The organism is Streptomyces sp. NPDC002754 (assembly GCF_053592315.1).
This window is the reverse complement of record NZ_JBSFVM010000001.1, coordinates 390,575-619,842: the sequence shown is the minus strand read 5'-3', so window position 1 is coordinate 619,842 and position 229,268 is coordinate 390,575. Positions and strand designations below refer to the sequence as shown.

Sequence of the window (229,268 nt, the reverse complement as noted above, 5' to 3'; positions counted from 1 at the left end):
GAGCTGTTCCCCCGGCTCGACGACTATGGCCATCCGGTGCTCGCCGACGACCGGGTGCTCTACGTGGGCCAGCCGGTGGCCGCGGTGATCGCAGAGGATCCGTACGTGGCCGAGGACGCGGCGGAGTTGGTCGAGGTCGACTATGCGGAACTGCCGGTGGTGCTCGACCCGGTCGAGGCCGCCGCCGGCGGCACGGTCCTGCACGAGGCGGGCAACGAACCGGCTTCCTTCGTCAAGGAGTACGGGGACACGGAGCGGGCGTTCGCCGAGGCGGCACATGTGGTACGCGGCGAGTTCAAGGTCGGGCGGCACAGCGGTGTCCCGATGGAGACACGTGGCTGCGTCGTCGAACCCGTCCCGGGGCGGGACCAGTTGTGGGTGTGGGGCACGGTCCACGTGCATGACTGCCGTCGCATCCTGGCCCGCATGCTGGGGATGCCCCTGACGAGTGTCCGGATGCGACACACCGACATCGGCGGCAACTTCGGTGTCCGCGGTGGCACCTTTCCCGAGTACGTCCTGGTAGCCCATGCTGCGCGGCTGTTCGGCCGTCCGGTGAAGTGGATCGAGGACCGCGTCGAGCACATGGTGTCCATCGCGCACGCCCGCGAGCAGGTGCACCGGATCGAGGGGGCGTTCGACGCCGATGGACGGCTGCTGGGGCTGCGGGACGAGATCTGGCACAACCACGGCGCGTTTCTGCGTCAGGTCGAGCCCCTGGTCAGTGACATCACCGCGGGCATGGTCGTGGGGCCGTACCGCGTCCCGGCCTACCGGGCGGAACTGCACGCCGTGACCACCAACAAGACGCCGCTGTCCGCCTATCGCGCGCCCGGCCGGTACGAGGGCACCTTCGCTCGTGAGCGGCTGTTCGACCTGCCCGCACGGGATATCGGGATCGACCCGGTCGAACTGCGGCTGCGAAACGTGCTCACCACGTCCGATCTGCCCTGGCAGCCGGGTTTCGAGATCGTCTTCGAGCCCTACCGCTTCGACTCAGGCGACGTCCTCGACCATCTGCGCAAGGCGCTCGACGCCGCCGACTACGAGGCGTGGCGCGAGGACGCACACCGGCTGCGGGAGGAAGGACGGCTCGTCGGCAACGGCATCGGTGTCCTCATGGACAAGGCGGGCCTCGGTCTCTACGAGACGGCCGACGTCGAGGTCGACGGCACCGGGCGGGTCCGGGTGCTGACCGGGGCGTCGTCGGTCGGCCAGGGCGTCGAGACCGTACTGGCCCAGATCGTGGCCGACGAACTGGGCGTCGCACCGCGGGACATCGACGTCATGCACGGGGACACGGACCTCGTGCCCGACGGGGTCGGGTCCTGGTCGAGCCGTTCCACGGTGCTCGCCGGTGGCGCGGCCCGCGCCGCCGCCCAGAAGGTGTTGGACAAGGCGCTGCGGGTGGCCGCCACGCTGCTGGAGGTGGACGGCGCGGACCTCCGGGCCGCCGATGGCGGGGTCGAGGTCGCAGGCAAGCCGGAGCTGCGCCTGACGCTCGCCGAGGTCGCCGAGCGCTGGGACACCTGGAGCGCCCGTCTCGCCGGGGACGAGCCCGGACTGCGTGCCTCGGCCGTATACGTGGACGAGCACATGAACTATCCGTACGGCGTCACCCTCGTGCAACTGGAGATCGACCCGACGACCGGGGGACACACCATCCGCCGGTTCTTCACCAGCACCGAGGCCGGACGGATGATCAACCCGCTCACCACGGAGGGCCAGATCATCGGTGCGGCGGCGCAGGGCATCGGTGGCGCGCTGTTCGAGGAGTTCCAGTACGACGAGCAGGGCCAGCCGCTCGCGACCTCGTTCATGGACTACCTGTTGCCCGGCGCGGGAGAGGTACCGCCGGTGCAGTTCTTCGTCACGGAGGACGCCCCGACGCCGGACAACCCGCTGGGCGCGAAGGGACTCGGTGAGGTGGGAATGATCGCGGTGGGGGCGGCCGTGGCCGGGGCCGTCGACGACGCGCTGGGCGGGGAACTGCGCGTGCGGCGCATTCCTGTCCACCCCCAGGACTTGTTCGAGCTGAGCCGTGCGGCGGGTGAGCGATGAGCCGGGGAGCGGCCTCGCCCGCGCCGGGCGGCCGGTCCACCGTGGTCGCGGACGACCCGGCCGTGGTCACCGTATGGTCCGACATCGGCTGCCCGTGGGCCGCTCTGGCCCTGAACGTGCTGCGGGACAGGGCGGCTGCCAAGGGCGCGACGCTGCTCGTCGACCACCGGGCGTTCCCACTGGAGCTGTTCAACCGGCGGCCGACCCCGAAGCCGGTCATCGACATGGAGGTCGTCGCGATCGCCGGACTGGTTCCCGAGGTCGGCTGGCGGTTGTGGCGGGAGCCCGACTCGGCGTACGCCGTCACGACCTTCCCGGCCATGGCCGCCGTCCAGGCCGCCAAGGACCCCCGTGTGGGCGGACTCCGCGCCTCCGACGACCTCGACGCGGCGCTGCGCACGGCCTTCTACAGCGACCACCGGTGCATCAGCGTGCACGCCGAGATCCTGGCGGCGGCCGAGACCTGCCCGACGGTCGATGTCACGGCGCTGGAAAGGGAGTTGGCTCGGGGCGCTGGCCACGCCGAGGTGTTCCGGCACTTCCGGGCCGCCCAGGGGCCCCAGGTGCAGGGCAGCCCGCACTTCTTCGTGGGCCACCGGTACGCGGCGCACAATCCGGGGGTCGCGTACCACTGGACCGGGCGGCCGGGGCAGGGGTTTCCGCGGCTCGAGCGCTACGACCGGGCGTGGGCGGACCACGTATTGGGGCTGGTCGCCGGCCCACCGCAGCGGCCGAACGAACCCTTCTGAGACATGACTTGTGCCCCCGCCCGTCGGGAATTCACCGGAGAGCGGGGGCACAAGTCGCGAGGTCTGTCACACGGACTGCCGCCCGTGCAGGATCTCCCCCACCGCCCGGTCGGCGGTCTCCAGCGCTCCCTCGATGTAGCCGGGGAACCGCAGTGACACGTCGGAGCCCCCGAAGTGCACCCGGCCGTGTGCCTCGCCGAGCGCCTTGTGCACGCGGCTGAACTGGCCCACTCTCGGCGACACCCATGGGCCCAGGAACAGCGGGTCGCTCGACCAGTCGTGGTAGTCGACACCGACGACCGTGGCCTCCGGCAGGTAGTGGTGGACGGCGGCCTCGACCGCCGCCGGGTCGGTGGGGTCGAAGGAACCGGAATCCGTGAACGCGACCAGGATCCGGCCGCCGTCCTCGGCAGCCATGTAGTCGTAGAGGGTCGGGAAGACACCATCGCCGGTGCAGGAGATGCCCGCCGGTACCCCGGTGACCTGAACGAGGATCTTCAGGCCTCGGCAGCCATGGCCCTGTGCCACCACCGGGGCGCGGTCCGCGGGCAGCGGCGGGTCGAAGGTGACGGTGCGCCATGTGTTCAGCGGCGTCGCGACGACCACGTCCCGGGCGGTCAGTACCTCCCCGCCGCGCACGACGACCTCGGCACCCGCGCCGCCCTGGCGGACGCTCTCGACGACGGCCCCGAGCCGGATGTCGGGCACCTCGGCGGCCATCGCCTCGACCAGCGCCGTCGTACCGTCGCTGAGCACCTCGTCGATGGACAGGACGACACCCAGCACGCTGTATCCGTGTGCGGCGACGAACTGCAGGGCCCAGAGCGCGGACGCCTCGGTGACCGGCTGCCCCATCATGTTCCAGCCCCAGGACAGCACCAGTTGGCGGGTGACCGGGGGCAGCTTCAGTGAATCGACGTAGGTGAGAAGGGAGATGTCGAGGTCGTCCAGACCCTGTGCGTCCAGGCCCGCGTCGACATCGATGCGGTGGGCGTCCGACAGCAGGCGGTACAGGCCCGCTTCGGCCTCCGCCGCCTCTTCCACGGGAATGGGCAGCGCCGCGTCGCGGCCGCCGGGGCCGAGCCGGTTGCGGAAGACGGTGGCCTCGGCGGCCGGTTCCGTCCTGACCCCGTACCGCTCAATCTCCGCCGCGACCCGCGGGTGGTGATGGCGGTGGACGTACGCGCCGCCGATCTCGACCTCCAGGCCGGGGGACGTGGCCGAACGGCGGCGGTAGGCGCGGCCGCCCAGCCGGTCACCGCCTTCCAGCAGCAGCACCGACTGGCCGGCGGCGGCGAGTTCGCGGGCACATCGGAGGCCGGCGAAGCCGCCTCCGACGACAAGGGTGTCGTACGTCATCGGGTCTCCTCGGTCGTGTTGCGGGGGCGCGCCACCAGGCGCCGCGCGCCCATGATGAGCATCATCGCCACGATCGACACCGGGGCCATCCATGTCATGGCGTCCAGGGCCGTACCGGTGGGATTGACAAGGGAGTTGAGGTAGAGCCAGCCGGTGGCGAGCGCGCCGACCGCGCAGGCGAACGCCTTGGCCACGGTCAGTTCACCCTCGCGGTGCAGGAGGACGATGGCTCCGCCGCAGATGAGGATGTAGGGCACGACCCAGAGGTACGGGAACAGTGTGGCGAGGTATTGGTAGAGCTTCATGGGCCCCGCTCCCGTGATGGCGGCCAGCGCCAGCGGGAGGGCCGCGGTCAGTACGGCCATGACGAGGATGGCGGTGCCGGGAGTCCTGGTGCGTCGGGCCACGCGGCCGATGGCGGCGGGCAACAGGCCGTCGTTCGCCATCGCCGCCCACACCCTGGGGGCGTAGTTCATGAATCCGACGACGATGGCATAGCAGGTCACCACCAGGGCGATGTCGGAGGCCTGGGCGAGGAAGCCGAGGCCCGCATGGTGGGCCATGGCGGCGACCGGCGACTCGCCCGCGGCGATCCGGTCCGCCAGGGCGCCGAGGCTGGGCACCGACAGCAACGACGCGACGACGGCGATGCCGCCGACGATGACGGGCACCAGGATGATGACGCGGGGCACGGTGCGGACCGGGTCCTTCGTCTCCAGCGCCGTCGCCGCACTGGTCTCGAAGCCGACGGTGAAGGTCGTGCTCAGCGCGAGCCCCAACGAGAATCCGCTGAACGAGAAGTCATGGAACGTGAACTGGCCGATGAAGTCGAACCCGGCCGAGAAGAGGTTCCCGATCAGGACGGCGAGGACCACGGGCGCCGAGAGGAACAGCAGCGCGATACTCAGTTTCGCCGAGGCATCAAGGCTTTTGAACGCCAGCAGCGCGGCGCTCGCCATGGTGACCGCGTAGATGACCGCCTGCCCGACGAATCCGTTGGCGGCCGATATGCCGAACACGGAGGAGAACATGCTCCCCGCGTACAGCCCGAGGGCGCCCAGCACGACCATCAGGCCCACCAGGTACCCGACGGCGAGCGAGGCACTGGCCACGAACCTGGCGGCGCCGCCGAAGACATGACCGACGTAGGAGTACAACGCGCCGGAGGCCACGTGGCGTTGTGCGAAGGGTGCGATGGCCACCCCGATGCAGGTCATCACGAGTGCCCCGGCGAGCACGGACAGCCAGCCCGAGCTGCCTGTCGCGCCGCCGATGAGGACACCGACGGTCGCCGCGGTCAGTACGGGACTGAAGACGACCACGGCGAGACCGAGCGCCTGGTTCGTGGTGAGTGTGGCCGGCTTGAGGCCGCCGGGCTCGTCCCGCGGTGGTTCGGCGGCCGAGGTCGGCGTCAATCCCGGTTCCATCTCGTTCGTTGCCACGTTCTCTCCTAGGGACAACTGCACGGAAGATGGGCCGCGCCGCACGGACTCAGCCTCTCGATGACGAACCGCGCCCCAGCAGCCAGCCGATGGCCAGCGAGAGCAGGGCGAGAGCGGCGTAGCCGGCCGGTTTCGGCAACCGGAGTGCGTCCGCGCCGCGGGTGAGTGCCAGGAGGTCGAGTGCCTCGTCCGCTACGGGCGCCGGACCGCTCGTGGTCGCCGCACGGGTGGGCGCGGGCGGACCGGGTGTCGTCGGCTCGGGCGGCGCGCTGTCGGCTTCGAGCAGCTCGGCGAGGCGCTCGCTGAAGGTGTTCAGCAGTGCCGAGCTGACGTCGGCGATCACCCCGCGGCCGAACTGCGCGACCTTGCCGGACAGGGCCAGGTCCGTGACGAGGACGACCTGGGTCTCGGCGCCCTTGTCGACGAGTTCCGCGGTGACGGTGGCCGAGGCGTTTCCGCCGCCGCGGGCCTCGCGGCCCGAGGCGGTCAGGACGGCCCGGTGGGCGGCTTCGTCGAGTTCGGTGAAGCGGGCGGTGCCCTTGTAGTTGGCGGTGATCGGCCCCACCTTGATCTTCGCCTGGCCGAGGTGGTCGTCGCCCTCCCGGCCCGTGATCGAGGCGCCGGGCAGGCAGGGCCCCACCCGTTCGAGATCGGTGAGCAGCTTCCAGGCGTCCTCGATGGGCAGCGGCACCCGGATTTCGTTGTTCAACTGCACGGCGTGGTCCTCTCTGGTGGCGGTCCGGTCAGGACCGCGCGGCGGTGGCGAGACCGAACTGGTTGGCCGGGTCGCCCGGTTCGAACGGTCCGCCGTTCTGTAGGACGTCTCCCATGCGGCGCACCTTGTGCAGATAGGCGCGCCCGACGGCAAGGCGCCGGGCCTCCCATGCGGGCAGCGCGGCCAGAGGGTCGTCCGCGGATCCGGTCAGGGACGACACGAGGTCCCAGGCGTCCGCGGCCGCCTTGGCCGCGCCCGCGGCGGCGTGCGGCCGCGGGGTGATCGCCGCGTCTCCGATGAGCACGAACCGGCCGACCCGGACCGTGGGCACGTCACTGTCGGCGATCACCGTGACGAACGGCTCCGCCGCCGCGTGCAGCAGTTCCGCGAAGGGCCCGGCGAGCCCCTCCTTCGCCCTGCCGCGGAACTCGGCGAGGACCTCGGGCCGCAGGGCGCCGTGGTGGACGGAGACGGGCCGGCGCACCCCGCTGGTGTCCGTCATGAGTTCGTCGAGGGCCGCGCCCTCGACGTTCCAGTACCACTGGAAGTTGAGGCCGCGGGTCACCGAGGAGGTGGCGCCCGTCATGGGGATGGGGTAGGCGATGATGTGCCCGTCGTCGAGCAGCCCGTAGGTGAAGGCCTCGTCGAAGTGGTCCCATGTCTCACCGGACACCGTGTCCCGGTCGGCGACCCCGCGCCACGTGACGTACCCGGAGTACTCGGGTTGCAGCCCGAGCAGCCGCTGTCGCGCGGTGGAGAAGCCGCCGTCGGCGCACACCACGAGGTCGGCCGTCACGCGTTCCCCCGAGGCGAAGCGGAGTTCGGCGCGGTCGGCGTCCTGGTCGAGGCCGATCAGGGCCCGTCCGCAGTGGTAGCGCTCGCGTCCGAAGGACTGCAACAGCCCCTGGTAGAGGGAGTTGTAGGAGGTGAAACGCCAGCCGGCCGGTATCTCTCCGAGGAGGTCACCGCTATCGGCCCTGCGGTAACGCATCACGTGGGAGGAGACACTGATCTCCTCGAGGGTGGTGGCGGTGCGCTCCAGGAGATAGCGCACCACTTCCGGCTGTACGACGATGCCGGTGCCCAGGCCCGACAGGGGTGCCGGTGAGCGTTCGTACAGGTCCACCTCGAAACCGGCGTCGCGCAGCAGGACCGCCGCGTGCAGTCCCGCCAGCGAGCCGCCGACGACCGCGATCCTCATGAGGTGCCGTCCTGCGTCGTGGCTGCGGGGCGCAGCGGCAGCGCGAGCGGACGCAGGGGTGCCCCGCTGGCTCCCCGCAGCCGGATCGGCGCGGCGATCAGGCAGAGCTCGGTGTGTCCGTCGCGGGAGAGTGCCTCCAGGTTCAACAGCTCGATCATCGGGACACCGGCCTCGGCGAGGAAGTGGCAGTGTCCCGGCAGCCAGTTGTCCTCGTGCTCCGACGGGCCCACCTCGACACACTCCTGGTCCGCGCCCACGGCAGCGATCCCCTGGTCGGTGAGCCAGCGCGCCGCGTCCAGGCCGAGGCCGGGCGGGTTGCCGAGCACCTTGGCGCCGTCGGGCCAGTACGCCATCCGGCCGGTGCGCACGAGTGCCACGTCCCCCCGGGCGAGTTCGGTTCCAGCGGCGTCCAGACAGGCACGCAGGTCGTCGACGGTGATCGCGTATGACGGGGGCAGGCACTCCACACCCTTGAGTCGCGCCACGTCGAGGAGGACGGCACGAGTGATGATCGGCGGGATCTGCTCGGCGCCTCCCTTGGTCCAGTGCCTGCTGCCGAGGTGTTCCTCGGGGGTGAAGCCGTTGTAGATCTGCCCGTCCACGCCGAAGTGGTTGAGCGCGTCGATGTGCGTTCCGGTGTGGGTGTACATGAACACCACGTCGCCGGAGTAGCAGACATGGCGGTTGACCTGTTCACCGGCGCCGTTGAGGTTGTCCACCGCGGTTCCGCCCGGTGTGTGGCTCATGTAGATCTGGTACGCGGGGTCGCCGGCCGCCTGGAAGCTGGGCATACCCACGTAGTAGTCGACGCTGAGGTCGTAGACGTGGCGGCCGTCCGCGCGGGCCAGCACCGCGGCCCCGGCGATGGGCGACAGCAGGTTGAGGGCACCGAGCTGGTCGTCTGGGCCCCAAGGGCTGGACGCGGCCCGGACTCCGGCGCGCGACGGGGACGGAGTGGTGGTCACACCGTCACCCCCTTCTCGAAGTCGACGACCGCGCGGGCGGCGAGCTTGGGCATCAGCTGGGCGACCACTTCGGTGTGCAGTGTGTCGACGGAGTAGTCCTCCAGGCCCTGCCAGTCATCGAAGTCGTTGATGAGTACGCCGTCCCACGGGGTGCCGTTGTCGCCCGGGTCGCCGGTGCGCTTGCCCAGTTCCCAACTGCGCAGGCTGGCAAGGCCCTTGAGCTTGTTCAGCAGGGCGACCACCTCCTCGGGGTCGTTGCCGTCGGCCACCTGCCACATGAAGACATGCCGGATCACGTGTGTTCCTCCTTGGGTGGGGTGCCCCGTCGTGTGCGGGACGTGTTCAGTCTTGTGCCGGTGCGGTTGGGGCCACAGTGCACTCAGGCACAAGAGTCGGAGCGGATTTGCCGGAGTGCGGCAAGACACCGTCTTCCCCTGCGGCCAGGGCCAGTTGGACGGCGCCAACGATCTGCTGGTACCCGGTGCACCGGCACAGGTTGCCGGAGATGGCTTCGCGCACCTCGTCGTCGGTGAGTGCGGCTCCGGCGTCCACGACTGGTTGCAATGTCATCAGGAATCCGGGTGTGCAGAATCCGCACTGGAGGCCATGGCACGTTCGGAACGCTTCCTGTAGCGGTGTGAACGCGCCGTCTTCGCCCAGGCCCTCCACGGTGCGGATGCGGTGCCCGTCGGCCTGTGCGGCGAGCATCAGGCAGGCGCGGACCGGTGCACCGTCGAGCAGGATGGTGCAGGCACCGCACACGCCGTGTTCGCAGCCGACATGTGTTCCGGTCAGGTGCAGTTCGTGACGGATGAAATCAGACAGCAGCAGCCGCGGCTCGACGTCGCGCACGTATCGCTCCCCGTTGACCTCGACCGCGACCTCGATGTGCCTGCTCATGTCCGTGCCTCCTTGGCCGCGTCGGTCGCGCCACGCAGTGCCCGCATGGCCATTTCGGTGATCACAGTGGTCCGGTACCTGGTGTCTCCGTGCAGGGTGGCCGGTGGGCTGATGCCGGTGGTCGCCTCGTGGGCGGCGGCGCGCACCGCCTCGGCGGTGACCTCGGATCCGAGCAGGTGTGCGCGTGCCTGTTCGCCCGCCTCCAGGGGGGTTCCGCCGGCGCCGAGCAGGCCGAGGCGGACATCGGTGCAGACACCGTCCAGGCCCAGTTCCACGACGGCTGCCGCGCCCCCGATCGCGTAGTCACCGTGCCGTCGTGCGAACTCCTGGAACGAGCTGCCGCGGGCCCGGTCGTGGCGCGGCGGGGCGATCGGCAGGGACACCTCCGTGAGGATCTCGTCCGGTTCCAGGACCGTCGTATAGAGGGAGACGAAGAAGTCCCGCGCGGCGAGCTCGCGTTCACCGCGCAGGGAGCGGGCCGTGAAGCGTGCGTCGGCGAGCAGCATGACCAGGGGGATTTCGGCGGCGGGGTCCGCGTGCGCGACGGTGCCGCCGAGGGTGCCGCGGTTGCGCACCTGCGGATGCGCGACGAAACGCATGGCCTGGGCGAGGAGCGGGTGGTGCACGGCTACGTCGCGGCTGTGTTCCACGGTGCTGTGGCGGGTCAGGGCGCCGATGCGCAGTGTGTCACCGTCCACACGGATGTGGTCCAGGCCGGTCAGGCGGTTGAGGTCGACGAGCGTCGTGGGTGAGGCGAAGCGCAGGTTCAGGAGCGGGATGAGGCTCTGGCCGCCGGCCAGTGGTTTGGCCTCGTCGCCGACGTCGGCGAGCACGGCGACGGCCGAGTCGAGTGTCTCGGGTGACTCGTATGCGAACGGTGGTGGTTTCACAGGACACCTTCCCGGTGGGCCGGGTACGGGGTGGGCGGGGCGTCACCGGGGTACATACGCACCCACGCATGGCGGTTGCTGCCCCGGCCGCGAGTCGGCGGGGGCAGTGGAGTGCTCCACGGTGCGGCATGACACCGGGGCGGTGGTACTTCACTTTCCGGTCAAGGACCGCAGGTGTTTGCGTGGATTCCTGACGGAACCCGGTGCCTGAGGGGTCCGGTTACAGCAGCGGCCCGGCGGCGGGCAGGGCGACGGGTGTCTCGCCGCCCGCGTCGCGCGGCCGGGACTCCAGGAGTTCGAAGAGGCGCAGGGCGACGGAGAGTTCGTCCCGGCGCGCGGAGACGGACACCCCGAGCCACTTCTCGATGGAACGCAGCCGGTAGGCGACGGTGCGTTCGTGCACACCGATGACCGTCGCGGTCGATGCCGCGTTCTGTCCACTGGCGAAGTAGGCCACGAGGGTGCCGCGCAGCACACGTGCCCGCTCACCGGTTCCGTGCAGTGGCCCCAACTCCTGGGACACGAAGTCGCTGACGGCTGTCAGATCACGCAACACCAGGGCTTCCAGGGCGACGTCCTGGTACCAGGTCACCTGGCGTGCGGAGATCCGGGCGACCCGGTATGCCTGCCAGGCCTGGCGGTGGCTGAGCCGGAAACCCTCGACGTCGTTGGCGTACTGCCCGCAGGCCACGTAGGTGTCGGGACCGAAGTCGACCGCGGACACGTCCTGGTCGCCGGTGGATTTGGTGCCGGGTCGGCCCAGCCAGGCGAGGACCGTGTCGTCCGAGCCCGCCACGGTCAGCACCTGCCAGCCGAAGGTGGTGGCGATGCGTTTGAGGGCGGCTTCCGGCGAACCGCCCCAGGCGATGAGGGCGAGATGCCGGCCGCGCAGCTGGTAGCCGAGCGCGGCGGCGTCGACGGGCAGTCCGGCCAGGATGTCGCGGACCATGGCGCGTCGTTTGCGGTCGCGTCCCTGAAGATAGAAGGCGCTGTACTCCTTCTGGTACGTGTCGATGATGGAAGCGGTGACGCGGTCGTTCCAGGCGAAGTGGAACTTGCTGACGCGCCGCAGCATGTCGAGCCGTTCCTCGTCGTCCTGGATGTGCTCGTTGGCGACTTCGAGGAACACGTCCCACAGGCATGCCTGCGCCACCCGGGACGTGTGCAGCAGCGCATGGAGGTCGAGGTTGGCCTGCGCGGCCAGCCGTGCCTCGCGCAGCGTGGCATCGGAGGCGGTGGCGGGGGCCTCGCGGTTCCCGGTGAGCCCGTCGAGGATGTCCCGGAGGGACGACATGATCGATTCGGTCTCCGAGGCCGCGAGGCGCGGATCGTCTCGTACGTAGTACTCCGGCACCTCTTCCCTGAGACGGTGCTGGATCGCGTCCGTCAGGGCGGGAAGACGCTCCCGGATGGTGTCGGACAGCGTACGCAGGTTGTCTTCCAAGGCCACTCCCGGAGCCTAGGCTCGTCATCTTCATGGCGTCCACCGGCTGTTCATCCGGTGGACCGCGAACGCCGGGTCCTGGTCAGTCGCACAGGACCCAGAATTCCTTGAACGTCGACCTGAACGTCCATGTGGAGCGGTGGCCCTTCGGGAGGAACGCGCAGTCTCCCGGGCCCAGTTCGACGGCGCTGCCGTCGTCGAGCTCGACGCGCGCCTGTCCCTCGATGACGTAGATGAACTCGTTGTACTCGAGCAGGTACTCGGTGACGGCGGGGTCGCACTCGAAGAAGCCGGTGGCCCGGGCGCCGTCACGGTGGTCCTCGAAGAGGGTGAAGCCGCGGCCCGCGGGGGTCCCGGACCGTAGTGTCACGCCTTCCGGCTGCCAGGTTTCCAGAGGTGTCGTGCGGGGCGCCGACATGGCACCGGGATTCTTCATAACGTGGCTCCCCTGCGTCGGGCGGGCGGATTCGGATGGTCACAAGGTGCCCCGGGCGGCCCCGGGCTTCGCGGCCAAGCGTCACCCGTGGGCGGGCCTGCGGGATCTACGGATTCCTGCAACACACGCCTCCGTACTTGTGGGGTTCGGCAGGAGGCCGGACGACGTCACGTGGCGCATTCTCGGCGACTGACGATTCCGATGAAGCCCCCGCGTTTTTGCTCGCACTTACACAAAGACCGGCTCCTCGCCGGTGGCTACGGTCGGCTCGACTTCCACCCGCATCACACTCCCCCGGGGTCCGCTCCGCGACGAAGGCAAAGGACAAGATGGCCATTGCGAAGAAAGCCCCGCCCGCAGCCCGTGAGTCGGCCAACCTCAAGGGGACACTGACCACTTCCAAGATCACCGTCATGGTCGTTGCCGCGGCGGCACCGATCTCGTGCATCGCCGGCATCATCCCCCTCGGCTTCGCACTCGGCGGCGGGGCCGCCACCCCTCTCGCGTTCCTGGTCGCGGGAGCCGTCCTCCTCCTCTTCTCCGTCGGATACGCGGCGATGAGCCGGCGGATGAGCGGCTCCGGCGGCTTCTACAAGTACGTCGCCCATGGCCTGGGCAGGCCGCCCGCCGTGGCCGCCTCCTTCGTAGCCATCGTCGCGTACAACGCGGTGGCCCTGACCTGTGTCGCCGGGTTCGGATACTTCGGAAACCTCATCGCTGGCTCCGTGTTCGGGCTTCACCTACCGTGGCCGGTGCTGTCGGTGGCTGCCATCGCCGTCGTCGCTTTCCTCGGCTATCGCGAAATCGACGTAGCGGCGCGGGTGCTGGTCTACCTGCTGGCGGCAGAGGTCGCGACCATCATCATCCTCGACATCGCGATGGTCATGAACCGCGGCGCCGACGCCTTCCCACTCTCGATCTTCTCGCCGCACACGGTTTCAGATGCGAAGTCGATCGGGCTCGGCTTCATGTTCGCCCTGCTGTCCTTCATCGGCTTCGAGTCGGCCGCTTTGTACGGCGAGGAAACGGCCGAACCGCACAAGACCGTGCCCCGTGCCACGTTCCTGTCTGTCGTGGTGATCGCGGTCTTCTACTTCCTCTCGTCCTGGATCGCGGTCGGAGCCATCGGGCCCGACAAGGTGCAGTCGGTCGCGTCGAAGGAACTCGGGAACACGTTCTTCACCCTGAGCGACACGTACGCCGGCCATGCGCTCACCACCGTCATGCAAATCACGTACCTGACGAGCCTGCTCGCCTCACTCCTCGCCCTCCACAATGTCGCCAATCGCTACGTATTCGTAGCGGGACGCGAGGGACTGCTGCCCCGGTGGGTGGGCTCCCCGCATCCGCGGCACCGCACACCGTCACGAGCGAGCCTCCTCCAAAGCTCGGTGAATCTCCTCGTCGTCGTCGTTGCCGCGAGCACCGGTCTTGACCCTTACCTGACTGTCGTGACCTCGATGACGGGCGTGGGGACCCTCGGCGTCATGCTGCTCCAGGTCGCGGCCGCCGCGGCCATCGGCACCTACGTCGCGCGCCGCACCGAGCGATTGCGGGGCACCCTCGCGGCAACTGCCGCCGCCTTCGTCGGCCTCTCCGTGCTGGTGGTCCTCATCGTCAAGAACTTCGACAAACTCACCGGGGTTTCCTCGCCGCTGATCAATTCACTTCCGTGGCTGCTTGTCTTCGTCGCTCTGGCCGGGACCGTCCTGGGCACCTGGCTCAGGGCACGGCGGCCCGCGGTCTACGCACGGATCGGCGCCGACCCCGCACCACAGACCCGCCAGGAAAGCCGGCAGGAGGAGCAACTATGAAGCGTCTAGAAAACGTGACCGCCATCGTCACCGGCGGCGCATCCATGCATGGAATCGGCCGAGCCACAGCACGGCTCCTCGTTTCACAAGGAGCCGACGTCGTCATCGCGGACATCCAGGACGCAGAGGGTAAGGAACTCGCCGCCGAACTCGGCCCGAAGGCCATGTACACGCACGTGGACGTCAGCTGCGAAACGGACTGGACCGGCCTGGTCGCGGCGACGGAGGAACGCTTCGGGAAAGTGAATGCACTGGTCTCCTGCGCAGGCATCGCACTGGACGGCACCATCGAATCCACCTCGACCGCGGACTACGAACGGGTGGTAGCCATATCCCAGACGGGCGTATGGCTCGGGATCCGCTCGGTGGCCCCCGCGCTGCGCGCTGCGGGAGGCGGCTCCATCGTCAATGTCTCGTCGGTGGCCGGAACCGTGGGCCAACCCGGCCTCGGCTCGTACAGCGCTGCGAAATGGGCGATTCGCGGAATCACCCGCCAGGCGGCGCTCGAACTCGCCGCGAACGGCATTCGCGTCAACGCCGTGCTGCCCGGCTTCGTCGACACGATGATGGGCGGTCAGGGAGCGGGGCAGCGCGAAAGCATCCGCCGGAACAAGGGGCACTCCGGCTCCACGGTCCCCCTGGGGCGAATCGGGGAACCCGAAGAGGTCGCGCACGTCATCGCGTTCCTGGTCTCCGCCGAGAGCAGCTATTGCACCGGCTCCGACTTCCTGGTCGACGGCGGCATGCTGGCCGGTCCTCTCGCCGAGGCCGCGGACTGGGCCTGATGTGACCAGCGGGGACGAGCGGCGTCCACGGGGCGTCGACTCGTCGCCCCGTGGCTACATCGAACTGCCTCTCAGCACACGCTCGAGTGCCGCCCGGCCGGCAGGCCCCCAGTGCGGCTTGCCGCCGGGAAAACCCCGGTCGCCGTTCTGTCCCATGAGCATCAGGAAGAGGCTCTTCCTGACGGCCAGCCCGCGGGCGCGCCGGATCGTCGCCCCGTCTGCCCGCGCGTACGTATCGAAGAACCGCGAGGCACTCCCCGCGGGCAGGAGCACCCATGCGGCAGCAAGGCCCCACGCCGGATCGCCGGCGCACATGTCACCGAAGTCGACGATGCCCGAGAGCGTTCTGTCCGCGACGACGACGTTCGCGGGATGCAGGTCGCCGTGCACCCAGGCCGGCGGACCTTCCCACCCAGGGGCCGCAACGGCGTCCCCCCAGACAGCCCGGACATCGCCGGCGAGGCCGTCGGGGACAACGGCCTGGATGAAGTCCTCGAAGCCGTCCGTGTAGTTCCTGGGATGGGCGCCGCGGTCCTCGGCGACCGGCGCCTCCGCGGGCGCCTTCACATGCAACGCCCTGAGAAAACCCGCCAGAGCCTCGGCCGCGTGCGCGCCGCGACTGATCACGCCGTGGTCCAGCGGCACGCCGGGGACCCACGTCATCACGGTCCAGTGCCCGCGGAAGCGCGCGGACGGTGCGCCGAACCGCACCGGGTTCGGCACCGGAAGCGGCAGACGCGGAGCCAGCACGGGAAGCCGGCGCCGCTCGTTGAACTGGCTCTCGGGGGTGGGGCCATGCGCTGCATCCGCACGGCCAACTCGCCCCGAGACACCACATTTGATTCCCCCAGCCGCCCGCCACCTCGCGGACGGCCAACCCCGCAAGGTCCGGGTGCTGCTCCTGCAACAGGTCACGGACCAGGTCCGCAGTGATCTCGATCTCCGTGTCGGTCATGCGAAACGACAGTACCGAGACGGCCCCGACGTCCTCCGCCGCTTCCCCGACTTTTGCGGGCCGAGCGGCAGGCTCACCCGTCAGCCGGCACGACGCGGTGTTCCATCTTCCATCCCTCCCACTTGTTCGCATACAATGCGAACAAGTCGAACTACTGCGAAGGGTCGTCATGGGAACACCGCGAGCGGGCAGAACCCGCACCCTCACCGCCGTCGCCGCGGCGCCGTACGTGCTCGCCCTCATCGCGTTCGCGGTGATCGTCGCCGTCGTCTCGGGTGACCTGCCCGACGAACTCGGCACCCACTTCGGGCTCGGCGGGGACGTCGACGGGACTGCCTCGCTCACCTCGTACGCCGTGAGCGCGCTGGTGACCCTGGCCGCGCTCGGCGCTCTCTTCGCGATCACCGTGCGCCGTGGCCGCGAGGCGCGCTCCACCCGGTTCACCGTGGTCCTGGGCTGGGGTGTCGCCGGATTCATCGGTTACATCCTCTCCGCCGTCGTGATCGTCAACCGCGGCCTGTCCGACGGCGCGGGGGCGTCCCTTCCGCTGTGGCAGATGGGCACGGCCGCGGGAGTCGGCCTGCTGTCCGCGCTGCTCGGCCGGCTACTGATCGCGCGAGTGCCGGTCCCGGAGGGGGAAGGCACGGGTGCGGGCGACACACCTCCGTACATGGAACTTCGCGCGGGCGAACGCGCGGTGTGGACCCGTACCGCCGTCAACGAGGTCGTCCTGACCGCGGGCGTCGCACTCGCGGCGGTCGGTGCGGCCAGGCTCGGCCTGTACGGCTGGTCTCCGTTCGTGATCGTGCTTCCGGTCGGAGTGCTGCTCACCTGCTTCGGTCGGGTACGAGTACGGGTCGACGCGCGGGGGTTGCGGGTGCGGTTCGGGGTGTTGCCCTGGCCCGAGGCCCGGGTGCCGCTCGACGCGGGCGAAGCCCTGGTACGGCAGGTCAGCCCGCTGGGAGACTTCGGCGGCTGGGGCTACCGGGTGCGCCCCGGTCGCTCCGGTGTCGTGGTGCGCGGTGGTGAGGCGCTGGCCGTCAAGCGGCGTTCCGGACGGGAGTTCAGCGTGACGGTCGACGACGCCCGTACCGGCGCCGCCCTCTTCAACGCGCTCGCCCGGCGCGAGAAGGTGAGCTGACGGTGCTCTTCCGCGTGGACCCGGCCGCGCGTACGCCACTTGGCGAACAGATCGCCGCCTGCGTACGCCGCGCCGTGGCCGCCGGCGAGGTCTCGACCGGCGAGCGCCTCCCGGCCGCCCGCACCCTCGCCGACTCCCTCGACGTCAACATTCACACAGTCCTACGCGGCTACCAGGCCCTGCGCGAAGAAGGTGTCATCGAACTCCGCCGTGGCCGCGGCGCAGTGGTCGTCGCCACCGGCGAAGGCGCGAGCGAAATCCGGGGCACGGTAAGGGAGTTGTGTACGCGAGCCCGCGAGGCCGGGGTGTCACGACAGGCGCTGATCGACCTGGTGGAGGAGGCGTACTGACGGCGGTCGAAGCGCCTGAAGTGCCCGCCACCGCCGGGTCGCCGTCGGACGACGCCGCCTCGACCAAGCCGCCCCAAGTGCACGGCAGCGCAGTCGACTTCACGGTCGAGGGCGGCACCGCGCGCGTGGACACCGCATCGCTGCGGGTCACGGGACACACCACCGACGAACGGTCCCTCCCGGTGTCCGGTGCGGCGGGGCAGCGACTCGGCAAGCCCGGCAAGGTGACCGTGGACGATGACACGGTCAACGGCTCACCGCAGACGGCATGGTGCAGCGCTCAAAATTCGGCGACGGCAAGCTGACCGTGACCGCCTGCGCCCGGGCAGCAGGCATGACCAGCCTGATGACCCGCCCCGCCGCCACCGGTTGGTTTGACCTCACACGCAAGGAGACATCGGCTCAACCCCCCTCAGAGCGGCTTGACCATCGTCTCCAGGCAGTGCTGGGTCAGCCCGGCATGGTCGAAGTCGGGGTGGCCGGCCGGGTCCATCTCGTAGTGGCCGATCTTCACGCAGGACTCCACGATCAGCTTGCAGCGGTCGTAGCGGCGACCGACGTAGGCCGAGAAGGCGGACTCCAGGTCCCCGGAGTCGGACAGGCACTCGGCGAGCACGACGCCGTCCTCGATGGCCTGCGCCGCTCCCTGCCCGAGGTGCGGCGGAACGGCGTGCACGGCATCGCCGATCAGGACGATCCGGCCGCGGTGCCAGGGCGCCGGGGCGATCAGCCACTCCTCCGGCCTGAAGACGATCGCGGACGGGTCGTCCAGGTACTTGTCACGCACGCGGCCGGTCAGGCCGCCGAACGGTGCGAGGTGTTTGCGCAGCTGCTCCGCGGTCTGCTCCTGCGGCAGCCGACGCCCCTCCTCCCAGTTCATGTTGTAGAAGAGGTACGCCAGGTCGGGGCCGATCGGAACGAATCCCGCCATTCCCGCCGGGCCGTGCTGCAGCACGATCCGGTCGATCTCCGGCTCACGCGGGATGTTCACCCGGAACGCGGACTGGCCCAGGTACTTCGGCTGCGGCCCGTCCTCGCCCAACACGTACGGGCGCACCTTGGAGTTGACGCCGTCCGCACCGACCACCATGTCGACGGTGACCGTGCCGCCGTCGCTGAGGGACACATCAACGCCACCGGCGTGCTCGGTCAGTTCGGTGAACGTCGCGCCGTATGTGATGACGACGCCGACCTCCAGCGCCTTGTCCGTCAGAATCTTGTGCAGCTTGGGCCGGGTCAGGCCGTTCATCGACGGCAGACCGGACTCCGGGATGACCGCTCCTGGCACCTCGCGGATCTCGTTGCCATCAACGTCGAGCATCCGCCCCCAGGCCTTACTGGCGTAGCCGGCGGCCAGGCACTCCTCGAGACAGCCGATCATCGACAGCGCCCGCAGCGCGTTCACCGGCTGAATGATCCCCACTCCGTAGACAGAGGAGTGGACGCCCTCCTGCAGCTCCAGGATGCGGGTTTCGTATCCGGCGTTCTGCAACGCGATCGCGGTGGACAGGCCACCGATCCCGCCACCGACTATCAAGACACTGCCTCGAATCATCCCAGCCACCTTCGCTAGCCGTTTCTTCCCGTCGTCTTCCAGACACACGGGACTGATCACGGCTACGAAAGTAGTGACGCGGCAGACGGCTGGATAGCGCGCTGGGACTCAACCTCAACGTGCAGTACGAGCGCTTCCCCACGGATCGCGCATGCCCTCTCTCCATTGGCTCGCCCGGGGACGGCGGCTCGCCCGGGGACGGCGGCTCGCCCGGGGACGGCCGACGCGGAAACCGACCGGGCGAGGTCAGGACTCCGGGCCGGGGCCCTCGCGCAGCACCGTGTCCAGCGCCCGCAGCGCGTCCGTGGCGGACTCGATGGCGTCGGCTTGTTCCGGAGTGAGTTCGGACAGCGCCGATCGCAAGGTTTTTGACCACGTGACAGCGATCGACTCCACGGCACCGAGTGACTTCTCCGTCGGGAGCAGCCAGGTGATCCGGCGGTCCTCGGCGCTGCGCTCCCGCTCGACCAGCCCGCGTTCCACCAGCCCGCGAACGGCGGCGCTGACATTGCTCTGCCGCATGCCCAAGCGGCGGGAGATCTCGCCGCCTGTCACGCCCGGCGTCGAAAGAACCTGCTTGACCACGGCCAACTCGCTGTTGGACAGCGGCTCCAGCCCAGCCACCTCGGGCAACAAGCGATGGATCGTCCAACCCAGGTCGCGTAGCACCGTGGCGAGCCTTCGCTGCTCGACCGCATGGTTTCGGGCCGCAGTCATGAGTTCGACCATATCAGATATGTTAGAGATATATATCTAGCTCATAACTAACTGCCACGCTCACTTCTTGTGGATCGGAAGCACAGATGGAAGACACCCCCGTTCGCGTCACTGGCCGGTTGATCGCCGCCCTGGCCCTGATGACCGCTGTCGCCCCGCTGGCGCTGGACATGTATCTGCCCGCGTTCCCCGCGATGGCCCAGGAACTCGGCACCACCGCCACCGGCGTACAGCTGACACTCACCGCGTGCCTGGCCGGTCTCGGCCTGGGCCAACTGTTCATCGGGCCGATGTCCGACGCGCTCGGCCGTCGTCGGCTGCTGCTGCTCGGCACCGCGATCTGCGCGGTCACCGGGGTCGCCTGCGCGCTGGCTCCGAATGTCGAACTGCTGGCCCTGGGCCGGTTCCTGCAAGGACTCAGCGGCGCGGCCGGCGTCGTGCTGGCCCGGTCCGTCGTCTCCGACACCTCGCGCGGTCAGGCGGCCGCGCGGCTGCTCGGCGTGCTGATGATCATCAACGTGGTGGCTCCGGTCGTCGCCCCGCTGTCCGGCGGCGCGATCGTCGCCTTCGCGAGCTGGCGAGCGGTGTTCTGGGTCCAGGCGGCCCTGGCCCTGCTGGCCTCCGTCTGCACACTGGTGTGGGTGCGCGAGTCACTGCCGAAGTCCGCACGCGCCCGAGGTGGCCTGAGCGCGACGTTCTCCGCCGTCCGGGAGACCCTGACCAGCCGGACCTACGTCGCCTATCTCCTCACCTTCTGCTTCGCCTTCGCGGCTCTCTTTGCCTACATCTCGGCGTCGCCGTTCGTGATGCAGCAGGTCATCGGCCTGTCGTCGGGGATGTACTCGCTGCTGTTCGGCCTCAACGCGTTGGTCGTCGTGGCCACCAGTGCCGTCGCCGCCGCGCTGGCCGGGCGCGTTCCGTACCGCCGCATGATCGCGGTCGGACTGACCGTCGCCGTACTGTCGGCCGTCGGCTTGGCGGTGTGTGTCTCGGCTGGCGTACCGACGGTCCCGACGCTCGTGCTGTTCGCCGTGTTCCAGGGCTCGATGGGCCCCATCTTCGCCAACGCCACCACGCTCGCGCTGGCCGAGACCGGCAAGCACGCCGGGACCGGATCGGCGTTCCTGGGCTTCCTGCAGTTCCTGCTCGCCGCGGCGATCTCACCGCTGGTCGGCATCGCGGGCGAGAACAGCGCCGCCCCGATGGTCATCGCCATACTCGTGTCGATCGCCCTCGCCACGGTGGCGTTCGCAGTACTGCCCGACAAGTCCACTGAGACTGAACGCGAGAACAGTACGGAAGGTGATCTCAGCACCACGGTGGCCACCTCGGAGTAGCTCAGTAACTCCGTCGGTCGGCCCGGGGGCATGGCCCATGCCCCCCGGGCCGACCGGAGACCCACGTCCGACAGACACACACTTAGTTTGCGTTCCGGCCGCTTACAAGCCGCTCGCTCTGGCCGCCACGATCACGCGAAGAGCAGTCCTGGCACCCATGCGGAGGAACGCGATGGACAAGCACGCGATAGGGAGGCGGGCCGTGGCCAAGGGAACGGTCGCCCTCGGATTCAGCCTCTTCGCCGGCACCGTACCTGCACGGGCCGTGGCCGGAACCCGTACGAGCACGATGTTCCTGGCCGTCGGAGCCTGGTCGCACCTGGGCGGCGAACAGGGCCTGTGGCTCTACGAGTTCGACCCCAGGACAGGGGACCTGAAGCTGAAGACGGCCGTCGCGGACGACATCAGCGTCGGAGATTTCTTTGTCACTCCCAAGAATGACGCGCTTTACGTCGTTGATTCCAAGGCCGACCTGCCCGGGGAGACGGGAGGCGGCGGCCGGGTGATCTCCTTCGCCATCGACGCCGACTCCGGCGAGCTGACGCAGATCTGCGCTGCACGCACATACGCCGCAATGCCGTCGATGCCCGCAGTGGACGGCACCGGCAGGTACCTGATGGTTTCGAACCACGGCACCTCGGCTCCCGTCACGAAGAGCGAGAAGGGGCGGGACGGCACGTGGCATGTCACAACGGATTACGGAGACTCCACGACGGCTCTGTTCCCTGTCGACGAGAATCGTGTCATTGGCCAGCCTTACGACATGTACAAACATCACGGGTCCGGCCCGAATGCCAATCAAGCAAACGCTCACCCGCATTGCTGCGTCCCCGACCCGAGCGGCAACCTCTTCGCCGTGTGCGACAAGGGAAGCGATCGAATCAGCTTCTTCCGAATCGACCGCGACCGGAACGAACTCATCCGCACATCCGAACACGCGCGCCCGAGCGGGTCCGCCCCGCGGTACTGCACCTTCCATCCGCACAAACCGTACTTCTTCATGAACAACGAAGCCGTGAACGAGGTATGTGCGTTCACCTACGACACGGAGGGAAATCTGACTCCCGTCAATACCGTGGAGCCGGTACCGGGAAGGTGGCTCAAGAGCAGGATCCCAGAAGGCGGAAAGTTCGAACAGCAGGACTTGAAACTGAACGCCTCAGGCACCCGCCTCTACGCGATCACGCGCGGCGCAAGCGACAACACCTCCGGATTCGAGTGCATCACCACCTTCATGGTTGATCAGGAATCCGGCCGACTCACACGTCTACAGATCCTGAATCTCGACTGCACATGGCCGAGGGGGTGCGACATCTCTCCGGATGGCCAGTACCTGGTCGTGGCCTGCATATCCAGCGAGGAACTCCTCGTGCTCAAAATCCGCGAGAACGGAACCTTGCAGGACACGGGGAAACGCACCCCCCAACCGACGGCCGCGGCCTGCATATTTTACGAGCTGCCACATCATTCGCATTGACAACCCGACGGTCCCGCGCAGGGCAGTATGAATCCGGTATATGAATCCACTTTCTGCGCAAAGCCGTGCGTCAGCCCATCTGGTCCTCCGCCGACAGGTGTTCCACCGTCTTGCCGGTCTCGGTGAACGTGCGAGTCACGTACCCGGAGGAGTACACCCACAGGATGCGCAGCGGGGTGTCTCCGACGTTGCGGAACAGGTGGGGTATCGGGGAGGGGACGTACGTCGTGTCGTACCGCTCCAGCTTCGTCACCTCGCCGTCGACCACGACCTCGGCCTCGCCGTCGAGGATCGTGACGTGCTCGTCGCAGTTGTGCGAGTGCAACGGGGCGCCGGAACCCACCGGGTAGACGCTGATCCCGCTGGTGATCTTGTTCTCGCCGCCCGCGGAGGGGGTCGTGATCAAGGGTGTGGACGCGACGGCTCCGCCCCGGTCGAGGAGCGGGACGTCGGCGGCCTTGATGATCGTGGTCATGCGGGGAACCTCTCACCAGTAGTGCAGTGCGTCGACCGAGGCTAGAAGGCGTGTGACGTCGGGGGATGCCGTTCGGCGCGCAGCTTTACGTTGCACTCCCGGAGGGATCACGGCGGGCGGGTGCGGGGGTACCGTCGGCCACCGTCCGCACGGCTAAAGCAGGCCGTGCCCTGATGACACCAAGGCGGTATGCGGCCATGCGGCTCCCCGTGCTCAGCGAAGACGAGATGACCCCGCGCCAGAAGGAGTTGGCCGCCCGGATCGCCGGCAAGCGGGGGGCCGTGCGCGGCCCGTTCCGCGTGTGGCTGCACAGTCCGGAGATGGCCGAACGGGCCGACTCCCTGGGCGCGTTCGCGCGCTTCGACTGCTCCCTGCCCAAGCATCTGCGCGAGCTGAGTCTCCTGATGGCCGCGCGCAACTGGGACGCCCAGTACTCCTGGAACGCGCATGTGCAGCAGGCCATCGACGCCGGGATCCCGGAGGCCGCCGTCCGTGCCATCGCCGAGAAGCGGCACACGGACGTGCACTTCGACGACCCTGCCGACCAGGCCTTCTACCAGTTCGTGCACGAGGTGCTCGACGAGCACTTCGTCACGGACGACACATTCGCCGCGGCCCACCAGCACTTCGGCGCCCAGGGCCTGGTCGACGCCATCGGCGCGCTCGGCAACTTCACCATGCTCGGCATGTGCCTCAACACCTTCCAGGTGGATCTGCAGGCCGACAAGGAGCCGCCGTTCCCGGACGTGCGGGAATACGGGCGAGTGGCGCGCGAGCAGCGCAAGCAGCACCCGCACTCTCGATAGGCGAATCGATTGACAACATGATGGTTGACAATTTAGGTGAGGGTGACCTTATTTTGATCTCTGCGGGGGCACCTGAAAGCGAGGGACCATGGACCGCCTACTGCTCATGCACAGCTTCGTCACCGTCGCCCGGAACGGCAGCTTCAACGGGGCCGCGAAGAAACTCGGCTCCTCCGGCTCACTCGTCTCCCGGCACGTGGCCGAACTGGAGCGACAGGTCGGCGTCCGCCTCGTCAACCGCACCGCGCGCTCGGTGAGCCTGACGGAACAGGGCCTGCTCTACGCCGAGTTCTGCTCCCGCATCCTCGACGAGATAGCGGAACAGGACACCTCGCTGGCGCAGAGCCACGACCGGGCCGAGGGCACACTCAGCATCATCTGCCCGAAATGGATCGGCAGCCTGGACCTCGGCGACGCCATCGCCGCCTTCTCGGCCGCCCATCCGAAGATTCACGTACGGTTCGAACTCGGCGGCATGTCGGACCGGACGTACGACTTTCTCGACAGCGGATTCGACGTCGCGTTCCACACCCGCGATCTGCGGGATTCCGGGGTGCGCCTGAAGAAGATCGCCTCGTTGCCTTTCGTCCTGTGCGCCGCTCCGGAATACCTGGAGCGCCACGGGCCGCTCACCGAGCCGAACGCCATCGCCCGGCACGAGTGCCTTGTGCACGTCAACGATCCGGTGTGGCGCATCGGCCACGGACACGCGTCGACACTGCACAAGATCCGCGACGTGGCGTTCTCCTCGAACTCCTACATCGCCCTGCAGAAGGCGGCCGTGCACGGTCGCGGCATCGGGCTTCTTCCGCAGCGACCCGCCTACGACGACCTCCTCTCCGGCGCCCTTGAGGTACTGCTGCCCGAACTGGGCGCCCCCGACCGGCCGTTGTACGCGATCTACGGACCCGGCCGGTCGACACCGAAGAAGGTCGCCGTGTTCCTGGAGTACCTCACAGGATGGTTCTCCAGGAACCCCATGCCGGCGCTCGGAGCCGGTGCGCAACCAAGGATTGCAGAGACCGCACGGCAGGCCCGTTGAGGCCGTCGGCCGGCAAATCTACGATCGCCGGGGGAATTCAGGGCCACGCCCACGCCCACGTTCAGGTTCAGGTTCAGGTGAAAGTTCAGGTTCGAGTTCACACTCACGCTCGGCGAAATTCCGTCATGGAATGAGGAATCGATGGGGATTCAGCGCATGGAATCGGTCGCCTACAGGGTCCCGGACACCGGGGTTCTGGATGGATCCGTGCGGTTCTTCGAGGACTTCGGTCTACTCCTGCTCGAACGGACCGATGAGCACGCCGCCCTGGAGACCCTGGCCGGGCAGACCGTCCAGCTGGACACCACTCCGGGAGCATTCCTGCCGCCACCCCTCGAGGACGGGCCGACGGTGTGCGAGATCGTCTGGGGCGTGGACAGTGCGGCCGAACTGGAGCTCCTGGTACGGGAGGTGGGCAAGGACCGTGCGGTGCGCGAGAGCGCGGACGGCGTGCACCACACCGTCGACGAGACCGGCTTCGGGGTCGGGCTCACCCTCGCCCGCCCGCGCCCCCTCGATGTCACTCCGCGCCCGGCCAACGTCTCCGGCAGCATCGACCGCTGGAACGCCCCGCTGGGGCCGGTCGGGCAGGTGCGGCCACTGCGGATGTGCCACGTCGCCCTCAACATCCCCAAGGCCGGACGCGCGGCGGCCGTCGCCTTCTACACCGACCGGCTGGGCTTTCGCCCCACCGACATCGTCGAGCCCATGGGTGTCTTCATGCAGGCCCCCGGCGACGACGACCAGCACACGTTCCTGCTCTGCCACCGGCCCGACAAGGCCGGGATCAACCACATCGCGTACGAGGTGCCGGGCGTCGACGATGTCATCGAGGGCGGCAACAACATGATCGACAAGGGATGGCGCGAGGCCCGCAAGCTCGGCCGGCACACCATCGGCTCCAACATCTTCCGCTTCCTGCACGCGCCGTGCGGCGGCCGAGTCGAGTACGCGTGTGACATGGACCGGGCCGACGCGACGTACGAGACCCGGGTCCACGAGACGGCTCCGCCGCACACCATCTGGTCGTTGCGGCAGAACCGTGACGCCGAACGTTAGGCGCGGACGCCGGGCTCCTCGCCCCGGACCTCACTGCTCGATCGCCGCAAGGGCTCGACGCGCACCGCCGCAGGGGCTTGATCCGAAAGGTCACCCGCTTATGACCAGCTACCCCACCATCCGCCTGTACATCGACGGCGCGTGGCGCGACTCCGGAGACGGTAGGACCGCGCCGGTCGTCAATCCGGCCACCGAAGAGGCCCTCGGGGCCGTCCCGTTGGCGACCGCCGGTGACCTCGACGACGCGCTGAACGCCGCCGACCGAGGCTTCAAGGTCTGGCGCGACACCCCGATCGCGCGGCGCAGCGAAATCCTGCACCGCGCCGCCGATCTCCTCACCGAACGCGCCACCGACATCGCCGAGGTCATGACCCTGGAGGGCGGCAAGCCGCTCAAGGAGGCGGCCGGCGAAGCCACGCGCACGGCCGACACCTTGCGCTGGCACATCGAGGACGCCCGCCGCGCCTACGGCCGGACCATACCCACCACCCCCGGCACCCTGCTCTCCGTGCGCCGCGAACCGATCGGCCCCGTCGCCGCGTTCGTGCCGTGGAACTTCCCCGTCGGCGGCCCGAACCGCAAGATCTCCTCCGCTCTGGCCGCGGGCTGCTCGATGGTCATCAAGGCGTCGGAGGAGACCCCGGCGACAGCTGCGGCACTGGTCGCCTGCTACGCCGACGCGGGCCTGCCGCCGGGTGTCCTCAACCTCGTCTTCGGCGAACCGGCGGACGTATCAGCCCAGTTGATCTCCTCTCCGGTCACCCGACTCGTCGCCTTCACCGGCTCCGTACCCGTCGGCAAGCTGCTCGCCGCCAAGGCCGGCGAGGTGATGAAGCCGTCCCTGATGGAGCTCGGCGGCCACGCCCCGGTCATCGTGTGCGCGGACGCCAACCCGGCCAAGGCCGCCCAGCGCGCCGCACGGGCCAAGTTCTTCAACGCGGGCCAGGTGTGCACATCACCGAGCCGCTTCCTCGTCCACGAGTCGCTGTACGAGGACTTCGCCGCCGCGTTCGTGAAGGCGACGGAGGCGGTCGTCGTCGGCGACGGGCTCGACGCGCAGACCACGATGGGCCCGCTCTCCAACGAGCGCCGCCTGGCCGCCGCCGAGCGCCTGACCGCCGACGCCGTGCGTCGCGGGGCCACCGTGCGCACCGGCGGGCTTCGCCTGGAGCGGGCCGGCCACTTCTTCGCGCCGACCGTCCTGACCGACGTACCGCAGGACGCGCTGATCATGAGCGAGGAGCCGTTCGCGCCCATCGCCCCGATCGTCCCCTTCACGGACCTCGACGACGCACTCGCGCTCGCCAACTCGCTCCCGTTCGGACTCGCCGCGTACGGATTCACCGACTCGGCGGCCACCGCCGAGAAGCTCGCCGCAGGCCTGGAGGCCGGGATCCTCTCGATCAACCACTGCGGCGGTTCCGTGCACGAGGCCCCCTCCGGCGGTGTGAAGGACAGCGGCTACGGGCGTGAGGGCGGACCCGAAGCGCTCGACTCCTACCTCGTCACCAAGCGCGTCTCGCACCAGCTGAGCTGAGGCCCAACTCCCATGAAATACACGCGAGTCGACGTCGAAGGAAGCGCCCGCTGGGGCCGTGTCACCGGTGACGTCGTGGAACTGCTCTCGGCCTCCCCGCTGGAGGGCCCGGCTCCCTCGGTCACGGGCGAACTGCCCGTGACCGAGGCCCGCTGGCTGCCCCCGGTGGTCCCACCGGTGTTCTACGCAGTCGGGTTCAACTACCCCCGCCACATCGCCGAGCACCACGCCGAGACACCCCAGCGCCCCGAGGTCGGCTACCGCGCCAACAACGCGCTGACCGGGCATGGTTCACCGATCGTCAGGCCGTCCGACGTCACCGGGCGGTTCGAGGCCGAGCCGGAACTGGTCGCCGTCATCGGCACACGGATGCGTCACGCCTCGTACGACGAGGCACGCGCGGGCATCTTCGGCTGGACGATCGGCAACGACGTGAGCGCCCGCACCTGGCAGCACGAGGACCGCACGTTCTGGCGCGCCAAGAACAGCGACACGTTCAAGCCGATGGGCCCCTGGATCAAGACCGGTGTGGACGCCCTCGGACCGGCCACCACCACGACGCTGCGCGTGAACGGCGAGGTCCGTTCCCGGTTCCCCACCGGGGACATGGTGTTCGACCCGTACGACTACATCGTCGCGATGAGCCGGCGCCTCACCCTGCACCCCGGGGACGTGTTGTGGATGGGCGCCGAGTCGACCAGTCAGCTGGAGCCGGGGGACACCGTCGACGTCGAGATCAGCGGCATCGGCGTGCTCTCCAACCCCGTACACGAGGAACTTGAGGAAGGGACAAGCGCATGAGCAAGGCGCCCCGCTACATCCACCACGTCAACTTCCCGACCACCGACCCGGATCGCACCGCGGACTGGTACACGAAGGTCTTCGGGATGAAGCGCATCATGCCCAAGTCGAACACGCGCGTGGTGCTGATGACCCGCGGCAACTTCGACCTGCACTTCACTCCGGTCGAGGAGATGGAGCGCATGGCTCCCTACCACTTCGCCGTCGAGGTCGACGACTGGGACGAATTCCTGGACCACCTGGGCGAGTTGGGGATCCGGCACACCAGGCCGATCGAGCGCCCCGAGAACCAGTCGAAGTTCTGCTACATCCACGATCCCGACCACACCATGATCGAGCTCGTGTACCACGCCAAGCGCCCCAACTAGCCGGACGCACTGAGGAGTTATTCATGCCATACGCCGATTCCGAGGACGGCGCGCGCATCTACTACGAGCGTCACGGCTCCGGTCCCGCCATCCTCTTCGTGCACGGCTCCGGCGGCCACCACGCCGCCTGGTGGCAACAAGTCGCCGCACTGCGCGAAGAGTTCACGGTACTGACCGTGGACCTGCGCGGCTTCGGCAAGTCCGATTCGTCGATGGCGGAGTTCGACGGCCAGGACTTTCCCGGTGACGTCGTCGCCGTCCTCGACCAGGAGGACATCCACGACGCGATGCTGGTCGGCCAGTCCATCGGCTCCGTCGCCGCCCTGCGTGCCGGTCTCGCCCGGCCCGATCGGGTCTCGTCCGTCGTCCTCGGCCACTCGCTCGGCGGCATCGGACACCCCGAGCTGGCGGAACTCGCCGCCGCCGACCGCGCCGAGGCCGTCAAACTCCCCGTCATCGACCGCCTGTTGACGAAGACGTTTCAGATCGAGCGAGCCGACCTGACCTTCCTGTTCCAGCAGATGGGCACCTTCAACGTCGCCAAGATGGCCGACCTGCGCAACCTGGACACCAACGGGCCTTCGCTGTGGGACATCACGGAGTCCGGTGTCCGCGTCGCGTTCCTCGCCGGTGAGAAGGACGCGGTGCTCAGCGTCAAGACCGTGACCCGCGCCCACGAACTGCTCCCCGGCTCCCATCTGGAGATCGTCGAGGGCGCGCCCCACTCCATGTACTGGGAGACACCCGGCAGGTACAACACGGCCGTCGCCCGCCTGCGCCGCACCCTGACCCCTGTGAAGGATTCCGCATGACCGCCGCTCTGACGCTCGCCGCCGCAGAAGAAATCATCGCCGCCGCCCACGAACGCTCCCAGGACGTCGGAAAGGCGGTCTCGGTCGCCGTCGTCGACGCGGGCGGCTTCGTCGTGGCGATCCGCCGCCCCGACGGCGCCCGCCCCCTGACCCCGGACATCGCCCGCGCCAAGGCGTACACCGCGGCGATCATGCAGCGGCCGGGGAAGATGCTGAAGAAGTGGCAGGAGAGCCAGCCCGTCTTCTTCTCCCAGCTCTCGCAGCTCCCGGGCGCCGCCATGCCGATCATGGCCGCCGACGGCAGCCTCACCATCAAGAAGGACGGCGAGATCATCGGCGGCCTCGGCATCGCCGGCGGGACCGCGGACGAGGACCAGGTCATCGCGGAAGAAGTCCTCAAGTCCCTCGGCTACGAGCTGGAGTTCGCGGCCTGGGGCGTCGCGGGCAAGCCGGCCTCTCCCGGCAAGGAGTCCTGACCATGGCGGACACGTTCAACTTCCGCATCGACCACCACGGCAGCCTGGTCCGCCCGGCGGGCCTGGACCGCACCGACCCCGCCTCCCTCGACACGGCGATCGCCGACTCGGTGGCCCGACAGCGCAAGCTGCGCTCCACGGTCGTCACCGACGGCGGATTCCCGTACGAGGACTCCCGCGGCGTCATTCTGGAACACGTCGGCGGAGTGCGGCGTACCGGCGGCACGGACGCCGACGGCCTGCCGGCCTGGGCCGCGGACGCGGCGCCGAAGGCAGCAGGATCGTCGGCGGTGGACCGCGCCACGCGACTGTCCGAGCTGACGCTGATCGCACCGAAGGTCACGCTCCCGGCGCCGTCCTATCTGGCCGCCACCGTTCAAGGGCCGCTGCCCGCCCGGGAGTTGGGCGAGGCGTTCGCCGAGATCATCCGGGCGGAGATCGGCCGCCTGGTCGACGCCGGGGTCCGCCTCATCCAGCTCGACAACCCGTTGCTGCTTCCCGCGACGGGCCCGGACGAGACCCCGGTGGGCACCCTGTCGTTCGCGGAGGCACTCACCGTCGACGCCCCCGCCACCGTCCTGGACACCCGCCCCGAGGGCGTCCGCATCGGCTACTTCCCGGGAGCGACACCTCCGGGCACCGTCGACCGGGACAAGGCGCGGCAGCTCTACTCCGGAATCCCGGTGGACCGCTGGGTACTCCCCCTGCTGCACGCTTCCACCGCGGAACTCGACCTCGTACGCACCCTGCCCGAGGACAGGGACGTGTGCTTCGGGGTCGTGGACGCGTCCGTGGCGGGCCTGGAGGATGTCGACACGGTCCTCGACCGCTTGGACAAGGCAGGCGAGTTGAAGGACTTGGAGGACGCCGCGATCCTCCCATCGCGCGGGTTCGCGGACATCGCCGCCCGCCCCCTCCTCACGCAGGACGAGGAGCACAGCAAGCTGGTCCTGGTGGAGACCCTGGCCAGATACGTGTGGGGCAACGAGTTCTGAGCGACGCACACCGCGCCCCCGGGGAAGCCGCTGTGCGGGCCTTCCTCAGGGGCGCGGAGCACTTCCAGGGCACACCTAGAGCACACACCTAGAGCACTTCAGCGAACGTGACCTCCCGTGACGTCAGCAGGGGACGCACCACGCCCACGACGAACTCCGCGAAGTGTGCGGACGCGCAGTGTGCGTCGAACCCGGCCCGGTCCTCGTACACCTCGTACAGCACGAAGCCCCCGGGAACATCCACCTCCGCGTGCACCTCGTAGGCGCGGTTCGCGGTCTCCTCCAGCGTGGCTTCCCGCGCCTTCAACAGGGCGTCCCGCACGGTCTCCGCATCCTCGGCGGCACAGCGGTAGTGGGCAAAAACGGCGTACGCCATGGGGTGACTCCTTTACCTGAAAGACCAGTTCAACAGCGCCCCCGATTGCAACACACATCGCCTCGGCACCGGCCCGCGCACAGCGCAACCATTGGCTGCCTCCCCGGATCTCCCGCACACCGGTCCGCATGGTGTGTCGTACATCGGGTTCCAGATGTCGCAGAGCCCCGTGAGTCCGGCGGACCCCGGAGTACCCGGAGAGAGAAGTGATCGAGATGCGTGACGTGGAAACCCTGGTCGGCGGGGAGTGGGTGGCCCCGGCCTCCGGCGAGTCGATCGAGGTGCAGAATCCGGCCGATCTGCGCGCGCCGGCCTTCCGGGTCCCCGCGCTCACCCCCGAGGCCGTCACCCGCGCCTACGGCCACGCCGAGCGCGGCTTCGCGGTCTGGAAGCGCACCAGCCCGCTGGAGCGCAGCGCCGTGCTCACCAAGGCGGCCGGGCTGTTGCGCGAGCGCGCCGACGACATCGCCGTCGACGTCGCCACGGAGAACGGCAAGACCCGTGCCGAGGCCCGCGGCGAGGCCATCAAGGCGGCCGACTTCCTGGAGTACTACGGGCTCCTCGTCGGCCGCGGCGGCTACGGCACACTCCTCAACGACGCCCGCCCCGACACGCGTACGACGGCCCAGCACGAGCCGCTGGGCGTCGTGTTGGCGATCACTCCGTGGAACGATCCGCTGATCACCCCGGCCCGCAAGCTCGCCCCGGCGCTCGCCGCCGGCAACGCCGCGATCCTCAAGCCGGCCACCGAGACCCCGGTCTCCGGGCTGCACCTGGCGCGGGCGCTGCACGACGCGGGACTTCCGGCGGGCGTCCTGAACGTCGTCACGGGCCGTACGGCGCAGATCGAGGACGCGCTGCTGGGCGACCGGCGCATCGCCGCCGTGACGTTCACCGGCTCGAACGAGGTCGGCGGCCGGCTCCGTACGACGTTCGCCACCCGCAACATCCGCTTCCAGGGCGAACTCGGCGGCAAGAACGCCTCCGTGGTCCTCGCCGACGCCGACCTCGCGAAGGCCGCGAAGACCGTCGCCGCCGCCTCCTTCGGGCAGGCGGGACAGCGCTGCACCGCCACCAGCCGTGTCATCGTCGAGCGGCCCGTGTACGAGGAGTTCACGCGGCTGCTGCTCGCCGAAGTGGCGCACATCGAGCCGGGGGCCCCGCTCGCGCGGGGGACGGGCATGGGCCCCCTTTCCAGTCCGCGGCAACGCGACAGCGTCGTCGGGCACATCGAGAACGCCGTCAAGCAGGGTGCGAAGGTGCTGGCGGGCGGCGACGTGCCGAGCGATGCCGACCTCGCCCACGGCTGCTACGTCAACCCGACCGTCCTCGGTGAGGTGTCAGCCGATGTCGACATCTGGCGCGAGGAGGTCTTCGGCCCGGTCGTCGCGCTGCGTGCCGTCGAGTCCTTCGACGAGGCCGTCGCCGCCGTCAACGACTCCTCCTTCGGCCTCGCCGCCGCCGTGTTCACGCGCGACCTGAACGCCGTCCACCGCTTCGCCGAAGAGGCCGAGTGCGGCCAGATCGCCGTGAACCTCACGACGCCCGGCTGGGACGTCCACCACCCCTTCGGCGGCTTCCACGACTCCGGCTCCCCGTTCAAGGAGCAGGGCACCGAGGCGCTGCACTTCTACACCCGCGTCAAGACCGTCGCGATCCACTACGGCGCCTGACCAAGGCCCTGTCCCCCACCGCAAGAAAGGAGGCGGACGTTGGCCGACGAATCGATCGGCATCGTGGGCGCGGGCATCCTGGGCCTCGCCACGGCCCGCGAGATCGCGCTGCGCCGCCCCGGCACCCGCGTCGTCGTGTTCGACAAGGAGCAGGAGGTCGCGTACCACCAGACCGGCCACAACTCCGGTGTCGTGCACGCCGGCATCTACTACGCGCCGGGCAGCCTCAAGGCAGACCTGACCGTACGGGGCGTCGCCCTGCTGCGCGAGTACTGCCAGGGCCGCGGGCTGCCGTACCGCGAGATCGGCAAGCTCGTCATGGCGGTGCGCGCGGACGAGCTCGACCGCATGAACGCCCTGTACGAGCGCGCCAAGAACAACCACGTGCCCGACCTGCGGATGATCTCCAAGGGCGAGATCACCGAGATCGAGCCGCACGCCGGTGGCATCGCCGCGCTGCACTCGCCGCGCACCGCGATCACCGACTACCCGGCGATCTCCCGGGAGTTCGCGAAGGACATCGCGGATTCCGGTGGCGAGGTGAAGCTCGGTTTCCCGGTCACCGGCATCGCCACCGTGCCCGGCGGCGTAGAGGTGGCCTCCGGGCAGGAGCGCGTCAAGGTCGACCGGCTCGTCCTCTGCGCGGGCCTGCAGTCCGACACCGTCGCCAGGCTTGCCGACGACGGGCAGGAGCCCCGCATCGTCCCGTTCCGCGGCGAGTACATGCTGCTCAAGCCGGAGAAGCGGGACCTGGTGCGCGGCCTCATCTACCCGGTGCCCGACCCCCGTTACCCGTTCCTCGGGGTGCACTTCACACCACGCGTCGACGGCTCGGTCGAGGTCGGCCCCAACGCGGTGCTGGCCCTGGCCCGCGAGGGATACACCCGCACCCGGGTCTCCCCCGGGCACCTGCTCGGCCTCGCCGCCTATCCCGGCGCCTGGCGCATGGCAGCCCAGCACTGGCGCACCGGCATCAGGGAGTACAAGGGCTCCTTCTCGTCCTCCGCCTTCATGAAGGACGCGAAGCACTACGTCCCCGGGGTCGGTGTCGCCGACGTCGTGCGCGGCGGTGCGGGCCTGCGCGCCCAGGCCCTGGACCGCGACGGCACCCTCGTCGACGACTTCCGCATCCACCGGGCCGGCCTGATCACGGCTGTGCGCAACGCGCCCTCGCCCGCCGCGACGGCGTCGATGGCGATCGCCGAACACATCGTCGACATGGTCTACGACGCGTCCTGAAGCGCGCAAGAACTGCTTGCGCTCTCAGCTCTGCGCAAGACACGGCGACCCACCTAACGTCGATCTCGCAGCACACGTCCTCCTACGGAAAGAAGCACCCACATGTTCGTCGTCGACACCCAGATCCACATCTGGAAGGAAGAGACCCCGGACCGCCCCTGGGTCCCCGGCGCCCGCGAGCGGATCCGCCTCAACGGCCACCGCGAGGAGGCCTTCTCGTACGAGGAGGCCCTGGAGCTGATGGACGAGGCAGGTGTCAACCGGGCGCTGATCCTTCCGCCGTCCTGGGAGGGCGACCGCATCGACTACGCGCTCGAGGCGTGCGAGGCGCACCCGGACCGCTTCGGCATCATGGCCCGCATCCCGCAGAACAAGCCCGAAGAGGGCAAGGCCATGATGGCCGACTTCGCGCAGAACCCGCATGTGAAGGGAACGCGCCTCACCTTCCACCGGCCCATCGACCGCAACTGGATGATCGACGGGACGAACGACTGGTACTGGCCGATCGCCGAGGAGCTGAACATCCCCACGATGGTCCACGCGCCCATCTGGAAGCGGGAGTTGGGCGAGATCGCGGGCCGGCACCCGGGACTTAAGATCATCATCGACCACATGGGCATCATGGCCCGCTGTGTCGACGACTCCATCGGCTACTGGGTCCAGGAGACCGCCGACCTGCACGAGCACCCCAACATCTACGTCAAGCTCTCGGCGCTGCCCGGCTACTCCACGCAGCCCTTCCCGAACGACAACATCCAGAAGTACGTGCGCGAGATGGTCGACAAGATGGGCCCGGAGCGCTGCTTCTACGGCACCGACATCACGCGCCTGCTCGGTCACGGCATCACGTACACCGACACCATCGAGCAGTTCACGAAGCACTGGGACTTCACCCCCGAAGAGCTCGAGTGGATGATGGGCCGGGGCGTGGCCGAGGTCCTGAACTGGCCGATCGAGGGCTGAGGAGACACCAGAGATGACGCACAAGGAACGTAGTGAAGGCGTCGACGGCGGGGACGCTCTGGTATCCGCCTTCAACGCCGTCGGCGCCGACTATCTGTTCTGCTCCTCGGGGTCCGAGTGGGCCCCCGTGTGGGAGTCCCTCGCCCGTCACCACCGTGACGGGACCCCCGCACCCACCTACCTCGACCTGACGCACGAGACCGTCGCGGCCGGCATGGCCACCGGGTACGGACTCCTCAAGCGCCGCCCGCAGGGCGTGCTGCTGCACGCGGCGCCCGGCCTGCTGCAGGGCTCGATGGCCGTGCACGGCGCGCTGCTCGCCGGTGTCCCGATGGTGGTGTCCTCGTCCGAGTCCACGACGTACGGCGAGGGTCCGGGTCAGGACCCGGGCGGCCAGTGGTACCGCAACCTGTCGGTCGTCGGCGGCCCGCACCAGATCGCCCAGCCGTTCACCAAGTGGTCCACCGAGGCGGCCAGCGTGCACACGCTCCCGTCGATGGTGACGCGGGCCGCGGAACTGGCCTGGCGGGCCCCGGCAGGACCCGCGTACCTGAACATCCCGCTGGAGATCCTCCTGGAGGAGTGGGACGGCCGGGAGGCCAAGGCGATCGTCCCGCCCGGCTCGATGCACAGCTCGCCCGAAGAGGTCGAGCCCGTCGCCCAGTTGATCCGCGAGGCGACCAACCCGGTCATCGTGACGGAGACCGCGGGACGCGAGGCGGGCGGCTTCGAATCGCTCGTCGCGTTCGCCGAGGCCTGGCAGATCCCGGTCGTCGAACCCGACTCGGCCGTCTGCGCCAACTTCCCGCGCACCCACCCGCTGCACGCGGGCGCGGACATCGGCCCGTGGATGGCCGAGGCGGACCTGATCCTCCTGGTCAACTGCCGGGCCCCGTTCTACCCGCCGTCGCGCCGCCCGTCGAAGGCGACGGTCGTCGTCATCGACCAGGTGCCGCAGCGCCCGCACATAGCCCACCAAGTCCTGTTCGCCGACCGCTACTTGGAGGGCAATGTCGCAAATACCCTGCGCCAGCTCGCCAAGCGGGCCAAGGGCCTCGACGCCGGCTCGGTGGCCGTCCGGCGCGCGGCGCAGGAGGAACGGCACGCGGCCGAGCAGGTCGCGATCACCGCAGCCGAGACGAAGGCCGCCGCGGCGCCGGACGGCATCGACCCGGTCCACGTCGCCGTCACACTAAGGACGTTGCTCGAAGGCCAGGACAGCATCGTCGTCGACGAGACCATCACCCACAGCCGTACCGTGAAGCGCCACCTCAAGACGGCGGACCCCGACTCCTACTTCTACGTGCAGGGCGGTCTCGGTCAGGGCATCGCGGTCGCGCTCGGCGTCAAACTCGCCGAGCGGAGCAGGCCCGTGGTGCTCACCATCGGCGACGGCGCGTTCACGTACAACCCGGTGATCCCGTCGTACGACGCGTCCCAGGCGTACGAACTCCCGATCCTGGTCGTGGTGTTCAACAACCGGGTCTACAAGTCGATGAACCTCAACCACCGCCGTTTCTACCCGGACGGCGCCGCCGCCGAGACCGGCGAGTGGCTCGGCACCGATCTGCACCGCCTTCCCCGGCTCGCCGCCTTCGCCGAACCGTTCGGTATGCACACCGAGACCGTCGACACGCCGGACGCGCTCGGCCCCGCTCTCGAACGGGCGCTGAAGGCCGTCGCCGACGGCACCACAGCCGTCGTCGACGTCCTCGTCTCCCGCTGAGCCTTCGCTGATCTTTTAAGGACCCCCTATGCCCGAGAAGACCCTGGTCGCCGCGGCCGACCTCCGCTCCTTCGCCGCCGCCCTGCTCGAAAAGGGCGGCCTGAGCGCCGAGCACGCCGCGACCACCGCCGACGTGTTCGTGTGGGCCGCCCAGCGCGGCGTCGAGTCCCACGGCATCGCCCGTGTCCCCGCCTACCTCGACCTCCTGGCAAAGGGCGTCGCCAACCCTGCGCCACAGATGAAGGTCGAGTCGTCGACCCCGGGTGCCGCCGTCCTGCACGCCGACCGCGCACCCGGCCCGGTCGCCCTGTCCGCCGCTGCCGAGGAAGCGGTGACCCGCGCGCGCACCAACGGCATCGCCTCCGTCGGCGTACGGCAGACCGTGCACACCGGCGCCATCGGCTACTACGTGTCGAAGATCGCCGCGGCGGGTCTGGTCGGGATCGGCTTCGTCGCCGGCATGCCCAACATGGGCTACACCGGAGTCAAGGGCGCGGCCGTCGCCACCAGCCCGCTGGCCGTGGCGGTCCCCACGCTCGGCCGTCCGCCGCTGCTGCTCGACATGGCGACCGCCACCATCGCCCTCGGCAAGATCCGCCAGGCCAAGGCGTCCGGCACCCCGCTGCCGGAGGGTGCGGCCGCCACCGCCGACGGCACACCCACCACGGACCCGGAGGAGGCGGTGATGCCGCTCCCGCTGGGCGGCGCCAAGGGCTCCGGCATGTCCCTCGCGTTCGAGCTGATCACGAGCGTCCTGGTCGGCGCCCCGATCTTCGCGGCCTTCCACTCGGACGACCCCGAGGGCCGCAAGCACCGGCAGAACGCCCTCCTCATCGCCCTCGACCCGGCGGCCTTCGGCAGCGCGGACGCCTTCCTGGCCGACGCGGACTCAACTCTCGCCGCCCTCAAGGGACTTCCGGTGGCCGACGACGCCGATGAGGTCCACTACCCGGGTGAGCGCAGCGCCGCGGTGTCCGCCCAGCGCGCCGCGGCGGGCATCCCCGTGGCCCCCAAGGTCTGGAGCGACCTGACCGAACGGGCGGAGAAGCTGGGCGTCACCCTGCCGGAGACCGTCGCGTAGCGACAGCCGGGGTTCCCGGGCGCGTACGCCTGGGGCGGGGGAAACAAGGGAAGGCCGGGGGTTGGTGCAGCGCACCTCCCCCGGCCTTCGGCATGCCCGTGGCCGACAGGCGCATCCCGAGGACGGATTCGACGGCCCGGCCCGAGCGACGAGGTCACGCCCTCCGTCGTCAACGGTCACCTTAGCTTGCACGCCCATGGGCATCACCTGGGCGGTCGGCGCCTATACCGTCCCGAGCACCGCCCCCACACCACGGGCCGGACGGAACACCAACTGCCGTTCCCACACGGCGGTTTGATCTCTCCTCCGCGCCGCTGTCCTTGCCCGCCCCTGCCCACTCACCCACCTATGAGGTGCCATGTCGGCCAACACGCCCCGCGTCCCGCAACAGTCCGCACCACCACGGTCCGGGCGGCCACCCCGCACCACCGCCACGATCGTGCTCGCCTGCGTCGGGGTGTTCGTCTCCTATCTGCCGGTCGTGGGCGTCTCCGTCGCGCTCGGCGTCCTGCAGCAGGAGCTCGACGCCTCCACCACCGGGCTGCAGTGGATCGCCGACGCGTTCATCCTGCCGACCGCTGCCCTGCTCCTCACCTTCGGCATGATCAGCGATCTCTACGGCCGCAAGAAGACCTGGCTCGCCGGGCTCGCCGTCTCCTGCCTCGGTGCCCTGGTGTGTCTCACCGCAGGTGGCATCGTGCAGGTCTGCGTCGGCCAGGCCCTCACCGGCATCGGCACCGCCGCCCTGCTCCCCTCCACCCTCGCGCTGATCAGCCACGCCTGCCCGGATCCCCGCAAGCGCACCCGGGCCATCGCCTGGTGGACGGCGGCGCTCGGCCTCGGCCTCACGCTCGGCCCCCTGTTCACCGGTGTGTTCGTCGACAAGGTCGGCTGGCGGTGGATGTTCCTGCCTTCCCTCGTCATCGGCCTGATCGCGATCGTCGCCGGGGCCTTCTACCTCACCGAGTCGCGCGCCGACCGTGACCGTCACCTCGACATCCCCGGACAGGTACTCGCCATCCTCGCCATCGGCGGACTCGTCTACGGGGTCATCGAGGGCGGCAGCGCGGGCTGGGGGTCGGCGCAGGCCGTCATCGCGTTCGTGGTCGCCGCCGTGAGCCTGGTGGCGTTCGTCCTGGTGGAACTCCGGTCCCCTTCTCCCATGCTGGACATGCGTCTGTTCAAGTCGTCCGCGTTCTCCGGTGCCGCGATCGTCATGGGCCTCACGCTCTTCGCACAGGTCGGTCTCGTCTTCGCGCTCAGCGAGTACTTCGCGCTCGTCCACCATGCCTCGACCTGGGACATCGGCCTCCGCCTCATCGCGCTCAACGGCTTCACCGTCGTCCTCGGCCCACTGGTCGGACGCCTCATGAACCGCACCACTCCGGGACTGCTCCTGGTCACCGGGCTCGTGGTCGCGGGCATCGGAGGGCTGCTCGTGGACGTGTTCAGCGCCACCACCGGCACCGGCGAAGCGGCCGCGGTCATCGCCGTGCTGGGCATCGGCATCGCGCTGGCCATCGCCCCCATCACCACGATCGCCATCGGCAGCGTGCCACGGCACCTCGCCGGCTCGGCCGGCGCGGCCAACGGCGCGCTGCGCCAGATCGGCAGCGCGCTCGGCCCGGCCGTCTTCGGCGTCATCCTCACCCAGCGCACCGTGGGCACACTGCCCGGACACCTCGCCGAGTCCGGCCTCGACCAGGCCAACCAGGGCGCGGTGAGCGGCATGGTGTCGGACGTCGGCATCCAGGCCGGGGCCTTCCTCCACCTCAAGACCCCCGAGACCACCGGCCAGGCGCTGTCCGCCTACGGCGCGAGCTTCACCGACGCCCTGCACACCTGCGCCCTCGTCGGAGGCATCGGCATGCTGGCGGCGGCCGCCATCAGCCTGGCCATGATCGGCGTACGCCGGCACACCACGGGCGTCGCCGACACGGCGGACGAGAGCGAGGCGGCGCCCCCGACCGCGCTGCCACACACAGCGAGTTGAAAAGTTTCTTTAGTAGCGTCTGCCCGTCGCCGGGAACCGGATCACTCAAGTCTCCCTGCCCGTAAGGGATTTCGAGGCGGGCGACGATGTCCGATCCCTCCCGAAAGCGAACCATCACCGGACCTCGTGATGGCCCTCCCGCCAGCGAAGGAGTCTGCATTGGTTGCCAGGCGTACGTTCGTCACCGGAGCCGCCGCGGTCGGAGCCGCGACCGTACTGGGCACCGCGGCCCAGGCCGCCGACTCGGACGACGCCCATGCGTCGTCCGCTCATGTCCGGCGCGCCACCGCGATCACCAAGGTCTTCGGGGACGGCCAGAAGCTGATCGCCGTCGCGGTCGAGTACGACCGCGACATCGACACCTCGGCGCTGACCACCTCGACATTCGCCGTCGCCGACCGCACCGTCACCAAGGTGTACGCGAACCGGATCGTCGAGCTCGCCGAGCACGGCAGGGACGGGCGTCATGTCATCGTCGAGTTGTCGGCCGACGACGAGGCGGCGGCGCTGTGGGTGACGCAGCAGGGCCCGGGTGGCGGCTCGGGCGGGGCCCCGGGACAAGGTGGGCCGCCGCAGGTCGGAGACAGCACACCGGGTGGCACCATTGTCGCTGCCGAGGCGCAGCTGACCCAGAAGGGCACGGTCACCACCACACGCGGCGGCCGCTACCCGGCCGACGACACGACGGTGACCACCAGCAAGGTCGTGAACCTGATCGTCGACGACTTCCGGCAGTTCACGTTCGACGACCCCGCGACCGGCCGGACCCTGAAGTACAACCTCTTCGTCCCGAGGCACTACGACCCCCGCAAGAGGTACCCGCTCGTGCTGTTCATGCACGACGCGAGTGTCGTGAACGTCGCCACGCAGGGCCCGCTGGTACAGGGGCTCGGCGCGGTCTGCTGGGCGAGCGACGAGGACCAGGCGCGGCACGAGTCCTTCGTGCTGGCACCCGAGTACGGCTCCGTCGTGGTCGACGACACCTACAAGCCGTCGACGCTCTTCGACGCCACGGCCAACCTCGTCGAGGCGGTGACACGCGAGTACAGCATCGACGAGAACCGGCGTTACACCACCGGCCAGTCCATGGGCGCGATGATGTCGCTGGGCCTGAACATCGCCTACCCCGACCTGTTCGCCGCCGCCTTCATCGTCGCTGGCCAGTGGCCCTCCGAACAGTGCGCCCCGCTGGCCGACGACAAGCTGTGGATCCTCGTCTCGCAGGACGACGACAAGGCCTACCCCGGCGAGAACGCCATCACCAAGGTCATCAAGGAGCAGGGCACAGAGGTCGGCGCCGCGGTCTGGGACGGCCGGTCCACCCCCGCACAGTTCGCCGCGGACGTGCGCGACCTGAAGCGGCAGCACGCCCCGGTCAACTACGCCACCTTCGAAACCGGCACCACCGTGCCCTCCGGCTCGGACACCAGCGCCCACATGGGCACCTGGCGCATCGCCTACGCCGTTCCGGGCATCAGGGACTGGATCATGCGCCAGTCGCGATAGACCCAGGTCGGCAGAGCACCCCAATTCCCTTTTATTTCACCACCGTTCGGACGTGACGGAGGAGTCAATGGAGTCGAAGAATGACAACACGGGCGAGAGAGGCCGAAAGGGAGGTGTTCTGCACCGGCGGTCGTTCCTGAACGGTTCTCTCGCCGCCGCGGTGACTGCCACCTCCCTCGCCGGTGGTGCCGCGTCGGCGAGGGCATCGAGCACCGGCTCCGGGCTGAAGGTGGGAGCGGGGAAGGCGGCGATCAGCATCCCGCCGTCCCTGCTGCCGCTGGACGGCTTCACCACCGTCCACGACGACCTGCACGTACGGATCCTGCTGCTGGAGAACGGCGCACACCGCGTCGCCCTGGCCGTCCTCGATCTGACGTCGATCAGCGAGGAAGCGATCACCGCGATCAGGACGGCCATCACCAAGGCGTCCGGAGTGGCGACGGACGACATCGTCGTGACGGTCACGCACACCTTCTCCGCCCCGCACGTGCAGGCCGCCGACAGCTCGGCGGGGGCCGCCCGGTACATCCGGCTGATCACCGAGTCCGCTTCGGCCGCAATCGCCGCCGCGGTCAAGGGACTTCGGCCCGCCCGTGTCGGCCACGGCACCGGTAAGTGCGACGTCAACGTCAACCGGGACGTCCTGACCAACGAGGGCTGGTGGCTCGGAACCGGCGAGGCGGGCCCGTCCGACAAGAGCGTCCGAGTCACCCGCTTCGACGACCTCGACGGCAAGCCCGTCGCCGTCCTCACCAACTACGACGTCCAGTCCTCGGTGATGATGGAGTCGGTGATGGCAAACGGCGACCTGCCCATCACCGCCGATCTCGCGGGCGCGACGGCGGCGCACGTGGAGGAGCAGTACGGAGACGGCGTCGTCGGGCTCTTCCTCGTCGGCGCCTGCGGCGACCAGTCACCGGCGTTCCGCTCGAAGCGGTACACCATCGACAAGGACAAGAAGTGGTCCCAGGTCGACGCCGCGGACGCGGGCTGGATCCTGCTGACGGTCCAGGGTGAACGCCTCGGCACCGAGGTCGTCCGGGTCAGCGAGACCATCAGGACGGCGGGAGGCGGGGGCGGTTCGACCCTGCGCCTCGTCACCGGCTCCGCCACGGTCGACGCGGTGACCGGCGGCCATCCGACGGCGCCGGCGAAGAAGTACACGTTCACTCCGAACGGCACGGCGAAGGCGCCGATCTGGGTTCTCCAGGTGGGTGACGGGGTGTTCGTCGGGGTGTCGCCGGAGCTGTCCACCGACACCGCGCTGGACATCAGGAAGCACTCGCCGTTCCCGCACACCAACGTCATGTCGATGCTGGAGGGCGGCGCGAAGAACATGGCCGAGGCCAGGAGCTACGCCAGGATCACCTACGAGGCGGTCGACTCCTCGTACGCCAAGGGGGCGGCCGAGACGGTCGCCTCGAGGATCGGCGAGATCCTGGACTCGCTGCGCGGCTGACCCGCACGCCACGCACGGGTGCTCCCGCGCGGGGCTGAGGGACCGCGGTCCCTCAGCCCCGCCGGATCACACGGTGACCGTCCGGCCGGTGCGGGCGGACTCCTCCGCCGCGTTCGCGAGGACGAGCGCGGTGACGCCGTCGTCGAAACCCGGGGAGCAGGGCGCTCCAGTGCGGATGGCACGCGCGAACGCGTCGAGTTCGGCGCGGTAGGCCTCGGCGTAGCGCTCGAGGAAGAAGGGGAGGCAGGGACCTGCCCCTTCGGTCCCCTCGCTGCCGAACTTGCGCACCGTGGTCTTGGTGACGTTGCCGGCCGAGAGCATGCCGGTGGAGCCGAAGGCCTCGAGCCGCTGGTCGTAACCGTAGGCGCAGTGCCGGGAGTTGGTGATGGTGATGAGTTCGCCGCCGCGGCCGCGCAGGGTGACGACGACGGAGTCGTAGTCGTCGTACTTCTTGATGTCTTCGCTGAAGACGTTGCTGCCGACGGCGGTGACCTCGATGATGTCGGGCACGAAGAACCGCGCCATGTCCAGGTCGTGGATCGTCATGTCGCGGAAGATGCCGCCGGATCCGGCGATGTAGTCCACCGGGGCCGGAGCCGGGTCGCGGCTGATGATGGTCAGCTGCTCGAGCGTGCCGATCTCTCCCGTGGCGACGCGATCGCGTACCGCGGCGAAGTTCGGGTCGAAGCGCCGGTTGAAGCCGAGCATGATGGGCGCGGTGGTGTCACCGAGCTTGTCGCGGCACTCCAGGACGGTCCCGATGTCGAGGTCGATGGGCTTCTCGCAGAGGACCGCGAGACCGTGCGCCCTCGACCGGGCCATCAGGTCGACGTGGGTGCTGGTGGGCGAGGCGATGACGACCCCGTCGAGGTCGGCCTCGGCGAACACCTCCTCGGGGTCCGCGACGGCCTTGGTGCCGGTCTCGGCGGCCAGGCGGCGGGCACCCTCGATGAAGGGGTCCGCGATCACGGCGAGGTCGATGTCCGGGTGGGCGGCCACGCTGCGGGCGTGCACCTGGCCGATGCGACCGGAACCGAACAGCGCCAGGCGCAGGCGGCGTTCAGACATGGTGGTTCCTTTCAGAACATGACGGTGCGGGTGTCATGGCGGTGTGGGTTCGACCGGGAGTGCTCAGCCGGCCCGGTGGCTGCTCGGGAAGCAGCTCACCGCGGTGTCGTAGGCGCGCTTCAGGCCCTCGGCCATCGGCAGGCCCCGGTGCTCGGCCGAGATGATCTCGACGCCCCAGGCGCCGCGGTATCCGGCGTCGATGGTCCGCTGGACGAACGTGGGGGTGTCGAAGGCGCCTTCGCCGCAGTACTTGCGGTGGTTGCTGCTGTCGTCGACCATGCCGGCGACGGTGTCCCGGATCCCGGCGACTCCGTCGTTGATCTCGACCGCGGTGACCCGCTCCATGGGCACGACGTTCCACACATCGTCGTTGGCGAGGCGGCCCTTGTAGGTGTGCCACACGTCGATCAGCAGACCCGCCGATGGGCTGTCGGACTTGGTGACCACCTCGACCGCTTCCCGGGTGGTCCTCAGGTGCGAGAAGGGTGTCGCTTCCAGCGCTAGGTGGATGCCCGATGCGGCGGCCTCGTCCGCCAAGTCGGCGAAGGCGTCGGCCAGATGGGCGAGAGGCAGCGGGTTCTCCGCCAGTCCCGCTCCGGCCTTGATGTGGTGGGCGCCGAGTGCGGTGGCGGCTTCGAAGAGGTCGGCGCGGACGACGTCCGCGGCGGCGCGCTCGGCTCCGGTGGTCCACCAGTTGTCGAGGAACTCGACCTCTACGATGCCGATGCCGGCCTCGCGGATCCTCCGGGACAGTTCGGCGTAGCCGATGGTGTCCCGCGCCTCGACCAGGTCGGCGTGGACCAGGCCGATGCCTGCCCAGCCGGTGCGCGCGACGGCGGCGATGCGCTCGTCCAGCGGGACCGGGCTGCGCTCGTCGTCCAGCATCGGCGCGACGTCGCCCGCGCTGGTCCAACAGGTGGCGATCAGACCGGGTATCACCCGGGCGGGCCCGCTCATGCGCCGGCCTCCACGTCGACCGAGGCGCCGCGTTCCTTCTCGGAGCGGTAGCAGGCGTCGACGATGCGGGCCACGGTCAGGGCGTCCGACACGGGGGCGACGACGGGGGCACCGGTGCGGATGCTGTCGACCCAACCGCGCATCTCGGGGTGGAAGTTGCTGATGTTCTCGAGCTCGGGGAGCTCGGAGAACTTGTTCGCCTCGGTGCGGGCGAAGGGCGGGGTGAAGTGGCTCTGGGTCCACTCGGTCCAGCCGGCCGGGTATCCGCCGCGGTCCTCGTCGACGTAGACGCGCAACTTCTGCGGGAGGATGCCGAGTTCGATCATGCCGCGGGTGCCGTAGACGCTGATGCGGGAGCTCTCGAACCACTCGAGGTGGTCGTGGCCGTCGAAGTTGAACGTCATGGACTTGTCGGGGTAGTTGAGGAGCACCGCGGCGGAGTCCTCGCGGCTCGACCCGCCGGAGAGCTTGGGCGACTTGCGCACGCGGGCGTTGATCGACTCGGGGGCGCCGAACATGCGCACCAGGGAGTCGAGCATGTGGCAGCCGAGGATCCACAGGACGCCGCCCATGTCGGCCGGCTGGTTGAGGTGCTGCGTCTCGTGCTCGCCGACCAGGGCGGCGCCCCGGGCGGAGACGGTGACGACCTCACCGATCAGGCCCTGCTCGATCAACTCCTTCGCGCGGCTCACGGATTGGGCCAGACGCACGTTGTAGCCGACCTGCACGACCTGGCCGGGCTTGGCCTCCGCCTCGGCCCGGCGCAGGCGCAGCAGGTCTTCTGCCGTGCCGCCGCCGGGCTTCTCGACGACCACGGACTTGCCCGCGTCCAGCGCCTTCAGGGCGTGCGGAACCATGTCGCGGCTCTTGGAGTGGACCATGACGGCGTTGATGCGCTCGTCCTGAAGCACACCGTCGATGGTGCGCGCTTCGAGTCCGTACTTTTCGGCGAAGTACGTGAGTCGGGGGTCGTCGTCGGCGGCCGCGACGACCTCCACGCCCTCGATCGCGCGCAGGGCGCGGACCCGCGCCGACGCGTGCGGGTGGGTGATGCCCAGGAGCCCCACAATGATCGGTTCCAAGGTTGCTCTCCTGTCGTTCCAAGTCGCCGGCCCGCTCGGGGCGAGAGCGCGAACTGGTGTGAGATCCGAGGTTGTTGCCTCCGGGAGCCGCCACTGTCACACACTGGACAGGGCGTCCACAAGACAGAGTTTGCTGTGGGTTCCATCACCTCGGACGGGCGCCGCTTGACGCGTCGTCACCGTCGGCGGGCGACGGGGCGCCGAGGTACCGGGAGAGCTCCTGCGCCCCACCGCGGACCAGGTCCACGACGGACGGCTCCCCTGCCGGGGCGGCCAGGATGCCTTCGCGCAGCCCACTGACCGACAACGAGGCCGCGACCTCGCCGCGATGATTGAAGATGGGTGCGCCGATCGCGGCGATCCCAGGGGTCACGTTGTTGTCGCTGACGACATGACCCTTCTCGCGGATCCGCTCCAGGTCCGCGTAGAGCTCGGGACGGGACCGGAGGTCGCGCCACGGGTCTCCGGAGTTAGTGGCGATCGCGGCGTACTCGTCCCACGCGGCGCGTTCCTCGAAGGCGAGCAACGCGCGGGGGGCCGCCCCCACATGGAGCGGCAGCGACTGCCCCAGTTGCAGCACCCGGCTGTTGACGCGTACGCCGTCGACCCGCTCGATGCACACGGCCCGCGTGCCACGGCGGATGGTCAGGAAGGTCGTCTCACCGGTTGCGCGGTGGATGGCGTCCAGGACCGGCATCGCCGCCCTGCGGATGTCCAGGCGGCGGGTGAGTTCACCGGACAGGCGCAGCATCTTGCTGCCCACGCGATAGGCGCCGCGCGGCCCGATCTGCTCCACCCAGCCGGCCTCGGCCAGGGTGCCGAGCATGCGGTAGACCGAGCTGACCGGCTCTTCGAGCCGCTCGGTGAGACGGGCCGAGGTGGCGACACCTTCGTCGGCCAACACCTCCATGAGCGCGCCGGCCTTGGCGATCACGGCCGGGGAGCGCGTCCCCGCCTGATCGTCCGGCACGACGGGCGAACGTGCCGCCGGCCCACCGGGGCCGCCGGAGCGGGGCTGGTCCAGGGACGCCTCGATCGCCCGCGCCGCCGCCAGGACGGTCTCGCCCGCGGCGGTCTCCTGCGCGAGGACGCGCTCCCTGAGGCCCGCTACGCAGATGACCCCCACGACGGCCCCGTCCCGGTCCCGTACGGGGGCGCCGACGGAGGCGACGCCCTCGATCGCCTCACCGTCCTCGACGCTCCACCCACGGTCGGCGGTCTCTTCGAGTCTGCGCCGGAGATCGGCTGCCGTCACCGGCGTCGCCGGGGTGAGGGGCTCGTACGGCGCGCGTGCGAGCACCCGGCTGCGGAACTCGGGCGGCGAGAAGGCAAGAAGGGCCTGGGAGGCCGCTCCCGCATGGAGGGGAAGCGTTCTGCCCGGTGCGAGCACCAGCATGTCCACGTCGGATCCGTCCACCTGATCCAGGCACAGCGCCCCGTCTTCTTGGAGGACACGGAAGGACACATTCATGCCGAGTTGCCCCTGCGCCCAGCGCAACTGCTTGCGCAGCTCGACGCGATCGACGTAGGCGTCGACGACCGCATCACCCAGGCGCAGCACTCCGGTTCCCAGCTCGAGGCGTCCCTCACCCGCCGGGCGCACCAACTGCGTGCGTTCGAGGGCGGCGGCCACCCGGTAGACGGTCGGGCGGGGTTCGGCGACCGCCTTGGCCAGCTCCGACGGAGTCGAGGGGCCGAGTCGAGCCAGTTCGTCGACGATCTGGGCCGCCTTCTTCAACAACTGAATGGCACTCAATCCCTGCCTCATCCCTGCGTTCTCACGGAGTGGTCACGCTGTCCGAATATTGCGAGCGTAACCTCTGGCGCGACATCACATCACTGTGCGAACATCGCGTCCACTGTATGGCACCGGATCGCGCCGCGGGCCGCTCCGTCGCACATCACACGGACCCGTCGCACAGCCGCATCATCACGCCCGAGGAGGAAGTCTCCATCGAGGAGACGACGCCGATGATCCAATCTTTCGTCCACGAAGCCCTGCCCATGCGCGTCCGATTCGGGGCGAAGTCGCTGTCGGCCCTGCCCGACGAGCTGGACCAGATCGGGCTCGGACGCGTCCTGGTCCTGTGCTCGCCAGGGCAGGAGGAGACAGCGGAGTTGGTGGCGGGCGCCCTGGGGAAGCGCTGCGTAGGCGTACTGGCGGATGCCGTGATGCACGTACCGGCCGAGGTGGCCGAGCGTGCCAGTGCGCGGGCCGCCGATGTCGGCGCCGACGGGTGCGTGACGGTGGGCGGCGGCTCGGCGATCGGCCTCGGCAAGGCGATCGCGCTCAAGCACGGCCTGCCGGTGGTGGCCGTACCCACCACGTACTCCGGTTCCGAGATGACACCGGTCTGGGGCCTCACCACCGACGGCCGCAAGGAGACCGGGCGGGATGCGCGCGTGCTGCCCCGCAGCGTCGTCTACGATCCCGAACTCACCGTGTCGCTGCCGGTTTCGATGTCGGTGACCAGCGGATTCAATGCGATCGCGCATGCGGTCGAGGCACTGTACGCGCCCGACGCGACACCCATCATCTCCCTGATGGCTCAGGAAGGCGTCCGCGCCCTGAGCTCGGCGCTGCCCGGCATCGTCGCCGACGCGGCGGACGCCGCCGCGCGCTCCGAGGCGCTGTACGGCTCGTGGCTGTGCGGTGCCTGTCTGGGCGCGACGACGATGTCCCTGCACCACAAGCTGTGCCACGCCCTGGGCGGCACCCTGAACCTGCCGCACGCGCAGACCCACACGGTGGTGCTCCCGCACGCCCTCGCCTTCAACGAACCGGCCACGCCCGACGCGGTGGCGGCACTGACCCGGGTGTTGCCCGGCGAAGGCGGCCCCGCGCAGCGCCTCTGGCACCTCGCCGGAGAGCTGAACGCGCCGCGCTCCCTCGCCGAACTCGGCATGCGGGAGTCCGACATCGGCCGCATCGCCGACGAGGTCACCAGCCGCTCGTACGGAAACCCCCGCACCATCACCCACGAAGCCGTGAGCGGCCTGCTCCGCGCGGCCTGGGCGGGAGAGCAGCCGAGCACGGAACCCGGCTCGGCCTGACGGCACCACCGTCCCGTATCCAAGACACCGGCACACGTAACCGAGGAGACCCATGCCTGATCGCAGCCTCAACGCCGACACCGTCCCGGCCACTGGACCGCACGACGTCTCCAAGGCCCAACAGGCCGTGGAGGAACGCCTCGTCGAGACCGTCCTCCAGTCGTTCGACGACTGCCAGGACCCTCGTCTCGGGCAGGTCATGCAGGCACTCGTCCGTCACCTCCACGCGTTCGTCCGCGAGGTGCGCCTGACGGAGGAGGAGTGGAACAAGGCGATCGAGTTCCTCACCGAGGTCGGTCACATCACCGACGACCGCCGACAGGAGTTCATCCTGCTCTCCGACGTTCTCGGCGCGTCGATGCAGACCGTCAACGTCAACAACGAAGCGCGCGGGGACACCACCGAGGCCACCGTCTTCGGCCCGTTCTTCGTCGACGACGCGCCCCGCATCGAGCAGGGCGGCGACCTCTCCGGCAGCGCCGTCGGGCAGCCCTGCTGGGTCGAGGGCACGGTGCGGGACACCGAGGGCAACCCCGTCCCGAACGCGCGCATCGAGGTGTGGGAAGCCGACGAGGACGGCTTCTACGACGTCCAGTACACCGACGACCGTGTCAGCGGCAGGGCGCACCTGTTCAGCGACGAGGAGGGCGGCTTCCGGTTCTGGGGCCTCACCCCGACGCCGTACCCGATCCCCCATGACGGACCTGTGGGCAGGATGCTCGCGGCCACCGGGCGCTCCCCCATGCGCGCCTCGCACCTGCACTTCATGGTGACCGCCCCGCAACTGCGGACCCTGGTGACACACATCTTCGTCCGGGGCGACGAACTCCTCGCGTCCGACACCGTCTTCGGTGTCAAGGACTCCCTGATCAAGGACTTCGTCCAGCAGCCCGCCGACGCCCCGACGCCCGACGGACGTGAACTCGGCCACCGCACCTGGGCGCGCGCCCGCTTCGACATCGTGCTCGCGTCCGCGTAACCGCCGACGCCACACCGAGAGGACATCACCCATGAGCCGCGGTGCACCGTCCGCAACTACCGAGGTGACAACGGCGACAACCCGGCCGGCCCTTCCTCCGGACACGCCGGGGCCGCACTCCAAGCGTCTCGGCCTGATAGCCGTCGTGGCGACGTTCGGTGGCCTGCTCTTCGGATACGACACCGGCGTGGTCAACGGCGCCCTCAAACCGATGGAACACGACCTGGGACTCACCGCGTTCAGCGAGGGCCTCGTGGTCAGCGCCCTCGTCTTCGGCGCGGCATTCGGGGCGGTCGTCGGAGGCCGCCTCTGCGACCGGTTCGGGCGCCGGCGCACGATCCTGATCCTGTCCACGGTGTTCGCCTGCGGGACGCTCGGCTGCTTCCTGTCCCCCGACTGGCAGGTGCTCACGCTCTTCCGCTTCGTCCTCGGTCTCGCCGTCGGGGGCTGCTCGGTCGCCGTCCCGGTCTACCTCGCCGAGATCTCGCCGTACGAGAAGCGTGGCTCGCTGGTCACCCGCAACGAAGTCATGATCGTCTCCGGTCAGTTCGCGGCGTTCGTCATCAACGCGTTCATCTTCAGCATCTGGGGCGAGCACGACGGCATCTGGCGGTTCATGCTCATCGTCTCCGTCCTGCCGGCCTTCGCGCTCTTCTTCGGCATGCTGCGCGTGCCGGAGAGTCCGCGCTGGCTCAGCGCCCAGGGCCAGGACGAGGCCGCCCTGAACGTGCTGAAGCAGGTCCGCGGCCCTGAGCGGGCCGAGGCGGAGATGGCCGAGGTCCATCAACTCTCCGACGAGGACAACGCGTCGAGAACCGGCGGCTGGGCCGACCTCGCCGTGCCGTGGATCCGCCGCCTCGTCCTCGTCGGCATCGGCGTGGGGATCTGCCAGCAGATCACCGGCATCAACGCGATCATGTACTACGGCACGCAACTCCTCGAGGACTCCGGGTTCTCCGCGAACGGCGCGATCCTCGCGAACACCTTCAACGGCCTGGCCAGCGTCCTGGGGATCGCCGTCGGGATCATGCTGATCAACCGGGTCGACCGGCGCACCATGCTGCTCGGCGGCTACACCTTGATCGTGACCTTCCACGTGCTCATCGGAGCCTCGGCGCTGCTCATCCCGGACAGTGCCGCCTTCAAGCCGTACCTGATCATGGCGTTCGTGGTCTGTTTCGTGTTCTCCATGCAGGCCACCCTCGGGCCGCTGGGCTGGCTCATCCTCGCCGAGATCTTCCCCCTCAAGATCCGCAGCTTCGCGATGGGTGTCTGCGTCTTCGTCCTGTGGCTCACCAATGCCTCAGTCGCCTTCGGCTTCCCGCCGTTGGTCTCCTCGCTCGGGATCGCGCCGACCTTCTTCGTCTTCGCCGCGCTCGGCGTCCTCGCGTGCATCTTCATCGTCACCTCGGTCCCGGAGACCCGGGGCAAGACGCTGGAGCAGTTCGAGGAGGAGTTCAGGCGGGACAATGCGGGGTGACACCCACCGGACATGACGGGACCGTCTCACCACTTGGTGGTGAGACGGTCCCGTCATCCGTGCTGCTGAATGCCCGTCACTGCCCGGATGCGATCAGCGGCACGTCCATGCGCGCTGCCAACTCATCGAGCGTGATGCCGAAGGTCTGCGTGACCCGCACGCCCTCCGCGGTGATGTCGAAGACCGCCAGGTCGGTGTAGACACGGTCGACGCAGCCGAGGCCGGTGAGCGGGTAGGTGCAGTCGGGGACCAGCTTGGGTGTGCCGTCCTTGGTGAAGAGGGTCATCATCACGAAGACCTGCTTGGCCCCGATCGCCAGGTCCATCGCGCCGCCGACGGCGGGGATGGCATCCGGGGCGCCCGTGTGCCAGTTGGCTAGGTCGCCGCGGGCCGAGACCTGGAACGCGCCGAGCACACATGTGTCCAGGTGCCCGCCGCGCATCATGGCGAAGGAGTCGGCGTGGTGGAAGTACGCGGTTCCGGGCAGCTCGGTGACCGGGATCTTGCCCGCGTTCGTCAAGTCGGCGTCGATCTCGTCGCCCTGGGCGGCGGGACCCATGTTGAGCATGCCGTTCTCGGTGTGGAGCACCACGCCCGAGTCGGCCGGCAGGTGGTCTGCGACGAGGGTCGGCTGGCCGATGCCCAGGTTGACGAAGGCGCCTTGCGGGATGTCGCGTGCGATGAGGGCGGCGATCTCGTGCTTGCTCAGTGGGCCCTGTCCGGTCACGGACGGGGCTGTGTTCGTGAATGTCATGCGCGGGCCGCCTCCTGCACCACTCGGTCGACATAGATGCTCGGGGTCACGACGGTCTCCGGATCGAGCGTGCCGGTCTCGACGATCTCGCGGACCTGCGCGATCACGGTGGTCGCCGCCGTCGCCATGACCGGGCCGAAGTTGCGCGCGGTCTTGCGGTAGACGAGGTTGCCCATGCGGTCGGCGCGGTGGGCGCCGATCAACGCGACGTCGCCCTTGATGGGGTACTCGAGAACGTAGGTACGGCCGTCGATCTCGCGGGTCTCCTTGCCCTCGGCGAGCAGCGTGCCCACGCCGGTCGGGCAGTAGAACGCGCCGATGCCCGCGCCGGCGGCCCGCATGCGTTCGGCGAGGTTGCCCTGCGGCACGACCTCAAGCTCGATGCGGCCCGCGCGGTAGAGGTCGTCGAAGACCCACGAGTCCTTCTGCCGCGGGAACGAGCAGATCACCTTGCGGACCCGCCCCTTGGCCAGGAGCGCGGCGAGTCCCGTGTCACCGTTGCCGGCGTTGTTGGACACCACCGTGAGGTCGGTGCCGCCCTGGCGGATGAGCGCGTCGATCAGGTCGACCGGCATGCCGGCCATGCCGAATCCGCCGACGAGCACGGTGGCGCCGTCCTCGATCCCGGCCACCGCCTCGTCGACGTCGGCGCAGATACGTGTCGTCATGACTGGTCTCCCGTCACGTTCTCCAGGACCACGGCGAGCGCCTGGCCCACTCCGATGCAGATGGCCGCGACACCCCAGCGTTCGCCGGACTCGCGCAGCCGGTGGGCGAGGGTGCCGAGCAGCCGGCCGCCGGACGCACCGAGCGGATGGCCGAGGGCGATCGCCCCGCCCTTGGCGTTGACGATGTCCGGGTCCACCTCCCAGGCATCCACGCAGGCCAACGACTGCACGGCGAACGCCTCGTTGAGCTCGACGGCGGCGACGTCGGACCAGGTGATGCCTGCCGCCTTCAGCGCCCGGTTCGCCGCCTCCACGGGGGCGTAGCCGAACATCTGCGGGTCGAGCGCGGACACACCACGTCCGGCGATACGGGCCACGGGGTCGACGCCGATACGTGCGGCGGCGGCACCCGAGCCGAGCAGGACGGCGGAGGCGCCGTCGCTCAACGGGGAGGCGTTGCCCGCCGTGATGACACCGTCGGGCCGGAAGACGGGCTTGAGCCCGGCCAGCTTCTCCGGCGTGGACCCGGGGCGGATGCCCTCGTCCCGCGCCAACGTGGCGCCCTTGGCATCGACGGTGACCGGCACGACCAGGTCGTCGTAGAAGCCCGCGTTCCAGGCGTCGTCGGCGAGATTGTGGGAGCGGGCGGCGAAGGCGTCCTGGCGCTCGCGCGGGACGTCGAAGCGGTCGGCGAGCTGCTCGTTGGCCTCGCCGAGCGAGACGGTCCACTCCTTGGGCATGCGCTCGTTGACCAGGCGCCAGCCGAGCGTCGTGGACACGGCGGTGGCGTCCCCGGCGGGGAAGGCGCGCGTCGGCTTGGGCAGCACCCAGGGCGCGCGGGTCATGGACTCGACGCCGCCGGTGAGCACGATGTCCGCGTCGCCGGTCTCGATGGCGCGGGAGGCGATGATCGCGGCGTCCAGGGAGGAGCCGCACAGCCGGTTGACCGTCGTGGCGGGCACCGACGTCGGCAGCCCGGCCAGAAGGACCGCCATCCTGCCGACGTTGCGATTGTCCTCACCGGCGCCGTTGGCGTTGCCCCAGACGACGTCGCCGATCTCGGCCGGGTCGAGGTCGGGGGTCTTGGCGAGTGTCCCGGTGACGGCGCGGGCGGCGAGGTCGTCCGGGCGGACGTCCGCGAGGCCTCCCGAGAACCGTCCGAAGGGCGTGCGTGTCGCTGCGTACAGATAACTGTCAGTCACGCTCCTCACCGTAGAACCACCAGGTTCATCACGTCCAAGACCTAATCGACATGGATTAATAAGATGGCTTTATGAGTCGGATAGGCTGGGGCCATGGAACTCCGTCAGCTCCGGTCCTTCCTCGCCCTCACCGAGGAATGCCACTTCGGCCGCGCGGCGGCCCGTCTGCACGTGGCACAGCCCGCACTCTCGCAGCAGATCAAACAGCTGGAACGGGAGCTGGGAGTCACCCTGTTCCACCGCTCCACGCGCCGCGTCGAACCCACCGAAGCGGGCCGCCAACTCACCCACTACGCCCGCGCCTTGCTGACGGAGGAGGAGCGGGCCCGCGTCCACATGCGGGAGCTGGCAACCGGTCACGCGGGCCGGGTGTCGGTGGGCTTCATCGGCACAGCCACGTACGACGTGCTCCCCCGGGTCGCACGGACCGTGCGGGCCCGGCTGCCCGACATCACCCTTGACCTGCGCGGCGAACTCCTCACCCCAGAACTGGTCGAGGGCGTGCGCTCCGGCACCTACGATCTCGCGGTCGTCCGCGGCGCCGCCGCGGACACGGACCTGCTCGTCACACCGCTGCGGTCCGAGCCGCTGGTGGCGGTGCTGCCCTCGCACCACCCGCTGGCGGGCAGCGCGAGCGTCGAGCTGGCGGCACTGGCCGACGAGCCGTTCGTCGTCCATCCCTCGCGGTCCCGGTCCTCGATGTACGACCGGGTGCTGTCCGCGTGCGAGGGGGCGGGATTCCGGCCCCACTCACTCACCGAGGTCGGCGAGACGGCGACGCTGGTCGTCTTCGTGGCGGCCGGGCACGGCGTGGCTCTCGTTCCGCAGTCGGTGCGCAGCCTCAACCTCGACGGGGTCACGTATGTGCCGCTCGCGGAACCGGAGTTGGTCGATCTGCTCCTCGCCCGCCGTACACAGCGGACTTCGCCCGCGACGGATCAGGTCGTGTCGGTGATCGAGGAGTGTGTCAGCGGCCGGTGAGTGCCGCTGACACACTGGGTCACCGCTGCCCGACGCGCTGCTGGCCCGTCTGCCGGGAGTTGGCCACGATCGAGAAGGCGTAGTCCGTCATGCGGTTCTCGTACGCGCGGACCGCTTCCGTCGGCGGCTCGCCCGTGCCGGCCGCTTCGGACAGAGCACGAGTGAGTTCACTGGCGTCACGGATGGCGGTGTTGGCACCCATCGCCAGGACGGGGCTCATCGCGTGGATCGCGTCCCCGATCAGCGTGACCGGGCCTGACTCCCAGACGGGCTCGGTGGCGGCGGTGGAGATCCGCAGCGGGAACAGGGAGTCGGCGTCCCACAGTTCCAGCAGCCGGTGGACGTCCTCGTGCCAGTCGCTGCCCAGCACTTCAAGGGCGACGGCGCGCAGGCTCGCCGGGGCGAGTTCGCGCAGTTCCGCGAAGGACGGCATCGCCGAGTGATCGACGGGGCCGCCGACCATGCAGGCGACGTAGTCGCCGACCGGGGAGAGTGCCGCAGGCGGGACATGGGCCAGTCCGGCCTGTTCGGGCCGGCTGCCGAGCTCCACCGGGCCCAGGCCAAGGTGCGGGTGGCCCGGGCCGCCGGTGACCACGGTGAAAATGCTGTCGAAGACCCAGCTCGGGACGCCCGCGCGGCCTCTTCCTTCGAGCGGGATCTTGCCGTAGATCAGCCGCAGGCCGGCATCCTCGACCCCGGCGTCGGGCAACAGCGTTCGGCGCACTGCCGAGTTGACACCGTCCGCTCCGACCAGAAGGTCGGCGCCCACCGTACGGCCGTCGGCGAAGCGTGCCGTGACCGTTCCTGATGTCTCGTGCCGGTAACCGGTCAAACGCGCCCCGTAGTGCACGTGGTCACGCAGACCGGAGAGCATGATCTGGCGCAGGGTCGGGCGGTTGAACGCACGCGGGCCCTGCGCGGGCCGCGCGCCGGAAGCGTCGTGTGCCGCCTTGTCCGCGAGGACGTCCAAGCGACGGGTGCGGACCGACACCCGCGCCGGCGGTGCGGCCGCGGTTGCCAGGCAGAGCTGGAACAGCGGTGCGGGCAGGCAGCGTTGCAGCCCGGTCAGGCCGGGCTCGTCGAGTTGGATGCGGTATCCCTGCGGGCGGGCGCCCGGGTGGTCATCGCGTTCGTAGACGGCGACATCCATGCCTTGCGAGCGCAGGCCGTGGGCGAGCGCGAGGCCGCCAAGGCCGGCGCCAATAATGATCACACGATACGGGTCTGGCACAGTTCTCTGCCTTCGTTCAAGAGGACGAAGGAAGCACTGGCGTTCCTCGAATAGGAACCAACACCGCACGGGGCGCCGCTCAGAAACACCATTCATGAGCGAGTTTTTTGCGCATCCATCTAGCGTTTTTCACCTTAACACTCCGCTCAGCCGTGCAGTGCCCGGTAGGCCTCCGCGGCCCCTGGGTGCAGTGGGATGCTGCCCGTTCCGATCAGTGAGCGGACGTCGAGGAACTGCGTGCCCACCGCGTTGTCGGGGGCGAGGGATGTGGCGCGGCGGACGAGGAGGCGGGTGAGGGTGGCCGCCGTCTCGTCGTCGAGGTCCGGGCGGCACACCAGGAGGTTGGAGACGCCGATGGTGGCCACGCCGGCCGCGTTGCGGTAGGCGCCCTGGGGCAGTGTCACCTGCTCCAGGCCCGCGCCGGCCCGTTGGTCCCGGTTGCCGAGCCGGGGCAGGAGTTCGGCCAGCGGGAGGAAGCGCAGGCCGGTGCGTTCGTCGAGGTTCTGGAGGGTGGGCAGGGGGACGCCGCCCGCGACGAGCAGGCCCTCGACGGCGCCGGTGCGTGTCGCCTCCGCCGCGTCGTTTAGCGGCAGATGACGCACCGGCACATCCGCGCCGGCCGCGAGCCCTGCGGCGTGCAGGAGGCGTGCGCCGAACACCGCCGCTCCCGAGCCCTCCGCGCCGAGGGAAACGGTATGACCGGCCAGATCGGCGACCGTGCGCACGGTCGAGTCCGCGCGTACGGCGAACTGGAGGTACGTCTCGTAGACCCGGCCGATGGCGCGCAGCGGCACGGGGCGCGGAAAGAGGCCGGTGCCCGCGGCGTCCCGTGCGGTGGCGGTGAGGACGAGGGCGAGGTCGGCCTTGCGGTCGCGCAGCAGCTCGATGTTGTCGATGCTGCCCGCGGTCGTCCTGACCTGGCCGCGCAACCCGGGGTGCACCGCGGTGAGTTCGGCGGCAAGCAGGCGCCCGAAGGCCTCGTAGAACGCGGTGGGTTCGCCGGTTGCCAGCCGCAGCACGCCGCTGGGCTCGCCGCGCGGGCGTGTGGCATCGCTCGCGACGGCGCCGCCGAGGGCCACGGCGGCCGCGGCACCCAGAGCGGAGCGCAGCGCGGTGCGGCGGTTCACGAGACGCCTCCGCGACGCGGCCGGACGGAGCCCACGAAGGCCACCATGGCCACAGCGCCAAGGGCGGAGCGCGACGCGTTGCGGCTGTTCACGAGACACCTCCGCGACCGGGTCGAGCGGCGCCGACGAAGGTCGCCATGGCCACAGCGGCGAAGGCGAAGTGCAGCGCGGTGCGGCGGTTCACGAGACGCCTCCGTCCTCGGTGTCGGCGCGTGGGAGCACGGCGCGGGTTCGGAGTCCGTGCGGGGTCGCTGCATCCAGTTCCAGGTGGCCGCCGCGTCCGGTGAGGATCTGCTGGGCGATGGCGAGGCCGAGGCCGGTTCCTGTCGTCCCGCTCTGCCGACCCGCGCGCCAGAACCGTTCCGTGGCGCGGGTGATCTCGTCCGTGGCCAGGCCGGGGCCGTCGTCCGTGACCGTGAGGACCGCCCAGGGGCCCTCGGCCGCGCACTCCAGCGTGATCCGCGCGTTCGCGCCCGCGTATTTGATGGCGTTGTCGAGGAGGATGTCGCTGATCTGGACGAGTTCGTGTTCGGTGCAGGCCGCCGCGACGGGGGCGGCGGGCCGTGTGGTCAGGTGCACGCCCGCGCGGCGGGCGACCGGCTCCCAGCGGCGGTACTGCTCGGCCGTGACGGTGGCCGCGTCGCAGTGGGCGTGCGGGTCGTCGGTCATGGCCAGTTCACCGGCCCGGTGTTCGGCGGTGGCGAGGGCCAGCATGTCGTCGAGCAGGGTTTCCAGGCGGTCCAGTTCGGTCGTGACGCCCGTGTACGTGCGCTCCGCCCTGTCGGGGAGGTGGGTGTGCAGGGCGTCGACGCGCAGGCGGAGCGCCGCCATGGGGTTGCGCATCTGGTGGGAGGTGTCGGCGACGAGTTGGCGCTGTTGTTCCAGGGCGACGGTGACCGTCGCGGCCATGCGGTTGAACCCGGTGGCGAGTTGCCGCAGTTCGGGCGGGCCGGTGGCGCGGGTGTGTTCCGGGGGCAGCCCCGCGGCGAGCTGGCCGACGGCCCGGTCGAGGCGGCGCAGCGGGCGCACCACCCAGCCGGTGACCGCGCGGGCGAGCATCGCGCACGCCACGGCGACGAGACCCGCCGCGGCGAGGACGGCGGTCCAGCGCCACATGATGTCCCGGGCCGCGGTGTCCACGGAGGCCCGCAGGACGACGGCGCCGGAGACCTGGGTCCCGGTGCCCGCCGGTTCGGCGAACATCCGGTGTCCGCCCGACCAGGGCAGGAGCGAGGCCGTGGGGTGGGTGGTCTGGTTGCGCAGGGCCGCGTCGATCAGGCCGTCGACCGTGTCGTCGGCGGCGTGCATGCCGCCGGTCTCCACCACGGGTTCGCGGCGGGCGTCGGTGACCACGATGGCCTCCCCGTACAGAGCGGTGTAGCGCCGGGCCTCGGCGATGACCGCGGAGGTGTCTCCGCTGGTCGCGGCCCGGTCCATCAGTGAGGCGAACCGGTCGAGGTCGGAGCTGCGGGCGAGGACGAGTTCCTGGGTGCGGTCGGAGGCGGTGTACGCCAGGAGCGGGATCGCGAACGCGGCCACCGTGAGGACGACGAAGGCGAGCAACGCCGCCTGGACCCGGTTGCGCACGTGTGTCCCCTCAGCTCCGCGTGTCGCCGAGGCGGTAGCCGAAGCCCCGGATCGTCGTGAGCAGCTCGGGACGGTCGAGCTTGGCACGGAGCTGGGTGACGTGGACGTCGAGGGAGCGCGAGGTGCCGTGGCTCGCGTTGCCCCACACCTCGTCCATGATCTGCTCGCGGCCGACGGCTCGGCCTGCTCGCGCGGCGAGCACGGCGAGGATGTCGAACTCCTTGGCGGTCAGCTCGATCGCGGTGCCGTCGGCCATGACATGCCGGGCATCGAGGTCGATCTCGACATCCGCGACGCGCACGATAGGTGCGGCCGGGTCGCGCTTGGCCGCGGTCCGCCGGGTGACGGCCTCGATGCGGGCGAGCAGCTCTGCCAGGCGTACCGGCTTGACCAGGTAGTCGTCGGCGCCGAGCCGCAGCCCCCGGACCACCGAGCGCTCATCGCCCCGGGCGGTGAGCACCACCACCGACATGTCACTCACGGCCCGCAGGGAGCGCAGCACGTCGAGGCCGTCGATGTCGGGCAGGCCCAGGTCGAGCAGGAGCAGATCGGCGCTGCGGTGGTAGGTGAGCACATCACGACCGTGGGTGACCCTGCGGGTGACGTGCTCGTGGTCGTACAGCACCTCCATCAGCGCCGCGGCTACGCCGTCGTCGTCCTCGGCGAGCAGAATCTGCACGTCGTCCGCCTCCTGTCAGCGGTGTCCGTGTGCCGACCGCCGCTGCCGAATGTAGTCCACGTGCCTTGGTGTTCTTCAAGCACAGGCTGGTCACGCGGGCGGTCGGGGGCCGGAATGTTAAGGGACGGTTAGGTCCGTGTGCGGGTCTCTCGTGGTGTCTCGCGCCGTGGATGAGGGTGCCCGGGTTGAGGACGACACATGTCCGACCCCGAAAGGCACCACATGATCATCGATTGCCACGGTCACTACACGACGGCGCCCGCGGCGCTCCAGGACTGGCGCACACGGCAGATCGCCGCGCTCGACGCGGGCACCGCCGCACCCGCCCGCGCCGACCTGCGGATCAGCGACGACGAGCTGCGCGAGAGCATCGAGCCGAACCAGCTGCGGCTGATGGACGAGCGCGGCATCGACCTGACGGTCTTCTCGCCGCGCGCCTCGTTCATGGCCCATCACGTCGGTGACTTCGAGACGTCGTCGGCCTGGGCGTCGATCTGCAACGAACTCTGCTACCGGGTCAGCCAGTTGTACCCGGAGCGCTTCGCCCCCGCCGCCATGCTCCCCCAGTCCCCCGGAGTCGACCCGGCCACCTGCGTCCCCGAACTCACCCGCTGCGTCGAGGAGTTCGGCGCGGTCGCCCTGAACCTCAACCCCGATCCGTCCGGCGGCCACTGGACCGCACCGCCGCTCACCGACCGCTCCTGGTACCCCGTGTACGAGAAGATGGTCGAGTACGACATCCCGGCGATGGTCCACGTCAGTACGAGTGTCAACCCGGCCTTCCACACCACCGGCGCGCACTACCTCAACGCCGACACCACGGCGTTCATGCAGCTGGTGCAGGGTGACCTGTTCGCCGACTTCCCCGCCCTGCGCCTGATCATCCCGCACGGTGGCGGGGCGGTGCCGTACCACTGGGGCCGCTTCCGCGGTCTGGCGATGGCGCTCGGCAAGCCGCCGCTGGAGGAGCACGTCCTCGGCAATGTCTTCTTCGACACCTGCGTGTACCACCAGCCGGGCTCCGACCTGCTCTTCGATGTCATGCCGGCCAAGAACATCCTGTTCGCCTCGGAGATGATCGGCGCCGTCCGCGACATCGATCCGTGCACGGGACACCACTTCGACGACACACGTCGCTACGCCGAGGCGGCCACGCTGCCCGCCGACGACCTCGCGGCGATCCAGGAGCACAACGCCCGCAGCGTGTACCCCCGCCTGGACGCGCTCCTCAAGCGCCAGGGCCGCTGAGTCACCGCCACCCCGGACACACCACGTAACACCCTCGTACGGAGAGCAGAGCTGTGCACACCCTTTCCCCCAAGACCCCCGGATGGCTCGACTGGTACCAGGGCCCGTCCCGGCCGACGCTCCGGCTGCCCGCCGGGACCGTCGACACCCACTGCCATGTCTTCGGCCCGCAGGCCGAGTTCCCCTTCGCGCCCGAGCGCAAGTACACGCCCTGCGACGGCGGCAAGGACGAACTCTTCGCGCTGCGGGACCACTTGGGCGTCTCCCGCAATGTGATCGTGCAGGCCACCTGCCACGGCGCCGACAACTCCGCCATGGTCGACGCCGTCCGCGCCTCCGACGGCCGGGCGCGCGGCATCGCCACCGTGCGGCCCGACATCACCGAGTCCGAGCTGCGCGAGCTCGACGCGGCGGGCGTGCGCGGTGTGCGCTTCAACTTCGTGCGCCGCCTGGTCGACACCTCGCCCAAGGACGCCCTGCGCGCGATCGCGGACAAGATCGCCCCGCTCGGCTGGCACATCGTCCTGTACTTCGAGAGTGCGGATCTTCCCGAACTGGAGGAGTTCTTCGGCTCGTTGCCCACGCCGCTGGTCATCGACCACATGGGCCGGCCGGATGTCACCAAGCCCGTGGACGGCCCCGAGTTCACGCGATTCCTGCGCTTCGTCGACACCCACGACGTGTGGGTGAAGGTGTCCTGCCCCGAGCGCCTCACCGTCACCGGCCCGCCCGCCCTCGACGGCGAGCGGCACGCGTACGACGACGTCGTCCCCTTCGGCCGCCGTGTCGTCGAGGAGTTCCCCGACCGCGTGCTGTGGGGCACCGACTGGCCGCACCCCAACCTCACCGACCACATGCCCGACGACGGACTCCTGGTCGACTACGTGTCTCGGGTGGCGGTCACCGACGCGCGGCGGCACCAGCTCCTCGTAGCCAATCCGATGCGGCTGTACTGGCCCGGCGAGGACGTCTGAGCACCGCCCACCCTCCATCCCCCTCACCTGACAAAGGCGTCACCATGCAACCCTCCAACGCTCTGAACAGGCTGGACAGGCTCCCGGTCGCCCGGTTCCACAAACTCACCCTGCTGGCCGTCTCGTTCGCGTACTTCTTCGAGTTCGCGGACATCAACAGCTTCGCCACCACCGCCCCGAAACTGATCGACGTGTGGGGTGTCAGCGTCAATCAGGTCGCGTACGTGACCTCACTGTCGTTCGTCGGCATGTTCATCGGCTCGATCGTCGCCGGGGCCGTCGCCGACCGCTGGGGGCGCAAGCGGACACTGTTGTGGACGACGTTCTTCTTCGCCTTCTTCTCCTTCGCCTCGGTGTTCGCCTGGGACCTGCTGTCGCTCGGTGTGTTCCGTGTGCTCACCTCGGCCGGTCTGTCGGCGATGACCGTGGTGGCCGTCGTCTACGTCAACGAGATGTATCCGGCGGCCGTGCGCGGCAAGTACCAGGCGTACGCCATCGTCATCGGCATCTGCGGCACCCCGGTCACCAACCTCATCGCCAGCGCCGTCGTCCCGCTCAGCGACTGGTCGTGGCGTCTCGTGTACCTGTGGGGTTCGCTGGGCATCCTGCTCGTCCTGTTCACCCGGCACCTCAAGGAGTCGCCGCGCTGGCTGGAGAGCCGGGGCGACCATGCCGCCGCCGACCAGGTGCTGCGCGAGATCGAGTCACATGTCGCCGCGGAGAAGGGCCCGCTGCCCGAGCCGGCGCCGCCGGTCGCCGAAGTCCCCACGACCAGGGCCCCGTTGAAGCTGCTCCTGCAGAAGAAGTACCTGTACCCGACGCTGCTGCTCACGGTCCTGTGGGTGACCCAGACCATCGGCTTCTTCGGCTACTCGAGCTGGGCCCCGACCCTGCTGGCCAAGGAGGGCTTCAGCATCGAGAGCTCCGTCTTCTACGTGGCTCTCACCACGGTGGGCGCCCCGCTCGGCTCGTATCTGGCGTCCATGGTCACCGACCGGTTCGAGCGCAAGTGGTCGCTGACGGTGTTCGGCGCCGTCATCGCGGTGTGCGGCCTGCTCTACGGGCTCACGTTCAGCCCCGTGTTCATCGTGGTGTTCGGCTTCCTGGTGAACTTCTTCGAGCGCGGCTACACGGCCCTGGCCTACGCCTACTCCCCCGAACTCTTCGACACCCGCGGCCGCTCCCTCGGCACCAGCGTCTCCTACGGCCTCGGCCGCCTGTCGAACGCGGCGGGCCCGCTGATCGTGGCGGCGCTCTACACCAGCCACGGCTACCAGAGCGTCTTCTACTTCATCGCCGGTACGTGGATGGTCGGCGCCGTCGTCCTGGCGATCTTCGGCCCGCGTACGCGCCGGGCCCGCCTGCTCGAGGCCGAGCGGCAGCCGAGTGCCGTCGAGTCCGACGGGCCGCCGGGTGGACACGTCTCGGGTAGTCGTGCGTAGCGCTTCTGCGCACTTTTGACCCTGGCCCGCCCGATGTCCTACGGCTTCACTGGAGGGCATCGGGCAGGCGAGGGGCCTGCCCCTCGCCCGCAGGGGGTAATCCGTGGCAAACATCAGGAACGTCGTGCTGGTGCACGGTGGGTTTGTGGACGGATCGGGCTGGCAGGGTGTCCATCAGCAACTCACCGGCGACGGCTACCGGGTGGCCGTCGTGCAGAATCCGACCCTGTCGCTGGCCGGCGACGTGGCCGCCACCCACCGGGTCCTCGATTCCCTCGACGGACCGGCCGTCCTGGTCGGCCACTCCTACGGTGGCGCCGTCATCACCGAGGCCGGGAACCATCCGAACGTCGCCGCGCTCGTCTACGTCACCGCGTTCGCCCCGGACAAGGGCGAGTCGGTCAACACCCTGATCGACGACCCTCCGCCCGGCGCTCCGGTGCCACCGATCCTGCCGCCCAGGGACGGGTTCCTGTTCCTGGACCGGGACAAGTTCGCCGCGTCGTTCGCCGCCGACCTGCCCGAGGCGCAGGCCGCGTTCCTGGCCGACTCCCAGGTGCCGTGGGGCCTCGACGCACTCGGTGGCGCGGTCTCCGAACCGGCCTGGCGCAGCAAGCCCTCCTGGTACCTGGTCGCCACCGACGATCGCATGATCCCGCCGCCCGCTCAGCGCGCCATGGCGGAACGCACCGGTGCCACGGTCTCGGAAACTCCGGGCAGCCACGCGGTCTACGTCTCGCGTCCCACCATTGTGTCCGCCGTCATCACCCAGGCCGCCGAAGGCCGCGACGGCGACGGGTAGCGCACCCAGGAGGCGAGGGCGAGGGGCGCGGCCTGATTGTGCAACAATAATCCGGACTTGAGCTTGGAGGGCGTGGCCTGCGGGGAGGGGAACGGGGAAGGCTTGTGGCTCGTATCCAGTCGAGCGTTCGACCGACCACTCAGTGCTGTAGTACAACTTCCGTTGGGGCGCGCAGCCGGCCACAAAACCGAAGCGTTCCGTCGGAGACAACGCGTACGCCTGGGAGCAGGCCACACTGGAGGACAACACCATGGCACCAGCTGCGGGTACGGACCCGAGCAACGAAGGCGGTCCGGATTCGGGTGCCAGCAGGACGCTGCAGGCGTACAACGACCTGCGTGCGCTGCTCCTGTCCGGCCACTACGCGCCGGACTCCAGGCTCACCGAGTCGGACCTCACCACGCGTCTCGGCGTCTCACGCGGAACGCTGCGTTCGGTGCTCGCGCGGCTCGCGCAGGAGGGGTACGTCACCGCCGAGGCGCACCGCAGCGCGCGCACCCGCTCGTTCTCCGTGGAGGAGGCGCTCGAGATCCTGGAGACCCGTGAGGTGCTGGAGTCCGCGTTGGCGGCGAGTGCCGCCGAGCGTGCCACCGACGCCGACATCGCCGCCATGACCGAGACCTGCAAGCAGATGTGGGAGCACCAGGTGCCGGGCGGGCGCGAGGAGTACTGGAAGCTCAACCGCCAGTTCCACGAGCAGATCCGGCAGGCGGCGCGGCAGGCCACGCTCGCCCGGTTCGTCGACAGTCTGCTCTACCCGCTCGTCATGCAGCAGTACCGCGACGCGGATCGCAAGCACCCGCGCACCGACTCGGTGAGGGAGCACGAGGCGATTCTCGCCACCGTCGTCACCCGCAATCCGGAGGGTGCCGCGGCGGCCATGCGGCACCACCTCTCGGCCGCTCGGCATGCCCTGCAGCTGCAGATCGCGACGTCGACCGCCCGCTGACCGCACCGGCCGGGCAGCGGGCGGAGGATCGATGCCCGGTGCCCTGGTGCCCCGGCACTCGGCCTCAACTGGCCAGATAGCTCGTCGTAGCCGGATCGAACCGCACCACCACGTCGTCGCCGGGCCGGCAGCCGAGACCGGCCCTGGCGGAGACCCTGAGCGATACGTCGTCCGTACGGATGACGAGTTCGAGCCGGTCCCCGAGGAACTCCGAGGACTCCACGGCGGCGAGGAACTCGTCGTCCGCGAGTGTCTGCGGCTCTCCCCGAGTGGTGGTGCGTACCTGGATGTCCTCAGGGCGCACACACACGAAGCCGCCGCTGCCGGTGCGACGGTCGCCTTCGCCGGACTGGCGGAGGCACAGCACCGGGCCGACCTCGGTCTTGGCGATCACACCGCCGTCGGCACGCGACGAGACGTCCTGCACGGGCAGCAGGTTCGCGCTGCCGATGAAGTCGGCGACGAAGGACGAACGGGGATGGTCGTAGAGCCGTTCCGGCCGGTCGATCTGCTCGACGTGCCCGCCGTTCATCACGACGACGGTGTCGGAGAGCGCCAGGGCCTCGCCCTGGTCATGGGTGACGTACAACGCGGTGACCCCGAACTGCTCCTGGAAGGAGCGGAGTTCCTGGCGGAGCTTGGAGCGCAGCTTCGCGTCGAGGTTCGACAGCGGCTCGTCGAGGAGGAGTACCTCGGGGTCACAGAGCAGGGCGCGGGCGAAGGCGAGACGCTGCTGCTGGCCACCGCTCAGCTGGGTCGCCCACCGGTCCGCCATGGGGGCGAGGCCCACCTGTTCGAGCATGTCCATGGCCCGCTGGCGGATGTCCTGGCCCCGGCGGCGGTTGCGTCCGTGTCGCATCGGGAAGGCCGCGTTGTCGAGGACGGTCATGTGCGGCCAGATGCCGTAGGACTGGGGCACCATCGCGATCGGCCGGTCCTCGGGGCGGACGTTGCGCTTCTGCGACTCGTCGAAGACGACCTGCCCGCCCATCTCGATGCGGCCGCCGGTGGCCTGCTCGAGTCCCGCGACGCACCGGAGTGTCGTGGTCTTTCCGCAGCCACTCGGCCCGAGCAGGGTGACGAACTTGCCCTTCGGCACGTCGAAGGAGACACCGTCAACCGCATAGGTGGTCTCGCCGCCGGACGCCCGGTCGTAGGACTTGCGCAGTTCCGTGATGATGATCGAGTTCACGGGGTCGTTGTTCATCTTTTCCACCATCTCTGTCATGCCTCCTTCGCGGTGCTGTGCCTGTTGACCAGCCACACCGCAGCGGTCGAGATCACCACGAGCACCACGGCCAGGGCGCTCGCCGTCGGGTTGTCGACGCTGGAGGTGAAGGTGTCCCACAGGACGATCACCAGGGTGCGGTTGCCCGAACTGGTCAACAGCAGGGCGATCGGCAGCTCTCCCAGCGCGTGGGCGAAGACCCACAGCCAGCACTTCCACAGAGTGGGTCGCAGGAGAGGGAGCAGCACCGTCCGCGTCACGGTGAAGGGGCTCGCGCCGGTGACGCGGGCGGCTTCGATGAGCCCGTCGTCCAACTGCACCAGTGCCGTTTGCACCATGCGCGATCCCCGCGGAAGGAATCGTGTCACCAGCGCCACGACAATGATCCATACGGTGCCGTAGATCGGTATGGGAACGAACAGATAGAGGAACAGGACGGCGGCGCCGAGGACGACGCTGGGAATCCCGAATACCGCGAACTGCGTTTCGAACAGGAGCGTACTGCCCGGGAATTGGCGTCGCGATGCCGCGACGGCGATCCATACCGACATCGCCGTGGTCACCGTCGCGGTGACCAGCACCACCTCTGCCGTATTCAGCAGAATGTGTCCGATATCAGGAATGTCGAGCAGGCTGCTGTAGTTCGCGAACGTCATCGACTCGAACCCGGACCAGCTCATGGGGCGGGTGTACGGCGAGAAACTCGTCCACAGCAGGGCCAGAATGGGCAGCACGATGCCGATGAACATGTAGACGCAGACGACGATGAACATCGGAATCCGCCAGCGGCCGAGGCTGGTTCGGGTCTGCCGGTATCCCTTGCCGACCACGACCCGGAAGCGGTTCGTGTCGCGAACGCGCCGCCGGTACACGAAGAGCAGCACGAGGGACACGGCGAGGATGAGAACGCCGTACGTACAGGCCTGACCATAGTTGGGAATTCCACCCGGCGGTTGCAGCGAGTACTGGATGAGGCTGCTGAAAACGAAGATTTTGTCCGGCAGTCCGAGGAGCGCGGGAATGGCGAAGCCCTCCAGGGCCACCACGATGAGCAGGATCCCGGATGCCGACACGGCGGGCGTGACGAGCGGCAGCACGATGAGGCGCAGCCGGCGCCACAGCGGCGCTCCCACCGCGGCCGCTGCCTCCTCCAGTTCGGGGTTGAGGCGCGCGAGGGCGGGGGCGATCATCAGATACATACTGGGCACGCCGAAGATGCCCATCACCAGAATCATTCCCGGTATGGAATAGATGTCGATCTGTACGCCGATGAGCTTGTGGATGATGATGGCCAGCGGGCCATTGGCCGGGTTGGCCACCAATGCCCACGCGATCGCCATCACCGTGACCGGAACCGCCATCGGCGCCAGCGCCAGCGGGCTCAGGAAGCGGCGCCCCGGTATGTCGGTCCGCTCGAAGAGATAGGCGAGCGCGATGCTGATCACCATGGCGATGATGAGCGAACCGACGACGTAGATGACGGTGTTGAGCGTCACCGACCCCAGCCGGCTGGACTCGAAGACGTCTGCGAAATTCTCGAACGAGAAGCCGGGAACCTGGAAGGGGAGATCGGTGGTGGACGGCTTCAGGCTGCTGTAGATCAGGATCGCGAGGGGGAAGAGGACGAGATATCCCACCAGGACGACCATGGCCAGGTTCAGCACCATCCCCGCCGCCGACGACACCTTCGAAGCTCGTGATTCGGGACGGACCTCGTGGCCCGTCGGAGCTTCCGCAAGCGGTGTATCGGGTACTTCTTCGGTTTTCAGGGCCATCGCGGACCTCCGATTCTGGACGTGAACATGCACCTAGCCGACATCTGTCCCGAATTCCTTCTCGACCTTCGGATAGAACTCGGAGAGCGTGTTGTACTTCTGGAGGGTCGTGGTGCCGTACCACTTCAAGCCCGCCTTGCACATCGCTTGAAGAACGGCGGTGTCGCGCGAATTCGAGCAGTCGGTGTTCACCGGGATCCGGGAGTTGTAGCTCTTCGCGAGCAGTTTCTGGGCCGCGTCCGACGACAGGAACGTGGTGAGGAGCGCTCCGGCGGCCGGGTGCGGGGCGCCCTTCGGGACGTAGAGGTACGACTCGCTGGCGCTGGTCGGCGAGACGGGTGCGACGGCGACCGGCGCGCCCTTGTCCTGCGCGGCCAGCACCAGGCTGGCCAGGCTGGTCCCGATGCTCACCTCACCGGTCTCGATCGGCGCCTCGGCCTGGGTGACATTCGGTGAGTAGTGCGGTTTCAGGGCACCGAACTTCTTGGCCCAGGCCAGTGCCCTCTTCTCCCCCATCGAATCGTCGAGGTCCCAGACGGACATGAACGACGCCCGGGACTCCGCGGAGATCTCGCCTCCCGACCACCGGGAGTCGAGCAGGTCGTCCCAACTCCGCGGTACGTCGGCGGGTTTCACCTTGTCGGTGTTGTACGCCCAGACCTTGGGTGTGGCCCAGACGTAGACGAAGTTCTTGGCGAAGACGTTCTCCTGGGCGATGCCGTACTTCGTCCAGTCGACGTCACCGGCCAGATCGACCGCGGGGCTCATGGTGAGTCCGCCGGCATTGCCCACGTCGATCGACACCTTCTTGGCGGCCTGTTCCAGTCTGATCCGGCTCACCTGGTCCGGTGCCTTGACGTTGGTGTACTTGACCTTGATGCCGGGGTACTTCTCCTCGAACAGCTCGATGGCGGGCTGCATCTGCGCTTCCGGGTTCCAGGAGGCCCACTCGACCTCGCCCTCCTGTGTGGCCTGCTTCACCAAGGCGGCCCTCGACGAGGGGAGTTCGGCGCTCTTCGCCGTCGTCCCGCAGCCGCCCGCGGCGGCCGTCATCAGCAGCGCGAGCGCCACAGCCGCCACCCGGCCCTTCACGTCGTGACTCATCGGTCGTCCCCTCCTCGGGGTTGGCACCCAACGTCCCGTTGGACAGCCGGTGTTCGCGCACACGGGGTGGGTTCGTTGACGGCCGGACATGTCGGTGACGCGTCCGCCCCGTCGACCTGTTGGTGTGACGACATGGTGTGCCCATACCACCTGAAGGCGATGCTCGGGGCGATGTGGGCAGACGGCGCTGGGGCGACCGGTCGGGACAGTCATGTGCGGCTCAAGCTTCTTGTTAAACAATGTGGACCGTAGCACCGACCCTGCCCACCGTGAACCCCGTCACAGCAAAATCCCGCACGCTCGGTGTTTACCCCCGCCGTCGGCCTGGGTCCACGCCACCCCAAGCTGCCCCGACCACCTTCCATTGTTAGACAATGCCTGATCAGGCGGATGGGCACCTCCATCCCGCGCCCCAGCCTCAGCGACACCCCCGGATTGTTTGACGATTCTCATCCATCAGCCTTGTGTGAGGGGTGAAACCGCTGTTAACTTCCCAGCATTGTGCAACAAACAAGCTCGACAAGAGGAACTGATATGAGGGCCCAACTCCCCCGTGCCCCACATGACTTCGGACCTCGACGCGGCCGCTGCCGGGGCACACGATGACCCGGCTCACGGTGGCGCTGCGCCGCTACCCGCACACCGAGCCACTCCTCGACGGCACCGTGAAGACCCCCGGCTGCGATCTCGACTTCCCCGCGATCGAGCCGATCCATCGGGCCTTCGCACCGATGGTGCGTGAGCAGCGGTACGACGTCTCCGAAATGGCCATCGCCACCCTTCTCCAGGCGGTCGAGGCCGGTGTGCCGATCGCCGCGATCCCCGTGGTGCTGCACGGCAATTTCCACCACCGGTCGATCTCCGGTTGGGGAGGCGAGGGGCAGCTCCGGCCGGAGGACCTGCGTGGACAGCGGGTCGGTGTGCGCGCCTACAGCCAGACGACGGCCCTGTGGGTGCGGGGCGTCCTCAGTGACACCTACGGTGTGCGGGCCGAGGACATGACATGGGTGACCAGAGAGGGCCCACACGTCGACGGCGCACACGAGCCACCCAACGTGGAGCGCACCTCACTCGGACTGGTGGACGCGCTGCGCCAGGGAGACGTCGCCGCGGTGGTCATGGGAGCACGCTCCGCCGACCACGTGGACGGCCTCGTGCCTCTCCTCACCGACTGGAAGGAACAGCAGGCGGGGTTCCTCGACCACCACGGCTGGGTGCCGATCAACCATCTCGCCGTCGTGCGCAAGGATCTCCTGGAGTCCGAGCCCCGCGTCGTCCGCGCGCTCTACCAGGGGCTCTGCGCGAGTATCGACGCCGCGCGCCCTGTCGAGCCCACCGGCTCCACCCGCGAGCTCGTGGTGCAGCACGGCATGAGCGACACCCTCCTGGCCACCCTCCAGACGGCCATCCGCTTCGCCCGCGAGCAGGGGCTCATCAAGTCCGACCTGGACGCGGCGGACCTCTTCGCCGACTTCCACCGTCACGTGGGCCCGGCCTGACCCGCCCGCACGTTCGGCCGGTCCGGGACACATCTCCGTACCCGCAAGACTCCGAGGAGCATCGATGCACTATTTCGACACCCACACCCATGCCATGTCGGCCGACACGGACACCTACCCGACGGCGCCGCTCGGCGGAACGCGATCGGAGTGGTCGCAGGCCCGCCCCGTTGATGTGTCCGGCCTGATCCGACACCTCGACGACGCCGGGGTGGAGCGGGCGGCGCTCGTCCACGCGTCGACGGTCTACGGATTCGACAACCGTTACGCGGCCGACGCCCTGGACAGGCATCCGGACCGGCTGGTGGGCGTGTGCGCGGTCGACTTCCTGTCCGACTCGGCGGTGCCCGACCTCCACCACTGGATCGAGGAGCGCGGGTTCAGCGGTGTCCGCATCCGTGTCTCCGACGGCACCACGAAGGTACCCACGCCGGGCTCCGGGATCTCGGACGAGCGGATGACCGCGGTGTGGGACTACGTGGAGAGCCGCGGGGTGCCCGTGTGCGTCCAGATGCACTCGAAGGACGCCGACAAGCTCGCCCACGTACTCGACGCGCACCCGACGCTGACCATCCTGCTCGACCACGCGGGCCGCCCCAACGCCAGTGGCGGCCCCTCCTACCCGAAGCTCGACGAACTCGGCCGGCTGGCCCGATTCCCTGGCGTCCACCTGAAGATCACGCCCCCGGCGCTGAACCGCCTCGCCGGCGAACCGGACGTCGACGTCCCCGAAGTCCTGCGCCGTCTCGCCGGCATCTTCGGCGCCGACCGTCTGATGTGGGGGTCGAACTTCCCGGCGTCCGACGGCACCTTGCGTGACCTGCGTGACCGGATCGAGAGCCACCTGTCATGGATGGCACCGGACGACCTCGCGAACGTCCTCGGCGGCAATGCCTCCCGTGTCTACAACGCATCCGCAGTCACCCGATAACCCCTGCCCGCCGCGCGACGGCCGGCATGTCTTGAGGACGAAATGGCGATGAAACAGGCAAGGAAGGGCGGGCCCCCACGGCGTTGCGCCTTCGCCGCGGTCACCGTTCTGGTCACCGCGGCGGGCATGACCGGCTGCGGGACGTCGGCCAAGAGCGCGGATCTCCCGAAGTCGATGAACGCGCTGGTGAAACAGGCCGGGCAGGAGGGCGAGGTCGAGTGGTCGGCCCCCAAGCCGCAGGCCCAGATGCAGCCCGCGATCGACCTGTTCGAGAAGAAGTACCCCGGCATCGAGGTCAAGTACACCAACACCAAGGCCCCCGACCAGGTCAGCCAGCTCAGGATGGAGCAGGCCGCCGGGAAGGTCTCCGTCGACGTGGGCAACGCCGGTGGACTCACCGTGGGCCCGTCCGCCGACATGGCGGACAACATCGACTGGACCCGGTACGGCATCGACAAGAAGAACCTCCTGCACAAGGGACTCGTCTACATCTGGGCGGTTCCGAAGGTGTGGTCCTACAACACGGACAAGGTCAAGCCGGCCGATGTGCCGAGGACGTGGAACGACCTGCTCGACCCCCGCTGGTCCGGCGGCAAGATCTCGGCCGAGTCCCGCGCGTCGTTCCTGACCGCCTGGGACCTGGACCCGGGCCTGGGGCAGAAGATGGCGCTGGCGTGGGCCAAGAAGTTCGCCGCGCAGAAGCCCCACTACGCGCCGAACACCACCCAGACCGAGGCACCGGTCGAGTCGGGTGAGGTGAGCATCGGCACCAGCCTCATCAACCTCGTGCTGGAGGCGAAGAAGAAGGGCGCGCCCGTCGAGGTGGCCCCCCTCTCCCCCACCAACGCGAACGAGTCGTACCTCTACGTCCCCAAGGGTGCCCAACACCCCGCCGCCGCAGCCCTGTTGACCTCGTTCCTGTCCTCCGCCCCGGCCCAGCAGGCCCTCGCCAAGACGTACAACTCCCGTATCCCCGCGAAGACCGACTGCTCGCACCCGGACGACACCCCGGTCCTCGCGGCGATCTGCCAGGCGAACCTGAAGTGGTACCCGACGTCGACGCTCGACGACTACAACCGCCTGACCGCCTTCTTCCCCAAGGGAGAGAAGGCACTGGGCACGGACATCGGTTGACCGAGGTGGCCCCGGCGGGCGGACGACCGGGCACCTTCGCCTCGCTGCGGATCAGGAACTACCGCCTGTTCTCGATGGGGCAGTTCACGTCGGTGGTCGGCAACTGGATGCAGAACATCGCCATCGGCTGGCTGACCCTCGACCTCACCCACAGTGGCACCATGCTCGGCCTGGTGACCGGGGCCCGGTATCTGCCGGTCCTGTTGCTCGGTGTCTGGGGCGGGCTCGTGGCCGACCGGCACGACACCCGGCGGCTCCTTCTGCTCACCCAGATCTGCTTCGGTGTCCTGGCCGCGCTGCTGACCGTGCTGTCGTGGACCCACCTCGTCACACTGCCGCTGCTCATCCTGGTCATGCTCGCGCTCGGCCTGACGAACGTCTTCGACAACCCCGCACGCCAGAAGCTGCTCGGCGAACTCGTCGACGCGGACCATCTGGCCAATGCCATCGCGATCAACTCCACCTTCATCAACACGGCCAAGCTCGCCGGCCCCGGCATCGCCGGATCGGTGATCGCGACACTGGGGGCGACCCCGTGTTTCGCCCTGGACACCCTGTCGTTCCTGGCCGTCATCCTCAGCCTGCTCGGACTGCGCTCGGCCGAGATGTTCCCGGCCGAACCCGAGGACCGTGCGACGGGGCAGATCCGCGAGGGCCTCGCCCACATCCGCCACACGCCCGAGCTGCTGTACCCGATGGTCATGGTGTACGTGACGGGCATCCTCACCTGGGAGTTCCCGGTGAGCCTGCCGCTGCTGACGACATCGGTGTTCCGGGCGGGACCTGCGGGGTACGGCACGGCGATGGCCGTCATGAGCCTGGGCGGAGTGGCCGGCGGGCTGTTGGCGATGCGCAGGCGCCGGTTCGACACCCGGTCGCTCGCGGTGTCGGCGGTGCTCTGGGGTGTCGTGATCTGCGCCGCGGCGCTGGCACCGACACTGCCCGTGACACTGGTCCTGCTCGTGTTCGTCGGCTCCGCCTCGATCACCTTCAACTCCTCCGCCAAGACACTGATGCAGCTGACGGCCGCCCCGCAGATGCGCGGCCGTGTGCTGTCGGTCTGGTCGATCGGCTGGCTGGGCGGCACGGTCATCGGCGGTCCCGCCGTCGGTGCCATTGGTGCCTCGTGGGGCGCCCGGGGCGCCCTGCTCGTCGGCGGTCTCGCCGCGGCGGCGGTCGGCCTGGCCGTACTGCCGCTCTCGTCGGCCGGCCGCGCACGCTCCCACCCCTGACCCGGCCGTAGGCCTCCCTGCGAGACACCATCACGCGCGATCCACTTTGTCTAACAGTCCGCCATCGAGCCAGCTGGAGATTCCTGTGAATCACCCTTATTTACTGCGAACTTCTTGTGCCGCCATGACGACGGTGTTACGTTCCCGTTGAAAGTTGTTGGACAATCGAAGTGAAGCAGACCGCCACTGCCGATTGGATCCACCCACGACCGCCGCCCCAGCCGCGAGCGCACGGCCCCCGATCCAGCCCTTCGCGGGAAGGAGGCCGAGGAGACTGACATGTCGACCACCCAGCGCAACCTCCACACAGAGGCACTCCGTCTCGAGAACGTCACCCTGCAGTTCCCCGGCACTCACCGGCCGGCGATCGAGGATGTGTCGTTCAAGGTCGATCGCGGCAAGGTCGTCGCCGTGATCGGTCCCAGCGGATGCGGGAAGAGCACCATCCTCAACCTGGCCGCCGGGCTGCTCTCCCCCACGCAGGGGGAGGTGCACTACGCAGGCGAGCCGGTCACCACCGTCAACTCCGATGCCGCGTACGTGACACAGGCGTCCCACCTGCTGCCCTGGCTGAGCGTCAAGGCGAACATCGGCCTGGCCCTCAAGTTCCGCAAGGTCCCCAAGGAGGAGCGCGAGGCGCGCATCGCCAACTGGATCGAACTCGTCGGCCTGACCGGCTTCGAGGACCACTTCCCGCGGGAACTGTCCGGCGGCATGCAGAAACGCTGCGCGATCGCGCGGGCCCTGATCTACGACCCGTCCATCGTGCTGATGGACGAGCCGTTCGGGCCGCTCGACGCGATCACCCGGCTCAGGCTCCAGCAGGAACTGCTCAACATCTGGCAGGAGCAGAACGGGACCCTGATCTTCGTCACGCACGACCTCAACGAGGCTCTCTACCTGGCCGACGAGGTCGTCGTGATGTCACAGGGCCCCGGCACGATCCGGCGTGTCATCCAGGTCCCCTTCGAACGGCCGCGCCAGATCGGCTCGCTCGTCGAGTCACCCGAGTTCTCGGAGCTCTACAACCACCTCTGGGGCCTGTTCGCCGCCGAGCAGGAGGCCGCCGCGTAGCACCGCCACGCGACCCGTACACGCCCCACATCGCCCAACCATCACGGCAGTTGTGCCGTCATGCCGTCCTGCCCCGGCTCCCCCATGACCGCAACGCCTGCCGCCGAGTGAGGTTCACTGCTTTGATATCGATCACGGAAGAGATCGCCGTACCGAGTCCGCCCGAACGTGTCTGGGAGGTCATCTCCGACCCCTCGGCCGTCGTGTCCTGCATCGGTGGCGCGGAGCTCGGAGCGTCGCACGACGACGGGTCCTTCGACGGAACCCTGGCCATCAGATTCGGTGGCATCCGGGTCAAGTTCGCCGCCCGCATCTCCCTGGACCTCGACGAGTCCACACATGAGGGCCGCCTCACGGCCCGTGGCGCGGACGGCCAGGGCGCCACCCGCTTCAGCGCCGAGGCCACCTTCCGCGTCGTCGAGGCGGACACCCCCGACAGCGCCAAGGTGTTCTGCGACGGCCAGATCAAACTCAACGGCAAGCTCGCCAAGTTGATCGAGTCGGGCGCCGGGGCCGTGGTCTCCCGGATGACGAAGGAGTTCACCGAGCGGTTCGTCCAGGTGTGTGCCGCGCCCGTCGAGACACCCACATTGGTGTCCGCCGACGCACCGGCCCCCGCGCCGAGGCCGACCGGCCTCTTCGCCCGCCTGCGGGCCTGGTGGGCCGGTCGACGCGCCAGGCGCCAAGGGCAGCCGCCGCAGACGGCGCCGCGCGCCGAGAACACATCCGAGGAAGCACTCCGCCAGGGAGGTCGGCGATGACAACGTCCAGGCTCAACAAGGTGATCGGCGCGCTGGACGCCGGGCAGCATGTCTTCGCGACCTTCTCCGCGGCCGATCCGACATCCGCGATCGAGCTGAGCAACTCGGACTACGACGCCGTGGTGTTCGAGATGGAGCACAAGCCCTGGGACATCAACGCCCTCAAGGACAGCTTCCAGTACCTGCTGAGCAGGCGCCGGGTATTCGAGGCGGACAGCCTCGCACCGGATGTCACCCCGATCGTGCGCATCCCCGCCAACGGCGCGGAGAAGGCGCAGTGGCACGCCAAACAGGCCCTGGACCTGGGGGCGTTCGGCATCATCTGGCCGCACATCTCCACGGTGGAGGAGGCCCGGAACGCCGTCGCCGCCTGCCGCTACCCGCGGCTGCCCGACGCCCCGCTGTACGAGCCGGCCGGCCTGCGCGGTGACGGCCCGCACGCGGCGACCCGCTACTGGGGCATCCCGAACACCGAGTACTACGCGCGGGCCGATGTGTGGCCGCTCGCCCCGGACGGCGAGATCCTCGTCGGCCTCATGATCGAGGACCAGCAGGGCATCAAGAACCTGCCGGGCATCCTCGACCAGGTGCCGGGGATCGGCCTGATCCTCATCGGCGAGGGCGACATGAGCCAGGAGCTGGGCTTCCCCCGCCAGTACGAGCACCCCCGCGTTCTGGAGTGCAAGCAGCGGATCCTCGACATCTGCGCCGAGCGCGGAGTCGCCGTGGGTCATCCGCATGTCACCGCCGACAACGTCAAGCAGGTCCTCGACGACGGCTACCGCTTCCTGATGTCTTCACCGGTGCGCACCTACCCCGGCCTGCACAAGGCCCGGGAGCTGACCGGCCGGGAGTGAGGTGTCCTCACACCCTCTGCCGACCACCGCACGCGAGTTTCGGAGCAACACATGATCATCGACAGCCATGGCCACTTCACCACGGCGCCACCCGCGCTCGGCAAGTGGCGCGAGAAGCAGATCAAGGCGTTCGAGGAGTCCGGCGCCCGGGTCTCGCCCGAGGCGCTGCACATCACCGACGGCGAGATACGCGAAGCCATCGAGAACGGGCAGCTGAAGCTCCAGATGGAGCGCGGCACCGACGTGACGATCTTCTCGCCGGGCGCGGGCAAGATGGCCCACCACTACGGCGACGAGCGGACCAGCCTCGACTGGGCGCACGTCAGCAACGACCTGATCGCCCGGGTGTGCGGTCTCTTCCCCGAGCGGTTCGTCGGGGTGTGCCAGCTCCCGCAGTCCCCGGGCGACGCACTGGCCGCCTCCGTACGCAACTCCGCGGCCGAACTGGAGCGCTGCGTCGAGACGTTGGGCTTCGTCGGCTGCCTGCTCAACCCGGACCCGTCGGACGGCTACTACCAGGCGCCGCCGCTGACGGACCGCGTCTACTACCCGCTCTACGAGAAGATGGTCGAGCTCGACGTGCCCGCGATGGTGCACGTCGCGATGTCCAGGAACCCCGCGATGCAAGGCACATGTGCCCACTATCTCGCCGGTGACACCGCGGCGTTCATGCAGCTGTGCGAGTCGGACCTGTTCAAGGACTTCCCGAAGCTGAAGCTGATCCTGCCGCACGGCGGCGGCGCCGTCCCGTACCACTGGGGCCGCTACCGGGGCATGATGCAGGACCGCGGCCGGCCGCCGCTTGAGGAGTCGATCCTCGGCAATGTCTCCTTCGACACCTGCGTGTACCACAAGCGCGGCATGGAGCTGCTGCTCGACATCATCCCCGCTCAGAACGTCCTGTTCGCCTCGGAGATGATCGGCGCCGTCCGCAGCGTGGACCCGGAGACGGGGCGGCGGTTCGACGACACGAAGTACACCCTCGACTCCATCGACATGAGCGATGCCGACCGGCGGGCGGTCTACGGGGGGAACGCGCTGCACGTCTTCTCCCGGCTCGAAGGCGTCCTGAAGTCGCGGGCGACCGCTGCGGCGAACGTGAAGGAGTTCCAGAAGTGAAGGTCTACGAAGCTCTCGCCGAGGCGTTCGTCCGGGAGGGCACCAGCGATGTCTTCGGCATGATGGGTGACGCCAACATGCACTGGATGGCCGCGCTCGCCGACCGCGGTGTCAAGCTCTACGAGGTACGGCACGAGGGATCCGGCCTCGGCATGGCCGACGGCTGGGCCCGCGGCGCGGGCCGGCCGGGCGTGGTCACCACGACCAGCGGCCCCGGTGTCTCGCAGCTGGCCACCTCGATGCTCTGCGCGAGCCGGGCGGGCACCCCCCTGGTGGCCTTCTGCGGTGAGACCCCGCTGGGCGACGAGGGCGCCACCCAGTACCTCGACCAGCGGCGCTTCGCCGCCGCCATCGAGTGCGAGTTCATCCACATCGCCCGCCCGGAGAACGCCCAGGAGGCGGTGCGGCAGGCCTTCTACCTGGCCAGGACCGAGTCCAAGCCGGTCATGATCAGCGCCCCGTTCGACGTCCAGGTGGCCGAACTCGACGACTACGACGAGGACTACGTCCCGTCGACCGCCCTGATCGAGAAGTCCAGGCTGCTGCCCGAGCCGAGCCGTCTTGAGGCCGCCTGTGACCTGATCCAGGACTCCAAGCGCGTCGTGATCATCGCCGGGCGGGGTGCGCGGGGTGCGGACTCCGGCGAGGAGGTGCTCGCCCTCCAGGAGCAGACCGGCGCCCTGCTGGCCACCACCTTGCAGGCGAAGAACTGGCTGTGCGACCGCACCGACTTCCACGTCGGCCTGTCGGGCCTGTTCGGCGACAAGGTGTCGATGGAGCTGCTCCAGGACGCCGACTGCGTGATCGCGGTGGGCGCCAGCCTGAACCACTACACGATCGAGAGCGGCTACCTCTACCCCGAGGCCAAGTACATCCAGATCGACACCGCTCCCCACCTGGTCATGGGCAACGGCAAGAGGGCGGACTGCTATCTGCAGGCCGACGCGGTCACCGCACTCAGCGACCTGACCCGGGTGCTCCAGGAGCGTTCCGTCCGGCACGAGGGCTACCACACCGACCAGGTGCGCGAGCACCTGACCGCCCGTGTCCAGCAGCCGGAGTACGTGAACGAGCCCGGCCGGCTCGACCCGCGCGAGGCGATCTGGATCCTGGACCACGATCTGCCGGGCGAGATGGGCCTGGTGCTCGGCAGCGGGCACCAGACCGACTTCGGCACCATGCTCTTCCAGCGCTCCCGTGATGTGCTCTCCAACTACGGCATGTTCGGAGCCATCGGCCAGGCCCCGCTGATCGCCCTCGGGCAGATGGTCGCCAAGGGCAACAAGCCGGGGTTCGTGGTCGAGGGCGACGCCAGCTTCATCATGCACCTGTCCGAGTTCGAGACGGCGTGCCGCTACGACATCCCGCTGCTCGTCGTCGTGATGAACGACCAGGGCCTCGGCGCCGAGTACCACAAGGCGAAGGCCAAGGGGCTCGACCCGGACCTCGCGACCATCTCCACGCCCGAACTCGGCTCGGTCGCCGCGTCGTTGGGCGGCGGCGGGGCCACGGTCCGCACGGCGCAGGAGCTGCGCGACGCGCTGGCCGAGTACGTGCGTGAACCCCGGCCCACCGTGATCGACGTCCGGATCACCCGCGAGGTGCTGAGCACCCCGTACCGCCGCATCCAGTACGGAGAGGACGTGTGAGCGGCATGCGCGAGACACCTTCCCCCGAGACACCTCTGAGCGTGGTGCTCGGCAATCACTCCCACACCCGTCCACTGAAGGACGGCACCGTCCCCGTCGACGGAGTGGAGTGCCACTACCCCGAGTTCAGCCCACTGCCGCCGGCCTTCGCCCGGATGGTCCGTGAACTGGCCTACGACATCTGCGAGATGCCGATGGCCACCTACCTCCAGGCCCGCGACGCGGGTGTCCCGGTGACCCTGCTGCCCGTGGTGCTGGTGGGCAGCACCCACCACCGCTCCCTCACCCGGCTGCCCGACGGCGCCGACCTCGGCCCGCGCGACCTCGTGGGCCGGCGGGTGGGCGTGCGCTCGTACGGCCAGACCACCGGGCTGTGGGTGCGCGGCTGGCTGCAGGAGGAGTACGGCGTCAAGTCCTCCGACGTCACGTGGGTGACCACCGAGGACGTCCATGTCTCCCAGTACACCAATCCGTCGTACGTAGAACGCTCCGACCAGAAGCGGGTCGCGGACCTGCTGCACGCCGGAGACGTATCGGCGGCAGTGCTCGGCCCGAAGGCAATCGGCGGGCAGGGCAAGGGACTTGTCACCTTGGTCAAGGACGCGGAGGCCGCAGGACAGGCCTGGATCGAACGTCACGGGACGATCCCGGCCAACCACCTCCTGGTGGTGCGCGACGACGTCCTGCGCGCCCGGCAGGAGGACGTACGGGCCGTGTACCGGGCACTGGAGGAGGCGATCACGTCTACCGCGGGAGAACGAGACGACTCACCCGCCGGGCGCGCGGTGCGGGCCGGCTGGAGCGATTCGCTCGCCGCCTGCCTGGAGATCGCCGGCCAGTACGCCCTGGAGCAGGGCCTCATCGGCGAGCCGGTGGACGTGGCGGCCATCGAGGAGAAGGCGGCCTTCCTCAGCCAGTGAGGAGGCGATCGACACGGGTGTGCCGCCGGGCGGCGCACCCGTCGACAAGCATCGAAAGGAGGAGCGGCGATGGTGGCACTGCGCAAGCGGGGCAACGCGCCCACCCGCGAGCCCGACGTCTGGACACCTGATCTGCTCGAAAAGGTCGCCTGGCGGGTGAAGGCCGCGAACGAGCCGTTCCGCGGCGTGGGTACGTCGGCCGGCATCCGGCCGGGACTCTTCCCGCTGCGGAGCACGGGCGCCGACGTCCGCAAGGTGTACCGGGCCGCCGAGGACTACCTGGCGGGTCTGACCCAGAAGCAGCGCGCCGAGGGCCGCTTCCCCATGGACGACGTGAGCTGGCGGCACTGGAACAACGGCGCACGCTACTTCCTGCGCCACGGCGTCTGCCTGGAGGAACTCGACGACGCCCGGCGCCAGTCGGCCATGTCCGTCATCCGGGAGAGCCTCAGCGCGGACGGCTACGGGCAGATGGTCGACCTGATGCGTCTCAATCTGACCATCGGCGAGATGAGCGACAACACGCACGGGCTCAACGAGTGGCTGTACTGGTTCTCCGTCTACGGGGAGCCCGAGAACGGCGGCCCGTGGGGCTGGCAGCTCGACGGTCACCACGTCAACGTCAACTGCGTCTTCGTCGGCGACCAGATGGTCCTCACCCCTTCCTTCCTCGGCGCCGAACCCGTGGCCGCCGGTTCCGGGAAGTACGCCGGAACGGTCGCCTTCCGTGGCGAGGAGGCCCTCGGCCAGGAGCTGTTCACCGACCTCGACCCCCGGCAGCGCGAGCACGCCGTCATCGCGGACACCCTGCCGGCAGAGCTGTTCGTCGGGGCCTTCCGCGACAACTTCGAGCTCAACTACGCCGGGCTGCCGCTGAGTCGGATGTCCACCGGCCAGCGGGACACCGCGCTGCGCCTCCTCGGCCTGTACGTGAACCGGGCCGGCGACCACCACGCGCGGGTGCGCATGGAGGAGGTCCTGGCGCACGAGGGCGACACCCACTTCGCGTGGGCCGGGAACCCCGACGGCACCTTCTACTACCGCCTGCACAGCCCCGTGATCCTCGTCGAGTTCGAGCACATGCCGGGCGTGCTCTTCGGCAACGACTATCCGTCGCGCCGACACATCCACACCATCGTCCGCACCCCCAACGCAGGTGACTACGGCGCCGATCTGCTGCGCCGCCACCACGAACGTCACCACACACCGCGGACCGCGAACCCGGATCAGGCGGCCTGAACCGCCGCTCTGATCCTGCCCAGAAGGAGTAAGACATGAAGTTGGTGCTCGGCCGTGACGACCTCGCGGCGGCCGCGATCTCGGCGGTCCGTGAATCAGGCACGGAGCCGGAGCGGCTCGACATCAGTCCCGTGCACAAGGCCTCCCGTGGCTTCGTGAACGAGTCGGCCGCCGACCTGTGCGAGATCGCGATCGCGACGGTGCTGCAGGCCGTCGCCCACGGGAAGCCGGTGCTGCTGCTGCCGGTCACCACTCTGGGGCGCCACCAGCACCAGACGCTTGTGACCCTCGGCAAGCTGTCCGCCGCCGACGTGGAGGGGCACAGCGTGGGCGTCCGCTCCTGGAGCCAGACCACCGGTGTGTGGATGCGCGGTTTCCTCAGCGAGCAGTACGGCGTCGACCTGGGCAAGGCGCACTGGACGACGTACGAGGGCAGCCATGTCGACGGCGCCGACGACCCGTCCTGGGTGCGGCAGGCGCCGGAGGGGGCCAAGCTGCAGGCGGACTTCCTGGAGGGCCGCCTCGACTTCGGGATCATGGGCAACGGCCTCCCCGCCGACGACCGCATCCGCACCGCGATCGACGGCGCGCACGAGGTCGCCGAACAGTGGTCGCGGGACCGGGGGTTCATCCCGGTCAACCACGTCGTCGGTGTGTCCGCGTCGGCCGCGGCGGAGCACTCCGCCGCGATCCTCGCCGCGTACGACGCGATGCGCTCGGTCCTCACCGACGCGGAGAAGCCGGGCCCCGTGCCCCTGCACCCCGTGGGCTTCGAGGCGCTGCGCGGCGCGTTCACCAAGGCCGCGGCGTACGCGCTGGAGCAGGGCGTGATCGAGCGGGCGGTCGACTACGACGAGCTCGTCGAGCGCACCTGCACGGCGCTTGGTGTGTCACCGGAGCGCCTGGGCGGCTGACACCCCCGCGAACTGCCCTACGTACTCATGAACTTGGAGATGGACAGCAATGGAAAAGATCACGACGGTCTTCGGTGACTACCCGCACGGGCAGGCACTGCTGGACGGCGACGTCGAAATCGACGGGTACCGGGTCGACCCGGTGGAGGTCAAGCCGGTCATCGGCGCGTACCGGCGGATGATCCGGGACCTGGAGTTCGACGTGTGCGAACTCGCCCCGGTCTCCTACCTGATGGCACGCCAGGAGGGCATCCCGCTGACCGCGGTGCCGGTCTTCCTCAACCGGCGCTTCCACCACGGTGACGTCCAGTGCGCGGCCAACTCCGGTATCCGCGTGCCGAAGGACCTGGAAGGACGCCGCATCGGCGTGCGCGCCTACTCGGTGAGCACCGGTGTGTGGGTGCGTGGTGTGCTGCGTGAGGAGTACGGGGTCGACATCGACACGATCACGTGGGTGGTGGACGACGACGACCACATCGAGGGCCGTGTCCCGGCCAATGTCGAGCGGGTCACCGACGGCCGTTCGCTGGGCGAGCTGCTGCGCGCCGGGGAGATCGACGCGGCGCTGACCGGCAACGCCGGGACCGGCCGGGCCGGTTCTCCGAGGGCCGGGTGGACGGCGGCGGCCGACCCGGAGCCCACCAGCGACGAAGGACCGTACCCGCTCTTCCCCGAGGCCGGCGCGATCGCGGTGGACCACTACCTGCGCACCGGGATCTACCCGCTGCACTCGCTGATCTCGGTGCGCTCCGAACTCGTGGAGCGCGACCCCGACCTGCCCACCAAGCTGTACGCGGCGTTCGCGGAGAGCAAGCGCCGCCACCTCGCCGCGCAGCCCGAGTGGGCGGCGGTACCGCGCCTGGCCCGCCAGGGCCGCGCGATCGGCGCCGACCCCGTCCCGTACGGCGTCACAGCCAACGAGCGCAGCCTGAACGCCATGGCGCGGTTCGCGAAGGACCAGGGGCTGCTCGACGCGGACTTCCCCACCGACGCGGGCTCGCTGTTCGCGGCGGGCGAGTACCCGGCCGCCTGAGCCCTTCCCTCCACGAGCCTGCCCATACAGACAGAGAGAGCACCCCGCATGGACGTCGTCGACGCACACTGCCACATCATCTCCGAGGACCCGACCGCCTACCCCCAAGCACCGCTCGGGGGCAAGCAGTCGACGTGGGCCGCCACCCGACCAGTGACCGCCGAGGGCATGGTCGACCGGATGGACGCGACCGGCATCGACCAGGCCGTCCTCGTTCAGGCCACCACCAACTACGGCTACGACAACTCGTACGTCCTCGACAGCACCCGCCGGTGGCCGGAGCGCTTCGTCGCCGTCGGCACCGTCGACCCGCTGCGCCCCGACGCCGCCGACTCGCTCAAGGCCGCGGTCGGCGAGGGCGGCCTGTCCGGGGTGCGGCTTTTCACCAGCGGCAGCACGGTGCCGACGCAGGGCGAGTGGTTCGCCGCCCCGGAGGCGTACCCCTTCTGGGAGCAGGCCGCCGAGCTGAAGCTGCCGGTGTGTCTCCAGATGCGGCTCGGCCCCGCAACCGAGCAGCTGAAGGAACTTCTGGGCCGCTTCCCCGGTGTCACGGTCCTCCTCGACCACATCGGCTACCCCGACATCGCCGCGTCCCCGGCCAAGGCGGGCGCCGAGGTGGCGGAACTGGCCGTGCACCCGGGCCTGCACCTCAAGCTGACCCACCGCAACCTGGAGCGGCTTCAGGACGCCGGGGAGCAGGCGGCCGACTTCCTCGGCCCGGTCGTCGGGGCGTTCGGGGCGGGGCGGATCGCCTGGGGGTCGAACTGCCCGGCCGCCGAACAGTCGCTGCCCGAGCTCCTCACCCTCGCCCAGCAGGTCCTCGCGGGGCTGCCGGAGCAGGACCGGCAGGAGATCTTCGCGGGCACCGCCCGGCGCCTGTACGCCTCCCTCGGCAGCTCCGGGAGCTGACCCGTCATGCCTGCCACGCCTTCAGTCGCCACCCGCTACAGCCACGCCTACGACGGGCTGCGCTCCCTGCTGCTGTCGGGGAGCATCCCGCCGGACACACGGCTGACCGAGGCGGACCTCACGCGAATGTTCGACGTGTCCCGGAGCACCATGCGCACCGCCCTGGCCCGCCTGACGCACGAGGGCTATGTGACCGGGGAGGTCAACCGCGGGGTGCGCACCAGGAGTTTCTCCGTCGAGGAGGCGGCGGACATTCTGGAGGCCCGCGAGATCCTGGAGTCCGCGCTGGCCGGCAAGGCCGCGGAGCAGGCCACCGCCGAAGAGGTGGAGGAACTGGGGCGCACGCTCCAGGACATGGAGGAGCGGCAGTCCCGCGGCGACCAGGACGCCTACTCGCGCTGCAACCGCCGCTTCCACCAGCAGCTGAAACTGGCCTCGCACCAGGGCACGTTGGCGCGCGCCTACGACACGCTGCTGTACCCGCTGGTGATGCGCCAGTACCGCAATCTGTCGGCGCGGCACCCGCGCTCCGGCTCCCTCGAGGAGCACCGGGCCATCTACCTGGCCGTCGTCACCCGCAACCCCGCCGCGGCGTCCGCCGCGATGCGCCATCACGTCGGCTCCGCCCGCAGGGCGCTGCTGCTCGACACGTCCCCTGCCGCGCACGTCGGTTGACGAGCGGCCGGGGCGGAAAGGACCCAATGACCCGTGCCATCGCGGACACCGAGGCGGGCCCCGTCGAGGGCATCCCGTGCCGGGATCGCTCCGTCACCGTCTTCCGCGGCATCCCCTACGCGGCGCCGCCCGTCGGCGATCTGCGCTGGCGGCCGCCGCGGCCCCCGCGGCGCTGGGAGGGGGTGCGGCGGGCCGACCGGTTCGGACCCATGTGCCCGCAGGCACCGAACGAGGCGGCGGCGACCGGTGTCGACGTGCCGATGAGCGAGGACTGCCTGAGCCTGAACATCTGGACGGGCGCGCCCTCGCGCGAGGAACGACGGCCGGTCCTGGTCTGGATCTACGGTGGCGGCTTCCGCGAGGGCACGGGCGCGCAGCCGCGCTACGACGGCGAGAACCTGGCCGGCCAGGGCGTGCTCGTCGTCACGTTCAACTACCGCCTGGGCGCCTTCGGTTTCCTCGCCGCACCCGAGCTCGGGGCCGAGTCGGAGCACGGCTCGTCGGGCAACTACGGGCTCCTCGACTGTGTGGCCGCGCTGCGCTGGGTGCGCGACAACATCGCGGGCTTCGGCGGTGACCCCGACCGGGTCACCATCGCGGGCCAGTCCGCGGGGGCCGGCCTGGTCAACTTCCTCGCCATGTCCCCGCTCGCCAAGGGCCTGTTCCACCGGGCCATCGCGCAGAGCCACGCCCGGTACTGCCGCGACCCCGAGCTCCGCTACCTGTCGACGTCCTACCGCCTGCGGGCCGACGCGGAGAGCGCGGGCAGCCAGTACCTGCGGGTGCACGGCGCCCGCACTGTCCGGGAGCTGCGAGCACTGGACTGGCACAAGCTGATCGACGGGCACGACCCGATCGACACCAGCGTCGAGACCGGCGGCGCCGCGGGACCGCCGATGCTGCGTCCCGTCGTGGACGGCTGGGCGATCCCCGCCGGATACCACGAGACGTACGCCCAGGGCCTGCAGAACGACATCGACTACCTCGCCGGGAACAACCTCGACGAGGCAGGGGCGGTCCCTCGGAACCTGGTCGACGCGCTGCGCACCGGCCGTCGCACCACCCGGCCCGGGTCCCCTCCGGTCCAGGTGACACTGGAGCAGCACCGGGCCGCCGCACAGCGGAAGTTCGGCGCGCTCGCTGAGGAGTTCCTGCGCCTGTACCCGGCGACGACGGACGACGAGGCGGCCGAGGCCAGCAGCCGGGCGGCCCGCGACAACTCCCGCCTCTCGACGTACCTCTGGGGTGTCGACTGGGCCCGGCACAGCGCACGGTCCCTGCACACCTACTTCTGGACCCACCGCTCGAAGGCGGAGGGTTCCGGACCGCGCGGGGCCTGCCACGGTTCCGAGATCGACTACGTCTTCGGCAACCCCGCGGGCGGCACCGGCTCGTGGACCGAGGAGGATCACGAGATCGCCCGGACCGTCTCCGGCTACTGGACGAACTTCGTCGCCACCGGAGACCCCAACGGCGCGGGTCTCCCCCGCTGGCAGCCCTTCTCGAAGGACGTCGGCTCCGTCATGGAGATCGGCGAGCACTTTCGACCCATCAACGTCGCGGACCCGGAGCACACCCGCTTCTGGCTCCGTTTCTTCGAAACCCAACAAGCTTGGTGAACAAGGGAGTTCCCATGCGTTACCGCACAAGCTCGCGCACGCTGGCTCTTACCTCCACCGCGATACTCGGCGCCGCTCTGCTGACCGGCTGCGGAGGTCAGGGCGCGGCGTCGGTCGACTCGGACGGCATGAAGACCGTCTCGGTGGGTGTGAGCGGCAACATCTTCGATCTGTCCATCCGCGTGGCCGAGGAGAACGGCTACTTCGCCAAGCAACACATCAAAATCAAGTACGTGACCCTGAACGCCTCGACGGGCACTTCAGGGCTCCAGTCGGGTTCGGTGCAGTTCCTCAACGCCAGCCCGACCAGCTTCCTGGCCGCGCTCTCCAAGGGTCTTCCGGAGGTGTCGGTCGCGACGAACGGCGGCGGCAACCCCCTGGGCATCGTGGTCAGTTCCGACTTCGCGAAGAAGCACCACCTGACCTCGAACACTCCGGGGAAGCAGGTCGCCAAGGCGCTGGCCGGCTCCACCGCCGGCGCCAGCTCCGCCAACACCAAGGCCGAGGCGGGGCTGTTCCTCAAGGCCAACGGTGTGAAGACGAGCCAGATGAAGTGGGTGTCGCTGCCGAACCCGGCCGCGGACAAGGCGGCACTCACCAAGGGCGAGGTCGACTGGTTCATCACGTCCGAACCCATCCCGCTCCAGGTCCAGCACGACGGGGACGGTGTCGTCGTCGCCGACCCGGAGAAGGTTCCCCAGTGGGCCTTCGACGATGCCGGGTACGGCCAGGCCGTCGTGGCGCAGAAGAGCTTCGCGAAGAGCGACCCCTCCACCGTGAAGGGCTTCGCGACCGCCGTCCACCAGGCGACCGCCTACCTCGACTCGCACAAGTCCAGCGACAAGAAGGTACTGGCGGCGGCGCGCAAGACACTGCCCGGCGTGCCCGACGACGTGCTGAGCGCCTCCGTCGAGCAGGTGGACTGGCCGGCGAGCGCCAAGATGGACGCCGCCGGCTGGAAGAAGACCGTCGCCTTCGTGAAGGACGGCATCGGCGCGGTCGCGGACGCGTCGGTGTCATCCAGTGACTGGACCAACAAGTACCTGCCGTGACACGGCCTCAATCACCCGGAAGGGAGCAGACCATGGCAACCGTCACCGACAAGGCCGTACCCGCTGCCGACACGGCGGCACCACGCGCCCCGAAGACGTCCGACCGCTGGCGAGGCACACCCGCCGTCATCGGGCTGCGCATCCTCGTGATCGTGGTCGCCCTCGTCCTGTGGCAGTGGATGAGCGGCACCGTTCTGCCCGAGTACGCGGTCAGCAAGCCCACCGACGTGTTCGAGGCTCTCACCAAGATGCTCGGCTCGGCATCCGGCTGGACCAACATCAGGGTCACCGCCATCGAGGTCCTCGCGGGCTTCGGCCTCGGTGTCGCCGCGGGCACGGTGATGGGGCTCGTCCTCGGCTCCTTCCCGCTCCTGGGACGGGTCCTTGAACCCCTGGTCGCGGCCCTCAACGGCATCCCGAAGATCGCGCTCGCGCCGCTGTTCCTGCTGTTCTTCGGCATCGGATCCTGGTCGAAGATCACCATCGCCATGACCGGCGTCGCCTTCGTCGTCTTCTACAACATCTATCTGGGCCTTCGGCAGCGGGAGCGTGAACTCGTCGAGGTCGTCCAGGTGATGGGCGGGCGCAGGCACCACGTCCTGGGCTATGTCACGATCCCGACGCTCGCCGCGCCGTTCTTCGCCGCGCTCAAGACGGGCGGGCCGCTGGCCATCCTGGGTGTCATCGGCGGTGAGTTCATCGCCTCCTCCGAGGGCGTCGGCCACGAACTGTTCACCGCCGCGCAGAACCTCGACGCTCCCAACGAGTTCGCGGGCCTGATCGTCCTCGTGGCGCTGACCCTCGCCCTCAACGGCGTCCTCAGCGCGCTCGACACGTACGCCCTCAAGTGTCTCGGCCTCGCGCCCCGCCGCAACAGGCCGCAGCCCAAGAAGTGAACCGATCACACCCACCTTCGACGGGACCTCCCCGATGAGCAGACACCCGCACATCCCACGGGACGCCGGCACCACACCCCGGCGCCCCGCTCGCAGATCCGTCCTGACCGCGCTCACGGCGTCGGCGGCGAGCGCGGCACTCCTGCCGTCCACGGCCGCACACGCGACCGCCCGCCGAACGCCCACCGACCTGCTCTACGTCGGCACCTGGGGGCAGCCGGAGGTGCACGCGATCCGCTTCGACCCCGAGCGCGGCGCGATGACACCCCTCGGCAAGGTCGCAGCGGTCACTTCCAACTGGGTGGCCACACACCCACACCGCCCCGTCCTGTACGTCGCGGGCAGCGAACAGGGTGGTGTCATCCGGACCTTCCGCATCGACACCACCACCGGAGCGCTGGATCAGCTCGCCGAGACCTCGACCGAGACCGTGCCGACCGGCAGCGGCGGCCTCTCCTACCTCGCTCCAACGCCCGACGCGGCAACTCTGCTGGTCGCCGACTTCGCGACGGGCTCCGCCGTGACTCTGCCGATCGACGGGGCCGGCCGGCTCGGCCCCGTGGCCTCCCGCGTCCAGGACACGGGCTCCGGCCCCAACCCCCGCCAGGCGGGCCCGCATGTGCACCACGTCGTCATCGACCCGAGCCACCGGTACGCCTTGGTGTCGGACTTCGGCGCCGACCGCGTCTTCGTCCGCGCGTACGACCCGCACACGCGCCACATGTCCGCGGTCACCAACTCCTATGCCACGCAGCCGGGTTCGGGGCCGCGACGGCTGGCCTTCCACCCCCGGGGCCGCACGGCCTACGTCCTCAACGAACTGACCGCGGACATCGAGTCCCTGTCCTGGGACCCCGGAACGGGAGCTCTGACACCCCGCCAACGCCTGACCACGAACGCGCCGGGACACACCAGCACCACCAGCGCAGCCGAACTGGCCATCAGCCGCGACGGACGCCACGTCTACGTCTCCAACCGCGGCGACAACGCGCTGGTCGCCTTCTCGGCCGACCCCAGGACCGGCCTGCTCACCGAGGTACAGCGCCTGCCCTGCGGCGGCGTCACGCCGTGGAGCTTCACGCTGCACCCCGGCGGGCGTTGGCTGTTCGTCGCGAACAAGGCGAGCGGCACAGTCAACCTCTTCCGTGTGCACCCGGGTTCGGGACACCTCACCGACACGGGCGCGTCCGCGCCCGTCCCCAACCCCGACTGCATCGCCATCCACTGACGGTTCGTGCCCCACCGGAGCTTGCGGAGCAGGCGCCGGTGGCCGCGCCGAGGCCTACCGGGCCAGCGGCAGCCGATCGACGACCAGGTCGTAGGAGTCCTCGACCGCTTCGGTGATCAGCCGCTTCGTGATCCCGGGGCCGGGCCCCAGTGAGATCCAGTGGCGCTTGTCGAGGTAGCGGCCCGGTGTGATCGAGGCATGGTGGCGCGCTTTCGTGCGGGCGAGTTCGGGCTCGCACTTGACCGTGATGATCTGTTCGGCCGGGTCGTCGGTCACGATCAGGAACACCTTGCCCGCAACCTTGTACACGTCGAGTGCCGGAGTGAAGGGGTAGCCGTGACTGACGTCGGGGAGGGCCAGGGCCACCCGGCGGGCGGTGTCCTGGAGACGTTCACCGGCCGCGCTCACCGGGACACCCGCGTGCGGGTGCCGTAGGTGTGCGGGTCGACAGGCCGCTCGGCCCTGGGCAGGTGGGCGACGCCGAGCCGGTAGGAGTCGGCCACGACCTCCCTGACGAGCACCTCATCGACACCCTCTCCGCCCTCCACAGTGATCCAGTACTTCTTGTTCATGTGGTAACCGGGGGTGATGTGGCTGTACCACTCCCGCAGGGCATGGGACTCACCGGGGTCCGCCTTGAGGATCACGACGGGCCGCCCCGGAACTTCGGTCATCAGCATGAACACCTTGCCGCGCACCTTGTAAACCTCCAGTCGGGGCCGAAGGGGTGCTCAAGTTGGGCTCCGGGGAGTTCCTCGGCGTAGTCGGCGGCGACCTTGTGCAGGGTCGATCCGTTCATGGGTAGCGAGCCTTCTCAGGTGATGACGGGGGGGGCGCCTCCCATTCTTCCGCCGAAGCAGACAAAGAGGGCAGTAGGCTGCGGACACATGATGGTCGACAAGCGACACTTCGAACCCCACGGCCAGGCCGGACCGCCCACGATTCCGCTGTACGGATTCCAGCCCCCGGTCGGTACTCCCTACGGCCTCGAGGTGAGCACCGTCGAGGACCTCTTCGCCGAGCACGAGGACTGGCCGTGGAACCCGCCCCGTCCGGGCCGTGCCACCTTCCACTACCTCATCGCGGTCACCGAGGGTGAGCTGCGGCACGACGTCGACCACATCACGCGGACCGTCGCCCCCGGCCAGTGGCTGTGGGTGCGTCCCGGGCACGCGCAGCGCTGGCATCCGCCCGGCGCGGCCCGCGGCCCGTTCATCCTGTTCGAACCGGACGTACTGCGGCCCGACCTCGCCCGACTCCTGGCCCCGATCACCGCGCACGAGGCCCCCGCGGTGCTCAGCCCGCACCCCGACGACGCCGCCTGGCTCCGGCAAACGGCACTCCAACTCCTGGACGAACAACGCGCGTTGGGGCGCCGCCCCCTCGACATCCACCACGCCCTGCGGCGCAGCCTGCTCGAATCACTGCTGCTGCGCCTGGCCGACTCCCCGGGCATCGCCCCCATCGGCACAGCCACGGCCGGCACCAGCCGCACCGACAGACACCGGCGCTTCGTGGACGCCTTGGAGCTGCACTTCCGCGAGCTGCACCAAGCCGCGGACTACGCCGAGTTGCTCGACTGCTCGGTCCGCACCCTCAGCCGCGCCACCCGGGACGCCACCGGCAAAGGGGTGCGTGAGCTCATCGACGAGCGACGCCTCCTGGAAGCCCGGCGCCTGCTGGGAGCTGCGCAGTGGGACGCCCGGAGCGTGGCCGCCCACCTCGGCTTCACCGACCCCGCGAACTTCGGCCGCTTCTTCCGCGACCGCACCGGTCTCACCCCGACCGCATTCGCGGCCCGCGGGCAACATCCGGTCAGCCCGTGACCATGCCCGCGACCAGGTTGATGACGGTGGCCAGCAGGCTCGTGCCGAAGAGGTAGGACAGCAGCGAGTGCCGCAGCACGACCGACCGGATCACCGAGCTGGAGACGTTGGTGTCGGACACCTGGTACGTCATGCCGAGGTTGTAGCTGAAGTAGAAGAAGTCCCGATACGCCGGAGGTTCCTCGGAGTTGAAGTCGATGCCGCCCGAGAGGTCCTGGTAGTACAGGTAGGCGTAGCGCGCGGCGTACATCAGGTGCAGGGCCGCCCACGCCATGAACACCCCGCCCAGCGCGACCGCCGCCGCGACGTTGCGGGCGCCGGAGCCGTGCAGGAACAGCAGCACCACGATGGCTCCGAGCCCGCACAGCGCGGTGCCGACCACCGCGAACTCCTCGGTGACGGGGGCGAAGTCCTCACGCCGTGCCTCGCGGCGGGTGGCGGCGGCGTCCATCGGCCACAGCACCAGCCAGCCCGTGACCACGAAGACCAGCTCCGCGGCGGCGATGCCGGTGAGGATGCCCAGAGGTACGCCGACCGGAATGCCCACGGCCACCGCGGCCACAAGGCCGATCCCCACGGAGACGGCCAGGCGGGGAACCGCGGATGTCGGCAGCCAGGCACTCATGGCTCGCACACTAGACGGATCGGTGTCGCCACGCCCCCGCCCTTTGTGCGGCCGGACAAAGATCAGCTTGCGGGGACCCAAGGGCAGGGGTTGGCTGGGACGAACCCATTGCGCACCTGGAGTCACCATGTCGATGTCGCCGTTCGGGTTCGGCCCCTCGGACCCTTTCAGTGAAATGTTCAACCGGTTCTTCGGTACGTCCCCCGCGAGCTCGCCGCCCGCGGTGCAGCGCGTGCCCATCGGGCGGCTGCTCACCGAGTCGTCCCAGGAACTGCTGAACCTGGCCGCGCAGAAGGCGCACGAGGACGGCACCTCCGACCTGGACACCGAACACCTGCTGTGGGCGACGACCAAGGTGCAGCCGTCGCGCCGGGTGCTCGAGCAGGCCGGCGTCGACCCCGACCGGCTCGCCGAGGAGATCGCCAAGGTTTTGCCGCAGGAGGCCGGACAGCCGTCCGCGGAGCCGGGGCTCACCCCGGCGGCCAAGCGCTCACTGGCTGCCGCCCACGCCCAGTCGCAGGCGGCCGGCGTCTCCTACATCGGGCCCGAGCACATCCTCGGCGCCCTGCTCTCCGACCCGGCGACGGGGGCCGCGCGGCTGCTGAGCGCGGCGGGCCTCGACCTGAACCGGCTGACGAACGCCTCGGAGCAGGCGACCCGGGCGGACAACGGCGGCGGCAGTGCCGGCAGCGGTGCGACGGGGGCGTCCACGACGCTCGACGAGTTCGGGCGCGACCTCACCGAGGAGGCCAAGGCCGGCAAGCTCGACCCGGTCGTCGGCCGGGCCGAGGAGATCGAGCAGACCGTCGAGATCCTCTCGCGGCGCTCCAAGAACAACCCGGTGCTGATCGGTGAGCCCGGAGTCGGCAAGACCGCCATCGTCGAGGGCCTCGCGCAGCGCATCGTCGCGGGCGAGGTGCCCGACACCCTCAAGGGCAAGCGGGTCGTCGCCCTCGACATGTCCGGGATGGTGGCGGGGGCGCAGTACCGCGGTCAGTTCGAGGAACGTCTGAAGAAGGTCATCGAAGACGTCCAGAACGCGGGCGGCGACATCATCCTGTTCATCGACGAGCTGCACACCGTCGTCGGCGCGGGCGCCACCGGCGAGGGTTCGATGGACGCGGGCAACATGCTCAAACCGGCCCTGGCGCGCGGCGAGTTGCACGTCGTCGGCGCCACCACCATCGACGAATACCGCAAGCACATCGAGAAAGACGCCGCGCTTGAGCGCCGCTTCCAGCCCGTACTCATCCCGGAGCCCACTGTCGAGGAGACCGTGCAGATCCTGGAGGGGCTGCGCGACGCGTACGAGGCACACCACCAAGTGCGTTTCGCCGACGGCGCGTTGGCGGCTGCCGCGGAGCTGTCCGACCGCTACATCAGCGACCGTTTCCTGCCCGACAAGGCCATCGACCTGATGGACCAGGCGGGCGCCCGGGTGCGGCTGCGCACGGCGAGCCGGTCCACCGAGGTCGTCGAGCGCGAGGACCGGATCGCCAAGCTGACCCGCGAGAAGGACCAGTCCGTCGCCTCGGAGGACTTCGAAAAGGCCTCCGAGCTGAAGAAGCAGATCGCCGAGGTCGAGGGCGAGGTAGCCGGGATCGAGGAGCGCCGCGAGGGCGTGGTCTCCGTGACGGCCGACGACATCGCCGGCATCGTCTCGCGCCGCACCGGCATTCCCGTCGCCCAGCTGACCGCCGGCGAGAAGGAGCGGCTGCTGAAGCTGGAGGAGGAGATGCACGCCCGCATCGTCGGGCAGGACGAGGCCGTCACCGCCGTCTCGCAGGCGGTGCGCCGCAACCGCGCGGGCATGGGCGACCCGAACCGTCCCGTCGGTTCCTTCCTCTTCCTCGGCCCGACCGGCGTCGGCAAGACCGAACTCGCCAAGACCCTCGCGGAGTTGCTGTTCGGCGACGAGAGCCGCATGGTCCGCTTCGACATGAGCGAGTTCCAGGAGAAGCACACCGTCGCACGTCTGGTCGGTGCCCCTCCCGGCTACGTCGGCTACGACGAGGCCGGCCAGCTCACCGAGAAGGTGCGCCGCCAGCCCTACAGCGTGGTCCTGTTCGACGAGGTCGAGAAGGCGCACCCCGACATCTTCAACACGCTGCTGCAGATCCTCGACGACGGCCGGCTCACCGACTCCCAGGGCCGCACCGTCGACTTCCGGCACTGCGTGGTCATCATGACGTCGAACATCGGCGCCCACCGCATCCTCGCCCACCGGGGCGACGCCGCGGAGCTCAAGGACGAGCTGATGGAGGAGCTGCGGGGCCGCTTCCTGCCGGAGTTCCTCAACCGCATCGACGACATCATCGTCTTCCACAGCCTCACCGAGGACGACCTTGGCGAGATCGTCGACCACCTGCTGGCCCAGAGCGAGCACCGGGTGCACGCGCAGGGGCTGAACCTGGAGGTCACCGAGGCCGCCAAGAAGCTGCTCATCGCGCACGGCCACCAGCCGGAGTTCGGCGCCCGTCCGCTGCGCCGCACCATCCAGACCGAGCTCGACAACCGCATCGCGTCCCTGCTGCTCGCAGGCGAGGCCGAACCGGGTGACACGATCGTCGCCGACGTCCAGAACGACACCCTGCACTGCACGATCCGTACGAGCACGGACACACGCCAGTGATGAACGTGTTGTGCGCGATCGGCGAGCACAACACGCAGAGCGACCAGCCCATCTACGTGGATGCCGCCGAAACCGAAGCCGCGTCGGCGTCATGCACCGGCAGCGCGTCAAGGCGGGTCAGACAGGCGTCCAGTTGGTGGCGCAGCGCGGCCGAGTCCGGGGCGAGTGCGGCGGCGAGAACGGCGGGGCCCGAGAGGGGGAAGAGGGCGGCGCCGTCCGCTGCGTGTACCGCGGGTTTCTGATCGGGCCGGTGGGCCCACAGGGGGTCGACGACGAGGACGGAGCCGAGGGCAGTGCGGCCGCCGGTGACGGCCGGTCCGTGCCAGCCGGGGACGTCGGGGCCGAGGGCGAGTTCCTGGTCGTGGAGCGGGCGGCCGTCGAGCTGGACGCGCAGTCGTTGGCGCACGGTGCCGGGTGTTTCGCCGTGCCGGCCGAGCAGCAGTTCCTCGCGTACCAGGAGCCGGGCGCCCGGGGCGAGGTCGATGCGGGTGACGAAGTGGTGGTCGCAGCGGTGGGCGGCGATGACCGGTTCCGGCAGCCAGACCAGGGTTGCGTCGCGGCCCACGGACATGGTCGTGGTGACGTGGCAGGGCTCGGCGTGCGGGCCGGGCAGGGCCACGGTCGCGGACACGTCCCGCAGGACGAGGGCCGCGCCGGGGCCGACGTCCACATGCAGCCGGAGGTCGTCCCCGCCGAGCGGGCCGCCGGTTCCGGCGGCCCTGGACACCCGCGCGGTACCGGGCCCGGCCAGGTTCCACCGGCCGAGGGGGGTGGGACCTGTGGCGATCGCGGGGCGCAGCAGCAACGGGCCGTCGGATCGCAGCCGCGCGATCCTGCTGGGGCGGCACCCGGTGGCCCGGCCCGCGCCGTCCGCACCGTCCGCGCCGTTCGCGGTCACCGTGAGCCGGGCGTCGGCGCGCATCAGCGGACCGGGACGCCGAGCAGTTCGCGTACCCAGGTGGCGACGGCCGTGGCGGCCGGGTCGTCGGTGAGAGAGGTGAACAGGACAGGGAGGTCGCCGCGTTGTACGCGGGCATCCCGGTCCATCACGTCGAGATCGGCACGGACCTGAGGGGCGAGGTCGGTCTTGTTGATGACGAGGAGATCGGAGCGTGTGACGCCGGGACCGCCTTTGCGGGGCACCTTGTCCCCGCCCGCCACATCGACGACGAAGATCTGACGGTCGATCAGGCCGTAGCTGAAGGTGGCGGTGAGGTTGTCGCCACCGCTCTCGACGAGGACGAGGTCCAGGGGCGCGAGACTGCTCTCCAGGTCGTCGATCGCTTCGAGGTTGGCGGAGATGTCGTCGCGGATGGCGGTGTGCGGACAGCAGCCGGTGGCGACCGCGCGGACGCGCTCATCGGGCAGTACGCCGTGCCGGAGAAGGAAGTCGGCGTCCTCAGTGGTGTAGATGTCATTGGTCACCACGGCGAGCCGTACGTCCGCGCTCAATGTGCGGCACAGGGCGGCCACCAGAGCGGTCTTGCCGGAGCCGACCGGGCCGCCGATGCCGATGCGCAGGGCGCGGGCGCCACGCTCGGACAGCGGGCCGGCCGGGTGGTGGTCCTCGGCGCCGTGGACGTGCGGCGGTGCGGTGTCGGGGCCCGTCGACCGCTCTTCGGGCAGATCGGCGACGGGGACGTCGGGGCGTGTGGTGTGGTCAGGATGCAAAGAGACGCACCTCCCAGGTGGCATGGCGTTCGGCGGACAGGTCCAGTAGCGGGGAGCCGTGGGCGGGAAGATCCTCGGGGAGGGCGTCACGGTAGGTGGTGCCCTCGGTGGCCACGGTTTCCAGCAGGGGGCCGAGGCGGGCGAGCACCTCGTACACGGAGAAGGGGTCCAGGCCGAGCAGCCGGATGGCCGCGGTGGCCGGACCGAGCACCGCGTCGTGCGCCGCGGACCAGGCCGCGGCCCTGGGGCCCAACTGCGCGGCGGCGGCGACCGCACCGAGCGCGATGGGCTGGTGGGTGCCGCGTGGCGCGATGGCGGCGAGTGCCTCCAGGACGGGATGCGGCCAGACACGGCGCCCCGAGCGCAGGAGCTGCCGGCCGAGCGTACGGGACGCCGCGCGGAGAGCCGAGGACGGTGTCCGGGCGTCGAACTCCGCATCCAGTGCACTGAGTCGGTCCCCGGCCGGGCCGTCGAGTGTGTCCTGAGCCGCTGCCGCGCAGCCGGCCGCCGCGAAGGCCGCGGCGATCCGACCGACTGTCGCGGCCCGACCCTTGAGGAAGAGTTCCAGCGCGGCAGGGTCCTGTACGCCTTCCAGCGCGACGATCGCTTCCAAGCCGCCGGAGTGGGCGTGCGCACCCGCCGGGAAACGTCCGTCGGTGAGCAGGAGCAGGGCTCCCAGCGGGTGGCATCCGCTGTCCGGTCCTGCCGTTCGGTCCGTGTCCATGTTCCGGTGCGCCCCGGTCAGAACAGGAAGTACCGCTGGGTGAGCGGTAGTTCGGTGGCGGGTTCGTGTTCGATGAGCTCGCCGTCGACGTGTACGGCGTAGGTGTCGGGGTCGACGTCGATGCGGGGCAGCGCGGTGTTCTCCGGCAGGTCGTGCTTGCCACGGCCCCGTACGTCGGCGACCGGGACCAGCGGCCGGGTGACGCGCGGGAGCCGGTCCGCGAGACCCGCTTCGATCGCGGCAGGCGAGACGAAGGCGACGCTGGTCGAGGTGGCGGACGGGCTGTGGGCGTTGTAGCCGAGACGGGGCAGCACCGGATGCGGCGTGGGTACGGACCCGTTGGGGTCGCCGAGCGCGGCGACGGCGGCGACGCCGCCCTTGAGGACCATGGTGGGCCGGACGCCGAAGAGGGCCGGCTGCCACAGGACGAGGTCGGCCATCTTGCCCGGTTCGACGGACCCGACCTCGTGCTCCAGGCCATGGGCGACCGCGGGACAGATCGTGTACTTGGCAACGTAACGGCGGGCGCGGTGGTTGTCGGCGCGTCCGTCGCCCGGTAGCGGGCCGCGCAGCCGTTTCATGCGGTCGGCGGTCTGCCAGGTACGGATGACGACCTCGGCGACGCGCCCCATCGCCTGCGCGTCCGACGACATGATCGACAGCGCGCCGAGATCCTGCAGTACGTCCTCGGCGGCGATGGTGCTCGCCCGCACGCGGCTCTCCGCGAATGCCAGGTCGTTGGGCACCTGAGGGTTGAGGTGGTGGGCGACCATCACCATGTCGAGGTGTTCGGCGACGGTGTTGCGGGTGAAGGGGCGGGTGGGGTTGGTCGAGGCGGGGAGTACGTACGGTTCGCCGGCGATGCGGATGATGTCCGGCGCGTGCCCGCCGCCCGCTCCCTCGGTGTGGAACGCGTGGAAGGTGCGACCGCGGACCGCGGCGAGCAGGTCTTCCACGAAGCCCGCCTCGTTGAGGGTGTCGCTGTGGATCGCGACCTGGACTCCGGCCGCGTCCGCCACGGTCAGCGCGGCGTCGACGGCGGCGGGCGTGGCGCCCCAGTCCTCGTGCACCTTGAAGCCGCCCGCCCCGCCGCGCAGTTGCTCCCACAGTGCTTCGTGCGACACGGTGTTGCCGCGGGCGAGGAAGAGCACGTTGAGCGGCCATGGCTCGAAGGACTCCAGCATGCGGGCCAACCACCATGAGCCGGGGGTGGCCAGGGTCGCCATGGAGCCCTGAGTGGGGCCGGTGCCGCCGCCGACGACGGTCGTGGTGCCGGCGGCGAGCGCCTCCTCGAACATGTCCGGGCCCACGAAGTGCACATGGGTGTCGATGGTGCCCGCGGTGAGGATCATGCCGTTGCCCGCGGCGATCTCGGTGGACGGGCCGATGACCAGATCAGGGTGGACCCCGTCCATCGTGTCGGGATTTCCCGCCTTGCCGAGTGCGACGATCCGCCCGTCCCTGATGCCCACGTCGGCCTTGACCACACCCCAGTGGTCCAGCACGACGGCTCCGGTGATGACCAGGTCCGGGGTGCCCTCACCGCGCGTCGCGCGGGACTGGCCCATGGACTCACGCACGGACTTGCCGCCGCCGAACACCGCCTCGTCGCCGCCGACGCACCGGTCCTCCTCGACCTCGATGAACAGCTCCGTGTCGGCGAGCCGGATGCGGTCCCCCGCAGTGGGCCCGAACGCCGCCGCGTACTCCTCGCGCGAGACCTCAGTCATGGTCTTCTCCCTCAGTGGCGTCCAGTGGGCCGCCGCATGCGCCACGCAGCCCCGGTACGATCCGCCGACCTGAGATCTCCACCAGCGGAACGTTCACCACGGCTCCGGGCTCGAAGCGCACGGAGCCACCGGAGAGCACGTTGAGCCGACGCCCCCACGCCGCGCCGCGGTCGAACTCCAGCGCGGGGTTGACCTCCGCGAAGTGATAGTGCGAGCCGACCTGGATGGGCCGGTCACCGGTGTTGATCACGCGGAGCGTCAGCACGTCCTTCCCGGCGTTGATCGTCACCGGGCCGTCTCCGTACAGGACTTCACCGGGCACGGTCGGCAGGTCCAGGTGCGGCTGCCGCCCGGTGTAGTGCTGTCGCGGCGCCTGCCGCTCGCCGGTTCCGGCGCGCCGCGGCGGGCTGGGAGCGTTGGGACCGCTGCTCGTGTGACGGGGCTCGCCACGCGGTCCCGCACCCCCGGGATCGTCGCTGGGGTGCTCACCGCGGGTCATGAGATCGGTCCGGTCACCGTGATGAGCTTGGTGCCGTCCGGGAACGTCGCTTCCACCTGGAGCTGCGCCAGCATCTCTGGCACCCCGTCCATGACATCGTCCCGGCTCAGCACGGTGCGCCCGGCCTCCATCAGGTCGGTGACGGTGCGTCCGTCCCGGGCGCCCTCCAGGAGGAACGAGGTGATCAGCGCCGTGGCCTCAGGGAGGTTGAGCCGCAGACCTCGGTCCTGGCGTTCCGCTGCGAGCTTGGCGGCGGTATAGATCATCAAGCGCTCGCGCTCGTGCAGTGTCAGCAGCACCTGTGCACTCCGTGGTCGATGGCGGCGTCTGCCTGCCATGTCACACTCGGCGCGTCCCGATCCGGCCCCGCCACGCCCGCCCGCGTGGCAGGTGTGCCCGACCGGACCAGTGCGGTGCGGCGGGGTGCGTGCCGTGGCCCCGGGAGCCGAGCGGTTCCCGGGGCCGCCGCTCCCCTACGTCGATACGTCCGCGCGATGTCCCCGCGTGTAGACGGGATCGGCCCCGTCGCGCCGCGAGGCGACCCACGTCGGGTCGAGGGCGTCGGTCAGGGAGACGGTCCGCGATTCGTCGAAGACGACGACCCGGTCCGCGATACCCCAGGTGCCGTCGCGCCGCTCGAAGCGGTCGACGTAGCGGCAGCGGATGATCGCCAGGTCCTGTTCGCCGCCGGGCTCGGTGGGTGCCTGCCGCAGGAAGCACAGGCAGTAGGACTCGACGTCGGCGCTGTCCTCCCCGGTGAACTCCACCAGTACGTTGGAGATGAAGTGCTGGGAGGAGTCGATGGTGCGGTGCCGGTCGCGGATGTCCTCGACGAGTCCCGCGGCGTCCCCGGTATAGGCCCCGTGGACGTCGATCGCGTCGTCGAAGTAGCAGGCCGCGATGGCGTCGTGGTCCAGTCGGTCCACCGCCCGGGCGTAGCGGAACAGGACGTCCTGGATCTCGAACCGGTCGTCGGCGCGGCTCATGCGGGGGCCTCCTCGGCGCGGGGTGACAGGTCGGCGGCGCGTGCGGCGGCCTCGCGGCCGGCGACCCGGCCGAGCACCAGGGCGTGAGCGACGGAGTTGCCGCCGCCGACGTAGCGTTCGCCGAGGATTCCGCCCGCGGCCTCACCTGCGGCGTACAGGCCGGGGACGGATCGGCCGTCGGTGCCCAGCACTCGGGTCGAGGCGTCGATCTCCAGGCCGGTGTGGGTGCAGACCAGTTCGGCGGGGAGCATGCGCACCGCGAAGAACGGACCGGTGGCGATCGGCGCGATGTGCGGGTCTGCGCCCTTGGCCGCCAGCGACTCGTGGCGCAGGAAGTCCGTGTCGTGGCCCGCGGCGAACAGTTCGTTGAAGCGGCCGACGCTCGCCGTCAGGTGCGTCGCGGGGACGTCCATCAGGCCCGCGAGCTCCTCCAGGGTGTCGGCACGCAGCACGACGCCCTTGGCGACCTCCTCCTTGATGCGGTCGGCGGTCCAGTCGGCGTAGCCGTCGGGCAGTGCGGTGCGGGCGGTGTCGTCGAACACCGACCAGACCCAGCCGCCGTGGTCCTTGAGGATGCCGGGGCTGACCGCGTACGGGGCGTCCTCGTCCATGCAACGGCGGCCGTCGGGACCGACGTTGATGCGGGAGGCGGGCGGGAATCCGCTCTGCCAGTGGTGGTAACGCTGGAATTGGGCGGTCACCAGGAGCAGTCCCCAGCCCTGGCCGAACAGGGCCAGGTCGTGCCGCTCGGCGAGGCCGACGTGGTCGCCCCGCGAGCCCGGTGCGGCGACCACGAACAGGGCGTCCCCGGCGATCTCGGCGTCGGGGAGGAACCGGCGGACGAGGTCCGGGTCGGCCGCGACGCCGCCGCTGGCGATGACGACGGCGGGCGCGGTGGCCTCCTCGCCGTCGAGGACGACGCCGCGGACGACGCCGTCGCGGACCACGAGGTCCTCGACACGGCTGCCGAGCGCCAGGTCAACGTCGAGACGGGCGCGGGCCTTGTCGAGCACCTGGACGAGCCCGTAGCCCTGGTCCTTGGGCACGTGGCCGCGCCAGACGTCCTCCACTCCGGCCCGGGTGAGTCCCGGTTCGTGGGCGCTGTGCGAGACCTGGGCGGGTATCTCGACGCCGAGGTCGAGCAGCCAGTCGACGACCGCGCCGGACTCCTCGCAGAACATTCGCACCGGGCCCGGCCGGACCCGCCAGCCGTTGAGGTCCATGTAGTGCTGGAACATGCGCAGGGGCGAGTCCTCGACGCCGAGGCTCTGTTGGACGCTGGTGGCGGAGGCGGTCAGGAGTCCGGCGGACAGCTGGGTGGAGCCGCCGATCTCGTCCTCGGACTCCAGGAGCAGCACGCGCGCGCCGGCCTGGGCGGCCGAGACCGATGCGGCGAGTCCGGCGCCGCCTGCGCCGACCACGATGACGTCGTAGTCGTACGCCCCGTTGTCGGGCTCAGACATGCTGCGAGCCTCCGTCCACCGGGATGTTGGTGCCGGTGATGTACCGGGCGCTGTCGGAGAGCAGGAAGTAGAGGGCGGCGAACACCTCCATGGGGGCGCCGATGCGGCGCAGCGGGACCGTGGTGAGTGCCCGGTCCATCGCGGCGGGGTCCTCGCGGACCCAGCGGGTCATCTCGGTGTCGATGAAGCCGGGCGCGATCGAGTTGGCGCGGATGTTGTCGGGGCCGAGCTCGACGGCCATGCACGTGGTGAGGTGCTTCACCGCGGCCTTCGAGGAGTTGTACGCGGCGCGGGTGGGCCGGGCGCGCACGGCGGCGACCGAGGCCATGTTGACGATGGCGCCGCCGCCGACGGTGCGGAAGTGCCGGGCGGCCGCCTGGCCGCCGTAGACGACGCCGTTGACGTTCACGCCGTAGGTGAGGGCGAGTTGCTCGGGCGAGATGTCGGTGAACTCGGCCTGCGGGAAGACACCGGCGTTGTTGACCCACAGGTCGAGCCGTCCGAACTCGCGCAGGGCGGCGGCGACCATCGCGTCGCCGGCGGCCGGGTCGGTGACGTCGGCGCCGACCCCGACGACGCGGCCCGCGCCGTCGACACCCGCAAGATTGGCGTTGATCTTCTCGGCGACGGCGGCCATCGCCTCCTGGTCGAGGTCCGCGCCGACGCCGTTGACGCCGCGGCGCGCCAGCTCTTCGAGGAAGAGTGCGCCCATGCCGCGTCCGGCGCCGGTCACGACGACGGTGCGGCCGGCCAGCTCGGGGTTGAGGGCGGGCAGGGCGTCGTAGTTGACGCGGCCCGGGTTGTCGGCGGGCGTCTGGGTGGTCACGAGTGCTCCTTGAGATGCGGTGCGTGTGCTGCGGGCCCGTCGCCGTCGCGCGTCACGCGGCGGCGTACGAGCCTCAGGTCTGCGGGGTCCCCGGGGGCGCGGCGCAACCGGTCGTCGATGGTGGTGACGCGGTCGATGCGGGCGGCCCCGGAGGCGAGGTCGTGGGTGGTGACGATGAGGAGGTTGGCGCGGACGTCGTACGCGCCGGGGCGGTCTCCGGGCCGGACCAGCACGTTGGTGATGACGTGGTGCAGGTGCGGCGCCGCGGCGTGCAGGTCGCGGGCGAAGGCGACGAGTGCGGCGCGGCCGGTGACCGGTTTGTCGTATGTCGGGGAGTCGAATTCCCCGTCGGCGGTGAACGTGTCGGCCCAGGCCTCGGCGTCACCGGTGTCGATGGCGTGCGACTGGGCGGCGTAGAGGTGCTGGACCTCCAGGAGGGTTTCGAGCAGCGGGGTCACGGCTTCGCCTCCAGGCCCGCGAGGATGCGGTGGTAGAGCCCGCCGGACGTCAGGCCGCCGTCGACGACCATCTCCTCGCCGGTGATGTACGCGGCGTCGTCGGACAGCAGGAACGCGACGACGCGCGCCATCTCCTCGGGGGTCGCGAGGCGCCCGGCCGGGACGGAGCGCAGGCTCTCGTCGACGAAGGAGGTGTCGGCGGCCTGGTGCAGGAGCGGTGTGCCGGTGAGGCCCGGGTGCAGCGAGTTGACGCGGATGCCGTGGGCGGCGAGTTCGAGCGCGCCGACCTTCGACAGGCCGCGTACGCCCCACTTGCTGGTGCCGTACGTGGCGGAGAAGTAGCCGACCATGCCGGCGATGGAGGAGATGTTCACGACGGCCGCGCCGCCGTCCTGGGCGCCGCGCGTCAGGGCGGGGGTGAGTGTCTTGAGGCCGTAGAAGACGCTGGACAGGTTGATGTCCATGACGCGGCGCCACTGCTCGACGGTGGTGTCGGCGATACCCGCGCGCAGGCTGACCCCGGCGTTGTTGACCAGGCCGTGCAGCGGTCCCGCGGCCTCGATCTCGCCGGCCAGTGCGCCCCACGATTCGGGGTCGGCGACGTCGAGCCGGACGGCCCGTCCCGATCCGCCGGCCGCGGCGAGTTCGGGGACGAGTGCCTCGGCGGCGTCCGTGTCGAGGTCGGCCGCCCAGACGTGGGCTCCTTCGGAGGCGAGCGCGAGGCAGTCGGCCCGGCCCAGGCCCCCGGCGGCGCCGGTCACCACGACCGAACGTCCTTGGAAGCGGCGGCCGTTGGCCGGTTGGGGGGTCACAGTTCCAGCTCCGTCCCGCGGGTCTCCTTGAGGAAGAAGGTGGCCACGAAGGTCATGAGCGCGGTCGCGATGAGGTAGCCGGCCGGCGCGAGGTTGTTTCCGGTGACGTTGATCAGCAGCGTGGCGATGAAGGGTGCGGTGCCGCCGAGCGCCATGTTGGTGACGTTGTTGCTCATGGCGATGCCGCTGTAGCGGTAGCGCGCCCTGAAGAGCTCGGCGTACGCGGCGAACGAGACACCGTTGACCAGTCCGATGAAGAAGGTCAGCGAGGACTGGGCGAGGATGGCGAGCACCGGGCCCGCGTCGCGCATCAGCATGAACGCCGGGAGGCCGATGATCGCGGTGATGCCGCTGCCGACGAAGAACACGGGCCTGCGGCCGACGCGGTCGCCGACGTATCCGGCGATCGGGAGGCTGATCACGGCGACGACCATGGCGATGCAGGTGGACGTGAACGCGAAGTCGGCCGAGTGTCCGCCTTCGGTCTGCAGGTAGCTGGCGGCGTACACACCGGCGACGTAGTAGCCGCCGACGATCAGCGCGCCGAGGAAGATGACGAGGACGATCTCGCGCCAGGCGTTCACGAACACGTCGGCGATGGGGTACTTCGCGACCTCGACGGTGTCGCTCTCCTGGACGGCCTCGAATTGCTCGGTCTCCGGCAGCTGGCTGCGGATGTACAGGCCGATGACACCGATGACCACGCTGAGCAGGAACGGGACGCGCCAGGCCCAGTCCTGCAGGGTCTGCTCGCTGACACTGGAGGTCAGCAGCAGCGCGACCAGGGAAGCGACCAGCGAGCCGAGGTAGGTGCCGGTGTTGACGAACGAGGTGTGGAACGCGCGGCGGTGTGTCGGGGCGTGCTCGGACACGATGGCGTTCGCGCCGCCGAGTTCACCGCCCGCCGCGAAGCCCTGGACGCAGCGGCACAGCACCAGCAGAACCGTCGCCCACAGGCCGAGGGTGGCGTACGAGGGGATGAGGCCGATAGCGGTGGTGGCGACGGCCATCAGCAGGATGGTCCAGGTGAGCGCCTTCTTGCGGCCGTACTTGTCGCCCATGTGACCGAAGAGGATGCCGCCGGGGGCCCGGAGAAAGAACGCCACGGCGAACGCGGCGAAGGTCGACAGGAGCGCCGTGTTCGGGTCGCTCGCGACGAAGAAGTGCGCCGCGACGAAGGTGGCCATGTAGCCGTAGATGCCGAAGTCGTAGTACTCGACGACGGTTCCGAGGATCGCCGCTCGGATGACCTTCAGGGTGGCGCGGGGACTCTCGCCGGACGGTGGCGACGAGGCGGCCGTCGCCTCACCCGTCGACGTCGGGTCGGTGGCCAGGTTTTCCATGGGTCGGTCCTTTGGGAAGCGCTGAGCTGGTGGTCGATCGCCCGTCGGGTTGCTCACGCCTGCCGCCCCGCCCAGGCCCAGGCGTACCGCTGGTCGTCGACGGCCCGTCCGCCCTCGCCGAGTTCGAGGGGGCGGAAGGTGTCGACCATGACCGCGGACTCCTCGAAGTACTCGGCTCCGAGGGAGGCCTCGATGGCCGCGGGCTGCGGGCCGTGGGCGTGGCCGCCCGGGTGCAGGGAGAGGGAGCCGATCCCGATGCCGGAGCCCTTGCGGGCCTCGTAGTCGCCGCCGACGTAGAACATGACCTCGTCGCTGTCCACGTTGGAGTGGTAGTACGGCACCGGGACGGCCAGCGGGTGGTAGTCCACCTTGCGCGGCAGGAAGTTGCAGATCACGAAGTTGCCGCCCTCGAAGACCTGGTGCACGGGCGGCGGCTGGTGGATCTTGCCGGTGATCGGCATGTAGTCCTCGATGTTGAACGTGTACGGGTACAGGCACCCGTCCCAGCCCACGACGTCGAACGGGTGCGTGTCGTAGACGAGTCGAGTGCCGACCACTCCGCTCGGGCCGCCGCGGTGCTTGACCAGCACCGCCACGTCGCGTCCCTCTTCGAGATGGGTCCCGGTCGGTCCGTGCAGGTCACGCTCGCAGTAGGGCGCGTGCTCGAGCAGCTGCCCGTACTTCGACAGGTAGCGCTTGGGCGGGGCGATGTGGCTGTTCGCCTCGATCGGGTAGAGGCGGCTCGGCCCGTCCGTGGTGTCGGGGACCCAGCGGTGCGTGGTGGCACGCGGCAGGAGCACGTAGTCGCCCGCACGGTAGGGCAGCACGCCGAACACGGTCTCGACGACGCCCGCGCCCGCCTCGACGTAGACGCACTCGTCGCCGATCGCGTTGCGGTAGAGCGGCGAGGCCGTGCCGGTCACGACGTACGAGATGCGTACGTCGTTGTTGCCGAGCACGAGGCGGCGGCCGGTGACAGCGTCGACGTTCGCGGCCTTGTCCGCGTCGAAGAGGTCGTGCAGCTTGAGATGGCGGGGCTTGAGCGGGTGGTTGGGAGCCGTTGACTGGTCGGTGGGCTCCCAGACCTCACTGGCGACGATCGCCGACGGGACGCCGCGGTGGTAGAGCAGCGACGAGTCGGAGGAGAACCCCTCCTCCCCCATCAGCTCCTCGTAGTAGAGCCTGCCCGTCTCGTCACGGAACTGCGTGTGCCGCTTCTCCGGCACGGTGCCGACTCGACGGTAGTACGCCATAACCCCTCCGCCTTAACCGATAAGCGAACACCGGTGTTCGCATTTCGATGATCCTCAGTTAGGGTGTGGCGCATGTCAATACCCCTCGTCTTCCGACATCTCGTGGACGACGCCGCGGTCTTCCCTCCCGGACTGGCCCCGCTGCCGCGTGCCGTGACCGAGCACGCCGGGCATCTCGCGTCCGCGCACGCCGATCTCGTCGGCCCGCTCGTCGTCGCCGCGGCCGACCTCGACGACCTGGCCCGCCTCGCCGAGCCCGGCCTGTTCCCGGCGGGCCTGCGGGTGAGTGTCGTGGCCGGATGCGCGGCCGTCCCTGCCGTACTTGACACCATCGCCGCGACGGACCGAATCGTTCTCGCCGCCCTGGAACTCAAGCCGGACCCGACGCTTGCCGTGGCCGCGCAGTTCGCCGAGCTGTCCTCGTCTTCCTCGGTGGACTTGCCCGCCACCGTGTACGTCGAGGTACCGCGCCCCGGCCACCGCGAGTGGGAGCAGGTCCTCGCCGCGGTCGCCCGGCACGGCTTCCGGCTGAAGTTCCGTACGGGAGGCACCGAGGCCGCCGCGTTCCCCACCGAGGACGAGGTGGCGGCATGGGTCCACGGGGCGGTCGTCGCGGGGGTTCCCTTCAAGTGCACGGCCGGGCTGCACAACGCGGTCCGGCACACGGGCCGTGACACCGGCTTCGAGCACCACGGCTATCTCAACGTCCTGCTCGCCGCGGCGCGGGCCCGCGCCGGAGCCACGCTGCCCGGCATCCGGGCAGCGCTCGCCGAGCGCGACCCGGACACGGTGGCCCGCGAGGTCGGCGCGCTCCCCGCGTCCGAGGCGGCGGACGCCCGGTCCGCGTTCACCTCGTACGGGTCCTGCAGCGTCCTCGAACCGCTCGACGACCTGGTCGCCCTGCGCCTCCTGGCCCCGACCTCCGCCTGATCCCTCCCGAGCCACCACATGCGAGCCACCATCTCCCGAGCCACCACGGAACTCCGAAAGGGCCCCACACATGACCACCCCACCCACCACCTGGGTCGAGGCCGCGGCCGGCAGCGCGTACGACGTCGACAACCTCCCCTACGCCGTCTTCTCCACCGCGGACTCCGGCCGTCGCGTGGGCGTCCGGATCGGTGACCACGTGCTCGACCTGGGCGCCGCGGCTTCCGCCGTGGGCCACGAGTGGACTGCACTGCTCGACGCCCCCGCGCTCAACCCGCTCATGGACGCCGGCGCCGCGACCTGGGCGGCTGTGCGCTCCTGGACGGTCGAGCTGCTCACGGACACCACGTACCGCGACCGCGTGCGGCTGGTGCCGCTGGCCGACGCCACCCTGCACCTCCCGTTCGAGGTCGGCGACTACGTCGACTACTACGCGTCCGTCGACCACGCCACCAACGTCGGCCGGATCTTCCGCCCCGACGGGGACGCTCTGATGCCCAACTGGCGTCACCTGCCCGTCGGTTACCACGGCCGTTCCGGCTCCATCGTCGTCTCCGGCACCCCGGTGCACCGCCCCTCCGGCCAGCGCAAGGCCCCGGCCGACCCCGCGCCCACGTTCGGCCCGTCGCTGCGCCTGGACATCGAGGCGGAGCTCGGCTTCGTCGTGGGCCGTTCGGTGCCGCTCGGGCAGCGGGTCGCTACCTCGGAGTTCGCCGAGACGGTCTTCGGTGTCACCGGAGTCAACGACTGGTCCTCCCGCGACATCCAGGCCTGGGAGTACGTGCCGCTCGGCCCGAACCTCGGGAAGTCCTTCGCCACCACCATCAGCGCGTGGGTCACGCCGCTGGCCGCGCTCGAGCACGCGCGCGTGGACCTGCCCGGCCAGGAACCGGCCGTTCTTCCGTACCTACGGGAACAGGGCCCCTCGGGCTACGACATCGCTGTGGAGGTCGAGGTCAACGGCACCGTCGTGGCGCACCCTCCGTACTCCTGCATGTACTGGTCGCCCGCGCAGATGCTGGCCCATCTCACCGTCAACGGCGCCTCGTTGCGGGTCGGCGACTTCTACGCCTCGGGCACCATCTCGGGCCCTGAGGAGCACCAGCTCGGCTCGTTCCTCGAACTGTCCTGGGGCGGCAGGAAGACGTGGACCGCGGGCGGCGAGGAGCGCACGTTCCTCGAGGACGGCGACGAGGTCGTCCTGCGCTACTCGGCGCCCGGCGCCCGGGGGCGCATCGGCCTCGGCGAGGTCCGTGGCAAGATCCTCCCCACCGTATAGCTCTCATTCGCAAGGAGGTGCCGTGGCAGTGGCGCACGATTCCGACAGCGGCGGCTCGCAGACCCTCGAACGCGGATTGACCATCCTCGTCGAGCTGAGCCGCCATCCCGAAGGGCTCAACACCAGCCAGGTGGCGGCCGCGACCGGGTTCCACCGCTCCATCGCGCACCGCCTGCTCGTCTCGCTCCAGCGCAAGGGGTTCGCCTCGCGCGACGACGACGGCCGCTACGTCGTGGGCCCGGCCGTTGCCGGGCTGCTCGGTGGCACCGGTCCCAACCTGCGGGCCATAGCCGAACCCGTCCTGCACCGTCTCGCGCGCCAACTCGACGCCACGGCAAGCCTGGTCGAGGTCGTCGGCACGGCCGCCGTCACCACACTCGTAGCCGAGCCGCCGACCGACGGACCGCTGTTCTGGTACCGCCGGGGCAGCCGCGACCCCCTCGACCGCGGCGCCGGCGGCCTCGCCGCCCTCGCCTCCGGTCCCCCGGACCCCTCCGAACCGGACCGCATCCAAGAGATCCGCGAGGCCGGCTACGTCGTCACGCACTGCGAGGTCAACGTCGGCGCACACGGCATCGCGGCCCCGCTGCCCGGCTGGCCGGTCCGCGCGGCGGTCAACATCGTCACGGCCGACCCCTCACTCGCGGACAAGGCGATCCCGCGGGTTCTGGACGCGGCTTCGGCGATCGGGGCGCTGAAGGATCACCTTTGAGCTCCTAGGGCGTGTTTCGAAAGTCCCGTCTGCCTCGCGGGCGGACGACGCTACTTTCGAAACACGCCCTAGGCGAACCCCAGGCCATGAAGTGCCGCCTCCGCGCCGTGTTCGACGTGCATCCCGGCGATCGCGCGGATCGCTGTGACATCGCCCGCGGCCATGTACGCCAGGAGGCGCTGGTGTTCGTCGTCGCTTTGGATGATCCGTTCCTCGATGTGTGCGGCATTGAGGAACCTTTCGCAGCTGTTCCAGAGGATGCGTGCCATCCGCTGAAGCGCGGGTGACTCCTCGATGCTCTCGAAGACGGCGAAGTGGAAGGCCTGGTGCGCCGTCAGGTACTTCTCCCGGTTCTGGTCGGAGTGGATGACGTTGCTCAGAGCGTCGTACCGGGTCGCCATCAGCCGGGCCGTCGCCTCGGGACGCTCGGCGGCGGCCCGTTCGGCGGCGGCCACCTCAACCGTCTTCAGCAACATGAACGAGTCGACGACGTCGAGCCGGACGATGTCCGAGACGAACGCGCCCCGCTGGGGGTAGGTGACGGCGAGGCCCTCGGCATGGAGTTCACGCAGGGCCTCCCGCAGCGGTACCCGGCTCACGTCGAGTTGTTCACTCAGTGCGTCGAGCCGCAGCGGAGTCCCGGGCTTGAGCTCCCCCAGGACGATTCTTCGGCGGAGTGTCTCGGCGACGTAATCCGTGCGGGTCGCCCGCCCACTCGTGCTTCGTGACATGAACCGAACCCTACTCAGCGGCGTTGCCCCGGACGGGGCCGAGCCCGGTGTATCCGGCGGTGTGGTCGTGGGCGGGCACTTCAGTCGGCGAGCAGCGCTCCGGCACCGGGGACACGGGGTTCCAGACCGAGTTCGGTGAGGATGCGGTGGGTGGTGGCGGTGGCCGCGGAAAGCACCGGCAGACCGATCTCGTCCTGCACCGGCTGGATCGACGCCAGTGACGGCATCTGCACGCACGCGGAGAGCACCAGCGCCTCGGCACGGGACAGGTCCAGCCTCCGGTGGTGCTTGCGCAGGTCCGCCGGGTCCAGCCGGGCCACGGCGAGGTTGTCGGGCACCTGCAGCGACAGCGAGTCGACGACCTCGACCCCGGCGTCGGTGAGGTAGGCCACCACGGCCTCGGTCAGCGGCTCCATGTACGGGGTGATGATGGCGACCCGGCGCACGCCGAGGGCGGCGATGCCGGACAGCAGCGCTCCCGCGCTCGACACCACGGGTGCCTGCGAGCCTTCGGCACGCAGGACGTTCGTGATGTCCTCCTCGGCGGTGCAGTGGTACCCGGGGCCCTGGGCCATGATCGCGACGAGGCAGGCGGTGGCGACCACGTCAGGACGGGCGTCGGCCAGCTCCGCCGCGGCCCGCCGGGCCTGCGTGTTCATCGCTCGTAGTTGCTCGGGGGTCACGTGCTGCATCCGGGCCCGGGCGGCGTGGAACGTGAAGCGCTCGCCGGGGATCACGGCTTCACGCGCCGCCAGCATCCGCGGCAGCTCGGTCTCCATCGTCAGGTTCGACGACGGGACGATCATCCCTACACGGTGGTCGCGGCTCATCGGCGGTTCACCGGCCGCATCTCGGGCACGGTCAACTCTCCGGCGTCGACGATGAGTTCGTCGTCGAGATAGAGGCTGTTGCCGCGCATCGGGATGTCGAAGTGGCATGCGGTGTCGTTCGGGCCGCCGAGCTCGTTGTTGGGCCCGATCGAGAACATCACGTTGCCGTAGAAGCTGCGTAGCTCCATGCCCATCCCGCCGCCGAACTGGGTCAGGCCGTGCCAGTGCGCGCGCTCGTCCAGTCCCCAGCCGACATGGGACATTCCGTAGCCGCGCGGGTCGTCGAAGCTCTCGATGTAGGAGCGCAACAGATCCGCGTCCAGGCCGGAGGAGTTGGCGCCGCCGCGGATGTCGCGGATGAAGCCCTTCTCGATGGTGAGTTCCACCGGGGTCTGCACATAACTGTTGAACGGGAGCAGTACGTCCCCGGGGGCGAGCACGATCTTGCCGTCGACTCCGTCGTCGGCCCCGCCGGTGAACACGAAAGCGGCCGGCCAGTGGTCCCACCGGCCCGGGGTGTCGGTGTAGCCGTACTCGGACAGGGTCGGGTAGACGCCCAACTGGTAGGTCACATCGGTGCCGTGCGGGCTGGTGATCCGCATCGAGGTGGCGTCGGCCAGCAGTTCGGCGCCGGACTCGACGCGTTCCCGCAGCTCGGTTGTCGGCATCAGCCGGGCCAGCAGCTCCGGTGGCTCCACCGCGGTGAGGATCCGCGTACCCGCGTCCTGGATCGCGAACTGCTCCGGGGAGAACAGCAGGAACGTGCAGTCCACCACCATGTCGGCGGCCTTGAGCGCGTCCACCGCGAGCGGCACGGTGCCCAGCCCGGAGTCCCCGACCGCCCATGCTCCCGCTGCTCCGGCCGGCGACGGCAGCCGCATGTGGTAGCCCACGGCGCCGAGTTGCTGGATCGCCCACAGGAACGCGTCCGCGTACTCGGCACGCTCGCGGCCCTGGGTCAGCACCACCACCGTCTCGCCCTCGTGCACCCCGGACAGGGTGAGCTGCTGCAGACATATGTCGTTGAACAGGTTCTGGTCCATGCGGTTACTCCTTGCTCTCGCGGTAGGTGAGCAGATGCGGGGTGAGGATGTCGAGGAACTGGTCGAGGTCGTCCCACGGCACCATGTGCCCGGCGCCGGTGACCGGGACGACGGGGATCTCGGGGCGGGCGCGGCGGAGTTCGTCGACGGCGTCCGGCGGGACGACCGGGCTATCGGCTCCGTGGACGAGCAGTACGGTGCCGCGGAGTTCGGTCCAGTACCCGAAGAAGTCCTCCGTCTCGAACCCTTCGTGGGTCTCGACGACGGCGGTCGCGTCGCAGGTGGCGAGGTGTCGGGCGCGCAGCTCCAGCTCGCGGCGCGGCCAGCCGGGGTAGTGCGCGGCGACACCGTCCGCGGTGGTACCTGCCTGGGCTTCCCGGAGCTGGTCCAAGAACGCCTGGCGGGTGGTGGGGTACGGCGGTCGGCCGGGGCCGGAGGTCGGCGGGTCGACCAGGACCAGGGGGCCGTGGTCGTCGGCGGCGTGCCGGACCGCGTAGGCAGCCGCGATCCGGGCGCCCATCGAGTGGCCGACGACCACCGGTGCGCCGAGGTCCAGTGCGTCGACGAGTCCGGCGACGTCGGCGGCGTAGTCGACGAGCCGGTAGCCGCCCGATGCGGCCCGGTCGCTCTGCCCCCGGCCGCGGATGTCCGGTACGACGACGCGGAATCCGCGTGCGGACAGTTGTGTGGCCAGGAAGTCGGCGCAGACCGCCGGGGTGGTGATCCCGGGCAGGATCAGCAGTGCCTGGTGGGCCGGGTCCCCGTAGGTCAGGACGCTGTGACGGAGGCCGTTGGCGGCCACGGTCCGTCGTTGCGCCGGAAGTTCGTCCACGGTCATCTGTGATCACTTTCTCGGTCGGCGGCGGCCAGGTAGGTGAGGGCGTCGTCGAGGTCGACCACGTCCGCGTACTTCTGCTGGATGTCGAACAGGTTCGCCTCGTGCGGCCCTTCGTCCCGGTCGGCGACGGCCGCACGCGGGACCAGTACAGGGAAGCCGAGTTGGACGGCGTCGACGACGCTGGCCCGTACGCATCCGCTGGTGGTCGCGCCCGTCACGACGAGGGTGTCGGCACCGGTGGAGACGAGGTAGGACGCGACGCCGGTGCCGAAGAACGCCGACGCCCCGTGCTTCACGAAGACCGGCTCCTCCGGCCGTCGGCCCAGAGCGGAGTCGATCTCGACGAGCCGGCTGCCGGTGGTGAGAGCCGCCATCCCGGTCGCCTTGTCGAGCCAGGTCAGCGAACGGACTTCGCCGGGACCATAGGCGATGGTGGTGAAGGCGACGGGCAACTCGCTTGCACGGGCCGTGTCCAGGAGTCTCCGGGTCGCCCGTACCGGGCCGGACATGTCGGCGCCGGTCGGGTACCTGACGTCGGTGAACCCGTAGGTGAAGTCCACGACGAGGAGTGCGGGACGCATACCGCGGCGGACGGGCCGGCCAAACCCGGCCCGTTCGTAGGTCGTTTCGGTATCGGTTTCGGTATCGGTTTCGGTTTCGGGTTCGGTTTCGAGTTCGGGTTCGGTCGAGGTGCGGGCTTTCGTTGTCATCACGCCACCTCTGTCGCGGTCGTTGTCGTCGATCGTTCGGACAGCGGGCCGGATCGGCGCACGCCGAAGTAGAGCAGCGCGCTGCCGATGACCAAGAAGCCGTCGAGGTAGATCGCCGCCGACCAGCTGCCGGTGGCGTCCCTGACCACGCCGCTGAACACCGGGCTGGCCAGCGCGCCGACCTCACCGATCAGGTTCCACATGCCGAACGCCGATCCGCGCTCCTCGGGCTTGACGAGATCGGCCGTCAAGGCCTGCGACATCGGCTGCACCGCGTTCAGGAACAGTCCCGTGCAGAACATCAGGACACCCATCACCCAGAGCGAGGGTGCCTCGGTGAACTGCAGATAGACCCCGAAGATCAGGACGAGGGCGCCCTGCACGACCGTCGTCGTGATCAGGTAGTTGCGGCGGCCCATCCGGCGCCGGGACGCCTTGTCCGACAGCCACCCGCCGACCGGGAAGCCGATGATGCCCGCGCCGGCGTTGAACGCAGCGATCAGTCCGGCGGTCGTCAGCGACGAGTGGGCCGCGGACGACACGATGGCCACGGACCAGTAGCCGAACAGCCAGATGCTCCAGAGGATCGCGATCGCCGCGACGTATATCAGCGTGGTGTCCCGGTCCTTCAGGGAGACGGCCGTGCCGATCGACCCCCGCCGCCGCATCACCAGCACGATGCACGCCGCGAGCACGACCTGGAGGGTCGCCGACGCCCACTCCGGGAGCCCCATGCTGTCGCACAGCCAGAACAACGCCATGATCAGCGCACAGAACACGGCCGAGATCAGCATCAGGTTCCGCAGCGGAGGACCGGGGCGGATCGGCCCGGCGAGCCGGCGCATGAACCACCACATGACGACCGAGAACCCCAGGGTCAGCGCCCCGAAGACCAGAAACGGCATCCGCCAGGCGTCGTTCTTGCCGAGCACGTCGACACCGAAGTCCAGCAGCGGTGCCGCGAAGACGTTGGCCACGGTGAGTCCGAAGGCGAGGCCCGTGATGGCCACACCGAGCCCGAGGCTCCGGAACCGCTCCGGGGTATGGGCCACGATCAGCGCCCGGTCGTTCGAGTAGAACGCGCCCTCACCGAGACCGGTGATCACTCTGAGCGCGACGAACGTGATCAGACCGGTGATCAGCCCGCTGGCGATCGTGGCCAAGCCGGCCCAGATGAAGCAGACCGAGAGCAGCGTCGCGTGCCCGTACCGGTCGCCCAGGCGCCCGCTGGGCAGCTGGGTCAGCATGTATCCGGCAAAAAACAGGCTGCCGATGAGTCCGCCGAGCGCGTGCGGATTCTGGGCGGCGCCCATGAAGTCGATGTCGTTGTCGATCATCCACGTCACGACCGGGCCGGTGAGGGCCCGGTCCGCGTACGCGAACAGCCATCCCCCGAAGAGAACGAACCACAGCGTTCTGTACGAAGGCGTCCGTCGGGTTTTCGGTGCCGTACTTTCGTTCTGTGTCATTGCAGCCTCGCATCGGTTCGGGGCGCTCCTCCCGGGCGGCTCCACCTGCTGCCCGCCGGATCGCCGTGGCGAAGGTTTGCTGCTTCGGTTCCTGTGGTGTGCGCGCCGGTTCAGGCGACGGCGTCCGTGCTCCGGCTCGTCCCTGCGTAGATCAGATCGATGGCGCCGGCCGGTTCGCCGGAAGCGTCGTTCCACCGGCGGTCCCTGGCGGCCTGGTCCGGGCCTTCGGGCAGGTGGTAGACGTCGCGGCTGGCCTGCGCCTCGTGCTGCACTCGGTGTGCGTCGGGGGCCCGGCGCCGGGCGTACCGCACCAGTGCCTGCGCCGTCGTCCCGTCCGGCGCGGCGCCGACCTCCTCGGCCAGGACGACGGCGTCCTCGATGGCCTGGGAAGCCCCCTGCGATACGTACGGCAGCATGGCGTGGCACGCGTCGCCGACGAGCGCCACGTTGCCGCGGGTCCACATGGTGTGCGGGTCCTGTCGCTGGAGGGTCCAGAGGCTGACGTCGCCGAGCGCGGGCGTGCCGAGGAGCGTGGTCAGGCGGTCGTCCCAGCCCCGGTAGGCGTCGACCATCTCGGCCGTGGAGCTGGGCCGCCGACCCGCCGACGCGACCTCGGCGTCCTCGGGGACAACTCCGACGATGTTGATGGCGTCACCGTGTCGGATCGGGTAGGCCACCAGGTGTTTGTCATCGCCGAACCAGAAGTGGGCGGCCTGCTGCTCGGTGAGGAACCGGAGTTCGTCGGCCTTGCGAACGCCGCTTCCGTCGATGAGGGCGCGGAAGCACATGTCCCCGGAGTTGACGACTGGGATCGTGCAGCCAATCGCCTTGCGGGCAAGGGAGTTGACGCCGTCGGCGCCGACCAGGAGGTCGCCCTGGAATCGTGTGCCCGTGGTGGTGACGGCAATCGGGGCCGTGCCGTCGATGTCCTCGATGGAGGAGACCTGCGCTGCGGTCACCACCTCTGCTGGAGTGCCCTCGCCGCTCGGGGTGACCACTGCTCGGAGCAGCAGGTCCAGGAGATCGGCGCGGTGGACCTGGAGATAGGGCGCGCCGTAACGCCGCTCGGCGGACGCGCCCAGCCTGGTCCGGTTGAGGACACCGCCGTCCCGGCGGCGCCGGACGATCTCCTGGGTGACCGGTGACAGCGCACGGAGCTCGTGCTCCAGCCCCAGGTCGAAGAGAGCCCGGACCGCGTTCGGCCCGAGTTGGAGCCCGGTTCCGATCTCCTTGATTTCCGGCGCCTGTTCGATCAGGGTCACCGCCAGGCCGGCCTTCCGAAGCGCCAGTGCGGCGGTGGTCCCGCCGATCCCTCCGCCGCAGACGATTGCCGTGAGTTGCCGCATGCACCCTCTCCTTCGCCGTTGCTTCCAGAGGTGCCGAGCCGCATGCCGCATCAGGCCACCGGCCGCAGGGTGTGCCCCGACCGCGACCGGCTCCCGTAGCGACCTGCTCGCGCTTGACGCCGGCGCCAACGTAGGAGATCTGTATATGATCCGTCAACGGTGACGACGCGTCGACCACGGAAACATTGACAAGAACCCCAGCGAACAACTCACCGCTCTCGCCAATTTAATTAAATCAACACGCCCCCGTCCGCACCGAGGCGCTCATGACACTGCCCGGTACGCCGCAATACCCGGCGGGACCAGTGGTGGGTGCGCGGGTTCATCCGGGACCATGAACCATGCTTCCGGATGACTGGCAACTCACCGAAGACGTCGACGAGTTCCTCGCCCAAGCAGGAGGTTTCCTGCGCTCACAGCCCGCCCTGCACAACACACCGTTGACGGACATCGAGAAAATACGGACACGTGGGGTTGGCTCGCATGGTGTCGAAGCCACCGTTTTCGGGCGGCTGGAGGAAGGAGGCGAGGTTCGCGCCATCTTCTATCGCACACCGCGCGGACACCTGTGGGTCACCCCGTTGTCTGCCGAGCAGAGTGGGGCTCTCGCGTCTCACCTGACCGGGCTCGGCCATTCCCCATCCGGTGTCCTCGCGAACCACGACACCGCCACAGCCTTCGCGGATGCATGGCAACGGCATACAGGCGCGGCGCCAACTCCCTTCTGGCGGACGCATCTGTACCGTCTCGGCACGCTCACCCCACTGCAACCGCGCCCAGAGGGCCAGGGTCGTGTCACGAGCTCTGAGGATCACGAGCAAGTCGTGCGCTGGTGCCGCGAGTTCTGCGTCGTTGTCGGGGAGCAGCCCTCCATCGACTTGATTGACGCCGGTTCCTGGGCCGACTCGCGCTTCGGCGACAGGCACTTCACGTTCTGGGAGACCCCGGACGGCACTCCCGTCTCGATGGCGGCCGCGACCTCGATCGTCGGCGGCATGGTCCGAGTGGACCCCGTCTACACTCCGGCTCACCTCCGGGGCCGCGGCTACGCGGGCGCCGTGACGCTCGAGGTGAGCAGGGCCGCGCTGGCCGCAGGCGCGACGGACGTCGTCCTGTTCACGGATCCCGCCAACCCGACCAGCAACGCCCTCTACCAGCGCATCGGATACGTCCACCTCGCCGACTTCACCGGATACAAGTTCTCCTTCGGCACCCCGGACGCCGGTCAGGAACACGACCGACGCGCGACGCACGTGCCGTCAGAGGGCTGATCCACAGCCCCCGCTCTACCGGTTCCTGCCACGTACCGCCAAGTTCAACGGACTACCGGTACGTGACAGGAACCGGACTCGACCTCACCGGGACGGATGTTCCGCATCGAGGATGAACGCCATGCTGTCACTCTTCGGCGGCAGGCCGAGTGCCGCCATCGCCGCGGCCTCGCCGAAGACCGGTGCGTTCTTGAAGCCCTTGCCGGAGAACCCGGCGCAGACGAAGACCGAGGGCATGCCCGGGTGTTCGCGCAGGAACTCGACGCGTGAGTGTGTGTAGGCCTCGAAGTACGGCTGGGCGCGCATCGGGTAGTCGTCGAGAGCCGGGAAGAGGTCCCGTGCCACCGCGCGGATGGGCTCGAGGTCCTCGTCGGTGATGCGCAGGGGCGCGGTGTCCGGGGACTCGACGGGCAGGTGGTCGCGGAATCCGACGCCGAGCTTCATGGCCAGGCCGTCCGCGGTCGGCAGCCCGTACGAGTAGTCGGGCTCCGTTCGCAGGTAGGGGAGCATGCCGTCGAGCGTGCTGCCGGCCTTGGGCAGGTACCACGACGAGATGAGGCGGCGCGTCGCGAGGTACGGTGCGATGTCCGGTAGGAGGGTGGCGGTCCACGCGCCTGCCGCGACGACGACGCGGTCGTAGCGTTCCGTGCCGTTGTCGGCCACGATGTCGACCTGGCTGCCTACCTGGTTGATGGCCGTGACACGGCATTCGCGCAGGATGCGGGCGCCGCGTGCGAGGGCCGCGTCCGCGGCGGTGCGTACGGTGCGTTCCGGGAAGATGATACCGGCCCCCTTGTCGAGGATCGCCAACTCGTCTTCGTGCAAACGGTATTGGGGGAAACGCAGCCGCGCCTCCTCGCGGCCGAGCACCTCGGCCCGGTTGCCGAGCAGGGCCGCACTCTCCAGCGCGGTGTGCGTCGCAGGACTGGCAGTGCTGCCGATGGCGAGGGCGCCGGTCAGGTTGCGCAGCGTGCGCCCGGATTCCGCTTCGAGTTCGCGCCAGATGAGGTCCGACCTGTCGGTGACGGGCAGGTACTCCGGATTCTCTACGTCGATGTGGCGGAACAGCCTGGTTTCGCCGCCGGCGGCTCCACGTGAGTGTCCCGGGCTGAAGAGTTCGTAGCCGGTCACGTCGGCGCCGTGCTTGGCGAGTTGCCAGAGCGCCTGCGCCCCGATGGTTCCCGTTCCGATCACGGCGATGCGAGGAGTGGGCATGGGGATCAGGCCTCGATTCCGGCGTACAGGCCACGGTGGACGGGCCTGCGGAACGCGTACAGGGACAGGCCCGCGGCGACTGCCACGAGCGCGAGGGTCAGGAAGTAGGTGTTGTTCGAGACGGCGGTGAAGAACTGCCCCAACAGGCCCGAGAGGGAGGAACCGAGGGCCAGTGTGAGGAAGTTGATGGCGACCATCTGCGCGGTGAAGGCCTTCGGCGCGATCTGCGTGGCCAGGGAGAGGCCGATGGGGCCGACGAAGATCTCGGAGCTGCCCATGATGAACATGAACACGACGATGTAGGCGAACGGGATCGTGCCGCCGTCGAACAGCGCGGAGATCACCAGAATGAACGTGAAGCCCAGGCCGATCAGCACGAGGCCCATGGCGAACTTGGTGCCGGCCTTCGGCTGACGTGCCCCCATCCTCTTCCAGACGGCGGCGCCGACCGGAAGCATGGCCACACCGGACGCGGACGAGATCATCGTGATCCAGCCGACGGGGAACGACCAGTCACCCATGCTGAGGTCCACGCGGCTCTTGACCAGGAGGGAGATCGCGGTGAACTTCGCGAAGAGCAGCCCGAAGTACAGGGATGCGCCGAGAAACAGGGGTATGTAGGAGCGCACCCGGCGCCGCTCGATCGCGGACACGTTTCCCGAGCGCAGGATGAGCGCGAAGTAGACGGCGGCGGTGAGAAGGGTTCCCACCGTGACGATCATGGAGAGCCGCTCGGCCTTGAGCAGGCCGAACAGAGCCGCAAGCGCGATGACCACGAGTGCGGCGACGGCGATGCCGAGGGCCTTGCGCCGTGCCGCCGCGGGCAGCGGGTTGACGACCTGGGAGGCACGAGGCGGCAGGAACCGTGCCGACCGTACGTACTGGACGAGCGCGATGATCATGCCGACCGCGGCGAGCCCGAACCCGACGTGGAATCCCCACTGGTTCTGGGCGAAACCCGTGGTCAACGGGCCGAGGACGGCACCCGTGTTGATCGCCATGTAGAAGTACGAGAAGCCGGCGTCCTTCTTCGCGGCACTCTCGCTCGCGAGGATGAAGCCCACGATGGAGGTGATGTTGGTCTTCAACGCGCCCGTGCCGAGGACGATCAGGACGAGACCCGTACCGAGCCCGAGCAGTCCCGGCGCGACAGCGAGCACGATGTGGCCCAGGGCGATGACGATGCCGCCGCCGAGGACGAGCACATGGGGGCTGACCAGGCGCTCCCCGGCCCAGGCGCCGAGCAGTTGGGCCAGGTAGACGGCGCCACCGTAGGCCCCCGTGATGCCGACCGCCGCGGCGGCGGGAAGGGCGAGTCCGCCTTCGCTCAGCGCGTCGAGGAGGTAGAACGCGAGGATGCTCTGCAGGCCGTAGAACGAGAAGCGTTCCCAGAGTTCGGCGAACGCCATTCCTCCGACACCGCGGAGTTCGGACCTCGCGTTCTGGGCGCGCTGCGGGGACGTGACGGACAAAACGACTCCCAGGGTGTCTCGTCGGGTGATCGCGGGGTGTTGCCGAGCGCTACGTCGCCGTGCTGTGCCGGTGCCGGAGCGGGAGGCGGCTCCTGGGCGACGCCGGAGCGGAATTCGGAGCGGTGTTCGGCGCGGTATGAGGCGTGCCGGTCAGTACGTGGGGGGCGCCATGGCCCACATGACCTTGGCGGGGTGTGTGCCCGTGCGTTCCATGACCTTGTGCGGCTGGCCACTGTTGTAGCTCACCGAATCGAGCGGGCCGAGGGCGTGGGTGGCGGTGCCGACCTGTAATTCGACCTGGCCTTCCAGCACCACGAGGAGTTCTTCGGAGGCGCCGTGCGTGTACTGGTGCGTACCGGTGTCGCCGCCGGGCTCGAAGGTGCCGAGGAGCACTTCGAGGTGGTCGAAGTGCGCCGGGGTCAGCTTGAACTTGGACGCCCTGTTGCCGAACTGACGACTGGTGGCGTCCGCGAAACGCAGCACCGGGCGGGTCGGCGTGCCACTGGACGCGAAGAGGTCCCCGACGTTGAGCTTCAGCACACCGCAGATCTTCTGCAACGTACTGACGCTTCCGTTGGCACGCCCGCGCTCGAGCTGTGACAGGTAGCCAACGGTGATGCCGGTGGCCTCGGAGACCTGCTGCAGCGTCAGTTGAAGGGCTTTGCGACGACGCCGCAGGCGGTCCCCGAGCGTGACATCGGACTCTTCAGTCTCGGACATGGCGGCGACGCTACACGAGACTTCGACTCCTGTCTCAAAAATTTTTACTACGAGTACAACCCAGATCTTCCTCAAGCCCGGCGGCGTGCCAGCCGGTCCTGTAGGTAACCTGTGCTGTCATCAACGTTGATCACACCAGGGCCGTCAAGCGGGAGGCGGTGTGGAGGTCCGCGAGGCTCAGGCGTTTCTGGCCGTCGCCGAAGAGCTCAACTTCGGGCGCGCCGCCGAACGCCTCCACATGGCGCAGCCTCCCCTGAGCCGGCTCATACGCCACATCGAATCCGATCTCGGCGCTCTGCTCTTCGTCCGCAACACACGTCATGTCTCCCTCACCCCGCAGGGCGAGGCGGTGGTCGACTCCGCCCGTGAACTGGTGATGCTTTCCCAGCGGATCAAGGAGATCGTCCGGCGGTCGCAGGAGGGCGAACTCGGCCGCGTCCGGATCGGGTTCGGCGAGGCAACCGTCAACTCCATCGTGGGTCAGCTCGCACACCACATCAAGGACAAGCGACCCGGCATCGGCCTCGACCTGCTCGGCTCGCACTTCTCCCTCGCCGGCATGGAGAAGCTCCTCAAGGGACACCTCGACCTCCTCGTCGGGCGGCAGGATTTCCTGCCGGACGAGGTCGATTCGCGGGGCGTCGCCCAGGAACGCCTGCTCATCGCCCTGCCCGACAGCCACCGTCTGGCACAGCGGGACGTCCTCACCCTGCCGGACGAGGCGACCCGCGACGCGGCGAAGTGACATGCGGGACTCGGCGTGGCCAACCACCCCGTGCGTCGGTGACGTCAGTGGTCGAGGGCCAGGTGCCGAGCGAGGAGGTCCTTGCCGTAGTCGTTGCCGTTGGGGGTGCGGATGATGGCGTGGATGTGCAGTTGGGTCATCCCGGCCTCCCAACCGGCCGCCTTCCCAATGGGTCCCAGGTCCTGGGAGTCCAGCTCGATGAGGACTACGGGGCTGTGGACGCGGTAGTACATCGGAACGTCAGCAGCGGTGTCCCCGTGCCACGAGAAGTGGGTCTCGTCCCTGTACTTCTTGACCTCGGCCATCTTGATTATCGCGTGGTCCTCGCCGACGTTCCCGACGAACAGCTCGACGATCCTCCACAGCTTCGCCAGCTGCGCGCGGTCCAGTTCTCTGCCCTTGATGCCCTCGTACGGCATGACCGCGTTGTCCGAGTAGGCGCCGGAGGTCAGGTCCCTGTCATTGGTGGCGCTCGTGGTGACCGCGACCGACCGCTGGTCCGCACTCAGAGAGCGCACGAGTGCGTAGCCGGCGGCAAGCTCGTCCTGGAAGCTCTTCGTGCCCTCGTACTCGCTGTCGATACCGTAGTCGGCGACGGCGGGCTCGGACCCCGTGAAGGTTGGTGTCATGACGACCTGGTCGCCGAGGACGAAGTAGTTGATCACCAGGTGGTGCCCTTCGAACTGCCAGCCCCACGGCTCCCTGGGTCCTTGACCACTGTGCCGTCCGTGGTCACACCCACGAACTCATCGGTGACACCCGGGCCTCCGGCCCCACCACCCGGCTGCCCCGAGGGGGCATCCGACGCCCCGGCCGACGACGCCCCCGACGCCTGTCCTGCGAACATCGTGGAGAACGCGGCTGGTTCACAGGTCACGCGAACAGACCCTGTTCCGGCAGAGGCCGCCGGAAGGATCGAGCGAGGTGGCGGAGCGCGGTGCTTCGCACGTCCCCGCCCACACCTTCGACCGGATCGAGAAGCTCTCCCCCGGCGAGGTCGTCGACGTCGAGATCGACCTGCTGCCGGTCGGGCTCACCTTCCACCCGGGCGAACAGCTCCGCTTCATCGTCAGCGGCCGCTCACCGCTCGGCACGATGATGCCCGGCAACCGCGAGTACACCCCGGCCAACAGCGGCCGACACATCATCCACGGCGGCGGCGACCACGCGTCGTACCTGCAACTGCCGGTCAAGCACGCGTAAGCCGTGTGTCGGTCCGCTCCCCCCACAGACCGGGCGGACCGACACACGGCTCGGTGACCTGGTCGCAGCGCCTGCCGAACGCGCGGGCCACCGCCAACCATGCACGGCTCGTCAGCAGACCCGTACGCCGTCGATCATGTTGTTGTACGGCGTACCCTGCAGGTCCGGGATGTTGTGCGGCGCCGTGCTGCCGAACTTGAGGGACCAGTGCCCCTCCCAGTTGTAGAACTTCGCCCGGGTGCCGCTGGACTGACGGTTCTTCAGCGAGGTCAGCCGGTCGTTGAAGCCGTAGTCACTCAAATCGCGGAACGCGCACCTGTAGAACGTGAGCTTCTTGTGGTCGTACTTGTCACCCGCCCACAGGCACAGGCGCCCGCTCGAGCAGCCGCTGCCCAGCGCGGACCCGGGTGCGGTGAAGGTGATCGTTGTGCCGTCGTTCGCGCGGATCTCATCGAAGCTCACCTGCTGGGCGGGGACCTTCATTCCCGCCCGGTGTGCGTCGATTCGATCCTGAAGCTGCGCGGCCTGCCCTTCGGAGAGTCCGGCCGCACGTGCTTGCGCGGTGCGCACCGTATCGGCGGTGGGCGCGGGCTGCGCGGTGACAGTCCCGGCGGCGAGGCCCGCGGTGAGCAGTGCGGCGCCGGTCAGGCTGAGAACGGTTCGGATGGGTCGCATGGTTCTCCTCGTTTCCCTCGTGGTGTGCCGCTGCTTCGCCGGGGGCGGCACATGCCCCATCGCCGCACTGGTCGGCGGGCTTTGCCTTCGACCGTGGCCCTGGCGGCCGGTCGGGTCGTGATCGCGATGTGAGCATGCCGCCGACGGCCCCGCGGGCTCCACGCCTTTCGGCCCAGCCCGAAAGAGGCCCGCGAACTCCTGATTACGTCACTACGACTCGGCGCGCATCCAAGGCCGAACGAACATGAGGCCTCGGTGTCAGACGGCCCGGCCTGCCACGAACGCGGTCCGTACGCAGTCGGCGGTGAGCGTGTCGAGCGCCTCGCGCAGCGGTACGTGGAGCAGGCACAGGTCGGCGGGTGTGCCCGGCGCGACGGTCCGCGGCGGGCCGCCCGGATCGAGGGCGTCCCCCTGGAACAGGCCGAGCGCGGCGCGCGGCGGCACAGCGTCGGGACCGGCCCGCCCGGCGGCCGCCCGCATCACCGCCCAGGGGTCCGCGGTCCCGTACGGGGCGTCGGTGCCGGCGGCGACGGGGATGCCGGCGGCGGCCAGCGTCCCGCAGCGGTAGAGGTGGGGCCGGTCGTCGGCGTCGACATCGCTCGCGTACGCGGCCGCCCGCTCGACCGGGAAGTGCGGCTGCGTGACCACGGTGGTGCCGAGCCGCCGCAGCCACTCCAGGGCCTCTGCGGGAATCACGGCGCCGTGTTCGACGCGGTCCCCGGACACACCACCCGCCTCGTCGAGGGCGAGCAGCGTGACGAAGAGCTGCACACGCGTGACGCAATGGACTGCGACGGGGCGGGGCCTGGCCCGCGCGATCCGCTCCGCGAGCTGTGCGGGCGCGGGCAGCGTGAGGTCGTCCAGGCGGATCTTCAGGGGCGCCGTCCTGTCGAGGCTCATGACGGTGAGCCGCTGCGGCAGATCCCGCAGCAGCGCGGGCAGACCGGGGGCCGGGTACGGGTCGGCGTTGGTGAAACCGGTGACTCCTCGGTCGGCGGCGCGGCGGCCGACTCCCCTCAGATCGACGGGAGTTGGAGGCAGCACTGCGCGCAGACGTTCGTCGGTGCGCCAGAACCGCCCGTCGCCGTTCCCATTCCCGCCCCCGTCCCCGTTCCCGTCCCCGTTCCCGTCCCCGTCCCCGTCGTCGTCAAGGCCCGCGGCGCGCAGGGCGGCACCGTTCCACACCCACAGCTCGCCACTGCGGTGCTGCACCCGCACCGGCCGGTCGGACACCAGCCGGTCGAGCGCCGCACGGTCCAGCTCGCCGGCGACGCTCTCGTGGTAACCGACGGCTCTCACCCACTCCCCCGGGGCCCCGCCCCGCAACGCCTTCGCGAGTCCCGCGGGCCCGGCCACGTCCGCCGGCCCGACCCGGATCGAGGCCGGTTCGGCGGCGAGCGCGGCGAGATGGATGTGATGGTCGTGCAGCCCGGGGAGCAGGGCTCCGCCCCGTCCATCGACGACCGGGCACCCACCAGCGTCTCCGCCGAGGCGCGTCCCCAGCTCGACGATCCGCCCGCCCCGCACGCGTACGTCGACCCGGCCGCACCCCTCCACCTCGACGTCCCTGATCAGCACAGAACCCCCTCACCAAGACGTGGGCAGCCGTGCACCGTCGGCCAGCTCCGCCGCACACGCCGCCATCGCCACGCACACGAGGTGTCCGCCCCCGTCCGCGAGGGACTGCGCCGCCGCACGGGCCGCGTGGATCCCGGTGACGGGGTCCGCGAGGGCATCGCCGAGGAACGCCGGGCCCGAGCCATCGGCCAGGCGCGCCACGAGACCGCCCGCCACCGCCGCGTCGTCGCCGAAGGCGATCCGGTCGTCCTCGCGTCCGTATCCGGTGATGCTCACCCACGTCCGGCCGGTTCGGGCCGCGAGGAACCGTTCCGCGTCGAGCCCGAGGCGGCGCAGGGCGCGCGGCCGTGACGCCTCGATCACCACGTCGGCATCGGCCACGACCGCGCACAGGGCGGCACGGTCGGCGAAGTCGAGGACCACACTGCGGTGGCCGTCATGCAGGTGCCGGTAGAAGTCGGGCTGGCCGCGGCGCGCACCGTCGGACCGCGTCACGCTCTCCACCTTCAGTACGTCGGCGCCCGCGCGGCCGAGCAGGCGCGCACACAACGGCCCTGCCCACAGCGCGGAGAAGTCCACGACGCGCACACCACGGGGTGTCCGTGCCGGACCCGCACCCCCGACGCGCTCACGCAACACAGGCGCGCGACGTCCTCGCTCGGAACCGAGGAACGACGCGGCCACGCCGAGTAGTTGGGCGCCGCGGACGACGTCCGCCGCCGGTCGCGCGGCCACCGCCTCTGCCAGCTCTCCCCCGCGGAGTTCTCCCGTTCCCGAATCCCCGTCCCCGCCCAGCATGTTGACCAGTGCGGGCAGCACCGCGTGATCGTCGGGCCTGGCCACGTTGACCGCAACCCAGCCGTCGTCGGACCGGAGCAGTCGGCAGGAACCACCCGCCGAGATACGGCCCGCGGGGGCGAAGCCCGCGAGCCGGGCCCGCAGGAACAGTTCCGTGTCCAGGTCGACTCGAACACCGGTGAGCGCGGCGAAGTCCTCACCCACGGCGGCGAGCGGCCTCAACCAACCATCCGGGAGCGGCGGCGTCCCGGCGCCTTCGCGGCCGCCCGCAGGAGCGCTGTTGTCCAATGTCGCAGGCCCCCCTCTCGTATCGATCGACAAATTACACTCGCGCCGACACGCACGGGAATGGGGCGAGCTCGGCGTCGCGGCGCCGAGCAACTACCTCCATTTCACGGGAAAGGCCGAGCTGGTACGGGCGAAGAAGCCGGCCGATTCGGTCCACCACCACGTTCCTGACCACGCGACAGCGGCTACCGCCACCACGACAGTGCGAGCGGGGGTGGGGACGCCGACCCCAGCACACTGCGCATCGTCCTGCACCTCATGCGGCTCACCCGTACAGAACCGGGGCTCCAGTCCGTATGGAAGCGCCAGAGCTTCGACGCGCTGCCGTTGGTGGCAAACGCTCTCGCGGCCCGCGCGGGGAAGACGGAAGCCGACATGGAGACACGTGTGCAGGCGGGCATGCTGCTGTCCGCACTGCATCTGGCGCTGCGGTGGTACGCGTGGCGAGAGCCGGGCGAGAGCGGACCCGAGCCCGACGAGATGCTGCGCAAAGCGGCACGCTCCGTCGGGGAACGCAGGTAGACGGGCCAAAGCAGACTCTGGCCGACGGTTCACCGGCTCCTGCCGTATGCGGCGCGATGGCATCCAGGGCCCCGTAGCTCGTGTACGGCATACCGTGAAGAGAGGATCGTGTCTGCTCCGGCCGGGGCAGCGACCGTGATTCGTATGGGTGTTGGGGAGCAACAAGTGGATTTGCAGTTGCGGGGCAAAGTAGCGGTGGTCACGGGCGCGTCCGGCGAGATCGGCAGTGCTGTCGTACGTCAGCTTGCGGCGGAGGGCATGCATGTGGCTCTCGTCGCGCGGAACGCCGAGAGGCTGGACGCGCTCGCCCGGGAACTGACCTCGAGTACCGACGTGATGACCGTCTCGGCGGACACCACTGATCCCGGCTCGGTGCGCGCAATGGCGGACGCCGTGCAGGGCCACTTCGGGCGGTGTGACGTCCTGGTCAACGCGGCCTCAGCGCCCGCCTCGGCGAGTCCCCCGGCGAGTCTCGCCGATCTGTCCGCCGACGACATGCTGCGAGACATCGACTGCAAGGTCCTCGGCGCGTTCCGCTGCATCCAGGCGCTGGTCCCACTCATGGCCTCCGGCGGTGGCGGTCACATCGTCAACATCTCCGGGCTGAACGCGCGCCGGACCGGCTCGCTGTCCGGCTCCGTACGCAACGTCGCGGTCGCAGCGCTGACCAAGAACCTTGCCGACGAATTGGGCCCCGTGGGGATCAATGTGACGGTGGTTCACCCCGGCGTGGTCGATTCCCCCGCGGGACGGGACCGCCTCGGTCGACTGGCCGCAGAGTCCGACCGTCCGGTCGACGAGCTTCTTCGGGATGCCGCCGGGAAGACCAGCCTGGGGCGCCTTTTCCGACCCGAGGACGTCGCAGACGTCGTCACGTTCCTCGCCTCGGGCCGCAGCGGATCGATGTCGGGCGATGCCGTGGCCGTCGGTGGTGGCGAGCGTGGTGTCATCCATTACTAGGACTTCCACGTCAACGCTGTTCTCCGGGCAGCAGAGGGTTCTTCCTGGTGGGGGCACTGGCAGGGTATTCCAGTGGCGAAGGGGGCGTGCCTACCCTGGCGGTATGGACAACCGGGCAGAAATCCGCGCCTCCAGGCCGGGCTGCCCGCTTACGGCTCCCGGCGGGTGGCGGGGCTGCGCAGAAGCGAGGTCGCCATGCTCGCCGGGGTGAGCGTCGAGTACTACACGCGCCTGGAACGAGGCAGCCTCGGCGGAGTATCCGATGCCGTTCTGGACGCACTCGCCACCGCATTGCGTATGGATGGCACCGAGCGCACGCATCTACAGGCACTGATCGACGCCCTGTTCACCGGGCGGTTCACCACGTTCCTGCGGCTCGCGGACGAGGCCGAGCAGCAGCCGGATCCCGGTCGGGCTCTGCTGCACTATCTGCTCGCGGCAGCCCAATGGCGGGCGCGGGACCAGGCGTTGGACATCGTCCTCGCCCACGCAAACCTCGACGCGAAGCCGGTCTCAGGGATCCGGGACGAGCTCGGCCGGCACGTCGACGGCCTGGTGGAGCGGGCACGCGCGGCCGGTGCGGTCCGGGACGACTTCGAGTCCGCGGACGTGTACGCCTTCCTGTACATGATCGGCGCCGTCGCCGACCGCACCCACGCCGTCGCCCCCGACGCCTGGCGCCGGTACACCGAGGTCCTGCTGAGCGGCTTCGGTATGGACCTGCCGGACGCCGCGCGCACATCCGCCATGACCAATGGTCAGGTGCGCCAGTCCTGGCCGGAGCCTACGGACGCGCCGTACGCGCCGTCCTCGTAGCCGGTCCTCGTGGCCCCGGCTCACCCGTCGTGGACCCGGCCCTTCCTTCCCGCCTTCGCGTCAGTGTCGCAGCAGGCCGAGGTCGACGGCATTGGCCATGGCCTTCATGCCCGCGTCGTTCGGGTGGATGTGATCGCCGGAGTCGTAGGAGGGGTTCAGGGCGGCGGAGTCCGCGGGGTCGCGCATCGTCCGGTCGAAGTCGATGACGCCGTCGTACGCGCGACCGGTGCGGATCCAGTGGTTGACGTCACGGCGTATCGCCTCGGCGGCGGGTGTGTAGTAGCCGTTGCCCTTGTCGGGCATCAGGGTCGCGCCCATGACCCGGACGCCTGCTCTGTGAGCCCGGCCGATCAGGGTGCGGTAACCGTCGACCAGGTCCTGGGCAGTGAGCGGTCCGCCGTCGGGGCCCGCGTTGTTGCCGATGTCGTTGATGCCCTCGAAGAGGATCACGTGCGTGACACCCGGCCGGCCGAGGGCGTCGTGGTCGAACCGCTTGAGCGCGCTCACTCCCTGCCACAGGTTGGGTACGTCGGTCAGGACCCGGTTGCCACCAAGGCCGGCGTTCACGACGCTCAGTCTCTGCGGGCCCGGTCCGGCGGCCAGGCGGCGGGCGAGGAAGTCGGGCCAGCGGGTGTAGGTGCCGGTCGAGGAGTGGTAGCCGTCGGTGATGGAGTCGCCGAAGGCGACGACGGTGCCCCGCGCCGTCGGGGACAGGACGTCGAGACCCGCCAGGTAGTACCAGGACGTCGAAGTGGCCCTGTACACGGAGGAGTTGTCGTCGCCGGTGTGGTCGCCGGGTGCGACGTAGGTCGTGTCGAAGGCGTCCGAGTGCCAGGTCGACATACCGGTTGCCGTGGACACGTACAGGCTGACGAGCAGGTTCTGTTCGGCCTCGATCGTGATCGGGACGGTGTCGCTGGCCGCCTCCTCGCCGGCCGGGATCGTGACACGGCCCGACCCACCGAAGGTGATGCGCCGGATGGTTCCGGGCTTCGCCTCGCCGCCGGTCGCCTGGACTGCCACCGTCACCGCGGCTGCGTCGAGCGGCTCGGGGCTGTAGCGGTTCGAGAGGGTGATGCGGGCGTCCGAGCCCGCGACGCTGCTGTGCACGACCATCCGGATGGTCTGGTCTGCGAAGGCGGGGCCTCCGGTCGTCATGCTGGGTGACCAGGCACCGACCCGGTTGCGTCGCGTGTCCTGGTGCGAGGCCGTGGTCGCGTACGCGGAGGTCATCGGGACGGCCGTCGCGGCGAGGGCGACCGGCGCCCCGATCATGGTCCGCAGGAATCCGCGGCGGGTGCGCCAATGTGCCGTGGGAAGTGGTGGGTCGGACGGCATCGGAGCTGTCTCCGTTCTCGTCGAGGTTCGACTCATCTCGTGGTTCGGCGGACACACACCGCCCTGGCACGGACACGCCGCGACGCGGGGCGCCCGGCAGGCGCCCCGCGTCCGCACACTCAGGCCACGAGGTCCTTCAGCACCCTCGACTCACCCGGCTTCAGCGTGACGGTCGTGCTCCGGCCGCCCGCGGTGACCGTGGCCTTGCGGCCTCCCACGCTGTGCAGGGTCGCCCTGCGTACGCGGCCGTGCTCCCAGGCCACGTCGACCGTGAACCCGCCGCGCGCGCCCGCTCCGCGCAGTGAGCCGGACGCGGCCCAGGCGTCAGGCAGGGCCGGGAGCAGTTCGATGTGGCCGGGCCGGGAGTAGACGATCGTTTCCAGCATGGCCGTGGGCGTACCGAGGTTGGCGTCGATCTGGAAGATGGCGCGGGTGTCGGAGACGCGGTACATGTCGAAGAAGTTCATGGCCGTGCCGGTGTCACCGCCAGCCCACGGTTTCAGGTTCGTCAGGAGCAGTTGGTAGGCCTTCTCGGCGTCCTTGAGCCGCGCCCAGCACGCCGCCCGCCAGGCGCAGGCCCACCCGTAGCTCTCCATGCCACGGGCGGTGAGAAGTGCTGTCGCGCCCTTCAGGATCTCGGGATCACCCGCGTCGGGGCGGATGCGGTCACCGGGGAACAGGTTGATGAGCGGGGAGAGATGGCGGTGGGTCGTCTCGCCGAGGTTGTCCTCGCTCATCCACTCCTCCAGCCGGCCGGACGTCGGGCTGACCTTCGGCAGGTAGAGGCGTTCGCGCAGGGCGGTGACGGTGGCGGCGTGGTCGGTGTCGCGGCCGAGGGTGCGGCATGCCTCCGCGTAGTGACCGAAGAGGGACCACAGGAGTTCCTGGGTGTACGTGATGCCTCGCGCGTCCTGCGGGCCGTGCTCGGGTGACCAGTCGTGGTCGTCGATCAGGACCTCACGGCCGTCCACCTCCGTGGTGATCAGACGCGCCTCCCAGAACGCGCAGGCGCCCTTCAGCAGCGGCATAATCCGCTGCAGGTACTTCGTGTCCTGCGTGAACTCGTAGTGTTCGTAGAGGGATTCGCACAGCCAGGCGTTGCCCGCCGGGTGCCACCACCATCCCAGGCCGCCGTACGGGTTCGTGGAGAAGGCGACGGTCCAGCCGGCGACCTTGCCCGACGTGTTGCGGTAGCGGTTGCGGGAGTCCTGGAACTGTTCCTGGGTGACCTTGTTCCAGGCGGGCAGTTGCGCGAGGCAGTAGTCGGCGAACGCGGGGAAGGCTTCACCCAGACCGGCCCGGTCGGCCAGCCAGTAGTTCATCTGGAGGTTGATGTCGGAGTGGTAATCGCCCATCCAGTCGGGGGTGTTGCCCTCCAGCCACAGTCCTTGCAGGCCCATGGGGAGCCCGTCGCGCGATCCGCAGATGGTCAGGTAGCGGCCGAAATGCAGGTAGCTCGCCTCGAGTTCGGGGTCGGGAGCGGATCCGTCCGCGGCGCGGGCCTTCAGGCGCGACCAGGTGTCGAGCCTGCGCTGACGCCCGGTGGAGGCGCCGAGGTCGAGGCTCAGCCGGTCGTAGCGGGGCCGGTAGTCCGCGACATGCGTGTCACGGAGCAGCGCACCCGAACTCGCTGCCGCCGCAAGGGCATTGGACTCTGCGAGGCGCAGCGGGTCGAGGCCCGGGTCGCGGTACCCGGCGGCATGGTCGGGGGCGTAGTCGGTGCCGCCGCTGATCACGATCACGACCTCGGTGCAGTCGGTGAACGTGACGCGCGCGCCCTTCGCCGCGATGGTGCCGTCGCCCCTGGCGGTGACCGCGGCCGCGTAGCGCAGGCCGTTGGCGAAGGAGGCGGAGAAGGAGGCGAGACGACGGGCGGCGTCCGCGGTGGTCGTCTCACCGTGTGTACCGGACAGGACGAGGCTGCCGGTGAGGGTGCCGCCGCCGCTCTGGCTGAGCCTGATGACGAGGGCGTCGTCGGGGGCGCTGATGAACATCTCCCGCAGATAGCGCACCTTGCCCTTCGTGTACGAGGTGGTCACCAGGCCGTTGCTGAGGTCGAGGGTGCGCCGGTAGCCACTCACGTCGGCGCGGCCGTGTCCCGGCACGGTCAGCACGGGCCGCGCAAGCAGGGTGAGACTGCCGAAGTCGTCGCGTCCATAGGGGAATTGGCCGTCCCCGTCGAGGGTGGCGTTGGCCCCGCCGGTCCACATCGAGGCGTCGGTGACGTGGAACAGTTCGCTGTCGGGGTCGCCGCCGACGAGGGCGCCGAGGCGGCCGTTGCCCAGCGGCAGGCCCTGCTCGATGAGGAGGTCGCCGTCGGCGGGCTCGGGGTACCAGAGGGTGGTCGCCTCGTCGGCGGGGAGGAGCGGGGAGATGGTGGGGCGGTTCGGCGCGGCGTGGGCGGTGAAGGCGGGCAGGGTGCTCACCGCGAAGGCGGCGCCGAGTCCGGCCCCGAGCCCGAGAAGCGCGCGGCGGGACGGTCCGTTGCTCATGTGCGGGTCCTTGCTCATGTGCGGGTCCTTCCGTGGGCCGGCGAAGCCCGCTCACAGGAGGGGCTGCGCCGGGAGCGTCCGAGGGGTCGGGGTCTACGACAGCTTGATCAGCCGCGAGCCGTGGGCCGGCACGGAGGATGCGGTCCAAATCCCCTTGAAGGAACCGAGGTTCTCGCGCGCGACGACGTCACGCAGCCGCTGCGGGCCGCGGCGGCCGAGATCCTTGAAGTCGACGTTGATGTCGGTGGCCGAGGACCCGAGGTTGTAGACCGCGAGGTACGTGTCGTGACCCACGCGCTTCGTCCACACCTGCGTGTCACCGGAGCGGAGCTGCTTCGGCAGGACGGCGGCCTGGTCGACGGCGATGACCTCGGGGTTGGTCAGGATGGCCTTGGCCTTGTCGTCGAGGAAGTAGATGTCACCACCGACGTACAGCGGGGACGACGCCATCGACCAGAACGTCATGACGCTCTGCCGCTCGGTGTCGTTGATGCCGTCCTGGAGTCCGCTGCCGGAGTTGTTGTTGATCGGCATGGAGTCGAGGTCACCGAAGTAGGTGGGGGCGGACAGCTTGGGCAGCCACTTGGGCAGGTCGGTCCAGCGGTCGTCCACGGAGCTGGTCCAGGTGCTGGTGGTGTCGCAGTAGCACTCGATGTCGGTGTCGACGCGGACGCCGTTCGCGTGCGGCCGCAGACCGTCGCCGGCCTCCAGGTCGACCGGCCAGGCGCTGGCGCTCAGCCACATCTTGCGGCCGCTGTGGTCGATGGCGGTGGACCAGGCCTTGATGTCCTCGACGTTGTCCTTCGTCACGCCGTCGATCTTGATGAAGTCGACGTTCCAGGAGGCGTAGCGGGCGACGATGGAGTCGATGTAGTCCTGGGCGCAGGGGTTGCTGTAGTTGATCTTCCAGGCGCCCTCCCACTTGTTGGTCGGGGTCAGCGGCTGCACGGCGATGTCCTGGGCATGACAGTCCGTACCGAGGATCGGCGCGTTCTTGTCGTACACCTCCTTCTCCAGACCGGCGGCGCCGTACAGCCCCAGCTTGAGGCCCTTGCTGTGCACGTAGTCGGAGAGCGACGGCATACCGCTGGGGAAGCGGTCCTTGTCGGCGTTCGGGATGCCGTGGGCGTCGGTGTGGAAGTTCCAGTCGTAGTCGAAGTTCCAGCCGGCGTCGATGTTCAGGTTCTTGTAGCCCGCCGGGGCCAGCTTGCTGCTGAGCGCGTCGGCGGCGTTCTTGATGTTGCCCTCGTTCAGCCAGCGCGTGCCGTAGTCGCTGTGCGAGGAGGACTCGACGCTCCAGCTGCTCCAGCCCATGAACGGCTTGACGTACGGGGTCTTGGCCTGGGCGGTGCCGGTGGACAGGGTGAGGGCCAGGGGCAGGGTGCAGGCAGCGATGAGAGCCGCGCGTCGGATCGATCTGGTCACGGGAAGTACCTCCGGGTGGAAGGGAGTTCAGGACTTGAGACCGGACATCGCGATGCCCTGGACGATGTGGCGCTGGGCGACCAGGAACATGATCACGAGAGGGAGGATCGCCACGGCCGTACCCGCGAACAGCTCGGGCAGGTTGACGGTCTGGGAGGTGAGGAAGCTGGACAGGGCGATCTGTACGGTCCAGCTGTCCGGGTGCTGGCCGATCATCAGCGGCCAGAGGAAGGAGTTCCACGCCTCGATGAAGGACAGCGCCCCGAGTGAGGCGATCATCGTGACCGAGTTGGGCAGGATGATGCGCCCGTACACGCCGAGGTAGCTGAGGCCGTCGATGCGGCCCGCCTCCTCGATCTCCGCGGGGAACGACAGGTAGAAGCTGCGGAAGAGCACGACCGCGAACGCGTTGAACAGGCCCGGCGCGATCAGGCCCCACATCGTGTTGACGCCACCCATGGAGCCGACGACGACGAACGTGGGCAGGAAGGTCACCGCCTGCGGGATCATCAACGTACCGACGATCAGTGCCAGGACGATCCCGCGGCCCGGCACGCTGATCCGGGCCAGCGCGTACCCCGCCATCGAGGCGAGCAGCGTCGACACCGGCGCCGAAATCACCGCGATCACGAGGGAGTTGACGAGGGAACGGCCGAAGGGTCGCTCCGGGTTGTCGAAAAGGGACGTGAAGTTGTCCCAGTTCAGCGCGGACGGCAGCCAGTGCCAGTCGGTGGCGGTGACCTCCGGCGTCGTCATGAAGGCGTTGCGCAGCAGGACGTAGAACGGAATCAGGAAGACCACGGCCAGCAGGCACAGGGCGAGATAGGTGACGGCGGAGCCGAGGACGCCGCCTCGCATACGGTTCATCGATCAGTCCTTGTCGCGGGCGAACCCGAGGATCCGGCCCTGGAGGAGCGTGACCAGCACGATCAGCAGGGTGAGCAGGAAGGCCCCGGCGGAGCCGACGCCGTAGTCCTGGTCCTGGAGGGCGACTCCGTACAGGTGCATCAGCGGCGTGCGTACCGGCTCGCTGCCGAGCGAGGCACCGGTGGAGAAGATCGCGTAGAACTCGTCGAAGGCCTGGAGCGCGGCGATGAGCATCAGCAGCAGGATCGCGACCGATGTGTTGCGCAGCATGGGGAAGGTGACGCTCCGGAACGTGCGCCACGCGCCGGCGCCGTCGAGAGACGCGGCTTCGTACAGGTGCGGCGGGATGGACTGGAGCCCGGCGATGAAGAGGATCATGTAGAGGCCGACCTGGAGCCACAGGCGCAGCGTGACAAGGACGATCCAGTACAGGGGCGGGCTCTGCGTCTGGATCCAGGCGGTCGGGTCGTCACCGAAGAGCGCGCCGAGTGTGTTCGCGAGGCCGGACGGCACCCCGCTGAACAGGGCCATCTTCCAGATCATCGCGGCGGCTACGTAGCTGACCGCGGCCGGGAGCAGGAAGGCGGTACGGAAGAAGGCCCGGCCGCGCCGTACCCGGTTGACGAGGACGGCGAGGCCCAGGGATCCCGCGAAGGTGATCGGCACGATCATCGCCGTGAACAGCACGATCATGGTGAGTGAGTCGCGGAACCGTTCGTCGCTCAGTAGCTGTTGGTAGTTCTCCAGGCCGACCCAGTTCCCGAGGGAGATGGTGCGGCGGGCCTCGCTGAAGCTGAGCAGGAAGCTCCAGCCGATGGCGACGTAGCGGAACAGCGCGAGGCCGAGCAGCATCGGCGCGGTGAGGACGACGAAGGCGAGGGCCTTCGAGCGTCGCTCGGTCAGCAGCCGCCGACGGCGCGGCGCCGTGACGGGCGCCTGCCGGGCGGCACTCTTGCGACTCCCTCGCAAGGGTGTGGTGTCGGTGGCCGTCATGCCGGTCAGCCCATCTGCTTGTCGAGGTCGGACTGCGCCTTGGACTGGGCCTTCTTGAGGGTCTTCTCCGGCGGCGAGCCCTTGGCGATGTCCGCGGCGGCGGCGATGAACTCGGCCTGCATTGCCTGCGTCCACTCGGCCGGGAAGGAAATGCCGCATTTGGCGCCGATGGTGACCGCATCTTTGGCCGGTCCCTTGCTCAACTCCGGTGTCTTGGCCGCCACTTCACTCTGCGGCGGTACGTGGAAGCCGTACTTGACGGCCCAGTCGATCTGAATCTCGGCCTGCTTGATCCACAGCCACCTGAGGTACTTCTTGGCCTCCGCAACGTGCTCGCTCTTGGCGTTGACGGCCTGTGTCCAGCCACCGAGCCGGGCGACGGGCTTGCCCGAGGAGTCGTACGCGGGCCAGGGTGCGACCCCGAAGTCGTCACCGAGCGCCTTCTCGACAGTGGGCAGCGCCCACAGGCCGCACCACTGCATGGCGGCGGCGCCCTGGTTGAACGCCCCCGCGTCGTACCAGTCGGTGGTGAAGCCGAGCAGCACCGACTTGTCGGAGTGCAGGTCGCGCAGGCCGCCGATGGACGTGGCGGCGTCGGCGTAGACGACCTTCTTCCCATCGATGAGGTCCTTGCCCTGGGACCAGGCCAACAGGTACGGGCTGTCGCCGATGCCGTCGTTGCCTATGAAGAGGCCCTTGACGTCGCCGACGGTCAACTTCTTCGCGGCGTCGACGAGTTCGGCGAAGGTGGTGGGCACGTCGACGCCCGCCTTCTTCAACATCGACTTGCGGAAGAAGAGCACCATGATGTCGTCGATGGTCTTCATGCCGTAGATCTTGCCGTCGACGGTGAGGTAGTCGAGGTCCGCCTTGACGAAGCCGCTCTTGGCGGCGCCATAGACATCGTCGAGGGGTTCGAGCTGTCCCTTGCGGGCCATCTCGGCACGGAAGTCGCCGAGTTCGAAGACGTCCGGCGCGTCGGCGCCGAGCAGCGCGGCGTTCAGCTTGGTCTCGTACTGGGAGGTGTCGGCGCCCCAGACGACATTGATCGCGATGTCCGGGTTGGCCTTGGTGAACTCCTCGGCGTACCGCTTCACCGCCGCCTGGGTGCCCTCCTCCCCGTACTGGTGGTACCACTGCGTGAGCGTGACCTTGGCGCCCTTGGCGGACGCGGTCTCCTGCGGGTTACTGGAGCACGCGACGGCGGCGCCGGCGACGAACAGCAGGGACGTGCCGAGGAATCCCCGGCGGGACAGGGCGGAACTGGCAGTCATGACAAGGTCCTTCCGGGGACGCACAGGTGCGAGAAGTCGGGCAGTTGCGCGGGTTCAGGCGGGGCGGTCGGGATCAGGCGGTGAAGAGTGACTGGATGCTGACGGCGGCCGCCCCGCGCGCCCATTCCTCCCAGGGCAGCGGGCGCACCACGAGCGGGCAGCGGGCGGCGGCGCCGAAGGCCTGCGTGGTGAAGGCGGCGCGGATCTGCTCCTCGAAGAGGTCGTACGCGGCCACGCCCTCGCCGGACACGACGACCCGCTCGGGCCCGACCAGGTTGACCACGGCGGCCAGGCCGAGCCCGATGGCCTTGCCCGCCTCGTCGAACACGGCGCGCACGGCGGCGTCCCCACCGTGCGCGCGGTCGATCGCCCCGGCCATGTCGAGGTCCGGATCGTCCGCCGCGCGCCGGGCGCGGGCGACGATGGCCGCCTCGGAGGCGATGGCCTCGACGCAGCCGCGGGCGCCGCAGTGGCACTCCGGGCCGTCCCCGGCGGCGACCGGAATGTGGCCGATCTCGCCGGCCACGCCGTAACCCCCGGCCACCAGACGGCCGTTGACGACGAGCGCACAACCGATGCCGACGCCGACCGTGGCGAGCGCGAACGAGTCGGCGCCGACGCCTTCACCGAACCACTGCTCGGCGACGGTGAGCGCCTTGACGTCGTTCTCGACGGTGACCGCCAACCCCGTTGCGGAGCCGACCAGTTCGACCAGCGGGACGTCGTGCCAGCCGAGGAACGGCGAGTAGCGCACGACGCCGCCCGCCCTGTCCACGTCGCCCGAGACGGAGACTCCAATGTGGTGGGTCCGCTCGGCATGCGCGGGGGTCAGCTCCGCGACGAGCGCGGCGATGTCCCGGACGACCCCCTCGACGGACCGGTCGGTCACCGCGATCCGGTGGGCGGCACCGACGACCTGTGCCCTCAAGTCGGTGACCACACCGATGAGTTCGTCGGCCGTGACCTTGACCCCCACGAAGAACTCCCGGTCGGCACGGACGGCGAGGGGGTGTGCGGGGCGTCCCGCCCCCTCGGCGGTCCGGTGCCCAAGCGTGAGTTCCTCCAGGTAACCGGCTTCGATCATCGGCTTGACCGCTTTGGTGACGGCGGCGGAGGAAAGTCCGGTGAGGCGGGCGATCTCGGGGCGGACGACCGGGCCACGCGTGAGCACTGTCGTGAACACCGTGTTGGCCGCCGGAGACGCGAGCAGCTTCGCTCGGTTCAGCAACATGGGGGAAACGTAGGGGTATTAATTTCCTTCGTCAATATTTAAATCCAGGGAGTTTCGACCTAGGCTCCAGCTCATGTCTCAGGTGTCCTTCGACGAGCCCAGTCGCACGTTCCTGCTCACGACCCCCGCCTCCGCTTATGCGCTGCGCCTCGACGCGGACGACAGCCCACGGCATGTCCACTGGGGCGCGCCCCTCACCCTCGACCAGGCCGCCGCACTGCCTACGCATGACGGATTGACCAGCAGTTTCGCGTCAACAGGTGGGGAGGAAATGGGCGTTGAGGGCGGCGCCCGGTTCGGGGTGCCGTCACTGCTCGTTCGGCACGCGGATGGAGCACGCGGCGTCGAGTGGACGCACGAGGGCCACGAGATCGACGGCGGCCGACTCCGGGTACGGCTGCGCGACCGCCACTACCCACTCGGCTGCACGCTGCAGTACTCGGTTCGGCCGGACGGTGACGTCATCGAACGCTCACTGGTGTTGCGCCACTTGGGATCCGTCGAGCAGGGCGACGAGCCCATCGAGATCCTGCGCTGCGACGCCGCGAGCTGGTCCGTGCCGGCCACATCAGGCGTCCGGCTGAGCCACACGGTCGGCGAGTGGACGGGCGAGACGCAGCTGCGGCGCACCGAAGCCCCGTACGCCGAGACGGTGTTCACGAGTCGGCGCGGTGTGTCCGGGCACTTCGGCAATCCGTGGCTGATGGTCGACGCGGGCGACGCGGACGAGCGCCACGGTGAAGTGTGGAGCATGGCCCTTGCCTGGTCGGGAAGTTGGCGGATCACGGCGCAGCGCGACCACACCGGCGGCCCGTTCACGGTGACCGGCGGAGCGGGGCACGAGGGTCTCACCTGGCGTCTCCAGCCCGGCGAGAGCCACGAAACCCCGGTTTTCGCGGGCCAGTTCAGCCGTGGCGGGTTCGGCGGGACAAGCCGCGGCTGGCACCGGTACATCGCCGCACACGTACTGTCGCGCCCCGACGAACCGCGCCCCGTGGTCTACAACAGCTGGGAGGCGACCGGCTGGGACGTCACCTTGGAGGGCCAGAGCGCACTCGCGGCGCGCGCCGCCGACCTCGGCGTCGAACTGTTCGTGGTGGACGACGGCTGGTTCGGGCAGCGCACCAGCGACCGGGCCGGACTCGGCGACTGGCACCCGAACCCCCAGCAATTCCCGGACGGACTGGGCCCGTTGGCCGACGAGGTGCGCCGGCTCGGGATGCGCTTCGGCCTGTGGGTCGAGCCGGAGATGACCAATCCGGACAGCGACCTGTACCGCGCACACCCCGACTGGGTGCTGCACATGCCGCACCGCCGCCGCACCGAACTCCGCAACCAACTCGTTCTGAACTTCGCCCGCACCGATGTGACGGAGTGGGCCTTCAAGTGGCTGGACCGCCTGGTCGCCACGTACGAGATCGACTTCCTCAAGTGGGACATGAACCGGGCGTTCACCGAGGCCGGTTGGCCCGGCAACCCCGATGCCGAGCGACTGTGGACCGACCACACGCGGGGCGTCTACTCGGTGCTCGACCGGCTGCGCCGTGCACGCCCCGAGCTGCGGATCGAGGGCTGCGCGGGCGGCGGCGGCCGCGCGGACCTCGGCATGCTGGCCCGCACCGATCAGATCTGGATCTCCGACAACACGGACGCCGACGACCGCATTGGCATCCAGCAGGGCTACAGCCAGATCTACCCGGCCCGCACCATGTCCGCCTGGGTCACCGACAGCCCCAACCCGCACACCGGCCGCAGCACCCCGCTCCCCTACCGCTTCCACGTGGCGATGACCGGAGCGCTGGGCATCGGCGGCGACCTCTCCCGCTGGACCGACACGGAACTCGCCGAGGCCCGCGAGCTGGTGGCGCTCTACAAGGAGATCCGCCCGGTGGTGCAGTTCGGCGAGCAGTACCGCCTCGACGACGCCGTTCAATACCAGACGGACGACCGCATCGTAGTCATCGCCTGGGGCCGAGGCCGCAATCTGCGCCTGTCCGGGATCTCCCCCTCGACGATCTACGTCGACGACGCGACCGGCGCCGAACACGATACGGCGACCCTGCTCACGCACGGCCTGCCACTGCGACCCGCGCCGGAGGAACGTCCGAGCGCCGTCGTGCGGCTGAGCCGACGGGGCAGCTCACCGAAGGCGGTCGGATCCGTAGGCTGACCGACGACAGGGCGAGGGTCCCGGCTAAGTGTTCCACCCATAGAGGTTGGTGACTGTGCCTGGCTGACGGGCACCCCGACGAAACGGCGATGTCGCTCGGACCGCAGTACGAGCAGGGCGGATGCATTAGCCCACCGGCTTCGCGGCGAGAGCGATGCCGGTCTCGCCGCGAGGTAGTTTGCGTCACGCACTAATCGATACAATGGCTGCATGACCAGCAAGCAAGCGGCGGCACACTCGATCGACGTCCTTCCCGCGAACGCCATAGTTGACGCCCTCGTTCAGCTGTCCTTCCGCGTGCACCAGGCCCTCGGAAAGATCGGCGCGGAGCAGGATCTGTCCGTGGTGCAGATCCGGATGTTGGGTGTGCTGCGCGACCGCGAGCCGAGCATGCTCGCCCTGGCTGGCCACCTCGGGCTGGACAAGTCGTCCACCACCGGGCTCGTCTCCCGCGCGGAGAGGCGCGACCTTGTCCAACGAACCCGGGACCCTCGCGATGGGCGGTCCGTCACCGTCAGCCTCACCGACCACGGCCGCACCCTCGTCAATACCTGCGCGCGCGACGTTGAGCGGGAGATCAACGGGCTCGTCGCCCCGCTGCCCGACCGTGCCCGCCAGCAGCTCGTGAGTCACATCTCCGAGATCCTCGCGCCCCGCGGCGACAGCTGACCCAGCCGCAAGCGATGGCGTCAGATAACCGCACGTAGGCGCGTTCGACTACCACGCAGCCCGCCAGGATCAGACAAAACACCCATTTGACTTAGTGCGTGCCGCGAACTATTTTCGATATTAGTTTGTGGCACGTACTAAATGGCGTGCCGAATCAGCTGCCGGACCACACGCCGGCCCCAGACGGGAGACGCACATGCACGCCGCCGTTGTCCGATCCTTCGATGCTCCGCCTCGTTTCGAGGAGTTCCCGACCCCCTGCCCGCAGGGCGAGCACGAGATCCTCGTCGATGTCGTGGCCGCCGGGCTGCACCCGCGTGTGCGATCCGCAGCCGACGGCTCCCACTACACCTCCGACGGCTCGCTGCCCATGGTCCCCGGCATCGATGCTGTGGGCCGCACCAACGACGGGGAGTTGCTGTACTTCGTCGCCTCGGATGACGCCGTGGGCACCATGGCCGAGCAGGCCGTCGTCGACCGGCGGCGCGCCATCGCCCTGCCTGCGGATACCGACCCCCTCGCGGTCGCGGCGGCGATGAACCCTGGAATGTCGTCCTGGGTGGCCCTGCGTAGCCGACTGAACTTCCAGCCCGGCGCCAGCGTGCTCGTCCTGGGCGCCACCGGAAACGCCGGACGCCTCGCCGTGCAGATCGCCAAACTCCTGGGCGCCGAACGCGTCGTGGGGGCGGGCCGCTCGCCTCAGCGCCTGCACCTTCTCAAGGACCTCGGCGCCGACGCGGTGGTCCCCCTCAACGGCAGTGACGAGGAGATCGCGACCACGCTCGGTCGTGAAGCCGGAGACGTCGACGTCGTCATCGACTACCTGTGGGGCCGACCCACCGAACAGGCCATCCCGGCGATCCTCAAAGCCCGCACCGACCGATCAAAGGCACTGCGCTGGGTCCAGATCGGCTCCATGGCCGGACAGGAGATCAGCCTCCCCTCTGCCTTCCTCCGTGCAGGCAACCTCAATCTTCTCGGCAGCGGCCAGGGGGCTGTCGGGACCCACGCCATCCTGGCCGAACTGCCCTCGCTCGCACAGAAGATCAGCACCGGCGCACTGACCGGCGAATCGGTGGCCATGCCACTGCGGCAGGTACATGAAGCCTGGGACATGCACATCTCACCCAGCCAGCGCATCGTCCTGACCAACAGCTGAGGCGCAGACGGCGCCCACCTCGCGGCCGGGTGCACGAGACATCGCTCGTGCACCCGGCCGTCGTCATCTTCCGAGCCTGAAAGACCCCACATGGTCCACCGCAACGCCCCCCTGACCGAAACCGGCCGCCTAGGCCTGGCGCAGTGCGTGGTCGACGATCAGTGGCCGCTCCGTCGCGCAGCCGAACGATTCCAAGTCTCACCCACCACCGCGAAGCGGTGGGCCAACCGCTACCGCGAGCAGGGGTCCGCCGGGATGACGGATCGCTCCAGCCGCCCGTATCTGAGCCCGCGTCGCACGCCGACCCGGGCCGAGAGACGCATCATCAAGATCCGAGTACTGCGCCGCTGGGGCCCAGCCCGCATTGCCTACCTGCTCGGGCTCAATCCTTCCACTGTGCACCGCGTACTCGGCCGCTACGGCGTCGCCAGACTGTCACATCTGGACCGAGCCACCGGCCACGTAATACGACGCTACGAGCACGCCGCACCGGGCGACTTGGTGCATGTCGACATCAAGAAGCTCGGCAACATACCCAACGGTGGCGGCCATCAGGTGCTGGTCCGTCAGGCTGGCCGCAAGAACCGGCTCGGCGGGGGCTACAGCTACTTCCACAACGCTGTAGACGATCACTCCCGCCTGGCCTACAGCGAGATCACGCAACGTCGTAGGCGCGATGGGTATCCAAGCCCTCATGGTGGCAGGGGTGGCAGGGATGTTCAGCTTCCAATTCCTGGCCGTGCTCTACCTGCAGAAGGTGCTCGGCTACGACGAGGTGCACACCGGCCTCGGCATCTTCCCGGTCTCGGTCGCGATCGGCTCCCTGTCGCTCGGCCTCTCGCCCAGGCTCATTTCCCGCTTCGGCCCCCGTGCCGTAATCCTGGCAGGACTCTCGCTGATCACGGCAGGCCTCGCTGTCCTCGGTCGCGTACCGGCACACGGGAGCTACGTCGTGGACGTACTGCCCGCACTGCTGCCGCTCGGCATCGGCTTCGGCCTCGCGATGCCCTCGCTGGCCACGCTCGCGATGTCGGCGGCGACGCCCGAGGAGTCGGGGATCGCCTCGGGCATGTTCAACACCATGCAGCAGATCGGCAGCGCCTTCGGCCTCGCGGCCCTCAGCACCCTCGCCGCCACGCACACCCATGCCCTGCTGGGCGACGGAGCCAACACCGTCTCAGCCCTCGCGGACGGCTACCAGTTCGCCTTCCGCACCGGCTCGTGCATCGTCGCCACCGCTCTCCTCCTCGCCGCCACCCTGCTGCGCTCCACCACCCCGACACAACATCCGGCAGCCGAAGAGAAGCCGGTCACCGAGAACGCGACTCCCTGACCAGACGGCGACGCCACCCCAGACCGCGACGGCGACGAGATCCTGCGGGCGCCGTACGCGGCTGCGGGTTCCTTCCTGAGCTACAGGTGCGCGGTGAGGAGGTTGGCATCGAGCAGTCCCAGGTCGGCGGTGCGGTCGGCGCGGGCGTAGCCGGTCAGCATGCGTTTGGCGGCGATCATTGATTCGTGGGAGCGGCGGCCGAGGAGGCGCGTCCAGGCGGTGACCGTACGGTCGAGGTCCTCTTCGGGGGCGGTTTCGTGCAGGAGGTCGATCCGATGTGCCGTGGCGGCGTCGAACTCCCGGCTGGTGAGCATGAGTTCGCGGATGCGTGCCACGCCGACCTCGGTGATGAGCCGGCCGGTGGCGCCGCCCCATGCGGGTGGCAGGCCGAGGCCGACCTCGGGCATGCGGTAGCGGCTGGTGTCGGCGCCGACGCGGAGGTCGCAGTAGGAGATGAGGGCGAGGCCCGCGCCGGTGACCCGGCCGTGGAGGCGGGCGATGGTGATGGCGTCGGTCGTCTCCAGGGCCTGGCACAGCCGGTAGGCCTTGTCGACGATGCGGCGCAGGGCGCCGCCGGTCGGGTCGGCGACGCGCGCTGCGGTGAACTCGCCGCGGTCGGCTCCCAGACAGAAGTCGGCTGCCAGGGAGGACAGGACCAGGACCTTCACGTCGGTGCGCTCGGTGAGGCTGTCGAGCAGTTTCAGGAGGTCGTCGATGGCGGCGACGTCGAGGACTGCGTCAGGGCGGCCGGCGTGGAGGCGGGCGTACAGCACCGGCCCGTCCTGGTCGACGTGGAGGGTCTTGTAGCCGTCGGAGGGGTGCAGTTGGTCGGTCATGCGAGGGCGAGGTCCAGTTTCAGGAGGCGGCGGAAGGCCACGCGGGGCGCCCAGGCGGGCGGGCGTACCAGGGCCAGGCGGGGTATGCGGCGGGTCAGGTGGGTGAGGAGGATCTGTGCCTCCATGCGTGCCAGCGGGGCCCCGAGGCAGTAGTGGCTGCCGCCGCTGAAGGCCAGGTGGCCGGGCGTGCGCCGGGGATTGAAAGTGTCGGGGTCCACGTGGCGAGCCGGATCGTGATGTGCGGCGCCGATCATGAGATGGGCCATCTCGCCTTCGCGGATGTCGCGGCCCGCCAGGGTGATGTCGTGGGCGGCGATGCGGCTGATCACATGAGTGGGCGGGTCGTAGCGCATGCTCTCCTCGACGACTCCGGGGACGAGTTCGGGGTCGGCGGCAGCGGCGGCCCAGTGGTGGGGGTGCTCCACGAGGCGCAGCACCGCTTGTGACAGGAGCGTCGCGGTGGTCTCCAGGGCGGCCAGCAGGACGAAGCGGGCCAGGTGGTAGACCTGGTGGTCCGCCTGGTCGCGGTCGGCTTCGAGGGCGTCCCAAGTGTGGATCCACTGGGAGACGGGGTCGTCCCCCGGGCGGGCGCGTCGGGCTCGTACGAGGTCGGTGAAGTACTCCCGGAGCTCGACGGTGGCGGCGTCGGAGAGGGCCAGCTGGCTCGCGCTCGGCAGAAGCTCCTGGGTGAACACCTGGTCGTGGGTGAGCTCGCGCAGGCGGGGCCAGTCGGCACTCGGCAGGCCGAGCCAGTGCCCGACGGTGGCGATCGGCAGTTCCTCGCCGACGAGGGCGGTGAAGTCGGCTTCGCCGTGGCTGAGTTGCTCGTGCAGGACGTCGAGGAGGCGGTCGGTGGCGGCGGTGACGGCCGGGCGGAGCCCTTCGACGGAGTTGCGGTCGAAGCCGTGGGCCGCCCGGCGTATTCGGGTGTGCTCGGCGCCGTTGAGGGTGGGCAGGGTGTGGCTCATCTCCCGTGAGGACGCTGCCGTCCAGCGGGTGCCCGCTCCTTGCCGCTCGCGCCATTGGCGGTCGGGTTCGTGCCAGCCCTTGTCGCGCAACACCTGGTCGCATTCGGCGAATCCGGTGACCAGATGGCCGCCCCAGGGAGCGGGGCTGACCGGTCCTGGCGCGGCGAGTTCGGCGTAGAAGGGAAGAGGGTCTGCCTGCCCTTGCGTGGTACGCAGGCGCGAGAAGACCTTGACGGTGGAGCGGCGAAGTTCCTGCGGCAGTAAGGCGATTCCCACTGTGCTCCTTCCCGAGCATCAGTCGCCATGGATACCCACAAGATCATTTGACTATCCAATAACACCGCAGGAAACTCCAGTTGCCTGCGTCACTCGCCCTTGGTCCATGCCAGGAAGCGGCTGAACAGCCCTCCCTTGCGGGATTTGCTCTCCATGCCGGGCCCTTCGACGGTTCCGGATCGGACGGAGCCGATCGGTCCGGCGGCGTGCGGCTGGAGGTCGGGCGTCGGCTGGGAAACCACCGGGGCGGCGGACTCGTACGGTGCCGAGGCCATCGGAACGGTGCGCCGCGTGAAGCGGACCGGCAGCTCACTCAGTGCACGGCTCCACGGCGAGGGCACCCAGGCAAGCGAAGTGAAGGCCTCGTCCAGCTCCATGTCGGGCAGCCGGTTGAGCAGGCACTCGACCGCTGTCACCGCGATCATGAAGGCCGGGTCCTTGGCCGGGCACGCGTGGGGCCCCGCCCCGAACGCCAGGTGCGCCTTCGAGTTGAGCTGCGCACGGTGTTCGGTCAGCCGCGGGTCCGTGTTGGCCGCGGCGAAGGAAATGAGGACCGGATCACCGGCCCGCAGGGCCCGCTCCCCGAGTTCGATGTCCATAGCGGGGTAATGGCCGGCGTAGTTGGCGATCGGCGCGTAGTTCCACAGGGCCTGGGAGACGGCGTCCTCGACCGGGAGCCCGGTGGGCCACTCCTCTCCGAGGTAGAGGGCGCTGCTGGTGCCAATGGCTGCGGCGAGCGGTGCGGTGCCGCCGGAGAGCAGCGTGACGAGTTGGTGGAGCACCGCCTCGTCGGCTGCGGCCTGATCGTGCGTGAGGAGCGCGTGCTGCCGGATCAGCTCAGTGGTGAGATCGTCGCCCGGCCGGCGGTGCTTGAGCTCGATCAGCTCGGCAAGCGCCTGCCCGAGGATCGCGTCGGCGCCGACGGTGCCTTCAAAGATGCCGCTGATCCCGGTGATGACCCGGTCGCCGATGTCGGGCGGGCAGCCGAAGAGATGGGAGAAGACGAGCAGGGGCAGCGGGTTGGCGTATTCGGCCATGAGTTCCGCGTGGCCGAATCGGTCCGAGCTGAAGCCACTGATCAGGTAGTCGGCAGACTTCTGGGTCTGGCGGATCAGGGCCCGCTCGTCGACGGCATCGAGAGCGGCGGTCACAGCCTGGCGGAGCTTGGCGTGGTCGGCACCGTCGGAGAACAGTGCGTTGGGCCGGTAGGCCATCATCGGCAGCGCCGGACTGTCGGCCGGCACCCGCCCTTCGGCCAGCGCGTTCCAGCGGCGCGAGTCGCGCGGGAAGGCAGCCGGGTTCTGCAGAATGTGCAGCGCGGCGTCGTAGCTCGTGACGAGTTCGACCTGGACGCCGGGCGCGATGTCGACGGGTGCGCTGGGGCCTTGTGCGCGCAGGTGCGCGTAGTAGGCCTCGGGGTCGGCCGCGAAGTCGGGCCCGTAGAGCTGGATGTTGCCGCTCTGGGCGTGCGCGGGGCAGCCCGGCGGTATCGAACGGGGGTCGGTCGGCTGGGACATGCGGGGGCTCCTAGGCGGCGAGCTGGGTCATGAGGTGCTGCACGAGGGTGATCAGTGCCTCGGCCGACGAGCGTTCATCGCGCACGTCGCACCGCACGATCGGTGTCTGATCGTGGAGGTTCAGTGCCTCGTGCACTTCCGCGAGGGCGTACTCTGCCTGGCCCTCGAAGGAGTTCACGCCGATCGTGTACGTGAGGCCGAAGGACTCCACCAGGTCCAGGACGGCGAAGCTCTCGTCGAGGCGCTCGGGGTCGACGAGGACGAGCGCGCCCAGTGCACCACGCGACAAGTCCTCCCACATCTCCGTGAACCGCTCCTGGCCGGGTGTGCCGAACAGGTAGAGGACCAGCTCGTCCGAGAGGGTGAGGCGGCCGAAGTCCATGGCCACGGTGGTGGTCGTCTTGTTGGGGGTGTTCGTGAGGTCGTCGAGTCCCACGCTGGCCACGGTGATCTGTTCTTCGGTACGCAGCGGTTTGATCTCCGAGAGACTTCCGATGCACGTGGTTTTCCCCACGCCGAAGTGACCTACGACGAGGATCTTCACCGCCTGGGTGACGGATGGCTCGAGGTACACGCTCACGCTCCGAACTTCTTTTGCAGGCCGGTGAGGACGGCACTGACGACGTCCACGTCCACCTGTTGGGCGGCCGGGACCGGCGGGCGCACTTCGAGCAGACCGGCCTCGGCGAGTTGCGCCAGGAGGATGCGGACGACGCCGACCGGGAGTTGGGTGTGTCCGGCGACCTCGGCCACCGACAGGAAGCCGTCGGTGACCAGGTCCATGACCGTGCGGGCTTCGGGGGCCAGGGCGCGCAGGGCTGCCTCGGATCCCCGCGCCGAGGTCACCATCGCGGTGTGCTCGTACTCGTGCTCCGGGGGCAGGGTCCGCCCGCCCGTGATGACGAAGAGCGGCACGAGGTCGGACGTGACCACGAGGCCCTGCTCGCTGGGCTCAGGCATTGCCTGGCACCCTGCCGGCCACGGCAGACGCCGCGATCTTGGGCTCCACCTCGTGCAGCCGGGCCGTCAACGCCTCGATGTTGCAGTCATGGTCGGCCGAGGCCGCCAGGAGTGCGCCGTCCCCCGCCGCGATGAGAAGGATCCACCCGTGCTGGAACTCGATGGCCGTCTGCTGCCACACCACGTTCGCGACGGGCCCCGCGAACTGCGCGGCCGCCCGACTGTTGGCATGGATGCCGGTCATCGCCGCACAGATCCTGTCGGCAAGGTCGCGGGGCAGCCCCGCGGTCGCGCCGCGTGGCAGGCCGTTGCCACCGAGCAGCACCGCGTGGCGGGCACCGTTCACGCCGGCGACCGCCTGGTCGAGCTCACGCAGCACCTCGGCCGTGTCCTCCCCGGGCGCCGGCTCGGGACTGCCGTGCCGGCCGCCTTGCCCGGCCCCTTCGACGCGGGGCGCGGACGTCATGTTGTGTCCCAGTCGGGCCACCAGCCGGTGCATGCGGTAACTGATCTGCTGCATGTCCACGTCGGGCTCGGCCGCCGCCGCGAGATAGGCGCCCTGTCCGGCGCCGATCAGGAAGATCCAGCCGTGCCCGAACTCGATGACGGTCTGCGTCCAGGCCGCATTCGCCGCGGTCCCGACGAACGGGGCTGTGGCACGGCTCAGGGCCTGGATGCCGGACATGGCCGTGGAGATGGTGCGCAGGTCCCCCTCGGCCAGGCCCTCGGTGGAGGCGCGGGGAAGGCCGTCGGCGGACAGCAGGACGGCATGGCGCGCACCGACCACGTTCTTCACGATGTCGTCGAGCATCCACGACAGGTCGGCGCTCACCGGTCATCAGACCCTTCGCCCAGTGGGGCCTCGTCGGCGCGCGCTTCAAGGGTGCCGCGCTGGAACGCGCCCAGCCCCCGGCTGGATGCCCGAGGCAGGGACTGTGTGACGCCGTCCGGGTGGGGCATGTCCGCCGGAGCTGCGGGGGTGTTCGGCGACTGGCGGTTGGCGCGTTTGGGCAGACCGTTCGGGGTGCGCTGGGGTGCCACCTCGGAACGGCTCGGTCCCTGGCGAACGGGCGAGGGCGCGACGTGTGCGGCCGGTGCGGGAGCGGAGGTGGGGGTGGGGGTGGGCGCAGCCTTGGGGGTCGCCTCTTCCATGGTCCACAACTCCTCGGGCAGCAGGACGACGGCCCGCACACCGCCGTAGCGGGACACACCGGAGACGTCCACCTTGAAGCCGTACTGACGGGCGATCAGGCCGATCACCGGGAAGCCGAACTTCGGCTGGGTGCCCAGCTGTTGCAGCTGCGGCGGTTCGTCGCCGGACAGCAGGGTGGTGGCACGCTGGCGGTCCTCGTCGCTCATGCTGACGCCGGCGTCGTCGATGACGATGCACAGGTTGCCCTGCACGCGCTGGAACGTGACCTCGATCGGGGCGTCGTGCTGCGAGAAGCTCGCCGCGTTGTCCAGCAGTTCGGCGACGGCCAGTGCGACCGGCGCGACCGCGGTGGCCTTGAGGGCCAAACCGGGCTGCTGCATGATCGACACGCGCTGGAAGTTGCGGATCTGGCCCTGGGCGCTGCGCGCCACGTCGTACACGCTGGCCGGCCGGTTGCGGCGGCCCAGCGGCGCCCCGCACATCACCGCGATGCCCTGGGCCTTGCGCGCCATCTGAGCGTTGGCGTGGTGCACGTCCAGGAGGTCATTGAGGACTTCGTGGCCGCCGTACTTGCGCTGCACGCTGTCCAGCAGCGCGGTCTGCTCGGCCGCCAGGCTCTGCAGGAAGCTGGCCGCCCCCTTGAGGACCGACTTCGTGCTGTCCTCCGCGGCCGCCCGCGCCTCGGCGATGACGCCGTCCCGCTCCGCGCGGGACCTCTTCAGTTCGGACTGGTGGGCCGCGATCTGCGCGGTGGCCTGGTCCAGTCGTTGTTGCTGTTCCTCTGCGTCCTGACGTCTCTTGTCGGTCAGCGCTCGGGTACGGGCTATGAGTGCAACGCTTGCGACGATGGATATCAGCGCAATCGCACCCAGGCACCACACAAGTGCGTGTGTCATGGACGCCTCTCTTGGCACGGGCAGATAGATCGGCGACCCGTACCCCCGCTCTCCCCCCGCGGCAGTGTCAAGTCGGCGCGCGGGGTGAGTTGATCAAGATCGCCGCGGGGATGCTACCAGGGCCGCTGCGGCTCAACCGCCTTGCCTCATAGCCCCGTTGAAGCGAAACGGACTATTCGCGTCCGCGGCGGCATGGTTTCCGCCACAGCGATGATCGATAATCGGCCATCCCCTGGTCGGACTCCGTTGGTCGGGTACGGATGTGGCCGGGTTCCCGGCTCACACACGTGATGCGCGTCATGCGGGGAACACCCCGGCCGGAGCCTGGCCGCCCTTCCCGGCTTGCTAGGCTGCGCCTGCCTCCCGCGGGGGAAGCCGGTGCGAATCCGGCGCTGACCCGCAACGGTGTGCGTGGCCTGCCTGGCCATGCGAGTCCGATCACCCGCGGCAGGTGCGTGACCCGTCGACCGCTCGCCGTGGACTGCGAGCAGGGACAGCCAGAAACCCTGCGGGTCCTGCTGGCGCCCTGCACCTTCCTCCGGTGGCGCCAACCCGGAGGATGTTCGCCCGTGTTGCTCCGCACCGCCGCTCCCGCTGCCCCCACCGATGTCTCGCGTGGGCGCATACCGGCTGTCCCGCTGGCGGTCGCTCTCGTGCTCGTCCTGGCCGTCTCGTTGGCGTGCGGGGTCGGGCTCGGCGCGGCCGGCATGAGCTGGGCACAGGTGCTGCGCCTCATGTGGGCGGGGCTCAGTGGCGGGAGTCTCGGCGCCGACGACGCGGGGGCCTACACCATCGTGTGGGAGATCCGGTTCCCGCGCGTCGTGCTCGCCGCCGTCGTCGGCGCGGGGCTCGCCGCGGTCGGCGTCGCGGTGCAGGCGCTGGTGCGCAACGCCCTCGCTGACCCCTTCGTACTCGGCATCTCTTCGGGCGCCGCCGTCGGCGCCAACGCCGTCATCCTCTTCGGAGCACTGGCCGGACTCGGCGTCTGGGCGCTCTCCTTCTCGGCCTTCGTGTCGGCACTCGCCGCAACCGTCGTGGTCTACCTGGTGGCCCGCTCCCCGCTCGGACTCAGCCCGCTGCGCCTCGTGTTGACCGGTACGGCGCTCGCCTACGGGTTCCAGGCCGTCACCACCGTCATGGTCTTCGGCGCCGAGCGGGGCGAGGCCGCGCGCGCGGCGATGATGTGGCTGCTCGGCAGTCTGGGCGGTGCGACGTGGCCGAAGGTCCCGCTGGCCGCCGCGACGGTCGTGGTCGGCTGGCTGTGGCTGCGACTCCGGGCGGGCTCGCTGGACGCGCTCTCGATGGGCGACGAGACGGCGGCCGCCCTGGGCGTGCCACCGGACCGGTTGCGGCGCGAACTGTTCGTCGTGACCGCCGCCGTGACGGGCACGGTCGTCGCCGTGAGCGGGGCGATCGGCTTCGTCGGGCTGATGGTTCCGCACCTCGTGCGGATGCTCGTGGGCGCCTCGCACGCGCGCGTGCTCGCGATCGCGCCGCTCGCCGGGGCGGTCCTGCTCGTGTGGGCCGACGTGCTGTCACGGGTGCTGCTCGCACCGACCGAACTCCCGGTGGGTGTGGTCACGGCTGCCCTTGGTGTCCCCGCGTTCCTCCTGCTCATGCGGCGCGGTGGCCATGCGCTGACGGGCCGTTGAGTCCGCCCGTCCCTCGGCCCCGCCCCGTATCCGTACACGTACACGTACACGTACCGAAGCTTGTTCTTGAGGAGGAGTCATGCGGCTCGACGTCGAAGGTGTGTCGGTCGAGGCGGCGGGGGCGCGGATCGTCGACGAGGTCACCCTCGGCGCGGCGGCCGGCACCTTCGTGGGTCTCGTCGGCCCCAATGGCAGCGGCAAGTCGACGCTGCTGCGGTGCGTCTATCGGGCGCGGCGGCCGGACGCGGGAGTCGTCACGGTCGAGAGCGAGGACGTGCACGGCATGACACCCCGGGCCGCGGCGCGTCTGATCGCCGCGCTGCCGCAGGAGTCGGTGGCGGACTTCGACTTCACCGTTACCGAGATCGTCGCCATGGGCCGCCTGCCGCACCGCGAACGCGATGCCGCCCGTGACCGGCAGGTCTGCCGACAGGCCCTGGAACAGGCGGGCGTGGACCACCTCGCCGACCGCGGCTTCCTGTCGCTGTCCGGCGGCGAGAAGCAGCGTGTGCTCATCGCCCGCGCGCTCACCCAACAGCCGCACGTCCTCGTCCTCGACGAGCCCACCAACCACCTCGACATCGCCCACCAGCTCGACGTGTTGCGCCGGGTGCGCGCCAGCGGCCCGACGGTCCTCGCGGCCCTGCACGACCTGAACCTCGCCGCCGCCCACTGCGACCGGCTGCACGTCCTGCACGCCGGCCGTGTCGTCGCCTCCGGCACCCCGGACGAGGTGCTCTCCCGCTCGCTGCTCGCCGAGGTCTTCGGCGTACGGGCACATCGCGTGTGCCACCCCGAGACCGGCGCCACCCAGTTCCTCTTCGATCCGCTGACGACTCACTGACCCCGCTCCGACCCACTCTGGAAGGCTCCCGTGCGCAAGCTCATGCCCGCCTCGCTCGGCCTCGCCGCCGCGCTCACCCTCACCGGCTGCGGCGCGAACGTCGCGTCCGACAGCAAGTCGACGACGTCCGCGTCGGTGTCCGTCACCAACTGCGGGAAGAAGGTCACGTACGACAAGCGCCCCCAGCGCGTGGTGACCAACGATGTCGGCATCACCGAGCTGATGTTCGCGCTCGGTCTCGAGGACCGCATGGCCGGCTACGCCATGCCGGCCGACAAGGGCTCCACCGACGGGTTGCCGTACAAGGGCGCCTACGACAAGGTGAAGTGGCTCTCCAAGGACCGTGTCACCAAGGAGGTGGCCCTCGACGCGCGCGCCGACCTCGTCTTCGCCGGCTGGAACTACGGCTTCAACGAGAACGCGCTGACACCGGCGGACCTGCACAAGGCCGGCATCGACACGTACCTGCTCACCGAGTCCTGCCGCAACGCCCGCACCGGCACCTCACGCGGCATCATGCCGCCGCTCGACGCGCTGTACACGGACCTGACGAACCTCGGGAAGATCTTCGGCGTCGAGGACCGCGCGCGGAAGCTGATCGGGCAGTACAAGACGAGCGTCGCCGACGTACGCGCGAAGGCGGCCAAGGGCACGGACCGGCCCTCGGTCTTCCTCTACGACAGCGGCGAGGACCAGCCCTTCACCTCGGGCCGCTACGCCGCGCCCGAGCAGATCATCAGCGAGGCCGGAGGTGTCAACCTCCTGCACGACCTCAAGGACTCGTGGACGACTGTGGGTTGGGAGACGGTCGTGAAGCGGGACCCGGACGTCATCGTCATCAACGACTACGGCTCGACCAGCGCGGAGCAGAAGAGGAAATTCCTGCTGTCCTACCCTCCGCTGCGGAACGTCTCCGCGATCAAGCACAAGCGGATCTACGCGCTGGACTACGCCGATCTGGTCGAGAGCCCGCGCAACGCCTCGGCGATCGAGCGGCTCGGCGCGTATCTGCGTCGGGGCGGCTCGGACGCCTCCTGAGGCGTCCGGTCATCACAGCGCGCGGGAGGCCAGGGCGCGGTCCTCGGTCACGGCGTGGAGCGGTCGGGCGCCGACGTCGCCGCCGCGGCCACCTCTGCCGCGCCGGCCCGCAGAACCTCGTCCACCGGCCCGTACCGCACGCACCGTCCGGCGCGGAACGCCACCGCGTCCTGGGCCAACGCGCGCATCGCCGTTACATCGTGGCTGATGAACAGCAGGGCCGTAGCGGCGGGGGCGAGCAGCGTCGGCAGGGCGTCGAGGACGCGTTCGCGGGATGCGGTGTCCAGTGCCGAGGTCACCTCGTCGCACACCAGTAGCGCGGGGTGTGCCGTCAGGGCGCGTACCAGTGCGCAGCGTTGCAGTTGCCCGCCGGACAGTCGGCCGGGCGTGCGGTGCAGTTCCTGCTCCGCCAACCCGAGAGCGGTCGCGATGTCCGTCGCCTCCGTGGCGGCGTCCTTGTGGTTCAGACCCCGCAAGAGGCGTGCGGTGTCGGCGAGTTGGGGCAGTACGGGTCGGTGCCGCTCGAAGGAGTCCGCGCTGTTTTGGTGCACGTACTGGACGGCGCGGCGCTGTGCGGTCGTACGGCGGTCGATGCGGGCGGGGAGGCGCTCGCCTTCCGAGCGGACCTCGCCCGTGGTCGGTGCGATCAGGCCTGCCAGGGCCCTGGCGAAGGTCGTCTTGCCCGAGCCGGAGGGGCCGAGCAGCGCAGTTCTGCTGCCGGGGGCGAACGTCAGTGACACCGGGCCGGCGAGCGGGTCGGCGGATCGGCGGCGTACGGCGATGTCCCGGGCCTCGACTCCGCCGGTCAGTCGTGGGCCGTTCGCCGCCGTCTGCACCTGGCTTGCGGCCGCCGTGCGATGTTCCGCGGCGAGCAGCGTACGGGTGGCGGCGTGGCGCAAGGGCCGGCCGGTTCCCAGGACCTCCTCCACCGGGCCGTCCTCCACCGCTCGCCCGTCCTCCAGCACGAGGACACGGTCCGCCGTGTCGCGCACGGTCGGCAGGTCGTGGCTGAGCAGCAGGACGCCGGTGCCGCCTTCGGCGAGGGCGCGGACGGTGCGGCCGAGGGCTCGTGCGAGGGCCGGGTCCAGGCCGCTCGTGGGTTCGTCCAGGACGAGCAGTCGTGCCCCGGTGACCAGTGCGGAGGCGAGTGCCAGGCGCTGTTGTTGGCCGCCGGAGAGTTGGTGGGGGAAGCGCCGGTGCACGAGGGCGCGGTCGAGTCCGGCCGCGGCAAGTGCCTGCGATGCGGCCGCTTTGCGGGCGGTGCGCCCCGCGTGGCCGAGCGCGGCCAGTTCCGTCAGCACACCTTCGACGCGGCGGACCGGGTCGAGCACCGATTCGGGGTGCTGGGGCAGGTGGGCGGCGCGGCCCGCTCGCGCCGAGCGGCGTGCCGCCGGGGTGAGGGACAGCAGGTCCGCGCCCTCCAACAGGACGTGTCCGGACAGCTTCACGGAGTCGCGCGCGGCGCCCAGGGCGGCCAGGCCCAGCGTGGTCTTGCCGCTGCCCGACGGTCCGACGACGGCGAGGACGGTGCCCGGCCGCACGGTCAGCCCGACCTGGTCGAGCAGCGGTCGCGTCGCACCTTCGGCGTGCGCCGAGAGCTTCTCGATCACCAAGAGCGGTGCGGTCTCCGACTGCGGTGCCGGCTCCGGCTGCGGCGCCGTCTCCCACTGCGGTGCGGTCACGAACTCCTCCTCTTCCGCGCGAGGGACCGGTCGACGAGCAGGTTGCCGCCGACGCACAGTGCGGTCAGCAGCCCCGCGGGCGCCAGTACGGCGGCGGGCTGGGTGAACAGGGCGTCGCTGTTGCGCTCGATGAGCACCGCCCAGTCGGGTGCGGACGCGGACAGGCCGAGGCCGAGGAAGTTGGCGGACGCCAGCAGGTAGAGCACCACGGAGAACCGGCCGCCCGCGTCGGTGGCCAGCGGCGCGGCCAACTCCCTTGCCAGGTGCCGCAGATGGATGTACGCCCAGCCGTGGCCCTGCATGCGCAGCGCCTCGACGACGGTCCGGGCACCGGGGGCGAGGGCCGCGCCCCGCACCAGGCGGGCAACGGCCGGCACTTGCAGCGCCCCGGCGACCGACACGAGCCACAGCCAGTGGCGGTGGCCGGTCGCGGCCAGGGTCATCAGGACCAGCAGGCCGGGGAAGGCCAGCAGCAGGTCCATGGTGCGCATGACGGTCTCGTCGAGGCGGCGCCGCGGCCCCGCGGCAAGCAGGCCCAACGGAACGCCGAGTGCCATGCCGATCGCGAGCGCCGCGAGCGCGCTGCCCACCACCGAGGCGCCTCCGTGCAGGACGAGCGCGAGCACATCTCGGCCCAGGACGTCGGTGCCGAGCAGGTGACCGTGGCCGGGTGGCTGGGACGGCAGAGCGTCCGGTTGGGGCGAGTCGTCGCCTGCGAGGAGCGGCCCCGACAGGGCGAGGAGCACCGGGACACCCAGCAGGGTCAGGGAGATCCACGGTGGGCGAGTTCGTGTCGCGGTGGCCGGTAGCGTCACGCCGTGACCTCCCGGCGGGGCGCCAAGCGGTGGGCGACCAGGTCGGCGGCCAGGTTCACCGCGACGGCGGTGCCGGCGAACAGCAGGGCGTACGTCTGCACTTGGGGCAGGTCGCGGTTCTGCACCGCCTCGACGAAGCCGTTGCCCAGGCCGCGGAAGCCGAACACCGCCTCCACCAGCACCGCGCCGCCGAGCAGTCCCTCCACGCAGCGCGCGTACTGCTGCGCCGCCGGCCCCAGGGCACCCGGCAGCACATGGCGCACCACGATGACGCGCTCGCGCATGCCGAGCAGCCGCAGATGCTCGGCGACGGCACTGTGCCGCTGGTCCGCGACCCCGGCCCGTATCTGCCGTGCCAGGTCGCACAGGTGACGGGCCGTCAGTACGACGACGGGGAGGACCAGCACGGCGGGCTGCGCCCACAGCGCGTGCGCGTCCATGCCGACGGCGGTGGCGGGCAGCAGCCCGGCCGCCAGCGACACCGAGGCGACCAGTAGCAGCCCGAGCACGAACTCCGGCACGGCGTGCAGCACGACGGCGGCCGTGTTCAGCGCGCGATCGACGCGGCTGCCCTCCCGCAGCCCCGACACCGCGCCCACGAGCGGCGCGAGCACGGTGACGAGCAGCAGTGCCGGGACACCCAGCAGGAGTGTCACGCCGACGCGCCGGCCGATGTCGTCGCCGACGGGCAGGCCGGTCGTCAGAGAATTCCCCGGGTCCCCGGTGAAGAGGTGGGCGAGCCAGTGCCCGAAGCGGGACCAAGCCGGTTCGTCGAGACCCAACTGGTCGCGCAGTGCGGTGACTTGCTCCGGCGTGCCGAGTTCACCGCGCAGCACGTCGGCCGTGTCGCCGGGCAGCAGCGAGCCGACGGCGAACACGGCGAGAAGCACCACCAGGCACTGCAACAGCGCCAGCAGGCAGCGTCGGAGCACATACGCCCGCATGTCAGCTGACGCGGACACGGTCGAAGCGCGCCCAGTCGTGCGAGTTCGGGGGCGCCGCGCGCAAACCGGTGACCGAGCGCGCGACGGCGTCGTTGGCGTCGGAGAACGCCCACACCAGGAGTCCGGACTCGGCGCGGGCCAGCTTCTGGGCGCGGGCGAGCAGCCCGAGCCTGTCCTGCTCGTCCCGGCTGGTGCGGGCCCGGTCAAGGAGCGCGTCGAACTTCTTCGAGGCGTACTGCGTCTGGTTGCGGGCGGCGCCGCCACGGACCCGCTGCTGGAGGAAGTCGGAGACGGGCAGCGTGGAGGTGGTGTTGAAGGCGGCGATGCCCTTGGTCTTGATCTCGCTGAAGTACGTGCTGGAGGCGCGGGTGTTGGCGGTCAACTTGAGCCCCACCTCGCGTAGCTGACGAGCCATCAGGTCGGCGGCCGGTTCCCACGCGGCGTCGACGGCGCTGGTCTCCACGGTGATGTGCAGCCCCTGGGCTCCGGCCTCCTTCACGAGCCCGCGCGCCTCGTCGACGTCCCGCTTCCGGGGTTCCATGTCGTCGGGGTAGCCGCGCAGCCCCATCCCGAACAGGTCGTTGCCCACCTCGCCGTGCCCGGCGAGCGCGATCCTGACCAGTGCCTCCCGGTCGATGCCGAGCTGCACGGCGCGTATGAGCCGCGGATCGTCGAACGGGCTTCGTCCGGTGCGCAGAAGCAGTTGCTGCGCGGTGGCCCGCTTGGCCGTCAGAAGGTGTGTCGAGTTGTTCTTCTTCAGCCGTTCCACGGACGCTCCGCCCATGTCGGCGCCGTAGTGCACCTGCCCGGACAGCAGCGCGCCCAGCCGCGCCGACTCCTCGTTCGCGGGGACGATCTCCAGCTCGGCGATGTGCGGGGCGCCGTCCCAGTGGTCCGCCCAGCGCCGGTAGCGGGCGGTGCCGCCGGGCGTGAAGGACACGTAGGTGAAGGGGCCGGAGCCGACCGGCTTGCTGAAGTCCGTGGTGCCGTCCGGGATGATCTCGGTGCCGGGTCCCGCGAAGACGGTGGGGAACTCGAAGTTCGGCGCCTTCAGCACGAGGACGACGGTCCGGTTCCCGTCTGCCCTGCTCGCGCCGAAGTCGATCGCGGACAGCAGGACCTGCGACGGAGATCCGGTCTTGGGGTCGGCGGCGCGGCGGTAGCTGTAGAGCACGTCCTTGGCGGTGACCGGCTTGCCGTCGTGGAAGCGGGCCGCGCGCAGGCGGATGCGCCAGCGGGTGCCCGAGGAGTCGCTCTCCCAGGACTCCGCGAGCCGCTCGCGGACCGACAGGTCGTCCGCGTACGTGCCGAGGGTGTCGTAGAGGGCCTTGGCGCGGGCCTGGTCGACGAAGTTGGGTGCCACGTGCGGGTCGAGCGTCTCCTGGGAGCCACCGGAGGTGAACGCCGCGCGGAACCGGTCGCCGCCTCCCCCGTCCTTGGTGTCCCCGCCGCAGCCGCTGAGCAACCCGGCTCCGGCGAACGTCAACGCACCTGAGGCGGCCAGTACTTGGCGCCTGCCGGGCCCCGGGTGCCCCGTTCGGGCATGCGTCGTCACATCGATCCTCTCCGGGGTGTCCTCGCCCCTGCTGCTGGACCGGCGACGGGTCAGTCTCCTGGCTCCCGGATCATCACTCACCCCCGCCTTCCCGTCCGCTGTCGCGGACGGTGGCGTGCAGGAGGATCGCTCCCCGGTCACAGTGGCGGGACCGCGCCGGAATCACACCGGCTTCCTGGTCCCCGTCGCCTCTCGTGGGCTCATTGTGGCGCACGAGGGATCGGGGAAGGCACCCGGTGTCCTTGGAGCACGGGAGCGGCCGGGCCGTCTCAGGCCCGATGCCCGTCCCCCGGCCCGTCGTCCGACACCGGATAGGGCACGAACGTGCGGCCAGTTCGGCCGCGGGCACCGGATCGCCGATCAGGTCCGCGGAGAAGACGGTCAGACGCATGGGAACGCCCTCCAGCGCCGCCGTCTCCTCCACCACAGTGAGGTGTTCGAGGGCACCCGGAACGACACCCAGTTCTTCCTGCAACTCCCGCCCCTCGACTTCGTCGCCGTACTCGTCACCACCTTCCGCGACCACCGCACGGACCTGCTGAAGGAACATCGGCGGCGGGGAGTACGCTCCCCTCGCACGGCCATCGAGTCCCAGGGAGTTCCGTGACCACGCGCCTGCTGCTCGTCTCACCGGCCGTGACCGCCTCAGCACGGAGCGGCGTGTTCGACGACGGGGCGTCCCTCGACTCGGCCGGCGCCGCTCAGGCTCGTCGCGCGGCCGGAACCCTGCCCTTGGCCGACCGCGTCGTCGTCTCCCCCGGCACCCGGTGCGCACAGACCGCCGACGCTCTCGGCCTCAATGCCGGGCAAGCCGCACCCGCCCTGGCAGGCCTCGACGCGGGCAGTTGGCGCGGCCGGTCGCTGGACGACGTGAGCGCCACGGAACCGCAGGCGGTGGCTCGTTGGCTGACGGACCCGGAGGCCTCACCGCCGGGTGGTGAGTCCGTGGCCGACGTGTGCGCACGGGTCGGCCGCTGGCTGGACGAGGTCAGGGAGGGCGGTACGGCGTCCGGCCGGGTCGTCGCCGTCGTGGAACCCGAGGTGGTGCGGGCGGCCGCGGTCCATGCGACAGGGGCTCCGCTGTCCGCCTTCTGGCGCCTTGACGTCGCGCCGCTGTCGGCCACGGAGTTCAGTGGGCGCTCCGGTCGCTGGAACATCCGGCTCGGCCGCATGCTCGGCGCCGAGTGAGCGCTCCGATCAACGGCCCTGCCCCCGGTGGCGGGCCAACAGCTCCGCCAATTCGCACCGTACGCAGGCGGACCGTGCCGCCTCGGGACTGTCCTCGCGTACGGCGGGTCCGGTACCGCTCGGCGTGTGCCCGACGGCAGCGCACTCGTCGGCCGGGCACGCCGCCACGAGCTCCGTCAGGTCGCGCACCAGCTGCTCGGTCCGCTTCGCCTGCTGGGCGAGCACCCGCATCCGCGCGCTCTGCCCGCCGATCTGCCGTCGGCCGGCGATGAGCTGTTCGTACTCGTCGAGGGTCAGGGCGACCGCCGCGCGACCGCCGAGAGTGATACGGCGCGGCTCCGGGTGTCTGGCCACTCAGCTCCTCGATTCCTCACGCGAACCATGCGCGGATGAACCCTGATGTGGTGCGAAAACACGCGAGGGCCCCGGATGACTCCGTGGGCCCTCTTCTACGTTTCCCGCGACCCGCCCGGGGCCATCATTGGCCCGCCGCGACCGTTTCCCCAGGTGTGGCGGCCACGGGCTTCGGCCGCAGCAGTCGCTGCGCCAGCTCTCCGAACAGCAGGCCGAATCCGGCCCACAGCGTGATCTGTGTGGCGAGGGCGGAGAGCCGGAAGCGCCACAGCAGCGCGGCCGGGAAGTGCTCGGGCGCGTCGTTGATCGCCGGCAGGAACTCGTAGGCCAGGCCGACGATCACGGCGAATCCCAGCACGGCGACGACTGTCGCGTACCAGGTGCCGAGCCGGGGCACGAGCCGCTTGCCGACGATGGTCGCGGCGATCGTCAGGAGCACGCTGAGCACCATCATCAGGAAGTACAGGGTCGTCCGCTTGCCGATGGTGTCGGGGTTTCCGACGGCGGGCGGGTTGGCCGGGTACTTCAGGAACGGTACGACGTATACGGCGAGCAGCGCACAGCCCGACAGCAGCAGGGCGGTGGCGCGTGGGCCGAAGCGGCCGACGCGCCCGAGCGCGAAGCAGTAGGCGAGAGCGGCGATCCCGCCGAAGGCGATGCCGTAGACGAGGATGCCGGTGGCGAGACCGGCGGTGGACTGGAGGCCGCGGGAGACGAGTTCGACCTCGTCGCCGTGCGAGTGGCCGGCGTGGGCCTCCTCGAAGCCGATCGCGGCGTCGACGCCTGGTTCGCCGAGCCAGTAGGCGATGACCAGGGCGAGCACGCCGGCGGCGAGGCCGGCGAGCATGCCGCGAACGAGCAGATTACGTACGGTGCTGGAGTTCATGAGCGCGTCGGGTTCCCTCGGGTCAGTGGCAGGGGAAGCCGAGCAGGTGACGGGCGTCATGCACCCATTCATGAACTTCCGCTCCGCTGAACACGGAGGTGGCGCCCTGTTCGGCGCCGACGAAGTAGAGAAGAACCAGCATCAGGATGCCGATGAAGACGGCCCAGGGGGCGATGTCCTTCAACGGCAACTTCGCCGGAATCACAGGGGTGTTGGGGGTCGGCTGGGCGACATTCTGCGCCATGGCAGAGCCTCCTTCGGGAGTTCGCGTCCCGTCTCGGTGGTGCACGAGACGACAGCCGGGTCTGACTCACGAGCGGTCCGTCCTCGGACCTCTCGCACACAGTGGCGCGACCGTGCCGGTTTCACACCGGCTTCCGTGCTGTCGTCGATACGCCCTGACGGTACCGCGTGGCGCGTACATGGCCAAGGCCGGTTCCCTCGCGCCGTCGCCTGGCGTGCCGCGCCGACGCGGGTCACCATTCCGCGCCATCCCGCTCGTAGGCGAATCGAGCCCCCACGACAAGGAGAACAAGGTCACACGGGTGTGCCCTGCTCTCGCTCGCCGGCTCTGACCTAGCATCCGGACATGACGGTCCTGCCAGACGACGGGCTTTCCTTGGCGGCCGAGTTCCCTGACGCGACGCACGAGCAGTGGCAACACCTGGTGTCGGGTGTCCTGCGCAAGTCGGGCAAGGAAGTCTCGGCAGCCGAAGCGGAAGGCGCCCTGTCCACCGCGCTCGAGGACGGGTTGCGCACCCGCCCGCTGTACACCGGCCGCGACGCGGCACCCACGAACGGGCTGCCGGGCTTCGCGCCCTTCGTCCGTGGTGGCCGCGCCGAGGGCAACGTCGCCGGCGGCTGGGACGTACGGCAAAGGCACGCGGTGGCGGACCCGGCGGCGGTACTCGCCGACCTGGAGAACGGTGTCGCGTCGCTGTGGCTGACCGTGGGCGAAGCCTCCGATTTCCCCGTCTCCGCGCTGCCCACGGCGCTCGACGGCGTCTATCTGGACCTCGCCCCCGTCGTCCTCGACGCGGGCGCCGAGACCGAGGCGGCCGCGGCCCAACTGTTCCGCTGCTACGAGCAGTCGGGCGTCGCCGCTGACGCCCCGCGCGGCAACCTGGGCGCCGACCCCCTGGGGCACGAGGCCCGTACGGGATCGTCGTACGACATCGGTCCTGTGGTGGAGCTGGCTCGGCGGTGCACCACCCGCTACCCCGGTGTGCGGGCGCTGACCGTGGACGCGCTGCCGTACCACGAGGCCGGTGGCTCGGCGGCGCAGGAACTGGGCGCGTCGATGGCGACCGGTGTCGCGTATCTGCGCGAGCTGACGGCGGCGGGCCTGACGACTCAACAGGCTCTGGCGCAACTGGAGTTCCGCTATGCGGCGAGCGCCGATCAGTTCCTGACGGTGGCCAAGTTCCGCGCGGCGCGACGGCTGTGGGCGCGGGTCGCCGAGGTCTGCGGGGCGCCCGAACAGGGTGCGCAGCGGCAGCACGCGGTGACCTCGACGGTGATGACGACGCGACGCGATCCGTGGGTGAACATGCTGCGGACCACGATCGCCACGCTCGCCGCCGGGGTCGGCGGGGCCGACGCGGTGACGGTGCTCCCGTTCGACGAGGCGCTCGGCCTGCCGGACGCGTTCGCCCGGCGCATCGCCCGCAACACCTCCACGATCCTCGTCGAGGAGTCGCATCTGGCGCGGGTCATCGACCCGGCCGGCGGCTCCTGGTACGTGGAGCGGCTGACCGACGAACTGGCCCATGCGGGCTGGGAGTTCTTCCGGACGATCGAGCGGGCGGGCGGGCAGGCGGCCGCCCTGCGCTCCGGCCTCGTGCCCGAGCGCCTCGCCGAGACCTGGGCGGCCCGCAGCGCACGCCTGGCGAAGCGGCGCGAGGCGATCACCGGGGTGAGCGAGTTTCCGGATCTCGCGGAGAAGCCCGTCGAGCGCACACCGTCGCCCGCGCCGCCTTCCGGGGGCCTGCCGCGGGTCCGCCGCGACGACGCGTTCGAAGAACTGCGCGCCCGCTCCGACGCACACCTCGCAGCGACGGGCACGCGCCCCCGGATCTTCCTCGCCGCGCTCGGCCCGGCCGCCGCTCACACCGCCCGCCTCACCTTCGCCGCCAATCTGTTCCAGGCGGGCGGCATCGAGCCCGTCACGGAGGGCACGTTCGAGGACAGCGGGGCGCGCGAGGCGTGCCTGTGCTCCAGTGACCAGGTGTACGAGGAGCGGGCCGACGCCACCGCCCGTGAGCTGCGCGAGTCGGGCGCCCGCCAGGTGTTCCTCGCGGGCCGGCCCGGTACGCCCGGGGACGTGGACGCCCACGTCTTCGCCGGCTGCGACGCCGTGACCCTGCTCTCCGCCACGCTCGACCGCATGGGAGTGTCCTGATGTCCGTCCCCGGCATGTCCGTCCCCGACTTCTCCGCGATCGACCTCGGCACCCCCGGTGAAGGCCCTGGTGGAGACGAGTGGCGCGCCGCGCTCAAGCGGGCCGCGGACGGCGGCGACCTGCTGTGGGAGACGCCCGAGGGCATCACCGTCAAGCCGCTGTACACCGGCCAGGACCTGGAGGGCCTGGACTTCCTCGACACGTACCCGGGCGCCGCCCCGTATCTGCGCGGCCCCTACCCGACGATGTACGTGAACCAGCCATGGACGATCCGCCAGTACGCGGGCTTCTCCACCGCCGAGGAGTCCAACGCCTTCTACCGGCGCAACCTCGCCGCCGGGCAGAAGGGCCTGTCGATCGCCTTCGACCTGCCCACGCACCGCGGTTACGACAGCGACCACCCGCGCGTGACCGGCGACGTCGGCATGGCGGGCGTGGCCATCGACTCCATCTACGACATGCGGCAGCTCTTCGACGGCATCCCGCTGGACAAGATGACCGTGTCGATGACGATGAACGGTGCCGTGCTGCCCGTGCTCGCGCTGTACATCGTCGCCGCCGAGGAACAGGGCGTGCCGCCCGAGAAGCTGGCCGGGACCATCCAGAACGACATCCTCAAGGAGTTCATGGTCCGCAACACGTACATCTATCCGCCGAATCCGTCGATGCGGATCATCTCCGACATCTTCGCGTACACCTCGCAGCGGATGCCGCGCTACAACTCGATCTCCATCTCCGGCTACCACATCCAAGAGGCTGGCGCGACGGCCGACTTGGAGCTGGCGTACACGCTCGCCGACGGCGTCGAGTACATCAGGGCCGGGCGGGAGGCGGGCCTGGACGTGGACGCGTTCGCGCCGCGCCTGAGCTTCTTCTGGGCGATCGGCATGAACTTCTTCATGGAGGTCGCGAAGCTCCGTGCGGCCCGCCTGCTGTGGGCGAAGCTGGTCAAGCAGTTCGATCCGCAGAACGCCAAGTCCCTTTCCCTGCGCACCCATTCACAGACGTCGGGCTGGTCACTGACCGCGCAGGACGTGTTCAACAACGTGACACGGACATGCGTGGAGGCGATGGCGGCGACGCAGGGCCACACCCAGTCGCTGCACACCAACGCCCTGGACGAGGCTCTCGCGCTGCCCACCGACTTCTCGGCCCGCATCGCCCGCAATACGCAGTTGCTCCTTCAGCAGGAGTCGGGCACGACCCGGGTCATCGACCCCTGGGGCGGCAGCGCGTACGTGGAGAAGCTGACGTACGACCTCGCCCGCAAGGCCTGGCAGCACATCCAGGAGGTGGAGCAGGCGGGCGGGATGGCCAAGGCCATCGACGCGGGCATCCCGAAGCTGCGTGTGGAGGAGGCGGCCGCCCGCACCCAGGCGCGGATCGACTCCGGGCGCCAGCCGGTGATCGGCGTGAACAAGTACCGGGTCGACAGCGACGAGCAGATCGACGTCCTCAAGGTCGACAACACCTCGGTGCGCGCCCAGCAGCTCGCCAAGCTGAAGCGGCTGCGCGCGGAGCGCGACGAGCAGGCCTGCCAGGACGCGCTCGGCGCGCTGACCAGGGCCGCGGGCGGCGAGGGCAATCTGCTGGAGCTCGCGGTGGACGCGGCGCGGGCGAAGGCGACCGTCGGGGAGATCTCCGACGCCCTGGAGAAGGTGTACGGACGCCATGCCGGCCAGATCCGTACGATCTCCGGTGTGTACCGCAACGAAGCAGGCCAGTCCCCGTCGGTGTACCGCACCCGGCAGCGGGTGGAGGAGTTCGCCGAGGCCGAGGGCCGACGCCCGCGGATCGTGGTCGCCAAGATGGGCCAGGACGGCCACGACCGCGGCCAGAAGGTGATCGCGACGGCCTTCGCCGACCTCGGCTTCGACGTCGACGTCGGCCCGCTGTTCCAGACGCCGGGCGAGGTGGCGCGGCAGGCCGTCGAGGCGGACGTGCACATCGTCGGGGTCTCGTCGCTGGCCGCCGGACACCTCACCCTCGTACCGGCGCTGCGCGAGGCACTCGCCGAGGAAGGGCGCGAGGACATCATGATCGTGGTCGGCGGAGTGATCCCGCCCGCCGACGTCCCGACGCTCCTCGACATGGGTGCGGCGGCCGTGTTCCCGCCCGGCACGGTGATCCCGGACGCGGCGCACGATCTCGTGTCGCAGCTGGCCACCGACCTCGGGCACGACGACCTGTGAGTCGGTGAAACACCTCATGGCCATCGATCTGGAGACGTACGTCAAGGGTGTCCTCGACGGGAAGCGGGCGATCGTCGCCCGCGCGATCACTCTCGTCGAATCCACCCGCCCTCAACACCGTTCACAGGCACAGGAGTTGCTCACCCGGCTGCTGCCGCACAGCGGCCGGTCCCGGCGCATCGGGATCAGCGGTGTGCCGGGGGTCGGTAAATCGACGTTCATCGACACGTTCGGCACGATGCTCACCGGGCTCGGCCACCGGGTCGCCGTCCTCGCGGTCGACCCGTCGTCCACCCGGACCGGCGGTTCGATCCTCGGCGACAAGACCCGCATGGAGCGGCTCGCCGTCGATCCGGCCGCGTTCATCCGTCCCTCCCCCACCTCCGGCACCCTCGGCGGGGTCGCGAAGGCGACGCGCGAGTCGATCGTGGTGCTGGAGGCGGCCGGATACGACGTGGTGCTGGTCGAGACGGTCGGCGTAGGCCAGTCGGAGACGGCGGTCGCCAACATGGTCGACTCGTTCCTGCTGCTCACCCTGGCGCGCACCGGCGACCAGCTGCAGGGCATCAAGAAGGGCGTCCTGGAACTGGCCGACGTGATCGCGGTCAACAAGGCTGACGGCCCGCACGAGCGGGACGCGCGGACGGCCGCACGCGAACTGGCCGGCGCACTGCGTCTGATGCACGGCAAGGACGCGTTCTGGACGCCGCCCGTGCTCAGTTGCAGCGCCCGCGAGTCGACGGGCCTCGACGTGGTCTGGGAGCGCCTCGAACAACACCGCACTCTGCTCGACTCCACCTCCCGGCTGGCCGCGCGCCGCCGTGACCAGCAGGTCGACTGGACCTGGACGATGGTGCGCGAGGAACTCCTCGGCCGCCTGCACGCCGACGCGGCGGTGCGCACGCTGTCCCCCCGCCTCGAACAGCAGGTGCGCGACGGCGAGGTCACCGCCGCGCGCGCCGCGGAACGCATCCTGGACGCTTTCCGCACCGACTGACCGCGTGGCGCATGCGGCGTCCTTTCCTGGTGGGCCATCGCACACCCGCCCTTCTTGCGAACGATATGCAATAACCTATTAGATGCATATCGCAGCGATGCCCCGATCAAGCAGTCAGGAAGGTGCGCCCCCATGCCGCCGGTCATCCCCACCCGCAGAAGCGTGCTCGTCGGGGCAGCCGCGGTCGGTGCCGCCGCACTGGTGACGGGATGCCAGTCGTCGGCGGGGTCCGGGTCCGGTGCCGGCTCTCCCAAGAAGGGCGGGACGCTGCGGGCGGCGTTCCCGGGCGCGGGCGTCAAGGAGACGATGGATCCGCACGCCCAGCGTGCGTTCGTCGACATCGCGCGGCACAAGGCCGTCTTCGACAAGCTGGTCGAGCTCGATGCGACGCTGCGGCCCGTCCCCAGGCTCGCCACGTCCTGGTCCAGCGACGACTCGGCCCGCGTCTGGCGGTTCGAGCTGCGCAAGGCCCGCTTCCACGACGGACATGCCTTCGAAGCCGAAGACGTGCTCTACAGCCTGTCGCGGATCCTCAAGGCCGACGCCGCCGACCACCTGGCGAAGACATCCTTGTCCCAGGTCGACCTCGCCAAGTGCCGCGCCCTGGGCAGGCATCGCGTAGAGATATCCCTGAAGCGCCCCAACGCCGAGTTCCCCTCGCTGCTGGCGATGACCGGGACGCCCATCGTGCGGGACGGCTGGGACGATCCCAAGCACCCGGTCGGGACCGGGCCGTTCAAGTTCGTGTCGTTCACCGCCGGGCGCGGTTTCGTGGGCCGGCGCTTCGACGACCACTGGAACGGCGCCTCGTACATCGATGAGCTGCACATCCTCTCCGCCGAGTCCGAGGCGCGGGCCTCGGCCGTGCAGAGCGGTGACATCCACTTCGCGCACGAGATGACACCCACCTTCGCCCGGCGGGTCGAGCACGACAGCCGGGTGCGCGTGGTGGCGACGCCGCACAGTGGGGTGCAGGGCTTCGCGCTCAAGACGGACCGGGCACCGTTCGACGACCCGGACGCGGCGATGGCCGTCAAACTCCTGGTGGACCGCAAACGGCTGGTGGATGTGGCCTGTTCGGGGCGCGCCGAGATCGGCAACGACGTGTACGGCAAGGGATACGCGTACTACCCGACCGGCCTGGAACAGCGCGAACGTGATGTCTCCGAGGCGCGACGGCTCCTTCGCCGCACTGGCCTGTACAACAAGAAGGTCTCCTTCTACACGTCCACGGCGGCCGACGGCTTCACACAGGCCGCGCAACTGTTCAAGGAGCAGGCCGGGGAGGCCGGACTGGGTGTGGAGATCGTCAACGGGTCCCCGGAGTCGTACTTCACGGACGTGCTGTCCAAGGGCACGGTCACCAACCACCGCTGCGGCGCCATGACCATCCCCACCTACATCGGCGAGCGGCTGCTCACCGATTCCCCGCAGAACGCCTCGGCCTGGCACGACCGCGACTTCGACGACGCCTTCGTCGCCGCGCAGTCCGTCACCGACGACACGGCTCGCACCCGCAAGTACCGCTCCGTGCAGACCACGCTCCGCGACCGCGGGGGCCTGGTCCTGTGGGGGCACCAGGAGTGGCTCAACGCCGTCTCGCGCCGCCTCGGTGGTGTGAAGGAGGCTCCGCCGAACACCGTGGACTGGGCCCGCTTCGACCGGGTCTGGCTGGACTGACGTGCTGCGTTACGCCATGCGGCGGGGCGCCTGGACGGTCGTCCAGCTCGCGGTGCTCAGCGTGGTGGTCTTCCTCCTGACGAACCTCCTGCCCGGGGACGCCGCCACCGTCGACTTCAACGAGCAGGCGGGGCTCGACCAAGTCGCCGACCTGCGCGCCCAGATGGGCCTCGACCGGCCGCTGCTCGAACGCTTCCTGGACTGGGCCGGCGGCCTGCTCCACGGCGACCTGGGCACCTCGCTGGTCGGCGGCGGTCCCGTGACACATGTGCTGTCCCGATCCATGGGCGTGACGGTCACGTTGGCCGCCGTCACCGCGGTGCTGCTGGTGCCGCTGGCGGTCTGCATCGGTGTGCTGACCGGCCTGCGCGCGGGCAGCCGCACGGACCGCGTGCTCACGTCGGTGACACTGACGCTGACGGCGATACCCGACTTCGTACTGGCCCTGGCGCTCGTGGCGTTGTTCGCGCTGCGCCTGGGCTGGCTGCCGCCGACCTGGGTCGGCTCGGACGGCGACTGGTGGCGGCACCCGGAACTGTTCGTGCTCCCCGTCACCGTGCTGCTGGCCCGGACCGTGTGCCTGCTGTCACGGCAGATCCGGGCCGGCACCATCGCCGCCCTGAACTCCGGCTACACACAACAGGCCCGCCGCCTCGGGGTGCCACCCGCCCAGCTGGTGCTGCGCCACGTGCTCCCCAACGCCGCCGTGCCCGGCATCCAGGAACTGGCCCGCACCGGCGACCACTTGCTGGGCGGCGTCCTCATCGTGGAGGCCGTGTTCGCGGTCCCCGGCACGGCGACCGCTCTGGTGGAGGCCGTGCAGAACCGCGACGTGCCGACGGTGCAGGCGCTGACACTCGCCCTCGCCGCGGTCGCCTGCCTGCTCAACCTGGCGGCGGATCTGGCAGGCCAACGGCTCGCCCCGCGTGCGGAGGTGCTGCGATGAGCCGCGTACGCACTCGGCGGGCACTGGGCGGGGCGCTGCTCCTGGCGGTCCCCGTCGCGGCCGCTGTCGTCGGCCCATTGGTGACTCCCTCCTCAGTCCCTTCCGACGGGATGCCGTACACGCTCGGCGACGGGCATGTGCTCGGCACGGACGCGATGGGACGCGACGTCCTGACGCTGGTGCTGCGCGGCGGGGCCAGCGCACTGGGCGTGGCGGTCGGCGCGGTCGCCCTCGCCGTGCTGATCGGCGCCGCCCTCGGGCTCGCGGCGGCGAGCGCGCGCAGCCGGTGGCTCGACGACGTCCTCATGCGGCCCGTGGAGCTGCTGCTGCCGTTGCCCTCGCTGCTGGTCATCAGCGTCGTCGGGGTCGGGTGGCGCGGCCAACCGCTGGCGGTGGCCCTGGCGGTGGCAGCCCTCAACATCCCAGCGGTGGCAAGGCTGTTGAGGGCGGCGGCGCTGGACGCCGCCAGCAGCCCGGTCGCGGAGGCACTACGTCTTCAGGGCGAGTCACCTGCGCGCATCCTCTTCGGTCACGTGGGTCGCGCCGTGCTGCCGGTGGCCGCCGCCGACGCCGGTACGCGCGTGGGGGCGGCGGTGTTCACCGTGGCGGCGGCGAACTTCCTCGGCCTTGGTCTCGACCCCTCCTCCCCCGACTGGGGTGTGGTGATCGCCGCGAGCCGGGAGGCGCTGTTCGTCCAGCCCTGGGCGGTGTGCGCGCCGACGCTGCTGCTGGTGATGTTCACCGTCGGCGCGAACCTGCTCGCCGACGGACTTGTACAGGGCGGAGCCGCCGGCCAAAGGAGAACGGCTCGGGCGACGACGAAGGCGGCCGTATGGAACCGATGATCGAGGTCAGCGGACTGACCGCACGCGCCGACGGGGCAACCCTGCTCCACGCCTTCGATCTCACCGTGCGACCCGGCGAGGTGACCGCGCTCGTCGGCCCCTCCGGCAGCGGCAAGACCACGGCCGCACTCGCGCTTCTCGGCGACGCGGCGCCCGGCGTACGCCTCACGGGTTCGGTGACCGTCGCGGGCACCCAGGTGGTCGACGAGGACGGACCGACGAGCCAGGCCGCGACCGTACGAGGCCGTGTCATCGCCTACATGCCACAGCATCCGGCGCACGCCCTCAACCCGGCCCGCCGTATCGGCTCAGTGCTGACCGAACTCGCCCGGCTGCACCGGCCCGACGGCCCCGAGCGGTCCACCGCGGCACGGCACGCCACTCAGGCCCTGCACTCCGCGGGACTGCCCGACGCCGAAGCCGTCCGCAGACGCTTTCCGCACCAGTTCTCCGGCGGGCAACGCCAACGGGTGGCCCTGGCCCAGGCGTTGGCGGGCGCACCACGCGCCCTCGTCCTCGACGAACCCAGCACCGGCCTGGACACCGTGGCCCGAATGCGGCTCGCCGAGGAACTGGTACGGCTCGCGGCCCAGGGCTTCGCGCTCCTGCTGCTGAGCCACGACCACGACCTCGTACGCGCGGTCGCCGCACACACGGTGATCCTCGACCAGGGGCACGTCGTCACGGCGGGTGACACGGACGACGTGTTGCCTGCGCCGGAGGTACCGGCCGAGACGGTCCCGGATGCCACCGACACACGTGTGGACGAGACGCGCAGCGGGCTGGAGGCCCAAGGTCTGACCGCCTGGCTCGGGGCCGGACATCGCGGCGAGGCGCTGCACGACGTGTCCCTGCGCGTTCCCGAGGGTGGCCGCACCGCGATCGTCGGGCCCTCGGGAAGCGGGAAGACGGTGCTCGCCCGCTGCCTGGCAGGGCTGCACGAACGCCACCGCGGCCGGATCACATACGCCGGTGAACCACTGCCGGTACTGCGACGTCGCAGCGTGCGCCAGGTCAGGGCCGTGCAGTACGTCTGGCAGGAGGTGCGCGGCTCCTTCGACGAACGGCGCCCCGTTCTGGACCAGGTGGCACGGACGGCCGTCCGCCTGCACGGGGTGAGCGCCGCGGAAGCCGAGCGGCGGGCGCGGCAGGTGTGGGAGCGGCTCGGCCTCACAGCGGAGCACGCCACCCGGCCGGCCGCCGCACTCTCCGGCGGTGAACTCCAACGCGCCGCGCTCGCACGGGCGTTGCTGGCCGAACCGGATGTACTGATCTGCGACGAGATCACCACGGCCCTCGACCCGGTCAGTACCGACCTGGTGCGCCAGGAGATCGCCCGGATCCGGCAGGACAGCGCCACGGCCGTGCTCTGGATCAGCCACGACCTGCACCTGGTACGGCAGTTGGCCGACGACCTGGTCGTGATGGACGCCGGCCAGGTCGTGGAGCACGGCCGGTGCGACGCCGTTCTCGCCACCCCGCAGTCCGACACCACACGCCTGCTGCTGCGCTCCCAGCACCTCGGCACACACAGAAGATCACCGACGAACGCCCCGCCACGACCGTCCCGTTCCAGTCCCAGTCCCAGTCCCAGTCCCACCGAAAGGAAACCCCCCACACATGACCACGACACCCGTATCCGACGTAGCCGACTGGCAGCGCTGGCAGACCAGTTGGGACCGCCAGCAGGAGTGGTACATGCCGGACCGCGAAGAGCGTTTCCGCGTCATGCTGGACACGGTCGAGGCCGTGGCAGGTCGCAGCCCGCGCGTCCTCGACCTCGCCTGCGGCACCGCCAGCATCACCCAGCGCCTGCTGCAGCGCCTGCCCGAGGCGCACAGCACCTGCGTGGACATCGACCCGGCCCTGCTGACCATCGCCCGCGGCCACTTCGCCGACGACGACCGCGTCACGTTCGTCGAGGCGGACCTCACGGCCCCGGACTGGGCCGCCCAACTCCCCCACACCTCCTACGACGCCGTGGTGACGGCCACGGCGCTGCACTGGCTCGACACCCAACCGCTGCGCCGCCTCTACGGAACGCTGGCCGAACTCATCCGCGAGGGCGGCGTGTTCCTCAACGCCGACCACATGTACGACGAGTCCGCGCCCCGCCTCAACGCGGCCCTACAGGCCCACAACTCCGCGCGCCAGGAGCGCGATCGGGACGCGGGGGCCCTCGACTGGGCCGCCTGGTGGGGCGAGGTCGCCACGGACCCGCACCTCGCCGACGCGGCCCAGCGGCGCTTCGCCCTCCTGGGCGACCCGCGCGTACCGCGGCCCGCAGGCGCGAAGGCCGACCGCCCCGTCGCGACCCAGTGGCACCTCGACGCGCTGCGGGAACAGGGCTTCGGCGAGGCACGGCAGGTGTGGTGCTCCCCCAGCGATGCGCTGGTGGCGGCGCTGCGGTAGATCCCCGCCGCTCCGATCCCCTAGGAGACCTAGGAGACCGTGATCGCGCACCGCGACTCCTCGTATCGAGGCACCGACGGCTACCCGTGTGGAACGAGGTCCGCGACCCGCGAAGCGACCATGCGGTGCCAGCGGCCGCTGTTGCGCAGCATCGCGTGATCGCCACCGGGGACGAGGGACAGCTCCGCCCGCGCACCGGCTGCTCGGGCCCGGCGGACGAACTCCGCCGAGGCGCGTGGGTCGGTGACGCGGTCGTGGTCGCCGTGGAGGACGAGGATGTCCTTGTCCTTCAGATGCTCGACGGGTTCGTTCTCCGGGCACCACGGGGCCAGGGCCACGACGCCCCTCACCTGGGGGGCGCGGGCGGCGCGCAGAGCGGCGCGGCCGCCCATCGAGTGGCCGACAAGCACGACCGGCACGTCGCCGACGAGCCGTGTCAGTTCGTGGAGCGCCCGTTCCGCATCGTGGAGGGCATCGGCGTCGGCCCCGTTCCAGCCGCGCACGCGGTACCGGACCCGCGCCGTCAGGACGGGTTCATCCGCCAGGGCCGCCGCGACGGCACGCACGAAGGGCCGCATGCGCAGCGTCGCGAGATGCCAGGGGCGTGACGCGGAGCGGCTGTCGGCCCGCCCGCCGTGCAGGAACAGCACCGCAGCCCGCGGCGCCGGCGGGGTCCTGCCCAGCACCAGCGCGCCCCTCCCACCGGCCACCGTGGCCTCCCCTCCGCAATCGGTCATCCGCTGCCCTCCCCCCTCAGTCGGAGATCGCTGCCTCACGGTAGTCCGGAGCCTTTCCAGGACTGGATCGGGGTCACGTGGCACGTGGTGATGCGATGCCGCCGTCAGCTCTTGGGCATCAGGACACTGTCGATGATGTAGACGGTGGCGTTGGCGGTCTTCACGTTGCCGCAGACCACGTTGGCCGAGTCGTTGACCTTGTAGGACTCACCGGAGCCCGAGGTGGTCAGCTTCGACTTCTCCAGCGTCTCGAAGGAGCCCTTCTCCAGGTCCTTCGGCGTGAGCTGCTTGCCGACCACGTGGTACGTGAGGATCTTGGTGAGCTGCTCCTTGTCGTTGAGCACCTTGTTCAGGTCGGCCTTCGGGATCTTGGCGAAGGCGTCGTTGGTCGGCGCGAAGACCGTCACGTTCTTGGCGTTGTTGAGCGTGTCGACCAGGCCGGCCTTCTTGACGGCGGTCACCAGGGTCGACAGAGCCGGGTTGTTCGACGCGGCGGTCGCGACCGGGTCCTTCGCCATACCGTCGAAGGACCCCGCACCATCCTTGGGCACGGACGAACAGGCCGTACCAAACGGCTTGCTCATCGAGGCGGTGTCGTCCGAGGGGCTGGTCTTGTCGGTCCCCTTGGACGCGGAAGAGGAAGCGCTGTCGGAGCCACTGTCCTTGGAACTGCTGTCGGAACAGGCGCTCAGCGCCAGCGGCAGCATGGCTGCCGCAGCGACGACGACGGCGGTACGACGGGTTCGATTGCGCATGGCAATCCCTCCACGGTCGGATCAGGGGGAGCCTCTTCGCTCCCGACACCCGTAATCCGGCGTGGACGGGCATGCGGATTGGTCAATTCCTGGAACGGGTGAAGATCGGCCTCCGACAGCGGCAGGGATCACGCGACAGCGCGGGAGGGCTGTTCGGTCGTCCGCGGCCCGACACGTCACGGAGTGACGATGGGGAAGTCCTGGTCTCCCGGGTCCAGTACGGCGGCGAGGCGCTCGAACACCGACGCCTCCCCCTCGACCTGCACACCTGCCTGCTGGAGTCCCTCGGGCGTCAGACCCGTGACAGCCAGCTGCGGCAGAGCACGGACGGTGGTGGTGAGGGTGGCGTCGGCTGCCGTCTTCTGGGAGGCCGTGCTGTAACTGAGCACGCCGTTGGCCAGGCAGAGCCGGTAGTTCTCGTCACTGTCGGTGAGGTGGACGTCGACGCTCAACTTCTCGTCCCATGCCCTGGGGCCGTCGATCTGGATGGCGATGGCATCGAAGAGCATGGTCGGCGTGAGGTTCCCGACGATGTCGGGGGCAGCCGCGACGATGGGGGTGCCGAACTGGCCGGCGCGCAGTTCGGTGGCTCCGGAGAGGTAGAAGTTGCGCCAGGGGCCGTTCTCCGCGCCGTATCCGAGCTGCTCGAAGGTGTCGGCGAGCAGCTCACGTGCCGCGGCGTGGTCGGGCTGGGCGAAGACGACATGGCTGAGTACCTCGGCCGCCCATCGGAAGTCGCCCGAGGCGAACGAGGTGCGCGCCTTGTCCACGACCGTGTCGGCGCCGCCCATGAACTCGACGTAGCGCTTGCCCGCCTCGACCGGGGGATGCTGCCAAAGATGTGCCGGGTTGCCGTCGAACCAGCCCATGTAGCGCTGGTAGATGGCCTTGAGGTTGTGGCTGACCGAGCCGTAGTAGCCGTGCGTGTTCCAGGCGCTCTCCAGCGCGGGCGGCAGTTGCAGGTGCTCGGCGATCTCGGCCCCGGTCCAGCCCTTGTTGATCAGGCGCAGGGACTGGTCGTGGAGGTAGCCGTACAGGTCGCGCTGGGTCTCCAGGAAGTGGATGACGCGCTCTTGTCCCCAGGTCGGCCAGTGGTGCGAGGCGAAGGCGACGTCCACCACGTCACCGAACAGGTCGATCGTCTCGGTGAGCGCGTGTGACCAGGCATGCGGGTCGCGGACGACGGCGCCGCGCAGGGTCAGCAGGTTGTGCAGGGTGTGGGTGGCGTCCTCGGCGGTGCACAGGGCCCTGAAGTCGGGGAAGTGGATGAGCAGTTCGGCGGGGGCCTCGGTATTGGGGGCCATCTGGAAGACCATCCGGACCCCGTCGACGACCTCTTCCTGTCCCGTCGTGGAGACGGTGAGGGTCGGCGGGATGAGTGTGATGGTGCCGGTCGAGGTCGTCTGTCCGAGTCCGGCGCCGACTGCTCCCTGCGGGCCCCGGGCGAGCGCCGCGCCGTACATGTAGGCGGCGCGCCGACTCATGGCCGTGCCCGCGTACACGTTCTCGGCCACAGCGTGCTCGGTGAAGTCCTCGGGCGCGATGACCGGGGTGCGCCCGGCGTCGACGTCCTCCTGCGTCGTGACGCCCTTGACGCCGCCGAAGTGGTCGACGTGCGAGTGGGTGTAGACGACTCCGGTGACCGGCCGCTCCCCACGGTGTTCGCGGTACAGCTCAAGCGCCGCCGCAGCGGTCTCCGTCGAGATCAGTGGATCGATGACGAGCACGCCGGTGGCGCCCTCGATGAACGTGATGTTCGACAGGTCCAGGCCGCGTACCTGGTAGATACCCTCGACCACCTCGAACAGCCCCTGCTCTGCCACCAGTTGCGACTGGCGCCACAGGCTCGGGTTCACGGTGTCGGGGGCTTCGCCCTTCAAGAAGGCGTACGTGTCGCTGTCCCATACGACGTCGCCGTCCGCACCGGTGACCGTGCTGGGGACGCGGCGCGCGATCAGCCCCCGCGAGGCGTCCTCGAAGTCCTGCCGGTCGGAGAACGGGAGGTGCTCTCGCAGCTCCGCCTGCTGCCTGTTGATGAAGGGCTGAGCGGCCTTGGGCGGAGGAGTCATTCCGATAGATTCACACCGATATGCACGTTATATGAAGCCGACGCGCCAGTCATTTTGTGGGCCCGGCATCGGCCCGGCGGCTTGGCCCCGTGTTGTTCGCGTTCGGCCCGCGTCTCGTCGTCGCCACCCTTGAGGCGCGTCCGGGCGGGTCCCCTGTTCGGGTCACCCACCTCGCCGACATGCGGGCCTGACGCATCCCATGGAGTGCAGCACGGTCGTCCCGGGAGGAGGCATCTGTGGCGGAGGGCTCACATCGCGCGGGCCCGGACGCGCAGGCGGAACTGAGGGCGTTGCGAGAGCGGGTGGCGACACTCGAGAGCGAGCACTCCCCCGGGCACCGGCGGCACCGGGGGCGTTCCTTCCTGGCCGCCGTGCTCATCGTCGTCGGGTGTGTGCTCGCGCCGCTGTCCGTGGTCGCGGCGTGGGCTGCCGACCAGGTCGGCGACACCGACCGGTACGTCGCGACAGTCGGCCCGCTCGCCGCGGATCCGGCGGTGCAGGACGCCGTCGCGAACCGGGCGACCGACGCGCTCATGTCCCGTATCGATCTGTCGATACTGCTGTCCGATGTGCCCGCCCAGGACCGGCCGCGCCTGGAGAAGGCGCTCGGCAGCCTCGGTGACTCGCTGGAGAGTGCCGTCCGCAGCTTCGTCCACGACAAGGCCCGCGCCGTGGCCGGCTCCGACGCGTTCGAGACCATCTGGAAGCAGGGCAACCGGCGGGCCCACAGCACGCTGGACAAGGCGCTGACCGGCAAGGGCGGCGGCGCCGTCCAGCTGAAGGGCGACACGGTCACCGTCGATCTCGCGCCCCTCGTCGACCGGGTCAAGCAGCGTCTCGTCGACAACGGCATGACCGTCGCGGGCCGCATCCCCGAGATCCACACCGACTTCACGCTGGTCACGTCGGAGAACATCAGCAAGGCCAGGACGTATGTGCGGCTGCTGCAACTCGCCGGGAACTGGCTCCCCGTCATCGCCCTGGTCCTGGTCGCCGCCGGCGTCCTGCTCTCCGTACGCAGGAGAAGGGCCCTGGTCACCGGAGCGCTCGCCGTCGCCGTCGCCACCGGGCTGCTCGGCATCGGATTGCGCGTCTTCCGCGTGATCTACCTGGACCGGCTGCCCGCAGACGTCTCGCAGGACGCGGCCGCTGCCGTGTACGACACCATGACGCACTTCCTGTTCACCATGGTCCGCATGGTCGTCGCGCTCGGCGTCGTCGTCGCCCTGGCGGCATGGCTGACCGGACCGGGGCACCGGGCCGGTCTGCTGCGTGGGCTGTGGACGTCCGGTATCGGCGGTGTGCGGGCGACCGCGGAACGGGCCGGGATGCGGACAGGCCCGGTCGGTCCCTTCGTCGGCCGCCACCGGACCTGGATCACCTGGGTGCTCGTGGCCGCCGCGCTGCTCACGTATCTGCTGTGGTCGCATCCGACGGGCTGGGTGGTCGTCGGGATCGCACTGTGCCTGCTGCTCGCGCTGGCCGTTGTCGAGTTCCTGGGCGGCGCGGCACCGGAGGAGACCGGCCGGCCGGGCCGTCGCCCGGACGTACCCCCTGACGTGTTCACCGCGAGCAAGGAGACATGATGCGCGCCCTACGGACTTCCGCCGCTCTCTTGGCCGGTCTGCTGTGCGCCGGACTCGCCACGGGCTGCGGGGACGACGAGGACAAGGCCGATCCGATGCGCGACCAGCAGTGGGCGCTGGACACCCTGAAGCTGCCCGCCGCCTGGGACGGCGCCAAGGGCGACGACACCGTGATCGCCGTCGTCGACAGTGGTGTCGACCTCGACCACCCGGACCTCAAGGACCGGCTCGTGCGCGGGTACGACTTCGTGGACGGGGACCGCCGCCCCAAGGACGGGTTCGGCCACGGCACCCACGTGGCAGGCATCGCGGCGGCGGACACCGACAACGGCACGGGCATCGCGGGCGGGGCGCCGGGCGCGAAGATCATGCCCGTACGGGTCCTCGGCTCGGACGGCAGTGGCAGCAACGCGAACATCACCAAGGGCATCGTCTGGGCCGCCGACAACGGCGCCGACGTCATCAACCTCTCTCTCGGCGAGGGCCCCCTGATGTCCAACCTGCTCCAGGGCGGCATCCTCAACAAGGCCATCCAGCACGCCCACGACAAGGGCGCCGTGGTCGTGGCCGCCGCCGGGAACGACGGCGCCGCCACTCAGCCCTACAAACTCGACACCCCGGTGCTGGTGGTCGGTGCGAGCGACAAGAACGGGCGACCGGCGGACTTCTCCAACTTCGGTGCGCAGAACGCCGTTTCGGCCCCCGGCGTCGGCATTCTCTCCACCCTGCCCACGTACACCGTCGAGCTGACGAAGAAGAACGACTCCGGGTACGGAAAACTCGACGGCACCTCGATGGCGGCACCCTACGTGTCGGCCGTCGCCGCCCTCCTGCACCAGGAAGGCAAGAACCCCGACGAGATCATGGAGACCATCCGCGACACCACCACCGACCCGGGACAGCAGAAGCGGCTCGGCCTGGGCGTGGTGAACGCGCAGGCCGCCGTCGATGCCGCGGACGACTGACGGCAGGGCAGCGCCATCGCCTCCGTAGACGCGGGCACCGTCCGCCGGATGACCGACACCCTGTTCATCGAGCGGGACCTGGGCAGCCCCAGTTCGACCCGCTTCTGGGGGCTGCTCGTCCTGGCGGCGGTCATCGCGAGTGCCGGTGTGGTGGGCGACTCGACGGCGACCGTCATCGGAGCCATGATCGTCGCGCCGCTCATGACTCCGATCCTGGGCAGCGCGCTGGCCCTCGTCCTTGCCGACCGCGCGCAGGTGGTGCGATGCGCGCTGCTGGTACTCGGAGGCGCGCTCGCGGTCGTCGCGGTGGGCATGCTGCTCGGCTGGATCGCCGCCCCGCCGGACGACTTCGCCTCCAACGGTCAGGTGTCCTCACGCATCAGCCCTCGCCTGATCGACCTCCTCGCCGCGCTGGCGACGGGCACGGTCGGCGCGTTCGCCCTCGTCCGCGCCGACATCTCGGACACGCTTCCGGGTGTCGCGATCGCCATCTCGCTGGTGCCGCCGCTCGCGGTCACCGGGCTGCTCATCACGGTCGGCCGCTACCACGACGCCGGCGAGTCGGCGCTGCTGTTCGCGACCAACGTGGCGGCCATCGTGGCGACCGGGACCGTCGTCTTCCTCGTCTACGGGATCCGGGGCGCGGCACAGGAATCCGGCTCCCTGGTGGGGCAGTTCCACGGCCGGACGCTGGTGGCGGTCGCCGTGGTCGTGCTGTTGATCGCGGTGCCACTGACCACCGGGACGATCACCGTCGCCCGGGACCGTTCACTCGCGGCCGACGCCCGGCCGGTGGCCGAGCAGTGGGCCACCGCCGGCAACTGGCAGATCGCCTCGGTCGACGCCCGCAACGGTGTCGTGGTCATCGGCGTACTCGGCCTACCACCCCAGCCCTCGCCCACCACACTGCGCACCGCGCTCGACCGCAACGGCATGCGCGACGCGGACCTCGAACTGCACCTCGTGGGCGGCCGCACGCACTGGTGCCCGGCGGACACCGACACCTGCACGGTGCGGGACGGGGGGCGCGGGTAGGGCGGCGGGCCGAGTACGTGCCTCTCCCCGGCGGCACCGCGGGTGCCCACGGAGGGTCGTAGGCAGGGAACGGCGGAGGGGGACTCACCGCGGCCTCGCCGTCAAACGGCGGCGGACGCATCACCACCGCCACCCTGCGTCGCGCCACCCACTGGGACGACGTCACCCGCCGCCTCGGCTACGACCACCTACGCCGCCACGACCTCCGCCACACCGCCCTGACCTGGATGGCCGACGCCGGCATCCCCCTCCACGTCCTCCAACAGATCGCCGGACACCAAGAGATCACCACCACCCAACGCTACCTCCACCCCAGCATCCGCCACCTGACCACCGCCGGCCAGAACCTCACCAACTACCTCTGTACACGTAGCGGCCGTCGGTGCCGGGGGCGGGGGCCGGGGCCGGGGTCGGCCGCGTCCGTCGCCGACACCCCGGGTAGTGGATGTAGCCGAGGTCCGGCTGATCGCGCGTACCCGGCTGGGCGGGGAGACCATGCAGGTCTTGGCCCTGGAACGTGGGGTCAGCGTGCGCCAGCTGTACCGGCACCGCTGCGCCGCCGAGCGACATCTGGCCGCCTACCAGCGCCATCAACTCGCCGACCAGTGAGCCGCGTTCACTGCAGCGGCGCGAGCTGCTCGCCGAGAGGCCCCCGCGTCTGGGCCGCGCCCTGAAAAAAACGTCAAGCGGGGCAGCGAGGTCGAACTGAGCGACGGCACTCTGATTCCCCCAGCGCCGTACCGGCAAGGCGAACCGCCCGAACTACTCCGGCAAGCATCACCGCCACGGCCCGCACGTGCTTGCCCTGACCGACGAGCGGGACTGTCCGGTATGGATATCGGCCGCCCGGCCCGGCCGCACCCACGAGATCACCGCCGCCCGCCCCAACCACATCCTGGCCCACCTGCGTGCTGCCGGCCTCGGCGCCCCGGCCGACCTGATCCTGGCCGCCGGTCGCGTCCCCGTCGAGCGTTGCGTTGCCCACCTGAAGGACTCTGCTGCGCAATTCTCGGCGGTCATGGTCCCGTCTCACTGATTTTTGAGTGCGTCTCACCGGACCTTGACCGGGTTGATGAGAGAGGGGCGGATCAGTCAGGCACCCTGATGCATCAAGGCTTGCCGGTCCAGGGTGGCAAGGACGGTATTGGCCGCGACCACGACGGCGAAAGCGGTGGCCCACCCATGCCGGCCCATGGTGTACAGGGCAGCGGCTGCGGCACCGAAGATCAGCACCTTCACGGTCAGGACCCCCGCCAGCTGCACCGGTATCCGGGCCTTCGGGGCGGCGAACAACCCCCACAGGACGGCCGCCACCGTGGGAGCGGCAACGGCAAGGAGGAGACGCAGAGCGGTGGTATCCACGGTCTGCCACCCCCACCAGGCGAGGACGGCGAGGGCCGCCACTTCCAGGAGGAACGCCAGCCCCTCATTGATCACATGCAGGGAGGTAGGGAGCGTCATCGGGTGCCATCCTTCGTCACGAGCTCGGGTCCGTCATTGGCATAGAGCTGCCCCCGTCGAGCGGGGGCCTTGTACGGTTCAGCGTGAGCCACGGAATCGGGGCGCTCAGGGTTCCGTGAAACGCGCTCAAGGTTCAGTGCGAGAGGACAGTCATGCGGCTAGGTGGCAGCTGAGGCGGCTGGTCCGGGGGCTGTCGAGGAGGGGCCCGCCCCAGCGGACGTCGAGGCGGATGACGTTGATCGCGGTCGCGGAGAAGGCGTGCTGGAGACGGACCTTGGGCAGGCCACGGTAGCGGGCCCGGCGGATGCCGGTGAGGTCGAGGGCCTGGATGATGATTCCCTCGATACCCGAGCGCAGGACGTACTTCTTCTTCCAGGTCTCGGCCTTCTGCTCGGCGCGGGCCGCAGCGAGGGTCTCGTGCAGCTCCTGAGGGGTGGAGGGTTCTCCCGCAGCACGGGCCGGATGCCGAAGCCGTCCGCGTACCTCAGCACCCCTGGGTGCCGCCCGCCACCATCGGGGAAGCCGGCGGAGGCGTCGGCCTGGCCGTCCGTGGCGGGAATCTGCAGCGTCTCGATAGGCATGAACTCTCCTGTCGTGGCTGACGTGTTGAGCGTGTGACCAACCCGACGGAGGCGGAGTCCGCGCGGCAGCGCAAGATCTTCGATCAGACGGCGGGCTGCATCGGCCCCTACGGCGCTCAGAAGAGCATCGGGTCACCAATCCGTGCGTGGCGCAAGGCCGTCCCGGTAGCCATGACCGCAGAGCCTAGCCCACCGGTCACAAGCCGACGCCAACACCCAAGTCTCACAGAGCAGTTCACGAGATTGATGCCGGCCAACACAGCGGATCCTGCGCCCGGGATGCCAAGGGGACCGAGTCAACCTGACCTGACCTGTCACCTGAAGCTGCATCAGACCCATCTGTGTCTGGAAGCCCGCTCCCCCTGAACCGCGTCCTGAATGCGATACCCACGATGCTTCTCCCCCGTTCATGCGCACGCCGGGCATCCTGGCGGTGAACCGGACACAGGGCCAGACCGCAAAAGCGGCACATCACCCGATGCCCCTTCGCCCCTCTCGGAGTCTCCGCAGCAGTCGGCGGTGGTCTTCCACCTGTCGAACGGCAGCGAACCGGGGCCGAACCGTGGCCGCCCGGGCATGGACAACCGTTGCTCCCAGTGCGTTTCGGCGGCGGCTCGTTCCGCGGATCATTGACCTTCACCACCGAGGGCGTGCGGAGAAAGCCGACGTCGGGGATCCCTGCCTGCCGCTGTAGCGGTCCGACTGTGGGCGCAGGTCACCCACATGGGAATTTCCAGGACAGCGGACCCGCCTCCGCATGATTCTGGATCTCCAAGAGGTATCAGGAATCGACGCGAAGGCCGTGCCGGTGAGCGTGGTGGGACAGGGCGTGCTGGACGATCCGCTGGCGGAACTGTCGCGCTTCCGGGTCTTCTACCACTGCACGACCGCTCGGCGTGACGCGCTGTTCGAGCTCACCGACGCGGCGCTGTGCACCGACGGTCCGGTGAAGACCCTGGTCGGCCAGGCGCCGGCTCCGGGGCACCGGCGCGGGCCCTGCACGAATGCCGACACGTGGCCTGAACTGCACGATGAGGTTTTCGGCAGGCGCAGGTCTGTGACAGGCGTACACGCTGTTCGGGACGACAGGATTTGAACCTGCGCCCCCTATACCAGTGAGGGCAGTCTTCAGTACCGTCATTCGGTCTGACCTTTGTCAGGTATCACGCCGTCACGGAGGTGTGCACACGTGGACTTCCAGCTCACCGAGGACCAGGAAACGATCCGCAAGGCCGTCGCGGGACTGCTCCGCGAGTTCGACGACGCCTACTGGAGCGCGAAGGACCAACAGCACGAGTTCCCTGAGGAGTTCTACGCCGCCGTGGCGCGCGGCGGCTGGCTCGGCCTGACGATCCCGGAGGAGTACGGCGGCCACGGCCTCGGAATCACCGAGGCCACGCTGCTACTCGAGGAGGTGGCACGCTCGGGCGGCGGCATGAACGCGGCGAGCGCCATCCACCTGAACATCTTCGGCATGCATCCCGTGGTCGTGCACGGCTCGGAGGAGCTCAAGCGGCGCACCCTTCCCCGCGTCGCCACCGGCGATCTGCACGTCTGCTTCGGCGTCACCGAGCCCGGAGCCGGCCTCGACACCACCAGGATCACCACGTTCGCACGACGCGAGGGCGACCACTACGTCGTCGACGGCCGCAAGGTGTGGATCTCCAAGGCCATGGAGTCGGAGAAGATCCTGCTCCTGACCCGCACCACGCGCGCGGACGACGTGGACAAGAAGACGGACGGCATGACGCTGTTCCTCACCGATCTCGACCGCACGCACATCGACATCCGCCCCATCGCGAAGATGGGCCGCAACGCCGTGACCTCCAACGAACTGTTCATCGACGGGCTGCGGGTGCCGGTCGCCGACCGGGTCGGTGCGGAGGGCCAGGGGTTCCGGTACATCCTCGACGGCCTCAACCCGGAGCGCATGCTGATCGCCGCCGAGGCGCTGGGAATCGGGCGGGTGGCGCTGGAGCGCGCGGTCAAGTACGCCAACGAGCGGGAGGTGTTCGGGCGGCCGATCGGGATGAACCAGGGTCTGCAGTTCCCGCTCGCCGACTCCCTCGCCCGGCTCGACGCCGCGGAGTTGATGCTGCGCAAGGCGACGTGGCTGTACGACAACGGGCGCCCGTGCGGCCGCGAGGCGAACACCGCCAAGTACCTGTGTGCAGAAGCCGGTTTCGACGCGGCCGACCGGGCGCTGCAGACGCACGGAGGCATGGGGTACGCGGAGGAGTATGCGGTCGCGCGGTTCTTCCGGGAGGCGCGGCTGATGAAGATCGCGCCGATCAGCCAGGAGATGATCCTCAACTATCTGGGCTCGCACACACTGGGCCTGCCGAGGAGCTACTGAACCGTGGTCACCGGAAAGTCGTTCACCCCCGTCGCTGTGCCGAAGGCGGCGGATGTGCTGGCCTCCGACATCCGCGAACGCATCCTGTCCGGCGCCCTCCCGGAGGGTGCGATGCTCCCGCCGGAACGGGAGCTGGTGGAGCAGACGGGTCTGAGCCGCGCCACGGTCCGCGAGGCGCTGCGCATCCTTCAGGTCGAGCGGCTGCTGCGGATCAGGCCGGGCCGGGGAGGCGGCGCGTTTGTGCACCGCCCCGACCATGAATCCCTCGCCGGCGCCGTCGAGTTGGTGATCCGGGGCCAGCGCCTGCGGCTCGACGCCCTGCACGAGACAAGGGAGGCCGTCGAACCCGCCTGCGCGGCGCTGGCCGCCGCTCGCCGCACAGAGCACGACCTGAAGCAACTCGATTCGGCCCACGAGGAGTTGGTGGACGCCGGTGTCGCCGGCGACGTGCCGCGGTTCCTGCGCGGCAACATCCGCTGGCACACCGCTGTCGCCCGAGCGTCGGGCAACGAGCTGCTGATCGGCTTCATGAGCGCCCTGTCCGGCTCGATCCACGCGGCAACGGACATCGAGGGGTTCCTGGACGACGACATCCGCCGGGTGACCACGCGGGCCCACGCACGGGTCACCCGGGCGATCCGGGAGCGGGACGAAGTGGGCGCGAAGCGTCGCATGGAGCGGCACGTGTGCGCCTTCGCGCGGGCCGCAGCGCGAGTGGACCGGCGCGAACGACTGGAGCTGGAGCCCGACGAGGCAGGCGCATCGTCAGACCCGGCCCGCGACATCTCTCCTTGAGGCGTCCCGCCACCCTCACACCTCAGACAGCTCGTCCGCCCACAAATGCCACCCAGACGCAGTCGGCGACAGGGGCTCCGGTCACGGGGCCCCTATCTCTTTGGTCAAGGGAAACGGGGCTGCGTTGGTGCGATTCGGCGGGCAGCATGGCGGCATGGCCGATCTGCTGTGGGACGACGTGAGTTGCTTCTTCGATCCGGACTTGATGGGGTCGCTGCCGGATGTGCGTGTCTCAGGCGCCTCGTTGGAGGACTGGCAGTCGGTTCTCGATCTTGTCGTTGCGAGGGGCTGGAAGTGCCAGTACTCCGAAGGCGAGACGGCGCTCCCGCTGCCTCGTGCGGAGGCCGTGCCGGGGCGCCCTGTGGACGCCGAGTGCCCGAGTCTGCGGGTGTGGCCAGTGGACGGTGTGCTGGCGATCTTCCGCTCCCATGCCGACGATGAGATCGACTTCGACGTCAATCTGCGGGAGTTGCAGGGCCAGGAGCGACTGGACGTGTTCTGTGGCTTCCTTCGTGAGATCGGGCGGCACTTGGGCAAGCCGGTGCTGATGGATCCGGAGAGTGACTCGGGTCATCCGGTGCTCGGTTTCGATGTGGAGGCTGATCGAGTCGTTCTCCTCGCGGAGCCGCTGGTCAGGTGACGGCAGCCGTCGGCCGGGGTTGGTGGAAGGTGCCGTCGCGGAGTATCGCGTAGAGGACGTCGGTTCGGCGGCGGGCGAGGCAGAGGAGGGCTTGGGTGTGGTGCTTGCCCTCCTTGATCTTCTTGTCGTAGTAGGTGCGGGAGGCGGGGTCGGAGAGGTCGTGACGTGAGGGGCCCTGTCACTCCCCCTAACAGCTCGGCCCCCCATTGAGGCAGCGCAGACGCGATGACGCGGCCAAGTCGGTCGTAGGCTTCCGGCGAGAAGGGCGGCCGCAGCGCACCTGCCGGGTCACGGAGGGCGCGCGTGGTCGTGCCCGGGTCGGCTCGCCGCGCGTGGCGGCGAGCTCCCGACGAGCGGCGGCCGGACCACCGGACGAGAGTGGAACCGGCCCCGAATCGATGGAGCGGAGAGCATGATGCACCACATCCACCTGCGTGATCTGAACGTTTCCCGGATCGGTCTCGGGGCGATGGGCATGTCCCAGGCCTACACCGGAGCAGGAACCGACGACGCGGAATCCATCCGCACGGTGCACCGTGCGCTGGAGCTCGGTGTCAACTTCATCGACACCGCCGAGATCTACGGTCCGTACACCAACGAGGAACTGCTCGGCCGCGCGCTGAAGGGGCGCCGCGACGAGGTGGTCCTTGCGACGAAGTTCGGCCTGGTGTCCCACGAGGGAGGCGGCCCGGGGAACGTCGACTCCGGCCCGGCCAATATCCGATCCGCCGTCGAGGGCTCACTGACCCGCCTCGGCACCGACCACATCGACCTGTACTACCAGCACCGCGTCGACCCGAACACGCCCATCGAGGAGACGGCGCGCGCCGTGGGCGAGCTGATCGCCGAGGGCAAGGTCCGCGCGTTCGGCCTGTCCGAGGCCGGGCCCGACACGATCCGCCGGGCGAATGCCGTCACACCGGTCACCGCCGTCCAGTCCGAGTACTCCCTCTTCACGCGAGACCCCGAGGCTCAGGTCCTCCCGACGTTGCGCGAACTCGGCATCGGCTTCGTCCCGTTCTCCCCGCTCGGCCGCGGATTCCTCACGGGGACCATCCGCTCCACCGAGGGCTTCGACAAGGACGACTTCCGGCGCGACAACCCTCGCTTCACCGGTGAGAACTTCCAGCACAACCTGCGCCTGGCCGACGAGGTCAAGGACATCGCCGCCGAGGCCGATGCCACCCCGGCCCAGGTCGCCATCGCCTGGCTGCTCGCCCAGGGCGACGACATCGCCCCCATCCCGGGCACCAAGCGCGTCAGCCGCCTCGAGGAGAACGCCGCCGCCGACGCCATCCAGCTCACTCCCGCCCAGCTGAAGCGCCTGACGGACCTTCCGCCCGCGGCCGGCGACACGCACACCGAAGGCCAGATGAAGATGATGGAGCGCTGACCCCAGCGCCCACTTCCACGCCCTCTGCCTCCCCCTGGAGAACCCATGCAGCACGTCACCCTGAACAACGACGTCAAGATGCCGATCATCGGCTTCGGCGTCTATCAGATCCTCGCCGAAGAGACCGAACAGGCCGTCACCGACGCCCTCGCCGCCGGCTATCGGCTGCTCGACACGGCAGCTTCGTACGGCAACGAGGAAGCCGTCGGCCGCGCCATCAAGTCCAGCGGCATCCCCCGCGAGGACCTCTTCATCACCACCAAGCTGTACGTCCAGGACGCCCCCGCCGAGGACACCACCAAGCGCGCCTTCGAGACCTCCCTGAACAAGCTCGGCCTCGATCACCTCGACCTCTATCTGATGCACCAGCCCTACGGCGACGTGTACGGGCAGTGGCGGGCCATGGAGTCCTTGAACCGGGAAGGGCTCGCCAAGGCGATCGGTGTCGCCAACTTCTTCCCCGACCGTCTTCTCGACCTCATCATCAACAACGAGATCGTGCCCGCGGTCAACCAGATCGAGGCACACCCCTTCCACCAGCGCACCGAATACCAGGAGTTGATGGCCGAGCAGGGCGTGCAGCTCCAGGCATGGGGCGGTTTCGCGCAGGGCAAGAACGGCCTGTTCACCAACCCCGTGCTCAGCGAGATCGGCAAGAAGCACGGGAAGTCGGTCGGCCAAGTGGTGCTGCGCTGGGCCGTGCAGCGCGGCGTCGCTTCGATCCCGAAGTCGGTGCAGCCCGAGCGGATGGCCGAGAACCTGGACGTGTTCGACTTCGAGCTCGCCGCCGACGAGATGGCGTCCATCGCCACCCTGGACACCGGAGCCACGCTCTTCTTCGACCACCACGACCCGGAGATCGTCAAGTGGCTGAGCGCCCGGCGACTGGACGCCTGAACCGGAGCCCTCGACCGGTGAGTTCCGTCGTCTTCCCCAGCAGGCCGCAGCGGCGCACCGTCCTGCGAGGCCTGCTGGCCGGCGCGGCGGCGGCGACGGTCGGCGGCTCCTCGTCATCCACTCCGGCGGAACCCGCGGCGTCCACCACAACGGAACCCGGCACACGGTCCGCCACATCCGGCCCGGAGCCGCGTCGGATCCTGTTGGCGTACTTCTCCCGACCGGGCGAGAACTACTACTACGGCAAGCGCCGGGACCTCAAGGTGGGCAACACCGAAGTCCTGGCCGGCATGATCGCCGACCGGATCACCTGCGACGTCCATCGCATCGAGGCCGCCGACACCTACCCGGACAGCTACGCCGAGACCGTCGCCCGTAATGTCCGCGAACAGGAGGACGACGCCCGCCCCGACGTCGCCAACCCGCTGCGTGCGATCGCCCGCTACGACACGGTCCTGCTCGGCAGTCCGATCTGGAACGTACGCGCCCCGATGATCATGACGACGTTCACGGAGAGCCTCGACTTCCGCGACAAGACCGTCGTCCCGATCACCACCTACGCCATGAGCGGCCTGGGCACGACCGAACGTGACTACCGCGCCTCCTGCCCCGGAGCGACCATCGCCGACGGCCTCGCCGTTCAGGGCGAGAAGGTACGCGAATCCGGGGACCAGATCGACGCGTGGGTACGGCGCCTCGGGCTCCCTGTCCGGTGATCCTGCGCGGCCGCGGCCGCGCGGTCGGGGCGGTCAGCCAGGCCGAACGGCCGCCAAGTCGCCCCGCGCACTCGGCGGTTCGTCATCAGCCCCTTGAGCCCCTCGCCACCATCATCAGCGCCTCGTGCCGCGCCGGGCCCCGATCCCCTCCCGCACCTGACCTATCGACACAGAGTAGAGAATATATTAATCTCCTGACGTGCTCGCCGTCCGGCCTTGAGTGGGCCACGTAGAGCAATCACGAGAATATACTATCTACCAAAGGAGCGGCCCGTGGGCACCGAGGCCAACCCCGAGTACGGCAAGATGACCGAGGAAGCGCTGCAGAAGATGCGCAACCGCATGGGCAAGGTCAAGCCCATCGAGCAGCCGTACATCCGGTACATCAACGGCGACAGCATCACTCACTTCACGCGCGCCACCGGCGACCAGAACCCCCTCTACACAGACGAGGACTACGCCGCCTCCGGTCCACACGGCAAGCTCATCGCTCCCCCCGGGGTCTACTACGGCGTCGCATGGGGCAGCTGGGACCTGCGGCACGGCCAGGGTCTCCCCGGCGTGCACGGTCTCCACTCCGGCGACCACTGGAGGTTCTTCAAGCCCCTGTACGACGGTGACAAGGTCCGCGCGACCAAGGAGCTCGTGAAGCTGGACTTCAAGTCCGGTCGCATGGCCAACCGGATGCTCGTCCAGGCTGACGAGATCCGCTACTACAACCAGCATGACGAGCTGGTGGCCATCCAGATCATGCCGATCTTCCGGATGGAGCGCGGCGAGTCCAAGTCCCAGGGCAAGAACAAGACGCTGGAGCTGGGCACCTACACCGCCGAGGACATCGCCCAGATCGACTCCGAGGTCGAGGCGGAGCATCCTCGCGGCAAAGAGACGCGGTACTGGGAGGACGTCCGGGCAGGAGACACCATCGACCCGGTCACAAAGGGGCCGTTGACCGTTCCGGACATGGTCGCCTGGTTGCAGGGCATCGGCTCACCGCACGTGCGGGCCGGCAAGTACTGGCTGGACTACCGTCGCCGCTCTCCGAAGGCGGCCGTGGTCGACCCCAAGACCGGCATCCCGCAGGCGATCGAGCGCGTCCACTGGGACGAGTACATGGCGAGCGAGATCGGCATGCCGGCGCCCTACGACTACGGCTCCCAGCGCGGCGGTTACGCCACCTACTGGGCCAGCCTGTGGCCGGGCGACGAGGGCTGGGTCGCCGACCTCGACTTCCAGTACCGCGGCATGGTCTTCCTCGGTGACGTCTACCGGATCAAGGGCGAGGTCGTCGACAAGTGGCGCGGCGCCAAGACCGGTAATTGCTACGTCAAGGGCACCTTCACCTCGGTCAACCAGCGCGGTGACGACGTCATGCCCGGCACCGTGATCTTCGCGCTGCCGAGCCGCGAGCACGGGCCGGTGCAGTTCCCGGTGGACGTCGAGGAGGACGGCCGCGCCGCGGGCTGACCGTACGGACGACGTGGGCGCCCCACCCGGGCGGCCCGCGTGAAACGGCGGTGGGTCGCTTCTCCGCACCCGGCTCCTGCCCTGCTCGTCCACGGAGCGGCACGGTCGGGCCGGGCGGACCTGCCTGCCTGCCGCCGCGATGGTGTGGGGCCGGCCCTCACCCAGGGCCGGCCCCACGTCGTCCCGCCACCCGCACATCCGCCTGCGAGGAGAACAGGAACACATATGACCAGTGGTGCCCGCCCCCTCCGGGACCTCCGCGTCCTCGACTTCACCCATGCCGCGGCCGGTCCGTACGCCACGATGATGCTGGCCGATCTCGGTGCCGACGTCATCAAGATCGAGAAGCCCGGGCGCGGCGACGGCGCCCGGCACATGGGCAAGCCGATGCTCGGCCGGTTCGAGAGCGACTACTACCTCGCACTGAATCGCAACAAGCGAGGTGTCGCCCTGGACCTGCACACCGAGGCCGGCCGCGCTGTCGCGCTCGAACTGGCTGAGAAGTCCGACATCATCGTCCAGAACTTCCGCCCCGGCGTGATGGACCGGCTCGGCCTCGGCTACGACCACGTTCGCGAGCGCCGCCCCGGCGTCGTCTACTGCTCCCTCTCGGCCTTCGGCGCCCACGGCCCGCTCAGTGGCCGTCCCGCGAACGACATCATCATGCAGTCCGTCTCGGGCCTGATGGGAATCACCGGCGAGGTGGGGGGCGGGCCCGTCCGTGTCGGCGCCCCCCTCAGCGACTACGGCACCGGCCTGTTCGGCCTGACCGGCATTCTCACCGCCCTGTACGCCAGGGACCAGCATCCGGAGGGCCAGCACATCGAGGTCGCCATGCTGGACAGCAGCATCGCGCTGATGGCGAACTACATACCGGGGGTCGCGGGACTCGGCGAAACCGTGCCACGCAGTGGGCGTACCCACGCGCAGATCGTGCCCTACCAGGCGTTCGAGTGCAGCGACGGCGCGTACGTCATGGTCGGCGCCTTCACGAACGGATTCTGGAAGCGGTTGTGCACAGCCGTTGGGCGCCCGGCGTGGCCGGACGACGAGCGCTTCGCGACCAACGCCGACCGGCTGCGCAACCGCGACGTCCTCGTCCCGATGATCGAGGAGATCTTCCGGACCCGGAAGCGCGAGGACTGGCTCACGGCCCTCGACGAAGCCGATGTCCCCTGCAGCCCGGTGCTCGAACTCCACGAGGCCATCGCCTCCGAACAGGCCCAGGTCAACGAGGTAATTCAGGAGGTCGGCACGGCCGAGCGGTCGGTCCCGACGGTGCGCAACCCGGTGCGCTCCACGTCCTGGCCGCAGGCCGAGTCGAGGACTCCGCCGCGCATCGGCGAGAACTCTCAGGACGTCCTGGCGGGCGTCCTCGGCAAGAGCACCGAGGAAGTCGCCGCACTGGTGGCCTCGGGGGCGGTCGGGGTCGCGGCAGCGGCTGACGGCGCGGCTGCCTCATGAGCGTGTGCCGAGCGACGCACTCAGTTCCTACATACACAGGTGGTGACACATGACCGCACTTGACGGCATCAAAGTGATAGATCTGGGCCAGTTCTACTTTGGGCCCTACTGTTCGATGCTCATGGCCCGCATGGGGGCCGATGTCATCAAGGTCGAGGCCCCGGACGGCGATCCCTACCGGCGGTTGCCGACGGTCGACGACGAGGGCGTCGCCGTACAGTTCCAACTGATCAACGCCGGCAAGCGGTTCATCCGCCTCGACCTGAAGCAGGAGGCCGGCCGAGAGGTTCTGCTCAAACTGGTGCGGCAGGCCGACGTCCTGGTGCAGAACCTCTCCCCCGGTGCGATGGATCGATTCGGGCTCGGATACGAGACCCTGAGCCGTGCGAATCCGCGTTTGATCATGGCCTCCGGTACCGGCTACGGCTCGTACGGGCCGTACGCGGGGGAAACGTCCATGGACATGTCCATCCAGGCACGTACCGCGTTCATGAGCACCACAGGCTTCGACGACGGTCCTCCCCTGCGCACCGGCCCCTCGGTCGTGGACTTCCTCGGTGGCAGTCACCTGCTCGCAGGTGTGATGACCGCGCTGTATCAGCGGGAGCGGACCGGCGAGGGCCAGCATGTCGAGATCGCTCTGCAGGACGCGGCAATGACGTCCCTGACCTCGAACATCGCCGGGTACGTCAACAGCGGCGGCACCATTCCCGAACGCACCGGCAATCGCAACGGTGGGCTCGCAGTCAGCCCGTACAACGCGTACCGGACCAACGACGGTTGGGTCGCTCTGCTGTGTCCGACGGACGCGCACTGGCAGCGGCTGTGCGCACTGATGGGCAATCCGGAAGCCGACGATTCGCGTTTCGCCACCATGGCGGTGCGGTGCGCGGAGATGGAGGCCGTGGACAAGCTCGTCGAGCAGTGGACCGTGACACTGTCCAAGCACGAGATCGGTGAGGTACTGCGGGACGCGCACATCCCGGCGGCTCCGGTGATCACCCTGCCGGAGGTTCTGGAGGATCCGCACGTCGCCGAACGGCCCGTGCTGCGACGCATGCACGACGAGAAGGGCGAGTGGCTCACCTGGGGCAATCCCCTGGTCTTGTCCAGCTCCGCCATGGTCGAACCCACTCGTCCCGGCCGTCTCGGAGCCCACACGGAGGAGGTACTTGTGGGTGAACTCGGCTTCTCCCCAGATGAGTTGAGCGCGCTGAGAGAGTCCGGCGTGGTGTGACCGCGAACCGCTACGGCTGTGCCCGTCCGTCCCATGAGGGAGGACGGGCACAGCCGTATGCGTGCGGGTGGACAGTCGGGAGGCGGGCCACCACCCCGCGAGGCGTGGCCCCGGCCCCTTCAGCCGGACAGCCCCGGCACGATCACTGGTTTGATCTCGCTCAGCCCCTGCATTCCCTGGAGGGCCTTGGTGACATCGCCGAGGCCGTACCGGTTCGACAACATCCGGTCGAAGTCGAATCGGTCCTTGTTGTCGTGCATGAACCGCAGAGCCCGCCAGTACTCGGCCTCGGAGGCCGAGAAGGATCCGATGACATCGATGTGTCCACGGGTGATCGCGGTGGGCTCGAACTCCACTGTGTGCGGGCCCACCTGACCGGCCACGAGGAATCGGCCGCCGCGGCGCACCATGCTCACCCCCTCCGTGAACGCGGTGCGTGCGCCCGAGAACTCCATGACGATCTCGGCGCCGACGCCGCCGGTGAGTTCCCTGATCTCGTCGACGCGAGCGGCAGGGTCACGGTGATCCGAGACCGATACGGTCTCCGTCGCGCCCCAGACCCTGGCCAGGTCGAGACGGTCGGCCGGGTCACCGACCACCAGGATGCGCGCCGCGCCCAACGTCGAGGCCATCGCTGTGGCGAACAGGCCGAGCGGACCTGACCCCTGGATGACGACCGTCTGCCAGGGCTGCACCGGCCCGAGCCGGTCGAAGGCCTTGACCACGGTGCGCAGCGCACAGCTGGCGGCTGAGGCCCACTCCGACTTCACGCCGTCCGGAATCTTGATCTTGCGCGAGCTCGGGTAGACGTAACAGTGCTCGGCGAAGCCCCCGACAAGGTAGGGGAAGCGTTCGCAGTTGGTGCCGTAATTTTTGCGGTCGGAACAGAGGTTGGGCTGGCCGGCCACCGTGCAGTGGTAGCAGTTGCCACACCGCCCCTGGGTGAACACGATGCGGTCGCCGATCTCGAGAGGGTCACCCACGATGTCGGTGATGTCCTGTGATCCCAGGGCGACGACCCGACCCGCCATCTCGTGGCCGGGGACGATCGGCAGTTCCAGCGGGCGGATGGCCGAGATGGACCCGTCCCACAGGTGCACGTCACTCCCGCACACCGTGGCCGCCTCGATCTCGACGAGGGCCGCTCCGGGCTCCAGTTCGGGTATCTGTATCTCGCGTACCTCAAGTGGCTCGTCGAAGCCGACCACCACGGCCGCCCGACTCGTGGCAGGAATACCGGCGGGGACAATGGTCATTGTTCGTCATGCCTTTCATCAGATGCTGTACGTCGTGAGCGTTCTGCATGTGTGCCGCACCGCGTTGGTGCGGTCACGGTCCGACGGGCCGGGTCAGGTCGAAGCAGTCCGGCTCCACCTCCGCGTGGGACCGACCCACGATCGGATCGTGACCGGCTATGACGCTCGTGCCGGGGCGCGCACTCAGCTCGCGCAGTTCCTCATACGTGGCGAACATGCGGTCGAGATCGTGGAGCATGTTGAACGGTTTGTCCTGCTCCAACTCCTCGTAGAGATGGGCCGCGTCAGAGGCGAGGACGATCTGCCCGGAGTCCGTGGTGACCTCGGTGAGTGTTTGCCCGGGGGTGTGTCCGCCGACGGGCCGTACCTCGATTCCGGGGAAGACCTCGGTGCGCCCGTCGACGAGAGTGAAGCGGCCGTCGCGGTGAAGGTTCTCGATGAGGTCACGCTCCTCCCGCTCGACGGTCCAGCAGGTCGGGAAGCGGTCGGCGTAAGGGCCGGTGATCCACTGGTATTCGGAGCGCGCCATGGTGAAGGTGGCCTGCGGGAACAGCCCGATGTTGCCCACGTGGTCGTAGTGGGCATGCGAGATGATCACGTGGTCGACATCTGCGGCTCGCACGCCGGCCCGTGACAGCAGCTCACGCGGATCGGTGCCTCCGTACCGCCCCTTGCGTGCGGCGCGCTCCTGGTCGAACCCGCAGTCGACGAGAACTGTCTTGCCGTTGCCCTGCAACAGCCAGAAGTACCAGTCGATGTCCTGCCTTCCGTCGGGCTCCCCGGACAGGTCGTAGCGGTAGAAGTACGAGGATCGTTCACCAACGCTCTGTGCGTAACGGAGGGCGTGCACGGCGTATCGCATATCGGGCATGACTGACCATCCTTCGCGTCGCGGCTCGTGGGCTCGTCGGTATGGCGTACCGGCCCGGTGTGGAACGGCTGATGGGGGCCGCTCAGTTGACGGGCCATTGGATGTGCACCGGCTCCAGGAACTCGCGGATCCCGGCCTCGCCGAACTCGCGGCCGATGCCGCTGTTCTTCCAGCCGCCGTTCGGCGCGTCCGGGCGCTTGGCGCCTCCGCCGTTGAGAGAGACCTGACCGGCGTCGAGGCGCGGGGCGAGGGCCGCGGCCTCCTCCATCGGACCCCATACCGTGGCGTGCAGGCCGAACGTCGAGTCGTTGGCAAGGGCGACGGCTTCGTCGATGCCGCGGTAGGTCTGGACGGTGGCGACCGGACCGAAGATCTCCTCCTGGTTCACCCGGGCTTCATTTCCGAGTCCGCCGATCAGCGTGGGTGCCACCCACCAACCCCTCCCCTCCGGGCTGTGCCCGCGCGCCAGGATCTCGCCGCCGTCGGCGAGGGCCGATTCGATGTAGCCGAGCACGTTCTCGCGGTGCCGGGCGCTGATGACGGGGCCCACGAGGGTCTCGGGGTCCCACGGGTCGCCGACCGAGACGGAGGCGAAGTACTCACGGCTGCGCGCGAGGAAGGCGGCCGCCTGCGACTCGTGGAGAAGAATGCGCGTGGGAGAGGCGCAGCCCTGCCCTGCGTTGCGCAGGTAGCGGGAGTGGATGGGGGCCACGACCGCCTCGGGATCCGCTGTGGGCAGCACGATCGCGGCGGACTTGCCGCCCAGTTCGAGGACCACGCCGCGGAGCCCTTCGGCGGCGGTCGCCATGACAGCCTTGCCCGCGGGCACGGAGCCGGTGAAGCTCACCTTGGCGACTTGCGGACGTGAGATGAGGCGCTGGGCCACGTCGACGCCACCGGCCAGCACGCTGAGCGCGGAGGAGGGCAGGCCCGCCTCCTGCGCGTAGCGGCCGAAGTTGAGCAGGCTCAGCGGGGCGTTCGGGGAGGACAACAGGACGGTCGGGCAGCCTGCGGCGTAGGCGGCTCCCATCTTGATCACGGCAAAGAGCAGTGGGTAGTTGTAGGCACAGACGCCGGCCACGACGCCGACGGGGCGGTGGATCACCTTTGAGTCGCTGGCGGGCGGCCCCTCGTCGCGGCCCAGGTGCTCGGTCCGGTCGGTCAGCGTGTCCATCGCCAGCTGACGCAGCGCCCGAAGAGACGTGTCCACGTGCATGTTCTTCGCCGTGGACACGGGCGTGCCCACCTCGTCGACGGATACGGCGAGTATCTCGTCCGCGTGCGCTTCGATGACATCGGCCAGTCGGTTCAGGGCGGCCGATCGCTCCTCGGCGTTACTCATCTCCCCTCGGTCGAGACCTGCCTGCGCCTCGGCGACAGCGCGGTCGATCTGCTCCGGGGAGGCTTCGCGGATCTCCGCGATGACGTCCTCGGTCGCGGGGTTGGTCACGGCGAACGTCGGCCCGCGTCCGGGTTCGAATGCACCTCCTATACGCAGATCGACTTCCTGCTTGACGACAACCCGGTTCGCTGGGGGGATGGTCACAGTTCCCTTACTCCTTGTTCCGGTGTGCGGTACAGGCCGTGGGGCGGTTGCCCGCGTGGATGTGAGCGGCGGCGTGAGGTCCCGAACACGGCCCGGCGTCAGCTGCGATATATCATCTATCCTCTACCCCGGAGGGCGTCAACACTTCCCGCAGGGTGATAGCGACACCCACCCCCTGGAACCCACTCGGAGCCAGGAGATGGGGCGGCGAAGAGGAGACACGCGGCAGGAATATATTATAGAGTCACGGTGGGGAGATCCCGCCCCTCCCACCTGTGAAGGAGCAACACACATGGCCGACATCGAGTTCTCCATCCACGAAGGGGTGGGCACGATCACGCTCAACCGGCCCCACCGGAAGAACGCCTTCACCTTCGAAATGCTCCAGCAGTGGGCCGGCTTCTTGGACGAGGCCCAGTACAACGACGATGTCCGGGTGGTGCTCGTGACAGGCGCCGGCGGGGCCTTCTGTGCAGGCGTCGACCTCGACGGGTTCGCAACCGAGCGAGGTACGCCCTGGTCGGACAAGCGCATGCTCACCGACAAGGTCCACATCGTGGCGCGCGCCGTGGAGGCTTTCGACAAGCCCTACCTCGCCGCGCTTCCAGGCGTGGCGGTCGGCGCCGGACTCGACATGGCGCTGATGGCCGACATCCGACTCGCGGCGTCCGGCGCCCAACTGTCCGAGGGGTACATCCGGGTCGGTCTGCTCCCCGGAGACGGGGGCTGCCATCTGCTGCCCCGCCTGGTCGGTCGGGCCAAGGCACTTGAGCTGCTGTGGACAGGCGAGTTCGTCGATGCCGCGACTGCTCTTGAACTGGGCATGGTGAACCACGTCTACGCCGACGACGAATTCGAGGAGCGGGTCAGCGAGTTCGCAGCCCGGGTGGCCGCCGCTCCTCCGCTGGCCACCCGAATGATCAAGCGTGCGGTCGTACACGGCGAGTCGATGAGCTTCGCCGCCTCACTCGACCTCGTCTCCTCCCACCAGGCCGTCATCCAGTCGACCGAGGACTCGAAGGAAGCCATGAGCGCCTTCCGGGAGAAGCGTCACCCGAAGTACCACGGTCGTTGATCAACTGTGGCCCCCGATGTGTGCGACCGCGCGTGTGTGCGGCTGTGAAAGGAGAAGGGCGCCTTGCCCGCCAACGACCGCAACAAGATGAGCCAGCCACGGTTCTGGGCACTCCTCGTCTCCAGTTATGCGGTCGCCGCAGCCGTCCTGACACTCCTGAGAGTCCCGTCCGCCGCTCTGCTCGCCGGCGTGATCGCAGGCGCCGCGACCACCTTGATGACCGGCGGGGAACGCCGGCTCCCGGGCGGCATGCAGGGCTACGGTCTCGCAGTGGTCGGCGTCGCCGCCGGCTCGCAGATCGACGACGACGTAGTGCGGTTGGTGCTCGACGCTCCGGTCCAGATCATCGGATCCGTCCTGGTGACGCTCGCCGTCACGATGGCCTGCGGCCAACTGCTCCGCCTGGCCCCGGGTATCTCTGCCACGACGGCGGCGTTTGCCTCGATTGCCGGGGCCGCCTCCGGTGTGACGGGTGTGGTGCGCGAAGTGGGCGGGGACGACGCGGCTGTCATGGCGATCCAGTATCTGCGGGTGATCGCCGTCCTCGTCTCCGTCCCGCTGGCCGCCCACGTGCTGGGGGGGGCGGCCGGTCGACGGCTCAGGCGAGTACGCAGTCGCCGGAGACCGGCCTCGGCGACTGGTCCGGGGCCGCCTTCGCCGCCACCTGCCTGGTGGCCGGGATGATGCTCGCCAGCCGGATCTCGTTCAGCGGTTCACGGATCGTGCTGCCTCTGCTTGTCGCCACCGGCCTGTCCCTGTCAGGACTCTTCCCCAGCACAGCCGTCCCCCAGCCACTCCTGCTGCCCGGGTACGCCCTCATCGGCCTGGCGGCAGGGGTGTCGCTCTCCCCCGCCACGATGCGCCTGCTGGTGAAGTCCTTCCCGCTGATAGCCGGCCAGTTGCTCCTCGGGCTCGCCGGTTGCGCCCTGGCTGGGGCTCTGTTTGCCAAGGCCACAGCGATGAGTCAGCTCGATGGCTATCTGGCGTCAACTCCGGGTGGGCTACCTGCCGTGACCGCGATCGCCATCGGGTCCGGTGCCTCGGCCGGCGTGATCGTCACGGTCCAGTTGGTACGGGTTTTTGTCGCCCTGCTCCTGGCCTCGGTGCTCGGCTCGCTGTTCAGTCGGCGGGGAGGGGCGGGAGAGCAGGCTCCCGGGAGCACGACGAGCTGAGCCGCTCCGCGATCTCCTGTCCAGCATCTAGAATAGATAGTAGATTTCAACCCGAGGCGGGGATCCATATGCCCAAAGACGGCACAGGTAAGCCAGAGACCCTGGTCGCCTACACAACACGCAGCATCAAGACGGCCATTGCCGAGGGCCGGTTCCCTCCCGGATCGCGCTTGTCCCCCTCCGCGCTCGCCGCCGAGCTGGATGTCTCTCATATTCCCGTACGCGAGGCATTGAGGTCGCTCACCGCGAGCGGCTATATCGAGCACCGGCAGGCGCAGGGCTTCTTCACCCGCGAGCTCACCTCCAGCGACCTCTCGGACATTTACCGGCTCCGCGAGATCCTCGAGACCGAGGCCTACACCATGGCCGTCCCCAAGATCACTGATGGGGACGTCGAGGAAATGCGTCGCGTCAACGAGCTGATGAAGAAACACACCAGCCCTGATCACCGGCTCCAGTACCTCGACCTGAACCGGGAATTCCATTTCGTGGCGTTCGAGCGCACGGGGTCGGACCGGCTCCTGACTCTGCTGAATTACCTGTGGGACGTCGCCGCTCCCTACGGTGCGGCCGAACCGGTCGACAGTACCCGCAGCTACCGGCACCACCAGGCGATGATCAAAAAGTTCGCCGCCCGGGACACCGATGGTGTCATCGACGCCATGTCCGACCATCGTCAGGTCCGGCTGCGCCACATCGAGGAATGGGAGGGCGCCCGCACCCGGAAGAAGGCCGCCCCCGCCACGGGTTCGACAAGCTGAACGGCCCGTTGTGCCCGCCGCCGGCCCGTGAACCGGCCTTCCTCCTGCAATCACGCGGCAGCGGCCCGCCACACCGGCGGCTCGCCTTCCTCCAGGACCAGCCGGCCCACGTTGCTCAGGCGGGTCAGGTGTGCGTGGGTCTCCCCCAGCGCCGACCGGACGGCACGCGGGGCGAGTGAGTCGAACGGACGCGCCCAGCTCGCCGCCCGGGCCACACTCCATACGGTGCGGTGCCCCAGGCCGACCAGCGTCTCGATCTCATCGAGCCGCTCTTCGTGGTGCGCGTCGAGTTCCTCCAGACGTGACCCGAGCCGATCGAACGACCACTCGTGACCAGGCAACGCGAGCGCGTCCCCGTACGGCGTGAGCCGGGCCACCGAGCGGCGGTAGTCCTCCAGCGGATCAGGCGCGGAGTTCGGCCTCCAGGACACGTTCGGGGTCACCCTCGGCAGGACGTGGTCCCCGGTGAACAGCATGTTGCGCTCCCCGTCGTGGAACACCAGGTGTCCAGGGGTGTGCCCGGGCGTGTGGATCGCCTTCAAGTGGCCGCCCGTACCGGGTACGGCGGCCCCGTCGAGCAGGGGCACGTCCGGCCATGCCGACGGCAGGTCGCCCATCAACTGCTCCCGGTCCGACAGCATTTCGTCCTGTCGCCCACGCGGCACGTCACAGCGCCGCAGCCAACTCTCGATGTCGATCACGCGGCGGCGGCGCGCCTTCTCGGTGCGAGCGATCTGCACCTGCTCCGCCGGGTGCATACCGATCCACGCGCCGGTGTGCCGGTGCACGCGCTCGGCAAGTCCGTAGTGGTCGGGGTGGGCGTGCGTGACGACGACACCGGCCAGCTCGTCCAGGCTGCCGCCCGCGCGGGTCAGCGCCGCACAGAACAGCTCCCAGCCCTCGTCGGTGTCCCATCCGAGGTCGACCGCGACGAAGCCGGTCTCGTAGCGCAACAGATAGGAGAAGGAGTAGCCCAGCGGGCTGGGGAACGGCAGGGCCATGCGCCACAGTCCGGGGGCGAGCGCGGACGGCCCGAGGCGCGACAGGTCCGCGCGTGAGGGGCCGGGCGCCGCGTCAGCGGGCCGGGGGCCGCCGCCAGGATTCCCCGGGCCCGGTGGGGTGGCGGTAGATGTGGGCATACCTGAAGGGCTGGCCCGCGGGCCGGGGCCCGTCGTCGCGCGTCCGCCGCCACCAGTCGATGAGCTGGTCTTCCTGGGCGTAGTCGAAGGGGTCACCTAGCTGTTCCTCGATCTCGTTGATGTCGGTGTCGGACGCGCTGAGCAGCGAGTCGACGGTCTGCTGGAGCGCCGACGCCGCGTCGTAGCGGTCCTCGTAGCCCAGGTCCGACCGGATCCGCTCGCCCAGCACCACCCGATGCTGCTGCCCCCCGCGGTAGTACGGGTGCGCCGGCGTGGCCACGTCGTAGGGCAGGTCGACCAGTTCCACGTCGACGCCCATGTAGCGCGCGATCCACTCGATGCGCTGCCGGACCTCATACGTCTCACGGTCGGTCACCACGTACGACGCGCCGTCGGCCGTCTCGGGCCGGTCGACGGCCAGGAGGGGCGCCAGGCCCACGTTTCGCACAAAAGCCCGCGACTCCAGCCGCCTCCCACCGTCGGGCACCACGATGTGGCGTCGCCCGTCACGCAGCCGGCGCACGATCGACCACTCCGGGGAGCCGGGCTGGCGAGGGCCGTAGAGCGTCGGATAGGCGATGTACGTCGCCCGGAACGCTCCCTCGGCGCGCGCCGCCGCCAACCCGCGGGCGGCTTCGGCCACTCGGAGTCCGAGGCGGTCCCCCTCGCCGTCGGTCCTGAAGTGGCGTGCCTCCTCGCGCACCAGGGCCGGTCGACCGAGAGGCCCCCAACGTGTGTCCTCCACCCGCGCGAGCGGGCTCATGAGGCCACCTATGGCGACGAGGTGGCCGGTGCGGTGCCGAAAGTGCTGGGTGATGTGGCGCAGCCTCCCGTACTGGGCGACCACCACATCGAACTCCCGCCCGCCGAGCGCCTCGGCCAGGGTCTCGGCGAAATGAGGGTCCCCGTGAAGGTGTCGGACCTCCGGCGGCAGATCGTCGACCTCGTGCCGACCGCTGTGGAAGACCGTGGTGTCGAAACCGCGTTCGCGCAGCCCGCGCACCACGTCCGGCCCGGTCGGGCCGGTGCCGCCGATCACCAGGGCGGTCCGTCCAGTCATGTGCCTCACCTCGATCCTCGCCGGTCGGCCGAGCCCTTCTGCGGATCTCGACACGTAGTCCCCCACACACACCAGTATATATTCTCTACTATCGACTGTCAGGTAGTGCACGGTACGTGCGCGTCCGCGGCACGGAGAGCGCACCGCGGACGCGGGGTGACAGTGCGTCAGACCCTGATGTCCGGATGTGCCACCCCGGCGCCGAGAGACCGCGGCGCCGTACTCGCGGACACGGGGGCGAGGAGGTCGAAGCAGTCACGCTCCACCTCCTCGTAACGCTTCGCGACCTCCGGGTCGTGCCCTGGCACAACGTCGGTAACGGGCCGTGCGTCGAGTTCCCGCAGCCATGTGTACGCGTCGTACATGCCGACGAGGTCGGTGAAGAGGTAGAAGGGCCGGTCCTGACGCACCTCGTCGTAGTAGTGCATGGCGTCCGAGGCCAGCACCACTTGTCGAGTGCCCCCGGACACCTCAGTGACGAGCTGCCCGGGGGTGTGACCAGGAAGGCGGGTGAGCAGAACCTCGGGTGTGAGCTGCTGCTCGTCATCCAGGAGCCATAGCCGCCCGGAGGCATGAAGGGCCTGCACCGCGTCGAGGTCCGGCGGTTCGACCGGCCAGGAGAAGGCCGGCCGATCGCGGTACTGGCCGGTCCAGTAGTCGTACTCGGCCCGGGCCATGTGGAACGTCGCCCGGGGGAACAGGCCGGTGTTGCCGACATGGTCGAAGTGCATGTGTGTCAGCACCACGTGGTCGACGGACTCCAAGGACGTACCCATCCGGGCCAGCAGCTCCTCGGCGGGTGTGTCGATCCGGCGGTCGCGGATCGCCGCCGTGCCGGTGCTGAAGCCGCAGTCCACGACAACGGTCTTGGTGGGAGTGCGGACGAGCCAGAAGAAGTAGTCCATCCCCACGGCGTCGTCGGGTTCGCCGTAGAGGCCGTGGTGGTAGTACACCTCGCTCGCCCTGCGGCCGGGGCTGCTGCTGTAGCGCAGGGCGTGCACGGAGACATGCGGTACGGACATGTGAGCCCTCTCATCAAGTACGAACATCGGAGGCGGCCTGTTCAGGCATGGCTGTCCGGGACGGATACGGAGGGTCGCTGACATCACGTACCCCGGCAGGCCCCGAACGCCGCCTCAGGTCTCCCGGTCCAGGCTCAACTTGTGGTTGTCCCGGCTGGCGATGACCGCCCCAAGCGTCAGCGCAGCGGAAACCGTCATCATGACGGCGACGATCACCCACGAATCCGTGGCGCCGCTCAGGGCCGTGGCCACTGCGGGTGTGCACCCGCCGGCGAAGGCGATGTTGATCTGATAGGCCAACGACAGCCCCGTGTAGCGCACCCCGGTACCGAAGAGCTCGGACAGGAAGGTGGCGAGCGGGCCGTAGATGAAGCCGACGAACACCAGTGCCACGCTGATGGCGAGCAGGCTCAACGCCGTCGAACCGGACATCAGCAGCGGGAAGTACGCGAACCCCCAGATCAGCAACCCGACCGCGCCTACGATCATCGGCAGCCTGCGGCCCACCTTGTCCGACCACCAACCACTCCCGACGAGACCCGCCAGGTGGAAGATCTGACCGATCGTTATCAGGGTCAGCAGGGAAGAGGCGGAAACATCCGACTCGCCGGTGACGTACGGGACGCTGAAGACCTTGACGACCTGAGCGGATACATTCATGCCCGTGGGCACCAGCACCGCGATCAGAACCGCCCGTCGGTGCCTGCGGAAGACCTCGCGCAGCGGGCTCTTGACGATCTGGCCCTTCTCCACCGCCGCCTTCATGACGGGTGTCTCCGCGATACGCCGACGCATGTAGAGCCCGAGAAGCAGCAACACTGCGCTGAGCAGGAAGGGCACACGCCATCCCCACGCCTTGAACTGTTCATCGGAGGTGACGGCGGTCAGCACCGCCAGTGTCCCGGAGGCCAACAGAACGCCGCCGGACACGGCGCACGTCGTCAGCGAACCGTAGAACCCCCGCTTGCCCGTGTCGTGGGCGTGTTCGACCACCATCACGACCGCGCCACCGAACTCGCCGCCCGCGCCCAGCCCCTGCACGATGCGCAGGACGACGAGCAGGATCGGCGCCGCGACACCGATCGTCCCGTACGTCGGGAGTACGCCGATCAGCACGGTGGCCGAGGCCATGATGACGAAGGTGGCGACCAGGACGCGCTGCCGGCCGTGCTTGTCACCCATGTGTCCGAAGAGCAGGCCGCCCAGCGGGCGGACGAGGAATCCGACAGCGTACGTCGAGAGCGCCATCATCATGCCGAGGACTTTGTTGCCACTCGGGAAGAAGAGCTCGTCGAAGACGAGGCCGGCGACGGTCGCGAAGACGACGAAGTCGAAGAACTCGACCACCGACCCGACCATCGAAGTGACCACGACTCTGCGGCGCTGTTTCCGCACCGCGGGGTCCTCGTGCACTGGATTCGTCGGAGGGCTTATAGCCTCATTCGCCCCAGCATTCGTCATTGAACACTCCTTGTCGCAGGTCTTCGATGACCCTGTTTCAGGTCCACCGGAGGTACGAGCACCCGACGGGAGCCGGCCGGCACGGCCGGCAGGGCGTTCCGTTCAAGGTGCGAGGTGATGCGCCGAGGCCGTCTCCGGCGTCTACGGGTTCGGCAACAGGACTTCGCGCATCACCGCTCCACGGTCGAGCAGGTCGAGAGCCCCGTTGAGGTCGTCGAAGGCCAGCGTTCCGCTCATCAGTCGGTCGACGGGCATGCGGCCCTCTTGGAAGTACTTCATGTACCGCGGTATGTCGCCGATGGCGTTTCCGCTGCCCATGAACGAGCCGCGCATGACCTTCTCCTCGGCGACCAGGCGGGTGTGCGGGTACCGGTAGGTGTCCTCCATCACTCCCAGCCCGACGCCCACGATCTCGCCGCCGCGTCGCGTGATGTCGAAAGCGGTGGCGACCGCCGGTTCGCTGCCCGACACCTCGAAGGCGAAGTCCACGCCGCCACCGGTCAGGTCCTTCACCTTCTCGGCCAGGCCCGCCTCGCGGGCCGACAGAGTGTGGGTGCACCCGAGTTCGCGGGCGAGAGGGAACTTCTCCTCAACGAGGTCGACTCCGATGATCTCGGATGCCCCGGAGAGCCGTGCGGCCATGACCGCGCTGAGTCCGACTCCCCCGAGTCCGATGATCGCGACGCTGCGGCCCGGGGGCACCTGCGCCGCATTGAAGACCGCTCCGGCGCCGGTCACCACTCCGCAGCCGAACAGGGCCGCCACGTCGAGTGGGATGTCCGGATCGACACGGATCAACGCGTCAGGCATCACGACCGCGTACTGGGCGAAGCAGGACAGCCCGCTGTAGTGGTACAGGGCATCACCGTTCAGACTCAACCTCCGCTCCCCGTTGGGCAGTAGCCCCTGCGCGCGTGCGGAGCCGCTCCCCTCGCACAAGTTGGGCCGGTTCTGTCCGCACGTACGACAGCGGCCGCACCCAGGTGCGCCGGACATCACCACGTGGTCGCCTACGGACAGCCCTTTTACCCCAGGGCCGGTCTCGCGCACGATGCCCGCGCCTTCGTGGCCGCCCACCACGGGGAGCTTCCGCTTCCGCTGGCCGGCCACCTGCGACAGGTCGGAGTGGCACAGCCCGCCGGCCCGAACCTCGATGAGGACCTCGCCCTGTCCCGGCCCCTCCAGCTCGACCTCCTCGATCGCGAACGGCCGTGATTGTGCATAGGGCTTGGGGAGCCCCTGTTCGGCCATGACGGCAGCGATCATGCGCATGCAACACTTCCTTCTCTCTGACGGTGTGGATTCGGGACGCCGCGACTCAACAGGGCCGCTCACGCCTCACACCGGCTCTCCTTGCGCGGGCGCCACGGGCAGCCTCAGATCCGCACAGTCGTCGTCGACCCTGGTGAACCGCCGCATGACATCCGGGTCATGGCCGGCCACGACGGAAACACCGGGCTGTACGGCGAGTTCGTTGAGATAGGCGTAGCCCTTGTGCATGCCTTCGAGGTCGCAAAACACCCAGAAGGGCCGGTCGCGCTCCATCTCCTCGTACCAGTGCAGCGCGTCCGAGGCGAGAACGACGCGGGCGCCGGCGGCCGCCACCTCCGTGATGAGCTGTCCCGGTGTGTGGCCCCGGATCGGTGTGACGGTGATACCCGGGAACAGTTCCTCGACCCCGTCGACCAGGCGGACCCGGCCCTCCCGTTGCAAACCGATGAGCGTTTGCACCTCGGCCTGTTCCGTGTGCGGGGCGAAGAACGGCCGGTCCGCGAACGGCCCGGTCCAAAAGGCGAGTTCGTCCCGGCTCACGCTGAACGTCGCGTTGGGAAAGAGCCCGAGGTTACCGATGTGGTCGAAGTGCAGGTGCGAGGCGATCACGTGGTCGACATCCCCCGGCCGGACCCCGAAGCGGGCCAGCAGCTGCAAGGGGTGATGGGATTGCCGGTAGCCGCGTGCGCGGGCACGCACGTCGTCGTAACCGCAGTCGACAAGCACGGTTCGTTCGCCATTGCGCAACAGCCAGAAGTAGAAATCCGCGACCAGCGGTTCGTCGGGTTCGCCGTACGTTCCGTAGTGCAGGTACTTGGCGGCCTTGCTGGTGTCTGCCGACCCGTAGCGCAGCGCGTACGCCTCGTACTCCTCAAGACTGGACACGTGGGCCCCCTCGTTCGCTTCGGCTCTGCGGGACCGGCCGCCGCAGGCGGCTCCGTCGGACCCGTGCTGTACTACGCGTTCACCGGCCACTGGACGGTGACCGGCTCCAGGAACTCCCGGATGCCGGCCTCGCCGCGTTCCCGGCCGATACCGCTGGCCTTCCAGCCGCCGTTGGGCGCGTCGGTCCGAACCGGTGCTCCCCCGTTGAAGGTCACCAGGCCGGCCTCCAGTCGGGGAGCCAGCCCCATCGCCTCGTCGTGCGGGCCGAAGACACTGGCATGGAGACCGAACTTGGAGGCATTGGCGAGGGCGACGGCCTCGTCGACGTCGTCGTAGGACTGCACCGTGGCAACTGGGCCGAAGATCTCCTCCTGATTGATCTCGGCGTCGTTCGACAGGCCGCCGATCAGGGTGGGCCGGACGTACCAGCCGCGGTCACTGTCGGGCAGCGGTCCCTGCGCCAGCAGGTGCCCGCCGTCCTTCAACGCGGTGTCGATGAATCCCTGTACGCGTGCCCGGTGCTGCTTACTGATGACGGGGCCCACGAGTGTTGCGGGGTCCTGCGGGTCACCCACCGCGACCTTGCCGTAGAACTTCCGGCTCGCCTCGACGAAGGCGTCCATACGGCTGCGGTGGACGAGGATGCGGGTCGGCGACGCGCACCCCTGCCCCGCGTTCCTCAGGTATCGGCTGTGCAGGTCCGCCACCACGGCAGCCGGGTCGACCGATGGCAGAACGATCGCTGCCGACTTCCCGCCGAGTTCGAGCACCACGCCGCGCAGCCCCTCGGCGGCGCTCTTCATCACGGCGGTACCCGCCGGAACCGAGCCGGTGAAGGAAACCTTGGCGACCTCCGGACGGCGGATCAACTCCTGCGCGGTCTCCACGCCACCGGCCAGGACACTGACGGCATCCGGCGGGAAGCCGGCCTCGTCCAGCCAGCGACCGAACCTGAGGAGGGTGAGCGGAGAGTTGGGCGAGGAAAGCAAGACGCTGGGACAGCCGGCGGCGAACGCCGAACCAATCTTCATCGCGGCGAACACGAGCGGGTAGTTGTAGGCCGCGATTCCGGCGACCACACCGACCGGCCGGTACAGGACCATCGCCTCGTTGTCGGGCGGCCCCGGCTCACGCCCCAGGTACTCGGTCCGGTCCTTCAGCGTCGCTTCCGCCAGCCAGCGGAGAATCCTGACCGGCGTACCGACGTGCAGGCCCCTGGCCGTGGAGACGGGGGTCCCCACCTCGGCGACCAGGCTGGCGAGGATGTCGTCGGTGTGTGCCTCCAGCACGTCGGCCAGTCGTCGCAGGCAGGCGGACCGCTCCTCCGGACTACCCAGCTCGCCCCTGTCGAAAGCGCCACGCGCGGCCTGTACCGCACGCCGCACCTGTTCGGCGTCGGCGGAGCCGACCTCTGCGATCAGTTCCTCGGTCGCCGGGTTGTACACCGGGATCGGCTCTCCGCGCCCCGGCTCGAATGAACTCCCGATCCTCAGATCGAACTGCCGGTCTGCTCCAGCGGTCTGCTGCGAGGCCATCGTGACGATCACGAACCTTCCATTGCGGCGTGTGAGAACTGGCGAGGGCGCGGCCCTGCGAACGGCGCGCGGAGCGGGTGCAGTTCGGCCTCCCGGCCGACGGCAGCGGTCGCGCTCCCTCGGGGAGGTGTCTCGCGGGATGCGGACGGCCAACGTCATGACTAGTTGCACCCTGTGGCCCGCGTCACCTACGAACATGCAGATATTCCATCTGTTCGACAGAGTTGTAAACCCCCTGAGTCAACTTCCCTCGCGAACCCTTGCGACCGCGGCAACAGGTCGGATGTCTGGCTTTCTGAGCAGGTAGCGACATCAGACCCCTCTGTCGCCGCGCTATTGACCGACTCAACGACATCCGTTAAACATGGTCATGTTCAACATGTTCTCGGGTTCGCTGCCACGTGCCGCCCACCATCACGTGGACGGCGGAGCCCGCCGCGCCGCGGGCTTCCGCGAAGCGGACACCCCGCTCACTGGTCGACGACGTGTCGGCCGAGCTCTGCGGGGAAGGGCGAGGACACGACAGTCATAGGACCGAAGGGAACCGCGCGATGCCTCAGGACAGGTCCGTTCCTCCGGAAAGCCGGCCCGCCGGCACCGGCGCCGGCGGCGCCAGAGGCCCGCAGCACACCGCTGCGGCGGGGTTTCGCGCGTCGGCACGTCCTCCTCGACGACCGGAGAAGTCTTCCTTCCTGCTCGCCGATGAGATCCTCAACGACATCCTCCGCGACGACCTCGCCCCCGGGGATCCGCTGCCGCCCGAGCGGGAGATGGTCGAGAAGTACGGCATGGGCCGGACCACGGTCCGCGAGGCATTGCGCCTCCTTGAGTACCAGGGAGCGATCCAGCTGCGACAGGGGCTCAACGGTGGCCCCTTCGTCCAGGCTCCCGACTCGCACCATTTCGCCAGAACCATCTCGTTCCTGATGCGGATGGAGCGGACGCCCTTCGAGTCCATCGTGGAGGTCCGCTCCGCGATCGAGCCGATGATCTGCCAGCTCGCGGCGGAGCGCATCCGCCCGGAGGCGCTCCAGGAGCTGGGGCACACCATCACCGAGATGCGCCGCATCGTGAACGACCGTGACCAGACCGAGGCCTTCAACGACCTCAACACCCGTTTCCACAGCGTGATCGCGTGGTCGTCAGGCAACCCGCTCTTCCATCGCCTCGCCGATTCACTGCACGGGATCATGGACGGGGCCGTCGTCGGCATGAGCTACTCCGCACGGCGGTACCGGGGCGTGATCGCAGACCACCAGCTCATCTACGACGCTCTCAGCGCCCGTGACGCCGGCGCCGCGTTCGAGAAGATGACGGCGCATCTGACCGAGTGGGAAGAGTACGCCCGGCGCAATTTTGCCGACTCGCTCAAGCGTCCTCTCCCCTGACGTCCCTCCCCTCACACACGAGGGGCCGCCGAACTCCCTTACCCACAGCCCCAGAACGAATACTCCGGCCACCCGCCGGGGCGAGGCGCCGTGCCCGGACGCCGGCACGACGCGCCCTCGTGAACCCATTGCGGTGCTACGGCACGAGTTCCTTCTGGGCGCGTCCGGGTTGGCCGGTGCACCCTGCACGACCGACCCCGAGAAAGGAAGCGCATGACCATCAGCGCGGAACTGGTCGAGAGAGTCCGCGACTGCGTGGGCGACACATCGGAATCGGTGACCGCCACCGTCGACGCTCTGATGTCGCGACGCTACGCCCAGGCGATCGGCGAGACGAATCCGCTGTATTTCGATGCGGAGTACGCCAGGTCCAGGGGGTACACCGATGTGGTCGTCCCGCCGAACTTCCTCCCGTCCTACCTGGACTGGTCCGACGGTGGCACCGAGCGGGAGCTGCGCCCGGACGGCACGCCCCCTGGAGAGATGGAGTGGATCCCGCTGGAGGGCGTCCGCATCATGGGCGGCGGTGAGGAAATGATCTTCCATGCCCCGCTCGTCGCCGGACGAGAGGTCGTGATGGAGAGCTCCCTCGACAGCGTGGACTCCCGGCAGTCGAGATCCGGCCTCATGCTCATCCTCAAGATCCGGAACACCTACGCCACCACCGACGGCACCGCGATCCTGACCTCGATCCGGACCGTCCTGGGGAGATGAAATGGCTACTGCCACCCATGACACCACTCAACGCTACGCCGAAAGTGTCTCGGTCGGTGACGACCTGACTCCACAGGAACGGCGGCCGACCACCGTGCAGTTGTTCCGCTACTGCGCGATCACCTGGAACAGTCACCGGATCCACTACGACAAGGACTACGCGGCCAGCGAAGGCTATCCCGACGTCCTAGTCCAGTCGCACCTCCACGGCGCTTACTTGACCTCCTTGTGCACTGATTTCGCCGGTGAGAAGGGGTGTGTCGAGCGACTCTCCTATTCGGTGCGCCGTTTCGCGACCCCGGGCGACGTCCTGAATGTCATCGGCAGGGTCACGGAGGCCAGCAAACGCGACAGCGGCACGTTGTTCCGCCTGGAGATCAGCGAGGTACGCACCGAGGACGAGGCTGTCTGCGCCAGCGGCGAGGCCGACGTCTTCCTGCCCTCGCGCCCGGCGACTGCAGAGGGGAGGACGTCGTGAGTGAGGTGCTCCGCATCGCCAACTGCTCGGGCTTCTACGGCGACCGCTTCTCCGCCGCTCGGGAGATGGTCGAAGGCGGTGACATCGATGTGCTGACGGGCGACTACCTCGCCGAGCTGACGATGTTCATCCTGTCCAAGGCCAGGGCCGCCGGACGTCCCGGTTACGCGACCACCTTCCTTCGGCAGATGGAGGAGGTGCTGGGCACCTGCCTGGAGCGCGGCATCCGCGTGGTCACCAACGCCGGCGGCCTCGAACCCGCCGCCCTCGCCCATGAGTTGGATGCGCTGGGACGACGGCTCGGCCTGCCTCTCAAGACCGCCCACCTGACCGGCGACGACCTCATGCCACACCTGCCGCAACTGCGCGCCGAGGGAGCGGACTTCCGCAATCTCGACACCGGCCGGCTGCTGGCGGACGCCGACGCCGACCCATTCACCGCGAACGCCTACCTCGGCGGCCGCGGCATCGCGCAGGCGCTCGGCGCCGGAGCCGACATCGTCGTGTGTCCACGGGTCACCGATGCCTCTCTGGTGGTGGGGCCGGCGATGTGGCGGTTCGGGTGGGCCGAGGACGACTACGACAAACTCGCCGGAGCGGTCGCGGCGGGGCACGTCATCGAATGCGGAGCCCAGGCCACGGGCGGCAACTACGCCTTCTTCGAGGAGACCGACACCTCCGCGCTGCCCGGCTTCCCCCTAGCCGAGATCCACGCCGACGGCAGCAGCGTCATCACCAAGCATGCGGGCACCGGTGGAGCCGTCACCGTGGGCACCGTCACCGCCCAGCTTCTTTACGAGGTCGGCGGCACCGACTACCTCAACTCCGATGTCACCTTGAAGCTGGACACCGTACAGCTGTCCCAGGAGGCCCCCGACCGGGTGCGGCTGTGGGGCACGCGCGGCGCCCCGCCGCCCGAGACGTTGAAGGTCGCCATGACGCTCCCGGGGCCGTACCGGCAGTCGGTGGTCCTGGCCGTGCCGGGCGAGACCATCGAGGCGAAGGCCGCCAGGGCGGAACGGGATCTCGCCACTGCGCTCGGCGGCTTCGAGCAATTCGACTCCGTCGACATGCGACTGGTCCGCAGTGATCAGGCCGCGGCCGAGACAGGCGAGCTGGGCACAGCCCAACTGGTCCTCTCCTTCGCGTCGGCCGAGAAGGAGAAGCTGGGGCGTCGGATCTTCGACGCCGCGACCGGTCTGGCGCTCTCCAGTTTCCCGGGCATCCACTTCCCCGGCGAACGCCAGCAGCGCCCCACGCAGACCGGCGTCAACTGGCCCTGTCTTGTCCCCGCATCCGCGGTCGCCGAATTCGTCCACCTCGACGGCGACGACCTTCCCGTTCCCCCGCGCAAGCTGCACGCGAAGGCCGCGCCCTCCCCATCAACGGATGAGAACGGCCTGCCAACTCCCAAACCCACGACGCCACAGGACACGTCAACGCGACGAGTGTCCCTCGGGACGCTCTTCGGCGCGCGCTCCGGGGACAAAGGGGCCCACGCCAACGTCGGAATCTGGGCACGCTCAGACCAGGCGTACGGCTGGCTGGTCGGCTCACTGACCGTGGAAGCCTTCCGAGCGCTCCTCCCTGAGGCAGCCGACGCGCGCATCACCCGCAGCGTCTTCCCTCACCTGCGGGGCGTCAACTTCGTCGTCGAGGGCCTGCTCGGCGCGGGGGCGGCCGCAGCCGCCCGATTCGATCCACAGGCCAAGGGACTTGCCGAGTTCATCAGGAGCCGGGAAGTCGAACTGCCAGTGGACCTACTGGAAGCTCCCCGGTCAGAAGAAGAGGTGCAGCGATGAGTGTGGAGATCTCCAAGCCCTGGCGGACCGCGACAGACGCCGAACTGGAGCAGATCCCCTGCATCACCGGCGTCTACGAGGTTCGCGAGGGCGGGGGTGAAGTCCTGGACATCGGTTACGCCGGAGCACGTGAGCCCTTCGGTCTGCGCTCGAGGATCAAGACGGTGGTGATCGAAGAGGACCGCGAGGGCCTGGAGTTCCGCTACGAGAGCCACATCCAGTACCTCACCCGGTACGCGGAACTCGTCATGGTGCACCGAGCCCACCATGAGGGCGCCGAACCGCCGCGCGTGGCCGGCCGGGAAATTCCGGTGAAGGGCCGCCTGACGCCCTGAGCCACGGCCGCGCCACCCCACCTACCCCCCGTACCCCGTAGGAGCGATATTCCGTGTTCGATCTGAGCTATGAGCAGCACTCGATCATCAATACCGTGAGGGATTTCGTCCGCGAGCAGATCCGACCGCTCGAAGACCAACTCGATCCGGACGAGAGCCGGCTCCCGGAAGCCGACTACGCACGCCTGACCGCGATGACCCGGAAGATGGGCCTGTTCAACCTCGACGTGCCCGAAGAGGAGGGCGGACCCGGCATCGACCTGGTCACGCGCTGCCTGCTCGCGATCGAGATGTCACAGCACCGGGCCGGGCTCTACGCCCCCTGCTACGACGTTTTCGGGCACACCGGCCAGATCCCCCTGCTCTCCGCGTGGGCGACTCCCGAACAGCGCGAGAAGTACCTGATCCCCTCGATCGAGGGGCGCAAGCGTGCGGCCTTCGCCCTGACCGAGCCGACCGGTGGCAGCGACCCCGGACGCAACATCAGGACCCGTGCCGTGCAGGACGGCGACGACTGGATCATCAACGGTGACAAGCTGTGGATCAGCTTCGCGCACGAGGCGGAGTTCGCCCTGGTCTTCGCTCGCACCGGAGGACCGGGGCGTGATGGCATCACGTGCTTCATCGTCGACACCGACACCCCGGGATTCCACGTACGCCGTATCGCCCACACCATGCGCTCGACGCACCCGGCGACGGAGCTGCAACTCGAGGACCTGCGCGTGCCGTCGAAGAACATCCTGGGCGAGATCGGACGCGGCTTCTACCTTGCCAACGAACGCCTGAGCCGGAACCGGATCCCGTACAGTGCCGGATGCATCGGCCTCGCCGTACGGGCTCAGGAGATGACGGTCGAGTGGACCAAGATGCGCAAGTCCTTCGACAAGCCGCTCTCCGAGCACCAGGGCGTGGCCTGGATGCTGGTGGAGAACGAGCAGGACATCCGCTACGCCACGTTCATGGTCCTCAGCGCCGCCGCCGCGGCGGACGCGGGCCGACCGTTCCGGACCGAGGCGGCCCTGGCGAAGATCGCGGCGACGGAGGCCGCTTCACGCGTCGTCGACCGCGCCATCCAGCTGCACGGCGGCATGGGGGTTTCGCGGGAGATGCCGCTGGAGCGCTGGTACCGCGAACTGCGCATCCGCCGGATCGGGGAAGGGGCGACGGAGATCCAGAAGGTGATCGTCAGCCGCGACCTGCTCCACAACCCCTACTCCTTCTTCATGGACAAGGTCTGACATGGCTCGGGAGCTGTACGAACTGCCGCCCTCGTTCGCCTTCTCCGCACGAAGCCGCGCGCGCACCATCACCGAGGGTGACTTCAGTGCGATGACGAACCTGACCTGGACCTTCGAGGAGATTCATACCGACAGGGTCCTCATGGAGGGACGCGGGTCGGAACGGATGCTCGCCGGCGGCTGCGTCCTCGCCTTCGCCCTGGGCCTGGCGACACCGGCCATCAAGGAGCAGGTCGAGGAGCGCGGCATCAAGCTCATCGCCCTGGTCGGCTACGACGGGATCCGCTTCCACTCGCCGCTCTTCCCCGGCGACACCGTTCATATCGAGTCCACCCTGGTGTCCGTCGCGAAGACGAGCCGCCCGGAGCGGGGCGTGATGACCTTCGACGATGCACTCGTCGACAGTGACGACCGCAGAATCATGAGCTATTCCCGCAGCGCCTTGTGTGAGGTGACGGGGTCGCAGCTCTACGCTCCGGAGAGTTCACGTACCCAGTGAGTGCCGGTACGGGACTCTCCGCCCGCCGAGCAGTGGGCGTTGACCGAGACTGTGATCACGACGTGGAAGGCGCGACACGGTTCGGTCAACGACCACCGCGGGTCCAGCTCAGCGCAGTATTCGATACTGCTCTGTTCCGATGGATCTGACGTCCCTCTCCACGGTTGCGCGGGACGGGGTGGTCACCAACGATGGGCGCCAACGGGGGCGCCACATAAGGGGCGGTGCCCTCCGTCCGAAAGTAGGACCATGACGGTCCTGTGGGTCATCGTCGCGACGCCAGGACGTCGGACAGGTCTCGGCCGCGGGTCTCCGGCAGGCCGATCGCGCCGAGCAGGCTGATCAGGCACAGGAACGCCACGAAGAGTCCGAACGAGAAGGCGCCGTAGGCGGCCGTCATCGAGGCACCGATCAGGGGAGGCACCGCCCCGCCGATGACCAGTCCGATGTTGTAGGCGAACGCCGACGCCGTATACCGGTACCTGGTGTCGAAGAGTTCGGAGAGCATGACGTTGACCGGACCGATCTCAAGACCTGCGAAGAACAACGTCACGCACAGGAGCAGCACGTACTCCCCTGCCGACGCCGACTCCAGAAAGCTGAAGACCAGGAGCGCCCAGACGACCGCGCCGGCGGTCGCCGCCAGCAGGACCGGGCGTCTTCCGAACCGGTCGGACGCGGTCGCGCCGATCACGACTCCCAGTGCCCAGCACAGGCCGCCCGCGACTCCGGCGCCGAGCACGGTGTTGCGGGTCAGGCCGAGTTGCCCGGTGCCGAGGTTCGCGAAGTACGTGGCTCCGAGGTACGTGAACGCGGCCTGCATGATCGAGACGCCGGCGACCAGGAGCATGTGTCGCGGCTGGTGTCGCCATGCCTCGATGAACGGGATCTTCGACTCCCCACCTCCAGGGTCCGGCTCAGCCTTGACCTCGGCTTCGAACACCGGGCTCTCGTCGATCTTGAGGCGGATGTACAGCCCCACCACAACCAACAGGGCGCTCGCCAGGAACGGGATCCTCCAACCGAACGAGGCGAACTGCTCGTCGGACAGGCCCACGCCCACCGCGAGCAGCGTCGCGTTGGCGAGGACGATCGAGAATCCCCCGCCGAGCGAGGTGAACATCGTCCAGAAGCCGCGTCGCCCGGTGGGCGCGCTCTCCGTACTGAAGAGCGCAGCGCCCGCCAACTCCCCACCGGCCGCGACACCTTGGACGATGCGCATGAGGACGATCAGGATGGGTGCCGTGACACCTATCTGGTCCGCTGTCGGCATCGCTCCCACCACGACCGTCGCGCCGCCCATCAGGAGCAGTGTCGTCACCAGCATGCGTTTACGGCCGAGGCGGTCACCGAAGTGGCCGAAGATGAGCGCGCCGACGGGGCGGGCGACGAACGCCACCCCGAGAGTGCCGAACGACGCGATCGTGCCGGCCGCAGGTCCGAGGGCCGGGAAGAACACATCGGCGAAGACGAGTGAGGCGGCCACGGCGTACAGCGTCAGGTCGTAGAACTCAATCACCGTGCCGGTGAAGCCCGCCAGTGCGATGCGGCGCATCTGCCGGGCGTCGCGCGCGGGCACGGGTACCGACACGGGCACGGACTGTTCGGTGTGCTGCTCGTCCTTCTGGTGGGGCAACGTCATCGTTCCTCCCGGACACCCGAAGGTGTCATCAGTAGCCGAAGGCCGCCTTCTCGACCACCGTGTGGTCGTGGCTGGGCAGCGGAGTCCAGCCGGTGCCCTTCAGGTGGGCGAGGCTGGCGCGGTAGGCGTCGAGGTCGGTGAACCGGCCGGAGGGCAAGGGCAGTTCGGCTCCCCCGTTGTCCCAGTTCTCGAAGGTGTCGACGCAGTCACCTGTGATGACGAACGTGCCCGCGCCCGTGTCGACGCGCACACCCTGCGATCCGGGCGAGTGTCCCGGCAGCGGCAGCACACCGATCCCTGACGCGATCTCGGTCGCGCCATCGAGCGGACGGATCCGGTCCAGGGACCCGGCGTACGGCGGCTGCTCCGCGTCACCGTAGATCCTGTACGCCGCCCGGGGCTCCGGGCACGGTCCGGTCGCGAAGCCCAGCTCGGCGCGTTGGACGAGTATCTCGGCGTTGGGGAACGCGTCGTTATTGGAGCAGTGGTCCCAGTGCAGGTGGGTGTTGACAATGAGGTCGACGTCGTCGGCGCGCACGCCCAGTCGGGCGAGCGCGTTGTCCAGGCGCTCCTCCTCCCGCACCACGTACCCGTGCGGGATCCTGCGTCGGATCTGTTCCTCGTCGGCCGGGCCGCCCGTGTCCACGATCACGGTCCGGTTGCGCGACCTCAGCACGAACATCACCAGCGGCATGCTGATGAGCCGTGGGTCGGGGTCGTCGAGGTAGACAAGGTCGGCGGGGACATCGCGGAGTTCGCCGAGTTTCACGGCGTCAATGACCCACTGAGTCGTCATCTGGGGACGGCCTTTCCACTTCGTTGTGGTGTTGTCGAGGCGGCCGAGTCACCGGCCCGTTGGATCAGGCGGTCGTCATCGTCGCGATGTCGATGACACACCGGTATCGGACGTCGCCCGCCGCGACCCTGTCGTACGCAGCGTCGATCTGATCGGCGGTGACGATCTCGACCTCAGGGGTGATCGCATGGCGGGCGCAGAAGTCGAGCATCTCCTGGGTCTCCGCGATGCCACCCACGAGCGTGCCGGCGAGGGAGCGCCGGTTGTTCAGGAGGGAGAACACGTCGACTGCGATGGGCTGCTTGGGGACACCGAGGTTCACGAACGTCCCGTCCAGGGTGAGCAGTTCGAGGAACGCGTCATAGTCCAGGTTCGCGGGGACCGTGGAAAGGATGAGGTCGAAGGCGCCGGCGAAGTCGGTGAAGATCGCCGGGTCCGTCGACAGCCGGTAGTCGTCGGCGCCGCGGCGCAGGGCGTCCGCCTTCTTGTCCATGGTGAGGTCGAAGACAGTGGTGTGTGCGCCGAGTGCCGCCGAGATCGGCACCCCTACGTGCCCGAGTCCGCCGAAGCCGATGATGGCGACCTTGACACCCGGCCCGGCCTCCCAGTGTCGCAACGGGGAGTAGAGCGTGATCCCCGCGCACAGCAGCGGAGCGGCCGCCTCCAGCGGGATCCCGTCGGGGACCCGGAGGACGTACCCCTCGTCGACGACGATCTTCTCGCTGTAGCCGCCCTGTGTGAACTGCCCCGTGCGGTCGGGGCAGTTGTAGGTGCGGATGTGACCCTTACGGCAGTAGGGCTCCATCCCGGCGCGGCAGTAGTCGCACTCCCGGCAGGAGTCGACCAGACACCCGACGCCCACCCGGTCCCCGACGGCGAACTTGCGGACATCGGGGCCGACGGCGGACACGGTCCCCGCGATCTCGTGACCGGGGACGAGCGGGTAGTGCGTCTGGCCGAATTCGCTGCGGGCACGGCTGACGTCGGTGTGGCAGATGCCGCAGAAGGCGATGTCGATCAGGACGTCGCCAGGGCCGACGTCCCTGCGCTCCAGCACCATCGGCTTGAATGTCTCGCCGGGGCCCGCGATGGAGCGGGAGTTGACTGTGATCATGCTGCTCGCGCCTCCCGGGTCAGCCGATGGACTTGTACTCGAGGAACTCCTCGATTCCGTAGCGGCCGAACTCCCGGCCGATACCGGAGAGTTTGAAGCCGCCGTGCGGGGCACGCTGGTTGACCGCAGAGCCATTGATGCGGATGCGTCCGGCGCGCAGTCGACTGGCGAGACCGCGGGCGCGCTCATCGGTTCCGGCCCAGATCGCTCCCGCGAGTCCGTAGTCGGTGTCGTTGGCGATCCGGAAGGCTTCGTCCTCGTCGTCGAACGGGATGAGCACCACGACCGGGCCGAAGATCTCCTCGCGCGCGATACGTGAGGTGTTGTCACCGGAGAAGACGGTGGGCCGCACGAAGAAGCCCCGGTCGAGTCCCTCGGGTGCCTCCGGGCCGCCGGTGAGGAGGCGTACGCCCTCGTCGAGGCCGGACTGGATGTAGTCGCGGATCCGCTGACGCTGGTGGATGTTGGCGACCGGGCCGAGCGTGGTGGCCGCGTCGTAGGGGTCGCCCAAGACGGAGCTCTCGGCCTTGCGGACTGCGATCTCCTCGGCCTCGGCCAGCCTCGATCGAGGGACGAGCACACGGGAGAGGCCGCCGCACACCTGCCCGGAGTTGCGGAAGGCGTCCTCCATGCCGACCTCGATGGCCCGCGCCAGGTCGGCGTCCTCCAGGATGACGTTCGCCGACTTGCCGCCGAGTTCGAGGGCGACCTTCTTGACGCCTTGGGCGGCCAGCTCCATGACGCGACGGCCCGCCCGGACGGAGCCGGTGAGGGAGACCATGTCGACCAACGGGTGGGTGACGATGGCCTCGCCGACCGCGGGGCCTGTTCCCGAGACGAGGTTGAACACCCCGTCCGGCAGGCCCGCGTCGGCGCACATCTCGGCGAAGATGAAGGAGCTGAGCGGTGCGACCTCGGTGCCCTTGAGCACGACGGTGCAGCCGGCCGCGATCGCCGCTCCGGCCTTCATGCACACCATGCGCATGGGGCCGTTCCACGGCGTGATCGCGCCGACCACACCGGCGGGCTCCCGGGCGACGACGGTGTGGTCGACCTGCTCCTGCCAGGAGATCCCGGACAGACTGTCGGCGATGCTCTCCAAGTCCACCACCGCGGAGGCACCTTGGGCCTCGGCAGCGATCGCATAGGGCTGACCGATCTCGCTGACGACGGCCCTGGTGATCTCGTCGGAGCGCTTCTTCGTCAGCTCCGCGAGCTTGCGCAGGAATCCCGCGCGCTCCTCGACCGTGGTCCTCGACCAGGCCGCGAAAGCCGCGGCTGCCGCTTCGGCGGCCGCGTCGACGTCCACCGGTGTGCCGGCCGGAATCGTGACGACGGCCTCCTCGGTGACCGGGTTGATCACCTCGAGGACATCGGTGCCCGCCGAAGGCACCCACTTGCCATTGATGAAGATCTGGTCGCGTTCGATCACCGAACACACTCCTCGAGCATTGTCGCAGCAGCCACGCTTGTTCGTATTTAAGAACCATCGATCGTTATTGCGGCTGCAACGCTACGGACATCTGCTGAAAGGTGTCAACGCCCCAGCAGGTCGGATTGCGGGACGTCGCCGTCGCGACGTGTCACTTCGTGGGCACTGGTGACCGCGGTGGCCCGAGACCGTACGGCGCGGGCTGCATCGGAGTGGCCGTGCGCCCCCACGCCGCGTTCCGGCCCGCCGTTCACGGGGCGAAGGTCACACGGCTCCCTCCGTACGCCGCGGCAGCACGACCGTCGCCGTGCCCGGCATGCAGTTCTGCTCGCGCTGGTTGTACGCCCAGGTCTCCAGGTGCACCACGGCGTCGCCGTCGGCGTCGATCTCCTTGCCCACGATCTTGCCGCCGAGGCGGACGACGTCCGACAGGTAGACGTGTGCCCGGTATTGGCCGTGGATGGCCTTCACCGCGCCGGCGTCGCCCATCCAGTGCGTCAGAGTGTGGATCTGCCAGCAGGTGCGCTGGATGCCGACGTCGTACGCGATCTGCGCGCCCTGCAGCCGTGCCGCGTAGTCGTTGTAGTGCACCGAGTACACGGGCTCAAGGGCCTGGGTGTTGGGGTCGCGGAAGGCCCACTTCGGGTGCTTGCGGTAGCGGCGCAGTGCCACGCCGTGCGCCGACAGGCGCGGGATCGGCGCAGCGCCCGAGGCTACGTAGGCGATTTCGTCCGTGAGTCCGATCGGGCCCTTGGTGAGGGTGTCGAGCTCGTCACCGATCTGGACGTCGTCCCAGTACCGCGGGTCGGCGCCGCGCGGCGTCTCGTTGAGGATGTCCTCCTCGACCTTCTCGAGTTCCTCGCCCGTCCACGGGTGCGGAAGCTCGATCGAGCGCGAGCTGCGCCGCTTCTGCATCTCGCTGCGCTCGAATCGCATCCGCGAGCAGATGAACCGTGCGACGAGCTGGCCGTCCTGGTTCCAGTACTCCTGACGCAGATAGTCCTTGATCCGGCGGCCGCCGAAGGAGCTCTCGATCGGGTCGTCGAAGCCGTCGAACCAGACCCGAGCCGTGATCTTGTCGCCGACCCGGATCGGGGCGTGGAAGGTCACATCGGTCTCGGCGTGGAAGCCGCCGAGGCCGCGCCAGCCGACCTGGACCGAGCCCAGACAGGCGAAGATGAAGCTCGGCGGGGCGATGATCCCTTCGAAGGGACCCTCCGCGGCGTACTCCTCGTCCGTCCACAGCGGGTTGTCGTCACCGATGCCCTCGGCGAACCGCAGGATGGCCAGGCGGGTGGCGTACTCGTTGTTCACGCACGCGTCCGTGCGGAGCTCGGTCCCGATCAGGTTCCGCATGCTCGTGAGCATCTCTTCGGTGAACTTGCCGCTGGCGAGCTCGCTGCCGATCTTCTCGCCCTGCGGCGTCTCGGATTCCGTCGTCGTCATCGCATTTCCTCATTCATCGTCGATCGCTGAACGTCGTAAAAGTTTGGGATTCTGCTGCTACCAGGCGCCGTTGATCAGGTCGCGGACGTCCTTCTCCTCGGGCGGACGCGGTCCGGCCGTAATGGCCCAGTCGTCCATGGCGTGGGAGGCGGCCTCGCCCAGAGCCCCCTGCTCGACACCGATGTCCTGGAGACGGCGGGGTGCCTCGAACACGTCCAGAAGACGCTCGACCTCCGCGACGACCGCCTCGGGTTCGGCGTCGGCGAGTCCCAGGTACTCCCCGATGGCCGCGATACGGCCGGGCACGACGCTCGCGTTGAACCGCATCGCGTGCGGCAGGAGCAGGGCCTCGACGACGCCGTTGGGCGCCGAGGACCTCGGTCCGATGGCGTGCGACAGGGCCTGGGCGAGTCCGCCGCCGGTGTGGTCACTGCCCTGGCCGCTCATGATCGCCGCGAGCATCAACTGCAGGCGAGGGGCCGCGAGTTCCGGTTCCTTCGCCACTCGGGGCAGCCAGCTCACGACGGTACGCACCGCATGCGCCAGCTGGGCGTCGGCGAGCGGGTCGACCCGACGGGACTGCAGGCCCTCCACCGCCATCGAGAAGATATTGAGGGCGGCCGACCAGCTGAGCCGCGGCGGCGCGGTGAGCGCCATCTGCGGGTCGAGGACGACACCCTGGGCCCGGGCCTTCGGGTCGTAGAGCGCGAGCCGCTCCTCCGTCTCCGGGTCGCGTACGGCGGCGCCCGCCTTGGCGTACGCGGTGGTCGGCGAGCTGGGCACGACCCACTGGGGCAGCTTCGGCGCGGCGAGCCTGGGGCTCACGAGCTTGCCGCCCTCGCGCCTGGTGCACAGCCCCCGTACGTCCTTGCCCTCGCCCAGCAGGATCGTGGCCGCGCGGGCGGTGACGACCGACGACCCGCCCCCGATGGCGATGACCGCGTCCGCCTCGTGCTCGGCCAGGAAGTTCCTGGCGCGCTCGACCGAGGGCAGCGGGCTGTGTTCCTCGACTCCGTCGAACTGCCCGACGAGCCGCTCGCCGAGCGCCTCGTGGACCCGGCCCATCGCCTCGTCGTGTGCAGCCACGGCGGGGATACAGATGATCGCCGCGCGGTGTGCGCCGACCCGCGCCAGTTCGCGCGGCAGGGACTCCAGCGCTCGCTCGCCGCAAAATGTGCGGAAGGCCGGGGCCACGTGCCGGACCCTCAGATCAGGTTCAGCGCTCACGTGCTGTCACTCCTTCTGTCGTGTCGCCTCGTGTTACGTCGGGGTCAGATGGCACCGGCGTCGCGGAGCTTGGTGATGTCGTCGGCGGACAGGCCGAGTTCTTCGGTGAGGACCTGGTCGGTGTGTTCGCCGAGACCGCCGGAGCGGGTGGGTTCGACCATGGGTGAGTCGGAGAGGAAGAGGGGGCTGCCGAGGGTCATGAAGGAGCCCTGCTCGTCCTCAACAGTGCGGAGCACGCCGCGGGCGCGAATGTGCGGGTCTTCCAGGAGTTCCGGCAGGGTCACCACTGGCGCACACGGGATCTTGAGGTCCTTCAGCGCGGCGGCTATTTCTTCCTTGCTCCGCGTACGGGTCCAGGCACCGACGACGGTGTCCACCTCGTCCATGTTGTCGCAGCGACCGGGCATGGTGGCGAACCGCGGGTCGTCGGCTGCCGGGTCGTTCATCACCCCGCGCAGCCGGTCCCAGTGCTTGTCCGTCGGGCAGAGCACCGTCACCCAGCCGTCCGCGGCCGGGTAGGCGTTGTAGGGGGCGACCGACATGCCGCCGTGGCGGTTTCCTGTGCGTTCGAAGTCCGCGATGCTCTCGCTGAGATGCCCTGCGATGTTGGACGTCAGTGAGGGGAGGATGGCGTCCTGCAGGGAAACCTCGACATGCTGGCCACGACCGGTGTGGGTGCGCTGGTAGAGCGCCGCCAGGACCCCGGACAGGATGTGGGTGCCCGCCATGAAGTCCACGATCGAGGGTCCGGTGCGTACGGGGGCACCGTCGGCGAATCCCGTGGTGGACATGATGGCGCTACGAGCCTGGATGGTGAGGTCCATGGCGGATTCGCCGGCATAGGGGCCGAAGGATCCGAAGCCGGTGCCCGTGGCCATGATCAAGCGGGGGTTGATCTCGCTGAGCTGGTCGTAGCCGAGGCCGAAGCGGTCCATGGCGCCGGGTGAGAGGTTCTGCACGAGGACATCGGCGGTTCCGACGAGCTTGCGCAGGACGTCCTGCCCGGCCGGCTGGGCCAGATCGAGGCGAATGTTCCGCTTCCCGGAGTTCAGGAAGCGGAACTGAATGGGATAGCCGTCCTCGTCGACCGCGGGTACGCGCCGGTAGGGGTCGCCCTGGGGGGCTTCGACCTTGATGACATCGGCGCCGAGACGGGCCATCAGCATGGTGCAGTACGGGGCGAAGTAGAACTGTCCGACACAGATCACCTTCACGCCTTCGAGGGCGGTCATGCACAGCCTCCGTCACATCGGGCGTCACTCAAGTCTGAGAATTAGTTCGTTATCGCGAACGCCGGTCCGTATTTACAACCCCGAGGCTAGGGTTGCACCCTGCCGATGTCAACGGATGCGCAGCCCGCGACGGCGTTGACACCCGGACACCCGAGCCTTAGCGTTCATTCGCCCATATGGTCACTAGTTCGCTATTACGATCCATATCTGGGTGGGTGGCCGCGGCTCACGACGACGCCGCCACTGTCCGTTCAGCGACGAAAGGACAACCATGAAGCTCGGTTTCATCGGACTCGGCACCATGGGCCGGGGCATGGCTCTCAACCTGCGACGAGCGGGGCACGACCTCGTCGTGCACGACCTCAACCGGTCGAGCGGCACACCGCTCGAGGAGGCCGGTGCGACCTGGGCGGACTCCGTCGCCGAACTCGCGGGCTCGGTCGACGTGGTGTTCACGTCCCTGCCGGGCCCCGTGGAGATGCGGGAACTCGGCCTCGGTGACGGAGGACTGTTGAGCGCCCTCAAGCCCGGCAGCACATGGTTCGATCTGACCACCAACTCCCCCACGGTGGTGCGCGAGGTCCACGAGGAGTGCCGCAAGCACGACGTGGAACTCTTCGACGCCCCGGTGAGCGGTGGCCCCAAGGGTGCCAGTTCCGGCAAGCTCGCCATCTACGTGGGCGGGGATCGCGAAGCGTTCGACCGCGCGGGATCGGTTCTCGATGCCATCGGCGACCAGATCCTGTACGTGGGCGAGATCGGCGCCGGCAACACGGCCAAGCTGGTGCACAACTGCGCCAGCATGATCATCCGTTCCGGCATCTCCGAGGTCTTCACCATGGGGGTCAAGGCCGGCGTCGAGCCCGACGCCCTGTGGCACGCGCTGCGCCAGGGCGCCATCGGCAGGGCCCGGACCTTCGACCGGGTCGGCGACCGATACCTCCAGGAGGCCTTCGACCCGCCGTCGTTCGCCCTCGGACTGGCGAACAAGGACCTCCGCCTGGCACTGGAGCTGGCCGACGAGTTCGACGTCCCCATGCGCGCCGCACGGCTGGTCGAGGAGGACTTCAAGGAGGCCCTCGACCGCGGCTGGGGAAACCGTGACTCGCAGACTCCGCTGCTCCTCCAGAACGAGCGCGCAGGCGTCACGATCAAGCTCACCCCCGAAGAGGTCCAGGCCGTTCTCGACCGCGGCTGAAACACGCACCTTCCCTGACCGCGAGCAACTCACCACGAGGAGACGGCACATGGACACCGCTGACGCCGCGAACACCAAGGCCACCGGCCGCCGGATCATGAACGAGCTCATGGGCGACGGCTACGTGGAGAAGAAGGACCAGAACCGCAACAGCTTCAACGACGTCATCCAGGACTACTCCGAGGATGTCTGCTTCGGCCGAATCTGGGCCCGTGACGGCATCGACCGCAAGACCCGCAGCATCATCAACCTCTCGGTGCTCACCGCGCTGGGCCGACCCGCACAGCTCGCCCATCACGTCGAGGGCGCCCTCCGCAACGGGGCGACAGTCGACGAGATCAAGGAAATCCTGCTCCAGACCGCGGTGTACTGCGGCCTTCCCGCCGCCGGAGAGGCCTTCAAGGTGGCGGAGGGCGTGCTGCGGGCCGAGGGCCATCTCGACTGACCACGCCTTACGGTCTCCATGACGAAAGCGGCGGCGGGTGCCATGCACCCGCCGCCGCTTCGCGTGCCGTGCTCAGGCCAGCTGAGACACCACCGACTTGGTCTCCAGGTAGTTCTCCAGCGCCTCCGGGCCGCTCTCCCTGCCCCAGCCCGACTGCCGGTAGCCACCGGCAGGCATGTACGCCCCGCCCGCACGGTGCACGTTGATGCCGACGCGACCCGCCCGCAGCCGACGCGCCACCGAGTGGGCCAGCGCGCCGTCACGGGTCCACACGCTGGAGGCGAGCCCGTACGAGCTGTCGTTGGCCAGCGCGACAGCCTCGTCGGTGTCGGAGAACGGCATGATGCCGAGCACCGGGCCGAAGATCTCCTCGCGCATGACGGTCATCGACTGGTCGACATCGACCAGGACGGTGGGCTCGAAGAAGAAGCCCTCCTCCCCGACCCGCTTGCCGCCACTGACGATCCGGGCACCGTCCGAGACACCACGGCCGACGTATCCCGACACCCGGTCGAGCTGCTTCTGCGAGATGAGCGGGCCGAGTTCCGCGGTGGGGTCGGATCCTGCGCCGAGGCGCATCGCGGCGCCGATCTCCGCCACGCCACGCACTACCTCGTCGAACACGGACTCGTGGACGAACAGCCGGGTACCGGCGGCGCAGACCTGGCCGGAGTTCCAGAAGACGGCCGAGGCCGCTCCGGGGATGGCCGCCTTGAGGTCGGCGTCGCCGAACACGATGACCGGGGACTTGCCGCCGAGTTCGAGCGACAGCTTCTTCATGTTGCCGGTGGCCGCTTGCACGATGAGGCGGCCAACCTCAGTCGACCCGGTGAACGACACCGTGTCGACGTCCGGGTGTTCGGTGAGCGCGGCACCGGCGCGCTCACCAACTCCCGTGACGACGTTGACGACCCCGGCCGGGACGCCGGCCTCTAGCAGCAACTGTCCGAGCCAGAGGGAGGTCAGCGGCGTCTCCTCGGCGGGCTTCAGCACACAGGAACAGCCGGCCGCCAGCGCGGGCGCGAGCTTCTTGGCCGCCATGCTCAACGGGGCGTTCCACGGTGTGATGAGCCCGGCCACCCCGACCGGCTCGCGCAGGGTGTACCCCTGGACGCGGCGGTCCGCGGGGCCGAGGTCGACGGTGCGGCCGTGGATCTTGTCCGCCCACCCCGCGTAGTAGCGGAACTGGGAGGCGGCCTCGAGGACCATGCTCTTTGCCTGGCCGACCGGCAGACCAAGGTTGAGGCTCTCAAGGCGTGCGAGGTCGTCGGCGCGCTCGCGCATGAGGTCGCTCACACGCCAGAGCACGGCGCCGCGGTCGGCACCGGACAGGCCGCGCCACCGGCTCTCTTCGAAAGCGCGGCGGGCTGCCGCCACCGCCGCGTCGACGACCTCCGCGCCGCCGTCGGGGACGGCCGCGACGGCCTCCCCCGTACTGGGGTCGAACACCGGGGTTGTGGCCGTCGTAGGACACGTCCACTCCCCGTCGATGAGCATGGGGATGGGCTCGTCGCCCTGGTGCAGCTGTCGGGGCCAGACGGTCGTAGGTGCGGACATCGCTGTCGCCAAACCTTCCAGAAACGTGGCGCCATATGACGCGGACGCCATCACCGGGCGAATCAATAGTTCCTATTTCAGAACACTCGACCGCCATTATGAAACGCGCCGGAGGCGGACTGTCAACGCCTCCAGCCCCCGGTCGTCGCGACCTCCGGGGTCGCGCGAAGTATTGACCACCACCCACCGGCGCGGTTAAGTTCCCGCCAGTGGTTCCTAAATCCACATTACAGTTCCCATATACGAACCGCCATGAACCACGGATGCGCCGCCCTTCCACCCACCTCGCTCTCAATGACGAGCATTCGAGGAGTCGGTCCGATGGCCACACAAAGTCTTGAACCGTCCGCGTCGACGGACCAGAAGCCGGTGAAGATGCGCAAGGTGGCCGCGGCCAGCTTCATGGGCACCGTCATCGAGTTCTATGACTTCGGCATCTACGCCACCGCCGCAGCGCTGGTCTTCGCCGATACGTTCTTCCCCGCCCTCGGCGAGCACGCGGGCACCGTCGTCTCGTACGCGACCCTCGGCGTCGCCTTCGTCGCCCGGCCGGTGGGCTCCATCGTGTTCGGGCACTTCGGCGACCGCCTCGGGCGCAAACGCACCCTCATCGCCACCATGTCGATCATGGGCGCGGCCACCGTGCTGATCGGCCTGCTGCCCACCGCGGCCGCCATCGGCGTCGCCGCGCCCATCGCGCTCGTCGTGCTGCGGATCGCCCAAGGACTCGCAGCCGGTGGCGAGTGGGCGGGTGCCGCGCTGTTCACCTCCGAACACTCGCCGCAGGGCCGTCGAGGCTTCTGGGCGATGTTCACCAACCTCGGCGGCGCGTTCGCCAACATCCTCGCACTGGGTACGTTCCTGATCACGGGCCTGTACATGAGCGACGAGACATTCGCCTCCTGGGGCTGGCGCCTGCCGTTCGTGCTCAGCTTCCTGCTCGTCGCCGTGGGCCTCTTCATCCGGCTGCGGATCGAGGAGACACCCGCCTTCGAGGCGCAGGCCAAGCGCCCCCGGCCGGACAGCGACGGCCTGCCGTTCAAGGACGCGGTCGTCAATCAGTGGAAGGAAATCCTGCTCGGCGCGGGCTCGTTGGTGATGGCCTTCTCGCTCGGCTACATCGGCATCGCGTTCCTCACCAACTACGGCACCGCCACACTGGATCTGCCGCGACCTCAGGTGCTCGGCGCCGGCATGTTCGGCAATCTGCTGAACTGCCTGGCCATCATCGCGGGCGGTATCCTGACCGATCGCTTCGGACGTCGGAGGGTCCTGCTCATCGCCAACATCGCGGGCATCCCATGGGCGTTGGCCCTGTTCCCGGTTCTGGACACCGGCGCGATCGGCGCCTTCTGGATCGGCATGTCGGTGACATTCCTGATCGCCGGTGTCGGATTCGGTGTCGCTGGATCGTTCCTGTCCGAGCTCTTCCACACCCGCTACCGCTACACCGCCGCCGGGCTGTCCTACAGCCTGGCCGGGGTGCTCGGCGGAGCCGTACCGCCGCTGGTGGCGGCGACCCTGATCGACGGATTCGGCAGCCTCGTCTTCGGCGTCTTCCTCGCCGTGTACTGCCTCGTCGGTCTGCTCTGCACGCTCGCCCTGCGCGAGACCCGCCACCGTGAACTCACCGAGCCGCCGCTGCACGCAGGAGAGACCGCATGACACCCACCACCATCACCGCCTTGTCCGTCGGCCGCGTCTTCGGACTGCACAAGCCGTCGCTCACGTACACACGGGGATGGGGCGAGACCCTCGACATCCCGCTCATCATGTTCGTGATCCAGGGCGCCGGCGCCCCAGTGATCGTCGACACCGGCGCCGACTTCGACCGTGCCGTGACACACCACGGGATCAGGATGGAGCAGTCCCCCGAGGAACACCCGGAAGCGGCACTCAGGGAGTTGGGCGTGGATCCCGGGGACGTCGGTGTCGTCATCAACACCCACCTGCATTGGGACCACAGCTCGAACAACCACCTGTTCCCGAACGCCCGGATCGTCATCCAGCAGCGCGAGATCGACTACGCGAGCGATCCGGTGCCGTGGCACCGTCGCCAGTTCGAGCACCTGCCGGATCTGAGCGCCGCGTGGCGTCGTGCCGAGGACAGGATCGACGCGATCGACGGCAACGCCGAGATCGCGCCCGGCATTTCGGTGGTACATCTCCCCGGGCACACGCCCGGATCGCAGGGCGTCGTCGTCGAGACCGGAACGACGCGCTACCTGTTGGCCGGCGACTGCATCGACCTCTACGAGAACTGGGAGGGCGACGCGGAGAACGACCACATCCCGTCCGGCTTCTTCACGGACATCGTGGCGTACAAGAACAGCCTCGACCTGATCGAGAAGCTGGGCTGCGAGGTCGTCCCGAGCCATGACCCGCTCGTGGTCGAACGTCGCGACTTCCGTTGATGCATGAGGTGATTCGTGAGGGCTGGAGAGACACGGATGGACGACAACGTCGCACCCTGGGGGCGCGAGATCGTGGTCGAACGGGCAGGCGGCGTGCCGTATCGCCTGTACGATCCGCGCACGCGACGTGTGGCATCACTCCTCGACCATGCCGAGCGCTGGGCCGACCGCATTCATGCCGTACAGGGCGATGTGCGCCTCGACTTCGGCGAGTTGCGAGAGGCGGTCCAGCGCAAGGCGGCCGTGCTCCGGCAGCAGGGGATCGGTCCCGGTGACAGGGTCGCGCTGCTGGGGTGGAACGGGCCCGACTGGGTGGTCAACGT

At 69.4% G+C, this 229,268-nt stretch carries 210 protein-coding genes, 10 pseudogenes and 2 riboswitches (2 of these 222 running past the window's edge); of the genes and pseudogenes, 115 read left to right on the top strand and 105 right to left on the bottom strand.

Going from position 1 to position 229,268, the window contains the following annotated elements:
* Together ACWD2L_RS03035 and ACWD2L_RS03030 are read left to right on the top strand one after the other, a co-directional pair.
* Positions 1-2,061, top strand: partial view of a xanthine dehydrogenase family protein molybdopterin-binding subunit gene (locus tag ACWD2L_RS03035; protein ID WP_351332404.1) — the 3' portion only. The gene continues 303 nt to the left of window position 1, outside the view; 2,061 of the gene's 2,364 nt are visible here — the last part of the coding sequence; its start codon lies beyond the left edge, outside the window; its stop codon occupies positions 2,059-2,061.
* Positions 2,058-2,810: a DsbA family oxidoreductase gene (locus ACWD2L_RS03030; RefSeq protein WP_351332401.1), complete on the top strand. Its 753-nt coding sequence runs from the start codon at positions 2,058-2,060 to the stop codon at positions 2,808-2,810. The genes ACWD2L_RS03035 and ACWD2L_RS03030 overlap by 4 nt, the downstream gene beginning before the upstream one ends.
* A gap of 66 nt (positions 2,811-2,876) precedes the next feature.
* Here ACWD2L_RS03030 and ACWD2L_RS03025 read toward each other — a convergent pair whose 3' ends face one another.
* The 10 genes from ACWD2L_RS03025 to ACWD2L_RS02980 form a co-directional block, all read right to left on the bottom strand.
* Positions 2,877-4,169: a flavin monoamine oxidase family protein gene (locus tag ACWD2L_RS03025; RefSeq protein WP_351332398.1), complete on the bottom strand. Its 1,293-nt coding sequence runs from the start codon at positions 4,167-4,169 to the stop codon at positions 2,877-2,879.
* On the bottom strand, positions 4,166-5,611 hold the full coding sequence (locus ACWD2L_RS03020) for an APC family permease (protein ID WP_351332396.1): 1,446 nt from the start codon (positions 5,609-5,611) through the stop codon (positions 4,166-4,168). Before ACWD2L_RS03020 ends, ACWD2L_RS03025 begins: the two co-directional genes overlap by 4 nt.
* A 49-nt stretch (positions 5,612-5,660) precedes the next feature.
* Positions 5,661-6,326 carry an SRPBCC family protein gene (locus ACWD2L_RS03015; RefSeq protein WP_351332393.1) on the bottom strand — a complete coding sequence of 222 codons (666 nt, stop codon included), beginning with the start codon at positions 6,324-6,326 and terminating at the stop codon, positions 5,661-5,663.
* Positions 6,327-6,354: 28 nt separating this feature from the next.
* Positions 6,355-7,527, bottom strand: coding sequence for an FAD binding domain-containing protein (locus ACWD2L_RS03010; RefSeq protein ID WP_351332390.1), 1,173 nt, complete (start codon positions 7,525-7,527; stop codon positions 6,355-6,357).
* Positions 7,524-8,492 (bottom strand): cyclase family protein, encoded by a 969-nt coding sequence (locus tag ACWD2L_RS03005; RefSeq protein ID WP_351332387.1) that lies wholly within the window; start codon positions 8,490-8,492, stop codon positions 7,524-7,526. The genes ACWD2L_RS03010 and ACWD2L_RS03005 overlap by 4 nt, the downstream gene beginning before the upstream one ends.
* Complete coding sequence (locus ACWD2L_RS03000; RefSeq protein ID WP_351332384.1) at positions 8,489-8,788, bottom strand: Dabb family protein; 300 nt, start codon at positions 8,786-8,788, stop codon at positions 8,489-8,491. The genes ACWD2L_RS03005 and ACWD2L_RS03000 overlap by 4 nt, the downstream gene beginning before the upstream one ends.
* Before the next feature lie 46 nt (positions 8,789-8,834).
* On the bottom strand, positions 8,835-9,392 hold the full coding sequence (locus tag ACWD2L_RS02995; protein ID WP_351332381.1) for a (2Fe-2S)-binding protein: 558 nt from the start codon (positions 9,390-9,392) through the stop codon (positions 8,835-8,837).
* On the bottom strand, positions 9,389-10,282 hold the full coding sequence (locus tag ACWD2L_RS02990) for an FAD binding domain-containing protein (RefSeq protein WP_351332379.1): 894 nt from the start codon (positions 10,280-10,282) through the stop codon (positions 9,389-9,391). Before ACWD2L_RS02990 ends, ACWD2L_RS02995 begins: the two co-directional genes overlap by 4 nt.
* Before the next feature lie 220 nt (positions 10,283-10,502).
* On the bottom strand, positions 10,503-11,732 hold the full coding sequence (locus ACWD2L_RS02985) for a PucR family transcriptional regulator (RefSeq protein WP_351332376.1): 1,230 nt from the start codon (positions 11,730-11,732) through the stop codon (positions 10,503-10,505).
* A 76-nt stretch (positions 11,733-11,808) separates the two neighbouring features.
* Positions 11,809-12,162, bottom strand: coding sequence for a cupin domain-containing protein (locus tag ACWD2L_RS02980; RefSeq protein WP_351332373.1), 354 nt, complete (start codon positions 12,160-12,162; stop codon positions 11,809-11,811).
* A gap of 329 nt (positions 12,163-12,491) precedes the next feature.
* On the opposite strand from ACWD2L_RS02980, the gene ACWD2L_RS02975 reads away from it, so the two are divergent.
* Positions 12,492-13,976 (top strand): APC family permease, encoded by a 1,485-nt coding sequence (locus ACWD2L_RS02975; RefSeq protein ID WP_351332370.1) that lies wholly within the window; start codon positions 12,492-12,494, stop codon positions 13,974-13,976.
* A gap of 14 nt (positions 13,977-13,990) precedes the next feature.
* Positions 13,991-14,761, top strand: a complete 771-nt coding sequence (locus tag ACWD2L_RS02970; protein WP_351332367.1) for an SDR family NAD(P)-dependent oxidoreductase — start codon at positions 13,991-13,993, stop codon at positions 14,759-14,761.
* Positions 14,762-14,815: 54 nt separating this feature from the next.
* Here the strand turns inward: ACWD2L_RS02970 and ACWD2L_RS02965 are convergent.
* Positions 14,816-15,716 (bottom strand): annotated as a pseudogene (locus ACWD2L_RS02965) (aminoglycoside phosphotransferase family protein).
* A 169-nt stretch (positions 15,717-15,885) separates the two neighbouring features.
* Here ACWD2L_RS02965 and ACWD2L_RS02960 point away from each other — a divergent pair.
* Genes ACWD2L_RS02960 through ACWD2L_RS02950 form a run of 3 tightly spaced genes read left to right on the top strand, consistent with a single transcriptional unit; the run spans position 15,886 to position 17,512 of the window.
* Complete coding sequence (locus ACWD2L_RS02960) at positions 15,886-16,857, top strand: DUF1648 domain-containing protein (RefSeq protein ID WP_351332364.1); 972 nt, start codon at positions 15,886-15,888, stop codon at positions 16,855-16,857.
* Positions 16,858-16,859: 2 nt separating this feature from the next.
* The gene (locus ACWD2L_RS02955; RefSeq protein ID WP_351332361.1) at positions 16,860-17,207 is read left to right on the top strand and encodes a GntR family transcriptional regulator; all 348 of its coding nucleotides are present in this window, start codon (positions 16,860-16,862) and stop codon (positions 17,205-17,207) included.
* A 20-nt stretch (positions 17,208-17,227) separates the two neighbouring features.
* Positions 17,228-17,512 carry a hypothetical protein gene (locus ACWD2L_RS02950; RefSeq protein WP_351332358.1) on the top strand — a complete coding sequence of 95 codons (285 nt, stop codon included), beginning with the start codon at positions 17,228-17,230 and terminating at the stop codon, positions 17,510-17,512.
* A 107-nt stretch (positions 17,513-17,619) separates the two neighbouring features.
* Here ACWD2L_RS02950 and ACWD2L_RS02945 read toward each other — a convergent pair whose 3' ends face one another.
* Positions 17,620-18,762: an FAD-dependent monooxygenase gene (locus ACWD2L_RS02945; protein ID WP_351332355.1), complete on the bottom strand. Its 1,143-nt coding sequence runs from the start codon at positions 18,760-18,762 to the stop codon at positions 17,620-17,622.
* Between the two features lie 246 nt (positions 18,763-19,008).
* On the bottom strand, positions 19,009-19,491 hold the full coding sequence (locus ACWD2L_RS02940) for a MarR family winged helix-turn-helix transcriptional regulator (protein WP_351332353.1): 483 nt from the start codon (positions 19,489-19,491) through the stop codon (positions 19,009-19,011).
* Positions 19,492-19,565: 74 nt separating this feature from the next.
* Between ACWD2L_RS02940 and ACWD2L_RS02935 the strand changes: the two genes are divergently transcribed.
* Together ACWD2L_RS02935 and ACWD2L_RS02930 are read left to right on the top strand one after the other, a co-directional pair.
* Positions 19,566-20,816 carry a multidrug effflux MFS transporter gene (locus ACWD2L_RS02935; protein ID WP_351332350.1) on the top strand — a complete coding sequence of 417 codons (1,251 nt, stop codon included), beginning with the start codon at positions 19,566-19,568 and terminating at the stop codon, positions 20,814-20,816.
* Between the two features lie 202 nt (positions 20,817-21,018).
* Complete coding sequence (locus ACWD2L_RS02930; RefSeq protein ID WP_351332347.1) at positions 21,019-22,293, top strand: lactonase family protein; 1,275 nt, start codon at positions 21,019-21,021, stop codon at positions 22,291-22,293.
* A 70-nt stretch (positions 22,294-22,363) separates the two neighbouring features.
* Here the strand turns inward: ACWD2L_RS02930 and ACWD2L_RS02925 are convergent, their stop codons facing one another.
* A complete protein-coding gene (locus ACWD2L_RS02925) occupies positions 22,364-22,768 on the bottom strand; it encodes a cupin domain-containing protein (RefSeq protein ID WP_351332344.1) in 405 nt (134 codons plus the stop codon).
* Between the two features lie 197 nt (positions 22,769-22,965).
* Between ACWD2L_RS02925 and ACWD2L_RS02920 the strand changes: the two genes are divergently transcribed.
* The 9 genes from ACWD2L_RS02920 to ACWD2L_RS02880 all read left to right on the top strand — a co-directional run bounded on the left by ACWD2L_RS02920 (position 22,966) and on the right by ACWD2L_RS02880 (position 30,664).
* The gene (locus ACWD2L_RS02920) at positions 22,966-23,574 is read left to right on the top strand and encodes a carboxymuconolactone decarboxylase family protein (RefSeq protein WP_451187120.1); all 609 of its coding nucleotides are present in this window, start codon (positions 22,966-22,968) and stop codon (positions 23,572-23,574) included.
* Between the two features lie 88 nt (positions 23,575-23,662).
* Positions 23,663-24,616, top strand: coding sequence for a LysR family transcriptional regulator (locus tag ACWD2L_RS02915; RefSeq protein ID WP_351332338.1), 954 nt, complete (start codon positions 23,663-23,665; stop codon positions 24,614-24,616).
* A gap of 141 nt (positions 24,617-24,757) precedes the next feature.
* Positions 24,758-25,675, top strand: a complete 918-nt coding sequence (locus ACWD2L_RS02910; RefSeq protein WP_351332335.1) for a VOC family protein — start codon at positions 24,758-24,760, stop codon at positions 25,673-25,675.
* A 100-nt stretch (positions 25,676-25,775) separates the two neighbouring features.
* Positions 25,776-27,212: an NAD-dependent succinate-semialdehyde dehydrogenase gene (locus ACWD2L_RS02905; protein ID WP_351332332.1), complete on the top strand. Its 1,437-nt coding sequence runs from the start codon at positions 25,776-25,778 to the stop codon at positions 27,210-27,212.
* A gap of 12 nt (positions 27,213-27,224) precedes the next feature.
* Complete coding sequence (locus tag ACWD2L_RS02900) at positions 27,225-28,013, top strand: fumarylacetoacetate hydrolase family protein (RefSeq protein ID WP_351332330.1); 789 nt, start codon at positions 27,225-27,227, stop codon at positions 28,011-28,013.
* Entirely contained in the window at positions 28,010-28,381 is a 372-nt protein-coding gene (locus ACWD2L_RS02895; RefSeq protein ID WP_351332327.1) for a VOC family protein, read from the top strand. Before ACWD2L_RS02900 ends, ACWD2L_RS02895 begins: the two co-directional genes overlap by 4 nt.
* A 23-nt stretch (positions 28,382-28,404) precedes the next feature.
* Positions 28,405-29,193: an alpha/beta fold hydrolase gene (locus ACWD2L_RS02890; protein ID WP_351332324.1), complete on the top strand. Its 789-nt coding sequence runs from the start codon at positions 28,405-28,407 to the stop codon at positions 29,191-29,193.
* Positions 29,190-29,669, top strand: coding sequence for a GlcG/HbpS family heme-binding protein (locus ACWD2L_RS02885; protein WP_351332321.1), 480 nt, complete (start codon positions 29,190-29,192; stop codon positions 29,667-29,669). The genes ACWD2L_RS02890 and ACWD2L_RS02885 overlap by 4 nt, the downstream gene beginning before the upstream one ends.
* Positions 29,670-29,671: 2 nt before the next feature.
* Positions 29,672-30,664 carry a uroporphyrinogen decarboxylase/cobalamine-independent methonine synthase family protein gene (locus tag ACWD2L_RS02880; RefSeq protein WP_351332318.1) on the top strand — a complete coding sequence of 331 codons (993 nt, stop codon included), beginning with the start codon at positions 29,672-29,674 and terminating at the stop codon, positions 30,662-30,664.
* Positions 30,665-30,752: 88 nt separating this feature from the next.
* Here ACWD2L_RS02880 and ACWD2L_RS02875 read toward each other — a convergent pair whose 3' ends face one another.
* Entirely contained in the window at positions 30,753-31,040 is a 288-nt protein-coding gene (locus tag ACWD2L_RS02875; RefSeq protein ID WP_351332316.1) for a putative quinol monooxygenase, read from the bottom strand.
* A gap of 215 nt (positions 31,041-31,255) precedes the next feature.
* Here ACWD2L_RS02875 and ACWD2L_RS02870 point away from each other — a divergent pair, with 215 nt between their 5' ends.
* The 8 genes from ACWD2L_RS02870 (at position 31,256) to ACWD2L_RS02835 (ending at position 42,680) form a co-directional block, all read left to right on the top strand.
* Positions 31,256-32,713 carry an aldehyde dehydrogenase family protein gene (locus tag ACWD2L_RS02870; protein WP_351332313.1) on the top strand — a complete coding sequence of 486 codons (1,458 nt, stop codon included), beginning with the start codon at positions 31,256-31,258 and terminating at the stop codon, positions 32,711-32,713.
* A gap of 39 nt (positions 32,714-32,752) precedes the next feature.
* Entirely contained in the window at positions 32,753-33,952 is a 1,200-nt protein-coding gene (gene lhgO / locus ACWD2L_RS02865) for an L-2-hydroxyglutarate oxidase (protein WP_351332311.1), read from the top strand.
* 102 nt (positions 33,953-34,054) lie between these two features.
* Positions 34,055-34,915: an amidohydrolase family protein gene (locus ACWD2L_RS02860; protein ID WP_351332308.1), complete on the top strand. Its 861-nt coding sequence runs from the start codon at positions 34,055-34,057 to the stop codon at positions 34,913-34,915.
* A gap of 13 nt (positions 34,916-34,928) precedes the next feature.
* Positions 34,929-36,641: a thiamine pyrophosphate-dependent enzyme gene (locus ACWD2L_RS02855; protein ID WP_351332306.1), complete on the top strand. Its 1,713-nt coding sequence runs from the start codon at positions 34,929-34,931 to the stop codon at positions 36,639-36,641.
* Between the two features lie 28 nt (positions 36,642-36,669).
* Positions 36,670-37,722, top strand: a complete 1,053-nt coding sequence (locus tag ACWD2L_RS02850) for an Ldh family oxidoreductase (protein ID WP_351332303.1) — start codon at positions 36,670-36,672, stop codon at positions 37,720-37,722.
* A gap of 358 nt (positions 37,723-38,080) precedes the next feature.
* A complete protein-coding gene (locus ACWD2L_RS02845; protein WP_351332300.1) occupies positions 38,081-39,715 on the top strand; it encodes an MFS transporter in 1,635 nt (544 codons plus the stop codon).
* Between the two features lie 159 nt (positions 39,716-39,874).
* The gene (locus ACWD2L_RS02840) at positions 39,875-41,221 is read left to right on the top strand and encodes an alpha/beta hydrolase-fold protein (RefSeq protein WP_351332297.1); all 1,347 of its coding nucleotides are present in this window, start codon (positions 39,875-39,877) and stop codon (positions 41,219-41,221) included.
* Positions 41,222-41,288: 67 nt separating this feature from the next.
* The gene (locus tag ACWD2L_RS02835) at positions 41,289-42,680 is read left to right on the top strand and encodes a hypothetical protein (protein WP_451187115.1); all 1,392 of its coding nucleotides are present in this window, start codon (positions 41,289-41,291) and stop codon (positions 42,678-42,680) included.
* Positions 42,681-42,746: 66 nt separating this feature from the next.
* Here ACWD2L_RS02835 and iolG read toward each other — a convergent pair whose 3' ends face one another.
* From iolG to ACWD2L_RS02815, 4 genes are all read right to left on the bottom strand, one after another.
* Positions 42,747-43,748, bottom strand: coding sequence for an inositol 2-dehydrogenase (gene iolG, locus ACWD2L_RS02830; RefSeq protein ID WP_351331345.1), 1,002 nt, complete (start codon positions 43,746-43,748; stop codon positions 42,747-42,749).
* A 63-nt stretch (positions 43,749-43,811) separates the two neighbouring features.
* Positions 43,812-44,705, bottom strand: a complete 894-nt coding sequence (locus ACWD2L_RS02825) for a sugar phosphate isomerase/epimerase family protein (protein ID WP_351331344.1) — start codon at positions 44,703-44,705, stop codon at positions 43,812-43,814.
* The gene (locus ACWD2L_RS02820; protein WP_351331343.1) at positions 44,702-45,787 is read right to left on the bottom strand and encodes a Gfo/Idh/MocA family protein; all 1,086 of its coding nucleotides are present in this window, start codon (positions 45,785-45,787) and stop codon (positions 44,702-44,704) included. Before ACWD2L_RS02820 ends, ACWD2L_RS02825 begins: the two co-directional genes overlap by 4 nt.
* 145 nt (positions 45,788-45,932) lie before the next feature.
* Complete coding sequence (locus tag ACWD2L_RS02815; RefSeq protein ID WP_351331342.1) at positions 45,933-47,543, bottom strand: IclR family transcriptional regulator; 1,611 nt, start codon at positions 47,541-47,543, stop codon at positions 45,933-45,935.
* A gap of 215 nt (positions 47,544-47,758) precedes the next feature.
* Here ACWD2L_RS02815 and ACWD2L_RS02810 point away from each other — a divergent pair, with 215 nt between their 5' ends.
* Genes ACWD2L_RS02810 through ACWD2L_RS02800 form a run of 3 tightly spaced genes read left to right on the top strand, consistent with a single transcriptional unit; the run spans position 47,759 to position 51,300 of the window.
* On the top strand, positions 47,759-48,841 hold the full coding sequence (locus tag ACWD2L_RS02810; RefSeq protein ID WP_351331359.1) for a maleylacetate reductase: 1,083 nt from the start codon (positions 47,759-47,761) through the stop codon (positions 48,839-48,841).
* A gap of 52 nt (positions 48,842-48,893) precedes the next feature.
* On the top strand, positions 48,894-49,820 hold the full coding sequence (locus tag ACWD2L_RS02805) for an intradiol ring-cleavage dioxygenase (protein WP_351331341.1): 927 nt from the start codon (positions 48,894-48,896) through the stop codon (positions 49,818-49,820).
* Entirely contained in the window at positions 49,759-51,300 is a 1,542-nt protein-coding gene (locus ACWD2L_RS02800; protein ID WP_351331340.1) for a sugar porter family MFS transporter, read from the top strand. The genes ACWD2L_RS02805 and ACWD2L_RS02800 overlap by 62 nt, the downstream gene beginning before the upstream one ends.
* Before the next feature lie 76 nt (positions 51,301-51,376).
* Here the strand turns inward: ACWD2L_RS02800 and ACWD2L_RS02795 are convergent, their stop codons facing one another.
* From ACWD2L_RS02795 to ACWD2L_RS02785, 3 genes are read right to left on the bottom strand one after another with little or no spacing between them, the layout of a single operon-like run.
* Positions 51,377-52,054 (bottom strand): 3-oxoacid CoA-transferase subunit B, encoded by a 678-nt coding sequence (locus ACWD2L_RS02795; protein ID WP_351331339.1) that lies wholly within the window; start codon positions 52,052-52,054, stop codon positions 51,377-51,379.
* Complete coding sequence (locus ACWD2L_RS02790) at positions 52,051-52,722, bottom strand: 3-oxoacid CoA-transferase subunit A (RefSeq protein ID WP_351331338.1); 672 nt, start codon at positions 52,720-52,722, stop codon at positions 52,051-52,053. The genes ACWD2L_RS02795 and ACWD2L_RS02790 overlap by 4 nt, the downstream gene beginning before the upstream one ends.
* Complete coding sequence (locus ACWD2L_RS02785) at positions 52,719-53,924, bottom strand: thiolase family protein (RefSeq protein ID WP_351331337.1); 1,206 nt, start codon at positions 53,922-53,924, stop codon at positions 52,719-52,721. Before ACWD2L_RS02785 ends, ACWD2L_RS02790 begins: the two co-directional genes overlap by 4 nt.
* A 93-nt stretch (positions 53,925-54,017) precedes the next feature.
* Here ACWD2L_RS02785 and ACWD2L_RS02780 point away from each other — a divergent pair, with 93 nt between their 5' ends.
* Positions 54,018-54,905 (top strand): LysR family transcriptional regulator, encoded by an 888-nt coding sequence (locus ACWD2L_RS02780; RefSeq protein ID WP_351331336.1) that lies wholly within the window; start codon positions 54,018-54,020, stop codon positions 54,903-54,905.
* 19 nt (positions 54,906-54,924) lie between these two features.
* Here the strand turns inward: ACWD2L_RS02780 and ACWD2L_RS02775 are convergent, their stop codons facing one another.
* The 4 genes from ACWD2L_RS02775 to ACWD2L_RS02760 form a co-directional block, all read right to left on the bottom strand.
* Positions 54,925-56,118 (bottom strand): FAD-dependent oxidoreductase, encoded by a 1,194-nt coding sequence (locus ACWD2L_RS02775; RefSeq protein ID WP_351331335.1) that lies wholly within the window; start codon positions 56,116-56,118, stop codon positions 54,925-54,927.
* Positions 56,119-56,282: 164 nt separating this feature from the next.
* Positions 56,283-57,263: a TAXI family TRAP transporter solute-binding subunit gene (locus tag ACWD2L_RS02770; RefSeq protein WP_351331334.1), complete on the bottom strand. Its 981-nt coding sequence runs from the start codon at positions 57,261-57,263 to the stop codon at positions 56,283-56,285.
* A gap of 180 nt (positions 57,264-57,443) precedes the next feature.
* Positions 57,444-58,850 (bottom strand): sensor histidine kinase, encoded by a 1,407-nt coding sequence (locus ACWD2L_RS02765; RefSeq protein ID WP_351331333.1) that lies wholly within the window; start codon positions 58,848-58,850, stop codon positions 57,444-57,446.
* A gap of 10 nt (positions 58,851-58,860) precedes the next feature.
* Positions 58,861-59,529: a response regulator transcription factor gene (locus tag ACWD2L_RS02760; RefSeq protein ID WP_351331332.1), complete on the bottom strand. Its 669-nt coding sequence runs from the start codon at positions 59,527-59,529 to the stop codon at positions 58,861-58,863.
* Positions 59,530-59,751: 222 nt separating this feature from the next.
* Between ACWD2L_RS02760 and ACWD2L_RS02755 the strand changes: the two genes are divergently transcribed.
* From ACWD2L_RS02755 to ACWD2L_RS02735, 5 genes are all read left to right on the top strand, one after another.
* Positions 59,752-60,777, top strand: coding sequence for an amidohydrolase family protein (locus ACWD2L_RS02755; protein WP_351331358.1), 1,026 nt, complete (start codon positions 59,752-59,754; stop codon positions 60,775-60,777).
* A 53-nt stretch (positions 60,778-60,830) separates the two neighbouring features.
* Complete coding sequence (locus ACWD2L_RS02750; RefSeq protein WP_351331331.1) at positions 60,831-61,751, top strand: amidohydrolase family protein; 921 nt, start codon at positions 60,831-60,833, stop codon at positions 61,749-61,751.
* Between the two features lie 44 nt (positions 61,752-61,795).
* Entirely contained in the window at positions 61,796-63,193 is a 1,398-nt protein-coding gene (locus tag ACWD2L_RS02745; RefSeq protein ID WP_351331330.1) for an MFS transporter, read from the top strand.
* A 103-nt stretch (positions 63,194-63,296) separates the two neighbouring features.
* The gene (locus tag ACWD2L_RS02740; RefSeq protein ID WP_351331329.1) at positions 63,297-63,995 is read left to right on the top strand and encodes an alpha/beta fold hydrolase; all 699 of its coding nucleotides are present in this window, start codon (positions 63,297-63,299) and stop codon (positions 63,993-63,995) included.
* A 250-nt stretch (positions 63,996-64,245) separates the two neighbouring features.
* A complete protein-coding gene (locus tag ACWD2L_RS02735) occupies positions 64,246-64,944 on the top strand; it encodes a GntR family transcriptional regulator (RefSeq protein ID WP_351331328.1) in 699 nt (232 codons plus the stop codon).
* Positions 64,945-65,008: 64 nt separating this feature from the next.
* Here the strand turns inward: ACWD2L_RS02735 and ACWD2L_RS02730 are convergent, their stop codons facing one another.
* From ACWD2L_RS02730 to ACWD2L_RS02720, 3 genes are read right to left on the bottom strand one after another with little or no spacing between them, the layout of a single operon-like run.
* The gene (locus ACWD2L_RS02730; RefSeq protein WP_351331327.1) at positions 65,009-66,172 is read right to left on the bottom strand and encodes an ABC transporter ATP-binding protein; all 1,164 of its coding nucleotides are present in this window, start codon (positions 66,170-66,172) and stop codon (positions 65,009-65,011) included.
* Positions 66,169-67,947, bottom strand: a complete 1,779-nt coding sequence (locus ACWD2L_RS02725; protein ID WP_351331326.1) for an ABC transporter permease — start codon at positions 67,945-67,947, stop codon at positions 66,169-66,171. Before ACWD2L_RS02725 ends, ACWD2L_RS02730 begins: the two co-directional genes overlap by 4 nt.
* Positions 67,948-67,980: 33 nt before the next feature.
* Positions 67,981-69,051: an ABC transporter substrate-binding protein gene (locus ACWD2L_RS02720; RefSeq protein WP_351331325.1), complete on the bottom strand. Its 1,071-nt coding sequence runs from the start codon at positions 69,049-69,051 to the stop codon at positions 67,981-67,983.
* A gap of 602 nt (positions 69,052-69,653) precedes the next feature.
* Between ACWD2L_RS02720 and ACWD2L_RS02715 the strand changes: the two genes are divergently transcribed.
* From ACWD2L_RS02715 to ACWD2L_RS02625, 19 genes are all read left to right on the top strand, one after another.
* Positions 69,654-70,550, top strand: coding sequence for a substrate-binding domain-containing protein (locus ACWD2L_RS02715; protein ID WP_351331324.1), 897 nt, complete (start codon positions 69,654-69,656; stop codon positions 70,548-70,550).
* Positions 70,551-70,614: 64 nt separating this feature from the next.
* Complete coding sequence (locus ACWD2L_RS02710) at positions 70,615-71,481, top strand: amidohydrolase family protein (protein ID WP_351331323.1); 867 nt, start codon at positions 70,615-70,617, stop codon at positions 71,479-71,481.
* 48 nt (positions 71,482-71,529) lie between these two features.
* Positions 71,530-72,615: an ABC transporter substrate-binding protein gene (locus ACWD2L_RS02705; protein WP_351331322.1), complete on the top strand. Its 1,086-nt coding sequence runs from the start codon at positions 71,530-71,532 to the stop codon at positions 72,613-72,615.
* Between the two features lie 5 nt (positions 72,616-72,620).
* Positions 72,621-73,847: an MFS transporter gene (locus tag ACWD2L_RS02700; protein ID WP_351331357.1), complete on the top strand. Its 1,227-nt coding sequence runs from the start codon at positions 72,621-72,623 to the stop codon at positions 73,845-73,847.
* Positions 73,848-74,126: 279 nt separating this feature from the next.
* Positions 74,127-74,921, top strand: a complete 795-nt coding sequence (locus ACWD2L_RS02695; RefSeq protein WP_351331321.1) for an ABC transporter ATP-binding protein — start codon at positions 74,127-74,129, stop codon at positions 74,919-74,921.
* Between the two features lie 122 nt (positions 74,922-75,043).
* Entirely contained in the window at positions 75,044-75,682 is a 639-nt protein-coding gene (locus ACWD2L_RS02690) for an SRPBCC domain-containing protein (protein WP_351331320.1), read from the top strand.
* Positions 75,679-76,539: an HpcH/HpaI aldolase family protein gene (locus tag ACWD2L_RS02685; RefSeq protein WP_351331319.1), complete on the top strand. Its 861-nt coding sequence runs from the start codon at positions 75,679-75,681 to the stop codon at positions 76,537-76,539. The genes ACWD2L_RS02690 and ACWD2L_RS02685 overlap by 4 nt, the downstream gene beginning before the upstream one ends.
* A 51-nt stretch (positions 76,540-76,590) precedes the next feature.
* Positions 76,591-77,658: an amidohydrolase family protein gene (locus ACWD2L_RS02680; protein ID WP_351331318.1), complete on the top strand. Its 1,068-nt coding sequence runs from the start codon at positions 76,591-76,593 to the stop codon at positions 77,656-77,658.
* A complete protein-coding gene (locus tag ACWD2L_RS02675) occupies positions 77,655-79,307 on the top strand; it encodes a thiamine pyrophosphate-binding protein (protein WP_351331317.1) in 1,653 nt (550 codons plus the stop codon). Before ACWD2L_RS02680 ends, ACWD2L_RS02675 begins: the two co-directional genes overlap by 4 nt.
* A 5-nt stretch (positions 79,308-79,312) precedes the next feature.
* Positions 79,313-80,227, top strand: coding sequence for a substrate-binding domain-containing protein (locus ACWD2L_RS02670; RefSeq protein WP_351331316.1), 915 nt, complete (start codon positions 79,313-79,315; stop codon positions 80,225-80,227).
* Between the two features lie 69 nt (positions 80,228-80,296).
* On the top strand, positions 80,297-81,466 hold the full coding sequence (locus tag ACWD2L_RS02665) for a DUF3500 domain-containing protein (protein ID WP_351331315.1): 1,170 nt from the start codon (positions 80,297-80,299) through the stop codon (positions 81,464-81,466).
* 35 nt (positions 81,467-81,501) lie between these two features.
* Positions 81,502-82,380: a hypothetical protein gene (locus ACWD2L_RS02660; protein ID WP_351331314.1), complete on the top strand. Its 879-nt coding sequence runs from the start codon at positions 81,502-81,504 to the stop codon at positions 82,378-82,380.
* A gap of 49 nt (positions 82,381-82,429) precedes the next feature.
* The gene (locus tag ACWD2L_RS02655; RefSeq protein ID WP_351331313.1) at positions 82,430-83,413 is read left to right on the top strand and encodes an ABC transporter substrate-binding protein; all 984 of its coding nucleotides are present in this window, start codon (positions 82,430-82,432) and stop codon (positions 83,411-83,413) included.
* A gap of 48 nt (positions 83,414-83,461) precedes the next feature.
* Complete coding sequence (locus tag ACWD2L_RS02650) at positions 83,462-84,322, top strand: amidohydrolase family protein (protein WP_351331312.1); 861 nt, start codon at positions 83,462-83,464, stop codon at positions 84,320-84,322.
* Between the two features lie 6 nt (positions 84,323-84,328).
* Positions 84,329-84,997 carry a GntR family transcriptional regulator gene (locus ACWD2L_RS02645; RefSeq protein ID WP_351331311.1) on the top strand — a complete coding sequence of 223 codons (669 nt, stop codon included), beginning with the start codon at positions 84,329-84,331 and terminating at the stop codon, positions 84,995-84,997.
* A gap of 26 nt (positions 84,998-85,023) precedes the next feature.
* Complete coding sequence (locus tag ACWD2L_RS02640) at positions 85,024-86,616, top strand: carboxylesterase/lipase family protein (RefSeq protein WP_351331310.1); 1,593 nt, start codon at positions 85,024-85,026, stop codon at positions 86,614-86,616.
* 14 nt (positions 86,617-86,630) lie between these two features.
* Entirely contained in the window at positions 86,631-87,668 is a 1,038-nt protein-coding gene (locus tag ACWD2L_RS02635; RefSeq protein ID WP_351331309.1) for an ABC transporter substrate-binding protein, read from the top strand.
* Between the two features lie 32 nt (positions 87,669-87,700).
* Complete coding sequence (locus tag ACWD2L_RS02630; protein ID WP_351331308.1) at positions 87,701-88,564, top strand: ABC transporter permease; 864 nt, start codon at positions 87,701-87,703, stop codon at positions 88,562-88,564.
* A gap of 34 nt (positions 88,565-88,598) precedes the next feature.
* Positions 88,599-89,792, top strand: coding sequence for a lactonase family protein (locus ACWD2L_RS02625; RefSeq protein WP_351331307.1), 1,194 nt, complete (start codon positions 88,599-88,601; stop codon positions 89,790-89,792).
* A gap of 54 nt (positions 89,793-89,846) precedes the next feature.
* On the opposite strand, the gene ACWD2L_RS02620 is transcribed toward ACWD2L_RS02625, so the two are convergent.
* On the bottom strand, positions 89,847-90,200 hold the full coding sequence (locus tag ACWD2L_RS02620) for an MmcQ/YjbR family DNA-binding protein (protein WP_351331306.1): 354 nt from the start codon (positions 90,198-90,200) through the stop codon (positions 89,847-89,849).
* Positions 90,197-90,591 (bottom strand): annotated as a pseudogene (locus tag ACWD2L_RS02615) (MmcQ/YjbR family DNA-binding protein). Before ACWD2L_RS02615 ends, ACWD2L_RS02620 begins: the two are co-directional and overlap by 4 nt.
* Before the next feature lie 88 nt (positions 90,592-90,679).
* On the opposite strand from ACWD2L_RS02615, the gene ACWD2L_RS02610 reads away from it, so the two are divergent.
* Entirely contained in the window at positions 90,680-91,618 is a 939-nt protein-coding gene (locus tag ACWD2L_RS02610; protein ID WP_351331305.1) for a helix-turn-helix domain-containing protein, read from the top strand.
* Here the strand turns inward: ACWD2L_RS02610 and ACWD2L_RS02605 are convergent.
* Entirely contained in the window at positions 91,608-92,243 is a 636-nt protein-coding gene (locus tag ACWD2L_RS02605; RefSeq protein ID WP_351331304.1) for a DUF1345 domain-containing protein, read from the bottom strand. The two genes, ACWD2L_RS02610 and ACWD2L_RS02605, sit on opposite strands and share 11 nt — an antisense overlap.
* A gap of 127 nt (positions 92,244-92,370) precedes the next feature.
* Here ACWD2L_RS02605 and ACWD2L_RS02600 point away from each other — a divergent pair, with 127 nt between their 5' ends.
* The gene (locus ACWD2L_RS02600) at positions 92,371-94,875 is read left to right on the top strand and encodes an ATP-dependent Clp protease ATP-binding subunit (RefSeq protein ID WP_351331303.1); all 2,505 of its coding nucleotides are present in this window, start codon (positions 92,371-92,373) and stop codon (positions 94,873-94,875) included.
* 52 nt (positions 94,876-94,927) lie between these two features.
* Here the strand turns inward: ACWD2L_RS02600 and ACWD2L_RS02595 are convergent, their stop codons facing one another.
* From ACWD2L_RS02595 to ACWD2L_RS02535, 13 genes are all read right to left on the bottom strand, one after another.
* Positions 94,928-95,797, bottom strand: a complete 870-nt coding sequence (locus tag ACWD2L_RS02595; protein WP_351331302.1) for an urease accessory protein UreD — start codon at positions 95,795-95,797, stop codon at positions 94,928-94,930.
* Entirely contained in the window at positions 95,797-96,501 is a 705-nt protein-coding gene (gene ureG, locus ACWD2L_RS02590) for an urease accessory protein UreG (protein ID WP_451187720.1), read from the bottom strand. The genes ACWD2L_RS02595 and ureG overlap by 1 nt, the downstream gene beginning before the upstream one ends.
* A gap of 34 nt (positions 96,502-96,535) precedes the next feature.
* Entirely contained in the window at positions 96,536-97,270 is a 735-nt protein-coding gene (locus ACWD2L_RS02585; RefSeq protein ID WP_351331301.1) for an urease accessory protein UreF, read from the bottom strand.
* 17 nt (positions 97,271-97,287) lie between these two features.
* Complete coding sequence (locus ACWD2L_RS02580; protein WP_351331300.1) at positions 97,288-99,000, bottom strand: urease subunit alpha; 1,713 nt, start codon at positions 98,998-99,000, stop codon at positions 97,288-97,290.
* Positions 98,993-99,322, bottom strand: a complete 330-nt coding sequence (locus ACWD2L_RS02575; protein WP_351331355.1) for an urease subunit beta — start codon at positions 99,320-99,322, stop codon at positions 98,993-98,995. The genes ACWD2L_RS02580 and ACWD2L_RS02575 overlap by 8 nt, the downstream gene beginning before the upstream one ends.
* 173 nt (positions 99,323-99,495) lie before the next feature.
* Entirely contained in the window at positions 99,496-99,798 is a 303-nt protein-coding gene (locus tag ACWD2L_RS02570) for an urease subunit gamma (protein ID WP_351331299.1), read from the bottom strand.
* A gap of 174 nt (positions 99,799-99,972) precedes the next feature.
* Positions 99,973-100,485 carry a nuclear transport factor 2 family protein gene (locus tag ACWD2L_RS02565; protein WP_351331298.1) on the bottom strand — a complete coding sequence of 171 codons (513 nt, stop codon included), beginning with the start codon at positions 100,483-100,485 and terminating at the stop codon, positions 99,973-99,975.
* Positions 100,482-101,948 (bottom strand): FAD-dependent oxidoreductase, encoded by a 1,467-nt coding sequence (locus tag ACWD2L_RS02560; RefSeq protein WP_351331297.1) that lies wholly within the window; start codon positions 101,946-101,948, stop codon positions 100,482-100,484. The genes ACWD2L_RS02565 and ACWD2L_RS02560 overlap by 4 nt, the downstream gene beginning before the upstream one ends.
* Entirely contained in the window at positions 101,941-102,774 is an 834-nt protein-coding gene (locus tag ACWD2L_RS02555; RefSeq protein ID WP_351331296.1) for an SDR family NAD(P)-dependent oxidoreductase, read from the bottom strand. The genes ACWD2L_RS02560 and ACWD2L_RS02555 overlap by 8 nt, the downstream gene beginning before the upstream one ends.
* On the bottom strand, positions 102,771-103,232 hold the full coding sequence (locus ACWD2L_RS02550) for a nuclear transport factor 2 family protein (protein WP_351331295.1): 462 nt from the start codon (positions 103,230-103,232) through the stop codon (positions 102,771-102,773). The genes ACWD2L_RS02555 and ACWD2L_RS02550 overlap by 4 nt, the downstream gene beginning before the upstream one ends.
* Positions 103,229-104,044, bottom strand: coding sequence for an SDR family NAD(P)-dependent oxidoreductase (locus ACWD2L_RS02545; protein WP_351331294.1), 816 nt, complete (start codon positions 104,042-104,044; stop codon positions 103,229-103,231). The genes ACWD2L_RS02550 and ACWD2L_RS02545 overlap by 4 nt, the downstream gene beginning before the upstream one ends.
* On the bottom strand, positions 104,041-105,387 hold the full coding sequence (locus ACWD2L_RS02540; RefSeq protein WP_351331293.1) for an MFS transporter: 1,347 nt from the start codon (positions 105,385-105,387) through the stop codon (positions 104,041-104,043). Before ACWD2L_RS02540 ends, ACWD2L_RS02545 begins: the two co-directional genes overlap by 4 nt.
* A gap of 53 nt (positions 105,388-105,440) precedes the next feature.
* Positions 105,441-106,640, bottom strand: a complete 1,200-nt coding sequence (locus ACWD2L_RS02535; protein ID WP_351331292.1) for a homogentisate 1,2-dioxygenase — start codon at positions 106,638-106,640, stop codon at positions 105,441-105,443.
* Between the two features lie 72 nt (positions 106,641-106,712).
* On the opposite strand from ACWD2L_RS02535, the gene ACWD2L_RS02530 reads away from it, so the two are divergent.
* From ACWD2L_RS02530 to ACWD2L_RS02520, 3 genes are all read left to right on the top strand, one after another.
* Positions 106,713-107,570, top strand: coding sequence for a hypothetical protein (locus ACWD2L_RS02530; RefSeq protein WP_351331291.1), 858 nt, complete (start codon positions 106,713-106,715; stop codon positions 107,568-107,570).
* 70 nt (positions 107,571-107,640) lie between these two features.
* Positions 107,641-108,849, top strand: a complete 1,209-nt coding sequence (gene fahA, locus ACWD2L_RS02525; protein WP_351331290.1) for a fumarylacetoacetase — start codon at positions 107,641-107,643, stop codon at positions 108,847-108,849.
* Positions 108,850-108,871: 22 nt separating this feature from the next.
* Positions 108,872-109,561 carry an IclR family transcriptional regulator gene (locus ACWD2L_RS02520; protein WP_351331289.1) on the top strand — a complete coding sequence of 230 codons (690 nt, stop codon included), beginning with the start codon at positions 108,872-108,874 and terminating at the stop codon, positions 109,559-109,561.
* A 68-nt stretch (positions 109,562-109,629) separates the two neighbouring features.
* Here ACWD2L_RS02520 and ACWD2L_RS02515 read toward each other — a convergent pair whose 3' ends face one another.
* From ACWD2L_RS02515 to ACWD2L_RS02485, 7 genes are all read right to left on the bottom strand, one after another.
* Entirely contained in the window at positions 109,630-110,292 is a 663-nt protein-coding gene (locus tag ACWD2L_RS02515) for a GntR family transcriptional regulator (protein WP_351331288.1), read from the bottom strand.
* A gap of 80 nt (positions 110,293-110,372) precedes the next feature.
* Positions 110,373-111,098: a maleate cis-trans isomerase family protein gene (locus ACWD2L_RS02510; protein ID WP_351331287.1), complete on the bottom strand. Its 726-nt coding sequence runs from the start codon at positions 111,096-111,098 to the stop codon at positions 110,373-110,375.
* Positions 111,099-111,118: 20 nt separating this feature from the next.
* On the bottom strand, positions 111,119-112,165 hold the full coding sequence (locus ACWD2L_RS02505) for a M29 family metallopeptidase (RefSeq protein ID WP_351331286.1): 1,047 nt from the start codon (positions 112,163-112,165) through the stop codon (positions 111,119-111,121).
* Between the two features lie 4 nt (positions 112,166-112,169).
* Positions 112,170-113,003, bottom strand: coding sequence for an alpha/beta fold hydrolase (locus ACWD2L_RS02500; protein ID WP_351331285.1), 834 nt, complete (start codon positions 113,001-113,003; stop codon positions 112,170-112,172).
* Positions 113,000-113,713: an isochorismatase family protein gene (locus ACWD2L_RS02495; RefSeq protein WP_351331284.1), complete on the bottom strand. Its 714-nt coding sequence runs from the start codon at positions 113,711-113,713 to the stop codon at positions 113,000-113,002. Before ACWD2L_RS02495 ends, ACWD2L_RS02500 begins: the two co-directional genes overlap by 4 nt.
* Positions 113,713-115,182 carry an MFS transporter gene (locus ACWD2L_RS02490; protein WP_351331283.1) on the bottom strand — a complete coding sequence of 490 codons (1,470 nt, stop codon included), beginning with the start codon at positions 115,180-115,182 and terminating at the stop codon, positions 113,713-113,715. The genes ACWD2L_RS02495 and ACWD2L_RS02490 overlap by 1 nt, the downstream gene beginning before the upstream one ends.
* A gap of 110 nt (positions 115,183-115,292) precedes the next feature.
* A complete protein-coding gene (locus tag ACWD2L_RS02485; RefSeq protein ID WP_351331282.1) occupies positions 115,293-116,528 on the bottom strand; it encodes an FAD-dependent monooxygenase in 1,236 nt (411 codons plus the stop codon).
* 341 nt (positions 116,529-116,869) lie between these two features.
* Between ACWD2L_RS02485 and ACWD2L_RS02480 the strand changes: the two genes are divergently transcribed.
* Positions 116,870-117,799: a GNAT family N-acetyltransferase gene (locus tag ACWD2L_RS02480; RefSeq protein WP_351331281.1), complete on the top strand. Its 930-nt coding sequence runs from the start codon at positions 116,870-116,872 to the stop codon at positions 117,797-117,799.
* Positions 117,800-117,883: 84 nt separating this feature from the next.
* Here ACWD2L_RS02480 and ACWD2L_RS02475 read toward each other — a convergent pair whose 3' ends face one another.
* From ACWD2L_RS02475 to ACWD2L_RS02465, 3 genes are all read right to left on the bottom strand, one after another.
* A complete protein-coding gene (locus ACWD2L_RS02475) occupies positions 117,884-119,014 on the bottom strand; it encodes an FAD-dependent oxidoreductase (protein WP_351331280.1) in 1,131 nt (376 codons plus the stop codon).
* Positions 119,015-119,019: 5 nt separating this feature from the next.
* A complete protein-coding gene (locus ACWD2L_RS02470) occupies positions 119,020-120,486 on the bottom strand; it encodes a peptide MFS transporter (RefSeq protein ID WP_351331279.1) in 1,467 nt (488 codons plus the stop codon).
* A 150-nt stretch (positions 120,487-120,636) separates the two neighbouring features.
* On the bottom strand, positions 120,637-121,206 hold the full coding sequence (locus tag ACWD2L_RS02465; RefSeq protein ID WP_351331278.1) for a helix-turn-helix domain-containing protein: 570 nt from the start codon (positions 121,204-121,206) through the stop codon (positions 120,637-120,639).
* Between the two features lie 160 nt (positions 121,207-121,366).
* Between ACWD2L_RS02465 and ACWD2L_RS02460 the strand changes: the two genes are divergently transcribed.
* Entirely contained in the window at positions 121,367-121,951 is a 585-nt protein-coding gene (locus ACWD2L_RS02460) for a LysR family transcriptional regulator (protein ID WP_351331277.1), read from the top strand.
* A 44-nt stretch (positions 121,952-121,995) separates the two neighbouring features.
* On the opposite strand, the pseudogene ACWD2L_RS02455 reads toward ACWD2L_RS02460, so the two are convergent.
* A pseudogene (locus tag ACWD2L_RS02455) lies at positions 121,996-122,643 on the bottom strand (DUF3500 domain-containing protein); the annotation flags it as partial.
* 145 nt (positions 122,644-122,788) lie between these two features.
* Here ACWD2L_RS02455 and ACWD2L_RS02450 point away from each other — a divergent pair.
* Positions 122,789-123,154, top strand: coding sequence for a CocE/NonD family hydrolase C-terminal non-catalytic domain-containing protein (locus tag ACWD2L_RS02450; protein WP_351331354.1), 366 nt, complete (start codon positions 122,789-122,791; stop codon positions 123,152-123,154).
* A gap of 111 nt (positions 123,155-123,265) precedes the next feature.
* Here ACWD2L_RS02450 and ACWD2L_RS02445 read toward each other — a convergent pair whose 3' ends face one another.
* The 3 genes from ACWD2L_RS02445 to ACWD2L_RS02435 all read right to left on the bottom strand — a co-directional run bounded on the left by ACWD2L_RS02445 (position 123,266) and on the right by ACWD2L_RS02435 (position 126,409).
* Positions 123,266-123,829, bottom strand: coding sequence for a peptidase inhibitor family I36 protein (locus ACWD2L_RS02445; RefSeq protein ID WP_351331276.1), 564 nt, complete (start codon positions 123,827-123,829; stop codon positions 123,266-123,268).
* A 258-nt stretch (positions 123,830-124,087) separates the two neighbouring features.
* The gene (locus ACWD2L_RS02440) at positions 124,088-125,407 is read right to left on the bottom strand and encodes an amidohydrolase family protein (protein ID WP_351331275.1); all 1,320 of its coding nucleotides are present in this window, start codon (positions 125,405-125,407) and stop codon (positions 124,088-124,090) included.
* 9 nt (positions 125,408-125,416) lie between these two features.
* Positions 125,417-126,409, bottom strand: coding sequence for a CoA transferase (locus ACWD2L_RS02435; RefSeq protein WP_351331274.1), 993 nt, complete (start codon positions 126,407-126,409; stop codon positions 125,417-125,419).
* Between the two features lie 321 nt (positions 126,410-126,730).
* Here ACWD2L_RS02435 and ACWD2L_RS02430 point away from each other — a divergent pair, with 321 nt between their 5' ends.
* The 3 genes from ACWD2L_RS02430 to ACWD2L_RS02420 all read left to right on the top strand — a co-directional run bounded on the left by ACWD2L_RS02430 (position 126,731) and on the right by ACWD2L_RS02420 (position 128,791).
* Positions 126,731-127,015, top strand: coding sequence for an acyl-CoA-like ligand-binding transcription factor (locus ACWD2L_RS02430; protein WP_351331353.1), 285 nt, complete (start codon positions 126,731-126,733; stop codon positions 127,013-127,015).
* Between the two features lie 108 nt (positions 127,016-127,123).
* Positions 127,124-127,975 carry an SDR family NAD(P)-dependent oxidoreductase gene (locus ACWD2L_RS02425; RefSeq protein ID WP_451187101.1) on the top strand — a complete coding sequence of 284 codons (852 nt, stop codon included), beginning with the start codon at positions 127,124-127,126 and terminating at the stop codon, positions 127,973-127,975.
* Positions 127,976-128,182: 207 nt separating this feature from the next.
* A complete protein-coding gene (locus ACWD2L_RS02420) occupies positions 128,183-128,791 on the top strand; it encodes a helix-turn-helix domain-containing protein (protein WP_351331272.1) in 609 nt (202 codons plus the stop codon).
* A 60-nt stretch (positions 128,792-128,851) separates the two neighbouring features.
* Here ACWD2L_RS02420 and ACWD2L_RS02415 read toward each other — a convergent pair whose 3' ends face one another.
* The 7 genes from ACWD2L_RS02415 to ACWD2L_RS02385 all read right to left on the bottom strand — a co-directional run bounded on the left by ACWD2L_RS02415 (position 128,852) and on the right by ACWD2L_RS02385 (position 138,411).
* Entirely contained in the window at positions 128,852-130,066 is a 1,215-nt protein-coding gene (locus tag ACWD2L_RS02415; RefSeq protein ID WP_351331271.1) for an SGNH/GDSL hydrolase family protein, read from the bottom strand.
* A gap of 182 nt (positions 130,067-130,248) precedes the next feature.
* On the bottom strand, positions 130,249-132,639 hold the full coding sequence (locus tag ACWD2L_RS02410) for a glycosyl hydrolase family 95 catalytic domain-containing protein (RefSeq protein WP_351331270.1): 2,391 nt from the start codon (positions 132,637-132,639) through the stop codon (positions 130,249-130,251).
* 75 nt (positions 132,640-132,714) lie between these two features.
* Positions 132,715-134,046: a glycoside hydrolase family 27 protein gene (locus tag ACWD2L_RS02405; RefSeq protein ID WP_351331269.1), complete on the bottom strand. Its 1,332-nt coding sequence runs from the start codon at positions 134,044-134,046 to the stop codon at positions 132,715-132,717.
* 27 nt (positions 134,047-134,073) lie between these two features.
* Complete coding sequence (locus tag ACWD2L_RS02400; RefSeq protein WP_351331268.1) at positions 134,074-134,913, bottom strand: carbohydrate ABC transporter permease; 840 nt, start codon at positions 134,911-134,913, stop codon at positions 134,074-134,076.
* A 3-nt stretch (positions 134,914-134,916) separates the two neighbouring features.
* Positions 134,917-135,906, bottom strand: a complete 990-nt coding sequence (locus ACWD2L_RS02395) for a carbohydrate ABC transporter permease (RefSeq protein ID WP_351331267.1) — start codon at positions 135,904-135,906, stop codon at positions 134,917-134,919.
* 5 nt (positions 135,907-135,911) lie between these two features.
* Complete coding sequence (locus tag ACWD2L_RS02390; protein ID WP_351331266.1) at positions 135,912-137,180, bottom strand: ABC transporter substrate-binding protein; 1,269 nt, start codon at positions 137,178-137,180, stop codon at positions 135,912-135,914.
* A 73-nt stretch (positions 137,181-137,253) separates the two neighbouring features.
* Complete coding sequence (locus ACWD2L_RS02385; RefSeq protein WP_351331265.1) at positions 137,254-138,411, bottom strand: ROK family protein; 1,158 nt, start codon at positions 138,409-138,411, stop codon at positions 137,254-137,256.
* Between the two features lie 73 nt (positions 138,412-138,484).
* On the opposite strand from ACWD2L_RS02385, the gene ACWD2L_RS02380 reads away from it, so the two are divergent.
* The 5 genes and pseudogenes from ACWD2L_RS02380 to ACWD2L_RS02360 all read left to right on the top strand — a co-directional run bounded on the left by ACWD2L_RS02380 (position 138,485) and on the right by ACWD2L_RS02360 (position 143,742).
* Entirely contained in the window at positions 138,485-140,581 is a 2,097-nt protein-coding gene (locus ACWD2L_RS02380; protein ID WP_351331264.1) for an alpha-galactosidase, read from the top strand.
* A gap of 210 nt (positions 140,582-140,791) precedes the next feature.
* Positions 140,792-141,250 carry a MarR family winged helix-turn-helix transcriptional regulator gene (locus ACWD2L_RS02375; RefSeq protein WP_351331263.1) on the top strand — a complete coding sequence of 153 codons (459 nt, stop codon included), beginning with the start codon at positions 140,792-140,794 and terminating at the stop codon, positions 141,248-141,250.
* 196 nt (positions 141,251-141,446) lie between these two features.
* Positions 141,447-142,409 (top strand): quinone oxidoreductase family protein, encoded by a 963-nt coding sequence (locus ACWD2L_RS02370; protein ID WP_351331262.1) that lies wholly within the window; start codon positions 141,447-141,449, stop codon positions 142,407-142,409.
* A 90-nt stretch (positions 142,410-142,499) separates the two neighbouring features.
* A pseudogene (locus ACWD2L_RS02365) lies at positions 142,500-143,084 on the top strand (helix-turn-helix domain-containing protein); the annotation flags it as partial.
* Between the two features lies 1 nt (position 143,085).
* Entirely contained in the window at positions 143,086-143,742 is a 657-nt protein-coding gene (locus ACWD2L_RS02360; protein ID WP_451187098.1) for an MFS transporter, read from the top strand.
* 80 nt (positions 143,743-143,822) lie between these two features.
* On the opposite strand, the gene ACWD2L_RS02355 is transcribed toward ACWD2L_RS02360, so the two are convergent.
* The 7 genes from ACWD2L_RS02355 to ACWD2L_RS02325 all read right to left on the bottom strand — a co-directional run bounded on the left by ACWD2L_RS02355 (position 143,823) and on the right by ACWD2L_RS02325 (position 150,348).
* Positions 143,823-144,578, bottom strand: a complete 756-nt coding sequence (locus tag ACWD2L_RS02355) for an enoyl-CoA hydratase/isomerase family protein (protein WP_351331261.1) — start codon at positions 144,576-144,578, stop codon at positions 143,823-143,825.
* Positions 144,575-145,822 carry a cytochrome P450 gene (locus ACWD2L_RS02350; protein WP_351331260.1) on the bottom strand — a complete coding sequence of 416 codons (1,248 nt, stop codon included), beginning with the start codon at positions 145,820-145,822 and terminating at the stop codon, positions 144,575-144,577. The genes ACWD2L_RS02355 and ACWD2L_RS02350 overlap by 4 nt, the downstream gene beginning before the upstream one ends.
* An 89-nt stretch (positions 145,823-145,911) precedes the next feature.
* Positions 145,912-147,339, bottom strand: coding sequence for a cytochrome P450 family protein (locus ACWD2L_RS02345; protein WP_351331259.1), 1,428 nt, complete (start codon positions 147,337-147,339; stop codon positions 145,912-145,914).
* Between the two features lie 10 nt (positions 147,340-147,349).
* Positions 147,350-147,913 (bottom strand): GTP-binding protein, encoded by a 564-nt coding sequence (locus ACWD2L_RS02340; RefSeq protein ID WP_351331352.1) that lies wholly within the window; start codon positions 147,911-147,913, stop codon positions 147,350-147,352.
* A gap of 2 nt (positions 147,914-147,915) precedes the next feature.
* Entirely contained in the window at positions 147,916-148,299 is a 384-nt protein-coding gene (locus ACWD2L_RS02335) for a DUF742 domain-containing protein (RefSeq protein ID WP_351331258.1), read from the bottom strand.
* Complete coding sequence (locus ACWD2L_RS02330; protein ID WP_351331351.1) at positions 148,292-149,110, bottom strand: roadblock/LC7 domain-containing protein; 819 nt, start codon at positions 149,108-149,110, stop codon at positions 148,292-148,294. Before ACWD2L_RS02330 ends, ACWD2L_RS02335 begins: the two co-directional genes overlap by 8 nt.
* 17 nt (positions 149,111-149,127) lie before the next feature.
* A complete protein-coding gene (locus ACWD2L_RS02325; RefSeq protein ID WP_351331257.1) occupies positions 149,128-150,348 on the bottom strand; it encodes an ATP-binding protein in 1,221 nt (406 codons plus the stop codon).
* Between the two features lie 342 nt (positions 150,349-150,690).
* A riboswitch (cobalamin riboswitch) is annotated at positions 150,691-150,812 on the top strand.
* A gap of 159 nt (positions 150,813-150,971) precedes the next feature.
* On the opposite strand from ACWD2L_RS02325, the gene ACWD2L_RS02320 reads away from it, so the two are divergent.
* From ACWD2L_RS02320 to ACWD2L_RS02310, 3 genes are all read left to right on the top strand, one after another.
* Positions 150,972-152,000: a FecCD family ABC transporter permease gene (locus ACWD2L_RS02320; protein WP_351331350.1), complete on the top strand. Its 1,029-nt coding sequence runs from the start codon at positions 150,972-150,974 to the stop codon at positions 151,998-152,000.
* A 79-nt stretch (positions 152,001-152,079) separates the two neighbouring features.
* A complete protein-coding gene (locus ACWD2L_RS02315) occupies positions 152,080-152,844 on the top strand; it encodes an ABC transporter ATP-binding protein (protein WP_351331256.1) in 765 nt (254 codons plus the stop codon).
* 30 nt (positions 152,845-152,874) lie between these two features.
* Positions 152,875-153,882: an ABC transporter substrate-binding protein gene (locus tag ACWD2L_RS02310; RefSeq protein ID WP_351331255.1), complete on the top strand. Its 1,008-nt coding sequence runs from the start codon at positions 152,875-152,877 to the stop codon at positions 153,880-153,882.
* Between the two features lie 47 nt (positions 153,883-153,929).
* Here the strand turns inward: ACWD2L_RS02310 and ACWD2L_RS02305 are convergent, their stop codons facing one another.
* The 4 genes from ACWD2L_RS02305 to ACWD2L_RS02290 are packed head-to-tail and all read right to left on the bottom strand — an operon-like array spanning position 153,930 to position 158,809.
* Complete coding sequence (locus ACWD2L_RS02305; protein WP_351331254.1) at positions 153,930-155,564, bottom strand: ABC transporter ATP-binding protein; 1,635 nt, start codon at positions 155,562-155,564, stop codon at positions 153,930-153,932.
* Positions 155,561-156,379, bottom strand: coding sequence for an ABC transporter permease (locus ACWD2L_RS02300; RefSeq protein WP_351331253.1), 819 nt, complete (start codon positions 156,377-156,379; stop codon positions 155,561-155,563). The genes ACWD2L_RS02305 and ACWD2L_RS02300 overlap by 4 nt, the downstream gene beginning before the upstream one ends.
* Complete coding sequence (locus tag ACWD2L_RS02295; protein WP_351331252.1) at positions 156,376-157,341, bottom strand: ABC transporter permease; 966 nt, start codon at positions 157,339-157,341, stop codon at positions 156,376-156,378. The genes ACWD2L_RS02300 and ACWD2L_RS02295 overlap by 4 nt, the downstream gene beginning before the upstream one ends.
* On the bottom strand, positions 157,325-158,809 hold the full coding sequence (locus tag ACWD2L_RS02290; RefSeq protein WP_351331251.1) for an ABC transporter substrate-binding protein: 1,485 nt from the start codon (positions 158,807-158,809) through the stop codon (positions 157,325-157,327). Before ACWD2L_RS02290 ends, ACWD2L_RS02295 begins: the two co-directional genes overlap by 17 nt.
* 100 nt (positions 158,810-158,909) lie before the next feature.
* A riboswitch (cobalamin riboswitch) is annotated at positions 158,910-159,086 on the bottom strand.
* A gap of 225 nt (positions 159,087-159,311) precedes the next feature.
* Between ACWD2L_RS02290 and ACWD2L_RS02285 the strand changes: the two genes are divergently transcribed.
* Together ACWD2L_RS02285 and ACWD2L_RS02280 are read left to right on the top strand one after the other, a co-directional pair.
* Complete coding sequence (locus ACWD2L_RS02285) at positions 159,312-159,485, top strand: hypothetical protein (protein WP_351331250.1); 174 nt, start codon at positions 159,312-159,314, stop codon at positions 159,483-159,485.
* The gene (locus tag ACWD2L_RS02280) at positions 159,482-160,066 is read left to right on the top strand and encodes a histidine phosphatase family protein (RefSeq protein ID WP_351331249.1); all 585 of its coding nucleotides are present in this window, start codon (positions 159,482-159,484) and stop codon (positions 160,064-160,066) included. The genes ACWD2L_RS02285 and ACWD2L_RS02280 overlap by 4 nt, the downstream gene beginning before the upstream one ends.
* 9 nt (positions 160,067-160,075) lie before the next feature.
* On the opposite strand, the gene ACWD2L_RS02275 is transcribed toward ACWD2L_RS02280, so the two are convergent.
* The 3 genes from ACWD2L_RS02275 to ACWD2L_RS02265 form a co-directional block, all read right to left on the bottom strand.
* Positions 160,076-160,420 carry a hypothetical protein gene (locus ACWD2L_RS02275; protein WP_351331248.1) on the bottom strand — a complete coding sequence of 115 codons (345 nt, stop codon included), beginning with the start codon at positions 160,418-160,420 and terminating at the stop codon, positions 160,076-160,078.
* Positions 160,421-160,544: 124 nt separating this feature from the next.
* Complete coding sequence (locus ACWD2L_RS02270; protein ID WP_351331247.1) at positions 160,545-161,306, bottom strand: CbtA family protein; 762 nt, start codon at positions 161,304-161,306, stop codon at positions 160,545-160,547.
* Between the two features lie 22 nt (positions 161,307-161,328).
* Positions 161,329-161,550 carry a CbtB domain-containing protein gene (locus ACWD2L_RS02265; RefSeq protein ID WP_351331246.1) on the bottom strand — a complete coding sequence of 74 codons (222 nt, stop codon included), beginning with the start codon at positions 161,548-161,550 and terminating at the stop codon, positions 161,329-161,331.
* Between the two features lie 345 nt (positions 161,551-161,895).
* Here ACWD2L_RS02265 and ACWD2L_RS02260 point away from each other — a divergent pair, with 345 nt between their 5' ends.
* From ACWD2L_RS02260 to ACWD2L_RS02225, 8 genes and pseudogenes are all read left to right on the top strand, one after another.
* Positions 161,896-163,707, top strand: coding sequence for a methylmalonyl-CoA mutase subunit beta (locus tag ACWD2L_RS02260; protein WP_351331245.1), 1,812 nt, complete (start codon positions 161,896-161,898; stop codon positions 163,705-163,707).
* 14 nt (positions 163,708-163,721) lie between these two features.
* Entirely contained in the window at positions 163,722-165,899 is a 2,178-nt protein-coding gene (scpA, locus tag ACWD2L_RS02255; protein WP_451187715.1) for a methylmalonyl-CoA mutase, read from the top strand.
* 16 nt (positions 165,900-165,915) lie between these two features.
* Positions 165,916-166,896 (top strand): methylmalonyl Co-A mutase-associated GTPase MeaB, encoded by a 981-nt coding sequence (gene meaB, locus ACWD2L_RS02250; protein ID WP_351331244.1) that lies wholly within the window; start codon positions 165,916-165,918, stop codon positions 166,894-166,896.
* Between the two features lie 132 nt (positions 166,897-167,028).
* Positions 167,029-168,576: an ABC transporter substrate-binding protein gene (locus ACWD2L_RS02245; RefSeq protein ID WP_351331243.1), complete on the top strand. Its 1,548-nt coding sequence runs from the start codon at positions 167,029-167,031 to the stop codon at positions 168,574-168,576.
* A gap of 1 nt (position 168,577) precedes the next feature.
* Positions 168,578-169,522 carry an ABC transporter permease gene (locus ACWD2L_RS02240; protein ID WP_351331242.1) on the top strand — a complete coding sequence of 315 codons (945 nt, stop codon included), beginning with the start codon at positions 168,578-168,580 and terminating at the stop codon, positions 169,520-169,522.
* Positions 169,519-170,367: an ABC transporter permease subunit gene (locus ACWD2L_RS02235; protein ID WP_351331241.1), complete on the top strand. Its 849-nt coding sequence runs from the start codon at positions 169,519-169,521 to the stop codon at positions 170,365-170,367. Before ACWD2L_RS02240 ends, ACWD2L_RS02235 begins: the two co-directional genes overlap by 4 nt.
* Positions 170,355-171,596 (top strand): annotated as a pseudogene (locus tag ACWD2L_RS02230) (ABC transporter ATP-binding protein); the annotation flags it as partial. The gene ACWD2L_RS02235 and the pseudogene ACWD2L_RS02230, both read left to right, overlap by 13 nt.
* A gap of 391 nt (positions 171,597-171,987) precedes the next feature.
* The gene (locus ACWD2L_RS02225) at positions 171,988-172,779 is read left to right on the top strand and encodes a class I SAM-dependent methyltransferase (RefSeq protein ID WP_351331240.1); all 792 of its coding nucleotides are present in this window, start codon (positions 171,988-171,990) and stop codon (positions 172,777-172,779) included.
* Positions 172,780-172,859: 80 nt separating this feature from the next.
* On the opposite strand, the gene ACWD2L_RS02220 is transcribed toward ACWD2L_RS02225, so the two are convergent.
* The 3 genes from ACWD2L_RS02220 to ACWD2L_RS02210 all read right to left on the bottom strand — a co-directional run bounded on the left by ACWD2L_RS02220 (position 172,860) and on the right by ACWD2L_RS02210 (position 176,340).
* Complete coding sequence (locus ACWD2L_RS02220; RefSeq protein ID WP_351331239.1) at positions 172,860-173,516, bottom strand: alpha/beta fold hydrolase; 657 nt, start codon at positions 173,514-173,516, stop codon at positions 172,860-172,862.
* 104 nt (positions 173,517-173,620) lie between these two features.
* Positions 173,621-174,271, bottom strand: coding sequence for a fasciclin domain-containing protein (locus tag ACWD2L_RS02215; protein WP_351331238.1), 651 nt, complete (start codon positions 174,269-174,271; stop codon positions 173,621-173,623).
* 176 nt (positions 174,272-174,447) lie between these two features.
* Positions 174,448-176,340: an alkyl/aryl-sulfatase gene (locus tag ACWD2L_RS02210; protein WP_351331237.1), complete on the bottom strand. Its 1,893-nt coding sequence runs from the start codon at positions 176,338-176,340 to the stop codon at positions 174,448-174,450.
* 236 nt (positions 176,341-176,576) lie between these two features.
* Between ACWD2L_RS02210 and ACWD2L_RS02205 the strand changes: the two genes are divergently transcribed.
* The 6 genes and pseudogenes from ACWD2L_RS02205 to ACWD2L_RS02180 form a co-directional block, all read left to right on the top strand.
* Positions 176,577-177,926 carry a hypothetical protein gene (locus tag ACWD2L_RS02205; protein WP_351331236.1) on the top strand — a complete coding sequence of 450 codons (1,350 nt, stop codon included), beginning with the start codon at positions 176,577-176,579 and terminating at the stop codon, positions 177,924-177,926.
* Positions 177,926-178,891, top strand: a complete 966-nt coding sequence (locus tag ACWD2L_RS02200) for a S8 family peptidase (protein ID WP_351331235.1) — start codon at positions 177,926-177,928, stop codon at positions 178,889-178,891. The genes ACWD2L_RS02205 and ACWD2L_RS02200 overlap by 1 nt, the downstream gene beginning before the upstream one ends.
* Before the next feature lie 48 nt (positions 178,892-178,939).
* Complete coding sequence (locus ACWD2L_RS02195; protein WP_351331234.1) at positions 178,940-179,926, top strand: DUF389 domain-containing protein; 987 nt, start codon at positions 178,940-178,942, stop codon at positions 179,924-179,926.
* A gap of 119 nt (positions 179,927-180,045) precedes the next feature.
* Positions 180,046-180,231: pseudogene (locus ACWD2L_RS02190) on the top strand (tyrosine-type recombinase/integrase); the annotation flags it as partial.
* Between the two features lie 136 nt (positions 180,232-180,367).
* Positions 180,368-180,535: a hypothetical protein gene (locus tag ACWD2L_RS02185; RefSeq protein WP_351331233.1), complete on the top strand. Its 168-nt coding sequence runs from the start codon at positions 180,368-180,370 to the stop codon at positions 180,533-180,535.
* Between the two features lie 148 nt (positions 180,536-180,683).
* Positions 180,684-180,962 (top strand): annotated as a pseudogene (locus tag ACWD2L_RS02180) (transposase family protein); the annotation flags it as partial.
* Between the two features lie 56 nt (positions 180,963-181,018).
* On the opposite strand, the gene ACWD2L_RS02175 reads toward ACWD2L_RS02180, so the two are convergent.
* The 3 genes and pseudogenes from ACWD2L_RS02175 to ACWD2L_RS02165 all read right to left on the bottom strand — a co-directional run.
* Complete coding sequence (locus ACWD2L_RS02175; RefSeq protein ID WP_351331232.1) at positions 181,019-181,387, bottom strand: YrdB family protein; 369 nt, start codon at positions 181,385-181,387, stop codon at positions 181,019-181,021.
* Between the two features lie 150 nt (positions 181,388-181,537).
* Entirely contained in the window at positions 181,538-181,810 is a 273-nt protein-coding gene (locus tag ACWD2L_RS02170) for a transposase (RefSeq protein ID WP_351331348.1), read from the bottom strand.
* Between the two features lie 20 nt (positions 181,811-181,830).
* Positions 181,831-181,968, bottom strand: a pseudogene (locus tag ACWD2L_RS02165) (dienelactone hydrolase family protein); the annotation flags it as partial.
* 757 nt (positions 181,969-182,725) lie between these two features.
* On the opposite strand from ACWD2L_RS02165, the gene ACWD2L_RS02160 reads away from it, so the two are divergent.
* The 4 genes from ACWD2L_RS02160 to ACWD2L_RS02145 all read left to right on the top strand — a co-directional run bounded on the left by ACWD2L_RS02160 (position 182,726) and on the right by ACWD2L_RS02145 (position 185,759).
* Positions 182,726-183,064: a hypothetical protein gene (locus ACWD2L_RS02160; RefSeq protein ID WP_351331360.1), complete on the top strand. Its 339-nt coding sequence runs from the start codon at positions 182,726-182,728 to the stop codon at positions 183,062-183,064.
* 93 nt (positions 183,065-183,157) lie between these two features.
* Positions 183,158-184,324: an acyl-CoA dehydrogenase family protein gene (locus tag ACWD2L_RS02155; protein ID WP_351331231.1), complete on the top strand. Its 1,167-nt coding sequence runs from the start codon at positions 183,158-183,160 to the stop codon at positions 184,322-184,324.
* 3 nt (positions 184,325-184,327) lie between these two features.
* On the top strand, positions 184,328-185,119 hold the full coding sequence (locus tag ACWD2L_RS02150; RefSeq protein ID WP_351331230.1) for a FadR/GntR family transcriptional regulator: 792 nt from the start codon (positions 184,328-184,330) through the stop codon (positions 185,117-185,119).
* 154 nt (positions 185,120-185,273) lie between these two features.
* Positions 185,274-185,759: a hypothetical protein gene (locus tag ACWD2L_RS02145; protein ID WP_351331229.1), complete on the top strand. Its 486-nt coding sequence runs from the start codon at positions 185,274-185,276 to the stop codon at positions 185,757-185,759.
* On the opposite strand, the pseudogene ACWD2L_RS02140 reads toward ACWD2L_RS02145, so the two are convergent.
* Positions 185,752-185,916: pseudogene (locus tag ACWD2L_RS02140) on the bottom strand (IS110 family transposase); the annotation flags it as partial. The gene ACWD2L_RS02145 and the pseudogene ACWD2L_RS02140 overlap by 8 nt on opposite strands.
* Before the next feature lie 258 nt (positions 185,917-186,174).
* Between ACWD2L_RS02140 and ACWD2L_RS02135 the strand changes: the two are divergent.
* The 6 genes from ACWD2L_RS02135 (at position 186,175) to ACWD2L_RS02110 (ending at position 192,933) form a co-directional block, all read left to right on the top strand.
* A complete protein-coding gene (locus ACWD2L_RS02135; protein WP_351331347.1) occupies positions 186,175-187,152 on the top strand; it encodes an aldo/keto reductase in 978 nt (325 codons plus the stop codon).
* Positions 187,153-187,197: 45 nt separating this feature from the next.
* The gene (locus tag ACWD2L_RS02130; protein ID WP_351331228.1) at positions 187,198-188,049 is read left to right on the top strand and encodes an aldo/keto reductase; all 852 of its coding nucleotides are present in this window, start codon (positions 187,198-187,200) and stop codon (positions 188,047-188,049) included.
* Between the two features lie 17 nt (positions 188,050-188,066).
* Positions 188,067-188,765: a flavodoxin gene (locus ACWD2L_RS02125; protein WP_351331227.1), complete on the top strand. Its 699-nt coding sequence runs from the start codon at positions 188,067-188,069 to the stop codon at positions 188,763-188,765.
* A 273-nt stretch (positions 188,766-189,038) separates the two neighbouring features.
* Positions 189,039-190,232: an FAS1-like dehydratase domain-containing protein gene (locus ACWD2L_RS02120; protein WP_351331226.1), complete on the top strand. Its 1,194-nt coding sequence runs from the start codon at positions 189,039-189,041 to the stop codon at positions 190,230-190,232.
* A 225-nt stretch (positions 190,233-190,457) separates the two neighbouring features.
* Positions 190,458-191,696 carry a CaiB/BaiF CoA transferase family protein gene (locus tag ACWD2L_RS02115; RefSeq protein WP_351331225.1) on the top strand — a complete coding sequence of 413 codons (1,239 nt, stop codon included), beginning with the start codon at positions 190,458-190,460 and terminating at the stop codon, positions 191,694-191,696.
* A 49-nt stretch (positions 191,697-191,745) separates the two neighbouring features.
* Complete coding sequence (locus ACWD2L_RS02110) at positions 191,746-192,933, top strand: CaiB/BaiF CoA transferase family protein (RefSeq protein ID WP_351331224.1); 1,188 nt, start codon at positions 191,746-191,748, stop codon at positions 192,931-192,933.
* Between the two features lie 119 nt (positions 192,934-193,052).
* Here the strand turns inward: ACWD2L_RS02110 and ACWD2L_RS02105 are convergent, their stop codons facing one another.
* From ACWD2L_RS02105 to ACWD2L_RS02095, 3 genes are all read right to left on the bottom strand, one after another.
* Positions 193,053-194,189 (bottom strand): zinc-binding dehydrogenase, encoded by a 1,137-nt coding sequence (locus ACWD2L_RS02105; RefSeq protein WP_351331223.1) that lies wholly within the window; start codon positions 194,187-194,189, stop codon positions 193,053-193,055.
* A gap of 73 nt (positions 194,190-194,262) precedes the next feature.
* Positions 194,263-195,060: an N-acyl homoserine lactonase family protein gene (locus ACWD2L_RS02100; protein ID WP_351331222.1), complete on the bottom strand. Its 798-nt coding sequence runs from the start codon at positions 195,058-195,060 to the stop codon at positions 194,263-194,265.
* Between the two features lie 82 nt (positions 195,061-195,142).
* On the bottom strand, positions 195,143-196,606 hold the full coding sequence (locus tag ACWD2L_RS02095; RefSeq protein ID WP_351331221.1) for an aldehyde dehydrogenase family protein: 1,464 nt from the start codon (positions 196,604-196,606) through the stop codon (positions 195,143-195,145).
* Positions 196,607-196,898: 292 nt separating this feature from the next.
* On the opposite strand from ACWD2L_RS02095, the gene ACWD2L_RS02090 reads away from it, so the two are divergent.
* The 4 genes and pseudogenes from ACWD2L_RS02090 to ACWD2L_RS02075 all read left to right on the top strand — a co-directional run bounded on the left by ACWD2L_RS02090 (position 196,899) and on the right by ACWD2L_RS02075 (position 199,614).
* A complete protein-coding gene (locus ACWD2L_RS02090; protein WP_351331220.1) occupies positions 196,899-197,681 on the top strand; it encodes an enoyl-CoA hydratase/isomerase family protein in 783 nt (260 codons plus the stop codon).
* An 87-nt stretch (positions 197,682-197,768) separates the two neighbouring features.
* On the top strand, positions 197,769-198,365 hold the full coding sequence (locus tag ACWD2L_RS02085) for an AbrB family transcriptional regulator (protein ID WP_351331346.1): 597 nt from the start codon (positions 197,769-197,771) through the stop codon (positions 198,363-198,365).
* A pseudogene (locus ACWD2L_RS02080) lies at positions 198,347-198,853 on the top strand (AbrB family transcriptional regulator); the annotation flags it as partial. The gene ACWD2L_RS02085 and the pseudogene ACWD2L_RS02080, both read left to right, overlap by 19 nt.
* A gap of 68 nt (positions 198,854-198,921) precedes the next feature.
* Positions 198,922-199,614, top strand: coding sequence for a GntR family transcriptional regulator (locus ACWD2L_RS02075; protein ID WP_351331219.1), 693 nt, complete (start codon positions 198,922-198,924; stop codon positions 199,612-199,614).
* Between the two features lie 50 nt (positions 199,615-199,664).
* On the opposite strand, the gene ACWD2L_RS02070 is transcribed toward ACWD2L_RS02075, so the two are convergent.
* The 7 genes from ACWD2L_RS02070 to ACWD2L_RS02040 form a co-directional block, all read right to left on the bottom strand.
* Positions 199,665-200,615 carry an MBL fold metallo-hydrolase gene (locus ACWD2L_RS02070; RefSeq protein ID WP_451187089.1) on the bottom strand — a complete coding sequence of 317 codons (951 nt, stop codon included), beginning with the start codon at positions 200,613-200,615 and terminating at the stop codon, positions 199,665-199,667.
* 73 nt (positions 200,616-200,688) lie between these two features.
* Positions 200,689-201,813, bottom strand: a complete 1,125-nt coding sequence (locus tag ACWD2L_RS02065; protein WP_351331217.1) for a Rossmann-fold NAD(P)-binding domain-containing protein — start codon at positions 201,811-201,813, stop codon at positions 200,689-200,691.
* A gap of 167 nt (positions 201,814-201,980) precedes the next feature.
* Positions 201,981-202,835 carry an N-acyl homoserine lactonase family protein gene (locus tag ACWD2L_RS02060; protein WP_351331216.1) on the bottom strand — a complete coding sequence of 285 codons (855 nt, stop codon included), beginning with the start codon at positions 202,833-202,835 and terminating at the stop codon, positions 201,981-201,983.
* Between the two features lie 114 nt (positions 202,836-202,949).
* On the bottom strand, positions 202,950-204,230 hold the full coding sequence (locus tag ACWD2L_RS02055; RefSeq protein WP_351331215.1) for an MFS transporter: 1,281 nt from the start codon (positions 204,228-204,230) through the stop codon (positions 202,950-202,952).
* Between the two features lie 207 nt (positions 204,231-204,437).
* The gene (locus ACWD2L_RS02050) at positions 204,438-205,568 is read right to left on the bottom strand and encodes a zinc-binding dehydrogenase (RefSeq protein ID WP_351331214.1); all 1,131 of its coding nucleotides are present in this window, start codon (positions 205,566-205,568) and stop codon (positions 204,438-204,440) included.
* Positions 205,569-205,634: 66 nt separating this feature from the next.
* A complete protein-coding gene (locus ACWD2L_RS02045; protein WP_351331213.1) occupies positions 205,635-206,453 on the bottom strand; it encodes an N-acyl homoserine lactonase family protein in 819 nt (272 codons plus the stop codon).
* Positions 206,454-206,524: 71 nt separating this feature from the next.
* A complete protein-coding gene (locus ACWD2L_RS02040; protein ID WP_351331212.1) occupies positions 206,525-208,000 on the bottom strand; it encodes an aldehyde dehydrogenase family protein in 1,476 nt (491 codons plus the stop codon).
* A 539-nt stretch (positions 208,001-208,539) separates the two neighbouring features.
* Between ACWD2L_RS02040 and ACWD2L_RS02035 the strand changes: the two genes are divergently transcribed.
* From ACWD2L_RS02035 to ACWD2L_RS02005, 7 genes are all read left to right on the top strand, one after another.
* Positions 208,540-209,376 (top strand): FadR/GntR family transcriptional regulator, encoded by an 837-nt coding sequence (locus tag ACWD2L_RS02035; protein ID WP_451187086.1) that lies wholly within the window; start codon positions 208,540-208,542, stop codon positions 209,374-209,376.
* A gap of 213 nt (positions 209,377-209,589) precedes the next feature.
* The gene (locus tag ACWD2L_RS02030) at positions 209,590-210,090 is read left to right on the top strand and encodes an FAS1-like dehydratase domain-containing protein (RefSeq protein ID WP_351331210.1); all 501 of its coding nucleotides are present in this window, start codon (positions 209,590-209,592) and stop codon (positions 210,088-210,090) included.
* Between the two features lies 1 nt (position 210,091).
* Positions 210,092-210,568: a hotdog family protein gene (locus tag ACWD2L_RS02025; protein ID WP_351331209.1), complete on the top strand. Its 477-nt coding sequence runs from the start codon at positions 210,092-210,094 to the stop codon at positions 210,566-210,568.
* Positions 210,565-212,370: an acyclic terpene utilization AtuA family protein gene (locus tag ACWD2L_RS02020; protein WP_351331208.1), complete on the top strand. Its 1,806-nt coding sequence runs from the start codon at positions 210,565-210,567 to the stop codon at positions 212,368-212,370. The genes ACWD2L_RS02025 and ACWD2L_RS02020 overlap by 4 nt, the downstream gene beginning before the upstream one ends.
* Positions 212,367-212,705, top strand: coding sequence for a DUF7508 domain-containing protein (locus ACWD2L_RS02015; RefSeq protein WP_351331207.1), 339 nt, complete (start codon positions 212,367-212,369; stop codon positions 212,703-212,705). The genes ACWD2L_RS02020 and ACWD2L_RS02015 overlap by 4 nt, the downstream gene beginning before the upstream one ends.
* 53 nt (positions 212,706-212,758) lie before the next feature.
* On the top strand, positions 212,759-213,943 hold the full coding sequence (locus tag ACWD2L_RS02010) for an acyl-CoA dehydrogenase family protein (RefSeq protein WP_351331206.1): 1,185 nt from the start codon (positions 212,759-212,761) through the stop codon (positions 213,941-213,943).
* 1 nt (position 213,944) lies between these two features.
* On the top strand, positions 213,945-214,442 hold the full coding sequence (locus tag ACWD2L_RS02005) for a hotdog family protein (protein ID WP_351331205.1): 498 nt from the start codon (positions 213,945-213,947) through the stop codon (positions 214,440-214,442).
* Between the two features lie 265 nt (positions 214,443-214,707).
* On the opposite strand, the gene ACWD2L_RS02000 is transcribed toward ACWD2L_RS02005, so the two are convergent.
* The 7 genes from ACWD2L_RS02000 to ACWD2L_RS01970 form a co-directional block, all read right to left on the bottom strand.
* Positions 214,708-216,084 carry an MFS transporter gene (locus ACWD2L_RS02000; protein ID WP_351331204.1) on the bottom strand — a complete coding sequence of 459 codons (1,377 nt, stop codon included), beginning with the start codon at positions 216,082-216,084 and terminating at the stop codon, positions 214,708-214,710.
* A gap of 28 nt (positions 216,085-216,112) precedes the next feature.
* Positions 216,113-216,880 carry an N-acyl homoserine lactonase family protein gene (locus tag ACWD2L_RS01995; RefSeq protein ID WP_351331203.1) on the bottom strand — a complete coding sequence of 256 codons (768 nt, stop codon included), beginning with the start codon at positions 216,878-216,880 and terminating at the stop codon, positions 216,113-216,115.
* Between the two features lie 64 nt (positions 216,881-216,944).
* Entirely contained in the window at positions 216,945-217,994 is a 1,050-nt protein-coding gene (locus tag ACWD2L_RS01990) for an NAD(P)-dependent alcohol dehydrogenase (RefSeq protein ID WP_351331202.1), read from the bottom strand.
* A 19-nt stretch (positions 217,995-218,013) separates the two neighbouring features.
* Positions 218,014-219,426, bottom strand: a complete 1,413-nt coding sequence (locus ACWD2L_RS01985; RefSeq protein ID WP_351331201.1) for an aldehyde dehydrogenase family protein — start codon at positions 219,424-219,426, stop codon at positions 218,014-218,016.
* A gap of 264 nt (positions 219,427-219,690) precedes the next feature.
* Positions 219,691-220,872: an FAS1-like dehydratase domain-containing protein gene (locus tag ACWD2L_RS01980; RefSeq protein ID WP_351331200.1), complete on the bottom strand. Its 1,182-nt coding sequence runs from the start codon at positions 220,870-220,872 to the stop codon at positions 219,691-219,693.
* A 57-nt stretch (positions 220,873-220,929) separates the two neighbouring features.
* On the bottom strand, positions 220,930-222,099 hold the full coding sequence (locus tag ACWD2L_RS01975) for an iron-containing alcohol dehydrogenase family protein (RefSeq protein WP_351331199.1): 1,170 nt from the start codon (positions 222,097-222,099) through the stop codon (positions 220,930-220,932).
* 44 nt (positions 222,100-222,143) lie between these two features.
* On the bottom strand, positions 222,144-223,331 hold the full coding sequence (locus ACWD2L_RS01970; protein ID WP_351331198.1) for a CaiB/BaiF CoA transferase family protein: 1,188 nt from the start codon (positions 223,329-223,331) through the stop codon (positions 222,144-222,146).
* Positions 223,332-223,542: 211 nt separating this feature from the next.
* On the opposite strand from ACWD2L_RS01970, the gene ACWD2L_RS01965 reads away from it, so the two are divergent.
* Together ACWD2L_RS01965 and ACWD2L_RS01960 are read left to right on the top strand one after the other, a co-directional pair.
* A complete protein-coding gene (locus ACWD2L_RS01965; protein WP_351331197.1) occupies positions 223,543-224,529 on the top strand; it encodes an NAD(P)-dependent oxidoreductase in 987 nt (328 codons plus the stop codon).
* A gap of 49 nt (positions 224,530-224,578) precedes the next feature.
* The gene (locus tag ACWD2L_RS01960) at positions 224,579-224,974 is read left to right on the top strand and encodes a carboxymuconolactone decarboxylase family protein (RefSeq protein WP_351331196.1); all 396 of its coding nucleotides are present in this window, start codon (positions 224,579-224,581) and stop codon (positions 224,972-224,974) included.
* A gap of 72 nt (positions 224,975-225,046) precedes the next feature.
* Here ACWD2L_RS01960 and ACWD2L_RS01955 read toward each other — a convergent pair whose 3' ends face one another.
* A complete protein-coding gene (locus tag ACWD2L_RS01955; RefSeq protein ID WP_351331195.1) occupies positions 225,047-226,531 on the bottom strand; it encodes an aldehyde dehydrogenase family protein in 1,485 nt (494 codons plus the stop codon).
* Between the two features lie 321 nt (positions 226,532-226,852).
* Here ACWD2L_RS01955 and ACWD2L_RS01950 point away from each other — a divergent pair, with 321 nt between their 5' ends.
* The 3 genes in view from ACWD2L_RS01950 to ACWD2L_RS01940 are tightly spaced (at most 36 nt apart) and all read left to right on the top strand, a layout consistent with a single transcriptional unit that may run on beyond the window.
* Entirely contained in the window at positions 226,853-228,196 is a 1,344-nt protein-coding gene (locus ACWD2L_RS01950; protein ID WP_351331194.1) for an MFS transporter, read from the top strand.
* Positions 228,193-228,945 (top strand): N-acyl homoserine lactonase family protein, encoded by a 753-nt coding sequence (locus tag ACWD2L_RS01945; protein WP_351331193.1) that lies wholly within the window; start codon positions 228,193-228,195, stop codon positions 228,943-228,945. The genes ACWD2L_RS01950 and ACWD2L_RS01945 overlap by 4 nt, the downstream gene beginning before the upstream one ends.
* A gap of 36 nt (positions 228,946-228,981) precedes the next feature.
* Positions 228,982-229,268 carry the beginning of a class I adenylate-forming enzyme family protein gene (locus ACWD2L_RS01940; RefSeq protein WP_351331192.1) on the top strand. Its footprint extends 1,324 nt past the window's final position, so the window shows 287 of its 1,611 coding nt (coding positions 1-287); it begins with the start codon at positions 228,982-228,984; its stop codon lies off the right edge, out of view.

Bases quoted from the DNA above. Each gene is read 5' to 3' on its own strand.
- ACWD2L_RS02735 (WP_351331328.1), top strand. From the start codon at position 64,246: ATGGCACCAGCTGCGGGTACGGACCCGAGCAACGAAGGCGGTCCGGAT.
- ACWD2L_RS02215 (WP_351331238.1), bottom strand. From the start codon at position 174,271: ATGCGCAATCGAACCCGTCGTACCGCCGTCGTCGTCGCTGCGGCAGCC.
- ACWD2L_RS02410 (WP_351331270.1), bottom strand. From the start codon at position 132,639: ATGAGCAAGGACCCGCACATGAGCAACGGACCGTCCCGCCGCGCGCTT.
- ACWD2L_RS02485 (WP_351331282.1), bottom strand. From the start codon at position 116,528: ATGCGGCAACTCACGGCAATCGTCTGCGGCGGAGGGATCGGCGGGACC.
- ACWD2L_RS02660 (WP_351331314.1), top strand. From the start codon at position 81,502: ATGAAGTTGGTGCTCGGCCGTGACGACCTCGCGGCGGCCGCGATCTCG.
- ACWD2L_RS03030 (WP_351332401.1), top strand. From the start codon at position 2,058: ATGAGCCGGGGAGCGGCCTCGCCCGCGCCGGGCGGCCGGTCCACCGTG.
- ACWD2L_RS02270 (WP_351331247.1), bottom strand. From the start codon at position 161,306: ATGAACTCCAGCACCGTACGTAATCTGCTCGTTCGCGGCATGCTCGCC.
- ACWD2L_RS02695 (WP_351331321.1), top strand. From the start codon at position 74,127: ATGTCGACCACCCAGCGCAACCTCCACACAGAGGCACTCCGTCTCGAG.
- ACWD2L_RS02225 (WP_351331240.1), top strand. From the start codon at position 171,988: ATGACCACGACACCCGTATCCGACGTAGCCGACTGGCAGCGCTGGCAG.
- ACWD2L_RS02060 (WP_351331216.1), bottom strand. From the start codon at position 202,835: ATGTCCGTACCGCATGTCTCCGTGCACGCCCTGCGCTACAGCAGCAGC.
- ACWD2L_RS02075 (WP_351331219.1), top strand. From the start codon at position 198,922: ATGCCCAAAGACGGCACAGGTAAGCCAGAGACCCTGGTCGCCTACACA.
- ACWD2L_RS02510 (WP_351331287.1), bottom strand. From the start codon at position 111,098: ATGATCGTCCCGTCGTCGAACCTGACGATGGAGACCGAGCTGCCGCGG.
- ACWD2L_RS02995 (WP_351332381.1), bottom strand. From the start codon at position 9,392: ATGAGCAGGCACATCGAGGTCGCGGTCGAGGTCAACGGGGAGCGATAC.
- ACWD2L_RS02005 (WP_351331205.1), top strand. From the start codon at position 213,945: ATGGCTCGGGAGCTGTACGAACTGCCGCCCTCGTTCGCCTTCTCCGCA.
- ACWD2L_RS02895 (WP_351332327.1), top strand. From the start codon at position 28,010: ATGAGCAAGGCGCCCCGCTACATCCACCACGTCAACTTCCCGACCACC.
- ACWD2L_RS02380 (WP_351331264.1), top strand. From the start codon at position 138,485: ATGTCTCAGGTGTCCTTCGACGAGCCCAGTCGCACGTTCCTGCTCACG.
- ACWD2L_RS02245 (WP_351331243.1), top strand. From the start codon at position 167,029: ATGCCGCCGGTCATCCCCACCCGCAGAAGCGTGCTCGTCGGGGCAGCC.
- ACWD2L_RS02400 (WP_351331268.1), bottom strand. From the start codon at position 134,913: ATGAACCGTATGCGAGGCGGCGTCCTCGGCTCCGCCGTCACCTATCTC.
- ACWD2L_RS01950 (WP_351331194.1), top strand. From the start codon at position 226,853: ATGGCCACACAAAGTCTTGAACCGTCCGCGTCGACGGACCAGAAGCCG.
- ACWD2L_RS02915 (WP_351332338.1), top strand. From the start codon at position 23,663: ATGGACCGCCTACTGCTCATGCACAGCTTCGTCACCGTCGCCCGGAAC.
- iolG (WP_351331345.1), bottom strand. From the start codon at position 43,748: ATGTCTGAACGCCGCCTGCGCCTGGCGCTGTTCGGTTCCGGTCGCATC.
- ACWD2L_RS02565 (WP_351331298.1), bottom strand. From the start codon at position 100,485: ATGAGCCGCGCCGACGACCGGTTCGAGATCCAGGACGTCCTGTTCCGC.
- ACWD2L_RS02115 (WP_351331225.1), top strand. From the start codon at position 190,458: ATGACCAGTGGTGCCCGCCCCCTCCGGGACCTCCGCGTCCTCGACTTC.
- ACWD2L_RS02385 (WP_351331265.1), bottom strand. From the start codon at position 138,411: ATGTTGCTGAACCGAGCGAAGCTGCTCGCGTCTCCGGCGGCCAACACG.
- ACWD2L_RS02475 (WP_351331280.1), bottom strand. From the start codon at position 119,014: ATGCCCACTCCTCGCATCGCCGTGATCGGAACGGGAACCATCGGGGCG.
- ACWD2L_RS02645 (WP_351331311.1), top strand. From the start codon at position 84,329: ATGCCTGCCACGCCTTCAGTCGCCACCCGCTACAGCCACGCCTACGAC.
- ACWD2L_RS02905 (WP_351332332.1), top strand. From the start codon at position 25,776: ATGACCAGCTACCCCACCATCCGCCTGTACATCGACGGCGCGTGGCGC.
- ACWD2L_RS02630 (WP_351331308.1), top strand. From the start codon at position 87,701: ATGGCAACCGTCACCGACAAGGCCGTACCCGCTGCCGACACGGCGGCA.
- ACWD2L_RS02200 (WP_351331235.1), top strand. From the start codon at position 177,926: ATGCGCGCCCTACGGACTTCCGCCGCTCTCTTGGCCGGTCTGCTGTGC.
- ACWD2L_RS02195 (WP_351331234.1), top strand. From the start codon at position 178,940: ATGACCGACACCCTGTTCATCGAGCGGGACCTGGGCAGCCCCAGTTCG.
- ACWD2L_RS01970 (WP_351331198.1), bottom strand. From the start codon at position 223,331: ATGACCGCCCTCGAAGGCGTGAAGGTGATCTGTGTCGGACAGTTCTAC.
- ACWD2L_RS02845 (WP_351332300.1), top strand. From the start codon at position 38,081: ATGTCGGCCAACACGCCCCGCGTCCCGCAACAGTCCGCACCACCACGG.
- ACWD2L_RS02720 (WP_351331325.1), bottom strand. From the start codon at position 69,051: ATGAGTCACGACGTGAAGGGCCGGGTGGCGGCTGTGGCGCTCGCGCTG.
- ACWD2L_RS02890 (WP_351332324.1), top strand. From the start codon at position 28,405: ATGCCATACGCCGATTCCGAGGACGGCGCGCGCATCTACTACGAGCGT.
- ACWD2L_RS02635 (WP_351331309.1), top strand. From the start codon at position 86,631: ATGCGTTACCGCACAAGCTCGCGCACGCTGGCTCTTACCTCCACCGCG.
- ACWD2L_RS02795 (WP_351331339.1), bottom strand. From the start codon at position 52,054: ATGACATTCACGAACACAGCCCCGTCCGTGACCGGACAGGGCCCACTG.
- ACWD2L_RS02755 (WP_351331358.1), top strand. From the start codon at position 59,752: ATGATCATCGATTGCCACGGTCACTACACGACGGCGCCCGCGGCGCTC.
- ACWD2L_RS02935 (WP_351332350.1), top strand. From the start codon at position 19,566: ATGGAAGACACCCCCGTTCGCGTCACTGGCCGGTTGATCGCCGCCCTG.
- ACWD2L_RS01980 (WP_351331200.1), bottom strand. From the start codon at position 220,872: ATGACGACGACGGAATCCGAGACGCCGCAGGGCGAGAAGATCGGCAGC.
- ACWD2L_RS02980 (WP_351332373.1), bottom strand. From the start codon at position 12,162: ATGAAGAATCCCGGTGCCATGTCGGCGCCCCGCACGACACCTCTGGAA.
- ACWD2L_RS02780 (WP_351331336.1), top strand. From the start codon at position 54,018: ATGGAACTCCGTCAGCTCCGGTCCTTCCTCGCCCTCACCGAGGAATGC.
- ACWD2L_RS02315 (WP_351331256.1), top strand. From the start codon at position 152,080: ATGCGGCTCGACGTCGAAGGTGTGTCGGTCGAGGCGGCGGGGGCGCGG.
- ACWD2L_RS02100 (WP_351331222.1), bottom strand. From the start codon at position 195,060: ATGCCCGATATGCGATACGCCGTGCACGCCCTCCGTTACGCACAGAGC.
- ACWD2L_RS02585 (WP_351331301.1), bottom strand. From the start codon at position 97,270: ATGGACACGGACCGAACGGCAGGACCGGACAGCGGATGCCACCCGCTG.
- ACWD2L_RS02670 (WP_351331316.1), top strand. From the start codon at position 79,313: ATGCGCGAGACACCTTCCCCCGAGACACCTCTGAGCGTGGTGCTCGGC.
- ACWD2L_RS02325 (WP_351331257.1), bottom strand. From the start codon at position 150,348: ATGACACACGCACTTGTGTGGTGCCTGGGTGCGATTGCGCTGATATCC.
- ACWD2L_RS02810 (WP_351331359.1), top strand. From the start codon at position 47,759: ATGATCCAATCTTTCGTCCACGAAGCCCTGCCCATGCGCGTCCGATTC.
- ACWD2L_RS02685 (WP_351331319.1), top strand. From the start codon at position 75,679: ATGACAACGTCCAGGCTCAACAAGGTGATCGGCGCGCTGGACGCCGGG.
- ACWD2L_RS02870 (WP_351332313.1), top strand. From the start codon at position 31,256: ATGCGTGACGTGGAAACCCTGGTCGGCGGGGAGTGGGTGGCCCCGGCC.
- ACWD2L_RS02910 (WP_351332335.1), top strand. From the start codon at position 24,758: ATGGGGATTCAGCGCATGGAATCGGTCGCCTACAGGGTCCCGGACACC.
- ACWD2L_RS02960 (WP_351332364.1), top strand. From the start codon at position 15,886: ATGGGAACACCGCGAGCGGGCAGAACCCGCACCCTCACCGCCGTCGCC.
- ACWD2L_RS01960 (WP_351331196.1), top strand. From the start codon at position 224,579: ATGGACACCGCTGACGCCGCGAACACCAAGGCCACCGGCCGCCGGATC.
- ACWD2L_RS02535 (WP_351331292.1), bottom strand. From the start codon at position 106,640: ATGGCGTACTACCGTCGAGTCGGCACCGTGCCGGAGAAGCGGCACACG.
- ACWD2L_RS02145 (WP_351331229.1), top strand. From the start codon at position 185,274: ATGGCCGATCTGCTGTGGGACGACGTGAGTTGCTTCTTCGATCCGGAC.
- ACWD2L_RS02210 (WP_351331237.1), bottom strand. From the start codon at position 176,340: ATGACTCCTCCGCCCAAGGCCGCTCAGCCCTTCATCAACAGGCAGCAG.
- ACWD2L_RS02940 (WP_351332353.1), bottom strand. From the start codon at position 19,491: ATGGTCGAACTCATGACTGCGGCCCGAAACCATGCGGTCGAGCAGCGA.
- ACWD2L_RS02540 (WP_351331293.1), bottom strand. From the start codon at position 105,387: ATGGAAAACCTGGCCACCGACCCGACGTCGACGGGTGAGGCGACGGCC.
- meaB (WP_351331244.1), top strand. From the start codon at position 165,916: ATGGCCATCGATCTGGAGACGTACGTCAAGGGTGTCCTCGACGGGAAG.
- ACWD2L_RS01945 (WP_351331193.1), top strand. From the start codon at position 228,193: ATGACACCCACCACCATCACCGCCTTGTCCGTCGGCCGCGTCTTCGGA.
- ACWD2L_RS02855 (WP_351332306.1), top strand. From the start codon at position 34,929: ATGACGCACAAGGAACGTAGTGAAGGCGTCGACGGCGGGGACGCTCTG.
- ACWD2L_RS02705 (WP_351331322.1), top strand. From the start codon at position 71,530: ATGAAACAGGCAAGGAAGGGCGGGCCCCCACGGCGTTGCGCCTTCGCC.
- ACWD2L_RS02000 (WP_351331204.1), bottom strand. From the start codon at position 216,084: ATGACGTTGCCCCACCAGAAGGACGAGCAGCACACCGAACAGTCCGTG.
- ACWD2L_RS02090 (WP_351331220.1), top strand. From the start codon at position 196,899: ATGGCCGACATCGAGTTCTCCATCCACGAAGGGGTGGGCACGATCACG.
- ACWD2L_RS02390 (WP_351331266.1), bottom strand. From the start codon at position 137,180: ATGACTGCCAGTTCCGCCCTGTCCCGCCGGGGATTCCTCGGCACGTCC.
- ACWD2L_RS02110 (WP_351331224.1), top strand. From the start codon at position 191,746: ATGACCGCACTTGACGGCATCAAAGTGATAGATCTGGGCCAGTTCTAC.
- ACWD2L_RS02065 (WP_351331217.1), bottom strand. From the start codon at position 201,813: ATGACTGGACGGACCGCCCTGGTGATCGGCGGCACCGGCCCGACCGGG.
- ACWD2L_RS02945 (WP_351332355.1), bottom strand. From the start codon at position 18,762: ATGATTCGAGGCAGTGTCTTGATAGTCGGTGGCGGGATCGGTGGCCTG.
- ACWD2L_RS02860 (WP_351332308.1), top strand. From the start codon at position 34,055: ATGTTCGTCGTCGACACCCAGATCCACATCTGGAAGGAAGAGACCCCG.
- ACWD2L_RS02655 (WP_351331313.1), top strand. From the start codon at position 82,430: ATGGAAAAGATCACGACGGTCTTCGGTGACTACCCGCACGGGCAGGCA.
- ACWD2L_RS02825 (WP_351331344.1), bottom strand. From the start codon at position 44,705: ATGAGCGGGCCCGCCCGGGTGATACCCGGTCTGATCGCCACCTGTTGG.
- ACWD2L_RS02330 (WP_351331351.1), bottom strand. From the start codon at position 149,110: ATGCTCGACGACATCGTGAAGAACGTGGTCGGTGCGCGCCATGCCGTC.
- ACWD2L_RS02375 (WP_351331263.1), top strand. From the start codon at position 140,792: ATGACCAGCAAGCAAGCGGCGGCACACTCGATCGACGTCCTTCCCGCG.
- ACWD2L_RS01955 (WP_351331195.1), bottom strand. From the start codon at position 226,531: ATGTCCGCACCTACGACCGTCTGGCCCCGACAGCTGCACCAGGGCGAC.
- ACWD2L_RS02580 (WP_351331300.1), bottom strand. From the start codon at position 99,000: ATGACTGAGGTCTCGCGCGAGGAGTACGCGGCGGCGTTCGGGCCCACT.
- ACWD2L_RS02360 (WP_451187098.1), top strand. From the start codon at position 143,086: ATGGGTATCCAAGCCCTCATGGTGGCAGGGGTGGCAGGGATGTTCAGC.
- ACWD2L_RS02920 (WP_451187120.1), top strand. From the start codon at position 22,966: ATGCGGCTCCCCGTGCTCAGCGAAGACGAGATGACCCCGCGCCAGAAG.
- ACWD2L_RS02015 (WP_351331207.1), top strand. From the start codon at position 212,367: ATGAGTGTGGAGATCTCCAAGCCCTGGCGGACCGCGACAGACGCCGAA.
- scpA (WP_451187715.1), top strand. From the start codon at position 163,722: ATGTCCGTCCCCGACTTCTCCGCGATCGACCTCGGCACCCCCGGTGAA.
- ACWD2L_RS02925 (WP_351332344.1), bottom strand. From the start codon at position 22,768: ATGACCACGATCATCAAGGCCGCCGACGTCCCGCTCCTCGACCGGGGC.
- ACWD2L_RS02265 (WP_351331246.1), bottom strand. From the start codon at position 161,550: ATGGCGCAGAATGTCGCCCAGCCGACCCCCAACACCCCTGTGATTCCG.
- ACWD2L_RS02805 (WP_351331341.1), top strand. From the start codon at position 48,894: ATGCCTGATCGCAGCCTCAACGCCGACACCGTCCCGGCCACTGGACCG.
- ACWD2L_RS02025 (WP_351331209.1), top strand. From the start codon at position 210,092: ATGGCTACTGCCACCCATGACACCACTCAACGCTACGCCGAAAGTGTC.
- ACWD2L_RS02035 (WP_451187086.1), top strand. From the start codon at position 208,540: ATGCCTCAGGACAGGTCCGTTCCTCCGGAAAGCCGGCCCGCCGGCACC.
- ACWD2L_RS03010 (WP_351332390.1), bottom strand. From the start codon at position 7,527: ATGAGGATCGCGGTCGTCGGCGGCTCGCTGGCGGGACTGCACGCGGCG.
- ACWD2L_RS02680 (WP_351331318.1), top strand. From the start codon at position 76,591: ATGATCATCGACAGCCATGGCCACTTCACCACGGCGCCACCCGCGCTC.
- ACWD2L_RS02505 (WP_351331286.1), bottom strand. From the start codon at position 112,165: ATGGACCAGAACCTGTTCAACGACATATGTCTGCAGCAGCTCACCCTG.
- ACWD2L_RS02625 (WP_351331307.1), top strand. From the start codon at position 88,599: ATGAGCAGACACCCGCACATCCCACGGGACGCCGGCACCACACCCCGG.
- ACWD2L_RS02875 (WP_351332316.1), bottom strand. From the start codon at position 31,040: ATGGCGTACGCCGTTTTTGCCCACTACCGCTGTGCCGCCGAGGATGCG.
- ACWD2L_RS02335 (WP_351331258.1), bottom strand. From the start codon at position 148,299: ATGCCTGAGCCCAGCGAGCAGGGCCTCGTGGTCACGTCCGACCTCGTG.
- ACWD2L_RS02260 (WP_351331245.1), top strand. From the start codon at position 161,896: ATGACGGTCCTGCCAGACGACGGGCTTTCCTTGGCGGCCGAGTTCCCT.
- ACWD2L_RS02495 (WP_351331284.1), bottom strand. From the start codon at position 113,713: ATGACAACGAAAGCCCGCACCTCGACCGAACCCGAACTCGAAACCGAA.
- ACWD2L_RS02370 (WP_351331262.1), top strand. From the start codon at position 141,447: ATGCACGCCGCCGTTGTCCGATCCTTCGATGCTCCGCCTCGTTTCGAG.
- ACWD2L_RS02730 (WP_351331327.1), bottom strand. From the start codon at position 66,172: ATGACAGAGATGGTGGAAAAGATGAACAACGACCCCGTGAACTCGATC.
- ACWD2L_RS02715 (WP_351331324.1), top strand. From the start codon at position 69,654: ATGACCCGGCTCACGGTGGCGCTGCGCCGCTACCCGCACACCGAGCCA.
- ACWD2L_RS02345 (WP_351331259.1), bottom strand. From the start codon at position 147,339: ATGTCCCAGCCGACCGACCCCCGTTCGATACCGCCGGGCTGCCCCGCG.
- ACWD2L_RS02650 (WP_351331312.1), top strand. From the start codon at position 83,462: ATGGACGTCGTCGACGCACACTGCCACATCATCTCCGAGGACCCGACC.
- ACWD2L_RS02835 (WP_451187115.1), top strand. From the start codon at position 41,289: ATGGAGTCGAAGAATGACAACACGGGCGAGAGAGGCCGAAAGGGAGGT.
- ACWD2L_RS02880 (WP_351332318.1), top strand. From the start codon at position 29,672: ATGGCGGACACGTTCAACTTCCGCATCGACCACCACGGCAGCCTGGTC.
- ACWD2L_RS02130 (WP_351331228.1), top strand. From the start codon at position 187,198: ATGCAGCACGTCACCCTGAACAACGACGTCAAGATGCCGATCATCGGC.
- ACWD2L_RS02515 (WP_351331288.1), bottom strand. From the start codon at position 110,292: ATGTCACGAAGCACGAGTGGGCGGGCGACCCGCACGGATTACGTCGCC.
- ACWD2L_RS02480 (WP_351331281.1), top strand. From the start codon at position 116,870: ATGCTTCCGGATGACTGGCAACTCACCGAAGACGTCGACGAGTTCCTC.
- ACWD2L_RS02445 (WP_351331276.1), bottom strand. From the start codon at position 123,829: ATGCGACCCATCCGAACCGTTCTCAGCCTGACCGGCGCCGCACTGCTC.
- ACWD2L_RS02465 (WP_351331278.1), bottom strand. From the start codon at position 121,206: ATGTCCGAGACTGAAGAGTCCGATGTCACGCTCGGGGACCGCCTGCGG.
- ACWD2L_RS02070 (WP_451187089.1), bottom strand. From the start codon at position 200,615: ATGGCCCTGCCGTTCCCCAGCCCGCTGGGCTACTCCTTCTCCTATCTG.
- ACWD2L_RS02220 (WP_351331239.1), bottom strand. From the start codon at position 173,516: ATGACCGATTGCGGAGGGGAGGCCACGGTGGCCGGTGGGAGGGGCGCG.
- ACWD2L_RS02975 (WP_351332370.1), top strand. From the start codon at position 12,492: ATGGCCATTGCGAAGAAAGCCCCGCCCGCAGCCCGTGAGTCGGCCAAC.
- ACWD2L_RS02600 (WP_351331303.1), top strand. From the start codon at position 92,371: ATGTCGATGTCGCCGTTCGGGTTCGGCCCCTCGGACCCTTTCAGTGAA.
- ACWD2L_RS01990 (WP_351331202.1), bottom strand. From the start codon at position 217,994: ATGATCACAGTCAACTCCCGCTCCATCGCGGGCCCCGGCGAGACATTC.
- ACWD2L_RS02030 (WP_351331210.1), top strand. From the start codon at position 209,590: ATGACCATCAGCGCGGAACTGGTCGAGAGAGTCCGCGACTGCGTGGGC.
- ACWD2L_RS02665 (WP_351331315.1), top strand. From the start codon at position 80,297: ATGGTGGCACTGCGCAAGCGGGGCAACGCGCCCACCCGCGAGCCCGAC.
- ACWD2L_RS02885 (WP_351332321.1), top strand. From the start codon at position 29,190: ATGACCGCCGCTCTGACGCTCGCCGCCGCAGAAGAAATCATCGCCGCC.
- ACWD2L_RS02640 (WP_351331310.1), top strand. From the start codon at position 85,024: ATGACCCGTGCCATCGCGGACACCGAGGCGGGCCCCGTCGAGGGCATC.
- ACWD2L_RS02900 (WP_351332330.1), top strand. From the start codon at position 27,225: ATGAAATACACGCGAGTCGACGTCGAAGGAAGCGCCCGCTGGGGCCGT.
- ACWD2L_RS02710 (WP_351331323.1), top strand. From the start codon at position 70,615: ATGCACTATTTCGACACCCACACCCATGCCATGTCGGCCGACACGGAC.
- ACWD2L_RS02235 (WP_351331241.1), top strand. From the start codon at position 169,519: ATGAGCCGCGTACGCACTCGGCGGGCACTGGGCGGGGCGCTGCTCCTG.
- ACWD2L_RS02085 (WP_351331346.1), top strand. From the start codon at position 197,769: ATGAGCCAGCCACGGTTCTGGGCACTCCTCGTCTCCAGTTATGCGGTC.
- ACWD2L_RS02595 (WP_351331302.1), bottom strand. From the start codon at position 95,797: ATGCGCGCCGACGCCCGGCTCACGGTGACCGCGAACGGCGCGGACGGT.
- ACWD2L_RS02105 (WP_351331223.1), bottom strand. From the start codon at position 194,189: ATGACCATTGTCCCCGCCGGTATTCCTGCCACGAGTCGGGCGGCCGTG.
- ACWD2L_RS02135 (WP_351331347.1), top strand. From the start codon at position 186,175: ATGCACCACATCCACCTGCGTGATCTGAACGTTTCCCGGATCGGTCTC.
- ACWD2L_RS02610 (WP_351331305.1), top strand. From the start codon at position 90,680: ATGATGGTCGACAAGCGACACTTCGAACCCCACGGCCAGGCCGGACCG.
- ACWD2L_RS02490 (WP_351331283.1), bottom strand. From the start codon at position 115,182: ATGACACAGAACGAAAGTACGGCACCGAAAACCCGACGGACGCCTTCG.
- ACWD2L_RS02160 (WP_351331360.1), top strand. From the start codon at position 182,726: ATGATTCTGGATCTCCAAGAGGTATCAGGAATCGACGCGAAGGCCGTG.
- ACWD2L_RS02850 (WP_351332303.1), top strand. From the start codon at position 36,670: ATGCCCGAGAAGACCCTGGTCGCCGCGGCCGACCTCCGCTCCTTCGCC.
- fahA (WP_351331290.1), top strand. From the start codon at position 107,641: ATGACCACCCCACCCACCACCTGGGTCGAGGCCGCGGCCGGCAGCGCG.
- ACWD2L_RS02725 (WP_351331326.1), bottom strand. From the start codon at position 67,947: ATGGCCCTGAAAACCGAAGAAGTACCCGATACACCGCTTGCGGAAGCT.
- ACWD2L_RS02050 (WP_351331214.1), bottom strand. From the start codon at position 205,568: ATGCGCATGATCGCTGCCGTCATGGCCGAACAGGGGCTCCCCAAGCCC.
- ACWD2L_RS02355 (WP_351331261.1), bottom strand. From the start codon at position 144,578: ATGACCGACCAACTGCACCCCTCCGACGGCTACAAGACCCTCCACGTC.
- ACWD2L_RS02530 (WP_351331291.1), top strand. From the start codon at position 106,713: ATGTCAATACCCCTCGTCTTCCGACATCTCGTGGACGACGCCGCGGTC.
- ACWD2L_RS02415 (WP_351331271.1), bottom strand. From the start codon at position 130,066: ATGATCGGGGCGCCGGTCGCCCTCGCCGCGACGGCCGTCCCGATGACC.
- ACWD2L_RS02790 (WP_351331338.1), bottom strand. From the start codon at position 52,722: ATGACGACACGTATCTGCGCCGACGTCGACGAGGCGGTGGCCGGGATC.
- ACWD2L_RS03025 (WP_351332398.1), bottom strand. From the start codon at position 4,169: ATGACGTACGACACCCTTGTCGTCGGAGGCGGCTTCGCCGGCCTCCGA.
- ACWD2L_RS02745 (WP_351331330.1), top strand. From the start codon at position 61,796: ATGCAACCCTCCAACGCTCTGAACAGGCTGGACAGGCTCCCGGTCGCC.
- ACWD2L_RS02175 (WP_351331232.1), bottom strand. From the start codon at position 181,387: ATGACGCTCCCTACCTCCCTGCATGTGATCAATGAGGGGCTGGCGTTC.
- ACWD2L_RS02500 (WP_351331285.1), bottom strand. From the start codon at position 113,003: ATGACCGTGGACGAACTTCCGGCGCAACGACGGACCGTGGCCGCCAAC.
- ACWD2L_RS02560 (WP_351331297.1), bottom strand. From the start codon at position 101,948: ATGTCTGAGCCCGACAACGGGGCGTACGACTACGACGTCATCGTGGTC.
- ACWD2L_RS01995 (WP_351331203.1), bottom strand. From the start codon at position 216,880: ATGACGACTCAGTGGGTCATTGACGCCGTGAAACTCGGCGAACTCCGC.
- ACWD2L_RS02395 (WP_351331267.1), bottom strand. From the start codon at position 135,906: ATGACGGCCACCGACACCACACCCTTGCGAGGGAGTCGCAAGAGTGCC.
- ACWD2L_RS02605 (WP_351331304.1), bottom strand. From the start codon at position 92,243: ATGAGTGCCTGGCTGCCGACATCCGCGGTTCCCCGCCTGGCCGTCTCC.